The sequence below is a fragment of the Streptomyces sp. NPDC001851 genome, from assembly GCF_040297165.1.
GTDB lineage: Bacteria > Actinomycetota > Actinomycetes > Streptomycetales > Streptomycetaceae > Streptomyces.
In genome coordinates this window covers 56,755-281,915 of the sequence record NZ_JBEOYR010000004.1, presented here as the reverse complement: position 1 = coordinate 281,915, position 225,161 = coordinate 56,755, and the positions used below count along the sequence as shown (strand labels likewise).

Sequence of the window (225,161 nt, the reverse complement as noted above, 5' to 3'; positions counted from 1 at the left end):
CCCCGAGTTCGTCACCGAGTTGGACGCCCTCGGCTTCCAGTGCCACTTCCACGCGCTGGGCGACCGGGCCGTACGCGACGCGCTGGACGCGGTCGAGGCGGCCCGGGCCGCGAACGGGCCGAGCGACACCCGGCCGCACCTCGCACACCTGCAGGTCGTGCACCCGGACGAGGTGCCGCGCTTCGCCCGGCTCGGCGCCACGGCCACCATCCAGCCGCTGTGGGCCGCGCACGAGCCGCAGATGGACGAGCTGACGATCCCCTTCCTCGGGCCGGAACGCGCCGCCCGGCAGTACCCGTTCGGCGCGCTGCTGCGCTCGGGAGCACGGCTCGCGGCGGGCAGCGACTGGCCGGTGAGCAGCCCCGACCCGCTCCAGGGCGTCCACGTCGCGGTCAACCGGGTCGAGCCGGGCGGCACCGGACCGGTGTTCCTGCCGGACGAACGGCTCGGCCTCGCCGACGCGCTGGCGGCGTACACGGCCGGATCGGCGTACGTGAACCACCTGGACGACACGGGCCGGGTGGCCGTCGGGGCGCTCGCCGATCTGGTGGTGCTGGACCGCGACCCGTTCGCCGGGCCGCCGGAGGCGATCGCGGGGACGGCCGTGGCGCTCACCTACGTGGGCGGGGAGCGGGTGTACGCGGCCGGGTGAGCCGCCGCGACGGCTCAGCGGGCCTGCTGGAAGGTGCGGCGGTAGGCCTGCGGGGACACGCCGATCGCCGCGTGCAGGTGCTGCCGCAGTGAGGCGCCGGTGGCGAAGCCGACCTCGGCGGCGATCCGGTCCACCGGCAGGTCGCTGGCCTCCAGCAGGTGCCGGGCGCGGGCGACGCGCTGCTGGATCAGCCAGCGGCCGGGGCTGAGGCCGACCTCGTCGTTGAAGCGGCGGGCGAAGGTGCGCAGGCTCATCCGGGCGTGTACGGCGAGGTCGGACAGGGTGAGCGGCTCGTCCAGGCGCTCCAGGGCCCAGGCCCGGGTCGCGGCCGTGCTGGCGGCGCCGCTGACCGGGACCGGCTGCTCGATGTACTGGGCCTGGCCGCCGTCCCGGAACGGCGGGACGACACAGCGGCGGGCGACGGAGTTGGCGAGTTCGCTGCCGTGGTCGGTGCGCACGAGGTGCAGACAGATGTCCACGCCGGAGGCGGCTCCGGCCGAGGTGAGGATGCGTCCGTCGGCGACGAAGAGGACGTCCGGGTCCAGGTCCACCTCGGGGAACCGGCGGCGGAACACGTCGGCGACCTGCCAGTGCGTGGTCGCGCGGCGGCCGTCGAGCAGGCCGGCCTCGGCGAGCACGAAGGCGGCCGTGCAGATCGACACGATCCGCGCGTCCGGGCGGATACGGGCGAGCGCCGCGGCGACCTCGTCCGGCAGCCGCTCGGGGATGTACGCGGGCGGCATGGAGGTGACCACCACGGTGTCCGCCGTCCCGAGGATCTCCGGGCCGTGCGCGACACCGATCGTGAAGTCGGCGCTGGTGCGCACGGGTCCGCCGTCGACCGAGCAGGTCCGCACCTCGTAGTGGCCGTCGGCGGCGCCGAGGATGCGGCTGGGGATGCCCAGCTCGAAGGGGTAGGCGCCGTCCAGGGCCAGGACGACCACCCGCTCCGGCGGCCGGGTGCGCAGCTCCATGTCATGCATGGCACGATCCTATCGAAGCTTGGCAATCTTGCCATTTTCCCAGCGGGCGGCGCCCGGCAGGCTGGGTGACCATGAGCGATGTGAACACGATGCGAGCCATCAGCCAGGACGTCCTCGGCGGTCCCGAGGTCCTGAGGGAAGTACGAGTGGAGCGGCCGAAGCCGGGCCCCAACCAGGTGCTGGTCCGGGTGCGGGCCGCCGGGGTCAACCCCACCGACTGGAAGCACCGGGCCACCGGCGGCTTCCTGGGCGAGCCGCCGTTCGTCCTCGGCTGGGACGTCTCCGGCGAGGTCGTCGAGACCGGGATCGGCGTGGCCGCCTTCCGGCCCGGCGACGAGGTCTTCGGCATGCTCCCGTACCCCTACGGCCACGGCTCGCACGCCGAGTACGTGATCGCCCCGGTCCGCGCCCTGACGCACAAGCCGGCCGCGATCGACCACACCCAGGCGGGCGCGTTGCCACTGGTGTCCCTGACCGCCTGGCAGGCGCTGGCCGAGCACGCCGGCCTGCGGCCCGGGCAGCGGGTGCTGATCCACGCGGCGGCCGGCGGCGTCGGGCATGTGGCCGTGCAGATCGCCAAGACGCTCGGCGCTCATGTGATCGGTACGGCCAGCGCCGGCAAGCACGACTTCCTGCGGGAGATCGGCGTGGACGAGCCGGTCGACTACCGCTCCACCGACGTCACGGAGACGGTGCGGGACGTCGACGTGGTCCTGGACACGCTCGGCGGGGACACCTCCGTCGACTCGCTGAAGGTGCTGCGCCCGGGCGGTGTCGTGGTGTCGATCCTGCCGGTGGGCTCCCAGGAGTTCTACGACGAGGCCGAGCGGCTCGGGGTACGGGCCGTGCGCATGCTGGTGGACGCCGACCGGGCCGGGATGGAGAAGATCGCGGAGCTGGCGGAGTCGGGGAAGCTGAAGGCGACGATCGCCGGCACGTTCCCGCTGTCCGACGCGGCGAAGGCGCACGAACTGGGCGACACCGGACGGACCACGGGAAAGCTGGTCCTTCTGGTCGACTGACGGGTCGGCCGAGGGTCGACCGACGGGTCGGCCAGGGGGCGACTGCCGGTCGTGTTACGGCGGTTACCGGGCGACAAGCGCCAAACTCGAAGACATATGTCAATCGAACATGCTCAAATTCCTTCCATCAAGGGTAACTTGACGATCGGGAGACCGACGTCCGGGCACGGGTGGGAGGTGATGCCGGCGTGCGAGACGAGCCTGCCCCGTTCACCCGTCACCTCCGTGTGTACGAGCACCGGGCGCACACGGTCCTGGAGTTGCGCGGCGAGATCGACCTGGTCTCGGCCACGGAGATCGGCCCGCTCCTGGACCGCGTCACCGCCCGGCCCGGTGCCCGGGTCGTCGTCGACCTGCGACCGGTGGAGTTCTTCGACTGCTCGGGGCTGCGGCTGCTGTACCGGGCCCGCGCCCGGGTCCTGGGCGGCGGCGGGCAGCTGCACCTGGTGTGCACGCACCCGCTGACCCTGCGCGTCTTCCGGGTCACCGGGCTGTCCCGGCTGCTGCCCCCGCAGCCCACGCTGGACGCGGCCCTGGCCCGGTCCGGGGCCGCGTCCGGCTCGCTGTGAGCGTCCTTCCCGTCCGGACGCTCTACGACTGCTCGAACAGGGCGCTGACGGATTCACCGTTGTGGATGCGCCGTACCGCCTCGGCGAGGGCCGGGGCGATGGAGAGCACGCGCAGCTTGTCCGTGCCCTCCCCGTCCGCCGGGACCGGCACGGTGTTGGTGCAGACGATCTCCAGCACGTCCGGCTGCTCGCTCAGCCGCTTCAGCGCACCGGCCGCGAACAGCCCGTGCGTGCAGGCCACCCGGACCGACCGCACGCCCGACGCGCGCAGGAGGCCGAGGAGTTCCAGCACGGTGCTGCCCTTGGCGATCTCGTCGTCCAGCACGATGACGTCCCGCCCGCCGACATCGCCGATGACGGAGCTGATGCTCACCCGGTCCTCCGCGAACCGCTGTTTGGCGCCGGCCGCCACCCTGGCCCCGATGAGCCGGGCGAAGGCGGCGGCCTCCTTGGCGTTGCCGAGGTCCGGGGAGACCACCGTGGTGTGCGTGAGGTCGTACTGCCGGAAATGCGCGGCGAGTTCGCGCAGCGCGTTCAGGTGGTCGACCGGCACCGAGAAGAAGCCGTGTACCTGCGGGGAGTGCAGCGTCATGGCGAGCACCCTGCTCGCCCCCGCCGCCACGAGCAGATCGGCGACCAGCCGGCCGCCGATGGAGATGCGCGGGGCGTCCTTCTTGTCGGAGCGGGCGTAGGAGTAGTGCGGCATGACGACGGTGATCCGGCCCGCGGAGGCGCCGCGGGCGGCGTCGCACATCAGCAGCAGCTCCACCAGGTGCTCCTGCACGGGGCGGACCAGCGGCTGGACCAGGAACACGTCCCGTTCCCGGCAGTTGGCCTGGAGCTGCACCCCCAGGCAGTCGTTGGCGAACCGGCTGATCCGGGTCGGGCTGAGCGGCACCCCGAGATGGGTGCAGACCTCTCGGGCCAGGTCGGGATGGGCACTGCCGCTGAAGACGGCGACGTCTCGCACGATCCGCTCCTCGCAGAATCGTCACGGGCTGGGCCGTCATGCTACTGGCGGCACCCTGTCCCGGCGCGTACGTCAGGCGTGCGATTGCGTCAACGCATCCGTCTGGCCCAGCCGTTGGAGGGGCATCCGGACAGCAGGAAGGAGGACCGTCGCGATGACGACTTCCGTCAGGCACCTGCCCGCATGGGCCAAGGCCGTCGCCGCGCTCGTCCTGGTGCTCGCCGTGCTGTTCGCCGGAATTCGGCTGGCCGTACTGCCCGGCATCAAGGACCTGTTCGGCACCGGGACGCACGACCGTTCCGGACCCGCGCTGCTCAAGTCGATCCAGGACATGAGCCGCTACGACGCCGCGTCGGGAAACTTCCAGGTGGTCGTCGACCTGGAGAAGGACGCGAAGTTCCTGCCCGACGCGATCCGCGGCACCCGCACCCTGTACGTCGGTGCGGGCACCGTGGACGCGTACGTCGACCTCGGCCAGGTCGGCGAGAAGGACGTGTCGGTCAACGGCGACCGTACGTCCGCCACGCTCCGGCTGCCGCACGCGCGGCTCGGCAGGCCGGCCCTCGACCCCGACCGCTCCTACGCCGTGTCCAAGCAGCGCGGGCTGCTGGACCGGCTCGGCGATCTGTTCTCGGACAATCCCAACAGCGAGCAGGCCGTGCAGAAACTCGCCGTCCGGCACATCGGCGACGCGGCAAGGAGCAGCGGACTGACCGCCCGCGCCGAGACCAACACCACCGGCATGCTCCAGGGGCTGCTGCGCTCGCTCGGCTTCACCGAGGTGCACATCTCCTACGGCACCCCGGCGCGCTGATCAGCCGCCCAGCACGCCCGGCAGGGCCAGCGCCCCCAGCAGCGTGGCGCCCAGCAGCAGCCAGGCCACGTAGTCGCCGACGTGGCCGGACTGCAGACGCCTGAGGGGCCGGGCCCAGTCGGGGGCGGCGGTCCAGTGCAGGCGGGTCACGGCGAGGCCGGCGAGGGCCACGGCCAGCGCGGTGGAGGCGAGGCCCAGCAGGACACCGGGGAGCGTCCAGTGGACGGAGGCGTGGGCGCCGCCCGAGCCCGCCTCGTTGACGGAGCGGGCGACCAGGTCGCCGAAGCCGGGGCCCACACCGACGGCGAGGGCGGCGGCGAGCAGCACGGCGGGCACCGTCGTCATGGTGTCCGGGATCCGGCCGAGCAGGCCGCTCGTCTCTGGTTCCTCACCGGATCCGCTGGTCTCCAGGTCGGAGTCGGCGTTCTCGGGGCGCGGCCCCAGGCCGAGGAACACCCGGGCGGTGACCCGCAGGACGGCGCCGGCGGTGATCGCGGAGGCGGCCACGTACACGACGGTGAGCGGGCCGCCGACCGCCTCCTCGGTGACCGCCTTGCCGAGCGCGGTGCCGAACGGGGGCAGGCCGGCGAGTGCGAGGCCGCCCACGGCGAACATCACCCCGGTCGGGCGCAGTTCGCGGGCCCGGCCGTGCAGGGCGTGCTCGTCGACGCTGCCGTACCGGTCGAGCAGCACTCCGGCACAGGCGAACAGCGCCGCCTTCACCCCGGCGTGCCCGAGCAGGTACAGGGCGACCCCGTCGTCGCCCTCCGGGGTGAGGACACCGAGGCCGACGAGGAACAGTCCGGTGTGGGCGACGGTGGAGTAGGCCAGGAGCCGCTTGATGTGCCGCTGGTACCAGCACATGACGGCACCGGTCGCGGCCGTGAGGGTGCCCAGGGTCACCAGGGCCCGGGTCAGGTCGGCGGCGGGGATGCCGCCGGGCCCGGCGAAGACGGTGCCGTACACGCGCCAGACGCCGTAGGCGCCGAGCTCCACCATCACGCCGGACAGCAGCATGCAGACCGGGGTGGGGGCGACGGCGTGCGCGTCCGGGAGCCAGAAGTGGAAGGGCACCGCGGCCGCCTTCACCAGCAGTCCGGTCAGGACCAGCACGAAGGAGGCGAGAACCAGCGCGTCCGGTCCGCCGTGTCCCGCCGCCGTGTCCAGGCCCCGGCCGATCTTCGCCATGGAAAGCTCACCGGTGCGCGCGTACAGCAGGCCGATGCCCATGAGCATGGCGTACGCCCCGAGGGAGTTGACGACACCGAAGGTCAGCGCCCCCTGTACGGCCTTCGCCTCGTCGATGCGGTAGCCGGTGAGGGCGTACGCGGTGACGCTCATCAGCTCGAAGAACACGAACGCGTTGAACAGGTCGCCGGCGATGGCGAACCCGCACATCGCGCCCTGGAAGGCGAGCAGCAGCGCGGTGAAGGCGCCGCGGTGGTCGCGCGGGGGCTCGTCGAAGTAGCGCCAGGAGTAGGCGAGGGCCGCCAGCGTCAGCAGGGAGACCAGCGCCGCCATGCCCAGCGCGGGGCCGTCGCCGACCACGACGATGCCGACGCTCTCGCCGCCGACGGGCAGCCAGCCGCCGACCCACTCGACCATCGGCGGCGAGGAGTTCAGCAGCAGGAGCAGCGCGAGGGCGGCCGTACCGCCGGAGACCACGAAGCCGGTGATCTCGACGGCGACCCTCGGCAGGTGGCGCCCGGTGGCCACCAGCAGGGCGGCGCCGAGCAGCGGGACCGCGACGAGCAGCGGGAGCAGATGGTGCATCAGCCGCGCAACTCCCGCAGTTCGTCGGGGTCGACCGTGCCGTGCCGTTTGGCGATCTGCAGGACGAGCGCGAGCAGCAGCGCGGTGACGGTGGCGCCGACGACGATGTCGGTGAGGGTGAGCGCCTGCACGACCGGGTCGACCACCGGCCGGGAGCCGGGCTGGAGGTCGGAGAAGACGGGTGCGGTGGCGCCGTCCCGGTAGCCGACCGCCAGCAGCAGCACATAGGTGGACGACTGGCACACCGCGAGACAGCCGACGGCGTGGATGAGGTTGCGGCTGGTGGCGAGGCCGTAGCAGCCGGTCAGGAAGACGTAGGCGGCGACCAGGTAGGGAAGGACGTGCATCACGGTGTACTCAACTCCCGTGCTCCTCCTCGATCTCGACGGCCTGGTCGAGGAAGTTCGCGAGCAGGACGACGACCGCGCTCGCCACCTCCATGCCGATGGCCGCGTTCAGCAGGGGGACGGTGCCGCCGGAGGACAGGGTGTTGAAGGTGCCGTACGGCAGCAGGGTGTTGGCGAGGAACGCGGTGCCGGCCAGGACTCCGGCGACGCCCAGCACCAGGTACGAGGAGACGGCGACGGCGTCGGAGGTCTCGAAGACGGCGAGCGGGCGGACGCGTTCCAGCGCGCGGTAGTCGGCGCCGAGGTAGAGCAGGTGCAGGGCGGTCGCGGCGACGACCCCGCCCTGGAAGCCGCCGCCGGGGCTGAGCTGGCCGTGGGCGATGACGTAGAGGCCGGTGACCAGGGCGACGGGCAGCACGATGAGGGCGTAGCGGCGGACCGGCCGGGCCACCTCGGCGGGTTGCGGCGGTACCCGGTGCTCGTCGCGGGCCTGGCGCAGCAGCACCACGCAGCCGAGGACGGCGGCGAACAGGATGCTCATCTCGCCGAGGGTGTCGTAGGCGCGCTGGTCGAAGTTGACCGAGGCGATGGTGTTGGCGGTGCGCCGGGTGAGGGAGGCGTGTACGGCGCGGGTGCCGTAGGGGTGGCTCCGGCCGCCGAAGCCGGGCAGGTCGAGGCAGGCGGCGACGAGCAGCGCGGCGAGGCCGGCGCCGCCGACGGCCAGCAGGGCGAGCCGCAGCCGCTTCACCGGGCGCCCTCCTTCCCGCGGCCCCGGCGTCTGACCTTGCGCACACACAGCATGATCAGCAGCGGGGTGAGCGCGGAGCCGACGGCCAGCTGGGACAGGCCGACGTCCGGGGCCTGGAGCACGGTGAACAGCACGGCCAGCACGGACCCGAGCACGGACAGCACCAGCGCCTGGCGGGCGGGGTCGCGCTGCGCCACGGCCGCGGTGGCGGACGCGGCCACCAGCAGGAGAGCGGCGACGATCACGGCATCGGCCATACGACACCTCCGCTCGAACCGGCCGACGGTCCCTCAGCCACCGCACACCGCTGCCGCCCGCCCGCGTGCGCAGGCGCATTCACGGCCGCGCCCCCGTTCGACCGGCCCGTACGCCCATCCGCAGCCGCCTGCCCCTTCGACCGTCCCGCATGCCTGTCGACCGCCGCACACCCCTGCGGCCGACCCGCGCGCACGTCGGACACACCACATCCCCGCGACCGACCCACGGCCACAGCAGCCGCCCCGGGCCCGGGCCGAACCACCGGCACACCCCTCGACCAGCCCCTCGGCACCCCGGCCGCCGGGCATGCCCGCGACCCGCCCCCACGCATGCCCGGCACGGCCCACTCCCCCGGACGATCCGCAGACACCTCGACCACCACGCTCCCCCGCAGCCGGCCCTCAGCCGCCGCGGTGCCGGGCAGCCGGCCCGCACGCGCTCCCATCGCCGCGCACCCCGGCAACCCGCCCCCACGCCCCCCGGCCGCCGCGCACCCCGGCAGCCGACCGGTGCCCGCGCCGGCCGGCCGCGTCCGGGACCCCCTCGCCTCATCCACCGCGCACTCCCCGGAACCCGCCCGACAGCGCGCGCGAGGCGATCACGTTGCCGGAGATCAGCAGGGCGCCGATGACCAGCAGCTTCACCATCGCCCGGCCGGGGCCGGTGGCGACGCACACGGCGGTCACGACCGCCGCGCCCGCTCCGGCGGCGGTCCAGGTCAGCCCCCAGGCGCTCGGCCGCCCGCCTTCCAGGTCGTCGGAGAGGAGCCGGGCGAAGACGAGGGTGCCGACCGGGCCGAGCAGGGCCAGCAACAGGGCGAGGTCCACGTAGGAGGGGCGGCCGTAGCCCTGGGAGAGCAGCAGCAGGGCCGGGCACAGGGCCGAGGTGGTCATGTTCTGGGCGACGACCCGGCGGGCCGGCGGGCCGGTGGTGACGCCCCACAGGGCGGCCGCCCCTCCGCCGCCCAGTTCGACGGTCGCCGCGAGGATCCAGCCGTTCACCGCCAGGTCACCGCCCGCCGGCCGGCCCGCGCCAGCAGCGCCCCGACGGCCGCGGCGCTCCCTCCGACGACCCGCTCCAGGGTGTCGACCGACGTGATGAGCACCAGCCACAGCAGCGCCAGCGCCCCCCACCAGGCCAGGAGTTCACCGATGGCGAGGAGGGCCGTACGCGGGGCCGTACGCCGGGTCATCGAGCACCTCCTCGGTCCACTCCGTCCGCATACGCGGCGATGTGTCAGGGTCGCCGCCCGGGCATCCAAGCACCGCCGGGCCCGCGGCGGGGCGGCGGCACGCGGGTCCGCAGCCGGAGTGCCCCGGGAGCGTGAACGGAAACGCCGCCGGGCGCGCGGAGCCGTCCGGGCGGTGGCATCCCGGGCCGGTTGCCGGGTAACCGCCCTACGGAACAGGGAAGTTGGAGAGCGGAGGAGCACATGGCCCGCACCGTCCCGCACCTGCCCGCCGCGCTGCGCCGACCCGGGGCCGGCAGGGCCCGCCCGCCGGCCGGGCGGCATGCGCTCGCCCTGCCCCTGCGACTGCTGGCGATGCTTGTCGCCTTCGCGTGCATGGTGGCGTTCGCCGCCGTCCTGGCCCGGCTCACCCTGGAGCCGTCGCCCGCCTCGGCGCACCTGACGCACAGCAACCTGCACCCGGGCCGCTCCCTGCGGGCCTACGCGGAGCACGCGCGGACGGCGGACGCGGTACGGCAGATCGGCGGGAACGTGCTCCTCGGTGTCCCGTTCGGGGTACTGGTGCCGGTCCTCGCACCGCGGGCCCGAGGGGTGCTGCGGGTGCTGGCGCTCACAGCGCTCGTGATGCTGATGGTGGAACTGGCGCAGGGCGCGCTGATCACCGGGCGGGCCTTCGACATCGACGACGTACTGCTCAACACCGCCGGGGCGCTGCTGGGCTGGCTGCTGCTGGGGCGGCGGCTCGGGCGCGTGGTGCACCGGCGGGTACGCCGACCGGCCGATGGACCGACGGACTGATGGCGTGTCAGCGACAGGTCTGTACCAGGGTATTGACGCCCACTTATCTCACTCCTTAAATCAAGAGGCGTTCCCGTAGGTTCCCCCAGCCCCCCACGCTGAACGGAGAGTCATGGCCTCCCCACGCCTGCTCCGCAGATGTCTCCTCGCCGCCCTGTCCGCCGCGCTGGTCGCCTCCGCGGCCGCCGGCCCCGCGCGGGCCCGGGCCGCCGCGCCGGCGGCGACCGTCACCGCCTTCTCCGACACCTTCGACGGCCCCGCGGGCTCCGCGGTCGACCCGTCGAAGTGGACGCTGGAGACCGGCGACAACGTCAACAACCACGAGCGGGAGTACTACACCCCGGGCACGCGCAACGCGGCCCTGGACGGGCAGGGCCACCTGGTGATCACGGCCCGACAGGAGAACCCGGCCGGCTACCAGTGCTGGTACGGCAGCTGTCAGTACACCTCGGCGCGGCTGAACACGGCCGGGAAGTTCGAAGCCCGGTACGGACACGTCGAGGCGCGGATGAAGATTCCGCGCGGGCAGGGCATGTGGCCGGCGTTCTGGATGCTCGGCACGCCCGTGAACTGGCCCGACTCGGGCGAGGTCGACGTGATGGAGAACGTCGGCTTCGAGCCCTCGACCGTGCACGGCACCATCCACGGCCCCGGCTACTCCGGCTCCGGCGGCATCGGCGCGGCCTACACGCTGCCGGGCGGGCAGGCCTTCGCGGACGCCTTCCACACCTTCGCGATCGACTGGGCGCCGGGCTCGATCACCTGGTCCGTGGACGGGAACGTCTACGAGCGGCGCACGCCCGCGGACCTCCGCGGAAAGAGATGGGTGTTCGACGACAGGCCGTTCTTCCTGATCCTGAACCTGGCCGTCGGCGGCTACTGGCCGGGCGACCCGGACGCCGGCACCCGGTTCCCGCAGCAGCTGGTGGTGGACTCGGTGTCGGTGACGACCAGTGACAGCGCGGCCGGAGCACCGATACGCGGGCTGTCCGGCAAGTGCGTGGACGTGGCGGGGGCGAATCCCGCGAACGGCACCCCGGTGCAGCTCTACGACTGCAACGGCACGGCCGCGCAGGCGTGGACGGTCGGCTCCGACGGCACGATCCGGGCGCTCGGCAAGTGCCTGGACGCCACCGGCAACGGCACCGCGGACGGCACGCCCGTCCAGCTGTGGGACTGCACCGGCGGCCCGAACCAGAGGTGGACCGTCACCGGGGCGCACGACATCGTCGACCCTCAGGCGGACAAGTGCCTCGACGTCACCGGGAACAACGCGGCCAACGGGACGCGGCTGCAGATCTGGACCTGCACGGGCGGCGCCAACCAGAAGTGGGCGGTCGGCTGAGCCGTGGGCTCAGCGCAGCGTCCAGGTGTACTTGTCGCCGCCCACGAAGCGGACCACGTCCGGGTCGTCCAGGTCGTGGATGGTGATGCCGTAGGACGCGGCCGCCTCCAGCACGTCGGTGACGGTCCTGGCCTCACCGACCACCTGCCCGTCGATCTCCATGATCCGGAACGGCGGCTCGCCCGGCCTGCCCGGGCACACACCGAGAACCAGAACCCGCGGATGGGAGATGTGGGGAACTGCTTGTTCGGTCATGACATCGAGGGTAGAACGCAACCCGCGCCGACGGGTCATCCACCGGAGCCGTCCAGAGGACCGGGCACCGACGCCCCGACCGCGCCCCGGAGCGTCCGCCGCGGCGGGATCGGCTCAGGGACGCCGCCAGTCGTCACTGGTCAGGTGGGAGCCGGCCTGCGGGCCCATGCGGAGCATGCCGCCGTCGACGCTCCAGGAGGCGCCGGTGACGTACGAGGCGTCCGGGCTCGCCAGGAAGGCGATCACCGCGGCGACCTCGCGGGCGTCGCCGGGCCGCCCGAGCGGCACGCCGGGCCGGCGCTCGGTGTGCACGTCGATGTCCTCCTGGCCGGTCATCGGCGTGGCGATCTCGCCGGGTGCGACCGCGTTCACGGTGATGCCGTACTCGGCGAGTTCGAGCGCCATCACCTGCGTGAGCAGGCCGAGTCCGCCCTTGGCCGCGCAGTACGGGGCCGCGCCGACGCGGGGCTGGTGCTCGTGCACGGAGGTGACGTTGACGATCCGGCCGCCGTCGCCCTGCCGGATCATCCGCCGGGCCGCGCGCTGTCCGCACAGGAACGGGCCGACGAGGTCGACGTCCAGGACGCGGCGTACGTCCGCCAGGGTCAGGTCCAGATAGGGGGTCATGGTGCCGGTACCGGCGTTGTTGACGAGGACGTCGACACGGCCGAGCTCGCCGCTGAGCTCGTCGATCGTGTCGGCGGCCTCGGGCAGGCGGGTGAGGTCCAGCTGGGCCACGGCCGCGCGGCGGCCGGTGCCGCGCACTTCCTCCGCCGTTCTCTCGGCACCCTTCTCGTCGGTGTGCCAGGTGATGCCGATGTCCAGGCCGGCTGCGGCGAGGCGTACGGCGGTGGCTCTGCCGATGCCGGAGTCGGCGCCGGTGACGATCGCTGCGCGGGGCATGGGCACCCTCCTCGGCTGCGGTTGCGCATCGCAGTACCCGGGGGCGGGGTGGGCAAACGGGTTCGCCCGCCCCCCGCGCCCCTCCGGGACGCCTCGGGCACCCTGGATGGCATGGATCCCGTGGCTGCTCTCGACCGGATCGCCTTCCTGCTGGAGCGGTCGCTCGCGCCCACCTACCGGGTGAAGGCCTTCCGTACCGCCTCCGGTGCGCTGGCCGCGCTGCCCGAAGGCGAGATCGCCGAACGCGCGGCGGCGGGGACGCTCGAAGCGCTCAGGGGTGTCGGGCCGAAGACCGCGCAGGTGGTGCGGGAGGCGCTGGCCGGGGAGGTGCCCGGGTATCTGCGAAAGCTGGAGGAGGAGGCCGGTACGGCGTCCCGGTCCGGCGCGGGAGCGCGGTTGCGGGCCCTGATCCGCGGGGACTGCCACACGCACTCCGACTGGTCCGACGGGGGAAGTCCGATCAAGGAGATGGGGCGGACGGCGGCCGCGCTCGGGCACGAGTGGACCGCCCTCACCGACCACTCCCCCAGGCTGACCGTGGCCCGCGGCCTGTCGCCGGAGCGGTTGCGCGAGCAGCTGGAGGTGGTGGCGGAACTGAACGCGCGGTGGGCGCCGTTCCGGCTGCTGACCGGCATCGAGTGCGACATCCTGGAGGACGGCTCGCTGGACCAGGAGCCGGCGCTGCTGGAGCGGCTGGACGTGGTCGTGGTGTCCGTGCACTCCAAGCTGCGGATGGACGCCCGGTCGATGACCCGCCGGATGGTGGCCGCGGTGCGCGATCCGCACGCCGATGTGCTCGGGCACTGCACCGGGCGGCTGGTAACGGGCCGGGGACGGCCCGAGTCGGAGTTCGACGCGGACGCGGTGTTCGCCGCCTGCGCCGAGTCCGGTACGGCGGTGGAGATCAACAGCCGTCCCGAGCGGCTGGACCCGCCCCGCCGGCTGCTGCGCAGGGCCGTGGCCGCCGGGGTGCTGTTCTCGGTCGACACCGACGCGCACGCACCCGGCCAGCTGGACTGGCAGATCCTCGGCTGTGCCCGGGCCGAGGAGTGCGGGGTGCCCGCCGAACGGGTGGTGACCACCTGGTCCGCCGACGAGCTGCTGGAGTGGACGCGGGAGGGGCGGGTGCCGGCGCGGGTGGCGGGTTCCTGACCCGGTCCGCGTGGTACCCGGTGGCGGGAGGAAGCCAGGGAAGGAGCCGGGATGGAGCGAGCCGCCGTCTTCGATGTCGACGGGACCCTCGTCGACACCAACCACCTGCACGTCGTCACCTGGTGGGAGGCCTTCCGCCAGGCCGGACACGACGTGCCCATGCACGCGGTGCACCGGGCGGTCGGCCTCGGCTCCACGGATCTGATCGCCCACCTGCTCGGCGACGGCCGCGACACGGACCGGGACGGCGAGCTGAGCGCCGCGCACAAGGCCCTGTACGGCCAGTACTTCGACCGGCTGCCCGCGCTGCCGGGGGCCGGGGAGCTGCTGCGCCGGCTGCACCGGGACGGCTGGACGGTCGTCCTCGCCACCTCGGCGAGCGGCGCCGAGCTGGGCGCCCTGCGCCGGGCCATCGACGCCGACGAGGTGATCGCGGCCACGGCGAGCTCGGAGGACGTGCGGGAGGGCAAGCCCGCGCCGGAGCCCGTGGAACACGCCCTGGAACTGGCCGGGGTCCCGGCCTCGCGGGCGGTGTTCGTCGGGGACACCGTGTGGGACATGCGGGCGGGCGGCAAGGCCGGGGTGCGCTGTGTGGGGGTGCTGTGCGGCGGGATCCCCCGGGCCGATCTGGAGGAGGCCGGGGCGGAGGCGGTCTATGCCGACCCCGCCGATCTGCTCGAAGGACTCGACGGGAGTCCGCTGGCCGGAGCACCATAGGAAGTGGCGCAGGTCACATGCGCGCCTCGCCTTGGCCTACGGGGACGATCGTCCGGCTGAAGCCCTGTGGAGCCCTTCGGGAGCCCTTCGCCGAGAGGCGACCGCCCTCCGTACCCACCCCCTGATCGCCCCGGTCGTGATTCCCCCGTCGCGGCCGGGGCCCTCTTCCGCACGGACGATCCGCACGGCGTCTACGCGTCGGCCTTCGCCCCGGCCAGTGCGCCGTCCCGGGGGGCTCCGGCGCCGATGAACTCGCGCAGATCCGCCGTGAGCCGCTCCGCGTGCGTGACGAACAGGCCGTGGCCGCCGCGCTCGTAGACCTTCAGGGTGCTGTCCGGGACGAGACGGGCCACGCGCTCCGCGGTGGTGGCCAGGGGCGCGGAAGTGTCGTTGGTGCCGTGCACGACGAGCACCGGCACGTTCACCGCGGGCAGTTCGGCCACCGTGTCCAGGGCGGCGACCACCCCGCGGATGCCCATCGCGGCGCGCGGGCCGGTGGCCATGCAGAGGCCGATCAGATGGCGGACGTACTCCGGGGACACCTCGTTGCCGGGCAGGTGGGCGGCGAAGAAGGCGTCGACACCGGAGACGAACCAGGCGGCCCGGTCGCGCCGGAACACCTCGTCGTCGGCACGCAGCACCTCCGGGTCCACGCCGTCCGGGGTGCCCGGCGAACGGACCACGCCCGGGCTGACACCGGCGACCAGGGCGAGGCGGGCCACGCGGGCGGTGCCGTGCCGGGTCAGGCAGCGCAGCACCTCACCGGTGCCGATGGAGTGCCCGACCAGGGTGACCTCCCGCAGGTCGAGGTGGTCGAGCAGACCGTGCAGATCGTCGGCGAGGGTGTCAAGGTCGAAGCCCGACCAGGGGCTGTCGGAGCGGCCGTGGCCCCGCCGGTCCAGGGCGACGCAGCGGTAGCCGGCCTCCGCGAGCGGCAGCATCTGGTACTCCCACATGTCGTGGCCGAGATAGGCGCTGGCCGCGAAGACGGCGACGGGGCCATCGGCGGGGCCGTGGTCGACGTAGTGCAGACGGGTGCCGTCGACGGGGCTGTCGTAGTACGGCATGGGGTGCCTCCTCGGCCGTGGGACCTGGTGCGACGCCTCTCGGTCGCGCTGACGTCCTCGATGTTCCCCGGATCGCGCGCACCGGTCGATTACCTCCCACGTCATGCCCGGGTGTGCGCGCGGCCGGGCCCGGGTACCCGGCCGTCCGCCGGAGCGTGGGCCGAGAGGAGCCGAAGGTGAGCAGCTCAGCGGGCAGCAGGGTGGTCGTCACGGGTGCCACCGGCAATGTCGGCACGAGTGTGGTGCGGCTGCTCTCGGAGGACCCGGGGGTCAGGTCGGTGCGCGGACTGGCCCGGCGTACGCCCGGGTGGTCGCCGCCGAAGACCGAGTGGTCCGCGGTCGACATCGCCTCCGACCAGGCGAACCTCGCGGAACGGTTCGAGGGCGCGGACGCCGTGGTACATCTGGCGTGGGCGTTCCAGCCGACGCACGATCCGGCGGCCACCTGGCGGACCAATGTGCTCGGCGGTATCCGGGTGTTCGAGGCGGTCGCCGCGGCCCGGGTGCCGGTGCTGGTGCACGCCTCCTCCGTGGGCGCCTACTCGCCGGGTCCGAAGGACCGCGCGGTGGACGAGTCCTGGCCGACGCACGGCTGGCCCGACGCCGCGTACTGCCGTGAGAAGGCCTATCTTGAGCGCACGCTGGACGTGTTCGAGCGGGACCATCCCGAGGTGCGGGTGGTGCGGATGCGCCCGGCGTTCCTGTTCAAGTGGCAGTCCGCCAGCGAACAGCGCCGGATCTTCGGCGGGCGCTTCCTGCCGGGTCCGCTGGCCCGGCCGGAGCTGCTGCCGTTCCTGCCGGACATCCCGGGGCTCAGGGTGCAGGCGTTGCACACGGACGACGCCGCGGAGGCCTACCGGCTCGCGGTGGCCTCGGACAGCGCCCGGGGTGCCTTCAACCTCGCGGCGGATCCGCCGCTCGACGCCGGTGTGCTCGGCGAGCTGCTGGGCAGCCGCCCGGTACGGCTGCCGCGCGCGGCGGCCCGGTCGGCGATCGCCGCGGCCTGGGGGCTGCACCTGCTGCCGGCCTCGCCGCACCTGTTCGACGCGGTGCTGCGGCTGCCGCTGATGGACTGCGGCCGCGCACGCACCGAGCTGGGCTGGCAGCCGCGGCGCACGGCGACGGAGGTGCTGCAGGAGTTCCTCGACGGCCTGCAGAAGGGTGCCGGGATGGAGACCGAGCCGATGCGCGGACGGAAGGTCGGCTGACGGGCCGTACGCCCACGCCCGAGGGGAGAACGCCATGACCGCACAACGGGAGCCGGAGCCGGGCCAGGACCGGGGCCCGGTCCCGAGGGACATGCCCGACCAGCAGGCGGGCGCCGGTGAGGACCCGTGGGGGGTGACGCCGGGCCGGCCGGGTGAGGACGACGCGACCCCGGCCGACGACGTCCCCGACACGGACGAGGCGGGCTCGGGGCCCCGCGGCGCACCGGACCCGGGCACGGCCCACCCCGAACACCCGGCACCGGACGAACCGTCGGGCTGAGCGGCGGCGAGCGGTGCGGGTCACTCCGTCGTCATCCCGGGCTGGGCCCGGTCGTCCGAGGCGGGGAGATCGTCGACCGCTGGCAGGTGACCGCGCGCGAACGCCTGGAAGGCACCGGAACCGTCAGCGTGGTGTCCGCTCCCGGAGCGCCGCGTGCCATGCCGGCGGGCGGGTCTCGGTGACCGGTTCCGGGCGTCGGCCGCCGCTCGCGAAGAACTCGGCCAGCGGCAGGATCGCCGCTCCGACGGTGACCGCGTCCGGGCCGAGCCGTCCGAGGTCGATGGTCACCCTGCCGGCCGGGTGGCGCAGCGCGTACGTCATGGCGTGGCGCCGTACGGCGGGCAGGAAGCGGGGGCCGAGCTGCAGCCCGGCCCAGCCGCCGATGAGGATCCGCTCGGGCTGGAAGAGGTTGATCAGGTCGGCCAGGCCGGCGCCGAGGTACTCGGCGGTCTCCTCCAGGACCGCCAGCGCCACCGGGTCGGGCTCGCCGCCCTGGGGCGGGTAGGCGGCGGTGAGCATCGCGGTGAGCGCGGTCTCCTCGTCGGTGCCCTCGGGGGGCCGGCCGCCCTCTTCCCGCCAGCGGGCGAGCAGCGACCCGGCGCCCGCGTAGGCCTCCAGGCAGCCGGGCGCGCCGCAGCGGCAGCGGCGCCCGCGCACCCGTACCGTCAGATGTCCCCATTCGACGGCCCGCCCGTGCTCCGCCTCCGGGGTGACCACGCAGGCACCGACGCCGGACCCGAAGAGCACGACCACGGCGCTGCGGGCGCCGCGTCCCGCGCCGAACCACATCTCGGCCTGGCCCAGGGTCTTGGCGCCGTTGTCGATGAAGTACCGGGTCGAGCCGGGGAGTTGTGACGACGAGCGGAGCAGCCGCTCCAGCGGGACCGCGTCCCAGCCGATGGTCTGGCCGTGGACGACGGCGCCCCGGTCCGGGGTGTGCTCGACGATGCCGGGCACCCCGACGCCGACGCCGAGCAGCCGCTCGGGCGCGGCCTGTCCGGCGCCGAGGACCTCGGCGATGCCGTCGCGGATGTGGCCGGTGATCGCCTCGGCGTCGTAACAGCCCTGCGGGGTCAGTCTGCGTTCGGTGCGGGCGAGTTCGGTCAGGGCCAGGTCGAACAGCTCGACGCGGACCCGGGTTTCGCCGACGTCGACGCCGATCATCTGGCCGCTGTCCGGGGCGACGCGCAGCAGGGTGCGGGGCCGGCCGCCGTCGGATTCGACGCTGCCGGCCTCCTCGACCAGGCCGTCCGTGATCAGGTCGGCGACCACGTTGCTGACCGAGCCGCTGCTCAGACCGGTCGCCGGGCCCAGCTCGAACCGGCTGAGGGGGCCGTCGAAGTACAGCTTCTGCAGCACGGCCGTACGGTTGCCCCGCCTGAGGTCGCGTACCGTGCGCCCGTTCCGCCCCGCCATGCGGCTCCCTTCACGAACCGTGTCCGACCTGCAACATACCCCTTCGGGCGGGCGGCGGGCGATATTCCGCCACCCCTTAGTTCACGCCCTGAGGTAAGCGGGAGCGCCCCCGAGGGGCGCCCCCCCGGCTCACCCCGCCGCGTACACGTCCTCCACGTAACGCCCCTGCGCGATCAGCGAGTCGAGCCACTTCCCGGCGTCAGCCGCGCCGGCGCCGGGAACGTGGTCCCGGTACAGCGTGCGGAACGCCTCGCGGACGCCCGGTGCCATCCGGGCGCCGTCACCGCAGACGTACACCCGGGCACCGGCGTTCAGCAGTTCCCAGATCTCGTCGGCCTCGGCGGCGATACGGTGCTGCACGAAGGCGGCGCCGCCGACGGGGGCGGCGCTGAAGGCCGGGCGCAGGGAGACCGCGCCCAGCGCCTCCGCGTCCCGCAGTTCCCCGGCGTGCAGGAAGTCGGCGTCGGGGGCGTCGCAGCCGAAGTACAGCAGCGCGGGCGGGAGCCCGGTGCCGGCGGTGCGGGCCGCGGCGCGGTCGGCGACGGCGCCGCGGAACGGGGCGAGCCCGGTGCCGGCCGCGACCATCACCACGGGTGCCGAGTCATCGATGCGGAAGGCCTCGCGGCACGGCTGGACGCGGGCGTACACGGTGTCGCCCGGCCGGACGGCGGCGAGGTGGCCGGAGCCGACGCCCCGGTAGCGCCCGCGGCCGGAGCGGGCGGGGGCGTCGAGCACCGAGACCATGAGGTCCACGTGGCCCGCGTCGACGGCCGGCGAGGAGGACACCGAGTAGTGGCGGGGCCGCAGCGGGGTCAGCAGGTCGAGCAGGAGCGCCCAGTCCAGCGCGCCGCGCAGGGCGGGGTGGTCCTCGGCCAGCTCCACCAGGGTGCGCGGATCGTCGCCGGTCAGGGCGGCGAGGGCGGCGCGCTCGGGCGGGCAGGGGTTGGCCTCGGCGAGCAGGGCCAGCTGCCGGGCGGTCGGCCGCTCCTGCAACTCGACGTGGTGGGTGAGGAGTTGCCGTGCGGTGAGCGGGCGGTCCACGGCGAGGCCGGCGCGGCGCGGACGGGTGGCGCGGATGTCCAGGACGGCGTCGGGGTCGAGCCCGAACGCGGCGACGGCGCGGTCCACCAGGTCCGGGGCGTTGGCCGGCAGGACGGCCAGGTGGTCGGCGGTGCGGTAGGTGACGCCCTCGGGCAGCGCGATGCGCAGGAACCGCTTGGTGCGCGGGTGGTCCGGCGCGGTCAGGTCGTACGCCTCGGTCACGGTCATCGGGACCAGTTCGTGCCGCGCGGCGAGGGCGTCCAGCGGGCCGCCGCTCAGCGTGCGCACCTCGTAGGCGTGGGCGGGCTCCTCGGCCGGGGCGCCCGGTACGGCGTCCGGGTCGCCGTACTCGGTCAGGAGGGCGGTGCGCAGCCGGGCCGTGAACTGCCGGACGGCGCCGGTGAGGTCTCCGGAGGCGTCGGCCGCGGCGCGGTCGGCCAGGCGGGTGGCGCCGAGTTCGGCGAGGCGGGCGTCGATGCGCGTGGGGACGTGCTGGTAGGTGGCGGACCAGTTGCGGTCGCCGACGCCGAGGACGGCGTAGGTGACGCCGGTCAGGTCGGGGGTGCCGTCGAGCCAGGCGGTGAAGGCGCCGGCGTCGTCGGTGGGGCGGCCGTTGTAGGAGGCGGCGGTGATGACGACGGCCCGGTCGGTGGGGAGTCCGTCCGCGTACGCGTCCAGGGCGGCGACCTCGGTGGCGCAGCCCACGGCGGCGGCCTCGTCGGCGAGCTGGGCGGCGAAGGCGCGGCAGGTGCCGTAGTTGCTGCCGTGCAGGAAGAGGACGCTCGTGCCGGGGCGGACCCGGGCCGGGAGCGTGTCCGGGGCGGACGTCCGGCCGTCCTGCGCGGGGGCGGTGCCGGGCAGCGCGGCGTGCACGCGGTCGGCGGGGGTGCGCGGGGTGAGCGTGAGGGTGAAGCCCTCCGGCTTGAGGGTGAGGGTCTCCTTGACGGTGAGCCGGTAGCCGGCGTGGTCGTGCAGCCGGTAGCGGTGCACCAGCATGGCGAGCAGCATGGTCGCCTCGTGCAGCGCGAACTGCCTGCCGATGCAGGCGCGTTCACCGGTGCCGAAGGGTTTGAAGGCGTGCACCGGGCGGGCCGCCTCCGCCTCGGCGGTGAACCGCTCGGGGTCGAACAGCTCCGGGTTGTCGCCCCACACGGGCTGCCGGTGCAGCATGGGGGTGAGCACGGTGACGGCCTGGCCGGCGGCGAGCGGCAGCCGCCCGCCGAGGACGGTGTCCGCACGGGCGTGCCGGCTGAACGCGGCGGCCGTCGGCCACAGCCGGAGCGCCTCGTTGAGGACCTGGCGGGTGTAGGTGAGCCGGCCGATGTCGTCGTACGACGGCTCCGGGTCGGCGGCGCCGCCCCACAGTGCGTCGGCCTCGCGCTGCACCAGCCGGAGCACGGCGGGGTGCTTGGCGAGGTAGTACAGGGCGAAGGACATCGCGCCGGAGGTCGTCTCGTGGCCGGCGATCAGGAAGGTGATGACCTGGTTGCGGATGTTGGCGGCGTCCAGGGTGGTGCCGTCGGCGGGGTGCGGGGCGCTGAGCATCAGCCCGAGCAGGTCCTCCGCGCCGCTCTGGTCGGTGCCGGAGCGGGAGGCGATGACGTCGTCCACGACCTGAGCGAGGTAGTCGGCGTCGGCCCGGAAGGCCGCGTCGGCCGCGGAGTGGTCCTGGCCCGGGGTGCGGGCCAGCTGGTTCATGCTCCACTCCAGGCAGCGGACCATCGACTCCACGAAGGGGTGCGGCTCGCTGCGCTCGAAGGAGCCGAAGTCATAGCCGAACCCGGCCAGACCGATGGTGTCGAGGGTCATGCGGGTCATGTCGTCGGGCACGTCGACGGGGCGCCCGTCGCGCGCCGCGCGGTCCCAGGAGTCGATGAGCCGGCGGGCCACCTTGAGCATGACCGGGTGGTAGGTGCGCATCGAGCCGAGCGCGAAGGCGGGCATCAGGATGTCGTGCGCCTTGGCCCAGTTGGGCTCGTCGTTGTACGCCGTGAACAGGCCGTCGGCGGTGAAGGAGCGGACGTTCTCCAGCGCGGGCCCGACGTGCTTGGCGAGCCGCTCCTCGTCGGCGAGGTCCGCGACCAGGTCGGCGTCGGCGACGAACAGCACGTCCCGGCCGTGCAGCCGGCGCACCAGCACCGGACCGTGGGCGCGCATCAGGCCCATGATCTGCTGCAAGGGGGTGCGGCCGGGACCGGTGGCGGAGATGTCGGCGATGGGGACGCCGGGCAGGGTACCGGCCGGGTCGGGGTGCACTGCGGTGGGGGGCATGGCGCGACAACTGCCTTTCGCGGTAACGGTGTACTCGCGGTAACGGAGTACTCCGTTCCAGGGTGATCCACGCGCGGGGCCGGCAGGTACCACCGCACTACACGATCGCGCAGTCAAAACTCTGTCACGGGCCTTGCGCGGCCCTCGGCTCCCCGGTTTGCCGCTGACCTGGATCTTCGTCTTGGATGAGAGCGCTTGCTCGGTGACTTCGGGAGGTGGATGTGGACGCGGAACGGGCCGACGGGGTCGTGTGGCGCAACCGGGCCCTGACGCTCTTCGACCGGGTGGCGGTGCCGGTCGCGGTGTGCGATGTCTACGGCCGGGTGGTGCTGGCCAACCCCGCGATGGCGGCGGAGTGCGGTGCGACGCCGGGGCAACTGCGGGGCCGGGGCGTGCTGGAGCTGTTCCGGCCGCAGGAGGCCACGCAGGTGGAGCGGATCGCGGAGGCGCTGCGGCTGCGGCACCGCTCGCGCTACCAGGTGTCGGTGCGCTGGCGGGCGCCCGGCGGGGCCGAGCGGTTCGGGGAACTGACGGCGGACCCGGTCAGCGACAGCGTGGACGAGACCCCGGCCCTGCTGGTGATGCTGCGGGTGGGGGGCGAGTGCGCGCCGGCCGAGCCGGAGCCGGCGCGGGTCACACCGGTGGAGGGCCGGGTGCTGGCGCTGCTGGCGGGCGGCGCCACCACGGCCGGCGCCGCCCGCGAACTGGGTCTCAGCAAGGACGGCGTCACTTACCACCTGCGCCGCCTGTCGGTCCGCTGGCACGCCGCGAACCGCACGGAACTGGTCGCGCGGGCCTATGCGTTGGGGGTGCTGACGCCAGGGGTGTGGCCGCCGGAGGCGAGCGGCGGGCCTCCGCGGTGACCGCCGCGGTCCCTGCCGGAAATCCATTGGCCCACACACTCCTTGGCTACGTAGGCTAGCCAAGAACCTAGGCCCATTAGGTTGACGTCCGCCAGGTTCACGCCGTCGCATCCGAAAGGACTCCCCCATGAGATCGCTCACCGAGCAGGTCATCCGCAACTCCTTCATCAACTGCTCCAAGGGGGAGGCCAAGAGGCTGACGGTCCCGCGGGACCTCGGTGAACGCCCGTGGGACGACCTGGACTTCCTCGGCTGGCGGGATCCGGGGGCGCCCGACCGCAGCTATCTGGTCACCGAACGGGACGACCGTGTCGTCGGCGTCGCCCTGCGCTTCCAGGCCTCGCAGCGCGGTTTTCTGCACCGCAGCATGTGCTCGTTGTGTCTGACCACCCATCCCGGCGGCGGTGTGACGCTGATGGCCGCGCGCAAGGCGGGGGCGGCGGGCCGCGAGGGCAACTCGGTCGGCTTGTACATGTGCACCGATCTGGCGTGTCCGCTGTATGTGCGGGGCAGGAAGGTGCCGGAGTCCGGCGCCCGGTTCGAGGAGAGCCTGACGACGGAGGAGCAGATCGCCCGCATGACGGGCAATCTGTTCGCGTTCATCGACAAGCTGTACACCTGACGGCCCGGCGTGCACCGGCTACCGGTCGCGCAACCGGGCGGCCGCCACCCGGTGAAGGTGGATCAGCACGTCGTGGCTGCGGGCGAGCGCGATGTCGTACGGCCCGTCGGGACAGGCGGTGCCGATGCTGCGGGTCGGCCGGGCACGCTCCAGCCAGCCGCGTGCGGGTGAGCGGAGCGTACGCAGGTCCACCAGGTAGTCCCTGAGGCGTACCCGGTCCAGGGTGGCCTCGTTGGTGCCCGGTCCCGCGGGGCCGAGCGCGAAGCGGTGGACGGCGTCGTCCGTGCCGGTGGCGTTGAAGGACCCCCGGTCGAAGGTCAGGCCCACACTCAGTCGTAGGCGTACTGGCGGGCCACCTGGTCCACCGCGGTGGCGCTGCGCACGGCTTCCTCGTACGCCGCCCGGTCCGTGCCCGGCCCGAGCCGCTTCAGCAGCTCCAGCGCGCGGCCCGTACCGCCGGCCATCGCCTTGCGTTCGGGGTACGGCGTGTGCAGGTAGTGCTCGATGCAGGGGCCCGTGGGCACGGCCGGCCGCAGCCCCCGGTACAGCTCGGCGAGCCGGGTGGCGGCCTCGGGGTGGGTGCGGGACACATAGCCGGTGACCGTGTCGTAGGCCTCGGGTCCGGCCCAGCCGGTGTCGTCGCCGACGAAGTGGACGGGGTCGGCCGGGTGGCGGACGTTGTAGGCGCGCATCCACTCCAGGAGGCGCACATAGTCGGTGTTGTTCCACCACAGGTAGTCCCGCTGGAACTCCTCGCGCATGATCCGCCGGGGATCGCCCTTGCCGTGCACCACGTAGGCGTCCAGACGCCGCCCGGTGCTCCAGGGTGCCTCCAGGGCGAAGGTGCGGAAGCCCTTCTTCTCGACGAGATGGCGGAACACCCGGTCCTTGAGGGCGAAGAACTCGTGCGAACTGTGCGTGGCCTCGCCGAGACCCACGCCCCCGGCGCCGCCGATCATCCGGTCCACGGCGCCGAGGTCACGGTCGGGGCCGCCGGGTTCGACGGTGCGGAGCGGGTGGGCGGCGCGGTCGAGGGCGGTGACGACCGGGCCTTCGCCGGTCACCGGGACGCTCGTCCGGGCCGTGGGGGGGCGCGGGCCGAGCGGCGGCCGCGGGTAACGCCGCCCCGGCCGCGAAGATGCCGGTGAGCAGGGCCAGGACGGTGGTGAGCCGATGCCGTGTCATGGCCCCAGGCTGCTGTCCCGGCACCGGTCGGAACCATACGGCTGCCCACCGCCGCACCGCTCCGGGCACCCCCCCTGCCGGCACGGGGGGTGCCCGGTGGCCCCCACACTCGGAACACCCCGCGCGCAGCCGCCGGACCAGGGGGTCGGCGGCCGGTCGCCGGCCCGCCGCCGCCGGTACGAGCGGCCGGTTCTGCCCGCTGCCCCTGCCGCCGGTGCGCCGGTGCGCCGGACGCCGTCGTGCACGCGTGGCCATCGCCGTCGCCCGGCACGGACCCGGCGCCGACGGGCAGCTGCCCACAGGCGTCGGCAGGCCGGAACGGGGCGGCGTGCGCCACTGCACGGACCCTTGAGGACAGCTGCGGTCCGCGTGTGAAGGACGTTCGTCCCGCCCCCGGAAGGGGAACAGGCCAAGGGATGCACGACGTACAGAAGGGGACCACGGGACTCCTGCGCCTGCTGGAGCGCCGCCGGCAGCCGGTGGTCGTCCAGACGCTGCGATCGGCGACGGCGGCGACGATCGCCTACGTCGTCGCGCTGCGGCTCAGCCCCGAGCCGGCCCCGCTGACCGCCCCGCTGACCGCACTCCTGGTCGTCCAGGTGACCTTCTACGCCACCCTCACCAACGGCATCCGCCGGGTGAACTCGGTGGTGGCCGGGGTGCTGGTCGCGATCGCCTTCAGTGTGCTGGTGGGGCTGACCTGGTGGAGCCTCGCGCTGCTGATCGTCGCCTCGCTGGCGGTCGGGCACCTGGTGCGGGTCGACGAGTACGTGGCCGAGGTGGCGATCAGCGCCATGCTGGTGCTCGGCGTGACCACCGTCGGGTTCACGGCGTGGGCGCGCATCGTGGAGACGCTGATCGGCGCGGTCGTCGGGACGGCCTGCAACCTGCTGCTCCCGCCCCCGGTGTGGGTGGACGAGGCGGGCCGCTCGATGGAGGACCTGGCACGCCGGATGCGGCAGCTGATGCTGCGGATGGGTGAGGAGGCCGCCGGCCGGATCCCCTGGGAGCGGGCGGCCGAACGGCTGCACGAGGCACGCCGGCTGGACCAGCACATCGCCCACGTGGACGCCTCGCTGCGGCAGGCCGAGGACAGCCTGCGGCTCAATCCGCGCGTCAAGGAGGGGCTGCTGCACCGGGTGGTGCTGCGCACCGGCCTCGACACGCTGGAGATCTGCACGGTGGTCCTGCGGGTGCTGGCCCGGTCCTTCACCGACCTGGCCAAGGCCCGCGGGTCCGAGGACCTCTTCCCTCCCCGGGTCGGGGCGACCGTGGAACAGCTGCTGTCGGAGATCGCGGACGCGGTGGTCAGCTTCGGAGTGCTGGTCACCACCCATCTCAGCGAGAACGCCGAGTCGGCGGAGGCCCGTCTGTCGGCCGAGCTGCACACGGCGGCCGGCACCCGGGACCGGCTGGCCGAGCTGCTGCGGGAGGAGATCGGCAAGGACTGGACGAACTGGCAGCTCCTCGGGGCCGTGCTGACCGAGACGACCCGGATCATCGACGAGCTGAACACCGAGCACCGCACCCGCCGCCTGCTGGAGGAGCTCGACCTGGTCTCCCGCGAGCAGCGGACGAAGCTGCCGCGGATGACCCGGCTGCGCGAGCGGCTCGGGGTGCAGGAGGAGCTGTGGCGGAACCGTACGGGGTTCGGCGAACGTTATCCGTGAGGAAGCCGCCGGGCAGGTCCGGCGCGCCAGGCGAGGGGGCGACGGATGACCGGTTCCGGGGTGCGGATCGACGGGAACACACTGCGGCTGCCGGGCGGGGCGGCGGTGCGGTTCGTCCGCACGCTGCGGCTGCCGGAGACGGGCACGCATCCGCTGCCGCCGGGGCTGGGCCAGTTCCCGGTCCGGCGGGTCGCGGACTTCGCCGGTACCGTCCCGGACGAGTGGCGGGCGCGCGGCGGGGTGATGCTGCCGGTGTATCTGCGCGAGGCGATGTGGCTGAGCTTCTCCGGCACGAGGGAGCCGGCGGCGCTCCAGGTCGGCGTCGGCAAGGTGTGCGCGGTGTCCGGCCGGCCCTGGAGCGACCGTCTCGCCCGGGATCCGCAGAACTACGTGGTGCTGCCCCGCCAGCCCTGGCTGGACGGCATCAACTCCGGCAAGGGGACCGTCCGCCAGTTCGTCGCCGTGCCGCTGGGTCTCGGCGCGACGGTGGAGGGGCAGGTCACCGGCGAGGAGGTGTGGGGCGGGGTGCAGCTCCAGTCGTTCCCGCTGAAGGAGCCGGTGCTCGCCGAGTGGCGGCGCCGGGAGCAGGAGCGGGAGCGGGAGGAGGCGCGCCGCAGGACCCGGTCGGCCGGGCCCGCGGGCGGGTACGGCGGCCCGGCGATGCCGATGACGGCGTCCGCCCCGGGCGGGGCCCCGCCGGGACCGGCCGCTCCCGGCGCGGCCCCGCCGCCGGGCGCCGGTGCCGCACCCCGGCGCGCCGCGGCCATGGGCCTCGGCGTCGGCGGCTCCATGCGGCAGGAGGTCTACCGGGACGAACGGCCGCTGGCGGACTGGTCCGAGGAGGCCGCCGGGCGGCTGTTCGTGCATCTGGTCACGCCGCCGGAGTGGCGCCGCATCACCGGCGAGGCGCCCCCGCCGTCCCCGGTGGACCGGGCGGCGTACACGCGCGCGGGACTGCCCTGGTTCGACTACTACGACGCCGATGCCGAGGATCTGGCCCCCACCGGCACCCTGGAGTCGGTCAAGCCGGTCGGCGACTGGCTGGGTGACGACCTGGACCCCTGGCAGCCGCCGTCCGCGGGCCAGGTGACCCCGCTGAAGGACGCGCCGGGCAAGCCGGTCGAGGACGGGGAGTGGTGACGAGCCACCCGTTGCACGCTCCGCAACACCCGTTGCCGGTCTTGCCCTTGGCGACGCGGCCGGGCCAAGGTTGCTGTCACGGGCCGGGGCGACCGACAACCTGAGGTGCGGTATGGGCGACGAGGCGAGGGCGGCGCGGCGGGGCTCTTCCCCGTGCGGGCAAAAGTCCGGGGGCGGCTGGAGCCGGCGCCGGTTCGCCGGGGCCGCGGCAGGCGCGGCGGCCGCGGTCGCCGTGCCGTCCCCGGCGGCTCCTCCGACCGGCTCCCCCGCCGCGGCGGACGAGCCCTCGGCCGCCCTTCCCCGCCGCGGGACACCCGGGCCGCGCCCGCTGTACGTGGGCACGTACACCTCGACCGCCGGCGGCGGCACGGGCATCGGGCTGGCCTCGTACGACCCGTCGACCGGCCTGATCACCGGTTCCGGCACGCTCACCGGCGTGCCGGACCCGTCGTATCTCGCCGTGCATCCGGACGGCCGCACGCTGTACGCGGTGGACGAGCGGGAGGACGGCGCCGTGACGGCGGTACGTCTCACGGACCTGCGGATCCTGGGGGCGCGGAGTACGGGCGGCGCGGGTCCCTGCCATCTGTCGGTGCACCCTTCGGGACGCTGGCTGCTGAGCGCCGACTACGGTTCGGGCAGTGTCGCCGTGCATCCGGTCGACGCCTCGGGCTCCCTCGGCGAGCGCACCGCCCTGGTCACGCACTCCGCCCCGCCACCCGGGCCGGGGCAGCAGGGCCCGCACGCGCACCAGTGCCTCACCAGCCCGGACGGCGGTCATGTCCTCGCGGTCGACCTCGGCACCGACACCGTCTACAGCTACCGCCTCGACCACGAGAACGGCACCCTGACGGAGGTGGCGCAGGCACACACGCGACCCGGCGCCGGACCACGCCATCTGACCTTCCATCCGGGCGGCCGGTACGCCTATCTGGCCAACGAGGTGGACGACACGGTCGCCGTCTGCGCCTACGATCCCGCGTCCGGCCGGCTGACGATCGGCGAGCCCCAGCCGACGGGGTCGGACGGCGGCACCAACTACCCCGCGCAGTTCGTGGTGACCGCGGACGGCGGATACGCGTTCCTGGCCAACCGGGGCCACAACAGCCTCGCGCGGTACGCGGTCGAGGCCGACGGCGCCCGGCTGCGGCTGCTCGGCACGGTGCCGGCGGGCGGGGACTTCCCGCGGCAGATCGCCCTCTCGCCGGACGGCGGGCTGCTGTTCGCGGCGAACCAGCGCTCGGGTACGGTCACCGTCTTCCATGTGGACCGGCGGAGCGGCGGTCTCCGGCCGGCGGGTGAGCCGTTCGCCTCACCGGTCGCCGTCTGCGCGCTGCCGCTGTAGGGCGCGGGGGCAGGCGGCGGCAGCGGCCTGGGCCAGCAGGGCGTGCATGCGCTCGGTGAGCTGGGCGACGTCGTCGGCGGGCGTATGGAAGGGGAGCCGTACGTCGCCGTGGGCGCGGGTGCGCTCGATGCGCAGGGTCAGTCCGTGCCGGTCGACGGCGAGGGGGAGCACACGGGTCGCGGCGTGCAGGCTCTCCGGCCGCACGAGGCGGGTCAGGCGCTCCACCGCGTCCGGGTGGGCGTCGGCGAGGTGGGTGAGGAGGCGGGCCTCGGCCTGGGCGAGCGGGTCGGGCCGGGCGGCGGCGTACTCGTCGAGGTCGACGGCAACGGCCCCGGACGCCTGCCGGAGCACCACCCGGGTGGGCCGGAACAGCACGGTGCCGCGGTCCGGGGCGAACCAGCCGGCGAGGTGGAGCCGGGCCCGGATCCGGCCCCGTACCGGTACGGGTGCCACGTCGGCGAACTCCAGCACGGCGGGAGGTTCCTGGCGCGGGGCGCAGAGGGTCGCGGTCAGCAGGGCGCTGTCGTCGGGCACCGTCAGCCGCACGGCGCCGTCCTCGGTCACGGTGTGCGCGCCGACGTACTCCTCACGGGCGCCGTCCGCGGTCACCGCGCACGACCAGGCGACGGCGAGCACCGACCGTGCCCGTTCCGCCGCGCCGGGTGCGGCCGTCCAGTCCTGCGTGTCACCCATCCGAGACCTCCTTAGGTAAGCCTTGCCTAACCTATCGGAGATCGGGGCGCACGCCAACCACAGCACTCGGTGCGAGGGGGATCAGGCGAGGACACCCAACAGCGCCCGCGCACACAGGTCACGCACCTGCTCACGGGTCAACTCGCCGTCGCGCAGCCACTCCAGGCACACGGCCGTGGTGAAGGCGAGCCAGCCGCGCACGGCCAGGCGCACCTGCGGGGCACCCTCGAAGGCGGGCCCGAACTCGGGGTCGGCGGCGAGCGCGGCGAGGATCTGCTGCTCCTGGGCGGCCAGGGCCCGGTGGTAGACCCGGCGTACGGCCTGGTCGCCGGCCGCGTCCGCGCGGTGGAAGGCACGGAAGCCGTGGGCGTGGGCCTGGACGTAGGCGAGGTAGGTGTCGAGGCCGGCGGCGAGCTGCTCACGCACCGGCACACCGGGCACGGCAGCCGTCATACGCAGCATCCGCCCGCTCTCGCGCTCCACGACCGCCGCGAAGAAGTCCCGCTTGTTCGGGAAGTAGTGGTACAGCAGCCCGCGGGAGACACCGGCGATCTCGGCGACCTGCTCGATCCACACGTCGTCGTAGGGATTCTCCGAGAACAGCCGCGCACCGACCGACAGCAGCTGCTCACGACGCTCCTCGGTGCTGAGTCGGCGCCGGGCACGCTCCCCCTGGTTCGCGGGCATGGCGTCACTTTACTTGACGCGGGTTCAACAAGCGGCCCACACTGAAACGCGTTATTGAACCCACGTACAACACGCGCGTCGCGGATGCACGCGGAGGAACGCGGCAGGTTCACGTCACAGGCCCACGGCCCGCTGGATCAAGGGAGATCGGCGTCATGGCGGAGACAGCGGAGAAGACGGAGAAGACACCGGCGACGGAGCCGCGGCCGGGACTGCCGAAAGGCTTCCGCAGCGCCGAGCAGGGCTGGCCCGAACTGCGCCGCATCCCGCATCCGCCGCATCGGGTGCCGCTGCTCGGCGATGTGCTGGGCGCCGACCGGCGCAGGCCGGTGCAGGATTCCATGCGCATCGCGCGCGAGCTGGGGCCGGTCTTCCGGCGGCGGGCCTTCGGCAAGGAGTTCGTGTTCGTGTGGGGCGCGAAGCTGGTCGCGGACCTGGCCGACGAGTCCCGGTTCGGCAAGCACGTCGGGCTGGGCGTGGCCAATCTCCGGCCCCTCGCCGGGGACGGCCTGTTCACCGCCTACAACCACGAGCCCAACTGGCAGCTGGCGCACGACGTCCTGGCGCCCGGGTTCAGCCGGGAGGCCATGGAGGGGTACCACGGCATGATGCTGGCGGTCGCGCAGCGCCTGACCGACCACTGGGACCGCGAGGCGGCGGCCGGCCGTACGGTGGACGTGCCCGGGGACATGACCAGACTGACGCTGGAGACCATCGCACGCACCGGGTTCGGACACGACTTCGGCTCCTTCGAGCGGGACCGGCCGCATCCCTTCGTCACCGCGATGGTCGGCACGCTCACCTACGCCCAGCGTCTGAACAGCGTGCCCGCGCCGCTGGCCCCGCTGCTGCTGCGCGCCGCCGCCCGGCGCAACGCCGCCGACACGGCTCACCTCAACCGCACGGTCGACGACCTGGTCGCGGCCCGTCGGCGTTCCGGCCCGGCAGACGGTGACCTGCTGGACCGGATGCTGGAGACGGCGCACCCGGAGACCGGCGAGAGGCTGTCGGCGGAGAACGTCCGCAGACAGGTGATCACCTTCCTGGTGGCGGGCCACGAGACGACCTCCGGCGCGCTCTCCTTCGCCCTCTACTACCTCGCCCGGCACCCCGAGATCGCCGCCCGGGCCCGCGCCGAGGTGAACCGCGTCTGGGGCGACACCGAGCAGCCCGCCTACGACCAGATCGCCAGGCTGCGCTACGTCCGCCGGGTGCTGGACGAGTCGCTGCGGCTGTGGCCGACCGCGCCGGCCTTCGCCCGGGAAGCCCGCGCGGACACGGTTCTCGCCGAGGAGCATCCGATGCTCCGGGGCGCGTGGGCGCTCGTGCTCACCCCGATGCTGCACCGCGACCCGGACGTGTGGGGCGAGGACGCCGACCGCTTCGACCCCGACCGCTTCGATGCGGCGGCCGTACGGGCCCGTCCCCCGCACACCTTCAAGCCCTTCGGCACCGGCGCGCGGGCCTGCATCGGCCGCCAGTTCGCCCTGCACGAGGCGACCCTGGTCCTCGGCCTGCTGCTGCGCCGCTACGATCTCTCGGCCGACCCCGCCTACCGGTTGACCGTGACGGAACGGCTGACGGTGATGCCGGAGGGGCTGCGGCTGGGGCTGGAGCGACGGCGAGCGGTGCCGTCCGGGGAGCGGCGGCGCGACGAGGAGCGGGGCTGCGCCGGATCCGCGGCCGCCACCGCGACGACCGGCCCGCAGACGGGCGACGGCACCGTGCGGCACGCGCACCGCGCGGCGCCGTCACCGGAGCACCCGGCGTCAGCGACCCGCTGTCCGGTCCACAGGTCGGCTGACTGACGCCGGCAGCTTCTCCCGCGTGCCCGCGAGCCGCGTCGAGCCGCGGCCGGGTCGGGAAGAACGCGCCGGTGAGATCCGCGTGGGTCAGGCCGGCGTCGCGCAGCTCCGCGCCGACCCGGGCCTGCGGACCGTGCGGGTCAGCGCTGTGCGAGCTGTTCGACGGCCTTCCGTACCCGGCCCGCGCCGTCCTCCCCGGCCAGCCGCGCCGCGGCGGTCGCGGCGGCCCTGCTGTACGTCTGCCGGCGCACCGCCCGGTCGAGGGCCTCGGCGAGCCGGCCGACGCTCAGGGCGGCGAACGGGAGGGGCTCGGTGGCGGCGCCGATCGCGGCGAGCCGGGCCGCCCAGAACGGCTGGTCCGCCGTGACCGGCACGGGAACGGCCGGGACCCCGGCGCGCAGTGCGGCGGCCGTGGTGCCCGCGCCCGCGTGATGGACGACGGCGGCGAGCCGCGGCAGGAGCAGGGCGTGCGGCACTTCGCCGATGGTCAGTATGTCGTCGCCGTCGGCGGCGAGCCCGGCGGCGCCCGACTGCAGGATGCCGCGCAACCCCGCGCGCCGCAGCGCCTGTACGGCGATCTCGCTCAGCCGCTCGCCCTCCCCGCTCGCCATGGACCCGAAGCCGACGAGCACCGGCCGGGGCCCGGCCCGCAGGAAGTCCTCCACGACGGCGGGCAGGTGCTCACCGGCACCGACGTACGGCCAGAAGGTTCCGGCGACCTCCAGTCCGGGCCGCCAGTCTGCGGGACGTGCCACGAGGGCCGTGCTGAAGCCGTGCAGCACGGGCCAGTTCTCCTGTTCCCGGCGCCGGCGCATCGCGACCGCGGTCAGCGGCGGCAGCCCGAGGTCGCGGCGCAGCTCGGTGACCGCCTGCCCGAAGACGCGGTCGGCCATGCGCAGGGCGAAGCGGCCGGCCGCACGGTTACCGGCCCGGCCCAGTGACCGTACGCCCGTGACGACGGGCGGGAAGTCGCCGGTCGGTGCCGTCGGCTGGAGGTAGACGCCGAGGCTCGGTGTTCCGGTGGCCTCGGTGAGATGCCAGCCGAGCGGGGCCGTCGTGGCCGACAGCAGCAGCAGATCCGCGCCCTCGGCGGCCACCTCGGCGAACCCCCGGCCGAGTTCGCGGGCGAAGGCGGCGGCCGTGCGCATCAGTTCGCGTCCGCCGCCGGCGCCGCCGTGTGCCCGCGGGTCGGCGGGCAGCCGCCGGAAGCCGAGGCCGGCGCCGTGGGCGAGCGGGGCGAAGGCGTCGGTGGTGGCCAGCGTGACCTCGTGCCCGGCCTCGGCCAGTACGGCGCCGAGACCGGTGTAGGGCGCGACGTCGCCGCGTGATCCGGCCGTGGCGATCAGGATTCTCATGGGTGCTCCTCTGGATCGGTGCGGGAGCCGTCACGGCGCGCGGCGTTGGCGTGGATCGCCTTGCTCACATAGGCGGCGAGGCCGGGGCGTGCGTGTGACGGCGGCACGAGGAGGGCGAAGGCGCGCGGGTCGGCGGCGAGGTCGTCCGCCAGGCGCCGGTGCATGTCCGGCGGGCACGGGGCGAACCAGCGGGTGAGATGGCGGCGGTGCTCCTCGGCGAGGTCCATCGCCCGCTCGCCGTCGGCGGGTTCGTCCGCGTCGAAGGCGGCGAGCAGCTCGCCCCGCCAGGCGGCGGTCTCACCCATGAGCTGCCGCCAGTCCTCCTTGGTGTGCGCCCCGGCCCGTGCCATCGCCTCGCGGTACGCCGCCGAGTGCCGCCACTTCAGCTGTGCCGCGGTGGCGTAGCTGAGGTCGAAGGAGATCTCGCCGAAGACCTCGAAGCGTTCCTCGGGCGTGAGCGCCACCCCGGTGCGCTGCACCTCGATGGCCTGTTCCGCCACCTCGGCGAGGCGCTCCAGCCGGTCGATCTCCTCGCGCAACTGCCGCTGCCGGGAGCGGAGATGGTGCAGGGCGTTCGCCTGCGGGTCCCGCAGGATGACGGCGATCTCGTCGAGCGGGAAGCCGAGTTCCCGGTAGAAGAGGATCTGCTGGAGCCGGGCCAGGTCGGCGTCGCTGTAGGAGCGGTAGCCGGCCTGGCTGCGTTCGCTGGGCGCGAGCAGTCCCTCCTTGTCGTAGTGGTGCAGCGTCCGCACGGTCACCCCTGCGAACGCCGCCACCTGCCCCACCGAGTGGCCCATGCGCCTGCCCTTTCGTCCGCTCACAGCCTCAAGCCTGACGTTAGGGGAGGGTCAACTCGGCGCGGCTCCCGGCCGGGTCAGCGGCTGAACACCTCGAAGGCCACCGCCGGTGTGCCGCCGAAGCGCTCGGCGAGGGCGGTGGTCTGTGCGGTGAGGAACTCGCGGACGTAGGTCTCCGGGTCCTGGTCGGTCAACGCCTCGATGTAGGTGCGGTGTTCGAGCAGCGAAGCCACCGCCCGCTCCAGTCCGGGTGTGGCGTCGACGGCGTGGGTGGGTCTGCTGGAGCCGGCGATGGCGGTCCAGCGGACGCCGTTGAACGGTTCGAGGCCCTGCTCGACGAGTTCCGGGAAGATCCAGCGGTTGCCGGCGTCCGCGACGGCGTCCAGGGTGGCCCGGCCCACGGCCACGTGATCGGGGGTGTTCCAGGCGAAACCGCCCCAGGTGTCCCGGTGGTTGAGGGTCAGGACGAGTTCGGGGCGGTGGCGGCGGATGGCGGCGGCGATGTCCCGGCGCAGCGCGGGGCCGTACTCGATCACTCCGTCCCGGTGGTCGAGGAACTCCACCGTGGTGACGCCGACGACGGCGGCGCCGGACAGCTGCTCGCGCTCGCGCAGCGGGCCGCAGGTGGCCGGGTCCAGGGTGTCTATGCCCGCCTCGCCACGGGTCGCCAGGACATAGGTGACCTCCCGGCCGGCGTCGGTCCAGGCCGCGATGGCCGCGGAGCATCCGTATTCGAGGTCGTCGGGGTGCGCCACCACGGCCAGGGCACGCTGCCAGTCGTCGGGCATGGGCTGGAGTTGGTTGTGATTCGCCTCTGTCATGTGCCGCAGACTATGCGCTGCGCCGGGAGAGCCGACCGCGGTGGGCAGGTGTTGCGAGGGGCAGGTGTTGCGAGGGGCAGGTGCACGCTGGGCCGTGGGGCGTCTGCGGCGCCGTCGCGCGGCCGCGCCCACGCGGCGGCGGCCGCATGCCGGACAGAGCCCCGCGCCCCGTCGGACGCTGCCCGTGCCCGGCGCTTCACACCTCGTCGCGTGCCAGCGCCAGCAGCCGGTCCAGGACCCGCGGTGCGCCCGCGCGGAGGCCGTCGTGTTCGAACTCGTCGGTGACCCAGGTGCGCAGGCCGCGGATGGCGCGGGCGGTCTCCAGGGAGTGGGCGGTGTCGACGTACATGTCGTCGTGGTAGACGGCCGCCACGACCGGGACCTCGTTGGCGGCGAGGCGAGCGGGGTCGTACAGGGGCTGCCAGTCGGTGCGGGCCGCGAGCAGGTCGGCGGTCTCGCGCAGCGGGCGCAGCGCAGGGTCGGTCTCGAACATCCAGGGGTGGACCGTCTCGCCGGTGAAGAGCACGGGGCCGTCGCCCGTGAGCGCCTTCGCCGCGTCGAACTGCGGGAACTCGGCGCGGACCCGCTCGGCGGCCCAGGCGGTGGGGCGGGTGTCCTGGCCGTAGATCGACTCGTGGACGAGCGCGTAGAGGGGGTGCGCGGCGTACGACAGCAGGGACTGGGCGTGCTCCTGGAAGGCGTCCGACAGCTCCGGGCCGCCGGGGGTGCGGACGAAGGCGTCCTCCAGGAGGTGGTGCAGCCGGTGGCTGCCGTCGCTCGTGCCGAGCATCAGGCCGAGCGACTGGAAGGCCTCGACGGTGAACCGGTAGCCGTTCGGCAGGACCACGTCCTGGGTGAGGAGGTGGTCGGCGATGCGGCGGACCCGTTCCACGTCCTGCGGGTAGCGCGTGTAGTGCGCGGTGACCTTGCGTTCGATGCGCGGATAGGCCGCCCGGTAGACGTCGTCGGCGTGGGCGTGCAGGGAGGGCAGGCCGCCGGTGATGACGGCGGTGGCGAGGCCCTCGGGGGCGAGGGAGAGGTACGACACCGTGCAGAAGCCGCCGAAGCTCTGGCCGAGCACGGTCCACGGGCCGCCGCCGGTGACCTCGGGGCGGATGGTCTCGCAGTCCCGGACGATGGAGTCGGCGCGGAAGTGGGTGAGGTAGCCGGCCTGCTCGGCGGGGCCGCCGCGCAGCGGGAGCGTCTGCCGGGTGGCGGGTGTGGAGCTGCCGGTGCCGCGCTGGTCGAGCAGGAGGACGCGGTAGTCCTTCAGGGCCCGGTCGAGCCAGGCCTGACGCCCGACGAAACGATTCGCCCCGAAGCCCGGGCCGCCCTGGAGATACAGCAGCCACGGCAGTTCCTGCCCGGCCTTGTCACTCGCGACCACCTCACGGGCGTACAGCTCGATCGTCTCGCCGTCCGGGTCGGCGTGGTCGAGGGGCACGGTGAAGCGGCGGTCGGTGAGGATGACGCCGGGCTGGCGGTAGCTGAGGCTCAACGGGTCTCCCGGGACGGACGGCAGGGACGGGACCCAGTTCAGCACATGACCCGGGCGCCCGCCGACCCCCGGGATCATGGTTTGTCACTGAACCCACGGTCAGCTACGGCCGGGGTACGGCTCAGCGTGCGGCGAGGCCGGAACGGCGTACCCACCAGCTCCGGCTGGAGCACCACCCGGCGGTGCTCGTGCGTCCGCCCGCCCTCGCCCTGCTCGGTCCCCTCCAGCAGCACTCGGCGGCGAGGGCACCCATGGTGACGGCGGGCTGCCGTACCGGCCGGGCGCGAGCGGTTCGCGTACATCCGCACCGGCACCTGGTCGCCGGCCGGGCCGGAGCTGGACGGCACGGTGCTGACCGAGGAGAGCCGGGCCGCGAACTTCAGCAACGAGCTGGGCTGGACGGCACGGTCCGGTGTCTGCGCGACATCATGGGGCGGTGGCTGCTCCAGGAGTGTCAACGCGCCTGGGGCGAGCCGGACTTGGGACCGCTGCTGCGCGAGGCCGGCACCCGTGCCGCCGCCGCGCTCGGTGGTGGACGCCGGGGACGAGACGTTCCGGCCATCCGGTGGACGTGGTGCACGTCGTCGGCGGCGGCGCCCGCGACGCGCTGCTGTGCCGGCTGACGGCCGACGCCTGCGGACTGCCCGTGGTGGCGGGCGCGACGCAGGCGGCGTCCCTGGGCGACGTCCTCGTGCGGGCCCGGGCGCACGGGCTGGTCGGCGACCTGGCGGCGATGCGCCGGCTGCTCACCCGTACCCGGCCGCTGACCCGGTACGCGCCCCGTGGCGGCGGCGCCCGCCGGCGGGAGGCCGAGGCGCGGCTGGCCCCGGGGTGAGGGCGTCCGCCCGGCGAGGCCCTCTCCCCTCGGCGGTGTCCGCCCACTACCCTGCACTCATCCGATGACCGACGCCGAGGAGCCGCGATGCGTGTCGCCCTGTTCCTGACCTGTGTCAACGACACGCTCTATCCGGACACCGGACGCGCCGTGGTGAAACTGCTGACCAGGCTGGGGGTCGACGTCGACTTCCCGAGCGGCCAGAGCTGCTGCGGCCAGGCGCACTACAACACCGGTTACCGGCACGAGGCCGAGCCGCTGGCCCGGCACTTCTCCGATGTCTTCCGGGAGTACGAGGCGATCGTGACCCCGTCCGGGTCCTGCGGGGCGATGGTGCGGGAGCTGTATCCCCGGATGGGCGAGCGGGCCAGGGCCGAGGGGCGCGGGGACGCGCTCGCGCGGGCCCTCGCGCCGGTGGTGCCGAAGACGTACGAGCTGACGGAGTTCCTGGTGGATGTGCTCGGCGTGACGGATGTGGGCGCCTGCTACCCGCACACGGTCACCTATCACCCGACCTGCCACGGGCTGCGCGGCCTGGGCCTGGGCGACCGGCCGCGCCGGCTGCTCCAGGCCGTCAAGGGGCTGGAGCTGGTCGAGTTGCCGGGTGCCGAGGAGTGCTGCGGGTTCGGTGGCACGTTCGCGCTGAAGAACGCCGAGGTGTCGGCGGCGATGGGCGCGGACAAGGTGCGCAACGCCGAGTCGACCGGCGCCGAGGTGCTGTGCGCGGCCGACAACTCGTGTCTGATGCACATCGGCGGCACGATGAGCCGGCTGCGGACGGGCATGCGGCCGGTGCACATCGCGGAAATCCTGGCGAGCACGGAGGAGGAACCGGCGGCATGAGCGGAACGTTCGTCGGCATGCCGGCCTTTCCACAGGCCGCGCGGAAAGCCGTCCACGACCCCACCCTGCGCGGCAATCTGCGCCACGCCACGCACACCATCCGCGCCAAACGCGCCCGCGCGGTGGCCGAGCTGGACGACTGGGCGGAGCTGCGCGAGGCGGGCCGCAGGATCAAGGACCACACGCTGCGCCATCTCGACCGGTATCTGGAGCAGTTGGAGGAGTCGGTCACCGCGGCGGGCGGTACGGTCCACTGGGCGGCGGACGCCGACGAGGCCAACCGCATCGTCGCGGACCTGGTGAAGGCGACCGGTGAGGCGGAGGTCGTCAAGGTCAAGTCGATGGCCACGCAGGAGATCGGGCTCAACGAGGCCCTTCTCGACGAGGGCATCCGCGCCTACGAGACCGATCTCGCCGAGCTGATCGTGCAGTTGGGCAGGGACCGGCCCTCGCACATCCTGGTGCCGGCCATCCACCGGAACCGGGGTGAGATCCGGGACATCTTCCGCTCCGAGATGGGCGCGTGGGGCCGCCCGGCTCCCGAGGGGCTGACCGACACGCCCGCCGAGCTCGCCGAGGCCGCCCGGCTGCACCTGCGGGAGAAGTTCCTGCGGGCCAAGGTCGCCATCTCGGGCGCCAACTTCATGGTCGCCGAGACCGGCACCCTGGTGGTCGTCGAGTCCGAGGGCAACGGCCGGATGTGCCTGACCCTCCCCGAGACACTGATCTCGGTCGTCGGCATCGAGAAGATCGTGCCCACCTGGCGGGACCTGGAGGTCTTCCTGCAGACCCTGCCCCGCTCCTCCACCGCCGAGCGCATGAACCCGTACACGAGCATGTGGACCGGCACCACGGACGAGGACGGGCCCCGGACCTTCCACCTGGTGCTGCTCGACAACGGCCGCACCGACACCCTCGCCGACCGGGTGGGCCGCCAGGCCCTGCGCTGCATCCGCTGCTCGGCCTGTCTGAACGTGTGCCCGGTGTACGAGCGGGCGGGCGGCCACGCCTACGGCTCGGTCTACCCGGGCCCGATCGGCGCGATCCTCAGCCCCCAACTGCGCGGCACGGCCAGCGAGATCGACGCCTCGCTGCCGTACGCGTCGAGCCTGTGCGGCGCCTGCTACGAGGTGTGCCCGGTGGCCATCGACATCCCCGAGGTGCTGGTGCACCTGCGGGAGCGGGTCGTGGAGGGCGGCCCGGCGGTGCGGCAGGGCAACAAGGTGGTGCTGAAACCGGCCAAGGGACACGCGGCCGAGCGGGCGGCGATGCGGGCGGCGCGCTGGGCGTTCGCCCACCCCGCCGCCCTGCGTGCCGGTCAGCGGCTCGCCTCCCGCACCCGCCGGCTGCACCCCCGCACCCTGCCGGGCCCGGGCAAGGCGTGGAGCGGCACCCGGGATCTGCCGGCCGTGCCGGCGGAGCCGTTCCGGGACTGGTGGCAGCGCACGCACGGCGGAAAGGACGGCGCCAAGTGAGCAGCAGGGACAGGATCCTGGGCCGGGTGCGGCGGGCGCTCGCCGATGTCACACCGGACGAGCGGCCGTACGGGCAAGCGGTGCCCCGGGACTATCTGCGCGAGCACGGAGAGCGCACGACCGGGCAGACGGTGGAGCTGCTGGCCGAGAACCTGGCGGACTACCGGGCGATCGTGCACCGCGCCGACGCGGAGGAACTGCCGCTGCTCATCATGCGGCTGCTGGCCGAGCACGGCGCGCAGGAGGTGCTGGTGCCGTCCGGGCTGCCGCCGCAGTGGATGGCCGCGGCGGACCCGGTGCGGATCCACGACCGGGCGTCGAGCACGACGCAGCGGCTGGACCGGGTGGACAGCGTGGTGACGGGATGCGCCGTGGCCATCGCCGAGACCGGCACGATCGTCCTGGACGGCTCCCCCGACCAGGGCCGGCGCCGTATCTCGCTCATCCCCGACCACCACATCTGTGTCGTGCGCGTACCCGGCCAGGTCGTCTCCTCGGTCCCCCAGGCCCTCGAACGCCTCGACCCGGTCCGCCCGTTGACCTGGATCTCCGGCCCGTCGGCCACCAGCGACATCGAACTGGACCGGGTGGAGGGCGTGCACGGCCCGCGGAAGCTGGAAGTGATCCTGCTGAGCTGACCGGGTCGGCGGCAGGGATGCGCGGAGTGACCCAAGAGTGGCCCAGGGGTGCGCCCGGGCTGCCCGGCCTCTTCCCGGCACGGCCGCTGTCCCAGACGTCCGGACGGCCCCGGGTGAGACGGCCGGGCGCGGTGGCCACGCGGATGCGCTACGCGGTCCGCCGACGGCCGCGCAGCGCCGGCTCCGTGCGCCAGGCGGACCTCGGCGCGTCCGCGTCCACGCCGAGCGGGTCGCTGCGGTGGTCCACGGTCATCGACGAGTGACGCCATTCGGGCAGCTGCGGCTGTCTCCAGAGGTGCGGCACGGATCGTCTGACTCGTTTCACCCGGCCGGAGAGCACGCTGCCGCCGGCGCCGTTAGCGTGAGGGAATGATCCGGTTCGAGCACGTCACCAAGCGCTATCCGGACGGTACGACGGCCGTGGACGACCTCTCCTTCGAGGTGACCGAGGGCGAGCTGGTCACGCTGGTCGGGCCGTCGGGCTGCGGCAAGACGACGACCATGATGATGGTGAACCGGCTCATCGAACCGACCTCCGGCCGGATCCTCGTCGACGGCGAGGACATCGCCGGCGTCGACCCGGTGCGACTGCGCCGCCGTATCGGGTACGTCATCCAGCAGGTGGGCCTCTTCCCGCACCGCACCGTCCTGGACAACACCGCGACCGTGCCCGCACTGCTCGGCTGGAAGCGCGCGCAGGCAAGGGCCCGGGCCGCCGAGCTACTGGACCTGGTGGGGCTGGACCCGAAGACGTACGGGCCGCGCTACCCGGAACAGCTCTCCGGCGGGCAGCGGCAGCGGGTCGGGGTGGCGCGGGCGCTCGCGGCGGATCCGCCCGTGCTGCTGATGGACGAGCCGTTCGGCGCGGTCGACCCGGTGGTGCGGGAGCAGTTGCAGGACGAGTTCCTGCGCATGCAGGCCGCCGTGCGCAAGACGGTGCTGCTGGTCACGCACGACATCGAGGAGGCCGTCCGGCTCGGGGACCGCATCGCCGTCTACGGACAGGGCCGCATCGAGCAGTTCGACACACCGGGCGCGGTGCTCGGGGCACCCGCGACCGCGTACGTCGCCGGTTTCGTGGGCGCGGACCGGGGGCTGAAGCGGCTGTCGGTCACCGCGATCGAGCGGGACGACCTGGAGCAGCCGCCCGTGGCCCGGCTGGACGAGCCCGCCGAACGGGCCGTCGAGCGGCTGCGGGCCGAGGGCGCGCGGTGGACGGTGGTCCTCGACGGGCACGGCGATCTGCACGGCTGGGCCGGCATCGACGAACTGGCGGCGGGCGGCCGGGTCGGGGACCTGGCCCACCGGATGACCGCATGGGTGCCGGTGGGCGCGCCGCTGAAGCAGGCGTTCGGGGTGATGCTCCAGTACGACGCCGGGTGGGTCGCGGTGCTGGACGGCGCACGCTTCCTCGGCGTGCTCACCCCGGCGAAGCTGCACGAGGCGCTGCGCCGCTCGGTGGACGCGGATGCGCGGGGCGTGACGCGGGGGCAGGTGCCGTTCGACTCGGTGGCGGACGCGTGAGGCCTCCTACTTCAGCAGGCCCTCTTCCTTGAGGTAGGTCCGGGCCACGTCGGCGGGCAGCCGCCGCCAGCTGTCGACCTGCTGGTTCAGCTGTGCCAGGTCCTTCGTCGTGAGAACGTCGTTGAGCCTGCCGAGCGCCTTGGCCACGCGGTCGCTGCCGGCGCGGGAACGGTTGACCACCGGGACCACGTAGTCGGCGTTCTGCAGATGCCTGTCGTCGGCGAGCAGCACCAGGCCGAAGGAGTCGAGCGTGGCGTCCGTGGTGGTGGTCAGCACCATCTGGTCCCGGCCCTCCTGCACGGCCCGCTTCGCCTGTGTGGTGCCGACGCCCTTGGGGTCGACGCCGGTGATGCCGATGCCGTACACCTTCTTCAACCCCGGTTCGCAGTACGGCCGTTGCACACACTCGTCACCGGCGGCGAGCCGCACCTTCAGCTTCGCGGCGCCGAGGTCGCTGAGGGTCTTGAGGTGGTGCTCACGGGCGTAGGCGGCGCTGACCGCGAAGGCGTTCTGGTCGACGGCACGGCCGGGTGGGAGGACGGTGAGCCCACGGGGTGTGGCGAGCGTGCGCAGGGCGTCCATGGTGGCGGCGAGGTCGGGTGAGCCGACCGGTCGCGCGTCGGCGCCGTGGGTCTTGGCGTTCAGCCAGTCGGCGAAGGTGGCCGCGTACTCCGGCACGACGTCGATCTGCCCGGACTCCAGCGCCGGTTCGTACAGCTCCCGGTTGGCGACCGTGAGGATGGAGGTCTTGTACCCCGCCTGGTTCAGCAGCTGTTCATACATCTGGGCGAGCAGATCACTCTCGGTGAAACCGGCCGAGCCGATGGTCAGATGGCGACTGTCACCGGGCGGCGCGGTGACCTGCCCCCGGTTCTCCAGGGAGGGGCCGGTGGAGCAGGCGGTGAGGGCGAGGAGAGGGAGGAGAGCGAGGACCCTTCTGACGGACCGTGCCAGGTGTACGGGGGCTCCGCACGTCGACCGCTGCGGCTCCGCGGGGGCACCGTCCACCGGCCGTTGCACCTCTGCAGAGGCCCCGCCCACCAACCCTTGCGGATCCGCCAGGACACCGCGCATCGACCGCCACGAGCCCACAGGAGCACCACCCGCCGGCCCTCGCGGGTCTGCGGGGACGCCGCCCGTCGGCTGCCCCCGGTCCCAGCATGCGCCGGTCGTCGGGCACCCCGTACCCACGCCGTTGCCGGTCATCGGCCGGACCGCGCCCACGTCGGTGTCAGCCTCTCCGCGAGTTCGAAGATGCCCTCGACGGCCAGTGCGAAGACGGCGACGAGCAGGGCGCCGGCGACCACCTGGGGTGTGCTGGCGAGGTTGAAGCCGGCGGTGATGATCCGGCCGAGGCCGCCGCCCCCTGCGAGCGCGGCGATGGTGGCGGTGGCGACGAGCTGGACGGCGGCGATCCGCACCCCGTTCAGGATCAACGGCAGCGCCAGGGGCAGTTCCACGCGCAGCAGCATCTGCCGTCCGGTCATCCCCATGCCCCGGGCCGCCTGTACGACACCGCGGTCGACCTCGCGCATGCCGACGTAGGCGTTGGTGAGCAGCGGCGGTACGGCGAACAGCACCAGGGCCACCACCGTGGGCCCCTCGCCCCACCTGCCGACCGGCGTCAGAAGCAGCAGGACCAGGACCGCGAAGGTGGGCACGGCCCGGCCGATGTTGGAGATGTTCACGGCGAGCGCGCCGCCCTTGCCGAGGTGGCCCAGGACCAGGGCGACGGGCAGCGCGATCAGGCAGCTGAGGACCAGGCAGACCACGGTGAGCACCAGGTGCTGGAGCAGCCGGTGCCGGACCCCGTCGTCGCCCGACCAGTGCGCGGGGTCGGCGAGCCAGTCCCAGGTCGCGGTGAGCGTGCTCATGCGCACCCCGTCCTCGTCCTCGGCCGGGCGGCGCTCATGCCCGTCCCGCCTTCGCCCCGACGGCCCTCGGGCGTGCCCGCCGGCGCCGTGGCGGCACGCGTGCGCGGCCCGCCCTGGTCCAGGGCGTGATCAGCCGCTGCACGCCCAGCAGGAGCAGGTCGGCGGCGACGGCGATCAGCACGCACAGCACGGACGCGGTGAGGACCTGCGCCTTGAAGTAGGTGTTCATGCCCGCGTAGATGAGGTTCCCGAGGCCGCCGAACCCGACGATCGCGCCGACCGTGACCAGGGACACCGCCGACACGGTGGCGATGCGCAGACCGGCCATCGCGGCGGGCAGGGCGAGGGGCAGTTCCACGGTGAGGAGCAGGCGGACCGGGCCGTAACCGAGGCCGCGCGCGGCCTGCCGGGTCTCCTCCGGGACCGCGCGCAGGCCCGCGAGGATGTTCCGGACGAGCAGGGTGAGCGAGTACAGCACCAGCCCGGCGACGACGAGCGTGGCCGAGAGGCCGTACAGGGGCAGGAGCAGGGAGTACATCGCCAGCGAGGGGATCGTGTAGAGGACCGTCGTCACCGCGAGGACCGGCCCCGCCGCCCAGCCCCAGCGGCGGGCCAGCACGGCGAGCGGCACGCCGATGACCAAGCCGATCAGGACCGACAGGACGGTCAGCTGAAGGTGTTGCACGACCGCGTCGAGGAGGATCTGGCGGCGGGTGCTCAGATAGGCGCCGCAGATCCACTCGTTGCGCGCGAGGCAGTCGTCCGGGGGCGCGGTCACGGTTTCATTGGACCGGGTGGACGAGCGGACCGGCGCGCTGTGCTGGCCCACACGGGGCACAGCCGGCCCGCGCGGAGGGCAGGGCGGCTCACAGAGGCACATGGGGTGCCAGGCCATTCCGGAGCAGCCCCCTAGGTCCAGACGCCGCGAGGCGGGGGGGGTGGCGGACTCCGGGTCGGGGTGGGCGAACCGAGCCTCGTACCCCGGGATGCGCCGCTCCAGGCTCGCGGCCGGCATCGCGTCCTTGCTGTCGAAGAGCTGGTACATCGACCGCTTGGAGACGCCCTCCTCCCGGCACGTGGTCCCCACTCGACACAGGATCTGAACAAGCGCTTAGATAGGTGGCCGGACCCCGCTCCCGACCCGCCGGAGGCCCCGTTGTTCACGTCCGTCGACGACGTCGCCGCCCGCCTCGCCGAGACCGGCTACCTCGCCTCGCCCGCCGTCGCCACGACCGTGTTCCTCGCCGACCGGCTGGGCAAGCCGCTGCTGGTCGAGGGTCCCGCGGGGGTCGGCAAGACCGAACTGGCCAAGGCCGTCGCCCAGGTGGCCGGGGCGCGGCTGGTCCGGCTGCAGTGCTACGAGGGTGTGGACGAGTCCCGGGCGCTGTACGAGTGGAACCACGCCAAGCAGCTGCTGCGGATCAGCGCAGGCCGCGACGAGAGCTGGGACGAGACCCGCACCGACATCTTCAGCGAGGAGTTCCTGCTCCCCCGGCCGCTGCTCACCGCCATCCGGGGCGACGAGCCGACGGTGCTGCTGATCGACGAGACCGACAAGGCCGACGTCGAGATGGAGGGGCTGCTGCTGGAGGTGCTCAGCGACTTCCAGATCACCGTCCCGGAGCTGGGCACGGTCGCCGCGACCCGGCGCCCGTTCGTCGTCCTCACGTCCAACGCCGGGCGGGAGCTGTCCGAAGCGCTGCGCCGCCGCTGCCTGTTCCTGCACATCGGTTTCCCCGAGGAGGAACTGGAGCGGCGGATCGTACGGCTGAAGGTGCCGGGCCTCGGTGCGGCGCTGGCCGAGTCGGTGGTCCGGGTGGTCGGGGCGCTGCGCGCGATGGACCTGCGCAAGGCGCCGTCCGTCGCCGAGACCATCGACTGGGCGCGCACCCTGCTGGCGCTGGGCGCCGACACGCTGGACGAGACGGTCGTACGGGACAGTCTCGGGGTGATTCTCAAGCACCAGGACGACATCCAGCGGGCGGCGGCGAAGCTCGACCTGGACGCGCTGTGACCGCGGTCGCCGAGCGGATCACCGGACTGGTCGGCGCGCTGCGCGCGCACGGGGTGCGGATCGGCACGGGCGAGACGGTGGACGCGGCCCGCGCGGTGCAGGCGCTGGGGCTGGCGGACCGGGAGCGGCTGCGCGAGGGGCTGGCCGCGACGCTGCTGCACGGCCCGGGGCAGCGAGCGGTGTTCGACCCGGTCTTCGACCTGTACTTCCCGCGCGGGGTCGGCGGGCCGGACGGGGAATCCGGGGACCGGGAGGCGCTGCGCGACCGCCTGGCGCAGGCGCTGGCGGCCGACGACCGTGCGCTGATGGCCCGGTTGGCGCGGGAGGCGGTCGACGGCCTGGGCGGGTACGGCAGTTCGTCCGGCTCGGACGGCTGGTCGGCGTACCAGACCCTGGACCGGCTGCGCCCGCAGACCCTGTTGGCCCGGGTGCGGGCCGATGCGCGGGACCGGGACGGCAGCGGTGCCGGCTTCGCGGACCGGCTGCTGGACGACGAGATCCGGCGCCGTATCGAGGAGTTCCGCCGGATGGTCGGGGCGGAGGCGCGGCGCCGGGTCGCCGAGCGGCGCGGCCGGGACGAGATCGCCCGGCGCGGTGTCGTACCGACCGCCGACCGGGTGGACTTCCTGTTCGCCAACCGGGACCAACTGGCCGAACTGCGCAGGGCGGTTCAGCCGCTCGCGCGCAAGCTCGCCACCCGGCTGGCGGCGCGCCGCCGCCGGGCCGCGCGCGGGACCGTCGACCTGCGCCGCACCCTGCGCTCCTCGCTGTCCACGGGCGGGGTGCCGATGCGGCCGGTGCTGCGCCGGCGCCGCCCGGTCCGCCCCGAACTGGTGCTGCTCTGCGATGTGTCCGGCTCGGTGTCCGGCTTCTCGGACTTCACGATGCTGCTGGTGCAGGCGCTGCACGACCAGTTCAGCAAGGTCCGCGTGTTCGCGTTCGTCAACCGGCTGGACGAGGTGACCGGCCTGCTCGGCCACGGCCGTGCCGACCCCGACGGCTTGAGCGCCCGGATCCGCGCCGAGGCCACCCTCACCGGGTGGCACGGCAGCAGTGATTACGGCGTGGCGCTGGGCGAGTTCGCCGAACGGTACGGCGGTGTGGTGGGCCCGCGCACGACCGTGTTCGTCCTCGGGGACGCCCGGACGAACATGAGCGACCCGAACCTGGCCGCCGTACGGGAGGTCGCCCGGCGGGCCCGCCGCGTGTACTGGCTCAACCCCGAGCCGCGCGCCCAGTGGGGCACCGGCGACTCGGCCGCGCCCGCCTACGCCGAGCTGGTCGAGATGCACGAGTGCCGTACGGCCCGTCAGCTCGGCGCGCTGATCGCCCGGCTGCTGCCGGTGTGATCGACTGGTCCCGGACGACCGCGACCGGCACCTGATCCGCAGCGAAGGACGTACGCCATGAGCAGCCACTCCCCCGTATCGCTCGGCAGCTTCCCCACGCCCCTCGAACCGGCCCCGCGGCTGGCCGCCGCGCTCGGGCTCGGGCCCGAGGACCTGTGGATCAAGCGGGACGACCTGACCGGTCCGGGCGGCGGCGGGAACAAGATCCGCAAACTGGAGTGGACGGTGGGCGCGGCTCTCGCCGAGGGCGCGGACACGCTCGTGACCACGGGTGCACCGCAGAGCAACCACGCCCGGCTGACCGCCGCGGCTGCCGCCCGGCTGGGCCTGTCCGCCGTCCTCGTGCTGCGCGGCACACCGGGCACCTCGCACTCCGGGAACCTCGCGCTGGACGGGCTGTTCGGGGCGCGGCTCGTCTGGGCGGGCGAGGCGGACCGGGCGGGGCTGGACGCGGCGGCGGCCGAGGTGTGCGCGCGGCTGCGGGCCGGCGGTGCCCGGCCCGCGCTGATCCCGTTCGGCGGGTCGGGTGTGCTGGGCGCCCGTGGCTATGTGCGCTGCGGCGAGGAACTGGACGAGCAGCTGCCCGAGCTGCGGACGGTGGTGGTCGCGCTCGGCTCGGGCGGCACCATGGCCGGGCTGGTCGCGGCCCTGGGCACCGGTGCGGTGCTCGGCGTGGACGTGGGCGCCCTGGCCGACCCGGCGGCGGCCGTGGCGGAGTTCGCGGCGCCGCTCACCGCGGAGAAGGTCACGGCCGAGGGGCTGCGGGTGCGCCGGGACCAGGTGGGCGCCGGGTACGCGACGCTGACCGGCCCGGCGGGCGAGGCGCTCCGGCTCGCCGCCCGCACCGAGGGCCTGGTCCTGGACCCCGTTTACACGGCCCGGGCCCTCGCCGGCCTCCGCGCCGCCGTCCGCGACGGTGACATCCGCCCGGGCGGGAAGACGGTGTTCGTCCACACCGGCGGCCTGCCCGGCCTCTTCGGCCACCCGGACACCGTCACCTTCGCGGAGGAGGGTGCGGGATCCTTCGAGGGCTGAGGGCATCGCAGGAGCGGGCGCAGGGAGCAGGCGCAGGAATGCGGCGCCGGGCACCGGTACGGCGACCGGGCCGCACCGTGTGCGACCCGGTTCTGCGAGCGGGCGGACCGCCGTGCCCGCTCGGTCAGCCCTTCGCGTACTCCTTCGCCATGGCCCCGGCGAAGTCGAAGACCACGACCTGTTCGTCGCCCACCACCCAGGCGTCGTGGCCGGGTGAGCACACGAACACGTCGCCGGGGCCGATCTCGGCCTCGCCGCCGTCGTCCATGCGCAGGCGCATCCGTCCCTGCATCACATAACCGTTGTGGTGGACCATGCAGCTCTCGGTGCCCGCGATCGGCGCCACGGACTCCGACCAGCGCCACCCCGGTTCGAAGGTGCCCACCGCGAAGTCGAGCCCGGTCAGGTGGAGCGCTTCGAGGTGGCCGCGGGGGAAGTCACGCCGTTCGTCCGGCTTCTCGACCGTCTTGACTTCCAGCATGACGGTGTCCTCCCTTCCGGCCGCTGGGCGCGGCCGGGGCCGGTCACCGTCCCCGGCGGCCTCGGACGGCACCGGCGCTGCGGCGGCCGTACCCCACGTCACCATCGTCGGCCCCGCGCCGGTACGGCGCCAATCGGCTCGGACGACGAGGCGGGGGGTAAGTCGGTTGATTGGCTTAACCAAGGAGATTCCGTGTTTCCGCACCCACCGGTACGACGCTCGCCCCGCTAAGTTGGGCGCCATGAGCAATCTTGACCGCGCGCCCGTGCCCAGTGTCTGCGGCGGCCGCGGATTCGTCGTCGCCGAGCCGGTCCGCGAACTGCTGAGCCCCCGCCGGGTGAAACTGGGCGAGTCGACGCAGGTGCGCCGGCTGCTGCCGAACCTCGGGCGTCGCATGATCGGCGCGTGGGCGTTCGTCGACCACTACGGCCCGGACGACATCGCCGACGAGCCCGGCATGCAGGTCCCGCCGCACCCGCACATCGGGCTGCAGACGGTGAGCTGGCTGCACGAGGGCGAGGTGCTGCACCGCGACTCGACGGGCAGCCTGCAGACGATCCGGCCCCGGCAGCTGGGCCTGATGACCTCGGGCCGCGCGATCAGCCACTCCGAGGAGAGCCCGCGCCCGCACGCCCGCTTCCTGCACGGCGCCCAGCTGTGGGTGGCACTGCCGGACGATCACCGCCACACCGACCCGAAGTTCGAGTACCACCCGGACCTGCCCACGGTCACCGCGCCCGGTCTGACCGCCACGGTGATACTCGGCGACCTCGACGGCTCCGTCTCGCCCGGTACGACGTACACCCCGATCATCGGCGCCGACCTCGCCCTCGCCCGGGGCGCGGACGTACGGCTGCCCCTGGAGCCCGACTTCGAGTACGGCGTCCTGGCCATGTCCGGCGAGGTGCATGTGGACGGTGTGCCGGTGCTGCCCGGCTCGCTTCTCTACCTCGGCTGCGGCCGCTCCGACCTGCCACTGCGCGCCGAGTCCGACGCCGGGATCATGCTCCTGGGCGGCGAACCGTTCGCGGAGGAGCTGATCATGTGGTGGAACTTCGTCGCCCGCTCCCAGGAGGAGATCGTGCAGGCTCGCGAGGAGTGGATGAAGGGAGCACGTTTCGGCGAGGTGAAGGGCTACGACGGGGCTCCGCTGCCAGCCCCCGAGCTGCCGCCGGTGTCGCTGAAACCACGTGGAAGGGTGCGCTGACCTGGGAGTATCTGGTCTTCCGGTCAGGTGGGTTCGAGACGACGCCGCGCGCAGTGGTCAGGCTTCAAGCTGTGCACACGATGCCGACCAGTTCTCCTGGGGCGGGCCAGGAAGTGCTCAAGCTGGTTTTCGTCGTGCGCCTGGCTGCTCCACCAGGACGAGCACGTGGTGCCCGTTCCGGGAAGCCGCACCCGGCGCATATCGCGGAGAACCTCGCAGTGGCGGGCGTCGAGCTGCATCCGGACACCCTGGCCCGGATCGACGCGGCACTGAGCCGCTTCACCCCCCAGGGCACCTGCGGCCTGCTCGGGCCGTGACTCCCGTGGCCATGGCGTCCCCGACGCCAACACTCCAGCAGCCTCAGCCGTGAGGGGTCCCTCTGGCACCTCCGATCCCGGAAACCCGCTACGAAGATCCGTGCTCGCCCTACGTGTCCCTGCCGCTTGTCAGGACTCCGTACTCCGGGTGCCGCCGGTCAGGGCCGTGCTCAGGGCGCTGCGCCGTCGGATGCCCAACTTGCGGTAGCTGTGCGTCAGATGGGTCTCCACGGTGCGGCGGGCCAGATGCAGCAGATCCGCGATCTCCGCGTTGGTGCGTCCCTCCGCCGCCAGTTCGGCGATCCGGCGCTCGCTGTCGGTGAGCGAGGCGGCACCGATGCGTGTCGTCGGACGGCGGGCGCCGCTCGCATGCAGCGCCTCCTCCGCCAGGTCCCGCAGCCGTACTGCGCCCAGGCGTTCGGCGAGGCCGGCCGCCTCCCGCAGGATGCCTCGGGCGCGCGAGGACTCGCCCGAGGCGGTCAACTGGCGGCCCACGGCCAGCAGCGCTGCCACGAGCTCCGGTCCGGCGGGGCCGCCGCGCAGCAGCCGTAAGGCCTCTTCAGCCAGGTCCAGGCCCCGGCGTCCGCCGGTCGCGGTGCCGAGGACACGCAGTGCCCGGCCCACCGTGCGGGGGGTGTTCCACACCCTGGCCAGGCGCAGCTCCTCCTCCGCCAGGGCGAGCGCCGCGCGCGGCACCCCCAGGGCCAGATGGCACTCGGCGGCGGCAGTTCGCCAGGGGGTGACGACCGGGCTGAACACCTCCCGGGCCGACTGGCGGCGGCCGCACTCCAGGAAGTCGTGCAGGGCGCCCGCCGGGTCACCGTTCGCGGCGCGCAGCCGCCCGCGCGCGTACAGGAACCGGTTCAGCTCCCAGGACTCCGGCGCCGTCCGCAGGTCGAAGGCTTCGGCAAGGCGTTCGGCGTCGGTGACACGGCCCGTCTCCACGAGTGCCGTCAACGCGTGGGCATGGGCGTTCCTCGGCGTCGTGGTGGCGGGCAGCGGGTCGGCCAGAAGGCGCGTGAAGTCGCCTCGTGCCGCGATGATGTCCAGACGGGTGTCGAGCAGCGCCTCCTGCATGGGGTGCAGGACGTCGGGGCGCTGCCCGGCCAGGCCGCGCTCCACCAGCCGTTCGGCTTCGTCGAGTTCGTCGGCCCACTGGGCGACCGCGGCGGCCGTCCCCAGCAGGTAGGGCTCGGACAGCGGGTCGGCCGGCTCCGACAGCAGGCCCCGCAGGCGCAGCATCGCGTCCTTCGCCGAGCTCCGGCCCGCCATGACCGCGTATTTGACCAGGAAGGCGTGACCGGCCGGGCTGATCGACTCCGGCGAGCGCTCGGCAGTCTCCACCAGCCGTTTGTACGCCTCCTGCCGCACCAGCAGTTCCTTGTCGGACAGTTGCAGAAACGCCTGCCGCAGGATGCGTATCAGGTCGGGTCGGTCGGCGAGCGCGTCGTACAGCGAGCGCAGCACCTCGACGCCCGCACGGGTCATGCCACGGCCGGTCAGCGCCGTCCCGAGAGCGACTGCGGCGCGCACTCGTTCCTGTGGCGGCCCCGGCAGCCGCAGTGCCTCGGTGAGCCTCAGGATCGCGGCCGAGGAGCCGGGTACCGCGTACTCCAGTGACCCCAGTTCGGTCAGCAGGCGTTGTCTGCCCTCATCGGAGAGAGGTTCCTCCAGAGCGCGGCGCAGGAAGGCCACCGCGTCCTCGATCTGCCCCTCACGCAATGCCAGCGATGCCGCCTCCTGGAACACCGGCAGCACCCAGGGCTCGTCCACCGCATCGGCGAGCAGCAGTTGGCGGGCGACGATCTCGCTCGCGACACCACGGTGCAGCATCGACTCGGCGCTCGTCCGGTGCGCGGCGCGCCGCCGGGCCGCGGGCACGCCGATGAGTATCGCGTCCCTCAGCAGCGGATGGGTGTAGCGGGCGCGGCCCATGCCATCGGGGCGAAGCAGACCGAGGCCGGTCATCGCGGTGATCCAGCCCGAGACCCGGGTCGGGTCGGCGCCGGTGAGTTCGGAGAGGAGCGAGGGGATGTGGAGGACCGGGAACCCCGTGCTGGGGGCGGGGCCGTGGTCCCAGCCCTCGTCCAGGATCGCCAGTGTCCGTGCCACCTCCGCGGTACCTGGCCCGGCGCAGTCCAGCCACCATTGGACGGCCGCCGAGAACGCTCCGGGGTACAGCGCGGCCGAGGTGTCCGGCACGACGGGGTGACTGCCGTCGGAGAGGTCGTCCAGCAGGGCGCGCAGCAGCAGCGGATTGCCCGCCCCGGCCCGTACACAGTCCTCGATCCAGGAGTCGTCCGCGTCGGGGAAAGCCGAACGGACCTCTGCCACGGCCGAACTGGGGGACAGCGGGGTCAGCGTGTGGGTGGCGACCAGGGCAGGAGAGAGACCGTGGGCGAGGCTCTGTGCGGGCGGGTCGACGTCGTACTGGCTGCGCTCGGTGACCGCCAGAATGATCGGCAGACGGTCCACGAGCCGGGCGGACTCCACCAGCCAGCGGCGGGACGCCGCGTCAGCCAGGTGTACATCGTCGACGGTGATCAGCAGCGGCGACCGCTCGGCGTGCGAGTGCAGCACCTTCCGCAGCCCGGCGCCGGTCCTGCGTTCATCACCGTCCCCGGTGGGATCGATCAACTCGGCTCCTGAGCAGAAGAGTTGAAGGATCGTGGTGAAGGGGAACGCGGAGTCGCCGGCGGAGCAACGGGCACGCATCACCTGCATACCACGGGCTGCGGCGTCCTCGGCGGCGGCCTCCAGAACGGTGGTGCGCCCCGTGCCGGTGGCACCGCGTAGCAGGACCAGACGACCGGTGCCCGCACGAGCGCGCTCGGCCGCTGCGGCCAGCAGCCGTGCCGCTTCCCGTGGTGCACATGCCGTTCGGCACACTCCTGCCTCCTCGTGTGGACGTGGGCGTCCTCATGGACGAGGACGCCGTGCGCGCTGCCTCGGTGGCGTGACCCGCACCGTGAGAAGAACCACCATGATCGCGCACAGGTGCGGCGGAACCGGAATGTCGCGTCCGCCATCACGTTCCCGGTGTCGTGGATCTGGCCTGCCGATCTCGTGGTCCGTGTCGTGGTGCTCCACGATTGCGCTGGTCACGGGGGTCGCAAGAGGGTGAAGAGGCGCCACCCGCCTCTGACCTCATAGAAGTGGCGGGTTCGCGGACAGGGAGACAGGGTGCTCAACTCAATCCGGATGACACACGCCGGTACGCCACACGGCACCGCCGTGCCGCGGGCTCGGGTTCCCGTGACGGGGCACGCCCGAGTGGTGAGAGCGCGTCAGCCGAGATGCCGGACAGATGTGTCGTGCCTCCGAGCGGCGTGGACGACGCACGCCGACGACGAACCGTGGGAACCGAAGGCGCGGACACGGGCGCTGGGCGATGACCCTCACCGCAGGGCGGTGACCCGTGCGGCACAGGGATGCGCTCTCCACGACACGCCCCTCCCGCCGGGACCGGCCGGCACCTGCCCCGGAGCGGCCCGCCCGCCCCGCCGCCGGCAGCCGTACCCGCCGAAGGCGAAGCCTGGAACCGGCCCCGTGGCGGAGATCGTCAGCTCTGTGTCCTTGCCGCCAAACGGCAGGGCGGACAAGGATGATCGGATGACACAACGGCGCGTCGTCTTCCTCGTCTTTCCGCAGTTCCAGGTGCTCGACCTGGCGGGACCGCATGAGGTGTTCACGCAGACGGAACGGTGGGTGCCCGAGGGCGAGGGCTACGCCGTCGAGATCGTCGCGGGCCGGGCCGGAACGGTGCGCGCCTGCAACGGAATCGACGTAGCGGCCGGTAGCGGCGTCCAACAGTGCGAGGGTCCGCTGGACACGCTCGTGGTCGTGGGCGGACCGGGCGATCGTGAGGCGGCGGACGACGAAGAGCTCATCGGCTGGCTCAGGGAGGCGGCCGGCCGGGCCCGGCGGACCGCTTCCGTGTGTACGGGCGCGTTCCTGCTCGCACGGGCCGGGCTGCTCGACGGGCGGCGCGCGGTGACGCACTGGGCGGCCTGCGAAAGGCTGGCCCGGGCGCACCCGGACGTCACGGTCACCCCGGACCAGATCTTCGTACACGACGGGCCGGTGTGGACCTCGGCCGGCATCACGGCGGGGATGGACCTGGCGCTCGCCATGGTCGAGGAGGACCACGGGCCCGAGGTCTCCCGAGCCGTGGCACGGATGCTGGTGATGTTCGTACAACGTCCGGGCGGTCAAGCGCAGTTCAGCACCCAGCTCGCCGCGCAGCGGCCCACGCGCAAGCCGTTGCGGGACGTGCAGGCGTGGGTCGCCGACCACCTCGCCGACGATCTGACCGTCCGGATGCTCGCCGACCGGGCCGGCATGAGCGAGCGGAACTTCACCCGGGTCTTCCGCGCCGAGACCGGACTCACTCCGGCCGCCTATGTGGAGACCGTACGCATCGAGGCCGCCCGGGCTCTGCTGGAGACGACGGACACCACCATCGACGCGATCGCCCGGCTCTGCGGCTTCGGCTTCGCCGAGACCCTGCACCGCCGCTTCAAGCACACCCTGGGCGTCACACCGGGGCAGTACCGCCACCACTTCTCCAGAACAGGGTGAAGAAGCACTCGCACCTGGCCGTCGCAGTGACGAGCCCGAGCGCAACCGGCGCGTCTCCTTGGACGCCTTCGGGCATCGCGGGTTGGCCAGAACCGTCCCGGACACCGCCCCGGTCGTGTGACGGCACGTCCACGGCAGGCACCGGCACCAGACACAGCACTTGGAGCGCACGTTCCCGATCAACGACGCGCCACACCACGGCACAGAAGCAGGATATGCATGACAGTCTCTTCAGACAGCGACAGCACCGTCGGAGCGGCAGCTCCCTTCCGGGTGCTCGGTCCGATCGAGGTGAGCGGCGAGCAGGGGATCGTGCCCGTGGCTCCGGGGCGTCAGGAGATCGTCCTCGGGGCGCTGGTGCTCGAACTGAACCGGGTGGTGGAAACGACCCGTCTGATCGACTTCATCTGGGACCACGGTCCGCCGAAGACCGCACGGGCCCAGGTGCAGATCTGCATCTCCCGGCTCCGGAAGGCACTTACGGAGGGAGGCGTGGACGCCACCATCGAGACCCGTCCCCGCGGATACGTGCTGAGGGCGCCGCAGGACGCGACCGACATCGGCGATTTCCGTCGCCTGGTGGCTCAGGCGCATGCCCTGGCCCGTGACGGTCTGAAGATGCCCGCGGTGGAGAAGCTTCGCTCGGCCACGGGCCTGTGGCGGGGGCGGTGCCTGGCCGGTGTACCCAGCGAGGTCCTGGCCGGCATGGCGGCGCAGTGGGACGAGAGGCGCCTGGAGGCGGTGGAGACCTGCATGGGGCTGTTGCTGGAACTCGGTCGTCACGAGCACCTGGTCGGCGAACTGATGCAGCTTGTCGCCTGCCATCCGTTGCGTGAGCGGCTGCGGAGTCACCTCATGGTGGCGTTGTACCGTTCGGGCCGGCAGGCGGAGGCGCTGGACGTCTACCACCAGGGCCGCGCGATACTCACCGAGGAACTGGGCCTGGACCCGGGGCGGGAACTGCGCGACCTGGCACAGGCGATCCTGACCCACGACCCCGACCTGGTCCTGGCCGGGCCGGCCGAACCACGTCCTGTCGTGGCGACGCCGTTCTCCGAGGCGGCTCAAGAACGAAGCGCCGATCCCGACCCGGTCGTGATCCCGAGGCAACTTCCCGCGGACACCGGCGACCTGGTGGCGGACGGCCGGTTCGTCTCAGCGGTCTGCGACGCCGTCACCGAGGGGCAGGACAAGGGGCAACTGAACGTGGTCCTGGTGCTCGGCGGACCTGGTGTCGGCAAGAGCACGTTGGCCAGGCATGTGGCGCACCGGGTGGCGACCGAGCGCTTCCCGGACGGACAGCTCTACTGCGACCTTCGCGGGCCGGGCGGACAACCCGTAGGCCCCGCAGAGGCGTTGGGGCGCTTCCTGCGGGCGCTGGGCGTGCCGGGCCAAGCCATACCCGACGCGCTCGACGAGCGCGCGGAGATGTACCGGAGTCTGCTGGCCGGTCGCCGGACACTGGTGCTGCTGGACGACGCGGTGAGCGAGTCGCAGGTGATGCCGCTGCTGCCGGGAACCAGCAGCAGCAGCGTGCTGGTCACCAGCCGCGGCCAGCTCACGGCGTTGCCGGGCACACGCCGATTCGGCGTGGCACCGCTGAGCCCGGAACAGGCCGTCCAGCTCCTGGGGCGGATCATCGGAGAACACCGGGTGGAGAGCGAGCCGGAGGCGGCGCGGGTCCTCGTGCATCTGGTGGGCGGGCTGCCCCTCGCTCTGCGGATCATCGGCGCCCGCCTGGCCGCGCGGCCGCACTGGTCGCTGGCCTCCATGGGAGACCGGCTGGAGAACGAGCACCGCCGACTGGACGAGCTGGCGCACGGCGAACTGTCGATCCGGGCAAGTCTTTCCCTCAGCTACGACGGCCTGGCGGCGGCCGACCGTCGCCTGTTGTGCCTGCTCAGCCTGGCCGAGGGGACGGAGGTCCCGAGCTGGCTGGGTGCCGCCCTCGTCGACGACCGCACGCCGCACTGCACCGACCTGCTGGAACCCCTCATCGACATGCGGCTCCTCGGCATCACCGCCATGGATCAGGACGGGGACTTCCGATGCGGACTGTCACAGATCGTCAGGATGCTCGCGCACGAACGGCTCCCGGCGGAATGCACCGAGGCAGATCGCGCTGGAGCGGTGCGGCGCATGGTCGGCGGCTGGATGGCGCTCGCGGAGAGGGCGCACAGAGAGATCTACGGCGGTACATGCACCATCGTGACGGGCCGGGGCGAGCGATGGCTTCCGTCGGAACGCCATGTCCAGCGGTGCGTGCGCGACCCGCTGGGGTGGCTGGAGAGAGAGCAGACCAACCTGTTGAACGCGGTCGAGCTGGCGGCCAGGTCGGGCCTGGACGAATTATGCTGGGAGCTGGCCACGACCCTGGTGACACTTTTCGAGGCTCGCGGCTATCCCGACCTGTGGGAGCGCACCCATCAGGTGGCGCTGACCGCGGTGCAGGAAGCGGGCAACGAACGGGGCCAGGCGGCGGTGCTCGGCTCGCTCGGGACCTTGCACCTGTACCGGGGCGAACACGAGGCGGCGGGCCCCTACCTCAGCGCCGCTCTGGAGATCTTCGAGCGGATCGGTGAGGTACGCGGTCAGGCGCTGTGCCTGCGTGACCTGGCGCGCATCGAGCGACACCGTGGTGACGACGATCGGGCGCTGGCCCTCTACACGAGCGCTGAGCGCGGCTTCCTGCGGGCGCGGGACGTGATCGGACGGGCGTACGTGCTCGGCGAGATGGCGCACATCACGATGCGGCGGGCGGACTTCACGCGAACCCGTTCCCATCTCGACGAAGCCCTCGGCATCTGCCGGTCGGCCGGCTTCGGCCGGGGCCAGGCCCTCGTACTGCGGCGGCTCGGTCAGATGCTGACGTGCCAGCAACGCTACGAGGCCGCGGAACAAACCCTGCTCGAGGTCCTCGCTATGGTCAGGGCGAGCGGCGACCTGGTCGGCGAGGGGTATGTGCTGCACGACCTCGGCCGGGTCAATGCCCACCTGCACCGAAGGGAACAGGCCGTCCAGTACTACTCGCTATCGGCCAAGATCCGGGAGCGGATCCTGGACCACAGCGGGGCCGCCGCCGCGCGGTCCGACATCGTTGCCATGCTGGGCAGGCCCATGACGTCCGTCGGCTGGCACCAGCAGGCAGACAGGTCCGTCACGTCCACGGCGTGTTGAGGGCGGGCAGCTCATCGGCCGGCGACTTCATGATGGCCATCTCGGTTCTCCTTACCTCCGCGACCCGTTCGGCAGTCCGTCCGGGCGTCACTGACACCAGCGTGAACCAGGTGCCCATCGTGACCGCATGACCGCGCTATCACCGCCCTATCCCGGCCCTGTCCGTGCCGTGGATGCGCCGTGATGCCGTGCCGATAGGGCGCCACCGGAAAGTGAGTCATGCCGACCTCGGCGCCCCTTCGGGGGGACAGCCCTCAAGGAGTGGTCCGAATGACCGTAGTGACCTGGGACGTGGTGACACCCGCCGCGTGCGGCGTCCCGCATGCCGAATCGCGGCGCGGCACGAGAGAAGCGGTGCGTGCGCACCAGAGCCTCCTCTTGACCCTGGCCCAAGAGGAGGTGCACGACTGATGACGATGGACGCGGAGTTCTACTCCCGGGTGGCCGAGCGGTTCGGCGGCTACTTCAGCGATGCGCGCAGCACCGACGTGTTCGCCGACGGCCGCCCGGACGCCGTCTTCGACGAACTGGCGACCGCGCTGGGCACGCCACAGGCCCGGCTGCTGGATGTCGGCTGTGCCGACGGGCGCAGTCTGTTGCGCATCTCACGACCGTACGGCGCCGTGACCGGGATCGATCTGTCGCCGTCGATGCTGGAGTGCGCCGCACGGTATCGAGCCGAGGCAGGTCTGCCGCATGTCACGTTCGAGCTGCGCGACGCCGCACATACGGGGCTGCCCGACGGATACGCCGATGTGATCACGTCCCGCCGCGGTCCGCTGATCGCCGGCGAGTTCGAGCGGGTGCTGCGCCCCGGTGGGGTCGTGATGTACATGGGGATCGGCGAGCAGGACGCGCGCGAACTCAAGGAGACGTTCGGCCGGGGCCAGAATTTCGACAGCTGGAACGGCAGGCCCTTGGCGGACGAGGTTGCCCTCGAACTCTCCGACGCGGGCTTCGTCGTGACACGAAACCAGGCGTTCCGGTTCGAGGAGTTCTACCACTCGCCGGACGACCTGAACACATTCCTGCACCAAGTGCCGATCGTCGACAACTACGATTCCGCGGCGGACAAGGAGGCGTTCGATCGATATGTCGCCGCGGTCTCCGTCGATCAGGGCGTCCGGCTGAGCCGGCATTGGTTCATCGTGCAGGCGCAGAAGCCGGCGGCCGTCGAGCCGTCCCACCCTTAGGAGGCGGTGCGCCATGGAACAGGATCTCGTGGTCAACGAAGTCTTCGGTCCGACCGTCCAGGGTGAGGGTCGGTCCATGGGACGCAGGTGCGCGTTCCTGCGACTCGGCGGGTGCAATCTGTCGTGCTCGTGGTGCGACACGCCCTACACGTGGGACTGGGTCGGAGCCGCTGACGGCGGGATCGCCCACGATCCCCGCAAGGAGCTTCACCGGCGCCCGGTCGAAGACGTCGTCGAAGAGCTGCTCGCGTTCGACACCGAACTGATCGTGATCTCGGGCGGTGAGCCCCTGGGCCAGCAGGAACGGCTGATCCCTCTGGTGGCAGCGCTGACCGAACGCGGTAAAGAGATCGAGATCGAGACGAACGGAACGCACGCCGCGCACCCCGAACTCGTCGCCGCCGGCGTCAGGTTCAACGTCTCGCCCAAGCTGTCGCACTCCGGTGACCCCCTGCGGCGCAGGATCGTCCCCGCCGCTCTCACCAGTCTTTCGGCCCTGCCGGGCAGCACGTTCAAGTTCGTCTGCCAGAACACCCGCGATCTCGACGAAGTGGCGCAGCTGGTCACCGACTTCGACCTGCCCTCGGTGTGGATCATGCCGATCGGGCGTACCGCCGACGACGTCACCAAACACATGGGCGAGTTGGCCGACGCGGTGGTGGAGCGCGGCTGGAACCTGACGACGAGACTCCACACCCTGCTGTGGGGCGAAAAACGCGGTGTGTGACCCACGGCCCGCACAAGAAGAAGGGAACTCGTCCGATGACATTTCGGATCACGAAGAAATTTGAATTCTCGGCCAGTCATCGGCTCTCCGGTCTTGCTCCGGATCACCAGTGCGCCCGGATGCACGGGCACAACTACGTGATCGAGCTGGAACTCGCAGCCGATGACGCGAGTCTGCTGCCCGTGGGCTTCGTTCGAGACTACGGAGAGCTGTCCGCGTTCAAGGAATGGATGGACAAGCAGCTTGATCACCGGCATCTGAACGATGTGATGGACGAAAACCCGACGGCCGAGAACATGGCCGCCTGGGTCTACAAGACATGGGTGATGGAGTTTCCCGAGTTGACCTGTGTCCGTATCTCCGAGACTCCCAAGACGTGGGCCGAGTACCGGCCGTGAGGCCGGCGACGACGAAGCCCGGACGAAAGGCAGCCGCATGTCGGTGACAGATGTGGAACTCGACGGTGACCCGTCGGCGACCAGGACGACCGAGGACCCACTGGTCGGGATCGCCCGCCAGTTGCTGGAGGAGATCGGCGAGGACCCCGATCGTGACGGACTGCGCGACACCCCTGCGCGGTTCGCCCGCTGGTGGCGCGAGTTCATCAACTACGACCCGGGTTCGCTGGGCACGCTTTTCGAGTCGATCGGCACGAGCCAGCTCGTGGTCGTCTCGGGCATTCAGGTCTGGTCGCTGTGCGAGCACCACCTCCTGCCGTTCAACTGCTCCGTGACGATCGCGTACCGCCCGACGGGGCAACTGCTCGGCCTGTCGAAGTTCGCCAGGGTCGCCCATCAGTACGCGCACAGGCTGCAGGTCCAGGAGCGTCTCGTGGACCAGATCGCGCTGGAGATCAGCACCCTGAGCGGCACCCCGGACGTCGCGGTGATAGCGAAGGGCGAGCACCTCTGCATGTCGATGCGCGGCATCAAGGCTCCCGCGCAGATGACGTCGACCGCGTATCGCGGGGACTTCGGCACGGACCCCGGGCTCCGGGGCGAGCTGTTCGACCTGCTCCGGGCCTGACGAGCCGTCCGGCTCCGTCAGTGGGGCGCCCACGTCCTGCCGGGGTCGATGGTCCGGTAGCCGCCGGAGCACGCGATCCGCACCGGGTGGCCACGCGTACCGGCAGCGCCGAACCGGACTCTCACCGCGCTCCCGCCGTTCCGCCGCGCCCACCGGCGACGGGCTTCGCGGTTCCGGCGAGTGTGCTCCGCAGGGGTTCGGCACCGGCTGCCGCTTCGGGCGTTCCTCGTCGAAACGTGGTTTCCGCCGGCTTCCCCGCCGGGTCATCCCCCGGCACGTCGATCGCCTCCACGCCGGCCCCCGCATTCGCCTTGCCCGCCGTGCCGCGAGCGCGGCGGTCGTCGGCCGCGTCCCGGTCGCGGAGCGGCGACATGAAAGGACAACGATGAACACCATTGATTCCTCCACGCCTGCGGAAGCGGCCCGGCTGCTTCCCGAGCTGGACGCCGAGCGGCTGCTGGCCGACCTCATGACCGCACGCGACCACCTGTGGGACGAACAGAGCTCGCACGAGAACGGGCGAGTCTCCAGGTGGGCCGAACAGGACTGGCGCTGTCTCCCGGTGCGCAGCCCCGGTGGTGACAGGACACGCACCGACCCCGGCGGCCCCGGCAGCGCGGAGTTCGCCGACACCGAGTGGCTGGACGACATGCCGTACGTGCGGGAGGTCCTGCACGCGATTCCCGGCCCCCTCTACGCCGCCCGGTTCCTGGACCTCGGCCCCGGAGTCGTCGGATACCGCCATTGTGACGCCAAGTTCGCCCCGGACTGGGGTCTGGCCCGGCTGCACATCCCCGTCATCACCCACGAGGAGGCCTCGCTCGACCTCGACGGAGAAATTCATCGCTGGCAGCCCGGTGAGTTCTGGTTCGGTGACTTCAGCCGCAAGCACCAGATCCAGAACCTCGGACCCGAGCACCGGGTGCATCTCGTCGTGGACGTGCTCGTCACACCGGAGCTCGCACGGCTGTTCCCGGCCGACTGGGCCGACTACTTCGACGGCCCGGATGTGCTCTACAACCGTCCGGGCGTGGCCACGACCGACCAGGAGCGCAAAGCCGCGCGGTGTTCGTTCGACGCGCCGGAGCACCTGCTGGAGATAGAGGTGTTCGGGTCGCTCACCGGCGCGCAGCCGCAGGCCGGCTTCGGCATCGTCGACACCGGCACGGAACTGGCCGTCCGCTCGCCGCAAGACCACCTCTTCCCGCTGGTGGCCCTCGGCGGAAACGAATACCGCCTGGTCGGCTGGAGCGAGGAGCGGACCATCACCACGAGGCTGGACGGTCCGCGGCCCGAGGTCGAACTGACCTACCGCAAGGGCCGGGAATCGACCCGCCTCGTCGTCCCGGCCACGCCGACGCCGTGACGGACGCCCCTGCGTCCGCCGCCGCTCCGGCGCACCGCGCACCGCAGTCCTGACCCTCAGGTACTGACCCTCCATCCCTTTTCCTTCTGCCGGAAGTCGACACATGCCGAAAACCGTCGCAATCGTGTCCGGCGGCCTGGACTCGGTCACCATGGCCTACCACCTCCAGGCGCAAGGACACACACTCCACCTGCTGTCCGTGAACTACGGACAGCGTCATCTCATCGAGCACCGGTTCGCCGCGAAGGCGGCTCGAACTCTCGGGGTGCCCCACGACGTCGTCGACCTCAGCCCCGTCGGCAAGCTCCTGAGCGGCTCCTCGCTCACCGACCCGACCGTCGACGTGCCGGATCACGGGAGCGGGTCGTCCGGCGGCAGCCCGAACGTAGTACCCAACCGCAACGCCCTCCTGCTGTCCGTCGCCTTCGCCGTCGCCGTCGCCCAGCAGGCACAGGCGGTGGCCGTCGGAGTGGTCGACGACCTCCAGGCCGCACCCGACAGCAACGCCGCCTTCATCGATTCCTTCCTCGCCATGGAGCGGATCGCGACCCACGGATACGCGCATCCCGACCTGACCCTGACAGCCCCGCTGGTCAAGCTGCGCAAGAGCGACGTGGTGTCGCTCGGTGAGGAACTCGGCGTCCCCTGGACCGACACCTGGAGCTGCTTTCGCGGCGACACGCTCCAGTGCGGGCGGTGCGCAGCCTGCGAGGAGCGCCGGCAGGCGTTCCGGGACGCCGGCGTGACCGATCCGACGACCTACCGGAACAGCGATTCGAAGGAGCTGTCATGACCGACCCGTTCCCCGTGCTCGATCTCCGGGACGCCGCCGGTTCGCCAGAAGCCCGGGCAGAGTTCCTGCTGCGGTTGCGCAGGGCCGTGCACGAGATCGGCTTCTTCCAGCTCGTCGGCCACGGCATCGAGGACGCCGACGACATGCTCGACCTCACCCGCCGGTTCTTCGAGCTGCCCGAGGCCGACCGGCTCGCGCTGAACATCCTCGACTCGCCGCTGTTCCGCGGCTACTCCGAACTCGGCCGCGAACACACCCGAGGTGTGCCCGACCAGCGCCGGCAGCTGGACATCGGCCCGGAGCAGCCCGCGAGGCCGTCCGAGCCCGGGGATCCCGCCTACCGGTGCCTGATCGGCCCGAACGAGTGGCCAGCCGCGATGCCCGAGCTGCGCCCGGCCGTCGAGTCCTGGATCACTCGGCTGACCGATCTGTCGCACCGGCTGCTGCGGCTCCTGCTCGAGTCGCTCGACGCCCCCGCCGACTTCCTGGACGACGTGGTCGACCCGGATCCACAGATCCACCTCAAGCTTCTGCACTACCCCGGTCCCACGCAGAAGAGCGAGGGCACCGGTTCCGACCAGGGGACCGGCATTCACAACGACCTCGGGCTGCTCACCCTGCTCGTCCAGGACGACAACGGCGGCCTTCAGGTCGCGGTCGAGGACGACCGGTTCGCGGACGTACCGGTGATCCCGGGGGCGTTCGTGGTCAATCTGGGAGAACTGCTGGAGGTGGCGACGCGGGGCTATGTGCGCGCCACCCTCCACCGGGTGGTCCGGCCCGCCCCGGGCGTCGACCGCTACTCCATTCCCTTCTTCTACAACCCCCGGCTGGACGCCACGATGCAGTCACTGCCCAGCCCCTACGTCGAGGGCGCCGACGGAGTCATCGACGTCGTCGGCAACCCTCTGTTCGCCCTCTACGGCGACAACGTCATGAAGGGGCTGGTCCGCTCCTTCCCCGACATCGTCGCCCGGCACCATCCCCACCTGGCCGCGGTGGCCGGGTCCGGGAACTCCTGACACCGGCCGTCGGCGCCACCGCCGGGCCCGAGTGGCCGGGCCCGGCGGTGGCGCCGGCGGCCGGTCCGAGGGGGACCGCACGAACCTGAGGCAAGGCGATTTTCATGAGAATCAACCTTCTCGGGCCGCTTCAGGCCTACGGGGACGATCACCGCGTCGACATGGCGCCGGCCGCCCAGAAAGTACGCCAGACACTGGCGGTGCTCGTACTCAACGCGGGCCGGGTGGTGCCCTTCGAGCACCTCATGGACGAACTGTGGAACGACAATCCGCCGGCCAGCGCGCCCACCGCGTTGCAGACGTACGTGTACCAGCTCAGGAAGCGGTTCTCCCTCGGCAATCCGAGGAGCGGCGGCGCGGTACGTGCGGCCGGGCCGCTGCTGGGCACGGTCGACGGCGGCTACCAGCTGTCGCTGCCCGCCGACCACGTGGACGTCTTCCGTTGCGAGCCGTTGCTCGCCCGTGCCCGAGCGGAGTTCCACGACGGAGACTTCGCCGGGGCCCGTGAGACAGCCGCCGCGGCGCTGCGGCTGTGGCGGGACGACGCCCTGGTGGACGTGCGCAAGGGGCCCATGCTGAAGGCCGAGGCCATCCGGCTGAAGGAACTGCGCACCAGCGCACACCACTTGCGCATCGAATCCGACCTGCACCTCGGCCGGCACCATGAAGTCCTCGGCGAACTCACCTCGATGGCCGTGCAGGAACCGACGGACGAGTGGGCCCAGGGCAATCTGATGACGGCGCTCTACCGCATGGACCGGCGGGCGGAAGCGCTTCAGGTCTACCGCCGGGCACGCGAGCGGATCGCCACCGAGCTGGGACTCGATCCTTCACCCCAACTCCAAGCCCTGCACACGGCCGTGCTCACGTCGGACGAGGCGCTGCTGCGTCCCGGCGGGCGGCTCACGGTCGTGTCCGCGGCCACCCGGCCACCCTGCCATCTGCCGGCCCCGCGCGAGCGTCTGACCGGACGCGCCGGCCAGCTGGCGCGCCTCACGGAGGTACTGGCCGGCCGGGCGCGGGAGGACCGGCCGCTCGTGGTCGTGGGCGGTGCCCCCGGCACGGGGAAGAGCGAACTGTGTCTGCACGCCGCGCATCAGGTGAGCGGTCACTACCCGGACGGGCGACTCCACGCACGTCTGCGTGACGGCGCCGGTCGGCGGGTGCGGCCCGCCGAGATCCTCCGTTCGTTCCTGCGCGGACTGGGTGCGACAGAGGAGCAGTTGCGGCAGAGTACGACCGACCTGAGCCTGCTGTTCCGTACCTGGACCGCCGACCTGCGCGTTCTGGTGGTGCTCGACGACGTGTGCGACGTGGAGGAGCTGACGCCGCTGCTGCCGTCAGGTGCCGGCTGCGGCGTGGTGATCGGCAGTCGTAGACGGCTGTTCGTGTCCTCGACGGCGGTCCACGTCGATCTCGCCGGACTGCCCTTCGACGACTGTCTGCGACTGCTCGCATCCTCCGTGCCGGGGCACCCCATCGCCCTGGACCCCGAAGGACTGCGACAGCTCGCCCGGTTGTGCCGGGGGCTGCCGGGCGCACTCTTCGCGATCGCGGCGCAGTTGCGCCGCCGTCCGCACTGGACGGCTCGGCAGGCCACCGCGTGGGTCCTCGCGTCCGGGGGCGCCGACAGCGATCCGCTGGGCGTGTGGGCAGGATTCGACCGGACGCTCGCGACACTGTCCGCCGAGTCGCGGTCCCTGGCCCACGGGCTGTCGTCCTCCGTCGCCCCCGACCGGCTCACGCCGGCGCTCGCCGCCGCGACCCTCGGGATCAGTGACCAGCGCGCCGAGGACCTGCTGGAGGAACTGGCGGAGAACTACCTGCTGCGCCCGCACCGTCCGAGTGTGAACGGCCGGTTCTCCTACGAATGGGAACCTGGGACAAGCCCGTTCGCGGCACGGCCGGGCAGCGCGTCGGTCATGCGCTCCGCCTGACGCCCGGTCCCGGTGCCATCCTGCCCCTCGTGTCGGGCGACTTCGGCGCGCGGTGCGCGGTGCGCGGCAGACGCTTCAGCCGAGTGCGCTCCTACCACGGGCTGATCGGCCTCCCCGGCCTGTGATCGCCGGGATGACCCCACACAGAACCGCTCCGGCCGGCGCGGCCCTTTCAGACCCTTCCACACAGCCGATCCTTGGAGAACCGTCATGCCGAAGCGCCCGAAACTCGTCCTCGTCGGTCAGTTGTCCGTGTTTCCCTGGGCGTTCGAAGCCGCCGAACGTGCCGGCATCGACCTGATCCTCGTCCCCAGGGGGGACGACACGCTGGAGTCCGCCGGGCGGCCCGACGCGGTCGTCGAACTCCTGCCACTGGACATCGACGGCGACCCGGACGGCGCGTTGTCGGCGCTCGCCGAACGCCACCGCCAAGAGCCCTTCGACGGCATCATGTCGGGCAACGAAAGGGTCATTCCCTTCGTGGCGCGCGCCGCTCGGGAGCTGGGCTTCCCCGGGCTGACCGAGGAGGCGGCGGCCGTGGTGCGCGACAAGCGCAGCATGCGTCAGCGCCTCCTGGAAGCGGGGCTGGGCGTGCCCGGTTTCGTGGTCGTCAAGGATCCGGACCACTGGACCGACGCGCTGACCCTGCGCTTTCCCGTCGTGGTCAAACCGGCGAACGGCCACTCCAGCTTCGCAGTCATCCGTGCGGATGACAGGGACAGCCTGGAGCAGGCCGTGGCCCGCACCTGGAGTCTCGTCGAGACCCACATGGCCGCCGCCGACGGATCGCACTCGGACACCGGTGTGCTGGTCGAGGAATACCTGGACGGGCCGGAGATCTCCGCAGAATCCCTGGTGTTCCACGGACAGGTACGGGTCTGCGCCATCAGCTGGAAGGGCGAACTGACGGGGCCCTACTTCGAGGAGACCACGCTCCGGGCCCCCGCCCAGCTACCGGCCGAGATACTCGCCGCGATCGAGGCGGAGGTGATCGGCGCCCACCACGCCTTCGGCGTCACGGAAGGCACCACGCACACCGAACTACGGCTGGTGGGCGGAGTACGGCCGGTGCTGCTGGAGATGACCGCGCGCCTCGGAGGCGGAGGCAACATGCACCACCTGACCCACGTCAGCAGCGGGATCGACCTGGCCGCCGAGGCGCTGCGCATCCACCTCGGCCAAGAGCCGCTCTGCTGGCGCGAGGAGCCGGCCCCGGCCGGCCACGCGGCGGCCTATCTGGTGCCGATCGGCGGCGGCGGGCGGGTCAAGCGGATACGGGGCCTGGAGGCGGTGCGTGCCGACCCGCGGGTGGACTACGTGGTGGAGACCGCGGGTCCCGGAGCACTGTTGCGCCCCTACCCGGACTGGACCGGAAACCCGGCGGTCGTGCTCTCGCACCACGAGTCGGACGCGGAGGCCACGGCCTACCTCGCCCACCTCGCACAGACGCTGCACGTCGAGTACGAGGAACGGGACTGACCTGAAGCGGGTCCGGGCGGCCGGCCACGGCAGCCGAACGCGGGACCTCGCTCCGATCTTGTCGAACATCCGGTACAGGCGGCCGGCCGCCGCACGCACCGAGATGTGCGGCCGACCGGGGAACTCCCGGTCGGCCGGACCCGAGACGGCCGATCCGGCGACCGCCGTCACCGGGCGTGACCGGGCCATCGGTCGCACCCGACACCAACCGCACCCGTCCCGGCCGTACAGCCGGCGCCACCGGGACACCCGTACAAAGGGGAAACACCATGACCGCCAGCACCAGCGACACACCGACAACCGGACGGCAGCTCCATGACCGCGTACCCGCCTTCGCGGAGCAGGTCCGCCGCACGGGCTTCGTCGTCATACCCAAGGAGGAACTCGCCGGGCTGATCAGCGACGCCGACCTCGAGGAACTCCGCGACGCCTGGGAGGACCTGCCGGTCGACACCGAGGTCGACGGCGTCGGCGTGTACCGCGAGCGCCGCTACAGCCGGTTGCGCGTCGTCGTCGACGGCGACACCGTCACCTACGAGGTCCTGCCCCACGCCGCCTTCCGTCAGGATTCCATCCCGCTGTGGGAGGGCAAGGACCGGCTCTTCGAACCGGTCGACCAGGACCTCCTGCTCAGCCCCACCATGCGCGCCCTGGTCGGTTTCAACGCCCGGATGGCGACCGCAGCGGGCGGAAACAACTCGTGGCGGACCGGGGTCCACCTGGTCCGCGTCGTCGCCCGCGCCGACGCCGACGGACTCCCCACTCCCGAGGGCCGCCACCGCGACGGGCACTCCTACGTCGGGATGCACCTGATGCGCCGCGAGGGCGTCACCGGCGGTCTGTCCACCGTCCACCCCAACGACGGCGGCGACATCGTGCAGACCACCCTGGTCCAGCCGCTCGACACCATGTTCATCGACGACAACATGATCACGCACGAGGTCTCGCCGATCGTCCCCGAGGGCGCCTCGGGAGTGCGCGACATGCTCATCATCGACATGAACCCGATGGCCTGAGCCGCAACGCGTCCAGGGCCGGGGCCAAGAGGTCGCCGAGCTGGAACCGCCGCTGGGCTCTCCGACACCTCGCGCCGAAGCTCCCCGGAGCACGGACGTGTGCACCACATACTCGCCGCCGGCACCAGTACGCCGGAGCCTTCCCGGCCATACCGGTGCCGGCGGCGACCTTCCCGGGTCCGCGGCGTCGCAGAACCCGCTCGCCCCGGCGGCGGTCGGCCTCAGCAGTACGGCTCCCAGAGCTCGTACTCCAGGGCGCCGGAGATCGCGGGCGAGGAGTCGCGCAGACGGGCGAGCAGGGCGTGGTTGTGCGCGCGGATCTCCTCGTCGTACCCGGCCAGCGGGCTGTCCTCGGACAGGTCCAGCAGCCACAGCGGCCGGAGCCTCGCGCCGCGCAGCGCCTTTCCTTGCGCGGTCTCGGTGCCCGCGTGCACCCAGCGCACTCCGGGCAGACGCGCCGCCATGTAGTAGGTGAGGTTGAAGTACTCGGCGGCCGAGGCGAGTCGGTCGTGGTCCAGGCCCAGCGCCCGCAGGTACACGGTTTCGCCCCGGCGGTAGTACATGCAGAAGCCGACGGGCGGTTCGCCGGGGCGCGAGCACAGCACGACCTGGGCGCGTGGGCCGGCGAGTTCACCCTGCATGCGGAATGACTCGGCCATCGGGGCCACGTCGACGGTTCTGCCGTAGCGCAGCAGCGAACGGGCCAGCAGCCGGGCTACGTCCTGCCAGGACTCGGCGAGCGTCCGGTGCTCCAGCTCGTATCCGGCCTTCTCGAACTTCCTTATCTCGCTGCGGATACGACGGGCCCGGTGCGCCGACAGCGAATCCAGCCAGGCAGGGAAGCCGCCGGGCGGAATCTCGATCCAGGCGTCGGTCTTCAAGGCGACCGGGGCGGTCCGCGCCCCCGCCGCTCGCATCGCCTTCACGTCCCCGGTGGTCAGGTACATCGCCACGCGGGCGATCTTCTCGTCCCCGTGCACCGGCGAGCGCAGCGCACGGACCGCGCCGAGCACTTCGGCGGCCGCCTCGGCCCGATCGGTACCCTCACCGGTCAGCAGGTGCGCCAGGTAGCCTCGGCGCTGGCCGATCAGCAGGCCGTCCGGCTCGGGCGCCGGCAGACCGCGCGCGGTAAGCAGGTCGTGCCACCGCAGTTCCGGGTTGGGCTCGTCGGTCACCGCTGCCACCGGGATCGCGGCCCGGCCACCGCCCGGGGTCTGTACGTGCAGTCCGCCGGAGACCGCCCCGGGGTCGAGGGCGCACACCCGCAGCCACAGCGCCGACGAGTAGAACCGCCCGTCGGCGAGCCGGTCCCACTCGGTGTCCCCGAGCCCTCCGACGGCGTCGGCGAACGTGTCCGTCGTGGCGGTCATCGCGCCTCCAAAGTCTCTGCCAGACCGTGCCCGCGAACTCGCTGCGCGATCGGACGCTGAATGTGCCGCCTCACGCAGGCGGGATCCGAACCTTGTTCGAACGATCAGCGGCTGCCTTTACGGTGGTTCAAGAAATCCATTACTAACACAGGCGCTCAGTGCCCACAGGGTCCAATGGCCAGCAAATGAGCCCCAATTGAGCCCCGATTGAGTCGTGACGGGGAACGGAGTGGAACAGTGGCCATCGCGGACCGAGGGGCTCGGTCATCGGCGAGCAGGAGCGGAGATCACATGTCGGCGGAGCGGGTAACGGCCCAGTACAACGAGGAGTTCCGCGCGCCGGGCAGCGTCCTGCCCCGGGTCGCTCAGCACGTCAAGAACTTCCCGACGCTCGTACCGTGGCACGGCGAGTACCTGGCCAGGCCCCTCTTCGTCGCCGAGCGGGAGCTTCGCGAATTCTCCGAAGATCTGCAGCACCTCATCGACATTCTCTTTTCCCTTCCGGACCGCATGTTCGGCGGAGATCTGGACGCTTTCCGAAAGGTGCTCGGCATCACCGACGGCCGATGGGAAGCGATTCGGCGGTTCGGTGACCTGGTGCCCCCCTCCTTCGGCCGGGCCGACATGTACCACGACGGCACCTCGTTCAAGCTCCTTGAGACGAATCTGGGGAGCGAGTCCGGCGGCTGGGCTCTTGCGAGTGAGATGTCCCAGGCGACGCTGGAGGTCGATGCCTTCGCCGACTTCGCGCGCCGGCACCGGCTCGGCTATGTGCATCCCATTCGGGCCGTGGTCGAGGCGCTCCGCAGTTTCGGCGCTCGGGTGGCACCCGGCCGCGAGCCGGTGGTGGCCATGCTTGAATGGCGTGGCGGAATGCGGGACTACGGCGAGCTCTGGCTCAACTTCCAGTCCGCACTGCGCTCAGCGGGTTTCGACATCCTGCTGGCCGAGGTCTCCGATGTGCACGAACGCGACGGGGCCCTCTACCTGGGGGACAAGAAGATCGACGTGGTCTACCGCGCCTTCGTCCCGGACCAGATCGCCGAGGAGCCCGGCGGATGGGACCTGATCGCACCCCTGCTCCGCGCGCACCAGGCGGGCGGGACACTGCTGTGGACCCCGCTCTCCAGCAACGTGTTCGCCAACAAGGCCTGTATGGCGCTGCTTTCTGACCCGTCGTGGCGGCGCACCTTCAGCGAGGACGAGTGCCGACTCGTCGACCGGGTGCTGCCCTGGACCCGCCTGATGAACACCGATGTACTCAAGGCCGACACCGACCTCGTCGACGAATGCCTGGCGCGGCGCGATCAGTTGATCCTGAAGGTCAACGGGCGCGGCGGCGGAGTCGGCGTCGTGGTGGGCTGGGAAACGGACGACGCCACCTGGCGGCAGGCTCTGGAGAACTACGCCGAAGAAGGATGCATCGTGCAGCAGAGGGTGATGCCGCGTTCTGAACTCGTGGTGGACCCGGAATCCGGGGAAACCGAGGAATGGCATGCGGCCTACGGCCTGTTCTACACGCCGGACGGTTGTGCCGGATCCTACGCCAAGGTGGTGCCGGCCGGTTCGGGCGGCATCATCTCCATCGCAGCGCATGCCAAGGCGTGCAGCGCGGCTGTCTTCTACCAGAGTGAGCTGCCCGCCGGTGCGGTGAAGTAGAGAGAAGACGCCATGATGCCGCAGCAGTCCCCCGCACCTTCGGCGTGGCAGCGGTTCCAGACGGCCTGGGGTCTGCCGAACCTCGACGGGAAAGGCCGCTTCGTCACGGCCAATCTGATCGACAGCCTCGGGAACGGGTTGGTGGTGGCGTTCACCGTCGTCTTCTTCGTGAAGACGACGACGCTGTCACTGGTCGCCGTCGGTGCCGCGCTCACTGCCGGCCAACTGCTCGCCCTGCCCTTTCCGCTGATCGTCGGGCACCAGCTGGACAAGTACGGTCCGCGCCTCGTGGTCGGCGCGGGCAACTGGGTATCGGTGGCTGGATTCATCGGTCTCCAGTTCTCGCACGCGGCCTGGCAGATCGTGTGGTGGCAATTCGTGGTGCAACTGGGTTCCACCGCCTTCTGGATGGGCAACAGTCCACTCACCGTGCTGGTCGCCCAGGGCGTCGAGCGGGCCCGCTGGTTCGGCTTCGTGCGTGCCATGCGGAACGTCGGCGTCGGTTTCGGCGGCGTCGTGTCCGCGGTGGCCCTGAGTATCGGAACCGTCGCCGGGCTGCGGACGGTCATGGTGATCAACGCGGTCACCTTCGCCGTCGCGGGCTGGCTCGTTCTCACCTTGCGGGGCGCGGACACCAGCGAGGCGGCCGGCGCCGAGCCCGACGAGCCGAAGCCCGTCCGGCCGGAGCAGGCAGCGGACGAAACCACCCGGCAGCCCTCGGCCGGCTATCTCACCGTACTGAAGGACACCCGGTATCTGCGGCTGGTCGCGACGAACATCTCCTTCGTCTTCGCCTCCACGGTGATCTCCGTGCTGCTCGCCGTCTACGCCGTGGACGACCTCGCTGTCGACGCCTGGATCGTCGGTGTGATCGTCGTGCTGAACGCGGCCATGGTCGCACTGCTCCAGACGCTCGCCAGCCGGTGGATCGAGTCCCGCAGCCCGGTGACGGTGCTGGTGCTGGCCCTGCTGTTCAACGCGGCGGCGTTCGTCGTCTTCGGCACACTGCTCGTGCTGCCCGGCTGGGCGGTGGTCGTCGGGCTGTTGATCGCGATGGTGCTCTACACCGTGGGCGAGATGCTCGGATCGCCGCCGACCAGCGAACTGAGCGTGGTGATGGCACCGGAGCATCTGCGGGGCCGCTATCTCGGCGTCTACCAGATGTCCTGGTCGATCGGTGCCGCCGTCGCCCCGGCGCTGCTCACAGCGCTGCTGGAGGGTGGTGCGGCGCTGCCCTGGATGTTCCTCGCCGCGATCAGCGTGCTGGCCGTACCGCTCGTGATCGGTCTGGACCGGCCGCCCACCGACACGGGCCAGGCCGCACCAGCCAGGGACACGTCCTCCGCGGAGCGGTTCGGAGGCGACCCCGTCGGCTGAACCTGGCCACGGTTGCCGAGCCGCACCGAACCCCCAACGCCGTCCGCCGTCCCGCAGCACACCGGGCGGCGGACGGCGTTCCCCGTGTTCGCCGTTCGCCGTTCGCCGGCCCGCGCCGCAGTCTCATGTCGCGGTCCGGCCGCCATCGGCTCACCGGGCCGCTCTCCGCCGAGTGCGATGCCACCCTGACGGCCGGCGGCACCTTCAGTGTCGGGCGGCATGCCGGCCTGGGGCGGAGAGGTCAGCGCCGGACGATCAGCCCGCCGCGCGGTCTCGCGGCCACGGCTGCGGCCGCGGTTGCGTTTGCGGCCGCGGTTCAGGAGCCCCCCTTCGGTGCGTGCCCCTGGGTACGGGAGTCGACCGGAACGACGCCGGTGCCGTCTGCGCTGCTCATCGCCGCGCCTCCGCCTCCAAGGCCTCGGCGAGACCCGCAACGGTGGGGTTTCTGAACAGGAGGACCGGCGGGACCCGGCGTCCGAGCCGCTCGCCGAGGCGGCTCGCGACCATGGTGATGGTCAACGAGGAGCCACCGACGTCGAAGAAGCCGTCCTGCGGGCCGAAGTCGTCCTCGACGCCCAGGCACTCCCGCCACACGTCGGCGACGAGGAGCTGCTGCTTGGTGAGGTTCCGGCGGATGGCCGGCGCCTGGTCGGGCACCGGGCGTGGGTCGGGCAGTGCGTTCCGGTCGACCTTGCCGTTCGGCGTGAGGGGGATCTCGCCGATCACGGTATAGCTCTGCGGCAGCATGTAGGGCGGAAGCCGCTCCGCCAGGTGGGCGCGCAGTTCCGCCGGGTCAGGGGCGGGTCGGTCGGGGAGGTCGGGGATCAGATAGGCCGCCAGCTGGTCCGCACCGGTGCCGGCTCGGCGCACGGCCACCACGCAGTCGGCCAGCGCGGGGTGGCTCTGGAGCGCGGCCTCGATCTCCCCGAGCTCGATGCGAAAGCCGCGCACCTTGACCTGGTGGTCGTTGCGGCCGAGAAAGACCAGATTCCCGTCGGGCAGCAGCCGGACCACATCACCCGTGGCGTACATGCGGGCGCCGGGCGCCGCGGCATACGGGTCGGGCAGGTACGCCGCGGCCGTGCGGGCCGGCTTGCCGAGATAGCCGCGACCGACGGCACTGCCGCCGACGTACAGCTCCCCGCGACAGCCCGGGACGACCGGGCGCAGCCGCTGGTCCAGCACGTAGAGGTGCGCGTTGTCCGTCGCCCGGCCGAACGGGACGCTCGGGAGATGGCTGTGCCGATCGAGCGACTCCTCGGTGATCGGGCAGTACGCCGAGGTGACGGTCGCTTCCGTGGGCCCGTACTCGTTGAAGACCTGACATCCCGGCGCCGTGGAAGACAGGATGCGGCGGGCGACGTCGTGCGGCACGGCCTCGGCCCCGGTGAACACCAGACGTACGGAGGCGAGTCGCGGAGCGGGATCCGTACCGGACTCCAGCAGGATCCGCATCTGCGAGGGCGTCGCGTTGAGCGTGGTGATGCCGCGCTCGGCGACTTCCCTCAGGAACTCCTCGGGATCGTAGGCGGCGGTGGGGCTCGCCAGGTGCAGTTCGGCGCCGGACAGCAGGCACTGGAAGATCTCCCAGACCGAGTTGTCGAACGCCACCGAGTGGTTGAGCAGGGCCCGGTCCCGCCCGCTGAGCCGGCACAGCCGCTGGTTCCACTCCAGGAACCCGGTGATGTTGGCGTGGGTGATCGCCACACCCTTGGGGTTGCCGGTCGAACCGGACGTGTAGATCACGTAGGCGAGGTGGTGCGGCTGTGCCTCCTCGGCCGGCCCGGGGTCCGCTCCGGGCTCCTGGTCCACCGCCACGAGCCGGACGCCGTCGCCGAACAGGACCGAGGTGGGGTGCTCCGGGTCGGCGACGACCAGGTGCACGCCCGAGTCGGCGAGCAGGTACCGCAGCCGGTCCGTCGGGTAACCGGGGTCGAGCGGCACATAGGCGCCGCCCGCCTTCAGCACGCCGAGCAGGGCGACCACCAGCTCCACCGAGCGTTCCAGACAGACCGCGACCAGGGTTTCGGGACGCACTCCCCTGGCACGCAGCTCCCGGGCCAGCGCGCCGGCCCGCGCGTCGATCTCGGCGAACGTCAGCGACCGGCCGTCGCCCACGACGCAGACCGCGTCCGGGGTCGTCCGCACCTGGCGGTCCCACAGGCGGACCAGGGTGGTCGGCTCGGGCAGCGGCTCGGCACGGTTGCCGAGGGAGACGGCACGCAGCTCGTCGGCCGAGACGATCTCCAGTTCGGACAGTCGGGAGGTGGCGTCGGAGACCATCTGCTCGATCACCCGCAGGAAGTGCCGGCCGAGGCCCCGCGCGAAGTCCGCGTCGAACAGGTCGGTGGCGTACTCGACGGAGATGCTGAGGTCACCGGCCCCGGTGGCGTGGTCCGTCACGTCGAGGGCGAGGTCGAAGCGAGCGGTGCCGAGCCGTCCTTCCAGTTCCTTGCGGTCGTACAGTTCGGGCAGGTGACCTGCCTTCGGCTCCTCGTGCAGGGCGAAGAGCACCTGGAAGAGCGGATTGCGGCTCAGGTCGCGCTCAGGACTCAGCTCCGCCACCAGCTTCTCGAAGGGCAGCTCCTGGTGCGCGTACGCCTGCCGTGCGACCTCGCGGACCCGGCCGAGCAGCTCGCGCCAGGTCGGGTCGCCGGACAGGTCGGTACGCAGGACGACCGTGTTCACGAAATAGCCGACCACATCGTCCAGTTCGGCGCGTGGCCGGCCGCCTGTCAGGGTGCCCACGGCGACATCGCTCTCGTCGGCGTACCGACCGAGCAGCACCTGCAACGGGGCCAGCAGACCCATGAACAGCGTGACGCCCTCGGCCCGGCACAGGGTGCGCAGTCGCTGAGCCAAGTCGGCCGGTACGCGCAGCAGTTCGCGGCGACCGCGGTGGCTCGCGACGGCCGGCCGGGGGCGGCTCGTGGGCAGCTCCAGGACGGGCACTCCGGACAGCCGGGTGCGCCAGTGGGTGAGCAGCCGCTCCAGCTCGGCACCGGTGAGTCGCTCGCGCTGCCAGGCCGCGTAGTCGGCGTACGTCGCAGGCAGCCGTGCCGGGTCGGGGCGACGGCCGGCGGCGAGTTCCGTGTAGAGCTCACCCAGTTCCCGCACCACCAGGTCGATCGAGGTTCCGTCACAGGCGATGTGATGAAACGTCAGCAACAGGACATCGCGACTACGGGTGCCCAGCACGTCCGCGCGCAGCAGCGGTGGCCGCCCGAGGGCGAAGGGGGCGCGGATCCGCTCGGTCAGCAGCGCGTCCAGGTCCTCTTCGGCGACCTCGATGCGGCGCAGCGGCACCGGTCCCGGCTCATGCGGTTCGGGCAGGCCCCGGCCTGCGACGGCTACGACGGCCGTGCGCAGCGCCGGGTGCCTTCGCACCAGCGCGGTCAGGCAGTCCTGCAGCAGCGTCAGGTCGAAGCGTGCGCCGCCGGGCATGCCGAGGACGACCGGCAGATGGTACGCGGGCACCGAGTCGTTCAGCTGCTCGAAGAACCAGATCCGCTCCTGGCCGAAGGAGAGTTCGGCGGTCGCGGCCGCGGGGATCGGCTCGTCGTCCGACGGGGCCAGGTCGTCCAGGGCGGCGGCGAGCGCGGCGGGTGTCGGATGGGCGAAGACGGACTGGGCGTCGACCGGTACGCCGAGCTCGGCACGCAGCCGGGCCACGGCCCGTACCGCGGTGAGCGACTGGCCGCCCAGGCCGAAGAAGTCGTCGTACGGGGACACGTCGTCGAGCCCGAGCACTTCGGCCCACACCCGGCGCACCGCCGTGGTGTGCGGCGGCAGCAGGGCATCGTCGAGTACCGGGCCGCCTGCCCTCACCGGGCTGTAGGGGATCCGACGCACGGCGCCGCGGTCGGCCTTGCCCGCGGGCGTCCGAGGGAGGGCGTCGAGCACCGCGTAGCCTTGGGCCACCATGTGGGCGGGAAGCCGCCGTGCGAGATGGTCGCGGACCTGGGGGGGCAGGTCATCGGACGAGTTCCGCGCGTCGTGCGCGGGCACGAGGTACGCCACCAACTGGCCGCCGCCCGCTGCATCAGGGTCGACGACCACCACCGCGTCCGTGACGAGGGGATGACTGCGCACACAGGCCTCGATCTCGCCGAGCTCGATACGGAAACCGCGCAGCTTGACCTGGTGGTCGTTACGGCCCAGCACCTCGACGGTGCCGTCGTCGGACCACCGGGCGAGGTCGCCGGTCCGGTACAGGCGCCCGGAAGCGTCCCCGAACGGGTCGGGCACGAACCGGTCGGCGGTCAGCGCGGGCCGGTTGAGGTAGCCACGCGCCACACCCGCGCCACCGATCCACAGCTCGCCGGTGACTCCCGGGCCGGCCTCCCGTCCGCCCTCGTCCACGACGTGCAGCCGGATGTGGGAAAGGGCCGTGCCGACGGTGACCCGGTCGGTCACGGCGTCGACACGGGCCGCGGTGGCCCACACCGTCGCCTCGGTCGGCCCGTACAGGTTCCACAGGGTGCCGCCGGTGGCGAGCAGGTCGCGGGCCAGCGGCGGATCGAGCGGTTCCCCGCCCGACAGCAGTATCCGGCCGTGCCCGTCGGTCCAGCCGGACGCCAGCAACATCCGCCAGGTGGTCGGGGTCGCCTGGACGACGCTCACACCCGCCTCGGCGATGGTGGCGGCCAGCAGCTCGGGGTCGGTGTTGGCGGCGCGCGGGGCCATCACCACCGTCGCGCCCCGGGTCAGCGGCAGGAACAGCTCCAGTACGGAGATGTCGAACGACAGCGGGGTCAGTGCGAGGACCCGGTCGTGCGCCCCGAGGCCGGGGCGTTCGCCCACACTGCGCAGGAACGAGGTGATCGCCGCGTGGTCGACAGCCACGCCCTTGGGCAGGCCGGTCGATCCGGAGGTGTAGATGACGTAGGCCAGGTGGTGCGGATGCGCCACCCGGGTCACGGGTACGCCGGGTTCCGAGGGGAACTCCTCGACCAGCAGGACGTCCCTCACGCCGGCCGCCAGGGCCCGCGCGCGGCCGTCCGCGTCGCACAGCCACAGCGCGGGCCCCGCGTCGGTGGTCATGTACCGCAGCCGGTCGGCCGGGTAGCCGGGGTCGAGGGGCAGGTACGCGGCACCCGACTTCAGGATGCCGAGCAGGGCCACGACCATCTCCACCGAGCGGCCGAGGCAGACGCCGACCAGGATTTCCGGTCCGATGCCACGTGCCTGCAGCTCGGCGGCGAGTGCCGTGGCCCGGCGGTCCACGTCGGCGTAGGTCGCGCGGTGTGCTCCCGCGACGACGGCGATCGCGTCGGGGGTCGCGGCTGCCTGCCGTTCCCACAGTGCGACCAGGGTGGTCGGCGCCATGAACGGATCCTTTCTCAGCCCCGTGCGGGGAAGGCGCGTGTGATCGTCTCCGCCAGCTGTCGTTCCGCGCCGCGCACATACAGGTGGGGGGCACCCGGGAACAGGTGCAGTTCGAAGTCGGCCGAGGTGTGCTCGCGCCAGCCGTCGAGCTCCGCCTCGTCCACGCTGTCGTCGGCCGAGCCGGCGAGAACGGTCAGGGGGCAGGGCAGGGGTGCCTCGGTCCGGTGCGTGTACGTCTCGCACAGCGTCAGGTCCGCGCGCAGCACGGGCAGCAGCAGCTCCCGCAACTCGGCGTCCAGGTCGTCGAACTCGGCTGTGGCGAGCAGCTCGTCGTCCGGCAGCGTGTGCCGCGGGTCGCGGTCCGGCAGGCCGGGGGCGCGCATGCCCGACAGGAACAGGCGGTCGGGCAGGCGCGTGCCGAGCCGGCGCAGCTGCCGGGCCGTTTCGAAGGCGATCAGGGAGCCCATGCTGTGGCCGAAGAAGGCGTACGGCTGGTCCGTGTGTTCCGCGATGAGCGGCGCCAGCGCGGCCACGGCTTCGTCCATGGACGTCAGGGCCGGATCGGTGAAACGGTTCTCCCGGCCGGGCAACTGGACCGTACAGACTTCCACGGTGTCCGGCAGGTACGCCGCCAGCCGGTAGGAGGAGGCGCCGGCTCCGGCGTGCGGGAAGACGAACAGGCGTCGGCTCGCGGTGAGTTCACGGCTGCCGAGCCCGCGCAGCCAGGACGCTGCGAGGCCAGGGTCCGTCATCGGGACGCCCGTACGGAGCGCGGGGTCAGATCGGTCCACACCTGCTCTATGTGGTCCAGGCACTCCTGGCGGGTGCCCTGCGCACCGGTGGCGGTCCAGCCGGCGGGCAGGGCACGGTCGGCGAACCAGACCGAGTACTGGTCCTCGTGGTTCACCACGACGACATACCGGTCGTCGGCGGGACCTGGTGCGGGTGAGGCGCTCATGCGTCAGACCCCCACACCGGTGAAGAAGTCGCTCTCGCGGTGGCCCCTGCCCGCGGCGACGACCCGGTCGTGCACCCACTTGCCGACGGCGAGGTCGAGTACGCCGAGTCCGAACGGCGAGAAGATCGCCGGGCGTCCCTGGTCCCGGCGCAACCGCCCGCGCAGCAGGTCACCGAGGGTGCCGTCGACGAAGTCCCGTTTCCCGGTGCGCTGTTCGGTCAGGTGCAGCGAGGTGCGCTCGCGTACGGCGTGGTCGACGTCGTCGGTGACGTTCTGGGCAGCGAGGATCATCTCGGGGGCCAGGTCGCGCAGGGACAGGTGCAGGACGACCGGGTTGTGGGCCAGCAGCCCGGGGTCGTGCAGGTGCGGCTCGCCGGCCACCGTGGCCAGCAACACCAGGTCGCAGTCGGTGAACGCGGCCTCCACCGTGTCGGCGACCACGATCTCGGCCTTGGTGTGCTCGGCCAGGACGGCACCGAAGCGGCTCACGGCCGCCGGGTCGAGGTCGAAGAGCCGGAAGGCGTCGATCTCCCAGTCGAGATCACGCAGGAACCGCCATACGTGCTGGGCGATCAGCCCCGTGCCCACGATGCCGACCCGGCGGGCACGACGCGCACCCAGCAGCGTCTGCGCACCGAGCACCGCCGAGGCCGCCGTCCGCGTCGCCGAGACGATCGAGGACTCCATGCAGGCGAACGGGTAGCCGGTGACACAGTCGTTGAGGATCAGCGTGGCCGAGGCGCGCGGGATTCCCTGCTTCGTGTTGTCCGGAAAGCTGGCGATCCACTTGTTGCCGGCGACCTCGAACTCGCCGCCCAGGTAAGCGGGCAGGGAGATGATGCGCGATCGGCTCTGATGCGGGAAGCGCAGGAACGAGCTGTGCGGGTTCGAGCTCTGCCCGGCGTCGTGCGCGAGGTAGGCGGCACGGACGACCTCGAGGAGCTCCGGACGGTGGGCGTCCGTCTCGGCGGCGATGTCGCCCGCGCCGATGACGGTCATGGGCGGTGGAGCCAGGGTGGACACGGAGTGCTTCTCCTTCAGTTGACGGCCATGGCTTCGACGTCGGAGGCCTTGACCGCTTCCGAGCGCAGCTGCCGGACCCACGCGGGGTTGTAGACGGTCTGGGCGTAGGCCTGGCCGCGGTCGGCGGCGATGAAGGCGACCCGGGGACGGCGTGCGCCGGGACGGTGGCGAGCGAAGTGGTCCTGGACGGCGGCATAACTGCTGCCCGTCGAACCACCGGCGTAGAGCCCGTACTTGGCGACCAGGACACCGCATGCCTCGACGGCGCGCACCTCGGAGACGATCTCGACCTGGTCGATCAGCGCCTCGCCGCACAGCGGAGGCACGATGCTGGAGCCGATGCCGGGGATACGCCGTTTCTTCGGCGGCCCTCCGAAGATCACCGAGCCTTCGGTGTCGACGGCGACGATCACGCAGCGCGGGTACGTCTCCTTGATCCGGTGGGAGAGTCCGGCGATCGTGCCGCCCGTGCCCACACCGACGAAGAGGTAGTCGAGCGGGCCCGCCTGCGCGATCAGTTCGCCCGCGGTGAAGCGGTAGTGCGCGTCACGGGCATCCGGATTGGCGTACTGGTTGGGCCAGTACGCCGAGTCGAGGTCGCCCAGCAGTTCCTGCACCCGGGACAGCCGGGACTTCAGGTAGCTGCCCGCCGTGTCACGGACGGAGACCTTCTCCACCCGCTCGCACAGTAAACGGAGTTGGGCCTCGGTGGCCTCGTTGCAGTTCGGATCGATGACCGGAACGAACGACAGGCCGAGCATACGGCAGTAGAAAGCAAGAGCCAGCGCAAAATTGCCGGACGACGATTCGACCACCGTGGTGTCGTGCGCTATCTCCCCTCGGCCGATCGCTCGTTCCAAAATCCACAGTGCCGAACGGTCCTTGGTACTTCCGGCGGGATTGCAGAATTCCAGCTTGGCGACGATGTCGCACTGCTCGTCCGCCAGGGGAACCAACGGGGTCCCCATGAGGCCCCTGCGGATTTGTTTTGTCCGTTCGACCAGAAACTGATCAGCACGCCTGTGGAGCATGGGCCGAGTGTGGCATGGGGCCGGACAAGGCGGCTCAACCGCGACTCAAGTGCCGTCGGCTCCGCAACCACTTGAGTGCTGTGGAGCTCCGGCGGGAGCAAACCGTGCGGAAGCCGATCGGATCGATGCTTGGACGGGTGGCGCTGAGCCCTGTGCTGGGGCCGGCGGTCGGCACCCTGCTGATCTGGGGTGCCACGGGGTACGAGCACAGCGATACCTGGGTCGCGTGGACGCTGCCGTGTGCGAGCGCCGTCATCGGCCTGGCGGCCTGGGCGGCCACCGTCACGGAGCACAGCTCCGTGGGATGGGGAACCGCGTCATTCGGTACTTCTGTACGCGCTCCGTCTTCGTCAGGGACCGCGGCGCCGCCTTCTTCGTGTTGTAGATCTCCGTCAAACGCGCGACGGCCGTGTCCTGGTCCGCGAACCCCACTCCTCCCTCTGCTTCCCGGCGACCTGCGGAAACAGCGACGGACTGCGATAGGGGGTGGAACCTCGTCGCCCGCTCCCCGGAGGAGATCGTGCAGGCTCGCGAGGACTCGATGAAGGGGGCCCGCTTCGGCGAGGGCTACGACGGGGCCCCGCTGCCAGCCCCCGAGCTGCCGCCGGTGCCGTTGAAGCCGCCCGGAAGGGTGCGCTGAACTGTCAGATCAGCTCACGTACCCACCATTTCGGGGGCGGAGCCCGGCCTGGTGACCGAGGTGGTCAGGGGGTGTGCGGGGAGTAGGCGTTGCGGATGGCGGTGATGATGGTGCGGGCCCATTCTGCAGGGGGCGGGGTGTCGAGCAGGTCTGCCAGGTGTGTGATGTGCGCGAGGCGTTCGGCTGTGCTCATGTTGACCGCGGTGCGCAGGGTGTCGACCAGGTCGTGGGGGTGCAGTGGGTCGGTGAGCAGGGCGGCGGTTCCCAGGTGCTGTGCGATGCCGGCATGACGGGACAGGATGAGGACGCCGGGGCGGTTGGTGGCGTGGTGCGTGGTGATGTACTCCTGGGCTGTGAGGTTCATTCCGTCGGCGAGTGAGGTCACCCAGAACACATCGGCTGCCAGGTAGTGGTCGATGACCTCGGGGAAGGCCAGGTTGTGGGGGATGTAGTCGACGGGCTGCCATTGCCGGCTGGACCACTGGCTGTTGATGCGGGCGATCGCGGTCTCGAGTTCCCGGCGGGTGGAGTCGTAGGCGTGGATGCCGTCTTCCGGTGGTGGGCAGACCAGGCGGAAGCGAATCTGTCCCCGTAGCCGGGGGGTCTGGTTCAGGAGGTCGTCCAGTGCGCGGATCTTGTGAACGGGTGCCTTGGCGTAGTCGAGTCGTTCCACGGACAGCACCAGTTGGCCGCCGTCGTGTCGGGGGTGGGTCTGGGCCCGTGCCCTGGCGAGGTCTGCCACGGCTGTGCGGTCGATGCCGAGGGGGTGGACACCGGTGCGCGGCACGGGTCCTCGGGTGCCGGCGAGGAGGCGACGGAAGTTGTCGGCGCAGTCGGGGGTGTGGAATCCGGCCCAGTGCAGGTGTCTGAGCGAGTCGAGGAGCTGTGCGGCGGCCGGGATGCGGCGGAAGACTTCCGGGCGCGGGAAGGGCGTGTGATGGAAGAGCCCGATGGCCAGGTCGGGCCGCTGGGCCCTGAGGGCGGCCGGTACGAGCCACAGGTTGTAGTCGTGCAGCCAGACAGTGCCGTTCTGGGCGGCGAGGGCGCTGATGTGACGGGCGAACAGGGCGTTGACCTGTTCGTAGTCGGCCCAGTGGGCGGACCGGTCCTGGATGAGGTGAGGCTGGGACATCAGGGCCGGCCAGAGCGTTTCCTTGCAGACACGGTGGAAGTAGCCCTGCCACTGTTCGGGGCGCAGCGGCAGCAGGGACAGGGGCAGGCCGTCGGTGACGGGCTCGTGGATGGCGGGCGGCGATGCTTCGCCGGTGTGGGCGGCTGCCCACACCGCGTCCATCCGCTTGTCGGCGAGGGCGGACCGCAGGGTCGGCAGGATCCCGTTCGGGCTGGACGGTGTCTGCCAGGCACCGTCCAGCCAGCGCACGGGCGGGCGGTGATAGCCGATGACCACCGACCGGCGCGGCAGCCAGCCGAGGCGGTGCATGCCTTCGAGGACGGCGGCGGCTCCGTCCAGGCCGCTGCGGTGGATCCGCGCGCTCGCGGGAGCACGGGCGGCGAGCGCGGGCTCCGCGTTGGCCACCACGACCGCGTGCGCGCCCAGGCAGAACAGGGAGAGGTCGTTGAGGGAGTCCCCGGCCACGAGCATGGCCTGCCGGGCCCATCCCAGCCTGTGTCCGAGCAGGTGCAGGGCACGTCCTTTGCTCGCACCGGCCGGCAGGACGTCGAAGTAGCGCCCCGAGGCGTACGACCAGGAGCATCCCAGCTCCTTCACCGCGGCCGTGAGGTCGTCCGAGAGGTCTTCGGGGTGCAGATAGAAGGAGCAGCGGCCCTCCTGGGAAACGCCTTCCTGGTACACCAGCTGCGGGAATCGCCTCAGCGCCGCCCGAACGCGGTGGGCACCCGGCCACCCGGCGCGCAGCCGCGCTTCGAGGGCCTGGAGACGGACGGTGCGGACGGCGTCGATGACGCTCGCTCCCACATCGGCGATGATCCAGCGCGGTGGGGGCACCAGAGGGTCATCCCGCAGTAGCTGCTGTACGGACGTCAGGCCACGTCCCGTCGCGAAGACCAGCGTGATGTCCGGGTTCTGCTTCAGCTCGTCGCGCAGGCGCCGCCGATCGCTTGCGTCGCCTCCCAACAGCGTGCCGTCCAAGTCGGTCACGAGGACCCTGGCCAAGCCGGATCTGTCGCCCACAGACGCTCCCTTCACGGTCACGGCGCCGACGCTGAGAGACGCGGGGTGCCCCCCACGTGCCGGAGCGGGCAGGAGGCATCACCAGCCCGGGTCGTGGGTTACCGGATCGATGACCCGTCCTGCCTCATCGGCGTCCGGATTCGACGAGGGAACCCGGACGTCCTGGATCGCCCGGCCCAGCCGTGCCTCGCGGACGTCATCACTCGCAATAAGCCGGGCGATCAGGGCTGCCGGCACACAGCGCGCGGCCTCCACGAGCCGGTCGATCACAGGATCTGCCACTGCCATGAATCCTCCCCATGTGGGCCCGGTGTGCCACAGCTCGTCAGCTGCATTGCCGGCCCAGCCAGCGCGATGGGCACGACGGGCTCGGAGATCCCGGTGTCTTCCAAGCGGTCGTGTCCGGCTTGGATACGAAGGCATGGAACCTGGCCTGGGTGTCTTGTTGTTTCTCGGCGGTCACGAGGCACATCCCGTCTGTCGGCCTCCGGCTTGGGGCGCTCGGAAGCGGGACAGAGCGCCGGATGTGTCACGGCGCTCCCCTAACGAGCCTTGTCGCTGACTGTGCGCCATGCACATCGGGATACCGTCACGTTGGACCATTCGGGTGATGCCTGTGGTGCGGCAGGCGTCATGGCTCGTCGGACGCGTCGCGTCGATCCGAAACGGAGTGTCTGCAGTAGTCGAGTGCGGTCATGGAGTGGATGAGGTGGTCGACGACATCGGGGAGGTGGCCCCGCTGGCGGTAGGCCGCTCGCTGGCGGTCGGCGCCGTTTCCATGGGTGAGCAGATGCGTCTGGGCGGCTTGCAGGGAGGCCAGGTCAGCGGTGCCGAGAGCAGCGCTCACGGCATCCGCGAGACGCTTGTTGAGTACGGCGGCAGGTTCGAGTCGCCCGGTGCGCGGATCGATGGTGTCACCGGCCAGACCGTCGTGCGCGGCGCGCCAGCATGCGGCTCTGAGCAATTCCGGCCCTACCTCGGGCGCGGGCTGGGAGCGGCGGATGGCGGCGAAGGCGGTTGCGGCCAGGCCCTTGATGACACCAGCCAGCAGCACGGTGTCCATGACGGTGGGCAAGGCGTCGGCGACCCGGACCTCCACGGTGGGCACGTGGTGGGAGGGCCGGATGTCCCAGTACAGGCTGCCGCGGTCCATCACGGTGCCTGACGTGACAAGGGTGTCGACCAGCCTCTGGAAGTGATCACGGGAGGTGAAGTAAGGGGGCGGGCCGGCCACGGGCCACCGTCCCCATGTCGTGGTGCGCCAACTGGCGTATCCGGTGTCCTGGCCTTCCCAGTAGGGCGAGTTGGCGGTCATCGCGATGAGCGCAGGCAGCCAGGGACGCAGGTGGTTGCTCAGCTGCACGGCGGTGGTTTCGTCGGGGACGCCGACGTGGACATGAGCGGCGCATACAGTCTGCTCGTGGTCCAGGGCGCCGTAGGTGGCGACGCTTTGCGCGTAGCGGTCGCCCGGGGTGACGGGCGGAGGAGTCTGCTGGCCGAGCACGGGTGTGCCGCTGGAGATGACGGCCAGCCCGAGGCGAGCGGCGGCTCTTGAGACGGAGGCGCGGGTGGAGCGGAGCTGGTCGCCCAGGCGCGTCAGGCTGGTGTGGGGGTCGGTACGGACCTCGACCTGATAGCGCGTGAACTCAGTGGTGACACGCTCGCCGAGTTCTGCCGCGGCCAGGGCCACGACCTTCTCGGCTTCTGGGCTCACCTGGCGGGAGACCGGGTCCACCAGCAGGTACTCCTCTTCCACCCCCACGGTCACTGGCACCGATCTGTCCGATGTCCGGGGAGGCGCGTCACCAGCCTCCTGCGCTTCCTTCCCAGCGGCCGCCGCCCCATTCTCGCCCTTCACGGTAACCATTCTGTCACGCAATGTAGCGAGACTGACGATATCCGGCTATCCGGCACGGGCCACCCACGCAGAAGAAGACGCAGGTAGTCGTCATCGACAGCGGGCCCGCGACATGCACAGCGCCAGCGCTGCCGGCCCGTCGGGGCGTCGACGTCACGGTGCCGGCAAGAGAGCGCTTCCCCCGCTACCACGTGGGAGAATCCCTTTTGTCTTCCCTCCCGTCCGTTCCTGGACGTGACGGGAGCCAAAAGGCTCGTGGAACAGCACGGATTCGTCCGGAAAACGACGACCAGATCCCCCGGCTTGGATCACGTCCACGCATGTGGCGTACGGCTGGGCGCCGGCAGGTCACGCCAGGAGACACCGGTCTGGATCTTGTAGACCGTTGAGGACCTGCCGGTCCGCGACGCGCGGCCGCCCCCTGACTGACGGTTCGCGGTAGCAGTGGAGCGAGTAACTCCCACGCGGAATCGGTGAGTTCATGGCGGCGCATCACACCCACCGGTGAACTCCTCGGCACCGCTGCCCTCTTGCATGCCCGGACGCCGCCCCAGGGCACGAAGTGGCGCTGTCGACACCGTCCTCGTGAGTCTGGTCCCGACGGCGGTCGCCGTGGCCACGGGCGAAGACCTGGTGCGCGCCCTGACCGCTTCCCCCGGCCCACTCGCCCGTCCGATGGTCGCGGTGCTGCCCGCGCAGGCGGCCCGCGTCGAGCTGCTGTCGACCTCCGCCGGAGGGACCGTGCCCGCGTCCTACGACGCAGAGGACGCCGCCCGTGCCCTGGCCCCCGCCGCAGCTCGCGCCGACTGGCTCGCGCGACCGCCGGGCGCGGTACCGGAGGGCTGCCTCCTCGGTCGGCGCGGTGCAAACACGGCCACGCCCTTGATGGAGGCGACCATGGCGATCCCGGCCGCGGTGGGAAGCAGCTCCCAGACGCCCCGGCCGCTCACGTCCGGCCAGGAGGGGACGGGCAGACCCGCCTGAGACACCACCGGTCAGCGTCACGCCATGACCGGCCAGGTCCGCCACGGCCGGCACGACGACGGCAGCCGCGCACCCCACCGGCGTCGGCACGGCACGCAGCACGGGTGCGGCGCGCAGGGCCTTCTTCAGAACGATGATCAATCCGCTGCTGTTCCCGGGGCGGCTGCGGGGCCTCACCACCCTCCTGCCGGGGCCAGTGCTGCCCGGAGCCACCAGCCGGGTGCATCGCCCGGCAAGGTTCGCCACGGCAGCCCAGCCCGTGTTCCTCGGACCGGCCGTTCCCCTCAGACACGGCTGAGAGGCGGCCCCTGAGCGCAGTGGGCAGGGGGATTGTTGCCGCTCACGTTGAAATCGGCGCAGGTGAGAAACAGATAGTTGAACTGGCCGAGCAGGAAGGCCAGGACTCCGATGATGAGCGTGACAGCAACGGCTGCCAGACGCTCATGCACAGGGAGTTCTGCGTAGTCGGGGAGGAGGATCCTTGAGAGCAGCCATGTCAGGATCGGGGCGCCCACCAGGTTGAGGACCTCTTCGAAGTAGTGAAGGTAGGGGAATCCCTTGGTTCTCGGCGCCACGATGGCCAGGACGATCCAGAGCGAGGGGAGGAACAACGCGAGCCAGCCACCCCAGGGCAGCGCTTCCCTCTTCCTAAGGATCGCGCCCGAGAGCAGTACTGCGGTTGCCACCGCCCACAGCGTCAGCACGTCGTCGAAGAAAACGGCGTTGTACGCGCCCAGCGTGAAGGCGGGCCACCAGATGATGAGCGTACCCCCCGCTGCCGCGGTGGCCATGGCCCGCAGGGTGGAGTCGATCTGCCGCGACCTTCGTTGCCGCCCCGGATCCGGCGCACAGGATGTTTCGTCATACATATGGTGTGCGTCCCCGATGACGAGGGCGCACACCACACTTTCACTGGTTCGGGTCAGTGGCCTCCATGGCCCCCTCCATGGCCCCCGCCATGGTCGCCGCCGTGGCCCCCACCGTGGTCGCCGCCGTGGTCGGACCCACCGTGGTCCCCATGGTCGTATCCGCCATGGTCGTATCCGCCGTGGTCGTATCCGCCGTGGTCGCCGTAGTTGTCGCAACCGTTGTCCCACCAGTCCTCGCAGTCGCGGTTGAAGTGGTGGGAGTACGAAGAGGCGTGAGCCGGGGTGGCCGCCGCAGCGGACCCGGCCGCGCCGATCGCGGCGCCGCCGGCCATCAGAATGCCGGCCGCGGAAACCGCGAAGAGGCGCTTGGTGCGCTGTGCTCGCATCAGTCATTCCTTTCGTTGCACTGTCTCGCGCGACGGACGGATACGCGAGAACCATGGCCGCGCCGAGGAAGTGGATGTGCGGCGCGGTCTCAAGTGGTCCAGGGACCGTGGGCCGGTCGAACCGGTCGCATGGGCTGGTCGGCCCGTCGAGGGGTGCGGCATCAGTCGAGGAGGCCGGAGGAGCCGTCCTGTCGCACCACGCACAGTGCCCAGATGATGAATCCGGAGAAGGCGATCACCACGACCGACCAGATCGGGTAGTACGGCAGGGACAGGAAGCTGGCGATGATGATGAGCGCGGCGATGGCCACTCCGCACACGCGCGCCCACGGGGCGCCCTTGAGGAGTCCGGCGCTGACGACGACGGCGACGACGCCCAGGATCAGGTGGATCCAGCCCCAGCCCGTGAGGTCGAACCGGAACACGTAGTTGGGCGTCGCGACGAACACGTCGTCATGGGCGATCGCCATGATGCCGCGGAAGATGGCCATCAGCCCGGCGAGCATCAGCATGACTGCTCCGAACGCTGTCAGGCCGGTCGCCCATTGTTCCTTGGCGGTGGGCGTACGTGCGGTGTGTGTGGCGGTCATCGTGCTGCCTCGTTTCTTTGCTGAGCGATGTGCTCAGTCCGCGGAAGCGGAGGGAACGGATCGCGGGCGTTCGGATGCGCCGCTGCCGGTGAGCACCAGTTCCTTCGCTCGCCGGAACTCGTCGTCGGTGATATCTCCGTGGGACCGCATGTCGGCGAGCTTCGAGAGTTCCTCAGCGCGGGTGAGGGGCGCGCCTGCCCGGGCGGTCTGGCGGATGTACTCGTCGACCGCCTGCTGCTGCGCCTGGGCCTGTTGGACCTCGCGGCGGCCCATGCCCTTGCCGCGAGCGATCAGGTAGACGAAGACGCCCAGGAAGGGCAGGACGACGACGAACAGCGTCCAGCCGGCTTTGCCCCAGCCACCCAGGGCGTCGTCGCGGAAGATGTCGACGACGACCCGGAAGAGCAGGACGAACCACATGATCCACAGGAAGAACACCACCATGGACCAGAAGACGCTCAGCGCCGGATAGTCGTAGGCGAGGTAGCTCTCGCTCATGTTGCTTCCTCCCGTCCCAGGTCTGCACCCGGTAGTCCTTCTGCACTGCTCTCAGCGTGCGCGGGGCGGAGCGGGCCGGCCTCACCCGCGGGGGGTGAACGGCAGTCAGGGAACCGACGGGTGCGGCTCGTCGGTGGACAGCCCCGTGGCTGCGGCCAGCGCCGCCGTGAGTGCCAGCACGGCGACGACCAGCACGAGGACGAGTGCCACCACGCCGACCGTGGGGTGGTTCCACAGCACGAGGGCCAGGGCGCCGGCCGCGATGGTGACACCGCTGGTCCATGACCGGTGCCGGGCCAGCCACTGTCCGGCGTGACCGGTGCGCACACCGATGCGGCTCAGTCCGTGCCCCGCCGCCGTGGTACCCCGCTGCGCCACCGACCGCACGGCGCGGGCCGCTCTGCCCGGCCCGTACAGGTAGGCGGCGAGCGCCGTGATCACCGAGACCACGAGCAGCGTACGGACGCTGTCACGCAGGAAGCGGATGACGGTGTCGTAGATCACCACGGCGGCGTCGTGAGGCAGCGTGGCCGGGGGCACCGAGTCGAGGTAGACACTCCGCACCACGGCCAGGCCCACGAGCAGCACGATCATCATGGCACCGGTGCCGATGGAGACGGCCATCAGCATCACCCGGTGCCCAGGCGCGGCCCACACGGCCGCGGCGGCCACGGCGAGCGTCAGTACGGGCAGCCAGGTGCCGACGATGTCGAGCAGCCGCATCAGGTTCTGCGCCTTGTCGAGCTTGTCGGCGCGGAACAAGGTGACCGAGCGGTCGACCTGCGGGATGGCGGAGGCCTTCTTGAAGCCGGCGTCGGCGAGGCGCTGCTTCACCTGGTCGATGACCACCCCGATATCCAGCTGGACGGTGTCACCTGTGGCCTTGAGCGCTCCCTGCCCCTCGCCGGTGAGCATGCCCACCACCGACGACTGCGCCCGCCGGTTGCCGACCACCCACGCCTCCTTGAAGACGTCACTGGCCACCACCCGGTTGATGACGCGGTGCACGACCGTCTGCACGGCGGAGCGCAGAGGGCCGGTGAGGGCCTTCGACGCGTCGACGACCCGGGGCGGCGCACCGTTGTCCGCGAGCAGCTTCGTCAGGGAGGCCGTCACCGCCTGGACGTCCACCTGGGTCACCACGCGGTCGGTCAGCCGGTTCACGAGGGCACTCTGCACGGCCGGTTCGGATGCGAGCGGTGCCACGGTCTGCACATAGCGGTCGGTGTCCGCGATCGTGTCGTGGACCCAGACCGCGACGACGGCCAGGGGTGCGAAGACGAGCGTCAGCACCAGGAGGACCGAGGCAGCCACCCGCCGCAGACGCCGGTGGCGTACCTGCGCCGCCCGGCGGAGCCTGTCATACTCGGCGCGTTCCTCGGCGGACAGGGCCTGAACGGTCTCCACGGGCCCGCCGGAGCCGGACGGTCCGGAGGCGGTGTCGGAACCCATGGCCCCTCCTCACATGATCAGAGGGCCCGCGACCGTACGGCCGACGGGGCCGTGCGGCGACCTCACCGGATCAGCGTCCGCCGGCCGGTTGCCGTCGGCGTCACCCTTGGCGGGTGATCCGTGCGGCGGGCCGGAGGGATGAAGTGGTACCGCGGGCGGGCAGGCAGCGGGCCCGGGAGGCATGGGTGCTCGCGGCCACGGCCAGGGCTGGTTCCCGACGACAGGAGCAGGAGCCGCTGGATGGCGGCTCCTGGCGCATCACTCCGGCATCTGGCGCAGTTCCAGCACGCGCAGGCCCAACGACTGACACCGGGCGAGCAGTCCGTACAGGTGCGCCTCGTCGACAACCGGGCCGTACAGGATCGTCTGGCCGCACATCACCACGTGGTCCAGCTCAAGGAACGCCTTGGCCAGCACATCCGTCATTTCCCCGTCGACGCGAATCTCATAGCGCATCGGCTGCTCCCCCACCTTCCCTTGAAGGCAGTGCCAGTCCCTGTCCGTGCGATCCTCCACTGCCGGCCCCGTTCCGACCTCACCCGTAGGAGGTGACGCCGCCGCCCGGCCCGCGCCTTCGTGCGCGTCGATGCGCCAGGGCGGCCATGAAGGCGTTGATCAGAAGGTCGAGGACGGAACGGGGCCTTGACGGCCGGCAGAGGGCCGCGAGCGCCGGACCGTGCCGCCACGAGGACGGCACCGGGCCGCACGCCCCGGGCACTCGTCGGTCGCCGCGGGGCGCCGGCAGCCGAGGCCGTTCGGAGGCGCTGCGGTGGCGCCCGCCAGGGCCGGCCCGCACGCTGGATCCCGATGTGGACGACTCGCCGCACACCTTGCGGCGGCAGGGCTCAGGGAGGACCGCGTGACCGCTTCGTCGCCCGCCACCGACACGCCGCCGGCTCGGTACGACGACCTGCGGGCCCTGGTGATCAACTGCACCCTCAAACGCTCGCCGGAGACGAGCAACACCCAGGGGCTGATCGACCGCAGCACCGCCATCCTGGATGCCCGGGGAGTACAGGCCGACGTCGTACGGGCCGTCGACCATGACATCGCCACCGGCGTGTGGCCGGACATGCGTGAGCACGGCTGGAAGACGGATGCCTGGCCGGACCTGTACCGACAGGTCATGGCGGCCGACATCCTCGTCCTGGCCGGCCCCATCTGGCTGGGCGACAACAGTTCCGTGATGAAGCAGGTGATCGAGCGTCTCTACGCCTGCTCCAGCCTGCTCAACGAGCAGGGCCAGTATGCCTATTACGGCCGGGTCGGCGGCTGTCTGATCACCGGGAACGAGGACGGCGTCAAGCACTGCGCCATGAACGTCCTCTACAGCCTGCAGCACCTGGGGTACACCATCCCGCCCCAGGCGGACGCCGGTTGGATCGGCGAGGCGGGTCCCGGCCCCTCCTACCTCGACCCGGGCTCCGGCGGCCCGGAGAACGACTTCACCAACCGCAACACCACCTTCATGACCTGGAACCTTCTCCACCTGGCCCGGGCCTTGAAGGATCTGGGCGGCATCCCCGCCTACGGCAACCAGCGCACCGCCTGGGACGCCGGCTGCCGTCACGACTACGAAAACCCCGAGCACCGGTAGGCGCGCCAAGGGCTGGACAGCTCCGCCATCGCCCCGGATCTGGAAGTCGCCGCTGTGAAGGGCACCCGCCCCGGCACACCGGACGCACCGGTCGCCCGGCAGATCCACTCCTGTGGCGTACATGCCTGCCCCGCGGCGGTGTCGTTGGGCGTTGTGTGACGGCGTCGTGGGAAGAGGCTTGCGCATGGCCGGGCGGTCAGGGCGGGCTGGTGTTGGCCGGACAACTGCGCAGCGCACTGAGGAGGCGGATCGAGGGGGACATCGCCCGGCGTCTGGGCGTGCCGGCCACGGAGGCGCAGAGGCCGTCGACCGTGGACCCGGCCGCGTGCCTGTGCTGGGCCGGCCGTACCCTGCGGCCATGACAGAGATCCAGGCCGCAACCCCTCATGAAGCCTTCGAGCTGCTGCTGGCCGGCAACCAGCGGTTCATCGCGGGCGCCCCGGCGCACCCGAACCAGGACGCCACCCGCCGCACCGAGGTCGCTCCGTCCCAGCGCCCGTTCGCCGTGCTGTTCGGATGCTCCGACTCCCGCCTGGCCGCCGAGATCATCTTCGATCGCGGTCTGGGCGATCTCTTCGTCGTGCGCACCGCCGGCCACGTCATGGGCCCGGAAGTGATCGGCAGCATCGAATACGGCGTCGACGTGCTGGACTGCCCCCTGGTCGTGGTCCTCGGCCACGACTCGTGCGGCGCGGTCGGCGCCGCGTGCGCCGCGCTGGAGGACGGCATGGCGCCGGCCGGCTACATCCGGGACGTCGTCGAGCGCGTCACTCCCAGCGTGCTGGCGGCGAGGGCCGCCGGACGCGTGAATGCCGACGAGATCCTCACGGAGCACATAAGGCACACCGTCGACCTGCTGCTGGACCGCTCCCGCCTCCTGGCCGAGCGGGTCGCCGCCGGGCAGGCCGCTGTCGTGGGCCTGTGCTACAGCCTGGCCGACGGGACCGCACGCCTCGTCGCGGCCCGCGGCCTGGAGATGCCCGCCGCCCCGGCTGTGTAAGGATCCGGGGCAGTGTTCTGCGGATCGGAGCGATGAGGCGTACCCCCTGCCGTCGAGCTCGCGCAGGAACCCGTACAGCCCCCGGCGCAGGCGTCGCGTGCCGGGGCCGCCCGGAAGAGGAAGCGGTCACAGGAGACCGAGCTCACGCGCCCGGTACACCGCATCATGGCGTCGGTTCACAGCGAGCTTGCGGTAGGCGCTCTTGAGGTGGGTCTTGACCGTGTTGACCGACACGTACAGATCGGCGGCGATCTCCTCCGTCGACATCATCTGGGCCAGCCTTTGCAGCACGTCACGTTCGCGTCCGCTCAGTTCTTCCACCACCGGCAGCGGCGGATGCTCCCCGGGCCGCGCCGGGCCGCCGGTCGGAGGCCCGGGTGTGAGCCAGCCATCGGCCAGTGCGCGGAGCGGTCCCGTGCGCAGCAGCGGCCGCAGCCATGGTCCGGCTTCCCGGAAGGGGCGCCGCAGCCGCTCCCGCCGGGCCTCCCGGAGCGCCTGGGCCACGAGTCTGCTCTGCGCGGCGAAGTCCCCGGATTCGCCTGCCGCCTGCGCCCGGACCAGTGCGGCCCGTACGGATATCGCGGGTCCGACGTCGCTGTGTGACCGCATCGCGTCCAGCAGTTCGACCGCGGTGGCGGTCCCGCCCGTGGCCAGCTCCGCCTGTGCGGCCCCCACCAGACAGACCGGCTCGCGGCAGGGCTCCTCCTCCAGCAGCTTGACGGCCATCTCCGGCCGGCCCTCGGCGAGGTGGGCAGCGGCGGCCACCGACGCCGTGTGCGCCTCGGCCCAAGGGGACGCCACGTCGGCGACGACTGCCCGATCCGCCGCTTCGAGCGCGGCCCGACTCTCACCGCGGGCCAGCAGGACACGCCCGATCACTACGGCCCGCGCCGCTTGGACCACAGGATCCAGCGGCGGATGCGGTGTGTCCACCGCGGCATCGAGCAGCGCCTGGGCGTGGTCCAGTTCGTCACGGTCGACGGCCACCGCCGCCAGGACCAGCGATCCCAGCCCAGGCCCGGTCTCGCAGGGAAGGCCGCGACGGTTCCCGACGGCGATCGCGGCCCGGGCCCTGCGCTCGGCCCTGCCCGGCCAGCCCTTGAGGTAGTCCATCAGAGCCAGATGGCCCAGACACTCCTCCCGCGCCCCTGCCGTCGACGCGGCCTTACCGGAGTCGACCACGGTGGTCAGGGTCGCTCGCGCGTCGCCGAAACGGCCCGCCCACAACCGAGTGGATCCGAGGTGGGTGAGCAGAAGGGCAGTCAGCTCGGGGTGTTCTTCCAGAAGCCGGCCCGGCACCCGGCGCCGAGGCTTCTCGGCGGCCTCGGCGGCCATCTCCGCCCGACCGGGCGACCCGGTCAGCCGTGCGACCAGGGCTTCCAGGAGGGAACAGCTCAGCCGGGCGGCGGCCAGGCCGGGGGGATCGTCTTCGGTTGATCCGTCCTGTTCGGCCAGGGCTCGTGCGGCCCGTTCCAGTCGGGGCAGGCCGCGCTCGACGTCGCACCGGGACAGTTCACGGGCCGCACGGACGAGGTCGGTTGCGGGGTTCCTCGGCCAGGGCCCCATCCGTGAGAACAGCTCGGCCAGATCCTCCGAGCGCAGGCCTGTGAACATCTGCCCGATGGCGAGGTCATCGACCAGGGCACCGGCGGCGCACTCCCAGTCGTCCGCCGCGGCGGCGTGGCAGAGTGTCTCGTCGAGAGACCCGAAGCGCCGCAGCCAGTGCGCCGCACGGCGGTGGAGTTCGGGCTCCAGCCCGGGAGCGCGCACGCGCAGGTGGGCGCGGAGGATCTCACCGAACAGCGGGTGGAGCCTGAACCAGCCGTGTCCCAGGTAGTCCACGAACGCGTTCTCGCGGTGAAGACCGGTCAGGATGCCTTCGGCGTCGGTGCGCCCGATGAGCGCGTTGGCCAGGTCAGGACAGAAGCGTTCGAGGATGCTGATCCGCAGCAGCAGGTCCTGCGTCTCGGCCGATTGCCGCTTGAGCACCTCGGCCAGCAGGAAGTCGGCGATCGTGGTGCGGTTGGCCTCGAACTCCCCCAGGTACGTCTGCGGGTCCGCCTCTCCCTGTGCGGCCAGGGCGCTCAGACGCAGGCCGGCTGCCCAGCCCCGGGTGCGCTCCACCAGCGCACCGACGGCGTCGGCTGGGAGGTGCAGGCCGTGCAGTGTCAGCAGTTCGGCCGCCTCCTGCGGGGTGAAGGCGAGCTCGGCGTTCCTGATCTCCGTGATGGCGCCGGCCGCCCGGTAACGGTACAGCGGCAGGAGCGGCTCGGTGCGCGTCACGAGAACCAGATGCATCCCGCGGCCTGCGGGCTGAAGGACGGATTCCAGCTGGTCCGCGATCTCCGGGTCGGTCACCCGGTCGTACTCGTCGATCACCAGGAGCACGGGCGTGTCCCGAGCGCTCAGCTCGGCGGCGAGCCGCGTGAGCAGCGCCTCGTCCACGCGGCCGGCCTCGGCGGGTACGCCGACCTCGGTGGACAGTGACACGCCGGCCAGGCGCAGGGCCTGGAGAAGATAGGCCCAGAAGGTGCCGCAGCCCTTGTCGGCCACCCGCGCGGTGAGCCAGGCCACGGGTCCGTCCAGCGCCGCGGCCCAGTCGGCGACCAGCATCGTCTTGCCCGCTCCTGCGGCTCCGCCGACCACTGTCAACGGCGTCAGCAGAGCCTCGTCGAGGTGTGTGACCAGTCGATCGCGGCGCAGGAACGTCGGGGGACGGGCGGGTATGGCGAACCGCGTCCGCAGAAACGGGTCTCCCCGGGGATCAGCATGGGGTGTGGTGGGAACCGGTCCGTTCTCGTCCAGCACGGCCATGGAGCTCACCGCCACGGAGGTCGTCAGGTCGCGGAGGGTGTTCCCCCGTGCCTTCAAGCGTGTGCCTGCGCTGCCCCACGGCACATGGGCCAGAGGTCCCTGACCAGGGCAGAACAGCCCCGTGACAACGAGGAGCAGCGGCCGGGCCCACACAGCGCGACCGCGCTCAGCCCCTCCCGCCGCCGAAGTTCCGCCCTGCGGGCCCGACCTGCTCCCACTCCTCGGCCCGTACGGCTTCGCGTGCCTCGGCGGTGACCGCGCTTGCTTCGCGGGCCTCGGCCTCCGAGACCACCCGACGACGTGCCCCTCGCCGTCCAGCACCGGGAGGGCACTGACGCGCCGTTCCCGCATGGTCCTCACGACGTCCGTGGCGTCCTCCAGCGGCTCGAACGCCGTCGTGCTCCGACGGCCTTCGGCCTGCGTCCAAGGACTCGTTCCGTGCATGGGCCGAGAGGCCCCTCCCTGGCCCAGGCGGGCCGATGAGAGAGCTTCTGCTCCGGACACCCGCCCCGACGGCTATGCCGCGGGCAGCGGGACCCACCATTCCAGCGCAGCGCCGCCGCCCTCTGGTGTGGACACGACCAGCTGGCCCCCCAGCTGTTCCGCTCTCTCGGCCATGTTGCGCAACCCGCTGCGCCGGCCCTCGGACGGGATGCCGACGCCGTTGTCCGCAACGGTCAGTCTCACGTCGTGGCCGTCGGTCGCCAGAACGATCTGCGTCCGGTCGGCGTGGGCGTGGCGGGCGATGTTGGTGAGGGCCTCGGAGAGTACGGCCACGACGTGGTCGGCCACCTCGCGCGGCACATCGGTGTCGACCAGGCCTTCCATGCGCACGCTGGGGGCGAAACCCAGCACCGGGGATTGCTGGCCCACCACGTGTACGACCCGGGCCCGCAGCCCGTCGTCGGCGCCGCCCGCGCGGGCCCGCAGCCCGAAAATGGCCGACCTGATGATCTTTATGGTCTCGTCCAGGTCGTCCACGGCCCGCACCACCCGTTCTGCGGCCTCCGGGTGCTCGATGAAGCGGCCCGCGCTCTGCAGGGTCATCCCTGTGGCGAAGAGCCGTTGGATGGCCAGGTCATGCAGGTCCCGGGCGATCCGGTCACGGTCTTGCAGCACCGCGATCCGCTCGGCGTCCTTGCGGCGCTCGGCCAGTTCCATGGCGATCGCGGCCTGGGCGGCGAAGCCCCGCAGCGTCTCGGTCTCCGTGCCCGAGAACACCGGCCGGCCGGCGTCGCGGGCCACCAGCACCACGCCTCGGATGCCGCCTGACCCGGTGCCGATGGGGACGGCCACGGCAGGGCCCAGGCCCTGGAAGCGCGGTGGTTCGGGAGAGACCCGCTCGTCGTGGTTCACGTCGTCGCTGGCGACCGGGGCCGCGGACGAGAAGGCAAGGCCCATCAAGGTGCCGGACAGGGGCAGCACCAGTCCGCGGTGCGCATCCGCGTCGATGCCCACCGCGATCTCCACGGTGAGGGACCCGGTGCCCTCCATGGGCCTCGCCACCACCGCCAGAGCGGACCCCGTGATCTCACGTGCCCGTTCGGCGATCAGTCTGAGCGCTTCAGCCGGTGCGCTGGCGGACATCAGGCTGTGGCTGATTTCGGCGTTCGCCCACAGCCAGCGCTCGCGCAGCCGGGACTCCTCGTAGAGGCGGGCGTTGTCGATGGCCACGCCGGCCGCCACGGCCAGCGTGCACAGCACCGACTCGTCCTCCTCGTCGAACTGGACCCCGCCGCGCTTCTCGGTCAGGTACAGATTGCCGAAGACCTGGTCGCGGACCCGGATCGGCACGCCCAGGAAGCTGTTCATCGGTGGGTGGTGGGCCGGATAGCCGTAGGAAGCCGAATGCCGGGAGATCTTCTCCAGCCGGAGCGGCTCCGGGTTCCTGATCACTTCCCCGAGGATGCCGTGGCCCTCCGGGTAGTGGCCGATCCGGGTGATCTGCTCCTCGGTCATACCGACGGTGTGGAAGGCCGACAGTGAGCTGCCGTCGGGACCGATGACGCCCAGGGCGGCGTATTCGGCGTCGACCAGCACGGCGGCCGTCTCCACGATGGAACGCAGTGCCTGCTCCAGGTCCAGTTCCCGGCCGACGGAGAGGACCGCCTCCAGCAAGCGGTGCACGCGTTCCTGGGTACCCCGGGCGGCGTTGATCCGGGCCTGCAGCTCCTCCAGCAGCTCGTCGAGGTTGAGCTGCGGCAACCGCACACGGGGCGCTTCCGGGCCGTGACCCTCCATGTCCCCTCCAGCGTGATTCCGACCTTCGGGGTCAGCTGCCACGTTAGCCGTCCTCGGCGGGAAACGGCATCACGCCTGATCCGCGGCCGGGCGTCCGCGGCGAGCACGGCGGCGATCCGGGGTCGATCCACTTCTTCCACGCCACCGGACTGGACTGCGCCACCCGCTCGCCGTCCGGGTCCCGGTGGCCCTCTTGAGGCCGGCCGGGCGGCCGTGGTCGGCACGGACGCGAGTGACAGCGGGTGAGAGGGACGTCCGGCCCCTCGCTCGGGCCCGACCGGCACTGGAGAGCAGGTTCGCCGTGCAGGACAGTGAGAACAGGAGCGGCACCGGTCCCCCGCGGTGTCGCTCCGCCCCCGTCGCACCCCGGCACCCAGGAACCGACCCCAGCCGGTGGTCGAGCCCTTGCACACCTCGAAGAAGCAGTCCATGACCCGCGATCAGACCCCCGCGCACCAGCGCGTCGACCTCGACCCCGCCGAGGCGCTGCGGTTGCTGGGCAGCGTGTCGCTGGGAAGGATCGTCTTCACCCGGCAGGCCCTGCCCACCGTCCGCCCGGTCAACCACGTCCTGGACCACGGGGACATCGTGATCCGCACCCATGAGGGCGCGGCCCTGACGTCTCACGCCGAGGAAGCCCTCGGCACCGGCGTGGTCGTCGCCTACGAGGCCGATGCCATCGACCCCGCCAGCCACCTCGGCTGGAGTGTGGTCGTCACGGGTTACGCCCGTCTGGTGACCGATCCCGCTGAACTGGACCGCGTCCGGGAGCTGTTGCAGCCCTGGGTGCCGGCGGAGGGCACGGACCAAGCGGTACGCATCCGCCCCGAGATGGTCTCGGGTGTCCGCCTGACGGAGTCGGCCGCAACCGAGGGGACACCCGGCTGACCGCTCCTACCGTGCACAGCGGAGGCGGTACGAGTCCGACGTGCTCGTACCGCCTCCACCGTGATGCCGCAGCGATCACTCAGAGCGCCCGGGACGGGGCCCTGACGCTCTTCCGGATCCACAGGTCTTCGAGGTGCAGCGTGGCCGGCTTGCCGTGGACACCGGTGCCGGCCACGTGCCCACCGGGGCGGACCATCCGGGTGCACAGCTCGAAGCTCTCCGGCACGCCGGCCGCCTCGATCACCACGTCCGCGCCCAGCCCGCCGGTCAGATCGCCGACCAGCTGGCCGGGGTCCTCGCGGATGTCGGCCACCGCGTCGGCGCCGAGCCGATGGGCGGCCTCCAGCCGGGCCGGGGCCAGGTCGACGGCGGTGATCCGCTCGGGCGAGCACAGCCGGGCCGTGGCGATGGCAGCGAGGCCGATGACTGGCAGATCAGCGCCCTGCCCGTGATCGAGGGTGAGGACCGCCTGGTCGGCGTGGTCTCCGAGGCCGACCTGCTGCCCAAGGAGGAAACCCGGGACGACCCCGATGCGGGATATCCCCAGCTGCGCCAGCCGGTCGACGTGGCGGAGGCCGGCGCCCTCACGGCGGGAGACCTCATGTCGTCACCCGCCGTCATGATCCGCGCCGACGACGACATTGCCGAGAAGGTACGGCGCGAGATCGCCTCGTACCTGTTCCCGCCGCCGTCGTCCGCCGTGCAGGTGGCGATAGTCGCAGGGAATACCGCCACGGAGTGACTGGGGCCGATCGGCCCTGGTGCGACCGGTAGCCGCGGGTGATGATCGAACTCTGGGAACAGCCGGCAGTCTGTCATCGTCCAGGAGATGTGGGGTCGCCATGACCGAGACGCGCACCTTCAGCGAGCAGGACCGGATCCGCGTGTTCCTGCTCGACGACCACGAGGTGGTACGACGCGGCCTGGCCGACCTCCTCGACGCCGAACCGGACATCTGCGTGGTCGGCGACGCGGACACCGTCGAACACGCGCTCGTCCGGGTCCCCGCCGTGCGCCCCCACGTCGCCGTCCTGGACGTCCGCCTGCCCGACGGCAACGGCATCTCGGTCTGCCGGGAGCTGCGCGACCGGATGCCGGAGCTGGCGTGTCTGATGCTGACCTCCTTCGACGACGAGGAGGCCCTGCTGGACGCCATCATGGCCGGAGCCTCCGGATACGTCCTGAAGCAGATCAAGGGCTCGGACCTGGTGTCGGCGGTGCGCACCGTCGCCTCGGGCCAGTCGATGCTGGACCCGGCGACGACTGCCCGGCTCATGCGTTCCCTGCGCGCGGACCCGGCCGAGGCCCCGTCGCTGCCGCCCGAGCTGGCCGGTCTCTCCCCCAGGGAACGGGACATCCTGGCGCTGATCGGCGACGGACTGACCAACCGGGAGATCGGCAAGAGGCTCTACCTGTCGGAGAAGACCGTCAAGAACCACATCTCACGGCTGCTGGCCAAACTCGGTGTGCAGCGCCGGGTCCAGGCGGCGGTCCTCGTCTCCCACTTGGACGAGCGCGATTCCCGCGACCGATGAGCACGGCGGCTGTCCCGGGACGGCCCTCGCGATCGGACCGCCACCCACACCGCTCATGACACCCTGCCCGCCGCTCCTTGAGCCGACTGTGTCACTCAGCTGCCCGGCTCCGCTCCGCGACCTCGGGCAGGTCGGTGCCGTGCTCGCGGATCCACACATGGTGGCGGGTGCGGGCGTCGGCCATGGACCCTCCCTGTATCCGCGCAACGGCAGGTTCTTGTGGCCGGTGCGGCGGTAGGCGAGCCGGTGGATGAGCCACGGGTAGCCGTGGTAGGCGAAGATCACCGGTTTGTCGGGGGTGAACAGGCCGTCGTACTCGAAGTCGGGATGCCGTGCGGGTGTTCCTCCTGCGGCAGCAGCCGTGTCATGTCGACCACGTTGACCACCCGCACCGCCAGGCTCGGCAGGTTCCGGCGCAGCAATCGTGCCGCGCCACAACGGCCGCCTCGGTGAACCTTCCCGGTCGAAGCACTAGGTAGGCGGGGGCGGTGGTGGGGGCTCCTCCCCGCCGCCCGGCCGTGGTGGTGGAGGTGGTGGGGGCTCGTCAGCGCCGCCCGGGGAGTCCGGGTCCGCCGTGACGCTTCCGGGGCCTTTGACGGCGTCCAGCAGGGTACGTCCCTGCCGGTCCACTGCGCGGGTTACGGATTCCTGCAGGATGCCGAAGGCGAAGGCCCAGGCGCCTATCCGGGTGGAGGTGTCCAGGCTCGTCAGGCCGGGGATGAACTGGGCGCTGACCAGCAGTATGCCGGTTGCGGCGACGAGAGCGCCGACGGGGATCCGCAGGACTATCAGGCTGGTCGCCACGTGATAGGGACCCGCGGTCCCCCGCACGTCCTTCAGAGATACGGCACCGGCCACCGCCGCTCCGCACACGCCGAGGAATTCGAGGAAGAAGACACTCGCGGCCTCCGGTGTGCTGCCGAGCGGGCAGACCCTGGGCGGCGGAGAACAGAAGCGCGCGGCCACGTCCGGGGCCAGACTCGCCCACAGCCCGAGGGCGACCGCCAGGATCCAGAGGGCCAGGGCGGCAACGAGCACGAGCTGGGTGAAGCTGCGCACTCTTGCCCGTTGCGCCTCCTCCGCCTGGTAGGCCGCGTGCAGGGTGATCGCGCTGAGCTCCCTGAACTGGTTCCGGGCTTGCTCGTCACCGCGGAGCAAGTGTTGTTCCCGTATCTCAATTTCCAGCCGCCGCAGCAGCATGTCCTCCTTCTGGAGGTGCAGCCGGGCGTGCGACAGGGTGTACAGCCCCCTTGTTGAAGAGGTCGGGATCCGGCGCTATGCGAAGGAGGCCCACCTCTGCCTCATGCGCGTTGGCCAGCGCGCGATCGGCGGAGGCCCCCGACATCTGTCGGAACAAGTGACGTTGTTCCAGCACCCCTTGAGCCGCTGTCAGGTGACTCTGTATCTGCTGCGCGATCGCCCGGTCCGCGGGGGTGATCCCGCCGTGGGTCTCGCGCTCCCTCACGAATTTGTTCAACTGCCCCTGGAGATGCGCAACATGTGCGTTGACCCGCTGGTACCAGGAAGATCCGCGGCCCGGGACCTCGACGCTCCTGACGTCCCCGTGGGTTCTGCACTCTTCCATCAGTGCTCCTCCCTGGCAGGTCTCTCGCGCCCTCCTCTTCCAGTCGACACCCGGCCCGTTCACCGGACAACTCCTCCCCCTGCCGGCCCACCACGCACTGGACACCACTCGCGTTGCGGACCCCAGGCGAGAGCGAGACCATGGAGGTGAAGTACGGGCTCGTGTCTGAACGGGGCCGCCAGCAGTACGTCCGTCGGCCGGACGTCCCGGGCGACACGGTCGCCCCCCATCCGCCATACCTCTGCGCCTCGCCCGCCGAGGCGGCCTGGGCGTGCGTGGCCTCACCACTTCCAGAAGGTGTCATGGCCCTCTCCGACGAACAGCTGGCCCAGAGCAGGAACATCACCGTCGAACAGGTACAACAGCTCCGCAGAAGCCGGGGCACGACGAACGAGACACTCGCAACCCTCTCCGAAGGCGCCGTACACCGGGCTCTGCGCCGCCTCAACTACCCGGATCTGCCCAACGCCCGGCGCGCGTACCGGCTGAAGCAGGAGCGCGGTGACGACGGCGCCATCCCCGTGCACGCCCGCGGCAGGGCCATCGACCGGCTCCGTTCCGTTCTCAGGAACAGAGCCGTCGCGCCCGGCCCGCTCACCGCGGGCGTGCCGACCGGGCAGGCCCCTGGCCCGCGTGCCCAGGGGCCGTCCCCCACCGCGGGCATGGCGCTCACCCACTGGGAGTGGCTCGGCCCGGGAAACATCGGAGGCCGCACCCGCGGCATCGTCATCCACCCCGAGCAGCCCGAGAAGATGTGGGCCGCGAGTGTCGGCGGCGGAGTGTGGCACAGCCAGGACGCGGGCAAGCAGTGGGCGCCCGTCGACGACTTCCTGGGCAACCTGGCCTGCTCCAGCCTGGCCATGGACCCCTCGGATCCGGACACGATCTACGCCGGTACCGGCGAGGGCTTCAGCAACCTGGACGCCCTGCGCGGCAACGGCCTCTTCCGCACCACCGACGGTGTCACCTGGAAGCCGATCGCGGCCACGCAGACGGAGGACTTCCAGGCCGTCACCCGTATCGCGGTCTCCCGCACCGGGGAGGTGGTCCTCGTCGCGACGGACCACGGGCTGTTCCGCAGCGAGGACCGGGCACGGCAGACCTGGACCAAGGTTCTGGACGTCCCGCTCGGCATCGTGCTGTTCGACCCGGGCGACGACGGCCGGGCGGTGGCCGGCGCCCTGGAGGCGGGCGCGGCCTTCGCGAGCCAGGACAGCGGGCGCACCTGGAAGATCGCCGGCCACGGAACCGGCCGGTGGTCGGGCCGGGTGGAACTCGCCTACGCGACCAAGGATCCCGCCGTCGTGTACGCCTCGGTCCAGATGACCAGCGGGCGTATCTGGCGGTCCACGGACGGCGGGCGAACGTACGAGGTCACCGGGACCAGGGCCCCGGACGGCCGCATCGCCGACTACCTGGGCGATCAGGGCTGGTACGGCAACGCGGTGTGGGCCGGCGACCCGGACGACGAGAACCTCGTCCTGCTCGGCGGCGTCAACCTGTGGCGCAGCGAAGACGGCGGCGAGACCCTGGCCGAGATCAGCACATGGTCCGACCCGCGGTCCGTGCACGCCGACCATCACGCGATCGTCGCGCACCCGGACTACGGCGAGAACAACAACCGGACGGTGTACTTCGGCAACGACGGCGGCGTGTTCATGGCGGCCGATCTGAAGAAGGTGGGCCTGGAGCCGAAACCGCCGTTCGTGAAGGGCTGGACGGAGCTGGACAACAACTACGGGGTCACTCAGTTCTACGGCGGAGCCGGGCAGACCGCCACCGGGCGCATCATCGGCGGTGCGCAGGACAACGGCACCATCTGCTTCGACCCGGACCGCGGCACCGAGGACTGGCGGCAGATCTTCGGCGGCGACGGCGGCTGGTGCGCGGCCGACCCGGGCGACTCGAATGTCTTCTACGGGAGTACGTCTTCCTGAACATCCACCGCAACACCGACGGCGGCACCAGCGACGAAGTGAACGGGGACCGGTACATCACCGGCCAGTTCCTGAACGAAGAGACCCGGGACATGGACTGGAAGCCCGTTCCCTTCCGGATCCCCGACGCCATGCACCAGAACGCCCTGTTCATCGCCCCGTTCATGCTCGACCCGGAGGTCCCCGACCGGATGCTCGCCGGTGGTCTGTCACTGTGGCGCACGGATGATGTGAAAACGGCCAACACACCTGTTTCCGGGCCCAGTTGGCATCAGATCAAGCCCAGTGCGGGAACGCTGATCAGCGCGATCGCGGTGTCACCCACCGACTCGGACGTCATCTGGGTGGGACACGAGGACGGCAAACTCTTCCGCACGGTGAACGGCACGGCGCCGACGCCGGCCTGGGGCAGGGTCGGGGCGACCGGGCAGAAGCCACTGCGCCCGCAGCGGTTCTGCACGTGCATCGCGGCGCACTCGACCAAGCCGGACACCGCGTACGTCACGTTCGGCGGCTTCGCGCCGGACAACCTGTGGGTGACGCACGACGGCGGCGGCAGCTGGCAGGACCTCTCCGCCCAGCTGCCCGACGTCCCGCTCAGGTCGCTGGCGTTCCATCCGCGTCGGCCGGACTTCGTCTACTGCGGCACGGAGATCGGGCTGTTCGCCAGTGAGGACGCCGGGCAGAACTGGTCGCCGACGAACGAGGGGCCGACCAACTGCTCGGTCGACCAGCTGTTCTGGATGGACGAGACGCTGGTGTGCGCCACGCACGGCCGCGGCATGTTCCGGATCGACCTGTCGGGCGTGCCAGGGTGACGGGAAGGAGACGGCGATGACACCGAACATGCGCGCGCGAGGCCGGCTGGAGGCGATCGCCGCCTGCGTCAGCGGAGTCCTCTTCCTCGTCACGCTGGTCTGGCCCGACTGGATCGAGCGGGCCTTCGGCATCGACCCCGACGCGCACAGCGGAGCCGTCGAGTGGGCCGTGGTCGCCGTCGCGCTGTGCGCGACGATCGTGTTCTCCTTGCTCGCCCGCGGGACGTACCGCCGGGCGCGCGCCCTGTCCCCCAAGTAGCAAGGAGCTCGCTGAGGTATCTGCCGGCGGCTGCCTCAGCGCCGGACCGGGCGGACCGGGAGTGCTTCGACGCTGTTGGCGATGAAGCTGCGCTGGCGGGGCAGTTCGGCGTCGGGGACGGCGAGGTCGAGGTCCGGGTAGCGGGTGAAGAGCTGTTCCAGGGCGATGGTGGCCTCCAGGCGGGCGAGCGGGGCGCCCACGCAGTAGTGCACGCCCTGGCCGAAGGAGAGGTGCCGGGCGGCACCGGGCCGGGTGACGTCGAAGCGGTCGGCGTCCGGGCCGTGGAAGGACTCGTCGCGCCCGGCGGCGGTGTAGCCGGCGAGGACCGGCGTGCCCTGCCGGATCACGGTGCCGCCGAGGGCCAGGTCACGGGTGGGGTAGCGGAAGGGGAACCAGCTGACCGGGCCGTCCCAGCGCAGTGTCTCGTCCACCACGTCCGACCAGGTGGCCCTGCCGTCCAGGACCAGCGCCAGCTGGTCGCGGTGGGTGCACAGTGCCCGGACGGCATTGCTGATCAGGTTGAGGGCGGTCTCGTGGCCGGCGACCAGCATCAGGCGCATCGTGCCGATGAGTTCGGCCTCGCTGAGCCGGTCGCCGCCGTCGTCGCGGGCGGCTGTCAGGGCGCTGGTCAGGTCGTCGCCCGGGGCGGCCCGGCGGGCGGCCGCGACCGTGCCGAGCAGTTCGACCAGCTCGCGTACGGCGGCCAGCACCTCCGCCGGGGTGGTGTCGGTGGCGATGACCACCGTGTAGGTGAGGTCGTGCAGCCGGGCGCGGTGCTCGGGGTCCACGCCGAGCAGCTCGCAGATGACGCTCAGCGGGAGCGGGAGCGCGACGTGGGTGCGCAGGTCCGCGATGCCGTCCGGGTCCTCGGCGGCGGCCCGGCCGAGGTCGTCGAGGAGGCCGGCCGTCAGCTCCTCGATGCGCGGCCGCAGCCGCTCCACCTGGCGGGCGGTGAAGGCGTTGCCGACGAGGGAGCGCAGCCGGCGATGGTCGGCGCCGTCGGCGGTGTGCATGCCCTGCGCGTCGGCGAAGACCCGTAGCGGCCAGTCGGCGGGGATCCTCCCGTCGTGCAGGGCCGGGCAGTGGCGGGCGTCCTTGGCCACGTCGGGGTGGGAGAGGAACTCCTTGAGCGCGTCGTGCCCCAGGACGACCGCCGCGGGCACCCCGCCGGGCAGGACGATGTCCGCGACGGGCCCCCGGGCCCGCAGGCCGGCGTTCAGGGCGTGCGGGCAGCCGCCGACGGGGTCGACGACGTGGGCGGGCGTGGGAGCGGGGGTGTGGGAGGGCAAGCCGGGACTCCTGACCGTGTGGACGCGTCCCGCCCAACAGTGCGGTGTTCGAGGGCGGTTGCACAAGTCCGTTCCGTCGGCGCCTCCTTGCCGCCGGCAGGTGCGGGGCGGGCCGGGTAGCCGGCCCGCCCCGGATTCACCAGGTGACCGGCAGGCTCAGCGGGAAGCGGCGGATGGTCTCGGTGTCCCACCGGAGGTCGCCGGGGTCGATGTCGAGGCGCAGGCGGGGGAAGCGGGTCAGCAAGCCGGTGACCGCGCTCTCCAGCTCGGCCCGCGCGAGCGGTGCGGCGAGGCAGTGGTGCCCTCCCCAGCCGAACGTCATGTTCGGGTGTACCGGCCGTTCGATGTCGAGCGTGTGCGGGTCGCGGTACACCGACGGGTCGCGGTTGGCGGCCAGGTAGGACACGTGCACGTAGTCGCCGGCGCGGATGGCGGTCCCCTCGACCTCCACGTCCTCCAGCGCGATCCGTGGGATGCCCACGCCCTTGCGGAAGGGGATGAACCGCAGGAGCTCCTCCAGCGCGCCGGGGAACCGGCCGGGGTCGCGCACCAGTGCGGCCCGCTCCTCGGGCCGGGTCAGCAACTGGTAGACGATGTTGCTGATCTGACAGGTCGCCGTGTCGTTGCCGCTGAGGATGAGCGTCACGGCGAGGACCGCCAACTCGTCGTCGCTCAGGGGCTCCACGCCCGGCGGCATGGGGGCATTGGCCATCGCGCTGAGCACATCGTCACCCGCGGCGCTCCGCCGGGCCGGGACCATGTCGGCGAAGTACGCCCGCAGGCAGGCCTTGGCGTCGGCCGCGTCCTGACGGGCGTCCGGAGAGGTGGCCAGCAGCCGCATGGTCCACGCACGCAGTTGCTCGCGGTCGGCCTCAGGGACGGCGAGCAGCTCGCAGATCGTCACGTGGGGCAGCGGGACGGACAGACGGGCCACCAGGTCCACGGGCGGCCCCGCCTCGGCCATCGCGTCGAGCAGCCCGGCCACCACCCGGTCCACGGCCGGCCGCATGTCGGCCACCCGCTCCCGTGTGAACGCCTGGGCCGCCACGTGCCGCAGCCGGGTGGCGTGCGGCGGGTCCGTCACGTTGATCGATTCGGGCGACACGATGGGCTCGGGCGTCATCCTCGGATAGTCACGCCCGATGATCGCCGCCCGGCTGAACCGCGGATCGCATGTCACCTGGCGGACTCCGTCGAAGCTGGTCACCAGCCACGCCTCGGCCTCGCCGTAGGGCAATCGGATCCGGTTGACCGGACCGCGCTGCGCCAACAGGGCGAGCGAGGGATCGTACTCCAACGCGTGCGCGAAGTCGAAGGGACAGTCGAGTACTGCCGGGTCGTGGAACGGCATACAGCCTCCTTCGTTGCGCCGCCAGGCGCGTCACTTCCGAGGGTGTCGGCTTTCCCCCTGCGGGCCGTTCGGCGTCGTTGCTGCGGCCACATGGGGCTGAAGGCGTTGTTCAAGCAGCCGTATGAGCCGGGCTGTGTCAGGGTTCCGGTCGAAGGCCGCCCGGTTCGTCCGGACCGGGAGTCCGTCCGGTCTCGCCCCTGACGCCAGGCGTCGGAGAAGAAGGCCTGAACAAGGTCACCTTTCCCAATATGCGGTAGATCGACGTTCTCCGCAGAACAGGCGCTTCGGGCAACGAGCCGGCCGGCGATGGGCCCGAGCCCTACTGCGCGGTGACGGCCCGGCGTTGCCAGGTGGCCTGGAGAAGGCCAAGGGCCCCGGCCCCCAGTGCCCATAGCAGAACGGTGAGCGCCGCCACCCGTTCCATGCCTCCCATGCCGAGCCCGAGGTACTGGCGGGTCAGGAAGAGCGTGAAGGCCGTAACGGCTGTGACTCCTGCGAAGCTGGTGATCCAGCGCAGTGGAGCGGGGATGTGGTCCGTAAGGGCGGCTCCTGCGAGTACGAGGCCGATGTTGCCGGTTCCCATGACGAGCAGGGCACCCAAGCCGTGCTGGTTGCCGTGGACGTCCGCCGGCGCCGTCCCGGCGAGTACGGCTCCCAGGCCGACACCGGCCAGGAGTATTCGGGCCACGGTGGCGGTCGCGCCTTTGCGCCACAGGGGGCCGGTCAACGCGGCGCCCACGATCAGCAGCAGACCGAGGAGGACGAACGAGGCGTTCATCAGGCCGTGTTCGGGGGAACAGACATACCGCGGCTCGGGCAGGGGCTGCAGGCCGCAGTGGGCGTTGCCCAGGTCACTGATGTTGTTCTGGGCCCAGCTGTACGGTTGTGTCCACGCGGACTCCGCGATCCGGTGGATGGCGAAGAACTGCACTACGCCCGTGATCCAGGCGGAGTATCCGATGTGTGCCGTCAACTCTCGTTCCTTCCGTTGCGGTGCGGGCGTGCGGTGTTCGTCAGGTGTGGACGGCTGCCCATACCGTGGAGGCGGTCGTCGCCGGCCGGTCCTTCGATCGTGGTCACCGTGCGGCCGTCGATGCGATGGGCGGGATACAGGCAGCTGTGTACGGCCATACCGTCCACGTGGACGGTGCAGGCTCCGCAGTCACCGGTGTCACACCCCTTCTTCACCCCCCACCAGCCACGTTCGCGCAGATAGGTGCGCAGGCATTGCCCCGGACGCGGTGGCTCGGGCACCAGGCGTCCGTTGATGTCCGCGCCGAAGGGCATGGTCACCGCCCCTCGGGCAGGCACACGGTCAGCGGGCGCGTGGTCGCCGCCGTCACCGTGACCGTCAGCCGATGTGCCGAGGGGCGGCATGTGCCCGTCACCGGCACGGCGGACCTGCCCTGGGGCTGGAGACCCAGCCGGCACATCGCGCTCGGGCCCGGACAGCGCGGCCGCCGGCAGACTGATCGAGCGCAGCAGTTCACCAGGAGACAACCGAGTGGATCCGTGCCCGGTGACGAGATCCGCGGCTGGGATGCGGTCTTCCCTCCCGTCCCGGCGCCGCACCCGGCACACACCGTGCAGGGCCACCGCCATGGACACCATCGGAGCGGCCGGGAGTGCCCGGCACAGATTTCCGCCGACGGTCGCCGTGTTCCAGATCTTGAATGAGGACGAGAACGCACGACAGCACCGCGACATCAGCGCCCGCCCGTGCGGCCACGGCGCCCGCACGTCGTCCGCGAACGCCAGCAGCTCCGCAATCGTGCAGGTGGCCGCGATCTCCAGACCGGCCTCGGAGACGGTCAGCGCCGGCCGGCCGAGCGCCGTGAGATCCCGTAGCCGGGCCAGAGCGGGGTGCGGCTCGGCGAACAGGGACGTGCCGCCCGCCAGCCAGGCGTCCCCCTGCCGCCAGGACAGGGACAGTCGGGCGTCGATCACTTCCCGCACCGAGGTGAGATCCATACGCCACCACCCCTCGACCCGCATCCCCGGCGAGGTGACCGACCTGCGAGCATGCGGGCCATGCGCAGCGCAGACCGGTCAGGGCCGTGGGGAGAAGCGACGAGATGCGCGGGCCGCGGCGTCGGGGGCCGTGCCATCCGCCAGGGCGGGAACACGGGTGGGCAGAGTCACGGTGGCGAAGGTGCGTATGCGCATGTGCTGCCTCACTGATCCGGAGCTGCGACACCTCCATCACATCGCCCCCGCACGCCGGTTGCCTCTCCGGTTGCGCCGTTCGGGGCCGGCCCCGCCGGGCGGACCCACCGGACGGACTCGCGGGCCGTCTCCTCAGGTTGGTGGAATATTGAACAACTGCGTTCCGTTGGGGCCGTCGAAGGAGGTCACGAGTGGAGACGCAGATGGAGAGCCCGTACTACGACCACGGCACGCCGGCCGAGCGCTGGGAGCGCGCGCGGCGGTTCTTCGACGCCAAGGACTACGCGGGCGCGGCGCGGGTGCTGACCGGGCTGGTCGAGGAGGTGCCGGAGCAGACCGGACCCCGGCTGCTGCTGGCGCGCGCCTACTACCACTCCGCCCAACTACGCCGCGCCGAAGCCGAGTTGCGGGTCATCGTCGAGCGTGATCCGGTGGAGCACTACGCCCGGCTGATGCTGGGCCGTACGCTCCAGCGGCAGGCCCGGCACGAGGAAGCGGAGCAGCATCTGCGGATCGCCTCGGCGCTCGCGGGTGTTCCGGGGTCAGAGCGAGGCCGTCGCGCGCAGGAGCAGGAACAGGGTGACGGCTGAGTTCGCCGAGGACATCGCGGACACCAGCGCCCCCGCGGCGGCACCCCACGCGGCGAGACCGACCGAGGTGAAAGCCGGCGGCCAGGTGCGGGCCACGGGTGCGGGGGCCAGCAGGGCGGCGACCCGGCGCGGCACGGGGCCGGTGGCCGCGAGCGCGGCGAGGGTGGGGGCCGGTGTGCCGGCGGAGAGCAGGGCCGCCCTGCCGATGGCCCGGGCGACGGTGCGCCGGTCGCCCACCGTCCGGGCCGCCTCCTCGTCCGCCCAGCGCTCGGCCGTGTAGACGACGGCGGTGCGCAGCGGCCGCAGGAACGGGTTGGCGCGGGCGGCCAGGTGCGCGGCGAGCAGCTGACGGTGGTGGCGGGCGGTCAGGTGCGCACGTTCGTGGGCGAACAGGGCGCGCCGCTCGGCGGGGTCGAGCCCGGCCAGCAGCGCGGTGGTGACGACGATCCGGCCCCGGCCGCCGGGCAGGGCGTAGGCGTACGGCGTGCTGTCGGGCAGGACCGCCACCGTCCTGCCCGGCAGGGCGGCGAGGGCCCGGCGGGCTCGGCGGGTGACCCGGCGGTGCCCCAGCAGCGTGCGGGCGCAGGCTACGGCGACCAGGGTGAGCGCGGGGATGGCGGCCCGGCCGGCGATCCCGTCGTACGGGACGGCGGCCCGTACCTGCGGGTCGGACCAGCCGTCCGGGAGGGGGTTGCCGGGCAGCTGGGCGGTGCCGACGACCATGAGCAGGGCCAGGCAGAGCGTGCTGCAGACGGCCATGACGACGGCGACCGCCGTCAGCAGCCGGGTCGCGGTACGCGGGTGCAGCCGTGTCTCGGCGAGCCGGGCGACCGGCCAGGCGGACAGCGGCAGCACCAGCGGCAGGAAGACGAAGACCCCCATGGCCGGTCAGTCCTCCGTGTCCGCGCCGCCCGGGTGCGGGGCGTCGAGCAGGGCCCTCAGGAGTTCCTCGTCGCCCGGCGGCAGGGCGGTGACGAAGCTGGCCAGGACCGCCTCGCGGTCCCGTTCGCCGTCCAGCAGACGGCGCATGCGCAGGGCGGCGAGCCGGGCCACGTCGGCCGTCGGCGTCCACAGGAAGGAGCGGCCGTGGCGTTCACGGGAGACGACGTCCTTGGCGAGCAGCCGGGTCAGGATGGTGACGACGGTGGTGTAGGCGAGGTCGCCGCCGAGGCGCTGCTGCACCCAGGCCGCGGTGACCGGTCCGTCCGCCTCGCGCAGTGCGCCGAGGACCTGGCCCTCCAGCTCGCCCTGTCCGCGCCGCCGGGCCCGGCCGCCTTCCCGCACCATCTCCGTCTCCCTCCGGCGTCGGCGTGTCGGACCACGCTACTTCATGCCGGGCGCGCCTTCCGCAGGTGCGCCGGCCGAGCCGTACCCTTCCGGGGCGCCGCGGACCGGCCTGTGCCCCGGGGAGTACCGGGAGGGCATGGCATGCTGACGCGATGGCACCTCACCGTGATCAAGCGCCGCTCGCCGAGCGGGTCGAGGAACTCCTCGCCGCCGGCGGCCCCCTGCCCATCGTCGCCGCCGGGCAGCCGGTGCTGCGGCGCGGCACCGAGCCGTACGACGGTCAGCTCGGCCCGGCCCTGCTCACCCGCTTCATCGAGGCCCTGCGCGTCACCATGCACGCCGCGCCCGGTGTGGGTCTCGCCGCGCCGCAGGTCGGCGTGGACCTGCGGATCGCGGTCATCGAGGATCCGGCGCCGGTACCGCAGGAGGTGGCGGTGGCCCGGGGCCGGGTCCCGCAGCCGTTCCGTGTCCTGGTCAATCCGGTGTACGAGCCCGTCGGCACCGCGCGTGCGGCGTTCTTCGAGGGCTGTCTGAGCGTGCCGGGCTGGCAGGCGGTGGTGGCCCGGCACGCCGAGGTGCGGCTGCGCGGCGAGGACGAGTACGGCCGCGCGCTGGACGAGCTGTTCACCGGGTGGCCCGCCCGGATCGTCCAGCACGAGACGGACCACCTGGACGGCACGCTGTACCTGGACCGCGCCGAACTGCGCTCCCTGTCCACGAACGAGGCGGTGGCCGCGCTGTGGAATGGGCCGACGCCGCAGGCGGCGGCCGACGCGCTCGGCTTCCAACTTCCTTAGGGCGCCGGTCAGTTGTCCCGGTACGCCTCCAGCAGCCGCAGCCACACCTCGCTCAGCGTCGGGTACGACGGGACCGCGTGCCACAGCCGGCTCACCGGGACCCGGCCGGCGACGGCGACGGTCGCCGAGTGGATGAGTTCACCGACGCCGGGTCCCACGAACGTCACCCCGCGCAGGATCTCGTCCTCCAGGTCGACGACCATGCGGGCGCGGCCCTTGTAGCCGTCGCCGTACAGGCCGGCGCCCGCGACGGAGGAGAACTCGACGTCGACGGCCCGGACCCGGTGGCCGGCCTGTTCCGCCTCGGCGAGGGAGAGGCCGACCGCGGCGGCCTCGGGGTCGGTGAACACGACCTGGGGTACGGCGTGGTGGTCGGCGGTGGCCATGTGCGCGCCCCAGGGCTCGTCCGGGACGGGGTCGCCGGCCGCGCGGGCGGCGATGGCGGCGCCGGCGACGCGGGCCTGGTACTTGCCCTGGTGGGTGAGGAGGGCGCGGTGGTTGACGTCGCCGACCGCGTACAGCCAGTCGGTGCCGGTGACGCGCAGGGTGTCGTCGACGTCCAGCCAGGAGCCGGGTTCCAGGCCGACGGTGTCGAGGCCGATGTCGTCGGTGTGCGGGACGCGGCCGGTGGCGAAGAGGATCTCGTCGGCCTCGATCCGGTCGCCGGCGGAGGTGACGGCGACGACGGTGCCGTTCTGCCGGGTGACGGACTCCAGGGAGGTGCCGGTGCGGATGTCGGCGCCCGCTTCGGTGAGCGCTTCGGCGACCAGTTCCCCGGCGAACGGTTCCATCCGGTTCAGCAGGCCCTTGCCGCGCACCAGCAGGGTGACCCGGGAGCCGAGGGCCTGCCAGGCGGTGGCCATCTCGGTGGCGACGACACCGCCGCCCACGACGATCAGCCGGCTCGGGGCGGCCTGGGCGCTGGTGGCCTCGCGGCTGGTCCAGGGCTTCACCTCGTCGAGGCCGGGCAGGCCGGGCAGCTGGGCGCGGGTGCCGGTGGAGACGGCGACGGCGTGCCGGGCGGTGAGGGTGGTGACGGTGCCGTCGGGGGCGGTCACGGTGACCGTGCGGGGTCCGGCGAGGCGCCCGTGACCGCGGTGGAAGTCGGCGCCGGTGCCCTCCAGCCAGGCGACCTGGCCGTCGTCCTTCCAGTGGGAGGTGTAGGCGTCCCGGCGGGCGAGGACGGCCGGGGTGTCGAGCGGGCTGCGGACCGACTGGGCGAGGCCGGGCAGGCGGCGTGCGTCGGCCTGGGCGATGACCGGCCTGAGCAGGGCCTTGCTGGGCATGCACGCCCAGTAGGAGCACTCGCCGCCGAGCAGTTCGCTCTCCACGACGGCGGTGGTGAGGCCCGCCGCGCGGGTGCGGTCCGCGACGTTCTCCCCCACGGGCCCGCCCCCGATCACCACGACGTCGTACGCGATGGTTTCCGTTTCCGTCATGGGGTCAGTCTGGTGGGTGGTGTGCGCTACGGCCACACGGGTAGGGGCGCGGAATACGCCGCCGGGTGGCCGTGTTGTGCCCACGGCTTCGCCCGCACCTAGGAACGAGGGAGCACGCCATGAGCAGCACCGTGGAGCTGACCAAGGAGAACTTCGACCAGACCGTCACGGAGAACGAGTTCGTTCTCATCGACTTCTGGGCGGAGTGGTGCGGGCCCTGCCGGCAGTTCGCGCCCGTGTACGAGAAGGCGGCCCAGGACAATCCGGACCTGGTGTTCGGCAAGGTGGACACCGAGGCACAGCCCGAGCTGGCCGCGGCGTTCGGCATCCAGTCGATCCCGACGCTGATGATCGTCCGTGACAAGGTCGCCGTCTACGCCCAGCCGGGCGCCCTCCCCGAGCCCGCCCTGACGGACATCATCGGGCAGGCCAGGAACCTGGACATGGACGAGGTCCGCAAGAGCATCGCGGCCCAGCAGGGCGGCGCCGAGTAACGCCCGGCTGGGCGACCGGGGGCAACGGGACGGTGCCGGCGGCGGGTCAGCTGGACTCGCGTCGGATCACCGAGGCGCCCAGGACCGTGTACACCTCCGGCTCGCCGCCGGGGTCGCGCACCGCCCGGTCGACCAGTTCGGCGAGGTCGCGGCCCGAGGGCAGCTCGATGCGGACGGTGCTGAGGCGGGGCCGCAGCAGCCGGCCGAGCATCAGGTCGTCGGCGCCGATCACGGCCACGTCCTCGGGGATGCGCAGCCCTTCGTCCTGCAGGGCGCGCATCAGCAGCATCGCGTACTCGTCGTTGTAGGCGAACACCGCGTCCAGGCCCGACTCCCGCCACTGGGAGGCGAGTTGGGCGGCGGCTTCCTCCGTGTACGCGAGCGGGAGCTCTGTCACGGTGGCGTCCGTGCCGTGCAGCGCCTGGCGCACTCCGGCGAGCCGGGGCCGGGAGTAGACCTCCATGCCGGGCTCCTCGGGCACCACGGCACCGATCCGGCGCCGGCCCCGTGCGCAGAGATGGGCGCCCGCGCTCCGGCCGACGGCGTCATGGTCCATCAGCAGGGCGTGCGCGCCGTCGACGCGTTCGGGTCCGAGGGTGACCACGGCACGGGCACCGGAGCGTTTGAGGACAGCGACGCCCTGCGGCCCGAGCTCCGCGCCGGGCACCAGGACGGCGACCGGCCGCAACTCCGCCCAGGCACGGGCGGCTTCGTCCCCCTGGAGGCCGACGGTGCCGTACTGCACGACGGTGTAGTCGAGCCGGCCGAGCGCCCACTGCAACTCGCTGAGGAACCTGCTGTACAGGGGGCCCACCGGGATCGCCGGGGCGGGCATGACGACCATGCGGCTGTGTCCGGCGCGCAGGCTGCGCGCGGCGGCGTGGGGGACGTACCCCAGCTCCCGCGCGGCCTCGCGCACGCGCCGGCGGGTCGGTTCGCTGATGCGTACGGCGCTGGTGTTGTTGAGGACGTAGGACACGGTCGCGCGCGAGACGCCGGCCAGGCGGGCCACGTCGGCGCTCGTGGGCGTGTTCGGTATCTGCACCATGACAGTGCGCATCTTGGCAGAGGGGCGGGGGCCGGGAGCGGGCGGGGCGACGTCGTTCATCGTTCGACGAAATCCGGCCCGCGCAACCCGCACCGGCCCCCTGCGGCCGACGGGCTCATCGAGCGGCCAACCGTTCACCCGGTGAACCGCCGGTCCCGCCGGACCGCTGGTCGGCTGCTCAGCGGAGCGGCGATGTGCCGGTCGCCCGGGCGACCAGGTCGACCCAGCCGGCCTCCAGCCGCTCCATGGGCAGCCCGCACTGCCTGGTGTGGTAGTGGATCAGCGCGGGGTCCAGCGAGGCCAGCAGTGCCTCGGCGAGCAGTTCGCAGTCGGCGTCCGGCACGATCTGCCGCAGCAGCATGAGGACGTGGGTGCGCAGGGCCTGGTGCGCCGGATGGGAGAACCGGCGCGTCGGCTCCGGCTGGGCGGCGAGGTGCAGGTCCAGCTGCTCGTCCGAGCGGTACAGCACCGCCACGCCGAACGCCCGCAGCCGCTCCAGGGGCGGCGCCCCGGGCCCCAGCGGCGGGGGACCACCGAGGAAGTCGGCCTGCAACTGCTTGGCCGAGTGGTCGAGCAGGGCCATCAGCAGCCCGGTGCGGTCGCCGAAGCGCCGGAACACCGTGCCCTTGCCCACCTGGGCCGCGGCGGCCACCGCCTCCATGGTGACCCCGGCCACCCCGTGCTCCTCGATCAGCCGGGCGGCGGCCTCCAGCAGCCGGGCCCGGTTGCGCGCCGCGTCGGCACGCAGGCACGGCCCGTCGGGCGCCGCGCCGATCTCCAGCGTCTGAGGCGTGTCGAAGGGCTCGGGAGACCGCGGGAACGGGGGCAGCGCGCTGGACATGTCCACAGCGTAAAGCATCGGGAAGAAAACTGGACCGTGGTCCGCTTAGGCTGGTAGAACATTAAAGCGGACCCCGGTCCGGATCGTAACAGCGATGTTTCAGCCCCTTGGAGTTCCCATGTCTGTTCGCATCCTCGCGCTCGTCGGCAGCCTCCGCGCCGGTTCGCACAACCGCCAGCTCGCCGAGGCGGCCGTCAAGCTCGCTCCCGAGGGGGCCGAGGTCGTGCTGTACGAGGGCCTGGCCGACATCCCCTTCTACAACGAGGACATCGACGTCGAGGGCAGCGTGCCGGCCGCCGCCGCGAAGCTGCGCGAGGCCGCGCAGGGCTCCGATGCCTTCCTGCTCTTCTCCCCCGAGTACAACGGCACCATCCCGGCCGTCCTGAAGAACGCCATCGACTGGCTGTCCCGTCCGTACGGCGCCGGCGCCTTCGGCGGCAAGCCCGTCGCCGTGATCGGCACCGCCTTCGGCCAGTACGGCGGCGTGTGGGCGCAGGACGAGGCCCGCAAGTCCGTGGGCATCGCCGGCGGCAAGGTGATCGAGGACATCAAGCTGTCCATCCCCGGCTCGGTGACCCGCTTCGCCGAGACCCACCCGGTCGACGACGCCGAGGTCGCCGCCCAGCTGACCGAGGTCGTCGCCCGTCTGCACGGCACCGTGGGCGAGGCCGTCGCCGCCTGAGGCGTATCACCGTGAAGGGGGCCGGTTCCGTCCGGCCCCCTTTTCCGTTTTCCGTGTGCTTTCCGTGGTCTCCGGGTGACCGCCGCTCCCGCCGTGGGCAGGGGCTCCGCGAGCCGGCGCAGCAGGTGCGCCCGGCGGAGCGGTGGGCGCGGCTTCCGGCTCCCCCGGCGTCGCCGGACCCCGGCCCGGGTAGGCGTCCGACGGGCAGACACGCCGTCTCGGCCGTACGTCACCACACCACGTCAGGAGGCCCCATGCCGCCGCTGGTCCCGCCGCCCTTCGACCCGGAACTCGCCGCCGCGCTCGACCTGCTCGGGGACGCGGCCACGCCCGGATTCAACCAGGACGAGCTGGCGTCCGCCCGGACCACCTGCGGCGAACTGCTCGGTCTGCTGGACCTCACCCTGGACGGCGCCTTCGAGGCGGAGGACCGTACGGTGCCGGGCCCGGCGGGCGCCCCGGACGTCCCCCTCCTGCTCTGCCGCCCCGTCCGCACCGGGTCCACGGCCCCGCTGCCGGTGCTCTACCACGTGCACGGCGGCGGCATGATGCTCGGCACCGGCCGGGCCGGCGTGGACCAGCCCCTGGCGTGGGCGCGCGAGCTGGGCGCGGTCGTGGTCTCGGTGGAGTACCGGCTCGCGCCCGAACATCCGTACCCGGCGCCGGTGGAGGACGTGTACGCGGGCCTGCGGTGGATCGCCGGGCACGCGCGGGAGATCGGCGCCGACCCGGACCGGATCGTCGTCGTGGGCGCCAGCGCGGGCGGCGGCCTCGCCGCGGCGCTCACCCTGCTCAGCCGGGACCGGCAGGGTCCGCGCCTGTTCGGCCAGGTGCTGCTGGCCCCGATGCTCGACGACCGCAACGACACGGTCTCCAGCCACCAGATGGCCGGCGTCGGCGTCTGGGACCGCACCGCCAACGAGACCGGCTGGACGGCGCTGCTCGGAGACCGCCGCGGCGGTCCCGGCGTCCCGCCGTACGCCGCCCCCGCCCGCGCCGACGACCTGTCCGGCCTGCCCCCGGCCTACCTCGACGCGGGTTCCGCGGAGACCTTCCGGGACGAGGTGGTCGCCTACGCGTCCCGTATCTGGCGGTGCGGCGGCGAGGCCGAACTCCACGTCTGGCCGGGCGCGTTCCACGGCTTCGACACCCTCGCCCCGCAGGCGGCCCTGTCCCGCGCGGCACGGGCGGCCCGACTCGCCTGGCTGCGGCGGCTGCTGGGACGGTGAGCGGCGCCTGGCGCGCCCCTTCCCGGGGCCGTCTCGGGTCGCCGTCGCAGACATCCGTGCGAAACCCGTACGCCTGCCCCCTTCTGACGTTACCGTTCAGTAGACACCGTTCCCCGGAGTTTCCCGGAGGCCGCCCATGCCGCACGACCACTGCGCCGGACTGGTCGAGTCCCGGCGTGCGCTCGCCGCGGGAGAGGTGAGCTCCCGTGCACTGGTGGAGGAGGCGCTGGGCAGGATCGAGGCCACGCAGGGGACGCTGAACGCCTTCCGGATCGTGCGGGCCGAGGCCGCACTCGCCGAGGCCGGCGCCGCCGACCGGGAGCTGGCCACCGGGGCGCGGCGCCCGCTGCTCGGGGTGCCGGTGGCGGTGAAGGACGACATGGACGTGGCCGGCGAGCCGACCGCGTTCGGCTGCCGGGGCGCGTTCCCGCCGGTCGCGAGGGACGGGGAGGCGGTACGGCGGCTGCGCGCGGCCGGTGCCGTGATCGTCGGCAAGACGAACACGTGCGAGCTGGGACAGTGGCCGTTCACCGAGGGAGCGGCGTTCGGGGACACCCGCAACCCCTGGGACACCGGGCACACGCCCGGGGGTTCGTCCGGGGGCTCGGCCGCCGCCGTCGCCGCCGGACTCGTGCCCGCCGCGCTCGGCTCGGACGGCGCCGGATCGGTGCGCATCCCGGCCTCCTGGACCGGCCTGATCGGCATCAAGCCGCAGCGCGGCCGTATCTCGACCTGGCCGCGCGGCGAGTCCTTCCACGGCATCACGGTCAACGGCACCCTCGCCCGGACCGTCGCCGACGCGGCCCTGCTGCTGGACGCGGCGAGCGGCAACCACGACCGGGACCCGCACCGGCCGCCCGCGCTGACCGTGGCGGACGCGGTCGGCCGCGACCCGGGCCGGCTGCGCGTCGCCCTGTCCCTCAAGCCGCCGTTCACCGCCGTACCGGCCCGGCTGCACCCGGAGATCCGGGCCCGGGTCGTCGAACTCGCCGAGAAGCTCGCGGCGTTGGGACACGACGTCGAGGAGGCCGATCCGCCGTACGGCCAGATCGGGCTGACCTTCGTGCCGCGCGCCACCGCGGGTATCGCCGACTGGGTCCGCGAGGCCCCCGACCCGGCACTGCTCGACCCGCGCACCCGGGACGCGGCCCGGCTCGGCCGGCTGCTCGGCGGGGCCCCGCTGCGGGCGGCCCGGCGCGCGGAGGCGGTGCTGCACCGCCGTATCGGCGGGTTCTTCGGGCGGTACGACGTGGTTCTCGCGCCCACGACGGCCGCTCCCCCGCCCCGGATCGGCGCCCTGTACCGGCTGCGGCGCGGGCTGACCACGGACCGCGCGATGATCGCCGCCTGCCCGTACGCCTGGCCGTGGAACGTGCTGGGCTGGCCGGGCGTCAATGTGCCCGCCGGGTTCGTCGGTGACGGCCTGCCGGTGGGCGCACAGCTGCTCGGGCCCGCCCACAGCGAACCGCTGCTGGTGTCCGTCGCCGCCCAGCTGGAGGCGGAGCTGCGCTGGCACGAACGGTGGCCGCCGGAGCCCGCGCCCGAACCGCGGGCGGCCTGAGGCCGAGCCGGGTCCCTGGGAGCCGGTGCCGCTGGAAACGGTCACCCGCACACCGGCCCACGCCCGGGACCTTTCCCTCCCGGAGGCTTCCCGCCCCTTGCCGCCCTGCGCCGCCCGGGCACGCGGATCGGCACGCGCCCCGGCGTCTGACCGCCCGCACCTGCGACGTCCGCCGCACACCCGACGGTCACAACGCGTGGACGACGGGCGCCCCTTGCGCTGCCGGTGCGGCCCATTAGGGTGCCTGCGTGACCACGTATACCGATGAGAACGTCCCCGGCCGGTACGGCCGCCACGCGACCACCGAGGCCGAGCCGCGCGAGGTCGGCCGGGTGCGCACCGAGTACTCCCCGGCCCACGACGGCGACCCGGACCCCGGCGAGATCGTGTGGACCTGGGTGCCGTTCGAGGAGAACGACGGCCGGGGCAAGGACCGTCCGGTGCTGGTCGTCGCCCGGGAGGCGGCCGGGACGTTTCTCGCCGTGCAGCTGTCCAGCAAGCGGCACGACGGCGACCGGGAGTGGGTCGCGATCGGCAGCGGCCCGTGGGACCGGACCGGCCGGGACTCCTGGGTGGACGTGGACCGGGTGCTGCGGCTGCACGAGGAGGGCATGCGCCGTGAGGCGTGCGCGCTGGACCGGATGCGCTTCAACCTCGTCCGGCAGCGGCTGCACGAGCGCTACGGCTGGACCTGACCGGCGTACGACGCGTCGGGCCGGCCCGGGCCTTGAGGGAACGCCCGGGTGAACGCCTCCCGCACCACCGCCCCCGGCGTCCGGTCCAGCACCCCGAACACCACGTGCTCGAAGGTCCGGGCGAACCGGCCGCCGGGGCCGAGCAGCGCCCGGAACGCCCCCGCGACCTGCACCGGGTCGTTCTGGAACACGCCGCAGCCCCAGGCGCCGAGCACCAGACGGCGATAGCCGTGGGCGGCGGCCGTCTGCAGCACCCGCTCGGCCCGTGCCTCAAGGGCGCCCGGCAGCTCGGCGGCGCGCTCCGGTTCCGTACGCCGTACGACGCCCGCGTTGGGCGCGGCCGCGGTCAGGAAGCCGGCACGGTACGGCTCGGCCAGCAGCCGGCCCCGGTCGTCGCGGAAGACCGGGACGGCCGGGGAGTGGATCACCCGGTCCGTGTAGAACGGGTCGCGGTGGGCGCGGTGATGGTCGTAGAAGGAGCGGGCCGTCAGCAGGCAGGTGTACAGCGCGGAGGCGCGGCACAGGGCCTCCTCCTGGGCCTGCGCGCCGTTGAGGTAACCGCCGCCCGGATTGCGGGCGGACGCGAAGTTCAGCACCGCGACCGGAGCGTCGGCCAGCCGGCGGGCGGCCTCCAGACTGCTCTCCCCGGTGACCTCGAACACGGTGTCGCCCTCGCGTGGCGCGCCGGTGCCGGCGCGGGCCGTGTCCGTCTCCCGTACCGGAACCGGTTCCGGGCCGGACATCCGCGTACCACGCCGCGCGGCCTCGATCTCCGCCGCGAGGGACACCTCCCGGCCGTCCGGCGCGCGGTACCGTCCCGCCGCCACGATCTGTTCCGTCTCCGCGGCGATCCCGCGCAGGCGCGCGCTCACGGCGCCACCCCCGTGTGCGCCGTGACCGCGGCCCGCGCGGTCGCCCCCGTCGTGCTCATGCACGCATCCTGGGTGATCCTGGTGATGCGGTGCAACGGAGTTTCCCGTCCCCGGAACCGCCCGGAACAGCCCGGAAACGCCGATGGAAACGGAGATGACCGAGCCGGAACGTCCGCTGGGGCACCCTTGTGCGAATCGGCCCGAGGGTCTTGGGTGGAACGCGTGCCCGCCCGGCCCGACACCCGAACGGGGCCGGTGGCATGGTGGAATCTCAGGAGGATCCCGACATGTCCGATGCACAGAGTGACGGTGGCGACTGTACGGACCACCGCACCGCCATCACCGAAGCCGAGGTGGAGGCCCTGGTCCGGGGCATCTGCTTCAAGACCGGACCGCCCCGCGCCCTGGGTGTGGAGCTGGAATGGCTCATCCATGAGCTGCGCATGCCGCAGCTCCCCGTGACACCCGAACGACTCGAAGCGGCGTACGCCGCACTGCGGACCGTGCCCCTGCGGTCGCCGCTCACCGTGGAACCCGGCGGCCAGCTGGAGCTGAGCTCGCCGCCCGCCGCCTCCCTGATGGAGTGCATCGGCACCGTCTCCGCCGACCTGGACACCGTCCGCGCCCTCCTCGCCGAGCACGGTCTCGGTCTGGTCGGCATCGGCCACGACCCCTGGCACACCCCCCGCAGGTTCCTGCACGAGCCGCGTTACGACGCGATGGAGACCTGCCTGGACCGCACCGGCCCGGCGGGCCGCCACATGATGTGCACCTCCGCCTCCGTGCAGGTCTGCGTGGACGCCGGCCATGCGGAACCGGGCCCGCTCGGGCACGAGCGGCGCTGGTGGCTGGCCCATACGCTGGGGGCCGTCCTGGTCGCCGCGTTCGCCAACTCCCCGCTGCTCGGCCGCGAGCCCACGGGCTGGCTGTCCACCCGGCAGCTGCTGTGGATGGAGATCGGCGCCGCCCGCGCGGGCGCTCCCCCGCTGGACGGCGACCCACGGACCGCCTGGGCCCGGCACGTGCTGGACGCGCCGGTGATGTGTGTGCGCCGGGACCGCGGGCCGTGGGAGGTGCCCGAGGGGCTCACCTTCCGGGAGTGGACCCGTTCCCGCTCGCCCCGGCCGCCCACCCGGGCGGACCTCGACTATCACCTGACCACCCTGTTCCCGCCGGTGCGGCCGCGCGGCCACCTGGAACTGCGGATGATCGACGCACAGCCCGGCGACGACGGCTGGATGGTACCGCTCGCGGTGACGGCGGCGCTGTTCGACGATCCGCAGGCCGCCGAGACGGCGTACCGGAGCGTGAAACCCCTCGGGGAGCGGGCCCTGAACCTGCCCGCCCCGCACAACCCGCTGTGGACCGACGCGGCCCGCCGCGGGCTCGCCGACCCGGAACTGCGCGAGGCCGCGGACCTGTGTTTCGCGGCGGCGCTGGAGGCGCTGCCCCGGCTCGGCGCCACCGCCGGGGTGACGGCCGCGGTGGCCGCGTACCGGGACCGCTATGTCGCCCGGGGCCGCTGTCCGGCCCACGACCTGCTGGACCGGCTGGACGGCGGCGTCCCGCCCCTGGCCCGGCCCGGACGCACCGGGGGCACCCCCACCGCCCACGGGAGGAAGGACATCCGCACATGACCGCCCCCGAGACCGGCATCGCGCCGGCGGAGACGACGGAGACGACGGAGACGACGGAGCGGGACAGCGGGGCGCTGCGGGAGCGCGCGCTGGCCTCGCTGACCACCGCCCGCGCCCGCACCACGCTGCTGACCGGCTGCGTCGAGGACCCGGACCTCACCGCCCAGCACTCGCCGCTGATGTCCCCGCTGGTGTGGGACCTCGCGCACATCGGCAACCAGGAGGAGCTGTGGCTGCTGCGGGCGGTCGGCGGCCGGGACGCCATGCGCCCCGAGATCGACAGCCTCTACGACGCCTTCGAGCACCCGCGCGCCGAGCGTCCCGCGCTGCCGCTGCTGCCGCCCGCCGAAGCCCGCCGCTACGCGGCCGAGGTGCGCGGGCGGGTCATGGACCTGCTGGAGAAGGCGGACTTCCACAGCACCCGGCTGACCGAGGCCGGTTTCGCCTTCGGCATGATCGCCCAGCACGAACAGCAGCACGACGAGACCATGCTGATCACCCATCAGCTCAGGAAGGGCCCGCCGGCGCTCACCGCACCGGATCCCGCACCGGCTCCGCCGTTCACCGGTCCCGCCGAAGTCCTGGTGCCCGGTGGCCCGTTCACCATGGGCACCTCGGCCGAGCCGTGGGCGCTGGACAACGAACGCCCGGCACACACCCGTGAGGTGGCGCCGTTCTGGATCGACACCACCCCGGTGACGAACGCGGCGTACCAGGCGTTCATCGAGGACGGCGGCTACGACACCGAGCGCTGGTGGGCCCCGGAGGGCTGGGCCCACATCAAGCGGCACGCCATCACGGCCCCGCTGTTCTGGCGCCGGGACGGCGACCGCTGGCTGCGCCGCCGCTTCGGGGTGACCGAGGCGGTCCCGCCGGACGAGCCGGTGCTGCACGTGTGCTGGTACGAGGCCGACGCCTACGCGCGCTGGGCCGGGCGCCGGCTGCCCACCGAGGCGGAGTGGGAGAAGGCCGCCCGGCACGACCCGGCCACCGGCCGCTCGACGCGCTATCCGTGGGGCGACGCGGACCCGGCGCCGGAACACGCCAACCTGGGCCAGCGGCACCTCGGTCCCGCCCCCGCCGGCAGCTACCCGGCCGGCGAGTCCCCGCTCGGCGTACGCCAGTTGATCGGTGACGTGTGGGAGTGGACGGCGAGCGACTTCCTGCCGTACCCGGGGTTCCAGGCCTTCCCGTACAAGGAGTACTCGGAGGTGTTCTTCGGCTCCGACCACAAGGTGCTGCGCGGCGGCTCGTTCGCGGTGGACCCGGTGGCCTGCCGGGGTACGTTCCGCAACTGGGACTACCCGATCCGGCGGCAGATCTTCTCCGGGTTCCGCACCGCCCGCTCGGAGGCCGTCTGATGTGCCGTCACCTGGCCTATCTGGGGCCCGAGACACCGCTCGGCCACATCCTCGCGGAGCCCGAGCACAGCCTGCTGCGCCAGGCGTGGGCACCCCGGCGGCAGCGCCACGGGACCGTCAACGCCGATGGTTTCGGGGTCGGCTGGTACGCCCCGGACGATCCGGCGCCGGCGCGCTACCGGCGTGCGGGACCGATCTGGGCGGACCTGTCCTTCGCCGACCTGGCGCGGGTGGTGCGCTCCGGCGCCGTCCTGGCCGCCGTACGGGACGCGACGCTCGCGGGCGCCGACGCCGAGGCCGCCGCGGCGCCCTTCGCGTGGGGCCGTTGGCTGTTCAGCCACAACGGCGCCGTCGCGGGCTGGCCCGACTCCGCGGCCCCGCTGGTGTCCGCGCTGCCCCCGGTCGAGCTGCTGTCGCTGCAGGCCCGTACCGACTCGGCGTTCGTCTGGGCGCTGGTCCTGCACCGGCTGAGGTGCGGTGACGAGCCGGACCAGGCCCTCGGTGAGACGGTGCGGCAGCTGGCCGGGGCGGCCCCCGCCTCCCGGCTCAACCTGCTGCTGACCGACGGCTCGACGATCGCCGCCACCGCCTGGGGCGACAGCCTCTGGTACCGCACGGAGCCGGGCCTGAGCACGGTCGTCGCCTCCGAGCCGTACGACGACGATCCGCTCTGGCGGGAAGTCCCCGACCGCACCGTGCTCACCGCCAGCCGCGCCGGCGTGCTGCTCGCACCGCTTGAGGATCCGGCGTCCGCACCCACGAAGGAGCCCTGTACGTGAGCCCCTTGTCTGTCACCCGCACCCTCCCCGAGGACGCGACGGACGCCGCGCTGCGCGCCGACGTCCTGCACGGCCTCACCGTCGACCCCAAGTGGCTGCCGCCCAAGTGGTTCTACGACGCCCGCGGCAGCGAACTGTTCGAGCAGATCACCGAGCTGCCCGAGTACTACCCCACCCGCGCCGAGCGGGAGATCCTCGCCACCCGGTCCGGCGAGATCGCCGCGGCCAGCGGCGCCCGCACGCTGGTCGAACTCGGCTCGGGCTCCTCGGAGAAGACCCGCTACCTCCTCGACGCGCTCGCGCCCGCGGCGTACGTCCCGGTCGACGTCAGCGAGAGCGCCCTCGTCCAGGCCGGGAAGGCGCTGGTCGCGGACCGCCCGGACCTCGCCGTGCACGCGCTGATCGCCGACTTCACGGCCCCCCTGGCCCTGCCCGAAACCCCCGGGCCGCGGCTGCTGGCCTTCCTCGGCGGCACGGTCGGCAATCTGCTGCCCGCCGAACGTGCCCGGTTCCTGGCCTCCGTGCGCGCACTGCTCGCGCCCGGCGACGGGCTGCTGCTCGGCACGGACCTGGTCAAGGACGAGCGGGTGCTGGTCCGGGCGTACGACGACGCGGCCGGCGTGACGGCCGCGTTCAACAAGAACGTGCTGGAAGTCGTCGACCGCGAGCTGGGCGCCGACTTCGACCCGGACGCCTTCGACCATGTGGCGGTGTGGGACGCCGAGCGGGAGTGGATCGAGATGCGGCTGCGCTCCCGTACCGCGCAGACCGTGAAGGTGCCCGCGCTGGACCTCGCCGTGGACTTCGCGGCGGGCGAGGAGCTGCGCACCGAGGTGTCGGCGAAGTTCCGCAGGGACGGCGTGACGGCCGAACTGGCTGCGGCGGGACTGGAGTTGACCCACTGGTGGACGGACGCGCAGGGCCGCTTCGCGCTGTCGCTGAGCGTGGTGCGGTGAGCCGGACGCCCCGGTGTGGTTCCCCGGTGGTCCCGGCGCGGGCCCGCCGTGCGGTCCGGGTGCGGATGCGGCACCGTGGAGTACGGCGCGACACGAGAGGAGCACCCGCATGACGAACCACACCTACCGGGTCACCGAGATCGTCGGCACCTCGCACGAGGGTGTCGACCAGGCCATCCGCAACGGCATCGCCCGGGCCGACCAGACCCTGCGCAATCTGGACTGGTTCGAGGTGACGCAGATCCGCGGCCAGATCGAGAACGGGCGGATCGAGCACTACCAGGTCGGCCTGAAGGTGGGTTTCCGCATCGAGGACGGCGACTGAGGACGGCCGCTGAGCCGTCAGGTACGCCCTTCGCGTTCCTGTGCCTCCTCCAGCGCGGCGGACTTGGCGGCCCAGCGGGCCCGCACCACGGTGAACCCGGCACGTTCGGCGTCGTCGCAGACCAGCTCGTCGTCGTCCACGACGACCCGCACCGCGCGGTCCCGCGCGAGCCGGCGCAGGATCTCCAGCTTGGTGAAGCGGGCCGGCCTGCGGTCGGCGTTGCCGCGCATGTGCACCCGCCCCTCGGGCAGCCCGTGGCGCGCGAGCCATTCCAGAGTGTCCCGGCGGTAGCGCTCGGGCCGGCCCGTGAGATAGACGACCTCGCACTCCCGGGCGCTGTCCACCGCCAGTGCCACGCCCTCGGCGAGCGGCGGATCGGCGGGCGCGGCGGCGAAGAACGCGCCCCACTGCCGCGGCCGGCTCTCCAGGAAGTGCTGCCGGTGAGCGGTGTCGGCCAGGGTGTTGTCGAGGTCGAACACGGCCAGCGGAAGCCCGTTGCTGTCGGTCACAGGGTCACCTTAGCCAGGCTCTTCGGGGACCGGCGCCGGAGCGCCCCGGGAATCATCCGGCGGTCAGGGTGTTGAATCCTGCGTGAGCAGTACAGCGATCGCGGGGACCCCGTTCTCCGTCCTCGACCGTTCCCGCGCCCGGGAGGGGCGTCCGCCCGCCGAGGCGCTGCGCGACACCGTCGCGCTGGCGCGGGAGGCGGAGGCGCTCGGCTACCACCGCTTCTGGGTGTCCGAGCACCATGGCGTGCCCGGCGTCGCCGGCTCCGCGCCGACCGTGCTCGCCGCCGCGGTCGCCGCCGCGACCCGTACGATCCGGGTCGGCACCGGCGGCGTGATGCTGCCCAACCACCGGTCCCTCGTCGTCGCCGAGCAGTTCGGCGTCCTGGAGTCCCTGTTCCCCGGCCGGATCGACATGGGGCTCGGGCGTTCCGTGGGTTTCACCGACGGGGTGCGCCGGGCGCTCGGCCGGGGCAAGGAGGACGCCGGGGACTTCGCGGCACAGCTCGGCGAGCTGCTGGGCTGGTTCGCGGGCACCTCACCGACGGGGGTGCGGGCACGCCCCGCGGAAGGGCTGCGGGTGCCGCCGTTCGTGCTGGCCGTGGGCGAGGGCGCGCGGATCGCGGCGCGTGCCGGACTGCCGATGGTGATCGGCGATCTGCGCGGCCGGGAGAAGCTGCTGCGCGGCGTCGACCAGTACCGTTCGCTGTTCCGCCCCTCGCCCTGGGCGTCCGCGCCGTATGTCGTGGTCTCCGGCACGGTCGCCGTCGCCGGCAGCGAGGCGGAGGCGCGGCGGCTGCTGGTCCCGGAGGCCTGGGCGATGGCGTACTCCCGCACCCACGGCACCTTCCCGCCGCTCGCTCCGGCCGAGGAGATCGAGGCCCGGCCGATGAGCGCGAAGGAGCGCGGCTTCTACGAGGCCTCTCTCGCCGGCCACATCGCCGGGACCGGCGAGCAGGTCGCGCACGAGCTGGAGACGGTGCTGAAGGAGACGGGGGCGGACGAGGTGCTCGTCACCACCAGTGGTTACGACCGTACGGCGCTGCTGGACTCGTACCGGCGTCTCGCCGCGCTGTTCGCGCCGGACCGCTGACGGGCCCGGGATGCGAACCCGGCCGGAGCCGGTGACCCTGGGAGGGGAAGCCGCAAGCGACGAGGAGGGCTGCCATGTCCTTCATGGACAAGATCAAGGGAATGCTCAAGGGCCATGAGGGCATGGCCGACAAGGGCATCGACAAGGGCGGCGACTACATCGACCAGCGCACCGGCGGCACGTACCAGTCGCAGGTCGACGCCGCTCAGGACAAGCTGAGGGACGAGTTCGGCACCCGTCCGAACCGGGACAACCCGCCGCAGTCGTAGCGTACGGGGGCGGCTAGAGTTCCCCCATGCACAGCCCCCGCGACCCGCACGATCCCTGCGTCCGCGTACGCGGAGCCCGTGAGCACAACCTCAAGGGCGTCGACGTGGACATCCCGCGGGACGTACTGGCCGTGTTCACCGGCGTGTCCGGCTCGGGGAAGTCGTCCCTGGCGTTCGGCACGATCTACGCCGAGGCGCAGCGGCGGTACTTCGAGTCGGTCGCGCCGTACGCGCGCAGACTGATCCACCAGGTCGGGGCGCCCAAGGTGGGGGAGATCACCGGGCTGCCGCCCGCGGTCTCGCTGCAGCAGCGCCGCGCGGCCCCCACCTCGCGTTCCTCGGTGGGCACGGTCACCACTCTCTCCAACTCCCTGCGCATGCTGTTCTCCCGGGCCGGGGAGTATCCGCCGGGTGCCGAGCGGCTCGATTCGGACGCGTTCTCGCCGAACACGGCGGCCGGTGCCTGCCCGGAGTGCCACGGCCTCGGCCAGGTCCACGACACCACCGAGGAGCTGCTGGTCCCGGACCCCTCGCTGTCCGTCCGCGAGGGCGCCATCGCCGCCTGGCCCGGCGCCTGGCAGGGCAAGAACCTGCGCGACATCCTCGACGCGCTCGGCCACGACGTGGACCGGCCCTGGCGGGAGCTGCCCGCGCGGGCGCGGGAGTGGATCCTGTTCACGGACGAACAGCCGGTCGTCACCGTCCACCCGGTGCGGGACGCCGACCGCATCCAACGGCCGTACCAGGGCACGTACACGAGCGCCCGCCGGTATGTGCTGAAGACCTTCTCGGACACCAGGTCCGCGTCGCTGCGGGCGAAGGCGGAACGGTTCCTGACCAGCGCGCCCTGTCCGGTGTGCGAGGGCAGCCGGCTGCGGCCCGAGGCGCTCGCGGTGACCTTCGGCGGCCGGACCATCGCCGAACTGGCCGCGCTGCCGCTGACGGACCTGGCCGCACTGCCGGCCGGCCGCACCGAGACCGCGCGGGTGCTCACCGAGGACCTGAAGTCCCGGATCGCGCCGGTCGTCGAGCTGGGCCTCGGCTACCTCAGCCTCGACCGCTCCACCCCCACCCTCTCGGCGGGCGAGCTGCAGCGGCTGCGGCTCGCCACGCAGCTGCGCTCCGGGCTGTTCGGCGTCGTCTACGTCCTGGACGAGCCGTCCGCCGGACTGCACCCGGCGGACACCGAGGCGCTGCTGACCGTGCTGGGCCGGCTGAAGGCCGCGGGCAACTCGGTGTTCGTGGTGGAGCACCATCTGGAGGTGGTGCGCGGCGCCGACTGGCTGGTGGACGTGGGCCCCGGCGCGGGCGAGCACGGCGGACGTGTGCTGTACAGCGGGCCGCCGGCCGAGCTGGCGTCGGTCGAGGAGTCGGCGACGGCCGCGTTCCTCTTCGACGAGTCACCGGGGCCCGCGCGTGCGGTCCGCGAGCCGCGGGGCTGGTTGAGGGTGGGTCCGGTGACCCGGCACAACCTGCGCGCGGTCACGGCCGAGTTCCCGCTCGGCGCCTTCACCGCCGTCACCGGGGTCTCGGGTTCCGGGAAGTCCACACTCATCGGAGAGCTGACGGAGGAACTGGCGGGGGTGGACCGGCTGGTCCGGGTCGACCAGAAGCCGATCGGGCGCACCCCGCGGTCCAACCTGGCCACCTACACCGGCCTGTTCGACGTCGTACGCAAGCTGTTCGCCGGGACGGAGGAGGCGCGCACGCGCGGGTACGGCGTCGGCCGCTTCTCGTTCAACGTGGCGGGGGGACGCTGCGAGACGTGTCAGGGCGAGGGGTTCGTCAGTGTCGAGCTGCTGTTCCTGCCGAGCACGTACGCGCCCTGCCCGGACTGCGGCGGTGCCCGCTACAACCTCGGGACGCTCGAAGTGCCGTACCGGGGACGGAACATCGCCGAGGTGCTCGCTCTGACGGTGGAGGCCGCGGCGGAGTTCTTCGCCGGCGTCCCGGCCGCCGCCCGCAGCCTGGGCACCCTGCTCGACGTGGGCCTCGGCTATCTGCGCCTCGGGCAGCCGGCGACCGAGCTGTCCGGCGGCGAGGCACAGCGGATCAAGCTGGCGAGCGAACTGCAGCGCGGGCGGCGCGGGCACACCCTCTATCTGCTGGACGAGCCGACGACGGGGCTGCACCCGGCCGATGTGGAGGTGCTGATGGACCGGCTGCACGGGCTGGTCGACGCCGGGCACACCGTCGTGGTGGTCGAGCACGACATGACGGTGGTTGCGGGCGCGGACTGGGTGATCGACCTGGGCCCCGGCGGGGGCGACCGGGGCGGGCGGATCGTCGCGGCCGGGACGCCGGAGCGGGTGGCCCGGGCAAAGGGCAGCGCGACGGCGCCCTTCCTGGCCCGGGTCATCCCCTGAACAGGACGCTCAGGTACTGAGCAGCCGGTTGAAGAACGAGCGGTAGCGGCGCAGCGCCCCGCGCAGTTCCTCGGTGTCGACCCGCTCGCCCTGGCTCCACTGGGCCTCCAGGTCCTTCTTGTGCTGGGCGAAGGTGGACGCCAGAGCCTGCATGACGTCCGCCACCAGTGTGTCGGCGTCGTGCACGGCCTCGCGGGGGTCGTCCACGAACTTGTTCTGGGTCTGCTGCCAGCGCTCGCGGAACCCGCGTTCCTCGTCGTCCGTCAGCAGCTGCGGCACCTCGTCGTCCGAGGCGTCCGGGGTGCCCCCGGCGGCCGGGGCCTCGGGGGACTCGGCCTCGGTGCCGGCTCCGCCCGTGGCGGACTCGCCGCCCGTGCCCTCCGTCGCGGTGCTCTCACCGGGATAGACGGGGGCTCCGGAGGATGCCGGCTCCGTCTCCGCGCCGGTGGCGGACGGCTGGGCGAGGTCCTCGGTGGACAGACCGCCGGTGGTGCGGTCCTCGTCCTCGTTTCTGTGCATGGGTTCCTCCATGCGGGGTCGTGTTCGCGGTCAGGACCGGGCGGGCTGCGCCCGGCCGCCGCCGTCGGAGAGCAACTCGTCGAACAGGGCGCGGTAGTGCACCATGGCGCCCCGCAGCTGCTCGGTCGTCGCCTGCTTCCGGGTGGTGAGGGTCTCCACCTCGTGCGCGGCCCGGTAGTGCTCCAGCGTGGCGCCGTGCTCCACCGAGAGGTCCTTCATCTGCTGCTCGAACCCCTCGGTCGGGTATCCGCGCTCGTGCATCAGGGAGGTCACCAGCCGGTCGGCGTCGTGCACCGCGTCTTCCGGCCGGTCGACGAACTCCTCCTGGACACTGCTCCACTCCCGCGTGTAGCGGTCCCTTGAGACGGTGGGCAGCGGTTTGATCTCCAGCGCGTCGTGTCGCCGCTCGCGCTCCCGGAGCTCACGCTCGGCGGCGAGCCGGCTGTCGGATCCCTCGACCGTCCGTTCGTACTCCGGGCCGAAGCGCTGACGGAGGTGACGGCGTCGCATCAGCAGTGAGACCGCCACAGCGGCCAGAGCGAGCACCACCACGATTGGAATGATGATCGCCAGAAGCGTTCCCGTGGACATGGCCACACGCTCCTCAGGGAGTAGTGATGTGCACTGTCCGTCTTCCCATTCGCCCCATATGTAAGCCTTTGGTCGATTGGTCAGGCGGAGACCAGGACCTCGTGGGTCCAGGGCTCTGGAAAGACCGGCCGGGCCGCGCGGGCGAGGGAGCGGCGGTCGGAATGGGTGCCCGGCGGTATCACCGGGCGTATCTCCACCTCCGCGATCAGGCCGCGGGTACGGGCCACCCGCCACAGGGAGGCCAGCAGGGTGTCCTCGCCGACGAACGCCGCCGCGGTGCTGGCCGTGCCGCCGTCCCGGGTGTAGCGAAGCCGCACCGGCTGTACGGGCACGCCCGCGTCCAGCGCGGCCTGGAAGACCGCCCGGTGGAAGCGGCCGTGGGCCCGCCCGCACCAGGTGCTGCCCTCGGGGAACGCGGTCACGGCCGCCCCCTCGCGCAGCGCCCCGGCGATCCGGGCCACCGTCCCGGGCAGGGCGCGCAGCCGGTCCCGCTCGATGAACAGGGCCCCGCCGCGCGCGGCCAGCGAACCCGCCACCGGCCACTGCCGGATCTCGGTCTTGGCCAGCATCCGGGCCGGCCGTACGGCGGTCAGCAGCGGGATGTCCAGCCACGAGACGTGGTTGGCGACCAGCAGCAGCCCGCCCGCCGGCGCGGCGGCACCGGTGAGGCGTACCCGGACCCCGAGGGCCCGCACGATCGCCCGGCTCCACCGCCGGACCCACTCGGCGGGGATCCGCCGGCCGAGCGGGGACAGCGCGATCCCGGCCAGCAGCAGGACCACGACCGCGGCCAGCCGCAGCACGGCCCGGGGTACGGCCGCGGCAGCCGGGGCCGGCTCCACACAGGCGCCCGGGGTGCAGGGCGCGCTGGGCAGCCAGACGCTCATCAGGCGGGCACGAGGGCGAGGAAGTGCCGCAGGTAGCGCGGGTTCACCCGGCGCATCGACAGCAGCACGTACAGGTCGGCGACCCCGAAGTCCGGGTCGTGCGCGGGCTCGCCGCACACCCAGGCACCGAGGCGCAGGTAGCCGCGCAGGAGCGCGGGCAGCTCGCTGTGCCCGGCCGGGGACCCTGCGTGCGGGGACCACGGGACGAGCGGCCGTACCCGGAACTCCTCGGGTGCCAGGTGCTTGGCGCGCACCCGCTCCCAGGTGGCGGTGGCGAGCGCGCCGCCGTCGGCGAGGGGTACCGAGCAGCAGCCCGCCAGCCACTCGTGTCCGCGGTCGGTCATGTACCGGGCTATCCCGGCCCAGATCAGACTGATGACGGCGCCGTCGCGGTGGTCGGGGTGCACACAGGAGCGGCCGACCTCGACCAGGCCGGGCCGGATCGCGGCGAGCGGGGTCAGCTCGAACTCTCCCTCGGAGTACAGCCGCCCGGCGACCGCGGCCCGCTCCGGCGGCAGCAGCCGGTAGGTGCCGACGACCTGTCCGGTCACGGTGTCGCGCACCAGCAGGTGGTCGCAGTACGCGTCGAAGGCGTCGATGTCGTACCCCGGCTGCGGGGTGGCGATCAGGGCGCCCATCTCCCCGGCGAAGACGTCGTGCCGCAGCCGCTGCGCGGAACGCACGTCGGCCTCGTCGCGGGCGAGGGTGACGGTGTAGCGGGTGGGTGCCGCGGGCTGCGGAGGACGGTCGAGCGTGGTGACGCCGGTCATGGCTCTCTCCAAGGTCACGGGCCGGGTCGGCAGGGCGGGGCAGTCCGTCGGTCGGTCTGCCCCTCCTGTTCTTCCGACGCCGGTTGGCCTGCCGGTGACCGGCGCCCGGAGAGCGGGTGTGGGCTTGCTGAACGGCGTGGGCGGACCCCGCCCTGTTCCAGAACCGGAAGGTGCCGTCCCGAGACCGACGGGCCGGGCGACCTCATGGTCCAGAGCCGCGGTGCGGGCGCTACCTCTTGCCCGCCTTGCGCGTGGCCCGCAGCCACTCCCTGTTCATGCTCGTGATCGACACCAGCGGAATCCCCTTGGGGCAGGCCGTCGCGCATTCCCCGGTCAGCGTGCAGCCGCCGAAGCCCTCCTCGTCCATCTGCGCCACCATGTCCAGCACCCGCGTCTCCCGCTCGGGCGCCCCCTGCGGCAGCACGTTGAGGTGGTTGACCTTGGCGGAGGTGAACAGCATCGCCGCGCCGTTGGGGCACGCGGCCACGCACGCCCCGCACCCGATGCACTCCGCGTGCTCGAAGGCGAAGTCGGCGTCGGCCTTCGGCACCGGCGTGGCGTGCGCCTCCGGCGCGGATCCGGTCGGCGCGGTGATGTAGCCGCCGGCCTGGATGATCCGGTCGAACGCGGACCGGTCGACCACCAGGTCCTTGATCACGGGGAAGGCCGCCGCCCGCCAGGGCTCGATGTCGATCGTGTCGCCGTCCGCGAAGGACCGCATGTGCAGCTGGCAGGTGGTGGTCCGTTCCGGTCCGTGCGCCTCGCCGTTGATGACGAGCGAGCACGCGCCGCAGATGCCCTCGCGGCAGTCGTGGTCGAAGGCGACCGGTTCCTCGCCGGAGAGGATGAGCCGCTCGTTGAGCACGTCCAGCATCTCCAGGAAGGACATGTCGGACGAGATGCCGTCCACCTCGTAGGTGGACATCGCTCCTTCGGCGTCGGCGTTCTTCTGCCGCCAGACGCGCAGGGTGAGCTTCATGCGTAGCTCCGCTGGGTGGGATGGACGTACTCGAAGACCAGGTCTTCCTTGTGCAGGACGGGGGCCGCTCCGGTGCCGCTGAACTCCCAGGCCGCCGCGTAGCCGAACTCGTCGTCCCTGCGGGCGGCCTCGCCGTCCGGGGTCTGGGACTCCTCGCGGAAGTGACCGCCGCAGGACTCGCCGCGGTGCAGTGCGTCGAGGCACATCAGCTCGGCGAGCTCCAGGTAGTCGACGATCCGGTTGGCCTTCTCCAGCGACTGGTTGAACTCCTCGCCGGTACCGGGCACCTTGATGCGCCGCCAGAACTCCTCGCGGATCTGCGGGATGCGTTCCAGGGCCTTGCGCAGCCCGGAGTCGGTGCGGGCCATGCCGCAGAACTCCCACATGAGCTCGCCGAGTTCGCGGTGGAAGGAGTCGGGGGTGCGGTCGCCGTCGGCGGACAGGAGCAGGTTGAGCCGGTCCTCCGTCTCGGCCAGCACCTCCTGTACGGCGGGGTGTTCGCCCGTCACCGGCTGCTGGTGCGGGTTGCGGGCCAGGTAGTCGTTGATGGTGGCCGGGAGCACGAAGTAGCCGTCGGCCAGGCCCTGCATCAGCGCCGAGGCGCCGAGCCGGTTGGCACCGTGGTCGGAGAAGTTGGCCTCGCCGATCGCGAACAGGCCCGGGATGGTGGTCTGCAGGTCGTAGTCGACCCACAGGCCGCCCATCGTGTAGTGCACGGCCGGGTAGATCCGCATCGGCACCTCGTACGGATCCTCGTCGGTGATCCGCTGGTACATGTCGAAGAGGTTGCCGTACTTGGCCTCGACCGCCTTGCGGCCCATGCGCTGGATCGCGTCGGCGAAGTCGAGGTAGACGCCCTGCCCGCCGGGGCCCACTCCCCTGCCCTCGTCGCAGACGTTCTTCGCGGCGCGGGAGGCGATGTCGCGCGGGACCAGGTTGCCGAAGGACGGGTAGATGCGCTCCAGGTAGTAGTCGCGCTCGTCCTCGGGGATCTGGTGCGGCGGGCGGGTGTCGCCCTTGGCCCTGGGCACCCAGATCCGGCCGTCGTTGCGCAGCGACTCGCTCATCAGGGTCAGCTTGGACTGGTGGTCGCCGGTGCGCGGGATGCAGGTGGGGTGGATCTGGGTGAAGCAGGGGTTGGCGAAGTACGCGCCGCGCCGGTGCGCCCGCCAGATGGCGGTCGCGTTGGAGTTCATGGCGTTGGTCGACAGGTAGAAGACGTTTCCGTAACCGCCGCTGGCGAGTACGACGGCGTCGGCGAAGTACGTGTCGATGCGCCCGGTGATCAGGTCGCGGGCCACGATGCCCCGGGCCCTCCCGTCCACGACGATCAGGTCCAGCATCTCGGTACGCGGGTGCATCTCCACGTTGCCCGCGGCGATCTGCCTGCTGAGGGCCTGGTACGCGCCCAGCAGCAGCTGCTGGCCCGTCTGGCCGCGGGCGTAGAAGGTCCGCGACACCTGGACGCCGCCGAAGGAACGGGTGTCGAGCAGGCCCCCGTACTCGCGGGCGAACGGCACGCCCTGGGCCACGCACTGGTCGATGATCTCGACGGAGATCTGCGCGAGGCGGTGGACGTTGGACTCGCGGGCGCGGAAGTCGCCGCCCTTGACGGTGTCGTAGAAGAGGCGGTGGATGGAGTCGCCGTCGTTGCGGTAGTCCTTCGCCGCGTTGATGCCTCCCTGCGCGGCGATGGAGTGGGCGCGGCGCGGGGAGTCCTGGTAGCAGAACTGGACGACGTGGTAGCCCTGTTCGGCGAGGGTGGCACCGGCGGAGCCGCCCGCCAGGCCGGTGCCGACCACGATGACCGTGTGCTTGCGCCGGTTGGCGGGGTTGACCAGCTTGGCCTCGAAGCGGCGCTTGTCCCAGCGCTCGTGGATCGGGCCGGACGGAGCCTTGGTGTCGGTGACCGGGTCACCGGTCGCGTAGTTCACGTAGTCGGTCATGTCAGCTCACCACTCCGGTCATGACGCCCACGGGTACGGCGATGAAACCGGCCGTGAGCAGCAGCGCGAGGACGTTGGCGATGGTCTTCAGGGCGCGGTCGCGGGCGCGGCTGCCGACGCCGAGGGTCTGTGCGGCGCTCCAGAAGCCGTGCCGGATGTGCAGGCCGAGCGCGAGCATCGCGACGATGTAGACGACGTCGCCGTACCAGGTGGAGAAGGTGTCGACCACGTTCTGGTACGGGTGGCCCTCCTGGAAGCCGCCGGGGTGCACGGTGCCGGTGGTCAGGTCCAGGATGTGCCAGACGATGAACAGGCCGAGGATGATGCCGCCCCAGCGCATGGTGCGGGTGGCGTAGCTCGCCCGCGGCTTGCTGTGCACGTACTTGCTGGGCCGCGCCCTGATGTCGCGGCGGCTGAGCTGGTACGCGGACGTGGCGTGGGCGACCACGGCGACGACGAGGACGATCCGGATGAGCCAGAGCGTCCACTCGTAGTGCATGAAGGGTTCGCCGATGGTGCGCAGCCAGTGGGCGTAGTGGTTGAACTCGCCCGCCCCGAAGTAGATCTTCAGGTTCCCGATCATGTGCGCCACCAGGTACAGCAGCATGATCAGGCCGCTGACGGCCATCACCGTCTTCTTGCCGACGGAGGAGTCCCACATCGTGCGCGCCATGGACGGCCGTCGGTCCGTCCGCGTTGCCAGAGCCATGGAACAGCACGCTAGGGCCGCGGGAGCCGATCGGTCCAAGACATGGTCCAGCTTGTTTCCATAGGCGAGAACTATCATCGCAGTATGCAGTTCCAGCAGCTCCAGTACTTCGTGGCCGTCGCCGAGGCCCGGCACTTCACGCGCGCAGCCGAGCTGGTGCATGTCGCCCAGCCGTCGCTGTCGCAGCAGATCAAGGCGCTGGAGCGGGAGCTGGGCGCGGATCTGTTCCTGCGCGCGCGGGGCAACATCACGCTGACCGACGCCGGTGAGGCGCTGCTGCCGCTGGCCCGGCGGATCCTGGCCGACGCGGACACGGCACGGTACGAGGTGCAGGAGCTGGTGCAGCTGCGGCGGGGCCGGGTACGGCTGGGGGCGACGCCGAGCCTGTGCACCGGTCTGCTGCCGGATGTGCTGCGCGCCTTCCACGACCGGTATCCCGGCATCCAGCTGCTGATCGAGGAGGGCGGCTCGCACGACCTGGTGCGGGAGCTGGCGCGCGGTGCCCTCGATCTTGCGCTGATCGTGCTGCCGCTGCCCACGCCGGCACCCGCGCTGTCGACGGTGGAACTGCTCCGGGAGGAACTGGTGGTGGTGTCCTCACCCGAGGCGCCGGCGCCCGGCCGGGGCGGACGGGCCGTCCGCATCGACGATCTGGAGGGTGAGCGGCTGGTGATGTTCCGGCACGGGTACGACCTGCGGGAGCTGACCGTGGCGGCGTGCCGCTCCGCCGGGTTCGAGCCGGAGTTCGCGGTCGAGGGGGGTGAGATGGATGCGGTGCTGGGGTTTGTGCGGGCCGGGCTGGGGGTTGCCGTGGTGCCGCGGATGGTTGCCACCCGGGCCGGTCCGGGACTCAGGGTGACGCCGCTGGCCCGTCCCGGGCTGCACCGGACGATCGCGTTGGCCCACCGCAGTGATGTGGCGCCGCCGAGGGCCGCCAGGGAATTGCAGCGGATGCTTCTTGAGCGGTGAGGGTGTCTTCCGTGCGAACTCGCCTGCCGGACAAGCGTCTTCGCGCGTGCGAGTGCGGTGTGGTCGCCCGCGCAGTTCCCCGCGTCCCGCGGGGAACTGCGCCGCCGCTTCCTGAAGAACTCAGCCGGTTGCGTCCACCAGCGCGAGGTCGTGCAGCCGCTCGGGTGGACCCGGGCGGGCGTAGTACCAGCCCTGGGCCGTGTCGCAGCCCAGTACCCGGAGTTGTTCGGCCTGGGCGCCGGTCTCCACGCCCTCGACCGTCACGGCGAGGTCGAGGCTGTGGGCGAGGGAGACGATGCCCTCCACGATCTTCAGGTCGACGGGGTCGGCGGGGAACTGCTGCATGCCCTGGGTGAAGGAGCGGTCCAGCTTGAGGACGCGCACCGGCAGGCGGCGCAGGTTGGCGAGGTTGGAGTAGCCGGTGCCGAAGTCGTCCAGGGCGATGTCGACGCCCATCTCGGCGAGCCGGTGCAGGGGTTTGAGCAGATCGTCGTCGGCGCCGATGAGCGCGGACTCGGTGACCTCCAGGCACAGGGCTTCCGGGGCCACCCCCGCGCGCTCCAGGATGTCGACGGTGTCCTGGACCAGGCGGGGATGGCTGAGCTGGCACGGCGAGAGGTTGACGTTGATGCGCAGGGGCCCGGCGGTCTGGTCCTCGCCATGGCGTTCTCGCCAGGCGCGGGCCTGGCGGATGGACTCCTCCAGGACCCAGCGGCCGAGCGGCACGATCAGACCGGTGTGCTCGGCGAGCGGGATGAAGCGGTCGGGGCCCAGCACGCCGTGCTGCGGGTGCAGCCAGCGGACCAGGGCCTCGGCGCCGCGGACGCTGCCGTCGCCGAGGTGGACGAGCGGCTGGTACTCGATGAAGAACTCGCCGCGTTCCAGGGCCGTCGGGAGGGCCGTCGTCAGGCCGTGGCGGGTGATCGCGCGGGCGTCGGCCTCCGGGTCGGCGAGTTCGGAGCGGTTGCCGCCCGCGGACTTGGCCCGGTACATGGTGATGTCCGCGCTGCGGAGCACCTCCGCCGCCGTGCGCTCGCCCGCCGGGCCCTCGACGATGCCGAGGCTGCCGCGCACCAGCAGGTCACGGCCGTCGATACTGACCGGGGTGACCAGCGCGTTCATGATCCGCTCGGCGAGCTCGTCCACCTTGCGCGCGGTGCCGGGGCCGGTCGTCAGGGCCACGAACTCGTCGCCGCCCAGCCGGGCGACCATCTCGCCGGGCGCGGTCGCACAGGACTGCAGCCGGTCGGCGACCTCCACCAGCAGCCGGTCGCCGGCCGCGTGCCCGAGGCTGTCGTTGACGGTCTTGAAGCCGTCCAGGTCGAGGTAGCACAGGCCGAAGCGCTGCCCCTCCCCCGCGTTCAGCACCTTCTCCAGGCGCTCGAAGAACAGCGTGCGGTTGGGCAGGCCGGTGAGCGCGTCGTGCGTCGCCTCGTAGCGCAGCCGGAGGTTGAGCAGCCGGCGCTCGGTGGTGTCCTCCATGAGGGCGAGCTGGTACTGCGGTCTGCCGTCGGCGTCCCGCAGCAGGGAGACCGTCAGATTGGTCCACAGGACCGTGCCGTCGGGCCGGTTGAAGGCCTTTTCGAGGTGGTAGTGCTCGCGCTCGCCGCGGACGAGTTCGTCGTAGAGCTTCCAGGTCTGCGGCGCGTCCTCGGGGTGCACCCAGTCCTGGACGCGGCGGTCGCGCAGCGTGTGCGAGGAGAGCCCGAACATGCGCATCAACGCCCCGTTGACCTGGAGGACGTTGCCGTCGAGGTCGGCGATGCCGATCCCTATGGCGGCGCCCTCGAAGACCGCGCGGAAGCGCGCCTCGCTGGCGTGCAGCGCCTGGGCGACCACGCCCTGGGCCTGCAACGCGGCCTGGGCGATGGACTCCTGCTCGGCGCGGGTGCGCTCGCGCAGCGCCCCGGCGTACCCGGCGGCCATCGCGTGCTGCAACCGCGAGGAGCGCAGCCGGGGTTCGTCCTGGGGGCCGTCCTCGGCGCAGTACAGCACCAGATAGGCGTCGACGCAGTCCAGGGTGCGGGCGAGCGCCTCGGGGTCCGTGCAGTGGGCGTCGACCAGGGCGGCGCCGACCGCCTTGGCGCCGTCCGCGTCGAAGCCGTGCGCGCGCAGCAGCTCGCTCAACCGGCGTGCGAGCGGAAGGAGTTGTTCCTCGAACTCGGCGCGGGTCAGCGAGGTGGAGGTCACCGGGTAGACCGCCCGGCTCCAGATCGTGGTGAACCGGCGCAGTCTGTCCTCCGGCCCGTCCGGCTCGGCCCTCACGCCGTACGCCCCACGCCGGCGAACCCCGAGAAGGCGAACGGATCCTCGTCCTCCGGCGCCGACTCCGGCCGCCAGTGCGGCATCGGCACCAGTCCCGGTTCCACCATGTCGTACCCCTCGAAGAACCGCGCGATCCGGTCGCGCGAGCGCATGATCAGCGGGCTGCGAATGTCCTTGTATACGTCCACCGCGCCCTCGGCCCGCTCGGCGGGCACCGGGATTCCCTCGTACGAGGCATGGGTCAGGATCAGCAGGCTGCCGGGCGCGAGCGCGTCGCGCAGCTCGGCCACCGCACCATAGGGGTCGTCCGCGTCTTCCACGAAGTGCAGTATGGCAACGAGGAGGAGCGCGACTGGCCGGTTCAGGTCGATCAGCCGCTCCACCTGGGGGCTAGACAGGATCTCCTGCGGCTTGCGCAGGTCCGCGGCGACGATGTCCGCGGCGTCGTTGCCCGCCAGTACCGCCTGGCTGTGCGCGACGGCGACCGGGTCGTGGTCGACGTAGACCACACGGGCGCCCGGCGCGGCCGCCTGGGCCACCTCGTGGACGTTGCCGAAGGTCGGGATGCCGGATCCGATGTCGAGGTACTGGGTGATGCCCTCGCCGGCCGCGAACCGTACGGCGCGGCGCATGAACGCCCGGTTGGCCTGCATGATCTTCGGCAGGCCCGGCATGAACCCCAGCGCCTTGCGGGCCGCTTCCCGGTCCACCTCGAAGTTGTGCGAACCGCCCAGGTAGTAGTCGTAGATCCGCGAGACGCTCGGCACCGAGATGTCGATGCTCCGGGGGGCCCAGGCGGGGCGCTCCATGTATCACTCCAAGGCGTAGGCGACAGGGACAGGCGATCCGGTGTTCGAGCTGAGGCTACTGATCGCCCGCGAAAGGAGCGAGCCAAACCGGAAATTGACCGTCCGTTCCCGGTCACAGCCTGCGAAGTCGCTGTCGCGTGTGCCGGGGTTTGCCCGTCTTGCGAGTACGGGACGCCAAGGCTCCGGAGCACACAGAACGGTCCGCCCCCTCCGTGCGGTGCGGAGGGGGCGGACCTGCGGTGGCGCTCCGGGCCGGGCGGGGCGATCGACCCTGGGGAGGTGATCCAGTGCACCGGTGCCGGGGCACTAGTGGCCCGGCGCGCCGACCGGCTTGCCGTCGGGCGAGACGGCGTACCAGGTGCCGCCGACGCCCTGACCGTTGGTGTCCCCGGGGGCCTTGTCGCCGGAGAAGGTGTAGATCGGCCAGCAGTTGACGGTCATCTGCTGCACACCGTCGGGACGGGTGAAGCCCATCAGGCCCTTCTTCTTGACGCCCTTGGTGTCCTCGGGCTTGACGATGCCCACGGCCGGCCACTTCTCCAGGCAGGCCCCGGTGCAGTTCGAGACGGGCTTCGGCCAGGCCTTGTCCTTCAGGAAGCGGTAGACCGTCCTGCCGTTCTTGTCCACGACGATGTCGCCGAGCTTGGGGTCCTTGCGCACGGACAGTCCCGGCAGGGAGGACAGGGAGGCCTTCTTGCCGTTGGGGGCGAGCGCGAACCACTTGCCGCCGACGCCCTGGCCGTTGACGTCACCGGCGTTGACGTCCTTGGCGTAGCGGTAGGCGGGCCAGCCGCCGATGGTGAGCTGCTTGCTGCCGTCGGCGCGGGTGACCTCACCCAGCAGCGCCTTGTCGATGCCGGCGCCGGCGGTGGCGTCGTCGGCGGGCACCGGCGGCCAGGTGGTGGCGCAGTCGCCGTTGCAGTTCGACTTGGGCGGGTTGGCGGTGTCCTTGTCGAACCGGTACAGGGTGAGGCCGGAGCCGTCGGTCAGTACGTTGCCCAGGTCGGGGTTGGTGGCCACGGTCAGCTTGCCCGCGGGCGCGGCCTGGGCCGGGGAGCTGGAGGCCTGGTTGCCGTCGGCACCGTAGCCGTTGCCCGTTCCGGTGCCGGTACCGGCGCCGTTGGTCGGGCTGCCCGCGGGTGCCGTGGCGCCGACGTTCTGCGCCGCCGACGCCGGGGTGGTGCTGTTGTCCTGACCGCACGCCGTCGTCAGCGCCAGCACCGAGGCGGCTGTGGCCACCAGTGAGGCGGTCCGCCAGGAGGTCTTCATGTCCAACTCCCCATAATCGCCTGGATGTTGCAGCGCTCTGCCGCGCCGCCGCACGGTCATGGGTACGCACCGAGGGGGCGGGAGCGTTCAACGGGGAGGGGAAGTTCTTCAGGAAATTCTTTCCGGACCCCGCCGGATCCGGTGGGGCATGCCGCCACGGGAGGCTCGTACAGGCGTACATGTCACGCCTGGTGCATACATCACTGATTCAAACCATTGATCGCATGATGTCCTCCCTTCGGAGCAATCCCGGCGCACTACGGCATACAGCCGGGTTCGGCACCCCATGATCTCCGTCGTGCATGGACCCGAAGCGACCCGACGCGCCCCCGCCGCACGGGTGTTGGCCCTGATGACGCTGACCTGGACCCTGGTGGGCTGTCCGGTCGGGAGCGCGTCGGCCGACGCCTGTGCGTACGCCTCCACGGGCCCGGAGGGCACGGTGGCGACGGCCTACGCCGGCAGCCACCACTGGCCCGCGCCGCCGGCCTGCCCCGAGCCCACCCCGCCGGCACCCACCCCCACACCCACGCCCACGCCCACACCCACCCCGCCCCCGGCGCCCAAGCCGACACCGCCGAAGCCGACGCCGGTTCCGCGCCCTGCGCCCAGACCCAGCCCGAAGCCGAAGCCGCCGGCCAGGCCCGCCCCGGCTCCGCCCGCACCGCGGCCGGCACCGACGCCCGCGCCCACGCCGGCGCCCCAGGCGAGGCCGGTGCCCAAGCCGAGGCCGAGGCCCTTTCAGCGGCCGCCGGCGACGCCCGTCAGCTATCCGGCGTACCACCCGCACCCCACCGCGCACACCGCGCCCGGCCACACCACGCCGGTCACCTACGTCCTGCTCATCACCGTTCCGGCGATCGTCGCCGTCGCGGCCCTGCGCCCGCGCTGACGCGCCGGCCCCCCCACTTCTGGAGGCACCCGTTGTCGGATTGGCTTGTTCTCGTCCTCGCGATGCTGGCGGCCTGTGCCGTGGTGATCGTCGTCACCTTCGTACGGCACAAGCGGGCTCCCGAGGACGAGGACCCCAGCGAGACCCCGGATGTCATCGAGTACATGACGATGTGGATCGGCGTCGTGTACGCCATCGTCCTCGGTCTGGCCATCGCGGGCGTGTGGGAGGCCCGCAGCTCGGCCCAGGACTACGTGCAGTCGGAGGCCCAGGCGCTGCACGAGATCTCGGAGCGCGTCCGGGTCTATCCGCCGGAGGTCCGTGACCGGATCCGGGACGATGTCAACGCCTATGTCGGCTACGTCGTACACCACGAGTGGAACACGATGGCCCGCGACGAGCGCGTCTCCGACCACGGCACCGAACTGCTCCAGAGGGTCCGCCAGGACGTCACCGACTACCAGCCGAAGAACGACTTCGAGGCGCAGGCCTACCAGCCCCTGCTGGACCAGATCACCGCGGCCGACCAGGCGCGCAACGCCCGCGCCGACTCCACCGGGGCCACCATGCCGCCGGTGGTGTGGTGGGGGCTGCTCACCGGGGCGCTGGTCACCGTCGGCATGGTGTTCGCGCTGCAGATCCGGCGCACCAAACGCGAGTTGGTGCTGGCCGGGCTGTTCTCCGCGACCATCGCGTTCATGCTGTTCCTCATCTGGGACTTCGACGCCCCCTACAGCCGGGGCATCGCGGTGACCGCGGAGCCGTTCGTGAACCTGTTCCCGGGCATCACCGGTTAGCCGCCCGGCCGCGGAAGCGTCCCCGAGGACGTCCTCGCCCCGGCTCCCCGTGGGGGGACCGGGGCGATCGCCGTGCCGATGTGCGCCGTGCCGGTGTGCGCCGTGCGCGGAGGACGGGTCGGTGGGCAGGACGACGGGGCCTCAGATCCGCCTCTCGTGCCGCCGGCGGAGCCAGAACGCGCCGCCGCCGATGACCGCGGAGGCCACGAGTCCGCCGCCGATGGCCATGTCGGTCGGCGTGGCACCACTGGTGATGCTGCCGCCGAAACCGCCCTGGACACCGCCGATCACGGTGAACGCGTGCTGGCGGGTCAGGGTCCTGCCGTCACAGCGGACGGTGATGTCGTACCGGCCGGGACGGGCGTCGTCGTCGATCCTGGCGGTGCCTCGCGCGGTGTCGTCGCGGAACGGGTTGAGCTCGGTGGTGGGGAAGGCGCGGGAGGACGCCGTGCCGCCGCGGCAGCCGTCCACGGTGATGGTGAGCCGGCCGCCGGCCGCGACCAGGCCGGGCATGACGATGATGTTCCGCGGGCCTCGGAAGTCGTCGCCCCGGCCGCCGCCATTGCCATGGCCACCGAAGTCATCGCCACGGCCGAAGTCGTCGCCACGGCCGAAGTCGTCGCCGCGGCCCCGGTCCCGGCCGCCCTCGTCGCCGCGGCCCCGGTCACGGTCACGGTCCCGGTCCCGGTCACGGTCCCGGTCACGGCCGCCGTCGCCGAAGCGGCGGTTGTTGCTGAAGTGGCCGTTGATGTTGAAGTTTCCGCTGAAGCCGCTGTCCGGGTCCAGGCCCGCGCCGGGCGCCACCCCCACGCCGGGCGCCACCCCCACGCCGGGGGCCACCCCTACACCGGGTGCCACCCCCACGCCTGGGTTCACTCCCACGCCGGGGTTGGACGGGCCGCCGCCGTTGCCCATGCCGTCCGCGACGGCCACAGGGGCGGCGAGCCCGAGCACGGCGACCGCGGTGCACGCCGCCGCCAGGGCACGTTGATTTCGCATGTGATCCTCCGCGAGAGGCGCCCCGGGTCCCGTCCCCGGTGGTTCGGCGAGAAAACGCCTCCCGGGAAGACCCTCAAGCGCGCGGAACACGCCCGCATGTCGAGAATCGTCCGTCCTGGTGAGACGACACGCCGACGGAAAAGCACACAATCTGATATTCCTGCAGGTCACGGACCGTCAGAAAATTCCTGGGAACGGCAACTCGGATGGCGCACCACAAGGCCTGTCGGCCACCCGTTCGCCACTTGCCCCGTCGCCCGGCGCCCGCGCGGGATTTAGCGTTTTCCCAAGCGTGCGGGACGTGGCGACGACCGCGTCGAGAGGGGATGGCGAATGTCTGCGTCCGAGCTGACCCAGCTTGCCGAGGCGGAGGAGCGGCGGAGGAAGCGCGCCCCGTGGGGCGTGATAGCGCTTCTGCTGCTGACCGGTCTCGCCCTCATCCGGAACGGTTCGGGGGAGTTCGACGTCGGTCCGCCGCAGCCCGCTTCGGCGGCGGCCCCGGACAGCCGGACCGGCCTGGGCACCTTCACGGCCGGTCCGGCGCCGCTCGCGTTCTCCGCCGTCGACCGGGTCCGGATCCCCGCGATCCAGGTGGACGCCCCGGTCACGCCCGTCGGCCTGGACACGGACGGCTGGGTCGCCGCGCCGCCGCCGGAAGACCCCAACCTGGCGGGCTGGTTCACAGGTGCGGTCTCCCCCGGCGAGAACGGCACCGCCGTGATCGTCGGGCACGTCGACAACAAACAGGGCCCCGCCGTGTTCTACGGGCTGGGGGCCCTGAAAAAGGGAAACCGCATCGAGGTCCTGCGCAAGGACGGAAAGACCGCGGTGTTCGAGACGTACGGTGTCGAGGTGTTCTCCAAAGCCGGTTTTCCCGGTGACCGCGTGTACGGCGCGAAGGGCGCACCGGAATTGCGGGTCATCACCTGCGGCGGCGGTTTTTCCAAGCAGAACGGTTACGACGGAAATGTCGTCGTCTTCGCCCGCCTGGTCGCGGTGAACTGAACCACCGCGGCCGGGCGGCCGACGGCCGTGCTCACACGCGTCTGCGCGGCACGGTGAGGTGGTATCCGGAGTCGAGCAGATAGGGCAGCCATTCACGGATCGCGTGGACGGTCTGCGAGCGATCGCCCCCGGCGTCGTGGGAGAGCACCACGACGCCGGGGGCGGCGCCCTTCTCCACCCGGTCGATGATGACGTCGGTACCCGGCGTCTCCCAGTCGGTGGTGTCGACCGTCCAGGCCATCGGCTCCATGCCCATCTCGGCGCCCAGCTGGAACGCGGCCCGGTTCCAGGCGCCGTAGGGGGCGCGGAACCACTGCGGCCGCTCGCCGTAGGTGTCCTCGATGATGTCGCTCGTGCGCTCCATCTCGGAGCGGATCTCCTTGCGCCTGAGCGTCGTCAGCAGCGGGTGCGTCCAGGTGTGGTTGCCGACGACATGGCCCTCCTCGGCCATCCGGGCGACCAGCTCCCTGTACTGGACGACGCACTCGCCGCACACGAAGAACATCGCCCGCACGTCGTACTTGGCGAGGGTGTCCAGGATGTGCGGGGTGTAGTCCGGATGGGGGCCGTCGTCGAAGGTCAGCATCATGTGCCGGCCGCGCCCGGAGATCCGCAGGATGGGCTCCTTACGGGTCTTCAGCCTGGGCGGCGCGGCCCGTGGCGGTCCGTCACCGGTGAGCGGCTGGAGCCGGAAGGCGGACGACTTGAGCGCCTGACGGGCCTGCGGGCCGGCGACGGGAGCGGCGGCGGTCCCGTCGCTCTCCCCGACGCCGCTCGCCAGGAGGACTCCGGCGGTACCCGCGGCCCCCAGCGCGGCGGCGCCGCCGAGGAGCACTCGCCGCCGCGTGAAGAGCTGATCATTCTGCATGACTCATCAGTCGCCCCGCCGGACTCCGGCGCACCGCAACGGCACCGGTGCGGCGGCGGCAATACACCCGGACGGCGGACCCGCGGGGCGGTGGTGGCCCACCGCACGCGCTTCCGCTGAGCGGTCACTTCACGGCAACTGCCGGGAAGCGGGCGGGGGTCGAGCCGGCGTCTCCGACAGGACGGCCCGGGCGGCGGACCGGCCGCTGATCGCCCGTGACGGGGGCCGGCCGTCACCGGGCCGATCCGGCCCCCAACGGTTGTCGTCGACTGCCACGGGCGCTCCTCGGGGGCGGGGCTCGGAGGGCCGTCACGGAGCCGGGTGTCAGCGGCGGCGTACCAGCGGGAACGGCAGGGTCTCCCGGATGGTGAGGCCGGTGAGGAACATCAGCAGCCGGTCCACGCCGATGCCGAGGCCGCCGGTCGGGGGCATCGCGTACTCCAGGGCCTGCAGGAAGTCCTCGTCCAGCTCCATGGCCTCCGGGTCGCCGCCGGCGGCCAGCAGCGACTGCTCGGTGAGCCGCCGACGTTGTTCAACGGGGTCGGTCAACTCCGAGTAGGCGGTGCCGAGTTCGATACCGAAGGCGACCAGGTCCCAGCGCTCGGCGAGCCGCGGGTCGGTGCGGTGCTGCCGGGTCAGCGGGGAGACGTCGGTCGGGAAGTCCTTGTAGAAGGTGGGGAATTGGGTGCGCTCCTCGACGAGCCGCTCGTACATCTCCAGGACGATGTCCCCCGGCCCGTCGTCGGCGGTGTACGGCACTCCGGCCCGGTCGCACAGCCGGTGCAGCCGCAGCAGTTCGCAGCCGGGGCCGATCTCCTCGCCCAGCACCTCGGAGAGCGCGCCGTGGACCGTCTTGACCGGCCAGGGCCCGGAGATGTCGTACTCCTGCCCGTCCCTGCGGGCCACCGGGGAGCCGAACGCGGCGGTCGCCGCGCCCTGGACCAGCTCGCGGGTGAGGTCGAGCATGACGTCGTAGTCGGCGTAGGCCTGATAGGCCTCCAGCATCGTGAACTCGGGGTTGTGCTTGTGGGAGACGCCCTCGTTGCGGAAGGTGCGGCCCAGTTCGAAGACCTTCTCCAGGCCGCCGACGCACAGCCGCTTCAGGTACAGCTCGGGGGCGATGCGCAGGTACAGGTCGAGGTCGTAGGCGTTGATGTGGGTGGTGAAGGGGCGGGCGGTGGCACCGCCGTGGATCGGCTGGAGCATCGGCGTCTCGACCTCCACGAACCCCCGGTCCAGCAGGCCCTGGCGCAGTGCCTGTACGGCGGCGGAGCGGGCCCGGATCACGGTGCGGGCCGCGGGGCTGGTGGCGAGGTCGAGGTAGCGGCGGCGGACCTTCGCCTCGGGGTCGGTGAGGCCGCGGCGTTTGTCGGGCAACGGGCGCAGGCACTTGCCGGTGAGCTGCCAGGAGGTGGCGAAGACGGTGGGTTCGCCCTGGTCGCTGAGGCCGGTCCGGCCGGTCGCGGTGATGTGGTCGCCGATGTCGCATCCGGCGGTGAAGCGGTCGAGGGCGGCGCCGGAGCGGTCGCGGGTGAACGCGATCTGGTGGTCGCCGGACCAGTCGCGCAGCACGGCGAACGCGATGCCGCCGAAGTCCCGGACCAGCATGATCCGTCCCGCCACGGTGACCTCCTCGCCGGGGGGCACGTCGGCGAGGGCGTGGGTGGGGGCGGGGACGCCGACCGGGTAGGGGTCGGTGCCGGCGGCGCGCAGCTGGTCGAGCTTGCGGTACCGGACGCGGACCTGGTCGGGCAGGCCCGCGTCCGGGGCGCCGGACCCGGCCTGGTCCCCTCCGTCGAGGCCGAGCGCCGTCAGGGGCGGCAGCCCGTACGTGGTGGCGGGCCGGTGCCCCGGCTTCGGGTGCCCCTTTCCCCAGAGTTTGCGCAACGACGGTACGGAGACGAAGCCTTCGGCGATGCCGGAGGCGAGGCCGATGCGGGCGAGGGCGCCGGTGTCGCCGTAGCACAGGAACCGCGGGTACCACTCGGGGTGGTATTTGGCGTTGGAGCGGTACAGGGCCTCCAGCTGCCACCAGCGGGAGAAGAACAGCAGCAGGCGGCGCCAGAGCCTCAGGACGGGTCCGGCGCCGATGCGGGCGCCCTCCTCGAACACGGACCGGAACACGGCGAAATTGAGGGAGATCCGGCGGATGCCCAGCTTGGGGGCGACGGCGCACAGTTCGGCGACCATGAACTCCATGACTCCGTTGGGCGCGGCGCGGTCACGGCGCATCAGGTCCAGGGACATGCCGTCGCGGCCCCAGGGGACGAAGGAGAGCAGGGCGAGGAGCCGGCCGTCGTCACCGAGGGCCTCCACGAGCAGGCAGTCGCCGTCGGCGGGGTCGCCGAGCCGGTCCAGGGCCATGGAGAAGCCGCGCTCGGTCTCGGTGTCGCGCCAGGCGTCGGCCTTGTCGACGATCTCCTCCATCTCGCGTTCGGTGAGGGTGGCGTGCCGGCGGATGCGGCAGGTGGCTCCGGTACGGCGGACCCGGTGCACGGCCTGCCGGGTCACCCGCATGTCGCGGCCGTTGAGATCGAAGGCGGCCACGTGCACGATCGCCTCGTCGCCGAGCTGGAGGGCGCCGAGTCCGGCGCGGGCGTAGGCACGGGCGCCGTCCTCGGAGGCGCCCATCACGGCGGGCGCCCAGGCGTAGCGGCGGGCCACGTCGAGCCAGGCGGCGATGGCGTGCGGCCAGGCCTCGGGGTCGCCGACCGGGTCGCCGCTGGCGAGGCAGACGCCGGCCTCGACGCGGTAGGTGACGGCGGCCTTGCCGCTGGGCGAGAAGACGACGGCCTTGTCGCGGCGGGTGGCGAAGTAGCCGAGGGAGTCCCGGTCGCCGTAGGCCCTGAGCAGTGCCCGGATGCGGGCCTCCTCGTCGTCGTGCAGGGCGGCTTCCAGGCGCTGGGAGCGGAACAGTGTGGCGGCGGCGTTCAGCAGGGCGAGGGCGCCGAGCAGGCCGAGCACGAAGGTGACCTCGCGGGGCGGGCGGCCGGCGAAGGAGCTGTTCGGGACCAGCCCGCCGCACACCCGGTCGGCGGCCCAGGCCAGGTGCTGGCTCGCCGGCAGGGAGCCGGGGAACAGCAGGACCAGGCCCCAGCCGAGCAGGATCGCCAGGACGAGTCCGGCCGCCAGCACGCCGAGCGCCCGCCACAGGGCGGCACGGCGGGAGGCGGCGTAGAACTCCCCCCGGGCCACGACGAGCAGGAGCAGCAGCACGCCGCACAGCACCAGGGAGGGCAGTGATTCGGCGTACATGCCGAGGGCGACGCCGAACGCGTCGCTGAGGACGAGCAGGCCGAGATAGACGACGACCAGCCACCAGGCGACCTTCTTGCGGGCGGCGGTGGCGCCGGCCAGCAGGAACAGGAAGACGGCGTACGCGAGGTTGGCGCTGATGGGCACCAGCACCAGGTCGAGGGCGTGCACGACCGGCTGCAGCAGGTCGCGGAGCGGCTCGATGAGCGCGATCAGGGCGCACAGCAGGCCGAGCGCGGCGAAGAGCGTCCCGAAGGCCTCGGGCACCCAGCCGAGGCGCCCGCCGACGGGCGGGCGTGTCCGGGCCGTGGGCTCTCTCCCCGCGAGAGGCTCCGCGCTGGCGGTCATGGTTCCGACTGTAGGAAGCGGGCGCGCGGCTCGCCCGTCGAGACCGGCTGAACCGGGCAGCCCCGCAGCGCTGTCGGAACGGGCTGTTCCGGTAGCCTCGCGTCGTGACGGAACAGCACGAGCAGCGCACGCCCTCGCACGAGTTCGAGCGGGGCACGGACGGACCGAAGGTCATCGTGGTCGGGGTGGACGGCTCGGACTCCTCGCTGCGCGCCGCGGCGTACGCGGGCGGGCTCGCCCGGCGGCAGCACGCGCTGCTGGCCGTGGTGTACGTGCAGCCGGTGCTCGCGGCCGGAGCGGCGCTCGGGGCGCCGGTGGCGGAGACGACCGACGAGATCGCCGAGGACCTGATCCAGCAGATCCGCGAGGCGGCCGAGCGGGTCAAGGGGATATTCGAGGTGCGCTGGGAGTTCCACACGTTCCGCGGCGACCCCTACAACGGGCTGGTGACGGCGGCCGACGAGCTGAAGGCGGACGCGGTGGTCGTGGGCGCCTCGGAGCAGGCCGGCCACCGGATCATCGGCTCAGTGGCGGTGCGACTGGTGAAGGCGGGGCGCTGGCCGGTGACGGTCGTCCCGTAGGGCGCCCCAGCAGCAGCGGGGTGGCCAGCAGCAGTGTCCCGGCCACGGCGATCGCGGTGCGCGGTCCCGTGAGGGTGGCCAGCAGTCCCCACAGGGCGGTCAGGGCGGCCGTGGTGGCCTTGCCGGTGACCGACCAGGCGGTCAGGGTGCGCGCGACCCGGTCGTCCGGGGTGCACTCCAGGCGGCGCGTGGCGTACACGGGGCTGTACACGGCCGAGCAGGTGATCACCCCGAACTCCAGGACCATCACCAGCAGCAGTCCGGGCAGCCCGGGCCGGACGAAGGCCAGCCCGAGGGGCCAGACGGCGCGCAGGGCGCCGGCGGCGCGCAGCACCCGGTGCTGTCCGTGGCGGGCGACGAGCGGACGGGCCAGCCGGGAGCCGACGAGGCCGCCGAGGCAGGGCGCGGCGAAGGCGAGGCCGTACTGCCAGGGGGCGAAGCCGAGCGGGCCCAGCATGAGGACGGCCAGCGGCGGCATGGCGACCATGATCAGGGCGTTGGCCGCGAGGTTGTTGAAGAACAGCGGCCGCAGGGCCGGGCTGGTGAGGATGTGCCGCCAGCCGTCCAGCAGGTCGGCGGCCCGCAGGCGTTCGGCCCCGGTGCGCTCGGGGCGGGGCTCGCCACCGCCGCCGGCGCGGATGCCCAGGGCCGACAGCAGAAAGCTGACCGCGTTCGCCGCGACCGTCGTGACCGGGCCGAACAGGCCGATCGCGGCCCCGCCGAGGGGTGGTCCGAGGACCAGCGCCGTCCAGTTCGTGGACTCGAACCGGGCCTGGGCGGTGAGCAGCCGGCCGGCTGGTACGAGACTTTTCATGAAGGCGCCGGAGGCCGCGTTGAAGGCGATGTCGGCCGCCGCGGCGATCACGGACACCGCCAGGAGCTGGCCGAGGCCGAGGCCGCCGAGCGCGTAGGCGGCCGGGACGGTCAGCAGCGCGGCGAACCTGACCAGGTCCATCGCCATCATCACCGGCCGCTTGCGCCGGAACTCCACCCACGGCCCGAGCGGCACCGCCGCCACGGCACCCACGGCGGGTCCGACCGCGGCGAGCAGCGCCACCTGGGACGGCCCGGCGTGCAGCGCGACGACCGCGATCACCGAGAACGCGTCGAAGGCGAGATACGTGCCGACCGCGCTCACCGAGTACGCGGCCCACAACCACCCGAACTGCCGTCCCATGCACAACCTCCCGTTGCCCCGGGACATGAAAACCGGCAGGTCGGGCCCGGAGCAAACAACCGGAAGGACAGGAGCTACAACCGTTGGTTGTACGAGTAGGGTGGCGGCGTGGATCTCAAGGCCGTGCGCACCTTCGTGACCGTGGTGGACACCGGGCAGTTCCAGGAGGCCTCGGCCGTGCTCGGCATCACCCAGCAGGCGGTGTCCAAGCGGATCGCGGCCCTGGAGAAGGAGCTCGGGGTGCGGGTGTTCACGCGCACCGCGCGCGGGGCGGAGCCGACCACCGACGGGCAGGCGTTCCTGCCGCACGCCCGGGAACTGCTGCTGGCCGAGGAGCGGGCCCTGGCCTCGGTACGCCCGGGAGGGCGGCCGCTGCGCGTCGACGTGCTCGGGGCCAGGCTGGCACCGGCGGCCCTGCTGCACGACTTCCACGCGGCGCATCCGGGCACCGCTCTCGACGCCGTGACGCTCTTCGACGCGGGCACCGCCGTGGCCGCCGTACGCGCGGGCACGATCGACGCGACCATCCGCGCGGTCACCACGCGGCTTCCCGAGGGGCTGCGGTCCGTCCGGGTGCTGGACGAGCCGGTGCAGCTGCTCACCGGGGCGCGGCACCCGCTCGCCTGGGCCCGCTCGGTGACCCCGGCGCAGCTGGCCGGGCACCGGATCTGGATGCCGGGCCTCGTGGACGGCACCGAGTGGGCCGCGTACTACGCGACCCTCGCCGCCGAGTTCGGGCTGACCATCGACTCGGCCGTGCCCGGCTTCGACGGGGAGCCGCTGCTGGACGCGGTCGCCGGCTCCGCCTCGGTCGCCACCCTCGTCAGCGAGCGGATCCGGCTCTCCCGGCCCGCCGGGCACGATCTGCGGCGCATCCCGCTCATCGACCCGACGCCGGTGTACCCGCACTCCCTGGTCTGGAGCGCGGCCAACACCCACCCCGGGCTCGCCGCCCTGCGCGCCCATCTCGCCGCCCGGCGGCCGTCCCGGCCCGCGTCGCGCACCTGGACACCGGCCTGGGCCGTGCGTGGCGTCTTCCCAGCGGGGCGCCCCTGAGACATCATGATCCGCCGTCAACCGTTGCCGCAAGGCGAAGAGGTGAGGCAGATGGCCAGGCTCCGTGCAGGTGAGGGGATTCTCCGCCGCAAACCCATCGAGCACATCGAGGAGACCGAAGTCGGCGAGGGCGCCCGACTGGACCGCTCACTGGGGCTGTGGCAGCTCACCGCGATCGGGGTGGGCGGCATCATCGGCGCCGGCATCTTCACCCTGGCCGGCACGGTGGCCAACGGCACGGCCGGGCCCGCGGTGCTGGTGTCCTTCCTGATCGCCGGTGTGGCGAGCGCCTGCGCGGCGCTGTCGTACGCCGAGTTCGCCGGGCTGATCCCGAAGGCGGGGTCGGCGTACACCTACGGCTACGCGGTGCTCGGCGAGTTCGCGGGCTGGTTCATCGGCTGGGACCTGCTGCTGGAGTACACCGCGATCGTGGCGGTGGTGGCGATCGGCATCTCGGGCTACTTCGGCTTCCTGGTGGAGGCGATGGGCGCGAAGCTGCCGCACTGGATGCTGGGCGCGCCGGGCACCGGGCCGGGGCACCGGGTCGACCTCTTCGCGGTGGTCCTGTGTCTGCTGATCGCCTGGCTGCTGAACCTGGGCATGCGCAGCGCGGCCCGCTTCGAGACGTTCGTGGTCGCGCTGAAGGTGCTGGTGGTGCTGCTGGTGATCGGGGTGGGCGTCTTCCACATCACCACGGCCAACTACCACCCGTTCTTCCCGTACGGCGTCGGCGGGGCGTTCACCGGTGCGGCGACCGTGTTCTTCGCGGTGTTCGGCTACGACGCCATGTCGACGGCTGCCGAGGAGTCCCGGGACGCCCAGCGGCACATGCCGAAGGCGATCATCTACTCGCTGGTGATCTCGATGGTGCTGTACGTGGCGGCCTGTCTGGTGCTCACCGGCATGCAGAACTACCAGCACATCGACAAGGAGAGCGGGTTCGCCACGGCGTTCGAGTCGGTCGGCCTGAGCGGGCTCGCGGACCTGATCGCGGTGGGCGCGATCATCGGCATCCTCACCGTGATGTTCACCTTCATGCTGGGCGTGACCCGGGTGTGGTTCTCGATGTCCCGGGACGGGCTGCTGCCCCGGTGGTTCGCGAAGACCCATCCGACGCGGCACGTGCCGACCCGGGTCACCTGGATCGTCGGTGCGGCGTCCGGCGTGATCGCCGGGTTCATCCCGATCGGCGAGGCGGCCGAGCTGACCAACATCGGCATCCTGCTGGCGTTCGTGGTGGTGTGCACGGCCGTGATCGTGCTGCGCTACCGGCAGCCGGAGCTGCCGCGCGCCTTCCGTACGCCGGGGATGCCCGCGGTGCCCGCGCTGGGCGTGGTGTTCTCGATCTGGCTGATCACGTTCCTGCAGTGGCAGACCTGGGTGCGGTTCGCGGTGTGGTTCGTGATCGGCTGCGTGATCTACTTCGGCTACTCCTACCGGCGTTCGGCGCTGGCCGCGCAGCAGCCGGCCGCATGAGCGGCGGCTGATCACTCCCCCATGACCAGGCCGTCCTTGGCGGCCCCGCGGCTGAGCACCACGCTCCGGATGCGGTCGCGCACGCCGGCCGGCTCGGTGCCGTCGGCGACGGCCCGGTTGAGGTTCAGCACCCGGCCGGTGCCGACGTCGTAGAGCTGCGGGATGAACTCGGCCTTGGTGACCTGCCAGCGGGCGCCCTCGCGGGCGGGCGGGGCGAAGGTGAACCGGCCGATCGTGGACTCGTTGCCGCGCGGGTCCCGGGCGCCCTTGCCGTTGTACATCTCGCCGGCGATCTGATGGCCCATGCCGTAGATCACCCAGGTGCCGTTGACCTTCTCGTACGCCTGCGGGACATGGGCGTGGGTGCCGAGGATCAGGTCGATGTCCGGGCGGCCGCCGGTGGTGGAGGCGGTGAGGCGGCGGGCGAGGGTGAGCTGCAGCCGGTCCGGCGCGTCCTGCCATTCGGTGCCCCAGTGCACGGAGAGGACGACCACGTCGGCGCCGGCCCGCCGGGCGGCGCGGGCGTCGGCGATCATCCGGCGCTCGTCGATGAGGTTCACGGCCCAGGACCGGCCGGCGGGCAGCGGGATGCCGTTGGTGCCGAAGGTGTACGCCAGGTGTGCGACCTTGGCGGGACCGGCCCTGAGGAGGGTGACCGAGCGGGCCTCGTCCTCGGAGCGGGCGGTGCCGGCGTGCCGGAGGCCGGCCTCGTCCATGGCGTCCAGGGTGCGGCGGATGCCGTCGGCGCCGTCGTCCAGGGAGTGGTTGGAGGCGGTGGAGCAGCCGTCGTAGCCGGTCGCGGTGAGGCCCTGGGCGATCTGCGGCGGGGTTCTGAAGGCGGGGTAGCCGGAGTACTCGCCCTCGGCGCCGTAGACGGTCTCCATGTGACACAGCGCCAGATCGGCCCGGGAGACGACCGGTTCGACGCCGGAGAGCATGGGCCGGAAGTCGAAGCCGTCATCGCCGGCGTCGTGGGCCGCCCGGTCGAGGACGGAGGTGTGCGGCAGGACGTCACCGGAGGCGACGAGGGTGAAGCCGGCGGCGGCCCCGGACGGGCCCGCGCTGCCGGCCTCCTGCCGGTCGTGGTTCTGGCAGGCGGCCGCGACCGCCAGGACGGCGGTGATCGCCAGGGCCACCTGTTGTCTGCGTCCGAACATCAGCTCACCCCTGGAATGTCGTATTTACCGACAATGCCGTATCGGGCATATGGGTACGAACCTGGCTCGCCGGATAAACGGCCGGAGCGCTGTCATTAGCTCGTTCGGTGCTGCGCCGAACCGCTCGTCCGACCGTTCGCCGACCCGATCGACCGTCCGCCGCAGAGCCGCGCGCCCGCCCTGTCCCCCGGCCGCGCCCCGCGCTGCCATACGGCCATGACGGCCGGAACCTCACTCAGCCACGGGACGGCGGCACCGGCCCGCCGGGCGACGACCGCCGAACACGAACTGGCCGCGCTCCAGCGCGAGCACGGCCGCCCGCTCTTCGCCCTGCTGCTCAGGCTCTGCGACGGCGACCGGCAGCGGGCGGAGGATCTCGTCCAGGAGACCCTGGTGCGCGCCTGGCAGCACCCCGAGGCGCTGCACGCCGCGGGCTTCGACTCGGTACGCCCCTGGCTGCTGACGGTCGCCCGGCGGCTCGCGATCGACGCCCGGCGGGCCCGCCGGGCACGGCCCCCGGAGACCGGCGACGAGGTCCCCGAGAACGCGCGGGTGACCGCCGATCACGCCGAGCGGGCCGCCGCGATGCTCGACGTCCGCCGGGCTGTGAAGACACTCACGCCGGAACACCGTGACGTTCTGCTACTCGTGTACTTCCTCGGGGCCAGTGTGGCGGAAGCGGCGCAGACCCTGGGCGTACCACCCGGTACCGTGAAGTCCCGCGCGTACTACGCGCTGCGCGCGCTGCGCCGGGTCCTTCCGGGTTATGCGGCCGACCTGCACTGAAACCGGCAACAGGGCAAAGCTCTCGCAAAGCGCCTTGCTGTGGCCCCCGTTCGGGCAATGGGCTGTCCTCATCCGCGTTCCGGGCGGCGGGCTGCGGCCCGACCGGGCTCGGGCGACGCGCACGCACCGGAGGAAGGGCAGGAAGGGATGCTGCACAGAGGGCACGAGAGCACGGACGGCACCGACGGCGGTGAACTGGCCGTCCCCATGGCCTGGTTGTACGCCGAGTACATCGCCGACGAGCTGCTGCGCACCGGCGATCTGATGCCGCCGACGTCCTTCGAGTTCCGGGCCGGCCGGGACGCGCTGGCGCTCACCGTCTTCCTCTCCGACACCGACGGGGAGCTGTCCGGCATCCGGGTGATCTCCCAGCTGGAGAACTGGCTCTCGCTGACCGCCTACGACCAGCCGTGGCAGCACTGGGTGCGCGAGCGCATGGCCGAGCTGACCGAGCAGGCCGGCCGGTCCGGCACCCGGTCGCCCGACCTGGCCCTCGCGGCGGACGCCTGGCGGTGGCTGGAGGAGACCGAGCTGCTCGCGCCGGACCTGGACGCGGTGCCGGGCGGCGGGGCGGTGGCCGACGAGGACGACGGGCCGAAGGTGTGGACGCCGGCCTGGCGGCTCGGGCTGCCCCTCGGGCACCTCGCGATCCACCTGTTCTGATCACCGTTCCCACCCCGTGGTCCGGGCCGCGGCGAAGTTTTTCCGCGATCGGACCAATCCGCGGGCCGCGCGGCTCCGAATCTCTTGTCCGGGATTCTGCGGTGGCTTGAGTGATTCGGCTGTCGGCTGCGTACGGATGGGTGCACGGAGTAACCCCACCCGCACCCATCGGCACGAGGATTCGGCATGAGGTCCCTGGAAAGGCATCGCGACGCCGGCGCGTACGCGCTCGGCGTGCTGGACGAGGCGGAGGCCTTCCGCTTCGAGGACCACCTCATGGAGTGCCCTCAGTGCGCGGCACAGGTGACCGAATTCGGTCCGGCCACGCGGCAGTTGATGCTGTACCGCCGGGCCACGCCGCGCTTTGTGCACCCCATGGCACAGCCCGGTCCCCGGCTGCTGGACCGGTTGCTCGGCGCGGTCGCGCACCGGCAGCGGGCGCGCCGCCGGCGCTTTCTGTACGGCCTGGCCGCCTCCGTGGTGCTCGCGGTCGCCGGTCCGGGGATCGTGGCCTTCGCCGGGCACGAGACGCCGGCCGCGCACGTCACCGCGGCGACCGATCCGAGAACCGGGGTGTGGGCCGAGGTCACGGCCGACGACGGGGACACGGGCAGCCGGCTGCTGCTGCGGGTCAAGGACGGCACCGGCCCCCACGCCTGCCGGCTGGTCGTCGTGGGCCGCGACGGCACCGAGCAGGCCGTCGGCACCTGGATGCAGCCCGGCCACGACACCGGCACCTTCACCGCGCTCGGCTCGTCCACGATGCACCCGCAGGAGATCGCCCGCTACGACGTGCGCACCGAGGACGGGAAGCCTCTGGTCTCGGTCACGGCGCCGCGGTGACGCCGGGGCTCATTTCAGCAGCCGGGACAGTCTGCGGTCCGCCAGGGGCTTGCCGCCCGTCTGGCAGGTGGGGCAGTACTGCAGCGAGAAGTCGCTGAAGGAGACCTCACGGATGGTGTCACCGCACACCGGGCACGCCTCGCCGGTACGGCCGTGGACCCGCAGTCCGCTCTTCTTCTCGGACTTCAGCCGTCCCGCGGCCACGCCCCGGGAGCGCTCGACCGCCTCGGTGAGCGTGCCGCGCAGCGCCTCGTACAGCCGGCGGGTCTCCTCGTCGGTCAGGGACGCGGCGAGCTTGAACGGGGACATCTTCGCGGCGTGCAGGATCTCGTCGCTGTAGGCGTTGCCGACGCCCGCGATCAGCGACTGGTCGCGCAGCGCGCCCTTCAGCTGCCGCCTCTCGTCCCTGAGCAGGGCGGCGAACCGCTCCTCGTCGAAGTCGGCGGCCAGCGGGTCCGGGCCGAGCCGGGCGATGCCCTCGACCTGCCGCGGATCACGGACGACGTACACCGCGAGGCGCTTCTGGGTGCCGGCCTCGGTGAGGTCGAAGCCCTCGCCGGTCTCCAGCGCCACGCGCAGCGCGAGGGGGCCCTTGCCCGGCCTGGGCGGGCCGTCCGGCAGCCGGTCCCTCCACTGCAGCCAGCCGGCCCGGGCCAGGTGGGTCACCAGGTGCAGCCCGCTGTCCGCCGCCAGGTCCAGGAACTTGCCGTGCCGGCGCACGGCCGTCACCTCGGCGCCCTCCAGGGCGGTGACCGGGGGGTCGTACGTCTTCAGCACGCTCACGGCGACCGGCAGCACCCGCGCCACCCGGCGGCCGACCAGGTGCTCGGTGAGAAAGTCCTTGAGCGCTTCCACCTCGGGCAGTTCCGGCATACGTCCAGGGTGCCATCCGGTACCGACGACGCCCTTCAGGCGGTGCGCCGGAACTCGCACCACACCGCCTTGCCGCCGCCGCGTGCCTCCACGCCCCACGCGTCGGCGAGGCTCTCCACGAGGAGCAGGCCCCGGCCGGAGACGCCGTCCTCGCCCGCCTCACGGCGGCGCGGCAGGGCGCTGGAGGAGTCCTCGACCTCGATCCGCAGCCTGCGGACCCCGTCGCCGAGGGCCCGCAGCGTCACGATCGCCGAGCCCTCGGTGTGCATCAGCGCGTTGGTGATCAGCTCGTCGGCGACCAGCTCGATCTCGTCGGCGCGATCACGGTGGCCCCAGGAGCGGACCGCGGCCCGGATCAGGTGCCGGGCCTGGGCGAGCGCCTCGGGATCGCCGGGGGCCACATGCTGCTGGAGCCGGCCGCCCGCCCGCGGGGCCTCCGGGACGCGCCGGCGCAGCAGGAGCAGCGCCACGTCGTCGTCGCCGCCCCGCTCCTCGGCCAGCTGGATCAGCCGGTCGGCGAGCGCCCCCACGTCCTCGGGGCCGTCCGTGACGAGTGCCGTCAGGCGGCGCATGCCGTCGTCGAGGTCGGTGCCGGGCTGTTCGACGAGCCCGTCGGTGCACAGCAGCAGGGTGTGGCCGGGATCGAGTTCGAGGGTGGAGACCGGGTACTCCAGGCGGCCGAACTCGGCGGACAGGCCGAGCGGCAGCCCGCCCTCGACCGGGACCCGGTGGCAGGTGCCGTCGCCCTGCCGGATCAGCGGGTCGATGTGCCCGGCGCGGACCGCCTGGACGACGCCGGTGGACAGGTCGGCCTCGGCGTACAGACAGGTGGCGAAGCGGTCGGTGTCGAGTTCGTGGAGGAACACCGAGGCGCGGGCCATCACAGTGGCCGGCGGGTGTCCCTCGGCGGCGTAGGCGCGCAGCACGATCCGCAGCTGGCCCATGACGGCCGCCGCGTGCGTGTCGTGGCCCTGGACGTCGCCGATGACCGCGCCGACCCGGCCGCCGGGCAGCGGGATCAGGTCGTACCAGTCGCCGCCGATGTCCCGGCCGAGGGTGCCCGCGGCGGTGGCGGCGCGGTAGCGGACGGCTGTGTCGGCGCCGCGGACGCTGGGGATGGTGCGGGGCAGCATGGCCTGCTGGAGGCCCTCGGCGACGTCCTTCTCCTGCTCGTAGAGCATGGCCCGCTGCAGGCTCTGCGCGATGCTGGAGCCGAGCGCGACCAGGACGGCGCGTTCCTCGGTGGAGAAGCCGCGCCGGTCGTTGTAGAGCAGCCCCATCGCGCCGATCGGGCGGGCCTGGGCGATCAGCGGGAGATAGGCGGCCGAGGTGACGCGCAGGCCGGTGAGGTGCGGCCACAGGATCGGGTAGCCCTCGGCGAACTCCTCCGGGGACTCGATGAACCTCGGCAGGAGGGTGCGGACGACCTCACTCATCGGGTACGGCTCGTCGATCCGGGTGACCTGGGTGCCGGGGACGGAGGCACCGGCGGGTCCCTCGGCGACGAGCCGGATGCGCCCGGCCTCCACCAGGCCCATCACCAGGCTGGCCGCGCCGAGGTGACGGATGCCGTGGGTGTTCTTGAGGGCGTCGATGACGTCGTGGACGCTGCGGGCGTGGGCGAGGGCGGCGGAGACGGCCTGGACGACGTTCGTCTGCTGGCGGAACGCCTCGTCCTGGGCGGCCCGCAGACTGCGCTCCGCGCTCTCGGCGAGCTCCTCGGTGGCGTCGCGGACGATGCCGACGACCCGGCGCGGGCGGCCGGTGCGGTCCCGGCGGATGTAGCCCTGGCTGTGGGTCCAGCGCGGGGTGCCGTCACGGCGGCGGATGCGGAAGTAGGCGCCGTAGTTCTCGCTGCCGTCCTTGATGGCCCGGGCCACCGCCGCGTCCAGGCGGGCCGCCTCGGGCGGCGGCACGCGGACGGCCAGCGACTCGGGGCGCCCGTCGTACTCCTCGGGCAGCAGGTCGAACACCTCGTACGCCTGGGCGTCCATGTGGAACAGACCCGTGTCCAGGTCCCAGTCGAAGGTGCCCATGCGGTTGAGCGCCAGGATCGGATCCGGGTGGGCGGGCCGGTCCGCCGGCAGTGACACGGCACTCGCTCCCCGCTCTGCCATGGGGCCACCTTGCCAGGATTCGTGCGATTCTTCGACCTCGACGACGGATCCGGCGGACGCCCCCAGCGTACACTCCGCGTCACTGTGGGTGACATCTTCCCCTGGTGCGCATCGTGGCCGCCTGGCTGGCAACTCGGGGAAGGCCATGATGCACTGGTTCACCGCTGACGACTACTGGCTGAGCCGGCTGGTCTTCCAGCGGGCCCTGGCCTCCGTGTACCTGGTCGCGTTCCTGACGGCGGCCCTGCAGTTCCGTGCCCTGCTGGGCGAACGCGGCATGCTGCCGATCCCCCGCTTCGTGGCCCGGATCCCCTTCACACGCGCCCCCAGCCTGTTCCATCTGCACTACTCCGACCGCTTCTTCGCGGGCTGCGCCTGGACCGGCGCCGCGGTGTCGGCGGCCCTGCTCGCCGGCGCCGACTCGCTGCTGCCGCTCTGGGCCGGGATCCCGCTGTGGCTGCTGCCGTGGGCGCTGTACCTGTCGGTCGTCAACGTGGGCCAGACCTGGTACGCGTTCGGCTGGGAGTCACTGCTGCTGGAAACGGGGTTCCTGGCCGCGTTCCTCGGCAACGACGCGGTGGCGCCGCCGGTCGTGGTGCTGTTCCTGCTGCGCTGGATCCTGTTCCGGGTGGAGTTCGGCGCCGGGCTGATCAAGATGCGGGGCGACCCGTGCTGGCGGAAGCTGACCTGCCTCTACTACCACCACGAGACACAGCCCATGCCGGGCCCGCTGAGCTGGTTCTTCCACCATCTGCCGAAGCCGCTGCACCGGGTCGAGGTGGCCGCCAACCACGTCACCCAACTGGTGGTACCGGTGCTGCTGTTCACACCGCAGCCGATCGCGTCGGCCGCCGCCGCCCTGATGATCGTCACCCAGCTGTGGCTGGTGCTGTCCGGCAACTTCTCCTGGCTGAACTGGATCACCATCGTGCTGGCCCTGCCCGCGCTCCGGATTCCCGGGTCCGCGCCGTCCGTGCCGCCGGCACCGCTGTGGTACGAGGTGCTGGTGCTCGCGGTCGCCGCGCTGCTGCTCTTCCTGAGCTACCACCCGGTGGTCAACATGATCTCCCGCCGCCAGGTCATGAACCGCTCCTTCGACCCGCTGCACCTGGTGAACACCTACGGCGCGTTCGGCAGTGTCAGCCGGGTCCGCTACGAGGTGGTGGTGGAGGGCACGCTGGACGCCGTGCCCCGGGAGGACTCGGACTGGCGGGAGTACGAGTTCCGGGGGAAGCCCGGGGACACCCGGCACTGGCCGCGCCAGTTCGCCCCGTACCATCTGCGCCTGGACTGGCTGATGTGGTTCGCGGCACTGTCCCCCGGCTACGCCGGCGACTGGTTCGGCGGCCTGGTGGAACGCCTGCTGGAGAACGACCGCGACACCCTGCGCCTGCTGCGCCGCTCCCCCTTCCCGCCGGACACCCCGCCCCGCTACGTCCGGGCCCGGCTCTTCCGCTACCGCTACACCACCTGGCATGAGCTGCGGGAGTCGGGCGCGTGCTGGGAGCGGACGTATGTGCGGGAGTACCTGCCACCGACGCGGCTGGCGGCGGTGGCCCGGCGGTCATGAGCGGGGGTGTGACCGGGTGCGGTAGCGGCCGCGGAACTCGGCCAGCAACTCGTCGGTCGCCTCGGCCCCGGCGCTCACGGCGGCGTGCACGTCCCGGAAGTAGTTCTCGTAGCCGGCCGGGGTGTAGAGGCACAGTGCGCGGGCCGGGACCTGGCCGGCGTTGCGGAAGCCGTGCGGGGTGCCGCGGGTGGCGGCGAGCAGGTGCCCCGGGCCGGCCGTCACCTCGCCGTCGCCGGTGTGGAGCGTCAGCTCTCCTTCCAGGACGTAGAAGTACTCGTCGTGTCCGTCGTGCACATGCGGCCGGGCCCCGACGGTGCCGGGGGCGAGGCGGAACTCCTCGAAGGCGAAGGTGCCGCCCGTGTGTTCGCCGGTGAGCCGGAAGAAGTGCGCGACGCCGGCGACGTCGATGAGTTCGCCGTCCTCGGGACGGCGCAGCAAGGGACGGGCGGACGCGTGGGGCTGATGGTCGGTCATGTGGCCATTGTGGCCTCACAGACGGTGGACGGCGGTGGCGGTGCCCTCCCGGAGGGCCCGGCGTTCCGTCTCGCCTGGGCCGGCGGTCAGCTCTGCTGTCGCGACGGGCACTTCGGTGCAGCCGGCCGCCAGGGCGCACACCGGCCAGTCATGACCGGGCCGGAGAGTGTGGCGACGGTGTGGGGGGAACAGCCGGTGCGCGCACGGCCGACGCCCGGGGTTCGCGTTCCCCGGAGGCGATCGGCGGCTTGCCCAAGTGATCCAGTGTGAAGGTGAGTCGGGGGTGGGGCGCGGCGGCCCCGGGCAGGCCGGGAGCCTGCGGCTCTCATGCGGGGCCCCCTTGCCGGGGCAGCAGTCCGGACTCCCTCAGCTCCTGCCAGAACTCCGGCGGCACCGGGGTCGCGAACCGGTCGGCGCAGTCGTGGACTTCGGCGGCGGAGCGGGGACCGGCCAGCACGCAGGAGACGGCCGGGTGGCCGGCGGCGAAGGCCAGTGCGGCGGCGCGCAGGGTGGTGCCGTGCCGTTCGGCGACCGCCTTCATGCGCAGGGCGCGGTGCAGCGCCTCCGGTGGCGCCGGACGGTAGTCGTACGTCGACTCGGGCCTCGGGTCCACCAGCAGGCCCGAGTTGAAGACGCCGCCGAGGACGACCGACACCCCGTGGTCGGCGGCCGTGGGCAGCAGTTCGGCGGCGGTGCCGTGGTCGAGCAGGGTGTAGCGGCCCGCGCACAGGACCACGTCCACGTCGGTGTCGCGGACGAACCGGGTGAGCATGGCGGTCTGGTTCATGCCCGCGCCGATCGCGCCGACGACGCCTTCGGCGCGCAGTTTCTCCAGGGCCGGGTAGCCCTCGCGGAAGGCCTGCTCGGCGTGGTCGTCGGGGTCGTGCAGGTAGACGACGTCGACCCGGTCCAGGCCGAGGCGGGTGAGGCTCGCCTCCAGGGTGCGGCGGACGCCGTCGGCGGTGAAGTCCCACACGCGGCGGTGGGTGGCGGGTACGGCGAAGCCGTGGGCGAGGTCGTCGCCCGTGCCGTCGGCCGGGTCGAGGCGGCGGCCGACCTTGGTGGAGACGGTGTAGCCGGCGCGGTCGTACGCCCGCAGGGCCGCGCCGAGCCGGTGTTCGGACAGGCCGAGGCCGTAGTGCGGGGCCGTGTCGAAGTACCGGATGCCCCGCTGCCAGGCGGCGCGTACGGCGTCGTGGGCCTGCTCGTCGTCCAGCGGGGTGTAGAGGTTGCCGAGCGCGGCGGCGCCGAAGCCGAGCGGGGTGACCTCGACGCCGCTGCGGCCGAGCCTCCTCACTGGCTCACCGGCCGCAGCCTGAGGCCCTGCATGCCGCCGTCGACGGCGAGTGCGGTGCCGGTGGTGGCCCCGGACAGCGGGCCGGCCAAGTAGGCGATGGCACCCGCCACTTCGGCGGCGGAGACCAGGCGTCCGAGGGGTTGGCGGGCCTGGAGGGCGGCGCGTTCGGCGGCCGGGTCGGGGGCCGCGTCCAGCAGCCGGCCGATCCACGGGGTGTCCACCGTGCCGGGGTTGACGCAGTTGACCCGGATGCCCTCGCGGACGTGGTCGGCGGCCATGGCGAGGGTCAGGGAGTAGACGGCGCCCTTGGTGGCGCCGTACAGGGCGCGCCGGGGCAGTCCGGCGGTGGCCGCGATGGAGCAGGTGTTGACGATCGCGGCGTGCGAGGAGCGGCGCAGGTGCGGCAGGGCGGCGCGGGCGGTGCGGACCATGCCGAGGACGTTGATGTCGAAGACGCGGTGCCATTCGGCGTCGTCGTTGTCCTCGACGGTGCCCTGGGCTCCGGTCCCGGCATTGTTGACCAGGATGTCCAGGCCGCCGAGGTCCTCGGCGGCGCGCTCGACGGCCGCACGGACCGAGGTGTCGTCGGTGACGTCGGCGCGGTGGGCGAGGAGCGGCTTGTCGATGCCCGTGGTGTCCCGGTCGAGGACGGCGACCCGGGCGCCGCGGGCGGCGAGGAGGTCGGCGGTGGCCCGGCCGATGCCGGACGCGCCGCCGGTGACCAGGGCCCTCAGGCCCTCGAAGTCGCTCATGCGACCTGTCCTTTCTGGGTGTCGGGGCCGGCGGTCCGGTAGGTGCCGTCGGGGAAGGTGCACCGCGCGACCGACTCCGGGCGCAGGGCGGCGCAGAAGCCGGGTGCGGTGGGTGCGGTAGTGGCCGGTGCGGATGACGGCCGGGGTGACGCAGTGCTCGTGGAGGTGGTCGGCGTACTCGATGACCCGGTCCTCGGTGGTGCCGGACACGGCCGGTGGTCGAACATCGCCAGGTGCTGGACGAGTCCGCACAGGCCGACCCCGCCCGCGTGCGGGCACGATATCGAGGGCGCCCGCCTGGAGCAGCTGGGTGAAGGCGGTCCGGTGGGGCACGTGTTCGCCGGTGGCGACCTTCACCGGGGCCACGGCGCGGCGCATGACGGCGTGGCCGAGGACGTCGTCGGGAGCGGGGCGCCGGCAACCAGGGCCGTCGCGCCGGTGATCCGGGACCTGCTGCGCTTCCTGACAGTGCTGGCGGGCATCTCGCGGCTCCTCGTCGGGGTGTTCGAGCAGACGCCGCATACTTATCAGACCAATAAGCCGCGTCAACACCCTCGCGCACGGATAAATCCGGTATCCAGGGGCCTAGTTGGCCGTAGTGGTCGGACCACTTGGCTGGCTACACTGCGGCACACACGGGGAGGGAGAGTGGCGTGGACGAGGAAGAAGTGCCGCAGAAGGGCACGGTGACCCAGCGCGCCATCGAGGAGATCAAGGCGATGATCGCCGAGGGCCGGCTGGAGCCGGGCCAGCGACTGCCCACCGAGCGGGATCTCGCCGCGCGGCTGGGCATCTCGCGCAGCTCGATGCGGGAGGCGATCCGCGCACTGACCGTGATGGGCGTCCTGGAGGCCCGGCACGGCTCGGGGATCTACGTCACCGCGCTGGAGGCCGGCGATCTGCTGGAGACCTTCGGGGTGGTCGCGGACCTGTCCCGGGGCCCGCGTCTGGTGGAGCTTCTCCAGGTGCGGCGCATCCTGGAGTCGACGGCGACGGCACTGGCCGCCGCACGCATCACCGACGACCGACTGGCCGCCGTCGGGGCGCACTTGGCGGCGATGAACGCCACCGACGACCCCGAGGTGATCCTCGCGCACGACCTCGCCTTCCACCGCGAGATCGCCGCCGCGGCGGGCAACGAGACCATGGCCGCGATCCTGGAGGGCCTGTCCTCGCGCACCTTCCGCGCCCGGGTCTGGCGCGGCTACCAGGAGGAGGGCGCGTTCACCCGCACCCGCCGCGAACACGCCGCCATCCACCGCGCCCTCACCGCCCGCGACCCGGAGGCGGCACGGGCGGCGGCAGCGGCCCATGTGGGCGAGGTGGAGGAGTGGCTACGGGCGCAGCTGAGCTCCTGACCGGCCCCGTGCGGGTGCTCCGGCCTGCCCCCTCGGCCGGCTCGTCCGCGCCGTCCGGGTGCACGCCCTGCGCAGCCTCAGGGTCATCAGCTCGAACGGCCGCAGTCGTACGGTGATCCGCTCGCCGTCCCGCGCCGGCGGCTCGGTGTCGCCGGTCGGGCGCTCCAGCAGGTCCGTCACCGTGACGTCCGCGACCTCGAAGCCGGCCGTCAGGGTGGCCCCGGCACGGCCGCCGTGGGCCTCGTGGAAGCGGACCACCACGTCACCGCTGCCGTCGTCGGCGAGCTTGACCGCCGTGATCACGACGGCGTCGTTGTCGACGGTGACCAGCGGGGCGACCTCGTGGGAGCCGCGCAGGTGCCGTTCGGGCAGGTTGACGCGCCAGCCCTCGCGGACCGCGTCGGCGATCGAGGCGCCGGGGAGCAGGGCGTGCCGGAAGCGGTGGACGCCCTGGTCGGTCTCGGGGTCGGGGAAGCGCGGGGCACGCAGGAGGGAGACCCGGAGCGTGGTCGTCGTACCGCGGTCGCCTCCGGTGCGCACCGTGCGGGTCACGTCGTGGCCGTACGTCGAGTCGTTGACGACCGCCACGCCCCAGCCGGGTTCCTCCAGGTGGACGAAGCGGTGGTTGCACGCCTCGAACTTGGCCGCCTCCCAGGAGGTGTTGGTGTGCGTCGGCCGGAAGACGTGCCCGAACTGGGTCTCGGACGCGCAGCGTTCGGCGTGCAGGTCGAGCGGGAAGGCCAGCTTCAGGAACTTCTCCGTCTCGTGCCAGTCGACCTCCGTGTCCAGCACCAGGCGTCGCTCCCCCGGCGGCAGCGACAGCACCTGGGTGACGCGGGAGCCGCCGAAGGAGCGGACGATCCGCACGGAGCTCCCGTCCTCGCCGGCGCCGACCTCGTCCGCGTCCGTGAGGTCCGTGACCGTGTTCCGGTAGAACTCGTCCACGTCCCAGGCGTCCCACATGTTCGGGAAGTCGGGGTGCAGCTGCAGGAGGTTCGCGGCGGCGCCGGGGGCGATCACCTCGCGGTCGGCCTCGATGTCGCGGGTGGAGACGATCAGTCCCCGGGCGTCGATCTCGATCCGCAGCAGGCCGTTGTCCAGGACGTGTCCGCCGTCCGGGCGCGGCACGAGCGTCGTCGCACCGTCCGTGTGCGGCGTGGCCGCACCCCCGGCGGGCACGCCTGCGCGGGGGTGCGGGGCCGCGTTGAAGACGAGGGCGGCGGTGCCCTCGCCCGCCAGGGCGCGCTGGGCGGCCTCGATGATGCCGTTCAGCTCGCCGGCGATCCGCTCGTACGTCGCCCGCGCCTCCCGGTGCACCCAGGCGATCGAGGAGCCGGGCAGGATGTCGTGGAACTGGTGCAGCAGGACCGTCTTCCAGATCCGGTCCAGCTCCTCGTGGGGATAGCGGAACCCGGTGCGTACGGCGGCGGTCGCCGCCCACAGTTCCGCCTCGCGGAGCAGGTGTTCGCTGCGCCGGTTGCCCTGCTTGGTCTTCGCCTGGCTGGTGAGGGTGGCGCGGTGCAGTTCGAGGTACAGCTCGCCGGCCCAGACCGGTGCATCGGGGTACTCGGCCTCGGCCTTCTCGAAGAAGGCGCGGGGTGTCTCCCAGACGACGGTCGCCGAGCCTTCCAGGTCGCGCAGCCGGGCCGCCTTGGCGACCATCTCGCGGGTCGTGCCGCCGCCTCCGTCGCCCCAGCCGGTGGGCGCGAGCGAGTGCCGGGCCCGGCCCTTGTCCTTGAAGTTGCGTGCCGCGTGGGCGATCTCGCTGCCCTTCATGGAGCAGTTGTAGGTGTCGACGGGCGGGAAGTGGGTGAAGATCCGGGTGCCGTCGATGCCCTCCCACCAGAAGGTGTGGTGCGGGAACGTGTTCGTCCGCGACCAGGAGATCTTCTGGGTCAGCAGCCACTTCGAGCCGGCCGCCCTGATGATCTGCGGCAGGCCCGCGGCGAAGCCGAAGGTGTCGGGCAGCCAGGCCTCCTCGTTCTCGACGCCGAACTCGTCGAGGAAGAACCGCTTGCCGTGCACGAACTGCCGGGCCATCGCCTCCGAACCCGGCATGTTGGTGTCCGACTCCACCCACATCCCGCCGGCCGGCACGAACCGCCCCTCGGTGACGGCCTTCTTCACCCGCGCCCACACCTCGGGCCGGTGCTCCTTCACCCACGCCCACTGCTGTGCCTGGGACATGGCGAAGACGAACTCCGGCTCGTCCTCGGTCAGCGCGGTCATGCTGGAGGTCGTACGGGCCACCTTGCGCACCGTCTCGCGCAGCGGCCACAGCCACGCCGAGTCGATGTGCGCGTGCCCGACGGCGCTGATCCGGTGCGCGGACGGTACGGCGGGGGCCGACAGCACCCCGGTGAGCCGCTGGCGGGCCCGGTCCGCCGTGCCGTTCACGTCCTGCAGGTCCACGGCGTCGAGGGCCCGCTCGACGGCGCGCAGGATGTCGTACCGGCGCGCGGAGTCCACGGGCAGCTCGGCCATCAGCTCGCCGAGCACCTCCAGGTCCATGACCAGCTGCCACACCGACTCGTCGAAGACGGCGAGGTCCATGCGGGTGAGGGTGTACTGCGGCTCGCTGCCGGCCGTCTCCTTGTCGCCGAGCTTCGTCGGCAGGAAGGGGTGGTAGTCGAGGATGACCGGGTTGGAGGCGGCCTCGATGTGCAGGCGCACCTCCTCGCCGCCCTCGGCGGGCGCGCCGACGCGCACCCACTGGTTGCGCGGGTTCAGGCCCTTCACCGGGGTGCCGTCGGGCCGGTAGACCAGGCCCTCGCACTGGAAGCCGGGCATGTTCTCGTCGAAGCCGAGGTCGAGCAGGGCCTCGACGGTCCTCCCGGCCCACGCCCCGGGCACGGTCCCGGTCACCCGGAACCAGCTCGTGCCCCAGGGAGCACCCCAGCGGGCGCCGACCCGGAGGGGCTCCGGTTCGGCGGCGATTCCCTCCGCGACCGGCACGGGCTCGCCGGGCGCGTGCCAGACCGCGACCCGCAGCGGCACTGACTCGGGGTACACGGCGGGGCGGATGCGTTCGTCGAGGACGCGCCGGAGGCGGGCTTCGACCAGGCTGCGGTCGTCATGCATGCGGAGTGGTCTCCAAGGCAGGGGACGGTTACCAGGTGTGGGTCACGGTCACGGGGGCCGACGATGTGTACAGCTCCCCCACGGCACGCAGTTCGAACCGCGCCGCCCGCTCGCCCTGTTCGGGCCGGAGGCCCGCGGCGAACCAGGCCTGCTGGCAGGTGCCGCCGAGGAAGCGGCGGGTGCCGTCGGGCAGGAGCCGGTGCAGGGTGTAGTGGCGTACGCCGCCGGGGGACGGATGCCAGGCGAGGCGCAGGTCACCGCTGGAGGCCGCGGTGATCCGCAGGCCGGAGGGGGCGGCCGGGGTCTGTGCCGCGTCCCTGACGGCGAGTCCGCCCAGCCGCCACTTCACGGGGCCGTCGGTCGCGGTGAGCCGCACCCCGAGCGCATGGACGGTCATCGCGTGGCCGGTCCCGGGCAGCCCGGTGAGCGGCACGCGCACGGTCTGCCAGCCGGTGGCCGAGGTCACCGGCAGATAGGTGTACGGCGGTGTCCCACCCGGTGAGCCCGGCTCGGCAGTGGCCACGGCCAGCTCGGCGTTCACCGCCCCCGCATCCGTCCGGAACGTCAGCTCGACAACCGTGTGCCCACCGATCGGCAGCCGGGTCGCGTACAGGTCCACCACCGCGGGCTGGTCCAGTGCGCCGTCCACCAGCACACTGCTCCCGCCCCGCCAGGCAGCGGCGAAGTCGAAGGAGACCACCGGCCGCTCCCCCGCCGTGCGCACCACCCACCGCCGCGCCGGCAACCGGTCCTGGAGCCCGAGGTGGTTCCAGGCCCGGTCGGAGGTGACCGCCCCGTCCTCGTACCAGCGCAGCCCGTGCCCGGTGTTGAACACGGTGGCGAACGGCAGCGAGGTCACCGTCGAGCGGTCGGCGACCGACACCGCCGGCGCCCGCCATGGATCGCTCGCGTCCGGACGGGACGGGTCCGGCGACCGCCCGGTCCAGAACCGGTCGTCGGCGGCGTGGAAGTCCTCGGGGGCGCGCCGGCCGGCGGGCAGGTGGTCGCGGGTCCACTCCGGCCGGTAGAAGCCGATCGAGGTGACGTGCGGTCTGCCGGCCGGCACGATCGCGTCCCAGTCCACGGACGTGCCGGATCCGTTCGACTCGACGTCGACGCCGGCCCACACCTCGTACCGGCTGCGGCCCAGTCGGCGGGCCTTCGTGCCCGAGGCCGCGAGCGTGCCGGCGCTCCACCGGAAGTCCACGAACATGTCGTCGGCGGCCTGGAAGAAGGCCTGGTTCTGACTGTCCAGCGCGCCCTGCCAGCCGACCGTGCCGTGCACGGTCATCGCGTCGTACCAGGTCACCCGCTGTCCGCGCGCCGCCCCGAGCGCCTTCAGCTCCTTGACGAAGCCGAGCACGGCCTGGCCCAGCGCGGTGTTGCCGCCGCCGGTCTCGGCGTTCAGGAACCAGCCGTCGAAGCCGTGGGCCGCGGCGACCGCGACGAGTTGTGCGGCGAGCGGGTGGTGCCCCGCGGCGTCCTGCTGCACCAGGTCCCGGGTCCACCGCAGCTGCCCGCCGTACGCGACCGGGGGCAGGAAGACGGTGCCCAGCACCGGGACGCCGTGCCGGTGGGCCGCGTCCACGACCGGTGCGTTGGGCGCGAGGATCAGGCCCTCGCCGGCCGAGCCGCCCCAGAAGACCAGCTCGTCCAGATAGGCCCAGTGGGTGAGGGCGTAGTAGTCGGCGGTGGCCGAGCCCTGTGCGGGGTTGCCGGAGGTCGGCCCGAAGGAGACCAGCGCCTGGACGCGGGCCTGTCCGCAGCGGGCGGTGGGGTTCGCCGGGGTCGGGGTGAAGCGGGGGGCGAGCGGCACGGACGCGGCGTTGAAGGCGAGGTCGGGGTCGTCGGCCGCGCGCCAGCTCTTCAGGCTGCGCCAGGTGATGCCGCTGCCCGGGCTGCCGGAGGGGAGCGAGTCCGGGTACCAGTAGGAGGCGTACGGCGGGGTCGCGGCCTTGGGGCGGGCGGCCGCGACGGCGGGCACGGGGAGCAGCGCGGCGGCGCCGGCGGCCAGGACGGTGCGTCTGGCGGGGTTCACGAGCGGGTGCCTCCGGGTGGGGTGGGGAGTACCTGGCCGGGAGTGACGACCTCGGTGATGCCGCGCGCGGCGAGGTGGTCCTTGTCGTCGGCGCGGGTGTCGAGGACGGTGGTGGGGCGGGCGCCGTCGGCGACCAGCCGGAAGAAGGCGTCGAAGACGGCTCCGCCGGGGGCGCAGCGGGAGCGGCGGCCCGGATCGCCGGGGACGACGAGGGCCGTGGTGCGTACGGCGGGGGCCGGGTGCGGCCGGCGGGCCGCCTCGGCCAGGACGCGTGCGATGTCCTTGGGCCGCTGGTCGGTGCCGAACAGCCCGAGCCCGTATTCGAGCGCGGGGAAGTCGGCGAGGTCGCGGGAGACGTCGTGGGAGCACCACCAGGTGACGCCCCACAGGTCCGGGCAGTCGAGGGCGTGTGCGACGGTCGCCTCGGCGAAGGCGGCGGCGTGCTCGGCGGGCACGAGCGGCGCGGGTGCGCCGACCTCCTGCAGCCACACCGGCCGGTGGGGGGTGTCCGCCCAGGCCTTGCTGAGCTCGGCGAGGTAGGCGGCGTGGTGTTCGGCCGGCACGGAGGTGCGGCCGTGGCGCTGGGCGGTGCCGTTGAAGATCCAGGAGTGTACGGCGGTGAGGTCGCCGAGGCGGGCGGAGTGGCCGGGGGTGAAGGGCTGGTCGTCCTGGTACCAGGCGGCGTCGTAGGAGGCGTGCAGATGGAGCCGGCCCGGGGCGCCCTCGGCGCAGGCGGCCAGCATCCGTACGAGCCACCGCTCGGCCTCCGCGGAGGTGACGCGGTCGGGGTCGGGGTGGGGTGGCGCGGCGAACTGGTTGACCTCGTTGCCGACGGTCATGCCGATGAAGTGCGGCCGGTCGGCGAGGGCGGCGGCGAGGGTGCGCAGGTAGGCGGCCTGGCCCTCGACCACGCAGGGGTCGGTGAAGAGGTTGCGCCGGTGCCAGGTGCGCGTCCAGGCGGGCAGGAAGTCGAAGCTGCTCAAGTGGCCCTGCAGGCCGTCCACGCTGACGTCCAGGCCCCGTTCGGCGGCGGCGTCGGCGAGGGCCACGAGCTGCTCGACGGCGCGCGGGCGGATCAGGGTGCGGTTGGGCTGGAAGTAGGGCCACAGCGGGAAGACGCGGATGTGGTCGAGGCCGAGCGCGGCGATCGCGTCGAGGTCGGCGCGCACGGAGTCGAGGTCGAAGTCGAGCCAGTGGTGGAACCACCCGTCGCTCGGGGTGTAGTTGACGCCGAAGCGCACGGCAGGAGGCATGGGGTGTCCTTGTGGCGTACGGATGGTCAGCCCTTGACGGCGCCCTCGCCGACCCCGCGGAAGAAGTACCGCTGGAGGCAGGCGAACAGGGCGATGAGCGGGGCCACGGCGATCACGGTGCCGGCGGCGACCAGGCGTTCGTCGGCGGCGAAGGTGCCGTGCAGATAGTCGAGGCCGATGGTCAGGGTGAACCTGGACGGGTCGCTGAGCACGATCAGCGGCCACAGGAAGTCGTCCCAGGCGCCCATGAAGGCGAAGATCGCGACGACGGCCACCGTGCCCTTCACCGAGGGCAGGGCGACGCGCAGGAACCGCTGCCAGACGTCGGCGCCGTCGACGTAGGCCGCCTCCTCGATCTCGTACGGCAGGTTGCGGAAGGCGCCCCGCATCAGCAGCACGTTCATCGCGCCGACCGCGCCGGGCAGCACGACGCCGACGAGGGTGTTGTTCAGGCCGAGTTCGCGCATGGTGGTGAACTGGGCGATCACGATGCCCTCGACGGGCACGAGCATCGCCAGCACGAACACCAGCGTGGTCACGCGCCGGCCGCGGAAGCGCAGCCGGGCCAGGGCGTACCCGGCGAGTGCCGAGCCGACGCAGTTGGTGACGACGTTGGCGGTGGCGACCTTCAGGGAGTTGAGGGCGTAGTCCCAGACGGGGATGGTGTCGGCGACCCGCGTGTAGTTGTGCAGGGTCGGGTGTGCGGGCAGGAAGCTCGGCGGTGAGCTGTAGATGTCCTCCGTCGGGCCCTTCAGGGAGGTGGCCAGCTGCCACAGGAACGGGCCGGCGGTGAGCGCGAGGACGGCGAGGAGCAGCAGGTAGCGCCAGACCAGCTCGCCGGCGCGGATGCGGCGGCCGTGCTGGTCGGTGACGCGCGGCTCCCGCTCCGGGGCGGGGGCCCGCTCGGGCCGTACCTTCTCCAGGACGCTCACGGCTCCTCCCCGCGGTCGGCGCGCAGCACCAGCAGCATCAGCGCGACGGTGACGGCGAAGACGACGACGGAGAGCGCGGAGGCGTAGCCGACGCGGCCGGTCAGGCCGGTGCCGGTGCGCTGGACGAGCATGACGAGGGTGGTGTCCTCGCCGGCCGGGCCGCCGTCGGGGCCGGCCATCAGGTACACCTCGGAGAACACCTTGAAGGCGGCGACCGAGGAGAGCGCGGCGACCAGCACCATGGTGGAGCGCACGGCGGGCACGGTGACCGAGAAGAACCGGCGCACCGGTCCCGCGCCGTCCACGGCGGCGGCCTCGTGCAGTTCGCGCGGCACGTTCGCGAGCGCGGCCAGATAGATGATCATGTAGTAGCCGAGGCCCTTCCAGACCGTGACGGCCATCGCGCTCAGCAGGAGCAGCCACTGGTCGCTGAGGAAGCCGACCCGGCCGATCCCGATCGTCTCCAGCAGCGAGTTGACCAGGCCGCGTTCGTCCAGCAGCCACACCCAGATCAGCCCGACCACCACGATCGAGGCGACGACCGGGGTGTAGAAGGCGGAACGGAAGAACGTGATGCCCGGGATGTTCTTCTGCACCAGCAGGGCGAGCAGCAGCGGCAGTACCACCAGGGCCGGTACGACTCCGGCGATGTACAGCGTGCTGTTGCGCAGGCCGGTCCAGAACATGTCGTCGTGGAGCAGCTCGCGGAAGTTGGCGAGGCCCACGAAGTGGCCGGGGAGCAGGGTGCGGCGGTCGGTGAAGGAGTTCACCAGGGTGGAGACGAACGGGTAGAGCACGAAGGCGCCGGTGATCAGCAGCCCGGGCGCGGCGAACAGCCAGGGGCTGAACGGAAGCTGGCGCCGGACGCGGACAGGCGTGGCCATGGCCGGTCAGCCCTGCCGCAGGAGGCGGTCGGCGGCGTTGACAGCGTTGTCGAGAGCCTGCTTGGGGCTCTCCTTGCCCTGGAGCGCCTTGGCCACCTCGTTGCGCAGCGCGGTCTTCATCTGGTCGCTGAACAGCACCGGCGTGTAGTTCACGGCCGTCTTCAGGGACTTGGCGGCGGCGATCCGCACCCGGGTCTCGTCGGTGCCGTCCTGCTTGGTGAAGTACGGGTCGTTCAGGGAGCCGGCGGTGCTCGGGAAGATGGCGGCCTTCTTGGCGAAGGACATCTGGTGCTGCGCGTCGGTGACGAAGTGGGCGAAGGCGACGGCGGCCGGGGTGTGCCTGGTGTGCGAGTTGACCATCACACCCATCACGTACATGTTGACGTGCCCGGTGCTGGTGATCTGGTCGGTGATGCCGATGTTCCGGTACAGGCTCGGCGCGTTCTTCCTGAAGTTGCCGAGGTCGAGGGCGCTGCCGGGGTTCATGGCGACGGCGCCGGTGAGGAACTTCTTGCCGGAGGACTCCGGGGTGGCGGTCAGGGCCTGCGGGTCGAGGGCGTGGGCGTCATACAACTCCTTGTACTTGCCGAGGAGTTCGACACCCCTGGGGTCGTTGAAGGCGAACGCGGTGCCCTGCTGGTTCATCAGGGGGACGCCGTAGCGGCCGAAGTCCTCGATGGTGGGCACGTTGGCGAGGGTGGCGACCCTGCCGCCGCTCTTCCTCGCCATCTGCAGGGCGTCCGCGAAGAGTTCGCCGTACGTCCTCGGCGGCCTACCGGGACTGAGTCCGGCCTTGGTGAACAGGGCCTTGTTGTAGAAGAGCGGGCCGGTGTTCAGGTACCAGGGGAAGGCGTACGTGCCGCTCATGCCCGGCACCCGGTGGCTGGCCCAGGCCCCGTCCAGGTACTCGGACCGGTACGTGCCGGCCGCCTTGTCGAGGTCCAGGGCGAGGCCCGCCCTGGCGAGCGGGGCGACCAGGTCCGGCGAGACATTGACGACGTCGGGCAGGGTGCCGCCGCCGGCGTCGGCACTGAGCTTGTCCGGGTAGCCCTCGGCGGGCTGGTCGATCCATTTCACCTGGGTGCCGGGGTATTTCTTCTCGAAGTCCGCGATCAGGCCCTCGAAGTACGGCTTGAAGTTCGCGCGCAGGTTCCAGGTCTGGAAGGTGATGCCGCCCTCGACCTTGCCCGAGGCGTCGGTCGATCCGCCGTCGTCACCGCCCGGGCCGCAGGCGCTCAGCGGCAGGACGAGGGCGAGGAAGGCGGCGGCGGCGAGGGCTCTGCGGGATGTGGGCACGGTGACACGGCTCCCTTGCGGTGTCGGCGGCGGTGATGCCAGCGACCTTGCCCGGGCCGTTCGGAGGAAGTCAATGCACGGTTCCCAGCTAAAGAAATCCCCTTTTCATTAGTCCAGGTGAGGCCGTTCCGGTCGACGTCTTGCCGCTGTCGCTAATGCGCTTTAGGGTCATCGCACTCAAGCGCATTAGTCCGGGGCGAGACGAGGGATGACGTGGCGTCGAAGCGATCACCCGCGCGCCGGCCGACGATGAAGGACATCGCGCGCCGTGCCGGAGTCTCCGAGAGCGCGGTCTCCTTCGCCCTCAACGGCCGCCCCGGCGTCTCCGAGAGCACCCGCGCCCGGGTCCGCGGGGTCGCGGAGCAACTGGGCTGGCGCCCCAGTACGGCGGCCCGCGCGCTCTCCGGTGAGGGCGCGGCCACGGTCGGTCTCGTCCTGGCCCGGCCCGCGCACACCCTGGGCGTCGACTCGTTCTTCCTGCAACTCGTCTCCGGCATCCAGGAAGTGCTCGCGGAGCGCCATCTGGGTCTCCTCTTCCAGGTGGCCGAGGACGTGGGCGAGGAGTGCGCGGTGTACCGCCGCTGGTGGGCGGAGCACCGGGTGGACGGCGTACTGGTGGTGGACCCGCGCGCCGAGGACCCGCGCCCCGGCCTGCTGGACGAACTCGGCCTGCCCGCCGTGGTCATCGGAGGGGCGTCCGATGTGCGTCACGCCGGTCTGTCCACGGTCTGGGCGGACGACGCGGGCGCGATGGCGTCCGTGGTGGACGAGTTGGCAGCCCTCGGCCATCGCCGGATCGTGCACATCGCGGGTCTGCCCGGCCTGGCGCACACCGAGCGCCGTATCTCCACCCTGCGCGCGGAGGCGGAGCGCCGGGGTCTGACCGGGGTGAGCTCGGTGACCACCGACTACTCCGACACCCAGGGAGCGGCCGTGACCCGCCGGGTGCTCGGCGGCTCCCCCGCCCCGACCGCGCTGATCTACGACAACGACGTGATGGCCGTCGCCGGCCTCGCCGCCGCGGCCGAACTCGGCCTCCGCGTCCCGCGGGACGTCTCGCTGGTCTCCTGGGAGGACTCGGCCCTGTGCCGCATGGTCACACCGCGGCTGTCCGCGCTCTCCCGCGACAGCACCGCGTTCGGCCGTACGGCGGCACGTGAGCTGCTGGCGCTGCTGGACGGGGACGCGGCCCGGGCGGTGGGGGTGCCGGTACCGAGGCTGACGGGGCGAGGCAGTACGGGGACGGCGCGACAGGCATGAGCACCCGTGCGGCCGGGCCGCCTCTCGACGTGGGCGGCCGGGCCGTGCACAGTTCTCCCTGCGCCTTGATTCGTACCAGCGAGTAGCCGACGACCGACGAAGGAGTGCCCGTGGGTGACTGGGCCGGGCGGACCGCCGCCGAGATAGCCGCCGCCGTACGCGAGAAGCGGGTGACGCCCCGCGAGGTGGTGGCCGGGCACCTCGCCCGGATCGAGCGCCTCGACGGACGGCTCGGGGCGTTCCGGAAGGTGCGGGCCGAGGCGGCGCTCGCCGAGGCCGACGAGGTGGCCTCCCGCGCCGATCTGGCCCGACTGCCGCTCGCCGGCGTACCCGTGGCCGTGAAGGACAACCTCGCGGTGCGCGGCGAGTCCCGGCGCGACGGCTCCGCCGCGACCCCCGACACCCCGGCAGCCGAGGACCATGTCACGGTGGCCCGGCTGCGGGCGGCCGGTGCGGTGGTGGTGGGCCTGACGAACGTGCCCGAGCTGTGCGTCTTCGGCACGACGGAGGGCCCGTACGGCACCGCCCGCAATCCGTGGGACACCTCCCGTACGGCGGGCGGCTCCTCCGGCGGCAGCGCCGCCGCCGTGGCCGCGGGCCTCGTCCCCCTCGCGCTCGGCAACGACGGCATGGGCTCGCTGCGCATCCCGGCCGCGAACTGCGGTCTCGTCACGCTGAAGCCGGGGCACGGTGTGGTGCCGGCCGGGATCGGCAACGGTGACTGGTTCGGCATGGCGGAGAACGGTCCGCTCGCCACCACGGTGGAGGATCTGCGGCTGATGCTGGACGTCCTGGCGGACGACGGCGTTCCGCGCGGGGAGGAACCGGGGACCTCGCGGATCGCCGTGTCCCTGCGCAGCCCGATCGCCGGAGTCGGCGTGAGCAGGCCGTACACGAGCGCGGTCCGGGAGGCGGCCGGAGTGCTGGCACGGGCCGGGCACTACGTGCGGCGCGCCGAGCCGCCCTATCCCCTCTCGCTGGGGGCGACCGCGGTGCGGCACTGGACGGCCGGCACGGCGGTGGACGCCGAGGGCCTGGACCGGACGCGGCTGGCCCGGCGGACCCGGGTGCACGCGGCGGTGGGCCGGCTGTTCGTCCGCTCGGTGCGCACCGGGGACGGCCGGGAGCGGCTGCGCGCCCGGCTGACGCCCTTCTTCACCGAGTACGACGTCCTGCTCACCCCGGCCCTGGCCCGCCGCTCCCCCGCGGCCGGCCCGTGGCACGAACGCGGCTGGCTGCACAACGTCCTGGCCAACACCGCGTACTCCCCCTTCACCCCGCCCTGGAACCTGGCCGGCTGGCCCGCGATGTCGGTCCCGTCCGGCACCCTTCCCTCGGGCGCCCCCTGCGCCGTACAGCTCGTGGGCCGCCCGGGTGCGGAGGCGGTCCTGCTGGAGCTGGCGGAGGAACTGGAGCGGCGGCGCCCCTGGCGGCGGACGGCACCGGTGACCGGGGCCTGAGCCCGGCTGGTGCCCCACCAGGCACCGGGCGAGCGACCGGTGCATGAGGTGCAGGCCCACTCTGCCGTGGCGGGGGTGGCCGAAGGCGTCCGGGACCGTGCCGAGGACGGTGAAGCCGAGGGAGGTCCCCAGGGCGACCGCGGGATTCGTCTCGACCACGGCGTTGAAGACCACGCGCGGTAGCCGTGGGCCCTGGCCTCGGCCAGGACGTGTCCGGCGAGGGCGCGGGCTTCCTCCTCGGAGGTCTCCGGGTCCCAGGCGTAGGTTTCGGCGGCGGCGATCCGGTGCCAGAAGGGTCAGATCCGCGGCCGCTCCCCGGCCGCGGCTTCTCTGATCGGCATGGGCGTGAGTCTGCCGGGTCACGCCCATGCCGCGGCGATCGCGAACATCCGGCCCGGGCGGTCAGTCCACGCTGGGCAGGATGTGCGGCTCGGCGAGGTCGTCCTCGTAGCCCGCGAGGCGGATCGGGGCCGAACGGGCCCACACATCGAGGCTGCCGAGCTCTTCGGGCCGTCGGCCCGCGCGCTCCGTGCGTTCCTTGGGGCGCTGTTCGCGATTCGTCTTCTCCGGTGTCACCGCGCACTCCTTATGTGTCGGTCACCCTCAGGGCCTGCCGGACAACCTGTGCTTCGGCACTCGACGCCCGCTCGGGTCTGGATGGAAGGCCAGTTCGGACGCGGTGGCGCCGGTACGTCATGCAGAGCAGGCCGTTGTCAACCGGCTCGCCCCGGGACGGACGATGGGTGTGGGTGGGACCCGTACTGCTGTCCGTCCCCTCCACATTAACCAAATGAGCGGCCCGCCGCTCGATAGGGAGTGCAAACAAGGTGTAACTATAGGACGCCGATTACCCCCTCAATGCCCTCCAATATGGAGCTATTTGGCACTGCGCGCATCACACGACCGGGACGACGAATCACCCACTCGGCCCACGTCTGCGAACGTGTCTTCGAACCGTCTCGGCTTGCGGACCGGACGCGGTGCAGTTCAAGTGCCGTTGGCCGGGCCGCAAGCTCCCCATGGTCTGCTCATACGCGGCAACGGCTGTCTCGCGGAAGGACTGACGCATGGAGCCGCGCAGCGTCGAGGAGCTGATGGATCTGCTGTACGCCGGCCGGCACCAGCACGCGCTGCGCACCGCCGCGCTGCTGCGCCGCAGCCGCCCCGCCGACAAGGAGCTCCAGGTGGCCGGCCTGGTCCAGGACATCGGGGCGCCCGAGGCGGTGCGCTCGCTGCTCGGGGAGCGGGTGTTCCGGCTGGTGCGCGGGGAGCGCGACCCCGCCGCTCCCGCCGACGACGATCTGCTGCGGCTGCGCCAGGCCGACGCGGAGAGCCGCACGGCGGGCTTCGACGCGGGTGTGCTGGAGGACTGGCGCACGGTGCTGGAACTGGTGGCGGCCCGGAACTCCAGGCTCGGCGCCGTCGACTGACCGGGGACGGCCGTCCCGGCCGCCGGCTGGTCACTGACGGCGCGTCACCCGGTCACCTGATCACCACTTGCCCGGCGCGTAGTCCTTCAGGAAGACGCCGTACAGGTCCTCGCCCGCCTCGCCGCGGACGATCGGGTCGTAGACGCGGGCGGCGCCGTCGACCAGGTCGAGGGGGGCGTGGAAGCCGGCCTCGGCGAGGCGCAGCTTGTCGTAGTGCGGACGCTCGTCGGTGATCCAGCCGGTGTCGACGGAGGTCATGAGGATGCCGTCCGTGTCGAACATCTCCTGCGCGCTGGTCCGCGTGACCATGTTCATGGCCGCCTTCGCGGCGTTGGTGTTCGGGTGCCCGGCGCCCTTGTAGCCGCGGCTGAAGACGCCCTCCATCGCGGAGACGTTGACGACGTACGCCCGGCCGCTGGCGGCCTTCTTCGCGGCGTCCGCCATCGCCGGGCGCAGGGCGCTGATCAGGATGAACGGGGACGTGTAGTTGCACAGCTGGGTTTCGAGCAGCTCGACCGGCGAGATCTGGTCGATGGTCTGCACCCAGGTGTTGGTGTCGACGACGTCGGGGACGAGGCCGCCGGCGTCGATGGCGGTGCCGTCGAGGTGCCGGGCGACGCTGGCGTTGCCCGCGACTAGGGCGAGGTCGGCGACCTTCTGCGCGTCCAGGCCGCTGGTGCCGACGGGCAGCGCGGCGATGCCGTCGACGGCGCCGGAGTTGAAGGCGCCGATGACGTGGTGGGCGGGGAGTTCACCGGCGGGCAGCGGGGCGCTCTCGCCCTCCACCAGGGCCGCGTACGCGGAGGGCAGGCGGCGTACGGTCTGCGTGGCGTTGTTGATCAGGATGTCGAGCGGGCCCGCCTCGGCGACCTGCTCGGCCAGGGCCACGGCCTGCGCCGGGTCGCGCAGGTCGATGCCGACGACCTCCAGCCGGTGCAGCCAGTCCGCCGAGTCCTCCATCGCCTTGAAGCGGCGGATCGCGTCCTTGGGGAAGCGCGTGGTGACGGTGGTGTGCGCACCGTCACGCAGCAGCCGCAGCGCGATGTACATGCCGATCTTGGCGCGGCCGCCGGTGAGCAGGGCGCGCTTGCCGGTGAGGTCGGTGCGGGCGTCCCGCTTGGCGCGGTTCTCGGCGGCGCACTTCTGGCAGAGCTGGTGGTAGAAGTAGTCGACCTCGACGTAGCGCTGCTTGCAGGTGTAGCAGGAGCGGGGGCGCTGGAGTATGCCCGCGATCTTGCCGGCCTCGACCTTGGAGGAGGGCAGGATGCCCTCGGTCTCGTCGTCGATGCGCTCGGCGGAGCCGGTGGCGGTGGCCTCGGTGACGGCGCGGTCGTGCGCGGTCTTGGCGGCGCGGCGCTCCTGGCGGCGGCGCTGCTTGACCGTGCGGTAGATCTGCGAGGTGGCCCGGCGGACCTTGATCGCGTCCGGGTGGTCGACGTCGAGCTGGTCCAGTTCCTCCAGCACGCTCAGGCAGACGGCCAGCCGCTCGGGGTCGATACCCGGCCCGTAGACCACCTCGTCCGTGGTCATGGAGGCCATGGAGCCGTCCTCTGTCACCGTCATCGCGCTGCCGCTTCCCTGATCACCCGCGCAGCGCTCCGACTCGCGCCCGCTTTCGAACGGGGAATTTTACGGAGCGCGGGGGCTCGCCGCCAAACCCGTCCCGCTCCGGGCATGATCGGGCCGCTGCGCCGGCCGCGGACGGCTTGTGGCCGGCCGCCGGCGCGGGGGGTGGGGCGGGGGTGGGATGTGCTCGCCGACGAGGTCCGGCGGGACCCCGCCCGGCCGCCCCGCGAGCCGCCCGCGCCGCACCGGCCCCCGCCCACCGACCGGCAAGCCCGCAGACCACCGGCACCGGCCGCGCCGCCCCCGACGACGGCCCCGCGGGCGCCTCACGGCGAGCCCTCCGCACCCACCGGCAGACCCGCAAGCCGCCGAGGGCGCAGGCGCCCCGCGGGGGCCGCCCGCATCCGGCGGCGAAAGCGGCGGGTGGTGCGGGTGGGGACGCCCGTCCGGCCGGAGGCCGGGTCAGACGTCGCAGACCGACAGCAGCGTCGACACCTCGGCCGACACCGCGTGGGCGAACCGGTCCAGGTCCGGCACGGCCTCCGCATCGGCCACCAGCCCGTAGTGCACCCGTCCCCGGTACGTGGAGATGGCCACCGCCAGCGCCTGGCCCGGGGCGAGCGGGGCCAGCGGATAGACCGCGGCCAGCTCGTGTCCGCCGAGCCGCAGGCCCACCCCCGGCAGCGGCACGCTGGTGACGAGGATGTCGAACCACAGCCGGGCCGCCTGCCCGACGAGCGGTCCGCCGAGCCGGTGGCCGAGGGCCGGGACATGATCGGCGAGCAGCGCCACGGCACCGGCACCCCGGTCGGGCCCCGCGTCCTTGTTGCGGAGCATGGCGGTGCGCACGGTGTCGAGCCGGCCGAGCGGGTCGGGCTCGTGCACGGGGAGCCGTATCAGATAGCCGGAGAGCCGGTTGCCCTGCGGATGGGCGGTGCGCGGGCGGCGCCGGGAGACGGGGATGAGGGCACGGGGCGCCACCCCCCTGCTGCCGTCGCCGCGCTCCTCCAGCCACCGGCGCAGCGCCCCGGCGACCACGGCGATGAGCACGTCGTTCACGGTGCCCCCGGCGGTCTTGCGCACCCGGTGCACGTCGTCGATGTCGACGACGACTCCGGCGGTGCGGCGGGTACCGCTCGGAGCGGAGGTCAGTGCGGAGACGGGCCGCATGCCGAGGGTGGAGCGGGCGAGCGAGGCCCCGATGTCCAGCGCCCGGCCGACGTCGGACAGCGCGCCCCTGACCAGTCCGGGGAGGAGCCCCGGAAGCTTGCGGATGTCGGGCAGCAGGCCGCTCGGCGGCTCGATGGCGCGGGGTGCCCGTGCGGGCATGTCCACCGGGTCGAGAACGCCGGCGGCGAGTTTCAGCGCGCGCAGCCCGTCGGCGAGGGCGTGGTGGAACTTGAAGAGGACGGCGAAGGAGACACCGTCCTCGCCGGGCAGGACGTGCGCCTCCCACGGCGGCCGGCCGCGCTCCAGGGGGCGCTCCATGAGCCGGCCGGCGACCGCGTGGAAGTCGGCGGCCGGCGCGTGCAGCCGTACATGGTTGAGCGGGTCGAAGTCCGGGTCGGGTTCCCGGGTGGCGCCGCCGAAGGCGAGCGGCTGCCACACGTCGCGGATGCGCAGGCGCAGCCCGGGTACGGCGGCGGCGCGGGCGGCGAGCAGGTCGGCGGCATGGGCGCCGGCGGTGGGCGAGTGGCAACCGAAGACGCCGAGCGCGCCGAGGTGCATCGGGTGCCGGTCGGACTCGATGTTCCAGAACGCCAGGTCGAGGGGAGCGAGCAGGTCGGAAGTCAAGGGCTTGCCTCACGCGTCGACGACGGGTTGATCTGCAGTCGTTCGCAGTCAATCCCCGTGAGCCGATTACGGTCAAGTACGATCAGGCTACGCTCAGTTAACACCAGATTAAGTCCCGCCCCGTCAAAGGGGGCGGGACCAAGGGATACGTGAGGTCACTTCAGGACGGGCTGCGCCGCCTCGGGTGACGTACCCCACTCAGACGGGCGCGGGCCGACCGTGAACGCGAGCGAGCGCAGGGAGCGCAGCGCACCCGTCGTCAGATACGTCCGCTCGTGCGGTGTTCCGTCGGCGCGGACGGTCTGGATGTAGCGGTCGGTGGCGGAGGTGCCGGGCGCGGCGATCGTCAGCCCGCCGCTCGGCCAGTACCGGCGGTCCAGGGTGAGGTCGACGCGGTCGAAGACCGGGGTCGACAGTCCCCAGGTGCTGTAGCCGGGCTGGATCGGGAAGAGCCCGATGGACGACAGCACGTTCCAGGCGGACATCGTGCCCAGGTCGTCGTTGCCGGTGATGCCGGTGGGCCCGTCGGTGAAGAGGGTCAGGGCGGCGTGCACCACGTCGGTGGTCTTCCACGGCTGTCCGGTGGCGAGGTAGGTGTAGGGCGCGATGAGGTCGGGTTCGTTCATCGGGTTGTACTTGTCGGCGTTGTAGTACGCGTACGCGTCGCCGTGCACCCACACCTCGCGGGCGGTCCTCGCGGGGTCGGCGAGCAGCCGGTCGTAGGCGAAGAAGGAGTCCAGGCGCTCGTTGGCGGCGCGCTCGCCGCCGATGAGCCGGACCATGCCGGGCACGTCCTGCGGCACGAGCCACTGGTACTGCCAGGCGGTGCCCTCGTGGAAGCCGGTGCCGAGCGCCGGGTCGGCCGAGCCGGTGAAGGCGCCGGAGGCGTCACGGGCGCGGAAGAAGCCGGTCGACGGGTCGAAGATGGTCCGGTAGTTCTGAGCGCGGGCCGCATACCGGTCGGCGTCCGCCTCGTGGCCCAGTCCGCGGGCCATCTGGGCCAGCATGGCGTCGGCGAGCGCGTACTCCAGGGTGACGGAGGCGCCGTGGTGGTAGTCGGAGTCGCCCAGCTTGGCCAGCGGACGGTCCTTGATGAACGGGGCGAAGCCGTGCGCGAGGTACTCGGTGTTGGCCTCCCGGCCGATGCCCGGGTAGTCGGCGGGCGGCACACCGTCGGCGTTCTTCTTCAGCGCCCGGTAGGCCCGCTCCTCGAAGCCCTTGAGCAGCCCCGTCTGATACGCCGTGGTCAGGAACGGGGTGACCGGGTCGCCGCTCATGACGTTCGTCTCGACCGGGCCGTAGCCCCACTTGGGCAGCCAGCCGCCGTCCTCGGCGATCGCGACGACCGAGCGGGCCATGTCCCGTGCCTCGTGCGGCGCGAGCAGCGCCAGGAGCTGGGCCTGGGTGCGGTAGGTGTCCCACAGGGACCAGTTCTGGTAGTACGTGAACCCGTCGGCGCGGTGGGTCCGGCGGTCCCAGCCGAGGTACCGGCCGTCGGCGTCGCTGCCGATGTTCGGGGCGAGGAACGACCGGTACAGGGAGGAGTAGAAGGTGCGGCGCAGGGTGCTCGTGCCGCCCCGCACCTGGACGGCTTCGAGCCGCTTCTCCCACTGCGCACGCGCCCGCTCGCGTACCGCGTCGAAGGACCGGTCGCCCTCGGCGCGCAGGTTGCCGGCCGCGCCGGCCGCGTCGACGTACGACAGGGCGGTGGTCGCCTCGACGGTGCGGTTCTGGGTGGTGTCGAAGCGGACGTAGGCGCCGCCGTGTCCGCTGCGCGACCCCGGGGTGACGGTCTTTCCGTCCCAGGTGCCGTAAGCGGTGAAGGGCCGGCTGAAGCGGGTGATCGTGTGGACCGTGTAGGGGTTGGTGTCCCGGCAGAAGCCACGGCCGGTGATCTCGGTGCGCACGGTGTGGTCGTCGAGGATCTCCACGGTGCTGGAGACGGCCTTGTGCAGCGACTGGGCGGCGTTCAGCAGGACGTTGGCCTTGCCGGTGGCGGGGAAGGTGTAGCGCTGCACGCCGGTGCGCTCGGTCGCGGTCAGCTCGGCGCGGATGCCGGAGGACAGGCCGACACCGTAGTAGCCGGGGCTCGCCGTCTCGTCCTGGTGCGAGAAGCCGGCCGCGTACTGGCTGTAGTCCGTCTGGGTGACGTCGCCGGTGGTGGGCAGCACGGGCAGGTCGCCGCCGATGCGGCAGCCGACGCCCGAGAGGTGGACCAGGGAGAAGCCGCGAATCCGGTTCTGCGTGTAGTCGTAGCCCGTGCTGTGCCCGGTGTCCGGGGAGAGCTGCACCATGCCGAAGGGCACGGCCGCGCCGGGGAAGGTGTTGCCCTCGTCCTGGCTCCCGATGAACGGGTTGACCAGATCGGTGAGGTGGCCGTCGGTCCGCTCGGCAGCCCGTGCGGCGGGGGTGGCGATCAGCGCGGACGCTGCCAGCACCCCGGCCAGGCACAGCCGCGTGCGCCGGGTCCCTCTCATGTCGGATGACCTCCGGAAGTTCGAGTCGTTGCCTGCATCCTGAGGGGCGAACGACCCGAACCCGGGCATTCCATGAGGGTTCAGCCCAACGCGTCGCACAAGGTCATGTGTGCGAACGAACCGGCCCTGAACCGCGAGGGCCGAAGGCTTGGGTCCCCTAGGGCACCCGCTGTCCCTTCCCCAGGGCGATCACGCCGCCCTTGGAGACGGTGTACAGCTCGGCGTCCCGTTCCGGGTTGACGCCGATGGTGGCGCCGGGCGGGACCTCGACGTTCTTGTCGAGGACCGCGCCGCGCACCACCGCGCCCCGGCCGACGCGCACGTTGTCGTGCAGCACCGAGCCCTGGACCACCGCGCCCGGGTCGACCCGAACGCCCGGGGACAGGACGGACCGGGTGACCTGACCGCGGATCAGGCAGCCCGCGCTGACGATGGACTCGCTCGCGATGCCGCCCGCGCTGAAGCGGGCCGGGGAGAGCTGGCCCGAGTGGGTGTAGATGGGCCACTGGCGGTTGTAGAGGTTGAACGCGGGGCGCTCGGCGATGAGGTCCATGTGCGCCTCGTAGTAGGCGTCGAGGGTGCCCACGTCCCGCCAGTAGCCCTGGTCGCCGGTGGTCTCGCCGGGCACGTGGTTCTCGCTGAAGTCGTACAGCCGGGCCTCGCCGCGGGCGGTGAGCTGGGGCAGGATCGAGCCGCCCATGTCGTGCACCGACTGCCCGTCCTCGGCGTCCCGTTGCAGCGCCTCCACGAGGGCCTTGGTGGTGAAGAGGTAGTTGCCCATCGAGGCGAAGACGGTCTCCGGGTCGTCCGGCAGGCCGGGCGGGTCGGCCGGCTTCTCCAGGAAGCGCTCGACGGCGCGGCCGTCCGGACCCGGGGTGATCACACCGAAGGAGGAGGACTCCGCGCGCGGCACCCGGATGCCGGCCACGGTCACCCCCGCGCCGCCCTCGATGTGCTGCCGGAGCATCTGCCGCGGGTCCATGCGGTAGACGTGGTCGGCGCCGAACACGGCCACGTACTCCGGCTGTTCGTCGTGGATCAGGTTCAGCGACTGCAGGATCGCGTCGGCGCTGCCCAGGTACCAGCGCGGGCCGAGGCGCTGCTGGGCCGGGACCGGGGTGACGTAGTTCCCGAGCAGGCTGGACATCCGCCAGGTGGTGGTGATGTGCCGGTCCAGCGAGTGCGACTTGTACTGGGTCAGCACGCAGATGCGCAGGATGTCGGCGTTGACGAGGTTGGACAGGACGAAGTCGACGAGGCGGTAGGTGCCGCCGAAGGTGACGGCTGGTTTGGCGCGGTCGGCGGTCAGCGGCATCAGACGCTTGCCCTCGCCGCCCGCCAGTACGATCCCGAGTACGGAAGGCCCTCCACGACGCATGGCCGCTCCCCTCACCCTGGTTGAACCATGGCTGCCCCGCACGGACGGGGCTAAGCCTGCTTGAGGACCTCCTCGTACAGCGCGGCCGTGCGCCGGGCCACGGCGTCCCAGCCGAACTCCCCGACCGCGCGCTCCCGTCCGGCCTCACCCATCCGCCGGGCCGCCTCCGGGTCACCGAGGACGGTGTCCAGGGCACGGGCGAGACGCGTCTCGAACTCCTCGTCCATGTCGACCAGCACACCGGTACGGCCGTCCGCCACGACCTCCGGGATGCCGCCGACCCGGGAGGCCACGACCGGGGTGCCGCAGGCCATCGCCTCCAGGTTGACGATGCCGAGGGGTTCGTACACCGAGGGGCACACGAACACCGCTGCGCGGGTGAGGAGTTGGATCACCTCGGGGCGCGGCAGCATCCGCGGGATCCAGAACACGCCCGTGCGGACCCGGCTCAGCTCCTCGAACAGCTCCCGGAACTCCCGGTCGGTCTCCGGGGTGTCGGGCGTGCCCGCGCAGAGCACGACCTGGGCGCCGGGGTCGATGTGCCGTACCGCGCGCAGCAGATGGGGCACGCCCTTCTGGCGGGTGATCCGGCCTACGAACAGGACGTACGGGCGGTGGGGGTCGATGCCGTGGCGGGTGAGGGCGTCGGTGCCGTGGTCGGGGCGGTACAGGCGGGTGTCGATGCCGTTGTGCACCACGTGCACGGCGGCCGGGTCGAGCGCCGGGTAGCAGCCGAGGATGTCCTCGCGCATGGCTCCGGACACGGCGATCACCGCGTCGGCGGCCTCGATCGCGGTGCGCTCGGCCCAGCCCGACAGCGCGTATCCGCCGCCCAGTTGCTCGGCCTTCCAGGGGCGCAGCGGCTCCAGGGAGTGCGCGGTGAGCACGTGCGGGACGCCGTACAGGAGCTTGGCGAGGTGGCCGGCGAGGTTGGCGTACCAGGTGTGGGAGTGGACGAGTTCGCGGCCCTGGAGGGCGGCGGCGACGGAGAGGTCCACGGAGAAGGTGCGCAGCGCGTCATTGGCGCCGTCGAGCGCGGACCAGGACCGGTGGCGTACGACGCCCACCCCGCGTCCCTCGCCCCAGCAGTGCACCTCCAGGTCCACCAGGGAGGTCAGCTCCCGGGCCAGGAACTCCACATGGACCCCGGCGCCGCCGTACACGTCCGGGGGGTACTCCCGGGTCAGCAGTCCCACTCGCACCCGACAACCCCCTTGTACCGGTGGCAGGTTCCCTTCATGGTCACCCAGACGCGGCTCCTGGGGAAGAGCGCGGCGGCCGCGTGAAGCAGCAGTCGCCGCAGACCCCGCCGCCGGGCACCCGGTAGTACAGGCAGCAGCTGCGGCGGCGGAAGGCGGTGCCGGTGCGGGTGCCGGTGGTGCGCAGGAGGGGATGGGCGAAGAGTTCGTCCGTCAGGGCACGGGCCCGGCCGGCGGCGTCGCCGCGGCCGTGCGCGCGGGCCCAGCGGTCCAGCTCCCGGGCCGCCCCGGCGAGCGCGGAGCCCGCGTTGCCCCACAGCAGTCCGGGCGCGCTGCCGCAGCGGGCCCGCAGGGCCTCCCCCAGCGGCTCCAGGTGTCCGCGCAGCACGGTGGCGGCGAGGGTGGCGGCGTCACCGGGTCGCGGGCGCAGTTCGGTCAGGTACAGGTCGTCGGGGACGGCGGCCGCAGGGTCCCAGCGCAGCAGGCGCGGGTCGAGGTCGGGCGACCGCCCGTACAGGACGGCGCCGCCGAGGGCCACCGACCACAGCCGGGCGGCCAGCCCCTGCTGGGCGAGGGAGGCGGCGACGCGCGGCTCGGGCGTGCCCAGCCGGTCCGCCACCGTGGCCACGCGCTCCGTCAGGGCATCGCGGCGACCTTCCCGGGCCACCCCCGCGTAGGTCTCCGCGAGCGTCGGCAGCCGCCCGGGATCCGGGCCGCCGGCGGCGTCGGCCCGGCCCGGGGCCGTACGCAGGACGAAGAAGCCGCCGAGCGGGCGGAGGGCGGCGAGAGCGGGGTCGAGGTCCACGACAGGTACTGGTACCAGGTGCGTTCCCCGGCCGGAGCCGCGGGTCCCCACCGTGCGCACCCGCCCCCAGGATGATCAGGCGGCCGGTGTACTCCATCGGCAGTAGGACGCATTGTGTGCTCAGGTACGACGACGGGACGAGCGCGGGCGGGCAGAGTGTTGGCCATGCAATCCGACCGTCCGCCGCGCCGGGCTCAGGGCGCCCGCCGCACGCAGGGGAGACGCCGATGAGCGCCCTCGCGTTGTCCGTGCTGCTGTCGTTGGTGTCCGCCCTCGCCTACGCGGCCGGCGCGATCGTGCAGGAGCAGGTGGCGGTGTCCTCGTCCGCCCGCGCGTACCTGCCGCTGCGCCGGCCGGGCTGGTGGGGCTCGCTGGTGCTCAACGGCCTCGGCGGTGTGCTGCACGTGGTGGCGCTGGCCTGCGGTCCGCTCAGCCTCGTCCAGCCGCTGGGCGCGCTGACCATCGTCTTCGCGCTGCCCATGGCGGCGCTGTGCGTCGGCCGCAGGGCCGGGGCGGCCGCCTGGCGCGGCGCGGTCATGACCACGGTGGGCCTCGCCGGTCTGCTGTCCCTGGTCGGTTCCCCCGGCGCCCACTCCCTCGACGCGGTGCAGCGGGTGGCGGTCTCGCTGGTCACCGGCGGCGCGGTCGTGGCGCTGCTGTGCGCGGGTCTGGCCGCGCACCGGCACCCGGCGGTGCGCAGTGTGCTGCTCGCCGCCGCCTCCGGCGTCGCGTTCGGCATGTCGTCGGTGTTCACCAAGACCGTCGCCGTCGACTGGACCCACGGCGTCCGCCTGTCCGCGCTGCCCTGCCTGGCGGTGATCGGCCTGTTCGCCGTCGCCGGCGTCCTGCTGTCCCAGGCCTCCTACCGGGGCGGCGGCCTCGCCGTTCCGCTGGCCACGCTGACCGTGGTCAACCCGGTGCTGGCGGCCGTCGTCGGCATCCTGATGTTCGGCGAGACGTTCCGCTACGGCGGCATGGGCACCGGGCTCGCGGTGAGCTGCGGGGTGGTGGCTGCGGGCGGCCTGATCATGCTGACCACCGAGCGGATCGAGCGCAGCGGGGCTCCCGCCCTTGCGGACGCCCTTGCCGATTCCCTCGCGGAATCCGCAGCATCCCTCGCGGAACCCGCAGCATCCCTTGGGGAGGCCGCCGCGTCCGCCGCCGCGGCGGACGCCCGCCTCGGCGGCGTGCCGCAGCAGCGGGTGGCGGCAGCACCGGCCGAGGCGGAGCGGTCCGGGCCCCCGGAGGCCGACGCGGTGCTCGGCGAGCCGGTGCCGCCGGACCTTCTCGCAGCGGAACCGGGCGGCGGGGGCAGCGCCGACGGCTCCGCGCCGCCGGCCGGCCCCGCGCTCCGCGACTGCGTCAGATCCTGACGCCGCCGGCCCGCAGATAGGCGAGCGGGTCGATGTCCGTGCCGAAGCCCGGTCCGGTCCGCACCTCGAAGTGCAGGTGCGGGCCGGTCACGTTTCCGGTGGCCCCCGAACGGCCGATCCGCTGCCCCGCCGCGACCGTCTGCCCGGTCCGCACCGAGATCGCCGACAGGTGGCCGTACTGGGTGTAGCGGCCGTCGGCGTGCCGGATCACCACCTGATAGCCGTACGCGCCGCCCCAGCCCGCGGCCACCACGTGCCCGGCCTCGGCGGCCTGCACGGCGGTGCCGGTCGGCACGAGGAAGTCGACGCCGGTGTGGTAACCCTTCGACCAGTGGGAGCCGGCCACGTGGTAGCCGGTGCCGACGGGTGCGTCGACGGGGGCGACGAGCGTGCGGCTGGTGGACCTGGTGTGGTGCGGGGCGGTCCGGTGCCCCGAAGGGGCCTTCCGTTTCCCGGAGTCGGTCTCTTTCGCCGGGGTCGTGGCGGAGCCGGCGGTCGTGCCGCGCAGGCTGAGCCGCTGGCCCGGCAGTATCAGGTCGGGATCGGCACCGATCGTCGCGCGGTTGCCGGCGTAGAGTCCGCGCCAGCCGCCGCGGACGTGGTGCTCGTCGGCGATGCCGGAGAGGGTGTCGCCGTGCACCACCGTGTACATCTCGGCGCGGCCGGCCCGCGACTGCGGGGTGGTCTGCGGCCGTACGTCCGGTACCGAGGCCTGCCTCCCGGCCTGCACCGGACGGTTCGCGGCGCCGTCCGGGTGCGGGCCCGGACCGGTGTCGCCCCGGTTCAGCCCGGCCCGCACCGAGCACACCGGCCAGGCGCCCGGCCCCTGCCCGCCGAGGACCCGCTCGGCGACGGCGATCTGCTGGCCCCGGGTGGCGAGGTCGGCGCGCGGGGCGTACCGCGTGCCGCCGTACGCCTCCCAGGTGGACTGGGTGAACTGCAGCCCGCCGTAGTAGCCGTTGCCCGTGTTGATGCTCCAGTCACCGCTGGACTCGCAGGCGGCGACCTTGTTCCAGGTGGAGGCGTCGGCCGCGTCGGCCGTGGCGGCGGCGACCAGCGGGATCGCGAGGCCGGCGCCGCCCGCCGTGACGGTGAGTGAGGCGCGGTTGATCCTGTTCGGCTGGTACCGGCGATGCCGGCCGCGTACGGCCATGTCCGAATTCCCCTCGGCATGCGTCAGGAGGGGCAAAAGTATGCGCCGCGAACAGGCCATGACAAGACGGAAATCCGGCCTCCCGCGCCGTCCAAGTGGCCGGGAACGGCCCGTCCTTGGCGGCCTCCCCCGGGGAATGAGGCCGACGGCGGCCTCCGCGCGTACACAAGCGTGGCGGGGCGGATGTGCGCTCGCCGGGACGGCACGTCAGGATGGGCGAGGACCCGTACTGACGGAGCCGTAGTCACGAGGCAACCAGGGAGCAGGCGGTATGAGCACTTCAGCGCAGATCGGTGTCACGGGCCTCGCGGTCATGGGCCGCAATCTCGCCCGGAACTTCGCCCGCAACGGCTACACGGTCGCCGTGCACAACCGTACGGTCTCGCGGACCAAGGCGCTGGTGGAGGAGTTCGGTCACGAGGGCGACTTCGTCGCGGCCGAGACCGCCGAGGACTTCGTGGCGGCCCTGGAGCGCCCGCGCCGCCTGGTGATCATGGTGAAGGCGGGCGAGCCGACCGACGCGGTGATCCAGGAGTTCGCGCCGCTCCTGGAACCCGGAGACATGATCATCGACGGCGGCAACGCGCACTTCGCGGACACCCGGCGCCGGGAACGGGAGCTGCGCGAGCGGGGCATCCACTTCGTCGGCACCGGCATCTCCGGCGGCGAGGAGGGCGCGCTGCACGGGCCGAGCATCATGCCGGGCGGTTCGAAGGAGTCGTACGAGTCGCTGGGCCCGATGCTGGAGAAGATCTCCGCGAAGGCCGCGGACGGCGCGCCGTGTGTGACGCACGTGGGTCCGGACGGCGCCGGGCACTTCGTGAAGATGGTCCACAACGGCATCGAGTACGCGGACATGCAGCTGATCGGCGAGGCGTACCAGCTGCTGCGCGACGTCGCCGGGTACGCGCCGGCGCAGATCGCGGACATCTTCCGCACCTGGAACACCGGCCGGCTGGACTCCTACCTGATCGAGATCACAGCCGAGGTGCTGTCCCACGTGGACGCCGCGACCGGCAGGCCGTTCGTGGACGTGGTCGTCGACCAGGCCGAGCAGAAGGGCACCGGCCGCTGGACGGTGCAGATCGCGCTGGACCTGGGCGTGCCGGTGTCCGGCATCGCCGAGGCGGTGTTCGCGCGGTCGCTGTCCGGTCACGCCGCGTTGCGGGCCGCCTCGCGGGATCTGGCGGGGCCGAAGCCGGCCGCGCTCGGCGAGTCGGAGGCGGCGGCGTTCGCCGACCGGGTCGAGCAGGCGCTGTACGCGTCGAAGATCGTGTCGTACACGCAGGGCTTCCACGAGATCGCCGCGGGCAGCGAGGAGTACGGCTGGGACATCGACCTCGGTGCGGTGTCCTCGATCTGGCGGGGCGGCTGCATCATCCGGGCCGCCTTCCTGGACCGGATCCGCGCCGCGTACGACGCCCGCGCCGATCTGCCGAGCCTGCTGTCGGACGAGACGTTCGCGCGTGAGATCGCGGACGCGCAGGACGACTGGCGGGAGGTGCTGATCGCCGCGACCCGGCAGGGCGTGCCGACGCCGGGGTTCGCGGCGGCGCTGGCGTACTACGACGCGTTGCGGGCGCCTCGCCTGCCGGCGGCTCTGACGCAGGGGCAGCGGGACTTCTTCGGGGCGCACACGTACCGGCGGGTGGACCGGGAGGGGGCGTTCCACACGCTGTGGGGCGGGGACCGGTCCGAGGTTTCCGCGTAGCTCTCCGCGCCCCTTCCTGCCGTGCCCGGTGCTTTCAGGTGAGCGGGGGACCTGGCTCCGGGTTCGGTACCGGCTCCGGGCCCGGCGGGATCGGCGAAGGCGAAGGATCCGGCGGGGCCGGGGGTGGGGTCGGGCCGGGACCCGGCGGCGGTGGTGTGGGCTGCGGGACCGGCTCGGGCGGTGGGACGGGGCTCGGGTAGGGGTCCGGCGGGGTGGGACCGGGACCCGGGGTCGGCCCCGGCGGGACCGGGTCGGGGTGCGGGTGCGTCATGGTGTCCTCCGGGCAGTCGCTGGACGTCGCCTCTGGACTACTCCCCCGCCTACCCGACGGGCCCCCGGTCACTCGTCCGACAGGGCGAACCGCCGCTCAGAACCGGCCGGGGCGGGCCCGCAGCCACTCCACGGCCGCCGCCGTCAGCTCCGGACCGGCCGGCGCGGCGACCTCCGGGTGCCGCTCGGCCCACCCGGCGACGTACGGGCACAGCGGCACCACCGGGACGCCCTCGCGCTCGGCGAGGGCGTACAGCTCACGGGCGAGGGAACCGGCGATCCCCCTGCCCTCGTGCGCGGGCTCGACGATCGTGTGGACCGGGACCAGGGCGCAGGCGGGCGACTCCAGCACGAAGTACTCGATGCGGCCGGCGACTTCCCCCTCGCCGACGGCCTCCAGGCGGCCCGCCGCCCGGTCGTCGCGGATCTCGATCTCGCTCATGGGCTCGGCGCTCCTGGTCCGGTCCGGCGCGGCCCCCCGGTCAGGCCCCGACGGCCTGCGGGCTGCGCTGCTGGTCCGAGCCGGGCACCGGCTCGGAGGGGTCGGCACCGAGGGACACGATCCGGTTGCCGCCGTCGACGTGCACGATCCGCGGCTTCAGCTCGCGCGCCTCGGCGTCGGTGACCTGAGCGTAGCTGATGATGATCACCAGGTCTCCGGGATGCACGAGATGGGCGGCCGCCCCGTTGATCCCGATCACCCCGGACCCGCGCTCACCCTCGATGACGTACGTCTCCAGCCGGGCGCCGTTGGTGATGTCGACGATGTGCACGAGCTCGCCCGGCAGCAGGTCGGCGGCGTCGAGCAGGTCGGCGTCGATGGTCACCGATCCCACGTAGTGCAGGTCGGCCTGGGTGACGGTGGCGCGGTGGATCTTGGACTTGAACATGGTACGCAACATCGGGGCACTCCCACAAGTAGGCTCCCTGCCTGCGTTTTTGCAGGTCAAGGGCTGTTTCCATACCCTACAACGAGTCGCACGTTCGGGCAGCTTTCCCCAGGTCTTTCAGGACTCATGCGGACCACTTGCCGACCTTCCTGACGCACCGTCAGGCGACTGGAGAAGGGTTTCACCCGCTCTCCCCCCCACCACCGCGGCGACGGCACACGGTGACCTGCAGGTGACGGCGGGGCTCGGGCCGCCGACGGACCTGGCCGCGACACACCGCTCCTTCCGTGCCGCCGGCAGGCTGCTGGAGACCGCTCGTACGTTCGGTCTGCGTGGCGTGTACGACCTCGGCGACCTGTCGTGGCGGGTGGCGGTGGTCTCCGAAGCGGAACTCTCCGAGTTGCTGCTCGACCGCTATCTGCGCCCCCTGGAGGCGGAGGGCGAGTTCGGTGCGCTCATCGAGGAGTCGGTGCGGGCGTACCTGGAGAGCGGACGGCGCATCCGCGAAGCCGCCCGCGGCGCACACGTCCACGTCAACACCGTCCGCTACCGGCTACGCCGTTTCGAGGAGCTCACCGGCACCAGCCTGGCCGCTCCGGACACCGCGGTGGAGCTCAGCTGGGCCCTGGCGGCACGCGAGCTGCATGCCCGGCATGACCGCCTACTTCGGCCTGCTGGACGTCGGCGCACTCAAGGACCGCGAGACCGTCGTGATCTCCGGGGCGGCCGGCGCGGTCGGCACCATCGCGGGTCAGATCGCCAAGGCCAGGGGCTGCCGCGTCGTGGGCATCGCCGGAGGGCCCGAGAAGTGCGCGCTGCTCACCGGCGAACTCGGATTCGACGCGGCGATCGACCACCGCACCGAGGACGTCAAGAAGGCACTGCGTGAGCACGCCCCGGAGGGCATCGACGTCTACTTCGACAACGTCGGAGGGGACATCCTCGACACCGCCCTGACCCGGCTGGCGATGCACGCACGCGTCGTGGTCTGCGGCGCGATCAGTCAGTACAACAACGCCGCGCCCGTCCAGGGCCCCTCGGAACACGTCGTGCGGGGCACCGTCGACGGCTTCCCCGCGACCCTGCAGATGCTCTTCCGCGGTGCGAACGTCGGCAAGCTCGTGCTGGAGTTGGCGTGGCCGCCGCGCTGCCAGGAGAGCAGCGGGACGCCGTCTCGCTCCACGGCAAGGTGGCGATCGTCACCGGTGCCGCCAGCGGACTGGGCCGGGCCTCGGCGCTGGCACTGGCGAGGGCGGGCGCGAGGTGGCCGATCCGGTCGACGGGCACTTCCACGCCTGTGACGTCTCCGACCTCGACGCCAACCGCGCTCTGGTGGAGTTCACCCAGGAGCGGTACGGCGGTGTCGACATCACCCTGCTGAACGCGGGGGTGGCGACCGGATGCGGCGTCGGCGAGGACTTCGACCCGGTGCGCTGCCGGCGGGCGATGGGCGCCAACCTCGACGGCGTGGTCTTCGGCACCCACGCGGTGCTGCCCGCGCCGCGGGCCCGCGGCGGCGGGTCGATCGTGGCGACGGCGTCCCTGGCGGGCCTGGCGGCGGTGCCGCTCGATCCGCTGTACGCGGCCGACAAACACGCGGTCGTGGGACTGGCACGCTCCCTGGGGCCGGCTCTCGCCCCTGACAACGTCCGCTTCAACGCGGTCTGCCCGGGGTTCGCCGAGTCGCGCATCATCGACCACCTGCGCGGCATGCTCTCCGAGCAGGGACTGCCGGTCATCCCGGCTGAGGCCGTCGCGGACACGGTGCTGCGGATCGTCACCGGCGACGACACCGGACAGTGCTGGTTCATCCAGGCCGGCCGCGAACCGGAGCCGTTCCGCTTCCGCAACGTCCCCGGCCCGGCCAGGCCTGTCGGCGCCTGAGGGTGCGTCGGGGGTGGGCCCGGCGACGACCGGGCCCACCTCCACCGGCGTACGGAACCGCCCCGTCCCGTCGGGACCGCGCGGACGCGACGCCTCGGCGGATCGAGATCAGACGTCCTCGACGTCGGTGAAGAGGAGCCGTACACCGCCGGTCGCCAGCTCGAAGACCTTGGCGACAAACGCCGACGCCTCTTCGGTCGTCACGGCCTTGCTGGCCGTGGCGTAGTCGGTGAAGTACAGGTCGAGTACGCGATAGGCGGGCGTCGGGCTGCCGTCCTCCTTCGGCCAGACCTTCGCGCTCTCGATCCTGGTGACTCCGGGGATCTTCTTCGCCAGCGCGATCTGCTCGTGGTGACCGGCCTCGAAAGCCTCGGGGGACTTCGGGTTCTCGTAGACTGCGGTGATCTTCGTCGGCATGGTGTCTGCTCCTAGATCGTTCCTGCTGGTGGGCTTTCCTGCTACTGGGTCTTCCACTTCGCGTTGTCGGGGATCGTTTTGTCGGGCACCCGCACCTGGATGATGGACGGGCTGCTCGTGTTCTCCAGTGCACCCGTCACGGCATTACTCAGCTCTCCGTACGTGCCGACTTCCCACCCCCGACAACCGAAGACCTCTGCCAGCGTGCTGTAATTCCACCGGTGCAGCACGCAGGGCTTGTAGAACGGCTTGTCGGAATGGAACACCCCCGCATCGGCGAGCCACTGCTCCACGGCGTAAACGCCGTTGTCGATGACGAAGATGATGGGATTGAGCTGGAACCGGGTCTGCGTCGAGAGACATTGGGCGGTCATCTGGAAGCCGCCGTCGCCCGAGAACACCATCACCCTTTGATTGGGCTTCTTCGCCAGGCAGATACCCGTCGCGGCCGGCGCGCTGTAGCCGATCGAGGAGTACGACGACTGAACGATGAACCCTCCCGGGGCGGGTACATCGAGCAGCAGGCTCCCGAAATAGTTCATGCTCGCGTCGCTGCTGATGACGGTGTTCCGGTCGACGTACCGCTGGATGAACTCGTAGAACCCCTGGTACGTGATGATCTCGGAGGGACTCATGGCAGGTGCGCTGCGTGCCGGACGCTCCGGGAGCTTCCGGGACTTGGGCGTGATCTTCTCCGCCAGAATGCCGCTTATCAGGTGCTCAAGGGCTACGTGCCCGCCGAAGAAGGTACCGAGCTTGACCGCGTCGAACGACGCGAAGGCAGTCTTGTCGTAATCCGGCTCCCAGCCAAGGGAGTTGATGTCGGTCAGCCACACGCCGAGGGCGAGCACGAAGTCGGAGGCGGCGACCAGCTCCGTGACGGCCTCGGACGATGCCTGGCCGTCGAGCACGCCGGCGAACAGCAGATCGTCCTCGGAGAGGACGGCCTTGCTGAGGAGTTCCGTGACGAAGGGGATGTTCAGCTGCTGGATCAGGCGCGCGGCCTTGTCCTGCAGGCCGAACCGGTCGACCTCAGGACCCACCCAGATGAGAGGGTTCTCGGCGCTTTCGAGCCTCGCGCGGATCTGGGCGACCGACTGGGTCAGGCTGTCCCGGTCCGACAGGGGCTTGGCCGGCTTGAGGACGCCCCTGGGCGGCTCACACTCGAGGTCGACCATGTCCTGGAGCAGCTCGATGTAGACCGGGCGGCGCTCGGTGATGCACGTTCTCAGCGCGTGGTCGATCAGGCCCGGCGCGAGCTCAGGGGTGTCGATCCGGATGGCCGCGGCCGTGACGTGCTCGAAGGACTGGAGGTCGGTCTCCCGCCCGGTGATGAAGTGGTGCGCGCTGAAGCCGGTCTGCTCGAAGATGATGGTCTTCTTGATGCTCGGCGTGCCGTTGATCAGCACGAGCGGCACCTTTTCGACGTAGGCGCCGGCGACGGCGTTCACGGCACACAGCGCGCCGGCGGAGTAGGTGACGCAGAGGGCCCCGATGCCCTTCAGCCGCGCGTATCCGTCCGCCGCGTAGCCGGCGTTGACCTCGTTGACTTCCTCGATGATCTCGACGCTGCTCGGCGCGACATACCGGTTCAGCCAGTCGATGGAGTAGTCGCCCGCGATGGCGAACAGGTGGTCAAGACCCAGCTGGTGGAGCCGGTCTACCAGGTACTGCCCGACCGTGCAGCGCTCTGCCATGGCGTAACTCCTCTGTGATCAGTGGTCAGTATTCGCTTGCACCGCCGAACAGCCGGGGCAGGTAGATGTCGAAGATGCCCGGGCACTTGCGCTCCGGATAGCGCTGCAGCAGGAAGTCCTTGAAGGCAGCGCCCGTGAGGCCGTTGCCTGCGGCCTCACGGGCCGCGGAGAGGTACTCGATGTTGCGGGCGACCTCGTTCTTGTCGGCGGGAAGGCCGTGGCCTGGCAGGAAGAGCTCGTACTCCGACACCAGCAGGTCCTGCAGCACCCGGATCCAGTGGCCCAGGTGTGATGTCAGATAGAGATGGGTGCCGCTGTAGAGCAGGTCCTGGGCGAAGTACACCCCCAGTTCGGGAAGCCCGATGGTGAGGTGGAAGTCGATCTCGGTGTCCGTCACCCGGTCCAGGACGTAACGGACCCCGTCGATCGTCTCCTGCCCGGGACTGGCGACCTGCTTGGGGACGACGACGTGCTCCGGGAGGAGGCCGCCGAGCTTCCAGTGGTCGCTGAGCGACTCCTCCCCGTGCTCATGGATGAAGGTCATGGTCTCGGAGAGCGCGTAGACCGTGACGTCGGGGAACGCGGCGCCCAGGCCGAACCAGTGGTCGGGGTGCCGGTGGGAGAGATACAGCCGGTCGATCGGCTTGCGCAGGCTGTCCGCGTACGCCCTGAACTCCCTTGCATAAGGGGCGAGGAACTGTCCGTCGACGAGTACGAGGCAGTTCCTGGTCTCGACGATGTGCGTCGCGTTCGCGATGTTGCCGTCGCTGAAAGAGGAAACGAAGGTGTGAATACGGACGTCGCCCGCCTGTTTCACGACCATGACGATGGGGTCCGACATCTGAGCCGGCATCCGGGACCTCCCCGATAGGGACGGGACGAGAAAAGGGCGGGGCTATGCGGCGATGCGCGTGTTCAGTTCCTCCAGCGCCGCTCTTGCGACGTCGTAGGCGCTGTCCGCGCCCCGCACCGGGGCGTCCTCGCCGGGCCGCCAGAAGCGCCTGCGCGCCATTCGCATCGAGCTGACGAACGGCGGGATCGCGTTGAACACCTCGACGAGATACGGCCCGCGGTACACCGGCTCGACCTCGCTGCGCACAAGGTCCCACGGAATCCAGCTGTCCTTCACCGCTCCCCGGTCCGGCGCCGAGATGTGGACGTAGTGCAGCCGGTTCTGCCGTACGGCCCGCGCGATGTTGTTCCGGAAGACCGAGGGACCCTGGCTTTCCATCAGGACCTGCGCGGTGTCGATCGTCACGCCGCCCTGCGGGTGTTCGAGCCCCTCGAGGAAGTCGAGGACCTCCGAGACCATGTTGGGCGGGGGAGTCTCCCAGCTCTTCACGGGCTCGATGGCGAGCTTCACCTCCCGGGCCGCCGCGTACTCCGACAGCTCCTCGAAGACTCCACGGGCCGCGTGAAAGCGCGGCTTCATCCACTCCTGGAGGTCGTCGCTCCACAGCGGCTCGCCGTCGTCCGTGAGCGGGAAGACGCCGTAGGGGTAGAGGAACGGACCCGACATGATCGTGTCGCCGCCGCCCAGGGCCCGGGTGATGTCGACGCGCGACTTCAGATAGGAGAGGGCCTGTGCACGCTGCTCCGCGTAGGGCGAGGTCGGGTCGAAGGTCCGCGTGGTCCCGACGTTGGTGGTGAACCTGACCTCCCGCAGGCCCGCCTGGTCGAAGGCCTTCCGCAGGCCGATGTAGCTGTCGAGCTCGAGCTTGTGGTCGACGGTCGTGGGCCGGGCGGCGATATGCACGTCGAAGCCGGCGTAGCCCATTTCGGTCAGGGCCTTCAGATGGGTGATCAGGATCTGGGTGTAGCGGGTGTCCTGCGGACGCAGATCGGCCGTGAACATGAAGAAGCTGAAGTACACGTCCCGCTCGACGTTCGGTTGGAAGCCCCGCGCCAATGTCACGTTCATCGTCACCAGCCCAGGATGTCGGCGAGGTAGGCGCGGGCCTTCTTGGCGTACTCGAGCGGGTTGGCCTTGTTCGGATCCTGCTCGGCTTCCACCACCAGCCACCCCTGGTAATCGGCGTCGGCCAGGACTTCGAGTATGGGCCGGAAGTCGATCGCGCCGTCTCCGGGCACGGTGAAGACGCCGAGCTCGACGCCCTCCTGGAACGACAGGCCTTCTTCACGCACCCGGCTCACGACCTCGGGCCGGACGCTCTTCATGTGGACGTGACCGATGCGGTCGGCGTAGGCCCGGACCAGGTCCAGCGGATCGTCGCCGGCAAAGGCCATGTGGCCGGTGTCGAGCAGCAGATGCACCAGGTCCGGGTCGGTCGAGGCCATCAGCCGGTCGATGTCGGCCCGGGTCATGACGCCGGTGCCCATGTGGTGGTGATAGCTGAGCTTCATCCCCGCCGAGCCGGCTATCTTGCCCAGCTCGTTCAGGCCCGAAGTCAGGGCGTCCCACTGGGCGTCGGTGAAGACCGGGCGGTTGGCGAACACGTCGACGGGAAGCAGGTGCGACGAGGCCCCGAACTCGGCCACGACCAGCTCGGTCCCGCCCAGCGCCTTGATGTGGGCCAGCGTCTCCTCGAAGGCGGCGATCGTCTTCTGCCGCATCTTGCCGATCGTGAAGTACGTGCTCGTCCAGGGCTCGGACACCCGCAGGCCGCGGAGATCGAGGGCGGCCTTGAGCTCGGCGGCGTCCGAGGGGTACTTGTGCCCGATGCTGCAGCCCTGGAAGCCGGCGAGTGCCATCTCGCTCACGGCCTGGCCGAAGGAGATACCGGCGTCGATGGTGGGGAAGTCGTCGTTCCACCACAGGGTGCAGCAGACGCCGAGCTTCACCTTGTCCGGGCTGAGGCGGTCAGCCAACTCTGTCATCGTGTCGCCCCTTTCAGGTAGCGGTCCGCGATGCGGGGTGGCTGGGCCCAGGAGCCGTATCCGGGTGCCTTGGCACCTGGAGGATTGGCCCCGATGGCCCGCCACAGCAGCCCCTCCTGGTAGGAGGCGGCGGTAACCGTGGAGGTCTCGGCCGATGTACGGGCCCCGTAGCGGTCGGTCCACTCGGGTGGCAGCGCGTACCACATCCCGGCGTACCAGAGCTTGATGACGTTCCGGGCCACCGGGCCGAGCCGGTCGTCGCTGAAGATCCGGTGGCGCAGGGCCCGGTCGAACCGATCCCGGTCGAGCGGGGTCCGGGCATGGCTGCCGGCGTCGCCGGCCGCGTCGGCCCGGGCCGCCCGGTGGGCGTCCAGGAGGGCGGCGACGACCTCGTCGCCGCAGGCGGCCCGCACTTTCGCCAGATACGTGTGGGCCATGCCCGTGCCGAGCAGATCGGTCTCCTCGAAGGCGGTGAGGTCGACCGACAGGACGAGGAACTCCTCGAACGACGGGGCGGTCATCGCGTCACCGCCTGGGCTGTCCCGCCGGCCCCCGGTGAGGCCTGCGGACCGGACCCGGCCGCGGCCGCGATCTCGAAGGTGGGAGCGGCGTGCAGACTGTCGCTGCCCGGCAGGGGGTTGCGGATCAGCCTGTTGAACCCGTCGCGCAGGCGGAACATGTCGCAGACGGCCTCCTGCAGGAGGCCCGGCCGCCCGTTGAACGCCTCGGTGAGCAGGGCGAGGAAGGCCCCGTAGTCGGCGTTGAAGTCCCGGGCGACACGGGCGAGTTCCGAACCCGCCGGAAAGTCGGCCAGCCGGGCACTCACCTTCACCTTGTACACATCGTCCCAGGAGATGCTCAGCGGGGGCCCCGAAGGTGAGTCGGGGCGGTCGCCCTCCTGGTAGTAGCGCCCGAGCTGCAGCTGCCGGAAGCGGTAGTAGTGGGCCAGCTCTCCGTCCGCGTCGTAGATGCCTGAGTCGAGGCCCTCGCCCTGGGCGGCGATGAAGCGGAGCGCCCGCTGGGCCGATTCCAGGTCGGAGACGACGATCATCCCCCCGCCGCCGGAGTAGAAGTACTCGGGCCCCACCTGCAGGGCCGGGTCCCCGCAGAAGAGCCCGGGGTCGCCGGCCGACACCTTCTCGAGCCCTTCGATGATCTCCTCGTAGAACTCGCCGATGCTGTAGAAGTGCATCCCCTCGGCCGTCGGGCTGGAGACCAGGAGCGGAGTCCCGCCGTGCGATGACTTCACCAGCCGTGAGTCGGCACTGGGCGCCTTGCCCGGCCGCTCGATCTTGCAGAACGTCTCCACCGCCTCGGGGGAGAAGGGCCGCAGGTCGACGGTGAAGTCGTCCTCGCCGTCCGGCAGGTAGGCCGGATAGGACGGCACGAAGCCGGGTCGGGTCAGGTCGGGCTTCCCGCCGATGGCGTTCAGGACGTTGGCGACGAGGGTGAGGTGCAGCATCTCCTCCACCGCGGCCACCCGGATGATGTGGGCGGCGTCGGAGTTGGTGGTGGAGCGGATGGAGTAGTACGCGGTCAGGTACGGGGGGATGGTCGCGTGCTCGAGCGCCATCGCCGCGTGCAGGTAGCTGATCAGGTCGTCACGGTTCTCGATGGTCGACTCGGTCACCGGGCCGCCTCCTGAGATGGGTGCTGGGTGGCGCCGGCCGAGGTGACCTCGATCGGTGCGGTCTCGGAGTCGAGCTGGGCCAGCATGGCCCGGGTGCTGCGCAGGCACAGGGCGGCGATGGTGAGCGTCACGTTCGACGTGCCCACGGTGGGCATGCTTCCCCCGCCGACCATGTACAGGTTCTGGTAGTCCCAGCACCGCTGATCCGCGTCGACCACCGAGGTCGACGGGTCGCGGCCCATCACATGGGTGCCGGCGAGGTGGTTGCCCCCGCGGATCTCGTACCCCTCGCCGTCGTGGACGGCGTAGCCCCAGAAGTTCGGGTCGTACGCGGTGTGGTCCTCGGCCCCGAGGCGGGCGAAGATCCGCCTCGACAGCTGCCGGGCGTACGCCACCCCCCGCATCGTGTACTCGGGGATGTCGTAGGTGAGGATGGGCCGCATGTTGCCGAGCTTGTCGGTGAAGTCCGGGCTCACGGTGACCCGGTTGCTCGGGTTGGCGGGGACCTCGACCATGAACGCCAGCTGAAGCTGGCGTGACACCCGGTCCACGAGCCCCTGGCGCAGGGACTCGCCGTAACGGCCACCGGCGTCCACCAGGTCGATCAGGTCGGTCATCGGCGCGCCCCGGGCCCAGCCCCACCCGTCGTTGTGGATGTCGACGCTGAACGCCGCCTGGCGGCTGCGGAAGCGGCCCCCGCGCAGGTCGGTGATGCCACCCGTGCAGTTCGTGCCACGGAAGGTGCCGGCCACCTCCGGCAGCAGCCCCCACGCCAGCAGGTAGGCGTGGTCCATGAAGTTCCGCCCCATCAGGCCGCTCGAACCGCGCAGGCCGGAGGCGAGCATCAGCCGGGGGTTCTCCACCGCGTTGGCGGCCAGGATGAACAGCCGGCCGCGGGCCCGCGCGGTGGTGAAGCCGGGGCTGTCGGGCCGGTCGTAGCGGCGGTACTCGATCTCGGTCACCCGGCGCGTGTGCTCGTCGACGTGCACCTTGTAGGCCACCGCCTGGGCCACCAGGTCGACCCGGCCGCTCTGGAGGGCCACGGCGAGGGTCTTGCCGGCGTTGTACTTGGCCTGCACGGGGCAGATGGGCACGCAGTTGTTGTTGCCCTGGCAGCGTTCGCCGACCTCGACCTGGTACGTGCTCACGGCCCCTTGCGGCACATACCCCTTCCCGCCGTCGTAGGCCGGGTTCGGTATCCCGTTCCGGCCCTGCGGGAACGGCCGGACCCGCAGCTCTCGCCGCTCCCCGTCGAGTTCGACCGGCATTCCGTCGAGGTCCTTGGCGACCATCTGGTCCAGGTAGGACAGGGGCAGCCCCTTCATGGGGAACACATAGCCCTCGTCGAAGGTGATCCCGAGGTAGGCCTGGTCCTCCACGTCGGCGGAGACGCCGATCTCGCGTTCGGCCTCGTTGTAGTACGGGGAGAGGTCCTCGTAGGTCAGCGGCCAGTCGGTCCCCTCGCCGTAGAGCGTCCGCATCCGGAAGTCCTCCGGCAGCATCCGCAGCGTCTTGCCCTCCCAGTGCATGGTGGTGCCGCCGAGGACCCGCGTGTACGTCGTGTCGGTGGCGAGGGGGCCGCTCTGGACGATGTAGGACGAGGCGTCGGGCGCGCCCGGGGTGATGCGCCGCGCGTCGGTGCCGCGGGGCATCGGGGCGTTGGCGGCGGCCGGGTAGGGGGCCTGGTTGTCCTTGCTGATGGCCGAGTAGAACCGGTCGAGGTAGTTCTCGTAGCCCCTCAGGGTGAGGTCCTCGGCCGGGCCCGCTTCCAGAATCAGCACTCTCCTGCCGGCTGCGCTCAGCCGCGCGGCTATGAGGGCGCCGGAGATCCCGCCGCCGACGATGACGGCGTCGTAGAGATCCCCGGCCGCCGCCGCGGGGTCGGTGCGCTTCGCCGCCCCGTGAGGGAACTTCGCGTACATGGGGCAGTCACTCCTCCTCTGCCGGGCGCAGCCGGGACCGGTGTGGCGGCCGGAGCCGGAGTCGGCCGGCCACGGTCACACGGCCTCGGCTCGGGCACGCATGGCGGACAGGTAGGCGGCGTAACTCCATGTCAGGTTGCGGACACTGCGCTGGTAGCCGGTGGTGCCGTCGAACTGCTCCGAGAGCTCCAGGTGGTCGCTGTGGTAGATGACGGCCATCACCATCGCGTCACCGGTGGCCGTCAGGGCGGCGGCGGCTGCCGCCGGTGCCGTCGACGCGTCGATGCCGGACTGGGCGAAGAAGGGTGCGGACAGGTCGTCGAGCGGGACCTTGCCGCTCGACTTGATCACGGTGGCCAGCTTGTAGTGCAGCTCGGCCACGTTGCACGTGGAGAGGGCCCAGGGGTGGCCGCCGAGGACCGGGTGCGCGGTGTCACCGTCGTAGACGTCACCCGGGTAGCGGCCGAACATCGGCCCGATGCCGAACTGTTCCTTGTCCGACTTGTTGATCGGGTAGAAGGCGATGCCGCCCTCTTCCCACTGCGAGCGCAGCTGGGCCGCGGTGGCCAGCATCTTGGTGTCGATGACGGGAACGGCGCCGTAGACGGCCGCCTGGACGATGTCGATGTTCGGGTCGTACCCCTCGACGACGGGATTCTGGGGCGACGGCTGCGCCCCGTCACCGGGGTCGGCCATCATGCTCACGTACTTGCTTCCGTCCCAGTGGCCTGCGAGGGCCTCGCGCAGCCACTCGATGGCGGGCCGCAGCCCCGTCGGCTTGTTGACGCCGACGATCTTCGAGGCCTTGATCTCCTCGAAGCAGCGCAGCTGGGCGGCCCGGGCGAAGAAGCTGTACCCGCTGTGCTCCTCCCACAGGTTCGTGGTGGGGTCCTTGTAGACGCCGAGGAGGAAGGCCACGTTCGAGTTCACCAGGTCGACGGCCCGCTTCTGGGTGCCGAGGTCGAGCTGGTCGTAGGCGGCCAGGATGGTGATCGTCTGCAGGGCCGGACCGTCGTTCTGCTCGGTCCACGGGCGGGCGTCGCCGGCGATGTTGAAGCAGGCGTGACCCTTGGTCGGCTGGGCGTTGGAGTGGCAGAGGTCCGCGAACGACACGTAGTCGTTGAGCGTCTGCACCGTCCCGCCCGGGCTCACGGGCATGTGGGCCTTCGCCACCTCCATGGCCGTGATGGCCCCGTCCCGCACCCAGTTGAAGACGTAGTCCTCGTCGATGCCGGGAGTCAGGGCCGGGAAGGACGGGGCGGCGATGATGCAGCCCGGCTTCGAGTCGCGGGACACGTCGCCCGGCGACTGGGGATCGCTGTAGACGAAGCCGTCGCTCGCGATGTTCCGGAACATGAACGTGTACATGATCGGCACGAGGGACGGCAGATCGACCGCTCCCGGGGCGAGGGAGGTCTGAACGCTCGCCCGCTCCCGGGAAGCGTCGGCCGGCCGGTGAGTGCGCGTACACATGTCGGGCGTGGTGGGCTCGGACATTGCTGAACTCCGTAATCTTTCGAGCGGTTCGATCGGATCCGGCCGGCTGTCGGCGTCCTGGCCACGCGGAGAGAAAGGGCTTGGAGCCGAGTGCGTCCATGGCTGCCGCTACGGCGGGCGTCGGTAATCCGGCGCGAGGCAAAACCGGACGGACGGCGCACGAGGCTGCGGATTGTTCACAGGAGTTTCGATGTTCACGCTGCGAGTTGGTGTCGCTGCTGGTATCGCTTGGCGCGCGGACCGCTGCCGCGTGGTCGACGGCGTTCGGGTACCGTCGGGATCGGCGAGTGGCCGCGGGCGCCGGGGCTCAGGTCCGCGCCGGCGCTCCGGTCGACTCTGCCGGCTCGGGGCACAACCTGCGTATCGCCGCACCCCGGCGGTCACACGGGTGCGGCGGGCCTCTCGTGAGCCACGGGACTTCCCTTGACCGGACGACTCACGGTGACCTGAACGGGCATCAGAAGCCCTGCCGGTGCACGACTTCTCAGGCGGCGCGGAGCCTCGCGGGACTCCGGCGGTGTCCTTGGGGGCGCGGCGAGGAGGGTGGCGGACGGCAACGCCGTCAGGCCGGCGATGACACCCTGAATCAGGTGTCCGAGCCCACGCCTTTTCCGTAATCGCGATAACAGGGAATTCATCCCTCCGTCCCCCCGTTTTCTTAGAAAGCGCGCGATGCAGAGACTTTCCGGTGGCGGATCCCATGGCAGCTTTTCACTGAATATGCCACTCGGCGTGCCCCTATCTTGGCGTACCGCAGGCTACAGCCAGCCGGATAGGCGCCGCAATAGAAAACTCCGATGTTGCGTATGAGGTTGGAGTAATCTGGCGTAGCTTGCTGTTGCATAACTGCGCGGCGAATCCCCATCGTGGGACCGTGTCCTATATGGCAGTTGATCGTTGGGCCGGGTATGGGGCGGGGCACGTGGAGTTGGATTGTTCCGGATGGCTTGTGGGAGATCGCCAGGCCGTTGATTCCGGAGGACCGGGCACGGCCGCAGGGCGGCGGAAAACAGAACACGCCTGACGAGACGCTGTTCGCCGCGATCACCTATGTGCTGGTGAGTGGCTGCGCATGGCGGGCGCTGCCGCCGTGTTTCGGGATCTCGAAATCGACCGCCCATCGCCGGTTCATGATCTGGTCGCGGGCCGGTGTGTGGGGCCGGCTGCATGAAGCGGTTCTGCACCAACTGGACGATGCGGGCCTGGCCGACGTCTCCCGTGTGGTCCTCGACTCGGCTCATGTCCGCGCTGAAAGAGGGGCGAACACGCAGGCCCGGGTCCCGTGGACCGGGGTGAGCCGGGTCCCCAGATGCACGTCCTGCCGGATGCGCACGGACTGCCCCTCGTCGCCGACGTCTCGGCCGCCGACGTCCCCGGCGGCGTCGGACGGTTCGGCTTCCGGGCCCGGCGGCGCCCCGCGGCTCTGAATCCGTACGTTTGATCACGGAGGGGCAGTTGTCGGCAGCGGCCCTCTGCTGCTGTAGAACGTCTCCTCGAACTGACCATGTAGGACACGTCCTTGGCTGCTGTTGCCGTCGCCGACGGCCTGTGCCAGGGGGAACGTCCCCGCCCCGGAGCGATGGGTGGACCGGGCCCGACGGCAGCTCATCACATCGGCCGTACCAGCGCTGAGAGTCCGTCCGCGCCGGGTCACGATGAGCACGAGCAGGTGTCCTTCTCCGGGGACGAGCCGTCCTTGTCCAGGGCCTGAACAGCCGCGCCGTGCCGGCCGTGTCCCGGGAGACGTCCGGATACGTTGCGCTGTAGCTGCCGTCCAGCCACGAGCCGGCGAGGACGGCCGGCCCGCCGTGGCCCGGCCCCCACACGCAGAGGGCGTCGAGTCCGCGCGCCTTGATGACGCGGTCGAGGTGCGTGTACACGAGGCTCAGGCCGGGCGAGGTACCCCAGTGGCCGAGCAGCCGCGGCTTGATGTGCTCGGGCTTCAGCGGCTCGGTGAGCAGCGGGTCGGCCGTGAGGCAGATCTGACCCGCCGCAAGGTAGTTGGCGGTGCGCCAGTGCGCGTCCAGGGTGCGCAGTTCCTGGTCGGTGAGTGTGCTGGCGTCCGAGTGGGCGGCCTGGGGCATGAGAGCTCCGGATGTCGTCTTCGGTTGTCGGAAAGCTTCCCGCTGTTGCAGGAAGGTTCAGGTACGACAGCCCCGGGCACGCCGCGTGGTGCAGCACCCCGTGGGCGACCCGGCCGAGCCGGGGTCCGAAGTGGCCGGGGCGGCGCCGGGCGCCGACCGACCAGCAGGTCAGCCTCGCGGGAGGCGGCCAGCAAGGCGTCGAGGGCGTGGCCCTCGACGGTGCGGCGGTGGGCTTCGAGGCCGGCCGGTGCGTCGCGGAGGGCCTCCTGCAGCGCCTCTACGGCCGACTGCCGGAACAGGTGCGCCGGCTCCCCGACGAGCTGGGGGCGCCCCCGGACGAAGTCTGGGGGAGGTTGGCCGGTGGTCGCGTGCGCGGGCCGCCGCCAGGCCCGTCAGGCCGCGGCCTCTTGGTGGGCTTGGTGGCTCCGGGTGGTGGCCAGGTCCGCCGCCCGCCGGACCGAATCGGCGGAGGCGGCCAGCAGCGGCAGCCGGACGGTCGGGCTGGGGATACGGCCCTGGGCGTGCAACACCCCCTTGATGACGGTCGGGTTCGCCTCAGCGAAGAGCGCGGCGGACAGCCGGGCCAGCTCGGTTCCCAGCCTGCGGGCCGGTCCGGTGGCGTCGCGCTGCCACAGCGAGATCAGCTCGGCGTAGTCAGCGGTGCGGACGTTGGCCGACGCCAGGATGCCGCCGCTGGCGCCCGCCGCGAGCAGCGGCGAGATGACGGTGTCATCACCGCCGAGCACCGCGAAGCCCGGTGCCGAGGAGTCGAGCAGTTCCATCGCGGCCGCGTCGATCGCGCCGGTCGCGTACTTGACGCCGACGACCTCCGGCAGGTGCCCGAGCGCGTTCAGGGTTCTGGTGCTGAGGGGCTGAGCGGTGCGGTACGGGATGTCGTAGACGACCAGTGGCAGGCCCCCGTGTTCGGCGAGCGCCGTGAAGTGTGCCAGGGTTCCCGCCTCGCCGGGCCGGGTGTAGGGCGGCGCGGGAACCAGCGCCGCGGCGACGTCACCGCGCTGAGCGAGCTCCCGCAGTGTCGTGATGGCGGCGGCGGTGTCGTTCGTGCCGACGCCGACGATCAGCGGAGCTCCGTGTGCCCGGCAGGCGGCCGAGCAGATACGCACCACGGCCTGCTTCTCCTCGGTGGTCAGCGTGGCCGCCTCCGCAGTGGTACCCAGGGCAACGAGGCCGCGCGCCCCGCCGACTGACAGCGCCTCATGGGCGAGCCGGGCGAGCGCGTCCGGGGCGAGGCGCAGGTCGTCGGTGAACGGGGTCACCAAGGGGACAAACAGGCCGGTGAGGTTCGCTTCGGGCTTCATGCGCCCAGCCTGACCGACGCAAACCCAGTAGATCCAGTTCATGTTTCTTCGCTTATGCGTAAGCTCACCTTATGCTTGATGTCCGACGCCTCCACCTGCTGCGCGAACTGGACCGACGCGGCACCATCGCGGCCGTCGCCGAGGCGCTGACCTTCACCGCCTCGGCCGTCTCCCAGCAGCTGAGCGTGCTTGAGCGCGAGGCGGGCGTCCCCCTGCTGGAACGGAGTGGCAGACGGGTGGTGCTCACCCCCGCGGGCCGCACCCTCGTCACCCACGCCGACGCCGTCCTCGAACGTCTCGAACTGGCGGTCTCCGAGCTGGCCGGGGCACGCGAGGGCATCGGCGGCCCGCTGCGGATCGGGACGTTTCCCTCTGGCGGCCCCGCGATCGTGCCCGCCACGCTGGCCGAACTGGCCCGGCGGCATCCCGCGCTGGAGCCGATGGTGCAGGAGATCGACTCGGCGCGGGTCTCCGACGGCCTGCGCGCCGGCGAACTCGATGTGGCCCTCGTCCACGACTACGACTTCGTGCCCGCGTCACCGGACACCACGGTCGACCAGGTGCCCCTGTTGGAGGAGCCGATGTACCTGGCCACGGGCGGCTCCGCCGACAGTGCTCTCGCCACCGGTCCTGCCGCCTGCGGCGACACGCTGGCGGAGCTGCTGGGGCCGTGGGCCGCGTCCCCATGGATCACGGCCCGGGACGGTACGACCGGCCACGCGATGGCCGTACGGGCCTGTCAGGCGGCCGGCTTCCAGCCGCGCATCCGCCACCAGGTCAACGACTTCCGTACGGTCCTGGCACTGGCCGCCATCGGGCAAGGCGCCGGATTCGTACCGGAAATGGCCACCGCACACGCACCCGAGGACGTGGTCCTGACCCGGCTGCCCCTCTTCCGCCGCTCGAAGGTCGCCTTCCGCGCGGGCGGCGGCACCCACCCGGCGATCGCAGCATTCGTGGCGGCGGCGCGAACAGCGGTGGGCACCACGGGCCGTGCCTCCCTACTGACCGCTTCAGGGAGTTGAGTCGCGGGTCCTGTCCTCGGCGATCTTGGTCGGCAGGTGTCCGGAGCGCGTGCCGATCTTGTTGCTCCTTCACCTCACCGACCGATCTGGCCGGTGGACGTCATCGGTGACGCCCTGGAGCGCCGGATCGCATTCGAGGAGATGACGCCAGACGAGTTTCGAAGCCCTGTCGGAGGCTACGGTGCCCACCGCGTTCACGGAGGTTCGGGGGGTGACCCGGACAAGACCGAGATCAAACCGATGTGGCCGGTCGCTGCTCCTGCTGCCCCAGTTCAAGCAGCAGCGTCTGGTACTCCTCAGGGTGCTGCTCGCGGAGGATCTTCATCCACACTCGTGCGCCCTGGACGAAGTGCTCGGCAGCCATCTGCAGGTGAAGGTGCCGGACAACGTGGAGTGCGTCGTCGTACGGCGGAGTTCCTTCGCCCCCGGGCCGGCGCCGCCGCTGACCCGGGGTCTTGACGGCGTTGACAGCCCTGTCCGCCTCGGCTTTCTGCTTCGCCTTGGGAAGTCGGCCGATCCGGCGGGCGTGCTCCACTTTCAACTCGCCCGCCTCGACTTTCTCCTGAAGCTCCGGAGTGAGCTCCAGCAGCGCCAGGCGTTGGGACACCCAGGCTGGTGTCCTCCCCAACCGCTTGGCCACTTGGCCCTGGGAGCCATGGACCCGTACGAGTTCCTGGATGGCTCTCGCCTGGTCCATGGGAGGGACGTCCACGCGGTGGATGTTGGCGATGAGGGCAGATTCAAGGATGTCCGCAGCACTGGCGGAAAGATCGTCGTTGACGTCAATGCGCAGCTCGGTCAGCCCGGCGAGCGCTGCAGCGGCCAAGCGCCGATTGCCGTCGACGACGACGTACTCGGCTTCCTCGCCGATCTGTCCTGCCTGCCCGGGGTGGGCGTTCAGGAAGGCCGCACGGCGTGCCACCGTGACGGGCCGGATCTGTCCCTTGGCCCGGAGGGACTCCGCTGTCTCCTCGATCTTGGTGAGTTCGTCACGGGGGTTGAACGGATTGCCGGCGAGCAGCCTGAGTGCCACCTGGGCAGGAGGCCGCTTGTCCTCCCCCCTCCTGATCTGCCGGTGAGTACGGATGCGGCGAGGGGTCTTCCTCTCCCCGTCTACCTCCTCATCCAGGCTGAACCGCCGGGTGGGCTCCTGAGGGTACGTCATACGGCAAGCTCCTTCGGCGGATCGCGCATGCTGCGGCGCCGCGTCGGCGCACCTGCGCGTGTTCACTGCCGGGCGCGTACTCCAGCAACGGGTTCTCACCGTCTGCTGTCCCCCGGCCCTCCTTCACGTCTCCCTCGGTCCTGGCCCAAGCCGTTGAACCGGAGCAAGCCCAGCCGGCGGCGTTCAGCGGCACAGGGTGCTCAGGGCCGCGCGGCAGTCCGCGGCCCGGCGCTGCGGGTCGGTGTCGGTGCTGGCCCAGGCGATCCGGGCGTCCGGCCGGATCAGGACGGCGGTGACGTCCCGCCAGACCGGATGCGAAGCCTCGACATTGACGACTACCGTCCGGCAGTCCAGGCCGGGCGTGGAACACGGCGTCCGCGTTCCGCCGAGATCCAGCAGCAGCGGTCGGCCGTGATGCATCAGCGGGTGGGCGGTGGGCGCGTCGGCCACATCCAGGGCGAGGCCGGCCAGTCGCGTGCCGGTCAGTGGGTGTGCGCCGGGTGCGGTGCCGGCGGGGAGGGGGTCGTCGAAGCCGGCGATCCTTCGGGCCCACTGTCGGTTGGTCCGCGGCTCGGCCAGCGCGGCGGACCAGACCTCGCGCAGCGCGATCTGCTCCGGGCTCGCCGCCGCGAACAGGGCCAGCTGCGCGCGGGTGTTGTGGATGACCGCGCGGGCGGCCGGCCGCCGCTCCGCGTCGTAGCTGTCGAGCAGTCCGTCGGGCGCCCGGCCCTGGAGGGTGGCGGCCAGCTTCCAGCCCAGGTTGGTGGCGTCCTGGATGCCGAGGTTCATGCCCTGCCCACCGGCGGGGAAGAACATGTGCGCCGCGTCCCCGGCCACCAGGACCCGTCCTGCCCGGTAACGCGGGGCCTGCCGGGTGGCGTTGCCGTAGCGCGACAGCCACCGGGGGTTGTGGATGCCCAGGCCCCGTCCCAGCAGCGCGCGGGCCTGCTCGCGCACCTCCTCCAGGGTCAGCGGGTCACCGGTGCCGCGGTGCACGGTGGCCGTGGACAGGCCCGCCAGCCGGTGGACGCCGTCGCCGATCGGGGCTACCAGGAGGGACCCGGCCGGCCCGGTGGCGGACAGCGGCCCCGTGGGCGGATCGTCCAGTTCGACGTCGGCGAGCCACCCGGTCATGGTGGTGTCCTGACCGGGGAAGCCGATGCCGGCCGCCTGGCGCACCGCGCTGCGGGTGCCGTCGCAGCCCACCACCCAGCGGGCCCGCACGGTCCGGTGGGCACCGGCGGCCCGGATCACCGTCTCGACGGCGTCCGGCCCCTGGGTGAGCGAGACAACCTCCTCCCCGCGCAGCACCCGGGCACCCACGGCGAGTGCGTGCTCCTCCAGGACCTTTTCGGTGACGGACTGACCGAGCGCCAGCATGAACGGGTGCACCGCCCCGACCGTGGAGAAGTCCAGCCGGGTGGTCGCCGCGCCGAAGTGGCCGGTCGGCACCGGAGTGCCGCGTTCGATGAACCGCTCCGCGAGGCCGCGGGTGGCGAAGGTGTCCAGCGTGCCGGCCTGCATGCCGACCGCGCGCGACCGTCCGTCCGGTGCCGCCCGGCGTTCCACGACGGTCACCTCCACCCCGTGCAGGCGCAACTCCGCCGCGAGCCAGAGTCCCACCGGGCCGGCCCCGGCGATGAGCACATCGAGCATGACGACCACTTCCTCTCACTTTTGGGACGATGCGCCGCGACGGCGGCGCGCCGATGTGCTGGGGCAGGGGCGGCCTCGTGGCGTCAGGTGGGCAAATGTGGCTCAGCGAGCGCTGCCGAGGTTCCGGTCGTGTTCGGCGCCTTCGAGCATGAGGGTGGTCTCCTCGATGCGCCGGAAGCGGCCGTCGGGGGCGAACTCGGCGAAGAGGTAGACCTCCATGCGGACGGTGGAGCCGTCGGTCTTGATGACCTCCATCGTGTGGCGGTCGGCGTAGCGATCGCCGGACGAGAGCTCGTCGTGCACCTCCACCGAGCCGTCGGCGACGACCGTGCGCAGGTGGGCGATGTGGGCGAGGAACTCGGTGCGGTTCGCCCAGCTTCCGTCAGTGCGCTGGCGGTAGTCGGGGGCGAAGTGCCGGTCGGCGGCCTCGTCGAGGTCGAGGCCCGGGGTGAGGAGCAGGTCGGTGAGGGCGGCGCGGGCGTCGGTGCGGTTGCCGGCGGTGGTCATGACGGTCCCCTTGGTGTTCATGTTTCGGCGGAAAGTGCGTGCGCCGAGCACGCACATGCACCGTACTACAGATTGCGTGCGTTGCGCACGCTATTCTTGGGTCATGCCTAACGATGTGGGACACGAGATCGCCGACGCCCTTGGAGCTCTGCTCAGGCGGGGCACCCGAGCACGGCTCTACGCGCGCCTGACGGACGGCCTGGGCGAGGCGGTGGACGAAGCCACCTACCCCGTCCTCAGTGGGCTCGCCCGGACCGGCCCGTGCAGCGCTGCCGACCTGGCGGGCGAAATCGGCCTCGACCGCTCCGGCGTCACCCGCCGCGCCACCCGCCTGGAGGAAGCCGGCCTGCTGCGCCGCGAACCCGACCCCGACGACCGCCGTGCCACCCTGCTCGCCCTGACCCCAACCGGACAGCAGGCGGTGAAGACCACCCGGCAGCGCCTGGCCACGTTCATCGAGGCGTCCCTCGCCTCCTGGCCCCCCGAGGAGGCGCAGAGCTTCGCGCGCCAACTCCACCGCTTTGTCGCCGCCGGCCCGTTCGCGGAATCGTGACGCCGACACGCGAGGTGCGAGTGCAGCCACGGTAGTTGACCAACTTGCAACGGGCCAGAGGTGTGCTGGGACTTTGGAAGTTCACCGGGTTGGGCCGTACTGACAGCTCCCTGCACCAGTACAGTCGGCGCACCGAAGGATTTGAACATGGTCAATTTTCTGTGAGTCGGGAAGGAACTGCCGTCGTCCGTGCGGCAGATCTCACGAGGAGGCACGGTGGGTTCGGGTGCGGGGTGATCGCATACGCCTTCCTGATCTGTGCCGGTCGCGTTCGCCATCCACGGAGCTCGGTGGGTGGTTCGGCCGCGGAGGCAACCGGTTCGGCCGCGAGTACGGCGTCACCTTACGTCCGGCCGGCAGATAGCCGGCCTCGGGTCTATCCCGGCCGTGGTGAGCAAGGTGCTGTCGTCTTCCACGCGCCCCGCCGGCAGGGCATCCGCGCAGTCCCGGCTCGTCACGCCGCGGTGTACATCGCCTGCGTCACCGCTCATCGGATCAGCATGCGTTCGACGGCGCGTGCTCCGGGCCGCGACCGCTCGAACCGTTCGCTGAACCGGGAGTGGGTGGACATCACCAGCTCAACGCGCCGTGTGGTGAATCTGGAGGGCTGCACCCTCTCCCATGAGGCAGGCCGCACCTACGTGCCCCGTTGGCCAGCCTCCTCGACCCTCGGCGCGGGCGGGCTCCCGCCGCTCCGGGAACTGGGAGCGGCGGGTGTCGCGAGCGGACCGCCCACGGGAAGCGGTTCAGCCGTGGAACTGGTTCGCCGGGACCGGAAGGCCGTAGTGCTCGCGCAGGGTCGTGCCCTCGTACTCCTCGCGGAACAGGCCCTTGCCGCGCAGGATCGGCAGCACATGCTCCACGAAGGCCGCGAGGCCGGACGGCAGGGCGGGCGCCATGATGTTGAACCCGTCCGCGGCACCGCCCTCGAACCAGGCGGTGATCGTGTCCGCGATCTGCTCGGGCGTGCCGACGAACTCGAAGTGTCCGCGTCCGCCGCCGAGCCGGGAGATGATCTGGCGGACCGTCAGCTGCTCGCGCACCGCGAGGTCGATGATCAGGTCGGATCGGCTCTGCGAGCCTTCCAGCTTCGGCCTGGCGAGGATGAAGTCCGGCAGCGGGTCGTCGAGTGCGAAGACCGACGGCTCGGTCTCGAACACGGCGGCCAGCTGGCGCAGTCCGTACTCCGGCACGCGCAGCTCGTCGAACTCCCGTGCGAGCTCCCGGGCCTCCTCCTCGGTCGACCCGATGTACGGGACGATGCCCGGCAGGACGATCACACCGTCCGGGTCGCGCCCCGCGGCCCTGGTGCGGGCCTTGATGTCGGCGTAGAAGGCGGCGGCGCGTTCGTACGTCGTGTGGGCGGTGAAGATCGCCTCGGCGTGGCGGGCCGCGAAGTCCTTGCCGTCCTCGGAGGAGCCGGCCTGGACGAGCAGCGGGTAGCCCTGCGGTGGACGCTCCACGTTGAGCGGGCCGGCCACCTTGAAGTACCGGCCCTGGTGGCCGAGCCGGTGCAGCCGCGCGGGGTCGGCGTAGCGTCCCGTGGCCCTGTCCGCGAGGACGGCCTCGGCCTCCCAGCTGTCCCACAGCGCCTTGGCGACCTTCAGGAACTCGTCGGCGCGGGCGTAGCGCTCGGCGTGGCCGGGACGGTCGTCGAGGCCGAAGTTGGCGGCCTCGTCGGCCCCTGCCGAGGTGACGATGTTCCAGCCGGCGCGGCCTGCGCTGACGTGGTCGACGGACGCGAGCCGGCGGGCGAGGTTGTACGGCTCGTTGTAGGTCGAGGACACGGTCGCGATGAGGCCGATCCTGCTGGTCGCCTGGGACAGGGCGGTGAGCAGGGTCAGCGGTTCGAGCTGGCCCGGCGGCCGGAACTCGCCGGTGCCGATGAAGGCGGGGCCGTCCGCGAGGAACAGCGAGTCGAACTTGGCGCTCTCGGCCAGCCGCGCCAGCTCGATCCAGTGCCGCAGGTCGAAGTCCGCCCGGGGGTTGCTGTGCGGAAGCCGCCACGCCGCCTCGTGGTGACCCGCCTCCATGAGGAAGGCGTTGAGGTGGAGCCGCCGTCTCGCGCTCATGAGGTGACCTTCAGCTTGGAGCTGTCGTAGCCGGCCGGGAGGAGGTTGTCGGTGATCGGCTTGATGTCGACCTTCTTGGTGATCTGGCCCGCCGCCAGGAAGGCGTCGGCGAGCTTCTGCTCCAGCTCGATGTCCGACTGCTCCACCGGCGTCACCCGGTTCGAGTAGGCGGCCAGGGACGCCTTGGCGTCGTCCAGCGGGATGCCCTGCTCCTTCGAGAGCGCCTGCGCGTACTTGTCGGGATTCCTGACGGCCCAGGCGAACTCCCGGGAGAGCCTCTTCAGGACGTCCGTGAGAGCCGCGCGTTTGGTCTTGTCCTTCAGCGACGTGTCGCTGGCGACGTAGTAGCTGCTCGTCTGGTCGATCGGCGGCAGACCCTTCACCAGGACCCGCGCGCCGTTCTTGACCGCGATGGCCGACTGCGGGTTCCAGATCGACCAGGCGTCCACCTTGCCGGTGTTGAACGCCGTCGCGCCTGCCGCCGGGTCGAGGAAGACCAGCTTCACGTCCTCGGGGGTGAGGCCGACGCTCTTCAGCGCGTTCAGGGCCAGACCGTGGGCCGAACTGCCCTGCGGCACAGCGATCTTCTTGCCCTTGAGGTCGGCTGCCGTCCTCAGCTTCGAGCCCTTCGGCACGATGATGTTCTCCACGGCCTGGTCGGGCGTGAGCGAGCGGTTGACGGCGACGACCTTGAAGCCGTACTCCTTCGCGGCACCCGTGATCGGCGGGACGTCGCCGACGCTGCCGAGGTCGATGTCGCCCGAGGCGGCGGCCTGCACGAGCGGCGGGCCGTAGGTGAACCGGGCGAACTTCACGTGGTAGGGCGCTTTGTCGAACACGCCGGTCAGCCTCGCCAGCTCCTGGCTGCCGTCACCGCCGTTGTCGCCGATGGTGAAGGTGTACTTGCTCCACTCGGGGTGCTTGGCGTCGCTCGTGCCGGCGGCGTTGCTCAGCGGCGCGTCGGTGTCCGACGACGACGATCCGCAGGCGACCAGGGTGCCCGCCAGGGCGAGCGAGCCGGCGGCGCCGATGAGTCTGGTGGTCCTCTGTCGCATGGGTTGTGGTGCTTTCTGTGCTGGGTGAGGGTGTTCGGGGAAGTCAGTGCTGGCCGGCGAGGCCGAGGTCTTCCAGGAGCCGGGCGCGGAGTTCCTCGCGTGCGACGCTCGCCTCACGGTCCGCGGCGGAGAGGTGCACGTCGTGTGAGGTGCCGATGCGGCCGTTGCTCATGACGACGATGCGGTCCGCCAGGGCGATCGCCTCGTCGACGTCGTGGGTGACGAGCAGCATGGCGGCGTGGTGCCTGGTCCGCAGCGCGCGTACGAGGTCGTGCATGCGCAGCCGGGTGATGGCGTCGAGGGCCGCGAACGGCTCGTCGAGGAGCACCAGTTCGGGCTCCGAGACCAGTGCCCGCGCGAGCGACACCCGCTGGGCCTCGCCGCCCGAGAGCTCCTTGGGCCATGCCTTCTCACGGCCCGAGAGTCCGACCTCGGCGAGCACGTCGCGGGCCCGCTGGTCGGCGTCGGGTCCGTGCAGGCCGAGCGTGACGTTGCGCAGGACCCGTTGCCACGGCAGCAGCCGGTCGGCCTGGAAGACGATCGCACGCCGTGCCGGGACCTCCACGCGACCTCCGTCGGGACGGTCCAGTCCGGCGAGCAGCCGCAGGAGGGTGCTCTTGCCGCAGCCCGACGGGCCGAGCAGGATGACCAGCTCCTCGTCGGCGATCGTGAGGTCGAGGTGGTCGAGCACCACCCGGTCACCGAACCGACGGGCCACCTGCTCGACGGTGACCCCGGTCTGCCGACGGTACTCGGTCGCGACCGCGCTGCTCATGACGCCTCATAACTGGGCCGCCACCGCAGCAGCACCCGCTCGAGAGCCCGGACGAACTGGTCGGCGAGCAGACCGAGGAGCGAGTAGATCACCAGCCCCACGAAGACCTGGTTGGTCTGGAGATAGGTCTGCCCCTGAGTGATGAGGAAGCCGAGTCCCTTGTCGGCGTTGACCGTTTCGGCGGCGACGAGGCCCAGCACGCTGTACGCGAGGGAGAACCGCAGACCGACCAGGAAACCCGGCAGGGCTCCGGGCACCAGCACCCGCGTCACCAGGCGCCAGGTGCCCGCGCCCGTCGTGCGTGCCATCTCGGTCAGCCGCTGGTCGACGCCCCGGATCGCGGCGAACAGGTTGAGATACATCGGGACGCCGGCTCCGAAGGAGATCAGCAGCACCTTCGTGAGCTCGTCGATGCCGAACCACACGATCATCAGCGGCAGCACCGCGAGGAGAGGGATCGTGTTGAGCACCTGCACCAGGCCGTTGAACAGGTACTCACCGCTGCGCAGCAGCCCGCCGAGCACGCCGGTGACGACGCCCACCGTCAGCCCGATGGCGAGACCGGTGCCGGCCCGCTGCAGCGAGACGGCCAGGTCGGGCCCGAGGACGCCCTGCTGCCACAGATCGGCGGCGGACTTCACGATGGAGGTCGGTGCCGGAGCGTAGGTCTTCGCCAGCACTCCGGCCCGGGCGAGCACCTCCCAGGCGACGAGGATCACGACGGGAGTCGTGTAGATGCCCAGCGGCCAGCGCAGGCGCTCGCGGAGTGTGCTGATCGGCGTTCGACGGCGGGCGTCGCGCGGCAGGAACACCTCGCGTTCCCGCGCGCTCGTCGTCCCGGTGTCCGGGCTCTCGCTGACGGCGGGCGCCTTGAGGCTGAGCTCGGTCATGCCGCCACCTCCAGCACGCTGCTGTAGTGCGAGGCGTCGCCGACGAGTTGCTCGCTGCGGCGTCCGCCGACGCCGACCGGAACGTCTCCGGCGATCGTCACCCGGTTCAGGCGGCGGGGGTGGTCGTCGTAGTTGTCCACCCCGTAGTGCTGGGTGATCCGGTTGTCGAAGATCAGCAGCTGGTCGGGCGCCCAGCTCCAGCACAGGACGTTCTCCGGACGGGTCACATACGACTGGAAGAGGCGCAGCAGTTCGGCCGACTCGCTGCTCGACAGACCGACGATCCGCTTGGCGAACCCGCCGATGAACAACCCGCGTTCGCCCGTCAGCGGGTGCACCCGCACGACCGGGTGCTCCGCCTCGTACGGCGTCGAGACGAAAACCCGGTCGTACTCCTGCCGCTGTGCCGTCGTGGCCGAAGGGCGGGCGTAGTCGTACCTGTTGGTGTGCACGACGCGCAGCGAGTCCGCGAGGGCCCGCAGCGGTTCGGGCAGGTCGCGGTAGGCCGCGGCGGCGTTCGCGATGAGCGTCTCGCCGCCGTACGGCGTGGTCACGACCGACCGCAGCGTGGTGGCCTGCGGCGGGTTGACCACGAAGGAGACGTCCGTGTGCCACTCGTTGGCCTTGGACGTCTCGCTGTCGACGGCGAGCACGTTCGTCGTACCGTCGGCGGCCGGCACGTTCGGGTGAGCGGTGGTGAGTTCGCCGAACCAGCCGGCCACACGTTCCTGACCGGCATGGTCGAGGTTCACGTCGTCGAACACGATCGCCTTGTGCTCGTTGAGGGCGTCACGCAGCGCCGTGACCGTCACGGGGTCGGGCGGCGCGGTGAGGTCGACGCCCTCGACGACCGCGCCGATGCGGCCGGTGAGTTTGCGGATGGACGGAGGCATGAGGGGGTCCCTCCCGGACAGATGGGGCACGCCAAGGGGTGCTGGAACTGGGGACGTTGGGTAAAAGGGGCCGGCACTGCGCAGGACCGCCCGACCACGTGCGGAACGCTGGGCCGGGCGGACCGGGGAGAAGAGCACCTGGCCGCAGGACCACTGCGGCGCGTTCTCAGCGACCGCGTCGGCGTGCGCGAACAGGCTCCCGGCTCACACGAGAAGGAGAGGAGAGGGGGAAACCTCAGGAGGTCGAGACGACGATCCCGCGGGGAGGCATCGCAGTGTCAGCGGCTGTGCACCGCCGCTGCCAGGCACGCGCCACGGGCGCACACCGGCCGCCGCCGGGGAGCACTTCCCGGGTCAGCGACAACAAAACGCGCTGGAGACGTGCGCCAGATCGATGTGGCGCCGCCGGGTCAGGTCCACGCGCGGGTTCATGGTTCGGGAGTTCAGCAGATGTCCACCAGGCCGGTCAAGAAGTTCCCGGGCAGGTCTTGCATTGCGGACACGGAGAACGTCTCCGCCTCCTCGGGACACGCTCACGTCACCTTCTGGCAGCATCGAACGTGAGGGCACGCCCACGGGGTCGGGCATGATCGCCCCGCAGGTCGCCGGTGTCCTGGCCGCGGTACGAACGGCATGGCGGCTTCCGCCACACCGGCACCCTCCGCTCGGTCGCCCGGCGCCGTGGGACTGGTCGGTGCGAACGGAGCGGTACGCGGACCGGCAAGCGCCGACAGCACGGTCTGCGCGGCGCCCGCGTAGGCGCGCCGGGGGGCCAGGTGTTCCAGGACCCACACCGACTCGATGCCGATTCTCGATCGGCCGCCGTCGGCAGCGTGGCATACGCCACACTCGTGAGGCCGGGCCTCTCCGAACCGCCCCGCACCACTCCCCCGCGAGGAGCGCTCATGGAACCACGCGGCTACCGCATGGTGGTCTCGACCGAGCTCAACTACGTCAAGGCATGCGGCATCGCAGAGCGACAACTGATCGAATGGATACGCGACAAGGGATACGACCCCTCCGGGCTGGACGAGGGGCGGACCGAGATCGCCCCTCACGCCACCCTCGACCGTGATTCGGAATCCGGCTGGAAGGGCGCGTACAGCCGGTGGCGCATGCGCGAAACGCTCTCCGCGACCTCGGGCACCTGGCAGTCCACGCTCATCGTGCGCGCCGGTCTTGAGGAGGACGAGGGCCGCACGTGGGTCCAGGTCGACATCGAGCACCAGCCGGCCCGCGAAGGCGACGTCCCCAAGCGCGCCAACACGCCGAACCTCGTCCGTTCCCTGCTGGACGCGCTGGAGGCGCGTGACGCAGTCGCCGATGTCGCCGCCGCGCCCGTCTTCATCGAGGCCGAGGACGTCGACGACGCCATCGAGGAACTGTGCGACAGCAACCGGCGGATGCCCGTCGTCATCGCCACGGTGCCGTACACGAAGGATCCCGACGTCTGGTCGCGCTCGGTCGTCGAACCACTCTTCCGCTGTCTGCACGGGCTGGCCGTGCTGTACGTGCTCACGCCCGAAGCGCAGTCCACGTTCAACGCCGCGCTGGAGTACCACCCCGTCTTCGGCGGCGGCGTCCGCACCTACCTGCCGGGGCTCGACCCGGCGTGGAAGCCCGACGCGCAACGCCACCCGGTGATGTCGCGCCGCACCATCGAGGCCGACCCCCGCCGCGCCGCCTCCATCCTCGCGGCCCTTCCCCAGCGGCTGTCCTACCGGCAGCCGCTGCCCGCCGCTCTGCTCAGCATTCCGCGCCAGCGCACCCGCCTCCGTTCCGCCCCGGACGGCACGGACATCGCTCAGCTCCGCTCCGACAAGGCGGCCCTGACCTCCCTGCTGGACGAGGCAGAGCGCGCGGAGGCCATCCGGGTCGGCGAGATCAACGACTTGTACGCGGAGCTGGCGAAGGCTGACCAGGCCAGCAACGAACTGCGCGGCGAGAACGAGGAACTGTACGACAAGGTCCAGGAGTCCCAGCGGCTCATACGCTTCCTGCGTGAACGGCTGAGCGACGCGGGGCAGTTCGCCGTCGCCCACACGGCGGCCGTCGCCGCCGACATCACCTACCCGAAGACCTTCTCGGAGCTGTTGGACCGTCTGGTCGAGCTGCCCGGCACCTCGTTCACCGGGAACCGCAAGACCACGCGGGCCCTCGACGGCCAGTCGGTGGACAACTGGCTGTACGTCGCCTGGGACGGTCTGCTGGCCCTGGATCACTTCGCCCGGTCCGCCGCCGACGGCGCCACCTCCGGCGACTTCCTGAGCTGGTGCAAGTCCGACGCCTCCAGCGCCTTTCCGTTCCCGGCGGCCAAGGTGGCCATGCGCGAGTCGGACACCGTCGCCCGCAAACCGAAACTGCGCGGTGAGCGCATGCTCCCGGTTCCGAAGGCGGTGAACCCCGACGGTCATGTCTTCATGCAGGCCCACCTGAAGATCGGCGGGGGCAACACGATCGCCCCGCGCCTCCACTTCTACGACGACTGCCCCCGTTCGGGAAAGGTGTACGTCGGCTACCTGGGCCCGCACCTGCGCAACACCCTCACCTGACGCCTCCGCGCACAGGGCCGGGGCGGGGTCGGTACCCGCGTACGTCAACCGCGCCCTCTCCGTTCCACCCGCTTCCTCGAAGGCCGGCTGGTCCCTGGTGCGCGCCCGAGGCGCGCCTCTCAAGGTGCCGCACATCGCGTCAAGGTGGACGCGAACGCGGCCGGCCGGCCCTGCCGAGCGGGATACTGGTGCTTTCCGACACGAGGTGACCAGGGGAGCGCATCGGTGAACTCTGCAGGGGAGAAGGGCCGTTGGGGTGTGGGCGGCGGGCGGGGCGCGCGGCATGCGGTCGTCGTGGGCGGGAGTCTCGCGGGGCTGCTCGCGGCGCACGTCCTCGCCGGGCACGCCGACCGGGTGACCGTCGTCGAGCGCGACCGGTTCCCGGACGGTACGGGGCCGCGGCCCGGCGTACCGCAGAGCCGGCATCCGCATGTCCTGCTGGAGGGCGGGCAGGTGGCCCTGGAGTCGCTGCTGCCGGGCTTCGTCGCGGAGCTGCGGGCGGCGGGGGCACCGCGCGTGGGCATGCCGTCGGACATGGTGCAGTGGCAGAACGGGCGCTGGTTCCGTCGGCTGCCCGCGACGACGCACATCTACACCGGTTCCCGCGCGCAGTTGGAGGAGCTCGTGCGGCGGCGCGTCCTCGCCAACCCGGTGATCAGCGCGGTGGAGGGGACCGACGTCGTCGGGCTCCTCGGTGATGCCTCGCGCGTGCGGGGAGTGCTGGTGCGGGACCGCTCCGGCGACGCCCGGGGGGAGCAGCGTGCCCTTGAGGCCGACCTCGTCGTCGACGCCTCCGGAGGCGGTACGAAGGCCCCGCAGTGGCTCACGGCGATCGGGGCCGAGGCCCCGCACGAGGAGACCATCGACACGGGTCTCGCGTACGCCTCCCGGGTCTACCGCGGCAGGAGCGGCGTCCTCGACGGCGACACCTGCGGCTACTACGTCTACCCCGGTCGGGACCAGGTCCACGGGGGTGGTGCTCTGCCACTGGAGGACGGCACCCATCTGGTCATCGTCTCGGGGCTGCGCGGTGACGAACCGCCCACGGGTGACGACGAGTTCGTGCCTTTCATCAAGAAGAGGCTGCCGCATCCGCCGCTGCACCAGTGGCTGGACGAGGCCGAACCGCTCTCGCCGGCGTTCGGGCACCGGCGGACCGCGAACATCCGCCGCCGCTACGACCTGCCCGGCCGCCGCCCGGCCGGATTCCTTGCCACCGGCGACGCGCTGTGCACCTTCAACCCGATCTACGGGCAGGGCATGGCCGTCGCCGCGATGAGCGCGGTCGCCCTGCGCGAGGCACTGGCCGATCCGCGCCGGATCCCCACGACGCGGCGCGTGCAGCGGGCACTCATCGCGGCGTCGCGGCAGGCGTGGGACATCTCCGCCGGGGCGGACCGCAAGATGCCGGGCGCGGTGGGCACCGCCGTGGCCGCCGGGCCGGCGGACCAGGTCGCCGACTGGTACCTGCAGCGCGTCATGGAGCGCTACCCCGGCGACCCCGTGGTGGGGCCCGCCTTCCGCTCCGTGCTGACCCTCTGCGCACCCGTCACCGCCCTGTTCGCCCCGGCCGTGGTCCGGGCCGTCCTCCTCCGCCCGCCCGCGCCCACGCCCACCGAGCCGCCGACGGCACCGGAGGAGCCGGGGTCGAGCGGGGCCGGCAGCTGAGAGGGGCGGCGGGCGGCACGGGTCGGTCCGGTGGCGCGCCCCGGGCGGCGGGTACCCCGGTAAGCGGGGTACCGCGCGGCGCCCGGGTGGGGGGTAAGCGTTAAG

General features: G+C 72.1%; 195 protein-coding genes and 15 pseudogenes (1 of these 210 running past the window's edge). 92 read left to right on the top strand and 118 right to left on the bottom strand.

From position 1 onward, the window contains the following. Positions 1-652, top strand: partial view of an amidohydrolase gene (locus tag ABT171_RS07960; protein WP_351240972.1) — the 3' end only. It extends 974 nt beyond the left edge of the window; only the last 652 of its 1,626 coding nucleotides appear in the window; its start codon lies beyond the left edge, outside the window; its stop codon occupies positions 650-652. A 14-nt stretch (positions 653-666) separates the two neighbouring features. Here ABT171_RS07960 and ABT171_RS07955 read toward each other — a convergent pair whose 3' ends face one another. Then, positions 667-1,635 (bottom strand): GlxA family transcriptional regulator, encoded by a 969-nt coding sequence (locus tag ABT171_RS07955; RefSeq protein ID WP_351240970.1) that lies wholly within the window; start codon positions 1,633-1,635, stop codon positions 667-669. A 71-nt stretch (positions 1,636-1,706) separates the two neighbouring features. Here ABT171_RS07955 and ABT171_RS07950 point away from each other — a divergent pair, with 71 nt between their 5' ends. Continuing rightward, a complete protein-coding gene (locus ABT171_RS07950; protein ID WP_351240968.1) occupies positions 1,707-2,657 on the top strand; it encodes an NADP-dependent oxidoreductase in 951 nt (316 codons plus the stop codon). Positions 2,658-2,845: 188 nt separating this feature from the next. Continuing rightward, a complete protein-coding gene (locus ABT171_RS07945; protein ID WP_351240966.1) occupies positions 2,846-3,226 on the top strand; it encodes an anti-sigma factor antagonist in 381 nt (126 codons plus the stop codon). Between the two features lie 22 nt (positions 3,227-3,248). Here the strand turns inward: ABT171_RS07945 and ABT171_RS07940 are convergent, their stop codons facing one another. After that, entirely contained in the window at positions 3,249-4,196 is a 948-nt protein-coding gene (locus ABT171_RS07940; RefSeq protein WP_351240964.1) for a ribose-phosphate diphosphokinase, read from the bottom strand. A 154-nt stretch (positions 4,197-4,350) separates the two neighbouring features. On the opposite strand from ABT171_RS07940, the gene ABT171_RS07935 reads away from it, so the two are divergent. Next, positions 4,351-5,010, top strand: a complete 660-nt coding sequence (locus tag ABT171_RS07935) for a DUF4230 domain-containing protein (protein ID WP_351240962.1) — start codon at positions 4,351-4,353, stop codon at positions 5,008-5,010. Here ABT171_RS07935 and ABT171_RS07930 read toward each other — a convergent pair whose 3' ends face one another. The 6 genes from ABT171_RS07930 to ABT171_RS07905 form a co-directional block, all read right to left on the bottom strand. Then, positions 5,011-6,783 carry a complex I subunit 5 family protein gene (locus ABT171_RS07930; RefSeq protein WP_351240960.1) on the bottom strand — a complete coding sequence of 591 codons (1,773 nt, stop codon included), beginning with the start codon at positions 6,781-6,783 and terminating at the stop codon, positions 5,011-5,013. Then, positions 6,783-7,130, bottom strand: coding sequence for a sodium:proton antiporter (locus tag ABT171_RS07925; protein WP_351241113.1), 348 nt, complete (start codon positions 7,128-7,130; stop codon positions 6,783-6,785). The genes ABT171_RS07930 and ABT171_RS07925 overlap by 1 nt, the downstream gene beginning before the upstream one ends. A 10-nt stretch (positions 7,131-7,140) precedes the next feature. After that, positions 7,141-7,878 carry an MnhB domain-containing protein gene (locus ABT171_RS07920; protein ID WP_351240958.1) on the bottom strand — a complete coding sequence of 246 codons (738 nt, stop codon included), beginning with the start codon at positions 7,876-7,878 and terminating at the stop codon, positions 7,141-7,143. Then, positions 7,875-8,135 carry a Na(+)/H(+) antiporter subunit B gene (locus ABT171_RS07915; RefSeq protein ID WP_351240956.1) on the bottom strand — a complete coding sequence of 87 codons (261 nt, stop codon included), beginning with the start codon at positions 8,133-8,135 and terminating at the stop codon, positions 7,875-7,877. Before ABT171_RS07915 ends, ABT171_RS07920 begins: the two co-directional genes overlap by 4 nt. 549 nt (positions 8,136-8,684) lie before the next feature. Next, a complete protein-coding gene (locus ABT171_RS07910; protein ID WP_351240954.1) occupies positions 8,685-9,137 on the bottom strand; it encodes an MrpF/PhaF family protein in 453 nt (150 codons plus the stop codon). After that, entirely contained in the window at positions 9,134-9,328 is a 195-nt protein-coding gene (locus ABT171_RS07905; protein WP_351240952.1) for a hypothetical protein, read from the bottom strand. Before ABT171_RS07905 ends, ABT171_RS07910 begins: the two co-directional genes overlap by 4 nt. 240 nt (positions 9,329-9,568) lie before the next feature. On the opposite strand from ABT171_RS07905, the gene ABT171_RS07900 reads away from it, so the two are divergent. Together ABT171_RS07900 and ABT171_RS07895 are read left to right on the top strand one after the other, a co-directional pair. Then, entirely contained in the window at positions 9,569-10,123 is a 555-nt protein-coding gene (locus ABT171_RS07900; RefSeq protein WP_351240950.1) for a VanZ family protein, read from the top strand. A gap of 112 nt (positions 10,124-10,235) precedes the next feature. After that, positions 10,236-11,468: a ricin-type beta-trefoil lectin domain protein gene (locus tag ABT171_RS07895; protein ID WP_351240948.1), complete on the top strand. Its 1,233-nt coding sequence runs from the start codon at positions 10,236-10,238 to the stop codon at positions 11,466-11,468. A gap of 9 nt (positions 11,469-11,477) precedes the next feature. Here the strand turns inward: ABT171_RS07895 and ABT171_RS07890 are convergent, their stop codons facing one another. Both ABT171_RS07890 and ABT171_RS07885 read right to left on the bottom strand, forming a co-directional pair. Then, positions 11,478-11,723: a hypothetical protein gene (locus ABT171_RS07890; RefSeq protein WP_351240946.1), complete on the bottom strand. Its 246-nt coding sequence runs from the start codon at positions 11,721-11,723 to the stop codon at positions 11,478-11,480. 114 nt (positions 11,724-11,837) lie between these two features. After that, positions 11,838-12,626: an SDR family oxidoreductase gene (locus tag ABT171_RS07885; RefSeq protein ID WP_351240944.1), complete on the bottom strand. Its 789-nt coding sequence runs from the start codon at positions 12,624-12,626 to the stop codon at positions 11,838-11,840. A gap of 111 nt (positions 12,627-12,737) precedes the next feature. Here ABT171_RS07885 and ABT171_RS07880 point away from each other — a divergent pair, with 111 nt between their 5' ends. Both ABT171_RS07880 and ABT171_RS07875 read left to right on the top strand, forming a co-directional pair. Further along, positions 12,738-13,778 carry a PHP domain-containing protein gene (locus ABT171_RS07880; protein WP_351240942.1) on the top strand — a complete coding sequence of 347 codons (1,041 nt, stop codon included), beginning with the start codon at positions 12,738-12,740 and terminating at the stop codon, positions 13,776-13,778. A 51-nt stretch (positions 13,779-13,829) separates the two neighbouring features. Continuing rightward, a complete protein-coding gene (locus ABT171_RS07875; protein ID WP_351240940.1) occupies positions 13,830-14,495 on the top strand; it encodes an HAD family hydrolase in 666 nt (221 codons plus the stop codon). Between the two features lie 191 nt (positions 14,496-14,686). On the opposite strand, the gene ABT171_RS07870 is transcribed toward ABT171_RS07875, so the two are convergent. Beyond that, positions 14,687-15,562, bottom strand: a complete 876-nt coding sequence (locus ABT171_RS07870; RefSeq protein ID WP_351240938.1) for an alpha/beta fold hydrolase — start codon at positions 15,560-15,562, stop codon at positions 14,687-14,689. A gap of 176 nt (positions 15,563-15,738) precedes the next feature. Here ABT171_RS07870 and ABT171_RS07865 point away from each other — a divergent pair, with 176 nt between their 5' ends. Together ABT171_RS07865 and ABT171_RS07860 are read left to right on the top strand one after the other, a co-directional pair. Next, positions 15,739-16,770: an SDR family oxidoreductase gene (locus tag ABT171_RS07865; protein ID WP_351240936.1), complete on the top strand. Its 1,032-nt coding sequence runs from the start codon at positions 15,739-15,741 to the stop codon at positions 16,768-16,770. A 34-nt stretch (positions 16,771-16,804) separates the two neighbouring features. Next, positions 16,805-17,050 carry a hypothetical protein gene (locus tag ABT171_RS07860; RefSeq protein WP_351240934.1) on the top strand — a complete coding sequence of 82 codons (246 nt, stop codon included), beginning with the start codon at positions 16,805-16,807 and terminating at the stop codon, positions 17,048-17,050. Between the two features lie 123 nt (positions 17,051-17,173). Here the strand turns inward: ABT171_RS07860 and ABT171_RS07855 are convergent, their stop codons facing one another. Continuing rightward, positions 17,174-18,466: an ROK family protein gene (locus ABT171_RS07855; protein WP_351240932.1), complete on the bottom strand. Its 1,293-nt coding sequence runs from the start codon at positions 18,464-18,466 to the stop codon at positions 17,174-17,176. 129 nt (positions 18,467-18,595) lie between these two features. Next, the gene (locus ABT171_RS07850; RefSeq protein ID WP_351240930.1) at positions 18,596-21,778 is read right to left on the bottom strand and encodes a bifunctional cytochrome P450/NADPH--P450 reductase; all 3,183 of its coding nucleotides are present in this window, start codon (positions 21,776-21,778) and stop codon (positions 18,596-18,598) included. A gap of 221 nt (positions 21,779-21,999) precedes the next feature. Between ABT171_RS07850 and ABT171_RS07845 the strand changes: the two genes are divergently transcribed. Beyond that, on the top strand, positions 22,000-22,641 hold the full coding sequence (locus ABT171_RS07845; protein WP_351240928.1) for a PAS domain S-box protein: 642 nt from the start codon (positions 22,000-22,002) through the stop codon (positions 22,639-22,641). A gap of 127 nt (positions 22,642-22,768) precedes the next feature. Then, positions 22,769-23,263, top strand: coding sequence for an FBP domain-containing protein (locus tag ABT171_RS07840; RefSeq protein WP_351240926.1), 495 nt, complete (start codon positions 22,769-22,771; stop codon positions 23,261-23,263). Positions 23,264-23,281: 18 nt separating this feature from the next. Here ABT171_RS07840 and ABT171_RS07835 read toward each other — a convergent pair whose 3' ends face one another. Together ABT171_RS07835 and ABT171_RS07830 are read right to left on the bottom strand one after the other, a co-directional pair. Further along, positions 23,282-23,590: an erythromycin esterase family protein gene (locus ABT171_RS07835; RefSeq protein WP_351240924.1), complete on the bottom strand. Its 309-nt coding sequence runs from the start codon at positions 23,588-23,590 to the stop codon at positions 23,282-23,284. Between the two features lie 2 nt (positions 23,591-23,592). Next, positions 23,593-24,327 (bottom strand): erythromycin esterase family protein, encoded by a 735-nt coding sequence (locus tag ABT171_RS07830; protein WP_351240922.1) that lies wholly within the window; start codon positions 24,325-24,327, stop codon positions 23,593-23,595. A 537-nt stretch (positions 24,328-24,864) separates the two neighbouring features. Between ABT171_RS07830 and ABT171_RS07825 the strand changes: the two genes are divergently transcribed. The 3 genes from ABT171_RS07825 to ABT171_RS07815 all read left to right on the top strand — a co-directional run bounded on the left by ABT171_RS07825 (position 24,865) and on the right by ABT171_RS07815 (position 28,603). Then, positions 24,865-26,118 (top strand): aromatic acid exporter family protein, encoded by a 1,254-nt coding sequence (locus tag ABT171_RS07825; RefSeq protein WP_351240920.1) that lies wholly within the window; start codon positions 24,865-24,867, stop codon positions 26,116-26,118. 45 nt (positions 26,119-26,163) lie between these two features. Next, positions 26,164-27,258 carry a hypothetical protein gene (locus tag ABT171_RS07820; protein WP_351240918.1) on the top strand — a complete coding sequence of 365 codons (1,095 nt, stop codon included), beginning with the start codon at positions 26,164-26,166 and terminating at the stop codon, positions 27,256-27,258. Positions 27,259-27,370: 112 nt separating this feature from the next. Then, positions 27,371-28,603, top strand: coding sequence for a lactonase family protein (locus ABT171_RS07815; protein ID WP_351240916.1), 1,233 nt, complete (start codon positions 27,371-27,373; stop codon positions 28,601-28,603). Here ABT171_RS07815 and ABT171_RS07810 read toward each other — a convergent pair. Together ABT171_RS07810 and ABT171_RS07805 are read right to left on the bottom strand one after the other, a co-directional pair. After that, positions 28,571-29,296 carry a DUF2470 domain-containing protein gene (locus ABT171_RS07810; RefSeq protein WP_351240914.1) on the bottom strand — a complete coding sequence of 242 codons (726 nt, stop codon included), beginning with the start codon at positions 29,294-29,296 and terminating at the stop codon, positions 28,571-28,573. The two genes, ABT171_RS07815 and ABT171_RS07810, sit on opposite strands and share 33 nt — an antisense overlap. Before the next feature lie 81 nt (positions 29,297-29,377). Then, positions 29,378-29,983, bottom strand: coding sequence for a TetR/AcrR family transcriptional regulator (locus ABT171_RS07805; protein ID WP_351240912.1), 606 nt, complete (start codon positions 29,981-29,983; stop codon positions 29,378-29,380). A 155-nt stretch (positions 29,984-30,138) separates the two neighbouring features. Between ABT171_RS07805 and ABT171_RS07800 the strand changes: the two genes are divergently transcribed. Further along, positions 30,139-31,791, top strand: coding sequence for a cytochrome P450 (locus ABT171_RS07800; protein WP_351240910.1), 1,653 nt, complete (start codon positions 30,139-30,141; stop codon positions 31,789-31,791). 137 nt (positions 31,792-31,928) lie between these two features. On the opposite strand, the gene ABT171_RS07795 is transcribed toward ABT171_RS07800, so the two are convergent. The 4 genes from ABT171_RS07795 to ABT171_RS07780 all read right to left on the bottom strand — a co-directional run bounded on the left by ABT171_RS07795 (position 31,929) and on the right by ABT171_RS07780 (position 36,259). Next, positions 31,929-33,143 (bottom strand): glycosyltransferase, encoded by a 1,215-nt coding sequence (locus ABT171_RS07795; protein ID WP_351240908.1) that lies wholly within the window; start codon positions 33,141-33,143, stop codon positions 31,929-31,931. Further along, positions 33,140-33,940 carry a MerR family transcriptional regulator gene (locus ABT171_RS07790; protein ID WP_351241111.1) on the bottom strand — a complete coding sequence of 267 codons (801 nt, stop codon included), beginning with the start codon at positions 33,938-33,940 and terminating at the stop codon, positions 33,140-33,142. Before ABT171_RS07790 ends, ABT171_RS07795 begins: the two co-directional genes overlap by 4 nt. 77 nt (positions 33,941-34,017) lie before the next feature. Continuing rightward, positions 34,018-34,761 carry a PIG-L deacetylase family protein gene (locus ABT171_RS07785; RefSeq protein ID WP_351240906.1) on the bottom strand — a complete coding sequence of 248 codons (744 nt, stop codon included), beginning with the start codon at positions 34,759-34,761 and terminating at the stop codon, positions 34,018-34,020. Positions 34,762-34,957: 196 nt separating this feature from the next. Next, a complete protein-coding gene (locus ABT171_RS07780; RefSeq protein ID WP_351240904.1) occupies positions 34,958-36,259 on the bottom strand; it encodes an alpha/beta fold hydrolase in 1,302 nt (433 codons plus the stop codon). Positions 36,260-36,523: 264 nt separating this feature from the next. Here ABT171_RS07780 and ABT171_RS07775 point away from each other — a divergent pair. The 6 genes and pseudogenes from ABT171_RS07775 to ABT171_RS07750 all read left to right on the top strand — a co-directional run. Continuing rightward, a pseudogene (locus ABT171_RS07775) lies at positions 36,524-37,094 on the top strand (FGGY-family carbohydrate kinase); the annotation flags it as partial. Positions 37,095-37,181: 87 nt separating this feature from the next. Next, positions 37,182-37,937 (top strand): (Fe-S)-binding protein, encoded by a 756-nt coding sequence (locus ABT171_RS07770; RefSeq protein WP_351240902.1) that lies wholly within the window; start codon positions 37,182-37,184, stop codon positions 37,935-37,937. Next, complete coding sequence (locus ABT171_RS07765) at positions 37,934-39,412, top strand: LutB/LldF family L-lactate oxidation iron-sulfur protein (RefSeq protein WP_351240900.1); 1,479 nt, start codon at positions 37,934-37,936, stop codon at positions 39,410-39,412. Before ABT171_RS07770 ends, ABT171_RS07765 begins: the two co-directional genes overlap by 4 nt. Then, on the top strand, positions 39,409-40,050 hold the full coding sequence (locus tag ABT171_RS07760; protein WP_351240898.1) for a LutC/YkgG family protein: 642 nt from the start codon (positions 39,409-39,411) through the stop codon (positions 40,048-40,050). The genes ABT171_RS07765 and ABT171_RS07760 overlap by 4 nt, the downstream gene beginning before the upstream one ends. Before the next feature lie 26 nt (positions 40,051-40,076). After that, positions 40,077-40,313, top strand: coding sequence for a hypothetical protein (locus ABT171_RS07755; protein WP_351240896.1), 237 nt, complete (start codon positions 40,077-40,079; stop codon positions 40,311-40,313). Between the two features lie 106 nt (positions 40,314-40,419). Then, the gene (locus ABT171_RS07750; protein WP_351240894.1) at positions 40,420-41,574 is read left to right on the top strand and encodes a betaine/proline/choline family ABC transporter ATP-binding protein; all 1,155 of its coding nucleotides are present in this window, start codon (positions 40,420-40,422) and stop codon (positions 41,572-41,574) included. A gap of 6 nt (positions 41,575-41,580) precedes the next feature. Here ABT171_RS07750 and ABT171_RS07745 read toward each other — a convergent pair whose 3' ends face one another. The 3 genes from ABT171_RS07745 to ABT171_RS07735 all read right to left on the bottom strand — a co-directional run bounded on the left by ABT171_RS07745 (position 41,581) and on the right by ABT171_RS07735 (position 44,226). Next, positions 41,581-42,582, bottom strand: a complete 1,002-nt coding sequence (locus ABT171_RS07745; protein ID WP_503074385.1) for an ABC transporter substrate-binding protein — start codon at positions 42,580-42,582, stop codon at positions 41,581-41,583. 194 nt (positions 42,583-42,776) lie between these two features. Beyond that, complete coding sequence (locus ABT171_RS07740) at positions 42,777-43,448, bottom strand: ABC transporter permease (RefSeq protein ID WP_351240892.1); 672 nt, start codon at positions 43,446-43,448, stop codon at positions 42,777-42,779. A gap of 34 nt (positions 43,449-43,482) precedes the next feature. Then, complete coding sequence (locus ABT171_RS07735; RefSeq protein ID WP_351241107.1) at positions 43,483-44,226, bottom strand: ABC transporter permease; 744 nt, start codon at positions 44,224-44,226, stop codon at positions 43,483-43,485. A 378-nt stretch (positions 44,227-44,604) separates the two neighbouring features. Between ABT171_RS07735 and ABT171_RS07730 the strand changes: the two genes are divergently transcribed. Genes ABT171_RS07730 through ABT171_RS07720 form a run of 3 tightly spaced genes read left to right on the top strand, consistent with a single transcriptional unit; the run spans position 44,605 to position 47,846 of the window. Further along, on the top strand, positions 44,605-45,462 hold the full coding sequence (locus ABT171_RS07730; RefSeq protein ID WP_351240890.1) for an AAA family ATPase: 858 nt from the start codon (positions 44,605-44,607) through the stop codon (positions 45,460-45,462). Continuing rightward, positions 45,459-46,811 (top strand): VWA domain-containing protein, encoded by a 1,353-nt coding sequence (locus ABT171_RS07725; RefSeq protein WP_351240888.1) that lies wholly within the window; start codon positions 45,459-45,461, stop codon positions 46,809-46,811. The genes ABT171_RS07730 and ABT171_RS07725 overlap by 4 nt, the downstream gene beginning before the upstream one ends. Positions 46,812-46,868: 57 nt before the next feature. Then, positions 46,869-47,846: a pyridoxal-phosphate dependent enzyme gene (locus ABT171_RS07720; RefSeq protein ID WP_351240886.1), complete on the top strand. Its 978-nt coding sequence runs from the start codon at positions 46,869-46,871 to the stop codon at positions 47,844-47,846. Between the two features lie 124 nt (positions 47,847-47,970). Here the strand turns inward: ABT171_RS07720 and ABT171_RS07715 are convergent, their stop codons facing one another. Then, positions 47,971-48,327: a cupin domain-containing protein gene (locus tag ABT171_RS07715; RefSeq protein WP_351240884.1), complete on the bottom strand. Its 357-nt coding sequence runs from the start codon at positions 48,325-48,327 to the stop codon at positions 47,971-47,973. Positions 48,328-48,568: 241 nt separating this feature from the next. Between ABT171_RS07715 and ABT171_RS07710 the strand changes: the two genes are divergently transcribed. Further along, complete coding sequence (locus ABT171_RS07710) at positions 48,569-49,534, top strand: pirin family protein (RefSeq protein ID WP_351240882.1); 966 nt, start codon at positions 48,569-48,571, stop codon at positions 49,532-49,534. Positions 49,535-49,980: 446 nt separating this feature from the next. Here the strand turns inward: ABT171_RS07710 and ABT171_RS07705 are convergent, their stop codons facing one another. After that, positions 49,981-52,740 carry a helix-turn-helix transcriptional regulator gene (locus ABT171_RS07705; RefSeq protein WP_351240880.1) on the bottom strand — a complete coding sequence of 920 codons (2,760 nt, stop codon included), beginning with the start codon at positions 52,738-52,740 and terminating at the stop codon, positions 49,981-49,983. 723 nt (positions 52,741-53,463) lie between these two features. Here ABT171_RS07705 and ABT171_RS07700 point away from each other — a divergent pair. From ABT171_RS07700 to ABT171_RS07640, 13 genes are all read left to right on the top strand, one after another. After that, positions 53,464-54,432 (top strand): GlxA family transcriptional regulator, encoded by a 969-nt coding sequence (locus tag ABT171_RS07700; RefSeq protein WP_351240878.1) that lies wholly within the window; start codon positions 53,464-53,466, stop codon positions 54,430-54,432. Positions 54,433-54,651: 219 nt separating this feature from the next. Then, positions 54,652-57,609, top strand: a complete 2,958-nt coding sequence (locus tag ABT171_RS07695; protein WP_351240876.1) for an AfsR/SARP family transcriptional regulator — start codon at positions 54,652-54,654, stop codon at positions 57,607-57,609. A 270-nt stretch (positions 57,610-57,879) separates the two neighbouring features. Beyond that, positions 57,880-58,020, top strand: coding sequence for a hypothetical protein (locus ABT171_RS07690; RefSeq protein ID WP_351240874.1), 141 nt, complete (start codon positions 57,880-57,882; stop codon positions 58,018-58,020). Continuing rightward, the gene (locus ABT171_RS07685; protein ID WP_351240872.1) at positions 58,020-58,802 is read left to right on the top strand and encodes a class I SAM-dependent methyltransferase; all 783 of its coding nucleotides are present in this window, start codon (positions 58,020-58,022) and stop codon (positions 58,800-58,802) included. Before ABT171_RS07690 ends, ABT171_RS07685 begins: the two co-directional genes overlap by 1 nt. A 13-nt stretch (positions 58,803-58,815) precedes the next feature. After that, complete coding sequence (locus ABT171_RS07680) at positions 58,816-59,529, top strand: 7-carboxy-7-deazaguanine synthase QueE (RefSeq protein WP_351240870.1); 714 nt, start codon at positions 58,816-58,818, stop codon at positions 59,527-59,529. 35 nt (positions 59,530-59,564) lie between these two features. After that, on the top strand, positions 59,565-59,927 hold the full coding sequence (locus ABT171_RS07675; RefSeq protein WP_351215905.1) for a 6-pyruvoyl trahydropterin synthase family protein: 363 nt from the start codon (positions 59,565-59,567) through the stop codon (positions 59,925-59,927). A gap of 37 nt (positions 59,928-59,964) precedes the next feature. Next, complete coding sequence (gene folE / locus ABT171_RS07670) at positions 59,965-60,555, top strand: GTP cyclohydrolase I (RefSeq protein ID WP_351240868.1); 591 nt, start codon at positions 59,965-59,967, stop codon at positions 60,553-60,555. 385 nt (positions 60,556-60,940) lie between these two features. Continuing rightward, on the top strand, positions 60,941-61,921 hold the full coding sequence (locus ABT171_RS07665) for an aspartyl/asparaginyl beta-hydroxylase domain-containing protein (protein ID WP_351240866.1): 981 nt from the start codon (positions 60,941-60,943) through the stop codon (positions 61,919-61,921). A gap of 103 nt (positions 61,922-62,024) precedes the next feature. Continuing rightward, a complete protein-coding gene (locus tag ABT171_RS07660; protein ID WP_351240864.1) occupies positions 62,025-62,714 on the top strand; it encodes a 7-cyano-7-deazaguanine synthase in 690 nt (229 codons plus the stop codon). Beyond that, positions 62,711-63,736 (top strand): isopenicillin N synthase family dioxygenase, encoded by a 1,026-nt coding sequence (locus ABT171_RS07655; protein WP_351240862.1) that lies wholly within the window; start codon positions 62,711-62,713, stop codon positions 63,734-63,736. The genes ABT171_RS07660 and ABT171_RS07655 overlap by 4 nt, the downstream gene beginning before the upstream one ends. A gap of 104 nt (positions 63,737-63,840) precedes the next feature. Then, the gene (locus tag ABT171_RS07650; protein ID WP_351240860.1) at positions 63,841-65,673 is read left to right on the top strand and encodes an AfsR/SARP family transcriptional regulator; all 1,833 of its coding nucleotides are present in this window, start codon (positions 63,841-63,843) and stop codon (positions 65,671-65,673) included. A gap of 210 nt (positions 65,674-65,883) precedes the next feature. Further along, the gene (locus tag ABT171_RS07645) at positions 65,884-67,152 is read left to right on the top strand and encodes an ATP-grasp domain-containing protein (protein WP_351240858.1); all 1,269 of its coding nucleotides are present in this window, start codon (positions 65,884-65,886) and stop codon (positions 67,150-67,152) included. 269 nt (positions 67,153-67,421) lie between these two features. Further along, positions 67,422-68,168 carry a 2OG-Fe dioxygenase family protein gene (locus ABT171_RS07640; RefSeq protein ID WP_351240856.1) on the top strand — a complete coding sequence of 249 codons (747 nt, stop codon included), beginning with the start codon at positions 67,422-67,424 and terminating at the stop codon, positions 68,166-68,168. A 221-nt stretch (positions 68,169-68,389) separates the two neighbouring features. Here the strand turns inward: ABT171_RS07640 and ABT171_RS07635 are convergent, their stop codons facing one another. Continuing rightward, on the bottom strand, positions 68,390-69,538 hold the full coding sequence (locus tag ABT171_RS07635) for a GNAT family N-acetyltransferase (protein WP_351240854.1): 1,149 nt from the start codon (positions 69,536-69,538) through the stop codon (positions 68,390-68,392). 291 nt (positions 69,539-69,829) lie between these two features. Between ABT171_RS07635 and ABT171_RS07630 the strand changes: the two genes are divergently transcribed. Together ABT171_RS07630 and ABT171_RS07625 are read left to right on the top strand one after the other, a co-directional pair. Then, positions 69,830-71,197, top strand: coding sequence for a hypothetical protein (locus ABT171_RS07630; protein ID WP_351240852.1), 1,368 nt, complete (start codon positions 69,830-69,832; stop codon positions 71,195-71,197). A gap of 12 nt (positions 71,198-71,209) precedes the next feature. After that, entirely contained in the window at positions 71,210-72,574 is a 1,365-nt protein-coding gene (locus ABT171_RS07625; protein ID WP_351240850.1) for an MFS transporter, read from the top strand. Between the two features lie 390 nt (positions 72,575-72,964). On the opposite strand, the gene ABT171_RS07620 is transcribed toward ABT171_RS07625, so the two are convergent. The 5 genes from ABT171_RS07620 to sbnA are packed head-to-tail and all read right to left on the bottom strand — an operon-like array spanning position 72,965 to position 80,851. Beyond that, positions 72,965-77,902, bottom strand: coding sequence for a non-ribosomal peptide synthetase (locus ABT171_RS07620; protein ID WP_351240848.1), 4,938 nt, complete (start codon positions 77,900-77,902; stop codon positions 72,965-72,967). Between the two features lie 14 nt (positions 77,903-77,916). Next, positions 77,917-78,654, bottom strand: coding sequence for a thioesterase II family protein (locus ABT171_RS07615; protein ID WP_351240846.1), 738 nt, complete (start codon positions 78,652-78,654; stop codon positions 77,917-77,919). Next, positions 78,651-78,860 (bottom strand): MbtH family protein, encoded by a 210-nt coding sequence (locus tag ABT171_RS07610; RefSeq protein WP_351240844.1) that lies wholly within the window; start codon positions 78,858-78,860, stop codon positions 78,651-78,653. Before ABT171_RS07610 ends, ABT171_RS07615 begins: the two co-directional genes overlap by 4 nt. A 3-nt stretch (positions 78,861-78,863) precedes the next feature. Continuing rightward, positions 78,864-79,859 carry a 2,3-diaminopropionate biosynthesis protein SbnB gene (sbnB, locus tag ABT171_RS07605; protein WP_503074417.1) on the bottom strand — a complete coding sequence of 332 codons (996 nt, stop codon included), beginning with the start codon at positions 79,857-79,859 and terminating at the stop codon, positions 78,864-78,866. 38 nt (positions 79,860-79,897) lie between these two features. Beyond that, entirely contained in the window at positions 79,898-80,851 is a 954-nt protein-coding gene (sbnA, locus tag ABT171_RS07600) for a 2,3-diaminopropionate biosynthesis protein SbnA (protein WP_351240840.1), read from the bottom strand. Between the two features lie 565 nt (positions 80,852-81,416). Between sbnA and ABT171_RS07595 the strand changes: the two are divergent. Then, positions 81,417-81,554: pseudogene (locus ABT171_RS07595) on the top strand (pirin family protein); the annotation flags it as partial. Between the two features lie 64 nt (positions 81,555-81,618). On the opposite strand, the gene ABT171_RS07590 reads toward ABT171_RS07595, so the two are convergent. The 3 genes from ABT171_RS07590 to ABT171_RS07580 form a co-directional block, all read right to left on the bottom strand. Beyond that, entirely contained in the window at positions 81,619-83,706 is a 2,088-nt protein-coding gene (locus ABT171_RS07590) for a trehalose-6-phosphate synthase (protein ID WP_351240838.1), read from the bottom strand. Positions 83,707-83,784: 78 nt separating this feature from the next. Next, on the bottom strand, positions 83,785-83,994 hold the full coding sequence (locus tag ABT171_RS07585) for a hypothetical protein (protein ID WP_351240836.1): 210 nt from the start codon (positions 83,992-83,994) through the stop codon (positions 83,785-83,787). Between the two features lie 343 nt (positions 83,995-84,337). Beyond that, positions 84,338-85,480 (bottom strand): carboxylate-amine ligase, encoded by a 1,143-nt coding sequence (locus ABT171_RS07580; protein WP_351240834.1) that lies wholly within the window; start codon positions 85,478-85,480, stop codon positions 84,338-84,340. A gap of 669 nt (positions 85,481-86,149) precedes the next feature. On the opposite strand from ABT171_RS07580, the gene ABT171_RS07575 reads away from it, so the two are divergent. Further along, positions 86,150-86,548, top strand: coding sequence for a hypothetical protein (locus ABT171_RS07575; RefSeq protein WP_351240832.1), 399 nt, complete (start codon positions 86,150-86,152; stop codon positions 86,546-86,548). 284 nt (positions 86,549-86,832) lie between these two features. Here ABT171_RS07575 and ABT171_RS07570 read toward each other — a convergent pair whose 3' ends face one another. The 6 genes from ABT171_RS07570 to ABT171_RS07545 all read right to left on the bottom strand — a co-directional run bounded on the left by ABT171_RS07570 (position 86,833) and on the right by ABT171_RS07545 (position 90,799). Then, on the bottom strand, positions 86,833-87,339 hold the full coding sequence (locus ABT171_RS07570; RefSeq protein ID WP_351240830.1) for a hypothetical protein: 507 nt from the start codon (positions 87,337-87,339) through the stop codon (positions 86,833-86,835). Between the two features lie 131 nt (positions 87,340-87,470). Further along, on the bottom strand, positions 87,471-87,803 hold the full coding sequence (locus ABT171_RS07565; RefSeq protein WP_351240828.1) for a hypothetical protein: 333 nt from the start codon (positions 87,801-87,803) through the stop codon (positions 87,471-87,473). Positions 87,804-87,964: 161 nt separating this feature from the next. Then, positions 87,965-88,393, bottom strand: coding sequence for a DUF7144 family membrane protein (locus tag ABT171_RS07560; RefSeq protein ID WP_351240826.1), 429 nt, complete (start codon positions 88,391-88,393; stop codon positions 87,965-87,967). 33 nt (positions 88,394-88,426) lie between these two features. Continuing rightward, positions 88,427-88,891: an SHOCT domain-containing protein gene (locus ABT171_RS07555; protein ID WP_351240824.1), complete on the bottom strand. Its 465-nt coding sequence runs from the start codon at positions 88,889-88,891 to the stop codon at positions 88,427-88,429. Positions 88,892-88,996: 105 nt separating this feature from the next. Next, a complete protein-coding gene (locus ABT171_RS07550) occupies positions 88,997-90,343 on the bottom strand; it encodes a hypothetical protein (protein WP_351240822.1) in 1,347 nt (448 codons plus the stop codon). Positions 90,344-90,601: 258 nt separating this feature from the next. Next, positions 90,602-90,799 (bottom strand): DUF8691 family protein, encoded by a 198-nt coding sequence (locus tag ABT171_RS07545; protein WP_351240820.1) that lies wholly within the window; start codon positions 90,797-90,799, stop codon positions 90,602-90,604. Positions 90,800-91,202: 403 nt separating this feature from the next. Between ABT171_RS07545 and ABT171_RS07540 the strand changes: the two genes are divergently transcribed. Both ABT171_RS07540 and ABT171_RS07535 read left to right on the top strand, forming a co-directional pair. Continuing rightward, the gene (locus ABT171_RS07540; protein WP_351240818.1) at positions 91,203-91,940 is read left to right on the top strand and encodes a flavodoxin family protein; all 738 of its coding nucleotides are present in this window, start codon (positions 91,203-91,205) and stop codon (positions 91,938-91,940) included. A gap of 358 nt (positions 91,941-92,298) precedes the next feature. Then, a complete protein-coding gene (locus ABT171_RS07535; RefSeq protein WP_351240816.1) occupies positions 92,299-92,940 on the top strand; it encodes a carbonic anhydrase in 642 nt (213 codons plus the stop codon). Positions 92,941-93,066: 126 nt separating this feature from the next. Here the strand turns inward: ABT171_RS07535 and ABT171_RS07530 are convergent, their stop codons facing one another. Then, positions 93,067-95,754 (bottom strand): helix-turn-helix transcriptional regulator, encoded by a 2,688-nt coding sequence (locus ABT171_RS07530; protein WP_351240814.1) that lies wholly within the window; start codon positions 95,752-95,754, stop codon positions 93,067-93,069. Between the two features lie 516 nt (positions 95,755-96,270). Beyond that, complete coding sequence (locus ABT171_RS07525) at positions 96,271-97,995, bottom strand: sensor histidine kinase (RefSeq protein WP_351240812.1); 1,725 nt, start codon at positions 97,993-97,995, stop codon at positions 96,271-96,273. A gap of 50 nt (positions 97,996-98,045) precedes the next feature. On the opposite strand from ABT171_RS07525, the pseudogene ABT171_RS41855 reads away from it, so the two are divergent. Further along, a pseudogene (locus ABT171_RS41855) lies at positions 98,046-98,241 on the top strand (hypothetical protein); the annotation flags it as partial. A 183-nt stretch (positions 98,242-98,424) separates the two neighbouring features. Beyond that, on the top strand, positions 98,425-98,883 hold the full coding sequence (locus ABT171_RS07520; protein ID WP_351240810.1) for a pyridoxamine 5'-phosphate oxidase family protein: 459 nt from the start codon (positions 98,425-98,427) through the stop codon (positions 98,881-98,883). A gap of 112 nt (positions 98,884-98,995) precedes the next feature. On the opposite strand, the pseudogene ABT171_RS07515 reads toward ABT171_RS07520, so the two are convergent. After that, a pseudogene (locus ABT171_RS07515) lies at positions 98,996-99,307 on the bottom strand (zinc-binding dehydrogenase); the annotation flags it as partial. On the opposite strand from ABT171_RS07515, the gene ABT171_RS07510 reads away from it, so the two are divergent. Then, complete coding sequence (locus ABT171_RS07510; RefSeq protein ID WP_503074359.1) at positions 99,215-99,625, top strand: CBS domain-containing protein; 411 nt, start codon at positions 99,215-99,217, stop codon at positions 99,623-99,625. The pseudogene ABT171_RS07515 and the gene ABT171_RS07510 overlap by 93 nt on opposite strands. A 100-nt stretch (positions 99,626-99,725) precedes the next feature. Further along, positions 99,726-100,418, top strand: coding sequence for a response regulator (locus tag ABT171_RS07505; RefSeq protein ID WP_351240808.1), 693 nt, complete (start codon positions 99,726-99,728; stop codon positions 100,416-100,418). 91 nt (positions 100,419-100,509) lie between these two features. On the opposite strand, the pseudogene ABT171_RS07500 reads toward ABT171_RS07505, so the two are convergent. Beyond that, positions 100,510-100,849, bottom strand: a pseudogene (locus ABT171_RS07500) (phosphoketolase family protein); the annotation flags it as partial. Between the two features lie 40 nt (positions 100,850-100,889). Next, complete coding sequence (locus tag ABT171_RS07495; protein WP_351240806.1) at positions 100,890-101,618, bottom strand: hypothetical protein; 729 nt, start codon at positions 101,616-101,618, stop codon at positions 100,890-100,892. A 687-nt stretch (positions 101,619-102,305) separates the two neighbouring features. Between ABT171_RS07495 and ABT171_RS07490 the strand changes: the two genes are divergently transcribed. From ABT171_RS07490 to ABT171_RS07480, 3 genes are read left to right on the top strand one after another with little or no spacing between them, the layout of a single operon-like run. Then, positions 102,306-103,940: a beta propeller repeat protein gene (locus ABT171_RS07490; protein ID WP_351240804.1), complete on the top strand. Its 1,635-nt coding sequence runs from the start codon at positions 102,306-102,308 to the stop codon at positions 103,938-103,940. After that, positions 103,886-104,758, top strand: coding sequence for a WD40/YVTN/BNR-like repeat-containing protein (locus tag ABT171_RS07485; protein WP_351240802.1), 873 nt, complete (start codon positions 103,886-103,888; stop codon positions 104,756-104,758). The genes ABT171_RS07490 and ABT171_RS07485 overlap by 55 nt, the downstream gene beginning before the upstream one ends. Before the next feature lie 16 nt (positions 104,759-104,774). Continuing rightward, a complete protein-coding gene (locus tag ABT171_RS07480; protein WP_351240800.1) occupies positions 104,775-105,017 on the top strand; it encodes an ABC transporter permease in 243 nt (80 codons plus the stop codon). A gap of 35 nt (positions 105,018-105,052) precedes the next feature. Here the strand turns inward: ABT171_RS07480 and ABT171_RS07475 are convergent, their stop codons facing one another. From ABT171_RS07475 to ABT171_RS07455, 5 genes and pseudogenes are all read right to left on the bottom strand, one after another. Continuing rightward, positions 105,053-106,306, bottom strand: a complete 1,254-nt coding sequence (locus tag ABT171_RS07475; RefSeq protein ID WP_351240798.1) for a cytochrome P450 family protein — start codon at positions 106,304-106,306, stop codon at positions 105,053-105,055. A 136-nt stretch (positions 106,307-106,442) separates the two neighbouring features. Beyond that, a complete protein-coding gene (locus tag ABT171_RS07470; protein WP_351240796.1) occupies positions 106,443-107,657 on the bottom strand; it encodes a cytochrome P450 in 1,215 nt (404 codons plus the stop codon). A 319-nt stretch (positions 107,658-107,976) separates the two neighbouring features. Further along, positions 107,977-108,630, bottom strand: coding sequence for a DUF998 domain-containing protein (locus ABT171_RS07465; RefSeq protein ID WP_351240794.1), 654 nt, complete (start codon positions 108,628-108,630; stop codon positions 107,977-107,979). A gap of 74 nt (positions 108,631-108,704) precedes the next feature. Then, positions 108,705-108,944 (bottom strand): annotated as a pseudogene (locus tag ABT171_RS07460) ((2Fe-2S)-binding protein); the annotation flags it as partial. Positions 108,945-109,127: 183 nt separating this feature from the next. Continuing rightward, positions 109,128-109,628: pseudogene (locus ABT171_RS07455) on the bottom strand (FAD binding domain-containing protein); the annotation flags it as partial. 398 nt (positions 109,629-110,026) lie between these two features. On the opposite strand from ABT171_RS07455, the gene ABT171_RS07450 reads away from it, so the two are divergent. Then, on the top strand, positions 110,027-110,413 hold the full coding sequence (locus ABT171_RS07450; protein ID WP_351241105.1) for a tetratricopeptide repeat protein: 387 nt from the start codon (positions 110,027-110,029) through the stop codon (positions 110,411-110,413). Here ABT171_RS07450 and ABT171_RS07445 read toward each other — a convergent pair. Beyond that, entirely contained in the window at positions 110,366-111,295 is a 930-nt protein-coding gene (locus ABT171_RS07445) for a M56 family metallopeptidase (RefSeq protein WP_351240792.1), read from the bottom strand. The genes ABT171_RS07450 and ABT171_RS07445 overlap by 48 nt on opposite strands. Positions 111,296-111,301: 6 nt before the next feature. Further along, on the bottom strand, positions 111,302-111,700 hold the full coding sequence (locus ABT171_RS07440) for a BlaI/MecI/CopY family transcriptional regulator (RefSeq protein WP_351240790.1): 399 nt from the start codon (positions 111,698-111,700) through the stop codon (positions 111,302-111,304). A 152-nt stretch (positions 111,701-111,852) separates the two neighbouring features. Here ABT171_RS07440 and ABT171_RS07435 point away from each other — a divergent pair, with 152 nt between their 5' ends. Continuing rightward, entirely contained in the window at positions 111,853-112,497 is a 645-nt protein-coding gene (locus ABT171_RS07435) for a peptide deformylase (protein ID WP_351240788.1), read from the top strand. 8 nt (positions 112,498-112,505) lie between these two features. Here the strand turns inward: ABT171_RS07435 and ABT171_RS07430 are convergent, their stop codons facing one another. Continuing rightward, positions 112,506-113,936: a dihydrolipoyl dehydrogenase family protein gene (locus tag ABT171_RS07430; RefSeq protein WP_351240786.1), complete on the bottom strand. Its 1,431-nt coding sequence runs from the start codon at positions 113,934-113,936 to the stop codon at positions 112,506-112,508. 119 nt (positions 113,937-114,055) lie between these two features. Between ABT171_RS07430 and trxA the strand changes: the two genes are divergently transcribed. Beyond that, on the top strand, positions 114,056-114,430 hold the full coding sequence (trxA, locus tag ABT171_RS07425; protein WP_351240784.1) for a thioredoxin: 375 nt from the start codon (positions 114,056-114,058) through the stop codon (positions 114,428-114,430). Between the two features lie 46 nt (positions 114,431-114,476). Here trxA and ABT171_RS07420 read toward each other — a convergent pair whose 3' ends face one another. Continuing rightward, complete coding sequence (locus ABT171_RS07420; protein WP_503074346.1) at positions 114,477-115,478, bottom strand: LacI family DNA-binding transcriptional regulator; 1,002 nt, start codon at positions 115,476-115,478, stop codon at positions 114,477-114,479. 178 nt (positions 115,479-115,656) lie between these two features. Continuing rightward, positions 115,657-116,337 (bottom strand): TetR/AcrR family transcriptional regulator, encoded by a 681-nt coding sequence (locus ABT171_RS07415; RefSeq protein ID WP_351240782.1) that lies wholly within the window; start codon positions 116,335-116,337, stop codon positions 115,657-115,659. A 100-nt stretch (positions 116,338-116,437) separates the two neighbouring features. On the opposite strand from ABT171_RS07415, the gene ABT171_RS07410 reads away from it, so the two are divergent. From ABT171_RS07410 to ABT171_RS07395, 4 genes are all read left to right on the top strand, one after another. After that, positions 116,438-117,001: an NADPH-dependent FMN reductase gene (locus tag ABT171_RS07410; protein ID WP_351240780.1), complete on the top strand. Its 564-nt coding sequence runs from the start codon at positions 116,438-116,440 to the stop codon at positions 116,999-117,001. 254 nt (positions 117,002-117,255) lie between these two features. Next, on the top strand, positions 117,256-118,230 hold the full coding sequence (locus tag ABT171_RS07405; protein ID WP_351240778.1) for an alpha/beta hydrolase: 975 nt from the start codon (positions 117,256-117,258) through the stop codon (positions 118,228-118,230). A gap of 136 nt (positions 118,231-118,366) precedes the next feature. Beyond that, positions 118,367-119,791, top strand: a complete 1,425-nt coding sequence (locus tag ABT171_RS07400) for an amidase (RefSeq protein WP_351240776.1) — start codon at positions 118,367-118,369, stop codon at positions 119,789-119,791. A gap of 248 nt (positions 119,792-120,039) precedes the next feature. Further along, positions 120,040-120,486, top strand: coding sequence for a type II toxin-antitoxin system PemK/MazF family toxin (locus ABT171_RS07395; RefSeq protein ID WP_351240774.1), 447 nt, complete (start codon positions 120,040-120,042; stop codon positions 120,484-120,486). Here the strand turns inward: ABT171_RS07395 and ABT171_RS07390 are convergent. After that, complete coding sequence (locus tag ABT171_RS07390) at positions 120,471-121,358, bottom strand: TIGR02452 family protein (RefSeq protein WP_351240772.1); 888 nt, start codon at positions 121,356-121,358, stop codon at positions 120,471-120,473. The genes ABT171_RS07395 and ABT171_RS07390 overlap by 16 nt on opposite strands. Before the next feature lie 287 nt (positions 121,359-121,645). Between ABT171_RS07390 and egtA the strand changes: the two genes are divergently transcribed. From egtA to ABT171_RS07365, 5 genes are all read left to right on the top strand, one after another. Next, positions 121,646-122,995, top strand: coding sequence for an ergothioneine biosynthesis glutamate--cysteine ligase EgtA (gene egtA, locus ABT171_RS07385; RefSeq protein ID WP_351240770.1), 1,350 nt, complete (start codon positions 121,646-121,648; stop codon positions 122,993-122,995). Further along, the gene (gene egtB, locus ABT171_RS07380; RefSeq protein WP_351240768.1) at positions 122,992-124,356 is read left to right on the top strand and encodes an ergothioneine biosynthesis protein EgtB; all 1,365 of its coding nucleotides are present in this window, start codon (positions 122,992-122,994) and stop codon (positions 124,354-124,356) included. The genes egtA and egtB overlap by 4 nt, the downstream gene beginning before the upstream one ends. Further along, on the top strand, positions 124,356-125,135 hold the full coding sequence (gene egtC, locus ABT171_RS07375; RefSeq protein WP_351240766.1) for an ergothioneine biosynthesis protein EgtC: 780 nt from the start codon (positions 124,356-124,358) through the stop codon (positions 125,133-125,135). Before egtB ends, egtC begins: the two co-directional genes overlap by 1 nt. Continuing rightward, positions 125,132-126,091, top strand: a complete 960-nt coding sequence (egtD, locus tag ABT171_RS07370; RefSeq protein ID WP_351240764.1) for an L-histidine N(alpha)-methyltransferase — start codon at positions 125,132-125,134, stop codon at positions 126,089-126,091. The genes egtC and egtD overlap by 4 nt, the downstream gene beginning before the upstream one ends. A 109-nt stretch (positions 126,092-126,200) precedes the next feature. Next, entirely contained in the window at positions 126,201-126,416 is a 216-nt protein-coding gene (locus tag ABT171_RS07365) for a dodecin (RefSeq protein ID WP_351240762.1), read from the top strand. A gap of 17 nt (positions 126,417-126,433) precedes the next feature. Here ABT171_RS07365 and ABT171_RS07360 read toward each other — a convergent pair whose 3' ends face one another. Then, positions 126,434-126,925, bottom strand: a complete 492-nt coding sequence (locus ABT171_RS07360; RefSeq protein WP_351240760.1) for a phosphatase domain-containing protein — start codon at positions 126,923-126,925, stop codon at positions 126,434-126,436. Positions 126,926-127,007: 82 nt separating this feature from the next. Between ABT171_RS07360 and ABT171_RS07355 the strand changes: the two genes are divergently transcribed. The 3 genes from ABT171_RS07355 (at position 127,008) to ABT171_RS07345 (ending at position 130,650) form a co-directional block, all read left to right on the top strand. Continuing rightward, positions 127,008-128,015, top strand: a complete 1,008-nt coding sequence (locus ABT171_RS07355; protein WP_351240758.1) for an LLM class flavin-dependent oxidoreductase — start codon at positions 127,008-127,010, stop codon at positions 128,013-128,015. A 74-nt stretch (positions 128,016-128,089) separates the two neighbouring features. Continuing rightward, a complete protein-coding gene (locus ABT171_RS07350; RefSeq protein WP_351240756.1) occupies positions 128,090-128,284 on the top strand; it encodes an antitoxin in 195 nt (64 codons plus the stop codon). Positions 128,285-128,310: 26 nt separating this feature from the next. Then, complete coding sequence (locus tag ABT171_RS07345; protein ID WP_351240754.1) at positions 128,311-130,650, top strand: ATP-binding cassette domain-containing protein; 2,340 nt, start codon at positions 128,311-128,313, stop codon at positions 130,648-130,650. Between the two features lie 9 nt (positions 130,651-130,659). Here ABT171_RS07345 and ABT171_RS07340 read toward each other — a convergent pair whose 3' ends face one another. From ABT171_RS07340 to ABT171_RS07310, 7 genes are all read right to left on the bottom strand, one after another. Then, complete coding sequence (locus tag ABT171_RS07340; RefSeq protein ID WP_351240752.1) at positions 130,660-131,169, bottom strand: hypothetical protein; 510 nt, start codon at positions 131,167-131,169, stop codon at positions 130,660-130,662. A gap of 30 nt (positions 131,170-131,199) precedes the next feature. After that, entirely contained in the window at positions 131,200-131,760 is a 561-nt protein-coding gene (locus tag ABT171_RS07335; protein ID WP_351240750.1) for a hypothetical protein, read from the bottom strand. A gap of 80 nt (positions 131,761-131,840) precedes the next feature. Beyond that, positions 131,841-132,647 (bottom strand): lysophospholipid acyltransferase family protein, encoded by an 807-nt coding sequence (locus ABT171_RS07330; protein WP_351240748.1) that lies wholly within the window; start codon positions 132,645-132,647, stop codon positions 131,841-131,843. After that, positions 132,647-133,417, bottom strand: a complete 771-nt coding sequence (locus tag ABT171_RS07325) for a GNAT family N-acetyltransferase (protein WP_351240746.1) — start codon at positions 133,415-133,417, stop codon at positions 132,647-132,649. Before ABT171_RS07325 ends, ABT171_RS07330 begins: the two co-directional genes overlap by 1 nt. Positions 133,418-133,646: 229 nt before the next feature. After that, entirely contained in the window at positions 133,647-134,396 is a 750-nt protein-coding gene (locus ABT171_RS07320; RefSeq protein WP_351240744.1) for a succinate dehydrogenase/fumarate reductase iron-sulfur subunit, read from the bottom strand. Beyond that, the gene (locus tag ABT171_RS07315) at positions 134,393-136,342 is read right to left on the bottom strand and encodes a fumarate reductase/succinate dehydrogenase flavoprotein subunit (protein WP_351240742.1); all 1,950 of its coding nucleotides are present in this window, start codon (positions 136,340-136,342) and stop codon (positions 134,393-134,395) included. The genes ABT171_RS07320 and ABT171_RS07315 overlap by 4 nt, the downstream gene beginning before the upstream one ends. Position 136,343: 1 nt before the next feature. Next, positions 136,344-137,015: a succinate dehydrogenase gene (locus tag ABT171_RS07310; RefSeq protein ID WP_351241101.1), complete on the bottom strand. Its 672-nt coding sequence runs from the start codon at positions 137,013-137,015 to the stop codon at positions 136,344-136,346. A gap of 120 nt (positions 137,016-137,135) precedes the next feature. On the opposite strand from ABT171_RS07310, the gene ABT171_RS07305 reads away from it, so the two are divergent. Then, complete coding sequence (locus ABT171_RS07305; protein ID WP_351240740.1) at positions 137,136-138,020, top strand: LysR family transcriptional regulator; 885 nt, start codon at positions 137,136-137,138, stop codon at positions 138,018-138,020. A gap of 120 nt (positions 138,021-138,140) precedes the next feature. On the opposite strand, the gene ABT171_RS07300 is transcribed toward ABT171_RS07305, so the two are convergent. The 4 genes from ABT171_RS07300 to ABT171_RS07285 all read right to left on the bottom strand — a co-directional run bounded on the left by ABT171_RS07300 (position 138,141) and on the right by ABT171_RS07285 (position 143,086). Further along, positions 138,141-140,285 (bottom strand): putative bifunctional diguanylate cyclase/phosphodiesterase, encoded by a 2,145-nt coding sequence (locus ABT171_RS07300; RefSeq protein ID WP_351240738.1) that lies wholly within the window; start codon positions 140,283-140,285, stop codon positions 138,141-138,143. After that, positions 140,282-141,094 (bottom strand): SAM-dependent methyltransferase, encoded by an 813-nt coding sequence (locus ABT171_RS07295; protein WP_351240736.1) that lies wholly within the window; start codon positions 141,092-141,094, stop codon positions 140,282-140,284. Before ABT171_RS07295 ends, ABT171_RS07300 begins: the two co-directional genes overlap by 4 nt. A 306-nt stretch (positions 141,095-141,400) precedes the next feature. Continuing rightward, positions 141,401-142,363, bottom strand: coding sequence for an SCO0930 family lipoprotein (locus ABT171_RS07290; protein WP_351240734.1), 963 nt, complete (start codon positions 142,361-142,363; stop codon positions 141,401-141,403). Positions 142,364-142,816: 453 nt separating this feature from the next. Further along, the gene (locus tag ABT171_RS07285; protein WP_351240732.1) at positions 142,817-143,086 is read right to left on the bottom strand and encodes a hypothetical protein; all 270 of its coding nucleotides are present in this window, start codon (positions 143,084-143,086) and stop codon (positions 142,817-142,819) included. On the opposite strand from ABT171_RS07285, the gene ABT171_RS07280 reads away from it, so the two are divergent. Beyond that, on the top strand, positions 143,079-143,255 hold the full coding sequence (locus tag ABT171_RS07280; protein WP_351240730.1) for a hypothetical protein: 177 nt from the start codon (positions 143,079-143,081) through the stop codon (positions 143,253-143,255). The genes ABT171_RS07285 and ABT171_RS07280 overlap by 8 nt on opposite strands. Positions 143,256-143,287: 32 nt before the next feature. Further along, the gene (locus ABT171_RS07275) at positions 143,288-144,052 is read left to right on the top strand and encodes a bestrophin-like domain (RefSeq protein ID WP_351240728.1); all 765 of its coding nucleotides are present in this window, start codon (positions 143,288-143,290) and stop codon (positions 144,050-144,052) included. Between the two features lie 141 nt (positions 144,053-144,193). Here ABT171_RS07275 and ABT171_RS07270 read toward each other — a convergent pair. Continuing rightward, positions 144,194-144,636 (bottom strand): annotated as a pseudogene (locus tag ABT171_RS07270) (hypothetical protein). A gap of 748 nt (positions 144,637-145,384) precedes the next feature. On the opposite strand from ABT171_RS07270, the gene ABT171_RS07265 reads away from it, so the two are divergent. Then, positions 145,385-146,056: a class F sortase gene (locus tag ABT171_RS07265; protein WP_351240726.1), complete on the top strand. Its 672-nt coding sequence runs from the start codon at positions 145,385-145,387 to the stop codon at positions 146,054-146,056. A gap of 31 nt (positions 146,057-146,087) precedes the next feature. Here the strand turns inward: ABT171_RS07265 and ABT171_RS07260 are convergent, their stop codons facing one another. Together ABT171_RS07260 and lysX are read right to left on the bottom strand one after the other, a co-directional pair. Continuing rightward, positions 146,088-146,924, bottom strand: a complete 837-nt coding sequence (locus ABT171_RS07260) for a polysaccharide deacetylase family protein (protein ID WP_351240724.1) — start codon at positions 146,922-146,924, stop codon at positions 146,088-146,090. Positions 146,925-147,248: 324 nt separating this feature from the next. After that, positions 147,249-150,527 carry a bifunctional lysylphosphatidylglycerol synthetase/lysine--tRNA ligase LysX gene (lysX, locus tag ABT171_RS07255; protein WP_351240722.1) on the bottom strand — a complete coding sequence of 1,093 codons (3,279 nt, stop codon included), beginning with the start codon at positions 150,525-150,527 and terminating at the stop codon, positions 147,249-147,251. Positions 150,528-150,631: 104 nt separating this feature from the next. On the opposite strand from lysX, the gene ABT171_RS07250 reads away from it, so the two are divergent. Next, on the top strand, positions 150,632-151,108 hold the full coding sequence (locus tag ABT171_RS07250) for a universal stress protein (protein ID WP_351240720.1): 477 nt from the start codon (positions 150,632-150,634) through the stop codon (positions 151,106-151,108). Here the strand turns inward: ABT171_RS07250 and ABT171_RS07245 are convergent. Then, positions 151,044-152,285, bottom strand: a complete 1,242-nt coding sequence (locus ABT171_RS07245; protein ID WP_351240718.1) for an MFS transporter — start codon at positions 152,283-152,285, stop codon at positions 151,044-151,046. The two genes, ABT171_RS07250 and ABT171_RS07245, sit on opposite strands and share 65 nt — an antisense overlap. A 108-nt stretch (positions 152,286-152,393) precedes the next feature. On the opposite strand from ABT171_RS07245, the gene ABT171_RS07240 reads away from it, so the two are divergent. Both ABT171_RS07240 and ABT171_RS07235 read left to right on the top strand, forming a co-directional pair. Beyond that, positions 152,394-153,341: a LysR family transcriptional regulator gene (locus ABT171_RS07240; RefSeq protein ID WP_351240716.1), complete on the top strand. Its 948-nt coding sequence runs from the start codon at positions 152,394-152,396 to the stop codon at positions 153,339-153,341. 51 nt (positions 153,342-153,392) lie between these two features. Further along, positions 153,393-154,817 (top strand): amino acid permease, encoded by a 1,425-nt coding sequence (locus ABT171_RS07235; RefSeq protein WP_351240714.1) that lies wholly within the window; start codon positions 153,393-153,395, stop codon positions 154,815-154,817. A gap of 11 nt (positions 154,818-154,828) precedes the next feature. On the opposite strand, the gene ABT171_RS07230 is transcribed toward ABT171_RS07235, so the two are convergent. Continuing rightward, entirely contained in the window at positions 154,829-155,974 is a 1,146-nt protein-coding gene (locus tag ABT171_RS07230; protein WP_351240712.1) for a CapA family protein, read from the bottom strand. A 216-nt stretch (positions 155,975-156,190) separates the two neighbouring features. On the opposite strand from ABT171_RS07230, the gene ABT171_RS07225 reads away from it, so the two are divergent. The 3 genes from ABT171_RS07225 to ABT171_RS07215 all read left to right on the top strand — a co-directional run bounded on the left by ABT171_RS07225 (position 156,191) and on the right by ABT171_RS07215 (position 158,266). After that, positions 156,191-156,760: a sigma-70 family RNA polymerase sigma factor gene (locus ABT171_RS07225; RefSeq protein WP_351240710.1), complete on the top strand. Its 570-nt coding sequence runs from the start codon at positions 156,191-156,193 to the stop codon at positions 156,758-156,760. 147 nt (positions 156,761-156,907) lie between these two features. Continuing rightward, entirely contained in the window at positions 156,908-157,423 is a 516-nt protein-coding gene (locus ABT171_RS07220) for a hypothetical protein (RefSeq protein ID WP_351240708.1), read from the top strand. Between the two features lie 186 nt (positions 157,424-157,609). Continuing rightward, positions 157,610-158,266 (top strand): zf-HC2 domain-containing protein, encoded by a 657-nt coding sequence (locus ABT171_RS07215; RefSeq protein WP_351240706.1) that lies wholly within the window; start codon positions 157,610-157,612, stop codon positions 158,264-158,266. Between the two features lie 9 nt (positions 158,267-158,275). Here ABT171_RS07215 and ABT171_RS07210 read toward each other — a convergent pair whose 3' ends face one another. Both ABT171_RS07210 and ABT171_RS07205 read right to left on the bottom strand, forming a co-directional pair. Further along, positions 158,276-159,139 carry an Fpg/Nei family DNA glycosylase gene (locus tag ABT171_RS07210; protein ID WP_351240704.1) on the bottom strand — a complete coding sequence of 288 codons (864 nt, stop codon included), beginning with the start codon at positions 159,137-159,139 and terminating at the stop codon, positions 158,276-158,278. A 35-nt stretch (positions 159,140-159,174) separates the two neighbouring features. Further along, positions 159,175-161,256, bottom strand: coding sequence for a SpoIIE family protein phosphatase (locus tag ABT171_RS07205; RefSeq protein WP_351240702.1), 2,082 nt, complete (start codon positions 161,254-161,256; stop codon positions 159,175-159,177). Positions 161,257-161,404: 148 nt separating this feature from the next. Between ABT171_RS07205 and ABT171_RS07200 the strand changes: the two genes are divergently transcribed. After that, entirely contained in the window at positions 161,405-162,826 is a 1,422-nt protein-coding gene (locus ABT171_RS07200) for a lipase maturation factor family protein (RefSeq protein ID WP_351241099.1), read from the top strand. Here the strand turns inward: ABT171_RS07200 and ABT171_RS07195 are convergent. The 4 genes and pseudogenes from ABT171_RS07195 to ABT171_RS07180 form a co-directional block, all read right to left on the bottom strand. Next, positions 162,821-163,300, bottom strand: coding sequence for a cupin domain-containing protein (locus ABT171_RS07195; protein WP_351240700.1), 480 nt, complete (start codon positions 163,298-163,300; stop codon positions 162,821-162,823). The genes ABT171_RS07200 and ABT171_RS07195 overlap by 6 nt on opposite strands. Before the next feature lie 325 nt (positions 163,301-163,625). Beyond that, positions 163,626-164,597 carry an aldo/keto reductase gene (locus ABT171_RS07190; RefSeq protein WP_351240698.1) on the bottom strand — a complete coding sequence of 324 codons (972 nt, stop codon included), beginning with the start codon at positions 164,595-164,597 and terminating at the stop codon, positions 163,626-163,628. Continuing rightward, positions 164,594-165,349, bottom strand: a complete 756-nt coding sequence (locus ABT171_RS07185; RefSeq protein ID WP_351240696.1) for an SDR family NAD(P)-dependent oxidoreductase — start codon at positions 165,347-165,349, stop codon at positions 164,594-164,596. Before ABT171_RS07185 ends, ABT171_RS07190 begins: the two co-directional genes overlap by 4 nt. Then, positions 165,346-165,757 (bottom strand): annotated as a pseudogene (locus ABT171_RS07180) (fuconate dehydratase); the annotation flags it as partial. The pseudogene ABT171_RS07180 and the gene ABT171_RS07185, both read right to left, overlap by 4 nt. A gap of 245 nt (positions 165,758-166,002) precedes the next feature. Between ABT171_RS07180 and ABT171_RS07175 the strand changes: the two are divergent. After that, positions 166,003-166,707, top strand: coding sequence for a FadR/GntR family transcriptional regulator (locus tag ABT171_RS07175; protein ID WP_351240694.1), 705 nt, complete (start codon positions 166,003-166,005; stop codon positions 166,705-166,707). A 63-nt stretch (positions 166,708-166,770) separates the two neighbouring features. On the opposite strand, the pseudogene ABT171_RS07170 reads toward ABT171_RS07175, so the two are convergent. From ABT171_RS07170 to ABT171_RS07145, 6 genes and pseudogenes are all read right to left on the bottom strand, one after another. After that, a pseudogene (locus ABT171_RS07170) lies at positions 166,771-169,788 on the bottom strand (alpha-mannosidase); the annotation flags it as partial. Positions 169,789-169,816: 28 nt separating this feature from the next. Next, the gene (locus ABT171_RS07165) at positions 169,817-171,826 is read right to left on the bottom strand and encodes an endo-beta-N-acetylglucosaminidase (RefSeq protein WP_351240692.1); all 2,010 of its coding nucleotides are present in this window, start codon (positions 171,824-171,826) and stop codon (positions 169,817-169,819) included. Beyond that, positions 171,823-173,079, bottom strand: coding sequence for a glycoside hydrolase 5 family protein (locus ABT171_RS07160; RefSeq protein ID WP_351240690.1), 1,257 nt, complete (start codon positions 173,077-173,079; stop codon positions 171,823-171,825). Before ABT171_RS07160 ends, ABT171_RS07165 begins: the two co-directional genes overlap by 4 nt. A 26-nt stretch (positions 173,080-173,105) precedes the next feature. Next, positions 173,106-174,011: a carbohydrate ABC transporter permease gene (locus ABT171_RS07155; protein WP_351240688.1), complete on the bottom strand. Its 906-nt coding sequence runs from the start codon at positions 174,009-174,011 to the stop codon at positions 173,106-173,108. Beyond that, on the bottom strand, positions 174,008-174,895 hold the full coding sequence (locus ABT171_RS07150) for a carbohydrate ABC transporter permease (RefSeq protein WP_351240686.1): 888 nt from the start codon (positions 174,893-174,895) through the stop codon (positions 174,008-174,010). The genes ABT171_RS07155 and ABT171_RS07150 overlap by 4 nt, the downstream gene beginning before the upstream one ends. Positions 174,896-174,901: 6 nt before the next feature. After that, entirely contained in the window at positions 174,902-176,191 is a 1,290-nt protein-coding gene (locus ABT171_RS07145; protein ID WP_351240684.1) for an ABC transporter substrate-binding protein, read from the bottom strand. A 213-nt stretch (positions 176,192-176,404) separates the two neighbouring features. Here ABT171_RS07145 and ABT171_RS07140 point away from each other — a divergent pair, with 213 nt between their 5' ends. Both ABT171_RS07140 and ABT171_RS07135 read left to right on the top strand, forming a co-directional pair. Further along, positions 176,405-177,451 (top strand): LacI family DNA-binding transcriptional regulator, encoded by a 1,047-nt coding sequence (locus tag ABT171_RS07140; protein ID WP_351240682.1) that lies wholly within the window; start codon positions 176,405-176,407, stop codon positions 177,449-177,451. Positions 177,452-177,561: 110 nt separating this feature from the next. Beyond that, positions 177,562-178,911 (top strand): amidase, encoded by a 1,350-nt coding sequence (locus tag ABT171_RS07135; RefSeq protein ID WP_351240680.1) that lies wholly within the window; start codon positions 177,562-177,564, stop codon positions 178,909-178,911. A 30-nt stretch (positions 178,912-178,941) separates the two neighbouring features. On the opposite strand, the pseudogene ABT171_RS07130 reads toward ABT171_RS07135, so the two are convergent. Together ABT171_RS07130 and ABT171_RS07125 are read right to left on the bottom strand one after the other, a co-directional pair. Then, positions 178,942-179,192, bottom strand: a pseudogene (locus ABT171_RS07130) (GNAT family N-acetyltransferase); the annotation flags it as partial. Between the two features lie 121 nt (positions 179,193-179,313). Beyond that, positions 179,314-179,487, bottom strand: a complete 174-nt coding sequence (locus ABT171_RS07125) for a hypothetical protein (RefSeq protein WP_351240678.1) — start codon at positions 179,485-179,487, stop codon at positions 179,314-179,316. Between the two features lie 491 nt (positions 179,488-179,978). Here ABT171_RS07125 and ABT171_RS07120 point away from each other — a divergent pair, with 491 nt between their 5' ends. Continuing rightward, on the top strand, positions 179,979-180,341 hold the full coding sequence (locus ABT171_RS07120) for a hypothetical protein (RefSeq protein ID WP_351240676.1): 363 nt from the start codon (positions 179,979-179,981) through the stop codon (positions 180,339-180,341). 60 nt (positions 180,342-180,401) lie between these two features. Here ABT171_RS07120 and ABT171_RS07115 read toward each other — a convergent pair whose 3' ends face one another. From ABT171_RS07115 to ABT171_RS07090, 6 genes are all read right to left on the bottom strand, one after another. Then, a complete protein-coding gene (locus tag ABT171_RS07115) occupies positions 180,402-181,904 on the bottom strand; it encodes an SDR family NAD(P)-dependent oxidoreductase (protein WP_351240674.1) in 1,503 nt (500 codons plus the stop codon). A 465-nt stretch (positions 181,905-182,369) separates the two neighbouring features. Then, positions 182,370-183,701, bottom strand: coding sequence for a wax ester/triacylglycerol synthase family O-acyltransferase (locus tag ABT171_RS07110; protein ID WP_351240673.1), 1,332 nt, complete (start codon positions 183,699-183,701; stop codon positions 182,370-182,372). Between the two features lie 155 nt (positions 183,702-183,856). Next, a complete protein-coding gene (locus tag ABT171_RS07105) occupies positions 183,857-186,178 on the bottom strand; it encodes a GH92 family glycosyl hydrolase (protein ID WP_351240672.1) in 2,322 nt (773 codons plus the stop codon). Between the two features lie 157 nt (positions 186,179-186,335). Next, positions 186,336-187,556 carry a glucose-1-phosphate adenylyltransferase gene (glgC, locus tag ABT171_RS07100; RefSeq protein WP_351240671.1) on the bottom strand — a complete coding sequence of 407 codons (1,221 nt, stop codon included), beginning with the start codon at positions 187,554-187,556 and terminating at the stop codon, positions 186,336-186,338. 50 nt (positions 187,557-187,606) lie between these two features. Beyond that, positions 187,607-188,758 (bottom strand): glycogen synthase, encoded by a 1,152-nt coding sequence (gene glgA / locus ABT171_RS07095; protein WP_351240669.1) that lies wholly within the window; start codon positions 188,756-188,758, stop codon positions 187,607-187,609. Positions 188,759-188,798: 40 nt separating this feature from the next. Further along, positions 188,799-189,560: a (2Fe-2S)-binding protein gene (locus tag ABT171_RS07090; RefSeq protein WP_351240667.1), complete on the bottom strand. Its 762-nt coding sequence runs from the start codon at positions 189,558-189,560 to the stop codon at positions 188,799-188,801. A 227-nt stretch (positions 189,561-189,787) separates the two neighbouring features. Here ABT171_RS07090 and ABT171_RS07085 point away from each other — a divergent pair, with 227 nt between their 5' ends. Next, a complete protein-coding gene (locus ABT171_RS07085) occupies positions 189,788-190,933 on the top strand; it encodes a DMT family transporter (RefSeq protein ID WP_351240665.1) in 1,146 nt (381 codons plus the stop codon). Here the strand turns inward: ABT171_RS07085 and ABT171_RS07080 are convergent. Then, entirely contained in the window at positions 190,923-192,086 is a 1,164-nt protein-coding gene (locus ABT171_RS07080; protein WP_351240663.1) for a transglycosylase family protein, read from the bottom strand. The two genes, ABT171_RS07085 and ABT171_RS07080, sit on opposite strands and share 11 nt — an antisense overlap. Positions 192,087-192,357: 271 nt before the next feature. Between ABT171_RS07080 and gnd the strand changes: the two genes are divergently transcribed. Then, the gene (gene gnd / locus ABT171_RS07075; RefSeq protein ID WP_351240661.1) at positions 192,358-193,797 is read left to right on the top strand and encodes an NADP-dependent phosphogluconate dehydrogenase; all 1,440 of its coding nucleotides are present in this window, start codon (positions 192,358-192,360) and stop codon (positions 193,795-193,797) included. A gap of 367 nt (positions 193,798-194,164) precedes the next feature. On the opposite strand, the gene ABT171_RS07070 is transcribed toward gnd, so the two are convergent. The 3 genes from ABT171_RS07070 to ABT171_RS07060 all read right to left on the bottom strand — a co-directional run bounded on the left by ABT171_RS07070 (position 194,165) and on the right by ABT171_RS07060 (position 195,489). After that, entirely contained in the window at positions 194,165-194,509 is a 345-nt protein-coding gene (locus ABT171_RS07070) for a GNAT family N-acetyltransferase (RefSeq protein ID WP_351240659.1), read from the bottom strand. Between the two features lie 40 nt (positions 194,510-194,549). Continuing rightward, complete coding sequence (gene panD / locus ABT171_RS07065; RefSeq protein WP_351240657.1) at positions 194,550-194,969, bottom strand: aspartate 1-decarboxylase; 420 nt, start codon at positions 194,967-194,969, stop codon at positions 194,550-194,552. Positions 194,970-195,138: 169 nt separating this feature from the next. Further along, positions 195,139-195,489: a hypothetical protein gene (locus ABT171_RS07060; protein ID WP_351241127.1), complete on the bottom strand. Its 351-nt coding sequence runs from the start codon at positions 195,487-195,489 to the stop codon at positions 195,139-195,141. Between ABT171_RS07060 and ABT171_RS07055 the strand changes: the two are divergent. The 3 genes and pseudogenes from ABT171_RS07055 to ABT171_RS07045 form a co-directional block, all read left to right on the top strand. Further along, positions 195,457-195,531, top strand: a pseudogene (locus tag ABT171_RS07055) (helix-turn-helix domain-containing protein); the annotation flags it as partial. The gene ABT171_RS07060 and the pseudogene ABT171_RS07055 sit on opposite strands and share 33 nt — an antisense overlap. A 70-nt stretch (positions 195,532-195,601) precedes the next feature. Beyond that, entirely contained in the window at positions 195,602-196,258 is a 657-nt protein-coding gene (locus ABT171_RS07050; protein ID WP_351240655.1) for a zinc-binding dehydrogenase, read from the top strand. Then, on the top strand, positions 196,221-196,841 hold the full coding sequence (locus ABT171_RS07045; protein ID WP_351240653.1) for an SDR family NAD(P)-dependent oxidoreductase: 621 nt from the start codon (positions 196,221-196,223) through the stop codon (positions 196,839-196,841). The genes ABT171_RS07050 and ABT171_RS07045 overlap by 38 nt, the downstream gene beginning before the upstream one ends. 108 nt (positions 196,842-196,949) lie before the next feature. Here ABT171_RS07045 and ABT171_RS07040 read toward each other — a convergent pair whose 3' ends face one another. The 9 genes from ABT171_RS07040 to ABT171_RS07000 form a co-directional block, all read right to left on the bottom strand. After that, entirely contained in the window at positions 196,950-197,258 is a 309-nt protein-coding gene (locus ABT171_RS07040) for an EthD family reductase (RefSeq protein WP_351240651.1), read from the bottom strand. A 41-nt stretch (positions 197,259-197,299) separates the two neighbouring features. Further along, entirely contained in the window at positions 197,300-198,955 is a 1,656-nt protein-coding gene (locus ABT171_RS07035; protein WP_351240649.1) for an alpha-keto acid decarboxylase family protein, read from the bottom strand. A 25-nt stretch (positions 198,956-198,980) separates the two neighbouring features. After that, a complete protein-coding gene (locus ABT171_RS07030; protein WP_351240647.1) occupies positions 198,981-199,808 on the bottom strand; it encodes an MBL fold metallo-hydrolase in 828 nt (275 codons plus the stop codon). A gap of 42 nt (positions 199,809-199,850) precedes the next feature. Beyond that, positions 199,851-200,876, bottom strand: coding sequence for a sugar phosphate isomerase/epimerase family protein (locus ABT171_RS07025; RefSeq protein WP_351241097.1), 1,026 nt, complete (start codon positions 200,874-200,876; stop codon positions 199,851-199,853). 2 nt (positions 200,877-200,878) lie between these two features. After that, positions 200,879-201,793, bottom strand: a complete 915-nt coding sequence (iolE, locus tag ABT171_RS07020) for a myo-inosose-2 dehydratase (RefSeq protein WP_351240645.1) — start codon at positions 201,791-201,793, stop codon at positions 200,879-200,881. Then, positions 201,790-202,314 carry a hypothetical protein gene (locus ABT171_RS07015; RefSeq protein ID WP_351240643.1) on the bottom strand — a complete coding sequence of 175 codons (525 nt, stop codon included), beginning with the start codon at positions 202,312-202,314 and terminating at the stop codon, positions 201,790-201,792. Before ABT171_RS07015 ends, iolE begins: the two co-directional genes overlap by 4 nt. Beyond that, positions 202,311-203,423, bottom strand: a complete 1,113-nt coding sequence (locus ABT171_RS07010; RefSeq protein WP_351240641.1) for a ferritin-like domain-containing protein — start codon at positions 203,421-203,423, stop codon at positions 202,311-202,313. The genes ABT171_RS07015 and ABT171_RS07010 overlap by 4 nt, the downstream gene beginning before the upstream one ends. Beyond that, positions 203,420-205,345, bottom strand: a complete 1,926-nt coding sequence (locus tag ABT171_RS07005) for a GMC family oxidoreductase (RefSeq protein WP_351240639.1) — start codon at positions 205,343-205,345, stop codon at positions 203,420-203,422. The genes ABT171_RS07010 and ABT171_RS07005 overlap by 4 nt, the downstream gene beginning before the upstream one ends. A gap of 75 nt (positions 205,346-205,420) precedes the next feature. Further along, on the bottom strand, positions 205,421-206,842 hold the full coding sequence (locus ABT171_RS07000; RefSeq protein WP_351240637.1) for a glycoside hydrolase family 15 protein: 1,422 nt from the start codon (positions 206,840-206,842) through the stop codon (positions 205,421-205,423). Positions 206,843-207,750: 908 nt separating this feature from the next. Here ABT171_RS07000 and ABT171_RS06995 point away from each other — a divergent pair. Continuing rightward, positions 207,751-208,229, top strand: a pseudogene (locus tag ABT171_RS06995) (transposase); the annotation flags it as partial. A gap of 310 nt (positions 208,230-208,539) precedes the next feature. Here ABT171_RS06995 and ABT171_RS06990 read toward each other — a convergent pair. From ABT171_RS06990 to ABT171_RS06980, 3 genes and pseudogenes are all read right to left on the bottom strand, one after another. After that, positions 208,540-208,926, bottom strand: a pseudogene (locus ABT171_RS06990) (phosphoketolase family protein); the annotation flags it as partial. 56 nt (positions 208,927-208,982) lie between these two features. Further along, positions 208,983-209,318 (bottom strand): annotated as a pseudogene (locus tag ABT171_RS06985) (universal stress protein); the annotation flags it as partial. Then, the gene (locus tag ABT171_RS06980) at positions 209,319-210,245 is read right to left on the bottom strand and encodes a dihydrodipicolinate synthase family protein (RefSeq protein WP_351240635.1); all 927 of its coding nucleotides are present in this window, start codon (positions 210,243-210,245) and stop codon (positions 209,319-209,321) included. It lies immediately after the preceding pseudogene. A 71-nt stretch (positions 210,246-210,316) separates the two neighbouring features. On the opposite strand from ABT171_RS06980, the gene ABT171_RS06975 reads away from it, so the two are divergent. After that, a complete protein-coding gene (locus tag ABT171_RS06975; protein WP_351240633.1) occupies positions 210,317-211,270 on the top strand; it encodes a LysR family transcriptional regulator in 954 nt (317 codons plus the stop codon). A 232-nt stretch (positions 211,271-211,502) separates the two neighbouring features. Here ABT171_RS06975 and ABT171_RS06970 read toward each other — a convergent pair whose 3' ends face one another. From ABT171_RS06970 to ABT171_RS06960, 3 genes are all read right to left on the bottom strand, one after another. After that, positions 211,503-212,435 (bottom strand): ParB/RepB/Spo0J family partition protein, encoded by a 933-nt coding sequence (locus ABT171_RS06970; protein ID WP_351240631.1) that lies wholly within the window; start codon positions 212,433-212,435, stop codon positions 211,503-211,505. A 183-nt stretch (positions 212,436-212,618) separates the two neighbouring features. Then, positions 212,619-214,091, bottom strand: coding sequence for an FAD-dependent monooxygenase (locus ABT171_RS06965; protein ID WP_351240629.1), 1,473 nt, complete (start codon positions 214,089-214,091; stop codon positions 212,619-212,621). Positions 214,092-214,193: 102 nt separating this feature from the next. After that, the gene (locus ABT171_RS06960) at positions 214,194-214,598 is read right to left on the bottom strand and encodes a nuclear transport factor 2 family protein (RefSeq protein WP_351240627.1); all 405 of its coding nucleotides are present in this window, start codon (positions 214,596-214,598) and stop codon (positions 214,194-214,196) included. A 103-nt stretch (positions 214,599-214,701) separates the two neighbouring features. Between ABT171_RS06960 and ABT171_RS06955 the strand changes: the two genes are divergently transcribed. Then, positions 214,702-215,151: a MarR family winged helix-turn-helix transcriptional regulator gene (locus ABT171_RS06955; RefSeq protein WP_351240625.1), complete on the top strand. Its 450-nt coding sequence runs from the start codon at positions 214,702-214,704 to the stop codon at positions 215,149-215,151. A 746-nt stretch (positions 215,152-215,897) separates the two neighbouring features. On the opposite strand, the gene ABT171_RS06945 is transcribed toward ABT171_RS06955, so the two are convergent. The 5 genes from ABT171_RS06945 to ABT171_RS06925 are packed head-to-tail and all read right to left on the bottom strand — an operon-like array spanning position 215,898 to position 220,836. Then, positions 215,898-217,223 (bottom strand): LLM class flavin-dependent oxidoreductase, encoded by a 1,326-nt coding sequence (locus tag ABT171_RS06945; RefSeq protein WP_351240623.1) that lies wholly within the window; start codon positions 217,221-217,223, stop codon positions 215,898-215,900. Continuing rightward, positions 217,220-218,278, bottom strand: a complete 1,059-nt coding sequence (locus ABT171_RS06940; protein WP_351240621.1) for an aliphatic sulfonate ABC transporter substrate-binding protein — start codon at positions 218,276-218,278, stop codon at positions 217,220-217,222. The genes ABT171_RS06945 and ABT171_RS06940 overlap by 4 nt, the downstream gene beginning before the upstream one ends. Positions 218,279-218,321: 43 nt before the next feature. After that, positions 218,322-219,053 carry an ABC transporter ATP-binding protein gene (locus ABT171_RS06935; protein ID WP_351240619.1) on the bottom strand — a complete coding sequence of 244 codons (732 nt, stop codon included), beginning with the start codon at positions 219,051-219,053 and terminating at the stop codon, positions 218,322-218,324. Further along, entirely contained in the window at positions 219,050-219,943 is an 894-nt protein-coding gene (locus ABT171_RS06930; RefSeq protein WP_351240617.1) for an ABC transporter permease, read from the bottom strand. Before ABT171_RS06930 ends, ABT171_RS06935 begins: the two co-directional genes overlap by 4 nt. Continuing rightward, complete coding sequence (locus ABT171_RS06925) at positions 219,940-220,836, bottom strand: TauD/TfdA dioxygenase family protein (RefSeq protein ID WP_351240615.1); 897 nt, start codon at positions 220,834-220,836, stop codon at positions 219,940-219,942. The genes ABT171_RS06930 and ABT171_RS06925 overlap by 4 nt, the downstream gene beginning before the upstream one ends. Before the next feature lie 905 nt (positions 220,837-221,741). Here ABT171_RS06925 and ABT171_RS06920 point away from each other — a divergent pair. Beyond that, positions 221,742-223,388, top strand: a complete 1,647-nt coding sequence (locus tag ABT171_RS06920) for a hypothetical protein (RefSeq protein ID WP_351240613.1) — start codon at positions 221,742-221,744, stop codon at positions 223,386-223,388. A gap of 294 nt (positions 223,389-223,682) precedes the next feature. Continuing rightward, complete coding sequence (locus ABT171_RS06915) at positions 223,683-225,056, top strand: FAD-dependent oxidoreductase (RefSeq protein WP_351241095.1); 1,374 nt, start codon at positions 223,683-223,685, stop codon at positions 225,054-225,056. Positions 225,057-225,161: the final 105 nt, after the last annotated feature.

Bases quoted from the DNA above. Each gene is read 5' to 3' on its own strand.
- ABT171_RS07955 (WP_351240970.1), bottom strand. From the start codon at position 1,635: ATGCATGACATGGAGCTGCGCACCCGGCCGCCGGAGCGGGTGGTCGTC.
- ABT171_RS07950 (WP_351240968.1), top strand. From the start codon at position 1,707: ATGAGCGATGTGAACACGATGCGAGCCATCAGCCAGGACGTCCTCGGC.
- ABT171_RS07935 (WP_351240962.1), top strand. From the start codon at position 4,351: ATGACGACTTCCGTCAGGCACCTGCCCGCATGGGCCAAGGCCGTCGCC.
- ABT171_RS07930 (WP_351240960.1), bottom strand. From the start codon at position 6,783: ATGCACCATCTGCTCCCGCTGCTCGTCGCGGTCCCGCTGCTCGGCGCC.
- ABT171_RS07925 (WP_351241113.1), bottom strand. From the start codon at position 7,130: ATGCACGTCCTTCCCTACCTGGTCGCCGCCTACGTCTTCCTGACCGGC.
- ABT171_RS07915 (WP_351240956.1), bottom strand. From the start codon at position 8,135: ATGGCCGATGCCGTGATCGTCGCCGCTCTCCTGCTGGTGGCCGCGTCC.
- ABT171_RS07905 (WP_351240952.1), bottom strand. From the start codon at position 9,328: ATGACCCGGCGTACGGCCCCGCGTACGGCCCTCCTCGCCATCGGTGAA.
- ABT171_RS07900 (WP_351240950.1), top strand. From the start codon at position 9,569: ATGGCCCGCACCGTCCCGCACCTGCCCGCCGCGCTGCGCCGACCCGGG.
- ABT171_RS07895 (WP_351240948.1), top strand. From the start codon at position 10,236: ATGGCCTCCCCACGCCTGCTCCGCAGATGTCTCCTCGCCGCCCTGTCC.
- ABT171_RS07890 (WP_351240946.1), bottom strand. From the start codon at position 11,723: ATGACCGAACAAGCAGTTCCCCACATCTCCCATCCGCGGGTTCTGGTT.
- ABT171_RS07885 (WP_351240944.1), bottom strand. From the start codon at position 12,626: ATGCCCCGCGCAGCGATCGTCACCGGCGCCGACTCCGGCATCGGCAGA.
- ABT171_RS07880 (WP_351240942.1), top strand. From the start codon at position 12,738: ATGGATCCCGTGGCTGCTCTCGACCGGATCGCCTTCCTGCTGGAGCGG.
- ABT171_RS07875 (WP_351240940.1), top strand. From the start codon at position 13,830: ATGGAGCGAGCCGCCGTCTTCGATGTCGACGGGACCCTCGTCGACACC.
- ABT171_RS07870 (WP_351240938.1), bottom strand. From the start codon at position 15,562: ATGCCGTACTACGACAGCCCCGTCGACGGCACCCGTCTGCACTACGTC.
- ABT171_RS07860 (WP_351240934.1), top strand. From the start codon at position 16,805: ATGACCGCACAACGGGAGCCGGAGCCGGGCCAGGACCGGGGCCCGGTC.
- ABT171_RS07855 (WP_351240932.1), bottom strand. From the start codon at position 18,466: ATGGCGGGGCGGAACGGGCGCACGGTACGCGACCTCAGGCGGGGCAAC.
- ABT171_RS07850 (WP_351240930.1), bottom strand. From the start codon at position 21,778: ATGCCCCCCACCGCAGTGCACCCCGACCCGGCCGGTACCCTGCCCGGC.
- ABT171_RS07840 (WP_351240926.1), top strand. From the start codon at position 22,769: ATGAGATCGCTCACCGAGCAGGTCATCCGCAACTCCTTCATCAACTGC.
- ABT171_RS07825 (WP_351240920.1), top strand. From the start codon at position 24,865: ATGCACGACGTACAGAAGGGGACCACGGGACTCCTGCGCCTGCTGGAG.
- ABT171_RS07820 (WP_351240918.1), top strand. From the start codon at position 26,164: ATGACCGGTTCCGGGGTGCGGATCGACGGGAACACACTGCGGCTGCCG.
- ABT171_RS07815 (WP_351240916.1), top strand. From the start codon at position 27,371: ATGGGCGACGAGGCGAGGGCGGCGCGGCGGGGCTCTTCCCCGTGCGGG.
- ABT171_RS07810 (WP_351240914.1), bottom strand. From the start codon at position 29,296: ATGGGTGACACGCAGGACTGGACGGCCGCACCCGGCGCGGCGGAACGG.
- ABT171_RS07805 (WP_351240912.1), bottom strand. From the start codon at position 29,983: ATGCCCGCGAACCAGGGGGAGCGTGCCCGGCGCCGACTCAGCACCGAG.
- ABT171_RS07800 (WP_351240910.1), top strand. From the start codon at position 30,139: ATGGCGGAGACAGCGGAGAAGACGGAGAAGACACCGGCGACGGAGCCG.
- ABT171_RS07795 (WP_351240908.1), bottom strand. From the start codon at position 33,143: ATGAGAATCCTGATCGCCACGGCCGGATCACGCGGCGACGTCGCGCCC.
- ABT171_RS07790 (WP_351241111.1), bottom strand. From the start codon at position 33,940: ATGGGCCACTCGGTGGGGCAGGTGGCGGCGTTCGCAGGGGTGACCGTG.
- ABT171_RS07785 (WP_351240906.1), bottom strand. From the start codon at position 34,761: ATGACAGAGGCGAATCACAACCAACTCCAGCCCATGCCCGACGACTGG.
- ABT171_RS07770 (WP_351240902.1), top strand. From the start codon at position 37,182: ATGCGTGTCGCCCTGTTCCTGACCTGTGTCAACGACACGCTCTATCCG.
- ABT171_RS07765 (WP_351240900.1), top strand. From the start codon at position 37,934: ATGAGCGGAACGTTCGTCGGCATGCCGGCCTTTCCACAGGCCGCGCGG.
- ABT171_RS07750 (WP_351240894.1), top strand. From the start codon at position 40,420: ATGATCCGGTTCGAGCACGTCACCAAGCGCTATCCGGACGGTACGACG.
- ABT171_RS07740 (WP_351240892.1), bottom strand. From the start codon at position 43,448: ATGAGCACGCTCACCGCGACCTGGGACTGGCTCGCCGACCCCGCGCAC.
- ABT171_RS07720 (WP_351240886.1), top strand. From the start codon at position 46,869: ATGAGCAGCCACTCCCCCGTATCGCTCGGCAGCTTCCCCACGCCCCTC.
- ABT171_RS07715 (WP_351240884.1), bottom strand. From the start codon at position 48,327: ATGCTGGAAGTCAAGACGGTCGAGAAGCCGGACGAACGGCGTGACTTC.
- ABT171_RS07710 (WP_351240882.1), top strand. From the start codon at position 48,569: ATGAGCAATCTTGACCGCGCGCCCGTGCCCAGTGTCTGCGGCGGCCGC.
- ABT171_RS07700 (WP_351240878.1), top strand. From the start codon at position 53,464: ATGACACAACGGCGCGTCGTCTTCCTCGTCTTTCCGCAGTTCCAGGTG.
- ABT171_RS07695 (WP_351240876.1), top strand. From the start codon at position 54,652: ATGACAGTCTCTTCAGACAGCGACAGCACCGTCGGAGCGGCAGCTCCC.
- ABT171_RS07690 (WP_351240874.1), top strand. From the start codon at position 57,880: ATGACCGTAGTGACCTGGGACGTGGTGACACCCGCCGCGTGCGGCGTC.
- ABT171_RS07685 (WP_351240872.1), top strand. From the start codon at position 58,020: ATGACGATGGACGCGGAGTTCTACTCCCGGGTGGCCGAGCGGTTCGGC.
- ABT171_RS07680 (WP_351240870.1), top strand. From the start codon at position 58,816: ATGGAACAGGATCTCGTGGTCAACGAAGTCTTCGGTCCGACCGTCCAG.
- ABT171_RS07675 (WP_351215905.1), top strand. From the start codon at position 59,565: ATGACATTTCGGATCACGAAGAAATTTGAATTCTCGGCCAGTCATCGG.
- folE (WP_351240868.1), top strand. From the start codon at position 59,965: ATGTCGGTGACAGATGTGGAACTCGACGGTGACCCGTCGGCGACCAGG.
- ABT171_RS07665 (WP_351240866.1), top strand. From the start codon at position 60,941: ATGAACACCATTGATTCCTCCACGCCTGCGGAAGCGGCCCGGCTGCTT.
- ABT171_RS07660 (WP_351240864.1), top strand. From the start codon at position 62,025: ATGCCGAAAACCGTCGCAATCGTGTCCGGCGGCCTGGACTCGGTCACC.
- ABT171_RS07655 (WP_351240862.1), top strand. From the start codon at position 62,711: ATGACCGACCCGTTCCCCGTGCTCGATCTCCGGGACGCCGCCGGTTCG.
- ABT171_RS07650 (WP_351240860.1), top strand. From the start codon at position 63,841: ATGAGAATCAACCTTCTCGGGCCGCTTCAGGCCTACGGGGACGATCAC.
- ABT171_RS07645 (WP_351240858.1), top strand. From the start codon at position 65,884: ATGCCGAAGCGCCCGAAACTCGTCCTCGTCGGTCAGTTGTCCGTGTTT.
- ABT171_RS07640 (WP_351240856.1), top strand. From the start codon at position 67,422: ATGACCGCCAGCACCAGCGACACACCGACAACCGGACGGCAGCTCCAT.
- ABT171_RS07635 (WP_351240854.1), bottom strand. From the start codon at position 69,538: ATGACCGCCACGACGGACACGTTCGCCGACGCCGTCGGAGGGCTCGGG.
- ABT171_RS07630 (WP_351240852.1), top strand. From the start codon at position 69,830: ATGTCGGCGGAGCGGGTAACGGCCCAGTACAACGAGGAGTTCCGCGCG.
- ABT171_RS07625 (WP_351240850.1), top strand. From the start codon at position 71,210: ATGATGCCGCAGCAGTCCCCCGCACCTTCGGCGTGGCAGCGGTTCCAG.
- ABT171_RS07620 (WP_351240848.1), bottom strand. From the start codon at position 77,902: ATGGCGCCGACCACCCTGGTCGCACTGTGGGAACGGCAGGCAGCCGCG.
- ABT171_RS07615 (WP_351240846.1), bottom strand. From the start codon at position 78,654: ATGACGGACCCTGGCCTCGCAGCGTCCTGGCTGCGCGGGCTCGGCAGC.
- ABT171_RS07610 (WP_351240844.1), bottom strand. From the start codon at position 78,860: ATGAGCGCCTCACCCGCACCAGGTCCCGCCGACGACCGGTATGTCGTC.
- sbnB (WP_503074417.1), bottom strand. From the start codon at position 79,859: ATGACCGTCATCGGCGCGGGCGACATCGCCGCCGAGACGGACGCCCAC.
- sbnA (WP_351240840.1), bottom strand. From the start codon at position 80,851: ATGGGGACCCCGTTGGTTCCCCTGGCGGACGAGCAGTGCGACATCGTC.
- ABT171_RS07585 (WP_351240836.1), bottom strand. From the start codon at position 83,994: ATGGCAGTGGCAGATCCTGTGATCGACCGGCTCGTGGAGGCCGCGCGC.
- ABT171_RS07570 (WP_351240830.1), bottom strand. From the start codon at position 87,339: ATGGCCACCGCGGCAGCGGGGGGTACGCTCATCATCTGGTGGCCCGCC.
- ABT171_RS07565 (WP_351240828.1), bottom strand. From the start codon at position 87,803: ATGCGAGCACAGCGCACCAAGCGCCTCTTCGCGGTTTCCGCGGCCGGC.
- ABT171_RS07560 (WP_351240826.1), bottom strand. From the start codon at position 88,393: ATGACCGCCACACACACCGCACGTACGCCCACCGCCAAGGAACAATGG.
- ABT171_RS07555 (WP_351240824.1), bottom strand. From the start codon at position 88,891: ATGAGCGAGAGCTACCTCGCCTACGACTATCCGGCGCTGAGCGTCTTC.
- ABT171_RS07550 (WP_351240822.1), bottom strand. From the start codon at position 90,343: ATGGGTTCCGACACCGCCTCCGGACCGTCCGGCTCCGGCGGGCCCGTG.
- ABT171_RS07545 (WP_351240820.1), bottom strand. From the start codon at position 90,799: ATGCGCTATGAGATTCGCGTCGACGGGGAAATGACGGATGTGCTGGCC.
- ABT171_RS07535 (WP_351240816.1), top strand. From the start codon at position 92,299: ATGACAGAGATCCAGGCCGCAACCCCTCATGAAGCCTTCGAGCTGCTG.
- ABT171_RS07530 (WP_351240814.1), bottom strand. From the start codon at position 95,754: ATGGCCGTGCTGGACGAGAACGGACCGGTTCCCACCACACCCCATGCT.
- ABT171_RS07525 (WP_351240812.1), bottom strand. From the start codon at position 97,995: ATGGAGGGTCACGGCCCGGAAGCGCCCCGTGTGCGGTTGCCGCAGCTC.
- ABT171_RS07520 (WP_351240810.1), top strand. From the start codon at position 98,425: ATGACCCGCGATCAGACCCCCGCGCACCAGCGCGTCGACCTCGACCCC.
- ABT171_RS07510 (WP_503074359.1), top strand. From the start codon at position 99,215: ATGGGCGGCCTCCAGCCGGGCCGGGGCCAGGTCGACGGCGGTGATCCG.
- ABT171_RS07505 (WP_351240808.1), top strand. From the start codon at position 99,726: ATGACCGAGACGCGCACCTTCAGCGAGCAGGACCGGATCCGCGTGTTC.
- ABT171_RS07495 (WP_351240806.1), bottom strand. From the start codon at position 101,618: ATGCTGCTGCGGCGGCTGGAAATTGAGATACGGGAACAACACTTGCTC.
- ABT171_RS07490 (WP_351240804.1), top strand. From the start codon at position 102,306: ATGGCCCTCTCCGACGAACAGCTGGCCCAGAGCAGGAACATCACCGTC.
- ABT171_RS07480 (WP_351240800.1), top strand. From the start codon at position 104,775: ATGACACCGAACATGCGCGCGCGAGGCCGGCTGGAGGCGATCGCCGCC.
- ABT171_RS07470 (WP_351240796.1), bottom strand. From the start codon at position 107,657: ATGCCGTTCCACGACCCGGCAGTACTCGACTGTCCCTTCGACTTCGCG.
- ABT171_RS07450 (WP_351241105.1), top strand. From the start codon at position 110,027: ATGGAGAGCCCGTACTACGACCACGGCACGCCGGCCGAGCGCTGGGAG.
- ABT171_RS07445 (WP_351240792.1), bottom strand. From the start codon at position 111,295: ATGGGGGTCTTCGTCTTCCTGCCGCTGGTGCTGCCGCTGTCCGCCTGG.
- ABT171_RS07440 (WP_351240790.1), bottom strand. From the start codon at position 111,700: ATGGTGCGGGAAGGCGGCCGGGCCCGGCGGCGCGGACAGGGCGAGCTG.
- ABT171_RS07435 (WP_351240788.1), top strand. From the start codon at position 111,853: ATGGCACCTCACCGTGATCAAGCGCCGCTCGCCGAGCGGGTCGAGGAA.
- ABT171_RS07430 (WP_351240786.1), bottom strand. From the start codon at position 113,936: ATGACGGAAACGGAAACCATCGCGTACGACGTCGTGGTGATCGGGGGC.
- trxA (WP_351240784.1), top strand. From the start codon at position 114,056: ATGAGCAGCACCGTGGAGCTGACCAAGGAGAACTTCGACCAGACCGTC.
- ABT171_RS07420 (WP_503074346.1), bottom strand. From the start codon at position 115,478: ATGGTGCAGATACCGAACACGCCCACGAGCGCCGACGTGGCCCGCCTG.
- ABT171_RS07415 (WP_351240782.1), bottom strand. From the start codon at position 116,337: ATGCTTTACGCTGTGGACATGTCCAGCGCGCTGCCCCCGTTCCCGCGG.
- ABT171_RS07410 (WP_351240780.1), top strand. From the start codon at position 116,438: ATGTCTGTTCGCATCCTCGCGCTCGTCGGCAGCCTCCGCGCCGGTTCG.
- ABT171_RS07405 (WP_351240778.1), top strand. From the start codon at position 117,256: ATGCCGCCGCTGGTCCCGCCGCCCTTCGACCCGGAACTCGCCGCCGCG.
- ABT171_RS07400 (WP_351240776.1), top strand. From the start codon at position 118,367: ATGCCGCACGACCACTGCGCCGGACTGGTCGAGTCCCGGCGTGCGCTC.
- egtA (WP_351240770.1), top strand. From the start codon at position 121,646: ATGTCCGATGCACAGAGTGACGGTGGCGACTGTACGGACCACCGCACC.
- egtB (WP_351240768.1), top strand. From the start codon at position 122,992: ATGACCGCCCCCGAGACCGGCATCGCGCCGGCGGAGACGACGGAGACG.
- egtC (WP_351240766.1), top strand. From the start codon at position 124,356: ATGTGCCGTCACCTGGCCTATCTGGGGCCCGAGACACCGCTCGGCCAC.
- ABT171_RS07365 (WP_351240762.1), top strand. From the start codon at position 126,201: ATGACGAACCACACCTACCGGGTCACCGAGATCGTCGGCACCTCGCAC.
- ABT171_RS07350 (WP_351240756.1), top strand. From the start codon at position 128,090: ATGTCCTTCATGGACAAGATCAAGGGAATGCTCAAGGGCCATGAGGGC.
- ABT171_RS07345 (WP_351240754.1), top strand. From the start codon at position 128,311: ATGCACAGCCCCCGCGACCCGCACGATCCCTGCGTCCGCGTACGCGGA.
- ABT171_RS07340 (WP_351240752.1), bottom strand. From the start codon at position 131,169: ATGCACAGAAACGAGGACGAGGACCGCACCACCGGCGGTCTGTCCACC.
- ABT171_RS07335 (WP_351240750.1), bottom strand. From the start codon at position 131,760: ATGTCCACGGGAACGCTTCTGGCGATCATCATTCCAATCGTGGTGGTG.
- ABT171_RS07330 (WP_351240748.1), bottom strand. From the start codon at position 132,647: ATGAGCGTCTGGCTGCCCAGCGCGCCCTGCACCCCGGGCGCCTGTGTG.
- ABT171_RS07325 (WP_351240746.1), bottom strand. From the start codon at position 133,417: ATGACCGGCGTCACCACGCTCGACCGTCCTCCGCAGCCCGCGGCACCC.
- ABT171_RS07320 (WP_351240744.1), bottom strand. From the start codon at position 134,396: ATGAAGCTCACCCTGCGCGTCTGGCGGCAGAAGAACGCCGACGCCGAA.
- ABT171_RS07315 (WP_351240742.1), bottom strand. From the start codon at position 136,342: ATGACCGACTACGTGAACTACGCGACCGGTGACCCGGTCACCGACACC.
- ABT171_RS07310 (WP_351241101.1), bottom strand. From the start codon at position 137,015: ATGGCGCGCACGATGTGGGACTCCTCCGTCGGCAAGAAGACGGTGATG.
- ABT171_RS07305 (WP_351240740.1), top strand. From the start codon at position 137,136: ATGCAGTTCCAGCAGCTCCAGTACTTCGTGGCCGTCGCCGAGGCCCGG.
- ABT171_RS07295 (WP_351240736.1), bottom strand. From the start codon at position 141,094: ATGGAGCGCCCCGCCTGGGCCCCCCGGAGCATCGACATCTCGGTGCCG.
- ABT171_RS07290 (WP_351240734.1), bottom strand. From the start codon at position 142,363: ATGAAGACCTCCTGGCGGACCGCCTCACTGGTGGCCACAGCCGCCTCG.
- ABT171_RS07265 (WP_351240726.1), top strand. From the start codon at position 145,385: ATGTCTGCGTCCGAGCTGACCCAGCTTGCCGAGGCGGAGGAGCGGCGG.
- ABT171_RS07260 (WP_351240724.1), bottom strand. From the start codon at position 146,924: ATGCAGAATGATCAGCTCTTCACGCGGCGGCGAGTGCTCCTCGGCGGC.
- lysX (WP_351240722.1), bottom strand. From the start codon at position 150,527: ATGACCGCCAGCGCGGAGCCTCTCGCGGGGAGAGAGCCCACGGCCCGG.
- ABT171_RS07245 (WP_351240718.1), bottom strand. From the start codon at position 152,285: ATGGGACGGCAGTTCGGGTGGTTGTGGGCCGCGTACTCGGTGAGCGCG.
- ABT171_RS07235 (WP_351240714.1), top strand. From the start codon at position 153,393: ATGGCCAGGCTCCGTGCAGGTGAGGGGATTCTCCGCCGCAAACCCATC.
- ABT171_RS07230 (WP_351240712.1), bottom strand. From the start codon at position 155,974: ATGTTCGGACGCAGACAACAGGTGGCCCTGGCGATCACCGCCGTCCTG.
- ABT171_RS07225 (WP_351240710.1), top strand. From the start codon at position 156,191: ATGACGGCCGGAACCTCACTCAGCCACGGGACGGCGGCACCGGCCCGC.
- ABT171_RS07220 (WP_351240708.1), top strand. From the start codon at position 156,908: ATGCTGCACAGAGGGCACGAGAGCACGGACGGCACCGACGGCGGTGAA.
- ABT171_RS07215 (WP_351240706.1), top strand. From the start codon at position 157,610: ATGAGGTCCCTGGAAAGGCATCGCGACGCCGGCGCGTACGCGCTCGGC.
- ABT171_RS07210 (WP_351240704.1), bottom strand. From the start codon at position 159,139: ATGCCGGAACTGCCCGAGGTGGAAGCGCTCAAGGACTTTCTCACCGAG.
- ABT171_RS07205 (WP_351240702.1), bottom strand. From the start codon at position 161,256: ATGGCAGAGCGGGGAGCGAGTGCCGTGTCACTGCCGGCGGACCGGCCC.
- ABT171_RS07200 (WP_351241099.1), top strand. From the start codon at position 161,405: ATGCACTGGTTCACCGCTGACGACTACTGGCTGAGCCGGCTGGTCTTC.
- ABT171_RS07195 (WP_351240700.1), bottom strand. From the start codon at position 163,300: ATGACCGACCATCAGCCCCACGCGTCCGCCCGTCCCTTGCTGCGCCGT.
- ABT171_RS07185 (WP_351240696.1), bottom strand. From the start codon at position 165,349: ATGAGCGACTTCGAGGGCCTGAGGGCCCTGGTCACCGGCGGCGCGTCC.
- ABT171_RS07160 (WP_351240690.1), bottom strand. From the start codon at position 173,079: ATGCCTCCTGCCGTGCGCTTCGGCGTCAACTACACCCCGAGCGACGGG.
- ABT171_RS07150 (WP_351240686.1), bottom strand. From the start codon at position 174,895: ATGGCCACGCCTGTCCGCGTCCGGCGCCAGCTTCCGTTCAGCCCCTGG.
- ABT171_RS07120 (WP_351240676.1), top strand. From the start codon at position 179,979: ATGGAGCCGCGCAGCGTCGAGGAGCTGATGGATCTGCTGTACGCCGGC.
- ABT171_RS07115 (WP_351240674.1), bottom strand. From the start codon at position 181,904: ATGACGGTGACAGAGGACGGCTCCATGGCCTCCATGACCACGGACGAG.
- ABT171_RS07105 (WP_351240672.1), bottom strand. From the start codon at position 186,178: ATGAGAGGGACCCGGCGCACGCGGCTGTGCCTGGCCGGGGTGCTGGCA.
- glgC (WP_351240671.1), bottom strand. From the start codon at position 187,556: ATGCGTCGTGGAGGGCCTTCCGTACTCGGGATCGTACTGGCGGGCGGC.
- ABT171_RS07085 (WP_351240665.1), top strand. From the start codon at position 189,788: ATGAGCGCCCTCGCGTTGTCCGTGCTGCTGTCGTTGGTGTCCGCCCTC.
- ABT171_RS07080 (WP_351240663.1), bottom strand. From the start codon at position 192,086: ATGGCCGTACGCGGCCGGCATCGCCGGTACCAGCCGAACAGGATCAAC.
- gnd (WP_351240661.1), top strand. From the start codon at position 192,358: ATGAGCACTTCAGCGCAGATCGGTGTCACGGGCCTCGCGGTCATGGGC.
- ABT171_RS07070 (WP_351240659.1), bottom strand. From the start codon at position 194,509: ATGAGCGAGATCGAGATCCGCGACGACCGGGCGGCGGGCCGCCTGGAG.
- panD (WP_351240657.1), bottom strand. From the start codon at position 194,969: ATGTTGCGTACCATGTTCAAGTCCAAGATCCACCGCGCCACCGTCACC.
- ABT171_RS07050 (WP_351240655.1), top strand. From the start codon at position 195,602: ATGCCCGGCATGACCGCCTACTTCGGCCTGCTGGACGTCGGCGCACTC.
- ABT171_RS07040 (WP_351240651.1), bottom strand. From the start codon at position 197,258: ATGCCGACGAAGATCACCGCAGTCTACGAGAACCCGAAGTCCCCCGAG.
- ABT171_RS07035 (WP_351240649.1), bottom strand. From the start codon at position 198,955: ATGGCAGAGCGCTGCACGGTCGGGCAGTACCTGGTAGACCGGCTCCAC.
- ABT171_RS07030 (WP_351240647.1), bottom strand. From the start codon at position 199,808: ATGCCGGCTCAGATGTCGGACCCCATCGTCATGGTCGTGAAACAGGCG.
- ABT171_RS07025 (WP_351241097.1), bottom strand. From the start codon at position 200,876: ATGAACGTGACATTGGCGCGGGGCTTCCAACCGAACGTCGAGCGGGAC.
- iolE (WP_351240645.1), bottom strand. From the start codon at position 201,793: ATGACAGAGTTGGCTGACCGCCTCAGCCCGGACAAGGTGAAGCTCGGC.
- ABT171_RS07015 (WP_351240643.1), bottom strand. From the start codon at position 202,314: ATGACCGCCCCGTCGTTCGAGGAGTTCCTCGTCCTGTCGGTCGACCTC.
- ABT171_RS07005 (WP_351240639.1), bottom strand. From the start codon at position 205,345: ATGTACGCGAAGTTCCCTCACGGGGCGGCGAAGCGCACCGACCCCGCG.
- ABT171_RS07000 (WP_351240637.1), bottom strand. From the start codon at position 206,842: ATGTCCGAGCCCACCACGCCCGACATGTGTACGCGCACTCACCGGCCG.
- ABT171_RS06980 (WP_351240635.1), bottom strand. From the start codon at position 210,245: ATGAAGCCCGAAGCGAACCTCACCGGCCTGTTTGTCCCCTTGGTGACC.
- ABT171_RS06975 (WP_351240633.1), top strand. From the start codon at position 210,317: ATGCTTGATGTCCGACGCCTCCACCTGCTGCGCGAACTGGACCGACGC.
- ABT171_RS06970 (WP_351240631.1), bottom strand. From the start codon at position 212,435: ATGACGTACCCTCAGGAGCCCACCCGGCGGTTCAGCCTGGATGAGGAG.
- ABT171_RS06965 (WP_351240629.1), bottom strand. From the start codon at position 214,091: ATGCTCGATGTGCTCATCGCCGGGGCCGGCCCGGTGGGACTCTGGCTC.
- ABT171_RS06960 (WP_351240627.1), bottom strand. From the start codon at position 214,598: ATGACCACCGCCGGCAACCGCACCGACGCCCGCGCCGCCCTCACCGAC.
- ABT171_RS06955 (WP_351240625.1), top strand. From the start codon at position 214,702: ATGCCTAACGATGTGGGACACGAGATCGCCGACGCCCTTGGAGCTCTG.
- ABT171_RS06945 (WP_351240623.1), bottom strand. From the start codon at position 217,223: ATGAGCGCGAGACGGCGGCTCCACCTCAACGCCTTCCTCATGGAGGCG.
- ABT171_RS06940 (WP_351240621.1), bottom strand. From the start codon at position 218,278: ATGCGACAGAGGACCACCAGACTCATCGGCGCCGCCGGCTCGCTCGCC.
- ABT171_RS06935 (WP_351240619.1), bottom strand. From the start codon at position 219,053: ATGAGCAGCGCGGTCGCGACCGAGTACCGTCGGCAGACCGGGGTCACC.
- ABT171_RS06930 (WP_351240617.1), bottom strand. From the start codon at position 219,943: ATGACCGAGCTCAGCCTCAAGGCGCCCGCCGTCAGCGAGAGCCCGGAC.
- ABT171_RS06925 (WP_351240615.1), bottom strand. From the start codon at position 220,836: ATGCCTCCGTCCATCCGCAAACTCACCGGCCGCATCGGCGCGGTCGTC.
- ABT171_RS06920 (WP_351240613.1), top strand. From the start codon at position 221,742: ATGGAACCACGCGGCTACCGCATGGTGGTCTCGACCGAGCTCAACTAC.